General features: G+C 38.5%; 204 protein-coding genes, 1 rRNA gene, 1 pseudogene, 1 riboswitch and 1 other annotated feature. Of the genes and pseudogenes, 167 read left to right on the forward strand and 39 right to left on the reverse strand.

Annotated features, from left to right (window positions below; all coding sequences use genetic code 11):
* The 14 genes from dnaA to IGJ46_RS00070 all read left to right on the forward strand — a co-directional run bounded on the left by dnaA (window position 1) and on the right by IGJ46_RS00070 (window position 17274).
* Entirely contained in the window at window positions 1-1344 is a 1344-nt protein-coding gene (gene dnaA, locus IGJ46_RS00005; protein ID WP_002356013.1) for a chromosomal replication initiator protein DnaA, read from the forward strand.
* A 201-nt stretch (window positions 1345-1545) separates the two neighbouring features.
* Window positions 1546-2676 (forward strand): DNA polymerase III subunit beta, encoded by a 1131-nt coding sequence (gene dnaN / locus IGJ46_RS00010; RefSeq protein WP_218391338.1) that lies wholly within the window; start codon window positions 1546-1548, stop codon window positions 2674-2676.
* A 579-nt stretch (window positions 2677-3255) separates the two neighbouring features.
* Window positions 3256-3501 (forward strand): S4 domain-containing protein YaaA, encoded by a 246-nt coding sequence (gene yaaA, locus IGJ46_RS00015; RefSeq protein WP_002356015.1) that lies wholly within the window; start codon window positions 3256-3258, stop codon window positions 3499-3501.
* The gene (gene recF / locus IGJ46_RS00020) at window positions 3488-4615 is read left to right on the forward strand and encodes a DNA replication/repair protein RecF (RefSeq protein ID WP_002356016.1); all 1128 of its coding nucleotides are present in this window, start codon (window positions 3488-3490) and stop codon (window positions 4613-4615) included. Before yaaA ends, recF begins: the two co-directional genes overlap by 14 nt.
* Window positions 4612-6561, forward strand: coding sequence for a DNA topoisomerase (ATP-hydrolyzing) subunit B (gene gyrB / locus IGJ46_RS00025; RefSeq protein WP_002359210.1), 1950 nt, complete (start codon window positions 4612-4614; stop codon window positions 6559-6561). The genes recF and gyrB overlap by 4 nt, the downstream gene beginning before the upstream one ends.
* Before the next feature lie 55 nt (window positions 6562-6616).
* The gene (gene gyrA, locus IGJ46_RS00030) at window positions 6617-9118 is read left to right on the forward strand and encodes a DNA gyrase subunit A (RefSeq protein ID WP_002361457.1); all 2502 of its coding nucleotides are present in this window, start codon (window positions 6617-6619) and stop codon (window positions 9116-9118) included.
* 174 nt (window positions 9119-9292) lie between these two features.
* Window positions 9293-9595: a 30S ribosomal protein S6 gene (rpsF, locus tag IGJ46_RS00035; RefSeq protein WP_002356019.1), complete on the forward strand. Its 303-nt coding sequence runs from the start codon at window positions 9293-9295 to the stop codon at window positions 9593-9595.
* A gap of 44 nt (window positions 9596-9639) precedes the next feature.
* Window positions 9640-10206, forward strand: a complete 567-nt coding sequence (gene ssb, locus IGJ46_RS00040; RefSeq protein WP_002364599.1) for a single-stranded DNA-binding protein — start codon at window positions 9640-9642, stop codon at window positions 10204-10206.
* Window positions 10207-10231: 25 nt separating this feature from the next.
* Entirely contained in the window at window positions 10232-10471 is a 240-nt protein-coding gene (gene rpsR / locus IGJ46_RS00045; RefSeq protein WP_002356021.1) for a 30S ribosomal protein S18, read from the forward strand.
* 205 nt (window positions 10472-10676) lie between these two features.
* Complete coding sequence (locus IGJ46_RS00050) at window positions 10677-12653, forward strand: DHH family phosphoesterase (RefSeq protein ID WP_002356022.1); 1977 nt, start codon at window positions 10677-10679, stop codon at window positions 12651-12653.
* 5 nt (window positions 12654-12658) lie between these two features.
* Complete coding sequence (gene rplI / locus IGJ46_RS00055) at window positions 12659-13111, forward strand: 50S ribosomal protein L9 (RefSeq protein WP_002356023.1); 453 nt, start codon at window positions 12659-12661, stop codon at window positions 13109-13111.
* A gap of 272 nt (window positions 13112-13383) precedes the next feature.
* Window positions 13384-14751, forward strand: coding sequence for a replicative DNA helicase (gene dnaB, locus IGJ46_RS00060; protein ID WP_002381331.1), 1368 nt, complete (start codon window positions 13384-13386; stop codon window positions 14749-14751).
* A 236-nt stretch (window positions 14752-14987) separates the two neighbouring features.
* Window positions 14988-16280, forward strand: coding sequence for an adenylosuccinate synthase (locus IGJ46_RS00065; protein ID WP_002359213.1), 1293 nt, complete (start codon window positions 14988-14990; stop codon window positions 16278-16280).
* 124 nt (window positions 16281-16404) lie between these two features.
* The gene (locus tag IGJ46_RS00070) at window positions 16405-17274 is read left to right on the forward strand and encodes a DegV family protein (protein WP_002359214.1); all 870 of its coding nucleotides are present in this window, start codon (window positions 16405-16407) and stop codon (window positions 17272-17274) included.
* Window positions 17275-17669: 395 nt separating this feature from the next.
* Here IGJ46_RS00070 and IGJ46_RS00075 read toward each other — a convergent pair whose 3' ends face one another.
* Window positions 17670-19301, reverse strand: coding sequence for an ABC-F family ATP-binding cassette domain-containing protein (locus IGJ46_RS00075; protein WP_002356027.1), 1632 nt, complete (start codon window positions 19299-19301; stop codon window positions 17670-17672).
* 252 nt (window positions 19302-19553) lie between these two features.
* Here IGJ46_RS00075 and IGJ46_RS00080 point away from each other — a divergent pair, with 252 nt between their 5' ends.
* The 7 genes from IGJ46_RS00080 to IGJ46_RS00110 all read left to right on the forward strand — a co-directional run bounded on the left by IGJ46_RS00080 (window position 19554) and on the right by IGJ46_RS00110 (window position 27467).
* Window positions 19554-22439 carry a sigma 54-interacting transcriptional regulator gene (locus IGJ46_RS00080; protein ID WP_002370598.1) on the forward strand — a complete coding sequence of 962 codons (2886 nt, stop codon included), beginning with the start codon at window positions 19554-19556 and terminating at the stop codon, window positions 22437-22439.
* Window positions 22440-22641: 202 nt separating this feature from the next.
* A complete protein-coding gene (locus tag IGJ46_RS00085) occupies window positions 22642-23154 on the forward strand; it encodes a mannose/fructose/sorbose PTS transporter subunit IIB (protein ID WP_002385473.1) in 513 nt (170 codons plus the stop codon).
* A 234-nt stretch (window positions 23155-23388) separates the two neighbouring features.
* Entirely contained in the window at window positions 23389-24381 is a 993-nt protein-coding gene (locus tag IGJ46_RS00090) for a mannose/fructose/sorbose PTS transporter subunit IIA (RefSeq protein WP_002356030.1), read from the forward strand.
* Window positions 24382-24415: 34 nt separating this feature from the next.
* Window positions 24416-25219, forward strand: a complete 804-nt coding sequence (locus IGJ46_RS00095; RefSeq protein ID WP_002356031.1) for a PTS mannose/fructose/sorbose transporter subunit IIC — start codon at window positions 24416-24418, stop codon at window positions 25217-25219.
* A gap of 22 nt (window positions 25220-25241) precedes the next feature.
* Window positions 25242-26153: a PTS system mannose/fructose/sorbose family transporter subunit IID gene (locus tag IGJ46_RS00100; protein ID WP_002356032.1), complete on the forward strand. Its 912-nt coding sequence runs from the start codon at window positions 25242-25244 to the stop codon at window positions 26151-26153.
* Window positions 26154-26314: 161 nt separating this feature from the next.
* Entirely contained in the window at window positions 26315-26692 is a 378-nt protein-coding gene (locus IGJ46_RS00105) for a DUF956 family protein (RefSeq protein WP_002356033.1), read from the forward strand.
* A 247-nt stretch (window positions 26693-26939) separates the two neighbouring features.
* On the forward strand, window positions 26940-27467 hold the full coding sequence (locus IGJ46_RS00110) for an HdeD family acid-resistance protein (RefSeq protein WP_002356034.1): 528 nt from the start codon (window positions 26940-26942) through the stop codon (window positions 27465-27467).
* Window positions 27468-27513: 46 nt separating this feature from the next.
* Here the strand turns inward: IGJ46_RS00110 and IGJ46_RS00115 are convergent, their stop codons facing one another.
* Window positions 27514-27717, reverse strand: coding sequence for a hypothetical protein (locus tag IGJ46_RS00115; RefSeq protein WP_002381332.1), 204 nt, complete (start codon window positions 27715-27717; stop codon window positions 27514-27516).
* A gap of 197 nt (window positions 27718-27914) precedes the next feature.
* Here IGJ46_RS00115 and IGJ46_RS00120 point away from each other — a divergent pair, with 197 nt between their 5' ends.
* The 12 genes from IGJ46_RS00120 (at window position 27915) to IGJ46_RS00175 (ending at window position 42306) form a co-directional block, all read left to right on the forward strand.
* Entirely contained in the window at window positions 27915-28685 is a 771-nt protein-coding gene (locus IGJ46_RS00120; protein WP_002387434.1) for a MurR/RpiR family transcriptional regulator, read from the forward strand.
* Between the two features lie 148 nt (window positions 28686-28833).
* Window positions 28834-30402 (forward strand): maltose/glucose-specific PTS transporter subunit IIBC, encoded by a 1569-nt coding sequence (gene malX / locus IGJ46_RS00125; RefSeq protein WP_002361463.1) that lies wholly within the window; start codon window positions 28834-28836, stop codon window positions 30400-30402.
* A 14-nt stretch (window positions 30403-30416) separates the two neighbouring features.
* Entirely contained in the window at window positions 30417-31631 is a 1215-nt protein-coding gene (locus IGJ46_RS00130) for a MalY/PatB family protein (RefSeq protein ID WP_033785712.1), read from the forward strand.
* Window positions 31632-31730: 99 nt separating this feature from the next.
* A complete protein-coding gene (locus IGJ46_RS00135; protein WP_218391339.1) occupies window positions 31731-32111 on the forward strand; it encodes a RidA family protein in 381 nt (126 codons plus the stop codon).
* 191 nt (window positions 32112-32302) lie between these two features.
* Window positions 32303-34894 carry a bifunctional lysylphosphatidylglycerol flippase/synthetase MprF gene (mprF, locus tag IGJ46_RS00140; RefSeq protein ID WP_218391341.1) on the forward strand — a complete coding sequence of 864 codons (2592 nt, stop codon included), beginning with the start codon at window positions 32303-32305 and terminating at the stop codon, window positions 34892-34894.
* Between the two features lie 715 nt (window positions 34895-35609).
* Window positions 35610-35897 (forward strand): uberolysin/carnocyclin family circular bacteriocin, encoded by a 288-nt coding sequence (locus IGJ46_RS00145; RefSeq protein ID WP_002368637.1) that lies wholly within the window; start codon window positions 35610-35612, stop codon window positions 35895-35897.
* A gap of 1258 nt (window positions 35898-37155) precedes the next feature.
* Window positions 37156-37665 (forward strand): stage II sporulation protein M, encoded by a 510-nt coding sequence (locus IGJ46_RS00150; protein WP_002368636.1) that lies wholly within the window; start codon window positions 37156-37158, stop codon window positions 37663-37665.
* Window positions 37662-38288 (forward strand): ABC transporter ATP-binding protein, encoded by a 627-nt coding sequence (locus IGJ46_RS00155; RefSeq protein WP_430613869.1) that lies wholly within the window; start codon window positions 37662-37664, stop codon window positions 38286-38288. Before IGJ46_RS00150 ends, IGJ46_RS00155 begins: the two co-directional genes overlap by 4 nt.
* On the forward strand, window positions 38269-38775 hold the full coding sequence (locus tag IGJ46_RS00160; RefSeq protein WP_218391344.1) for a hypothetical protein: 507 nt from the start codon (window positions 38269-38271) through the stop codon (window positions 38773-38775). The genes IGJ46_RS00155 and IGJ46_RS00160 overlap by 20 nt, the downstream gene beginning before the upstream one ends.
* Before the next feature lie 449 nt (window positions 38776-39224).
* Window positions 39225-40430 (forward strand): efflux RND transporter periplasmic adaptor subunit, encoded by a 1206-nt coding sequence (locus IGJ46_RS00165; protein WP_218391345.1) that lies wholly within the window; start codon window positions 39225-39227, stop codon window positions 40428-40430.
* Entirely contained in the window at window positions 40427-41110 is a 684-nt protein-coding gene (locus tag IGJ46_RS00170) for an ABC transporter ATP-binding protein (RefSeq protein WP_002368629.1), read from the forward strand. The genes IGJ46_RS00165 and IGJ46_RS00170 overlap by 4 nt, the downstream gene beginning before the upstream one ends.
* Window positions 41107-42306 carry an ABC transporter permease gene (locus IGJ46_RS00175; protein ID WP_002368628.1) on the forward strand — a complete coding sequence of 400 codons (1200 nt, stop codon included), beginning with the start codon at window positions 41107-41109 and terminating at the stop codon, window positions 42304-42306. The genes IGJ46_RS00170 and IGJ46_RS00175 overlap by 4 nt, the downstream gene beginning before the upstream one ends.
* A 285-nt stretch (window positions 42307-42591) precedes the next feature.
* On the opposite strand, the gene IGJ46_RS00180 is transcribed toward IGJ46_RS00175, so the two are convergent.
* The 3 genes from IGJ46_RS00180 to IGJ46_RS00190 all read right to left on the reverse strand — a co-directional run bounded on the left by IGJ46_RS00180 (window position 42592) and on the right by IGJ46_RS00190 (window position 46735).
* Window positions 42592-45207, reverse strand: a complete 2616-nt coding sequence (locus IGJ46_RS00180; protein ID WP_002361467.1) for a YfhO family protein — start codon at window positions 45205-45207, stop codon at window positions 42592-42594.
* Window positions 45208-45750: 543 nt separating this feature from the next.
* Window positions 45751-46260, reverse strand: a complete 510-nt coding sequence (locus tag IGJ46_RS00185) for a ClbS/DfsB family four-helix bundle protein (protein ID WP_002378680.1) — start codon at window positions 46258-46260, stop codon at window positions 45751-45753.
* A 7-nt stretch (window positions 46261-46267) separates the two neighbouring features.
* Window positions 46268-46735 carry a VOC family protein gene (locus tag IGJ46_RS00190; protein WP_173951244.1) on the reverse strand — a complete coding sequence of 156 codons (468 nt, stop codon included), beginning with the start codon at window positions 46733-46735 and terminating at the stop codon, window positions 46268-46270.
* 64 nt (window positions 46736-46799) lie between these two features.
* Between IGJ46_RS00190 and IGJ46_RS00195 the strand changes: the two genes are divergently transcribed.
* Window positions 46800-47747: a helix-turn-helix transcriptional regulator gene (locus IGJ46_RS00195; RefSeq protein WP_002385468.1), complete on the forward strand. Its 948-nt coding sequence runs from the start codon at window positions 46800-46802 to the stop codon at window positions 47745-47747.
* 91 nt (window positions 47748-47838) lie between these two features.
* Here IGJ46_RS00195 and IGJ46_RS00200 read toward each other — a convergent pair whose 3' ends face one another.
* Together IGJ46_RS00200 and proB are read right to left on the reverse strand one after the other, a co-directional pair.
* The gene (locus IGJ46_RS00200) at window positions 47839-49092 is read right to left on the reverse strand and encodes a glutamate-5-semialdehyde dehydrogenase (protein ID WP_002407587.1); all 1254 of its coding nucleotides are present in this window, start codon (window positions 49090-49092) and stop codon (window positions 47839-47841) included.
* Window positions 49079-49894, reverse strand: coding sequence for a glutamate 5-kinase (proB, locus tag IGJ46_RS00205; protein ID WP_002389550.1), 816 nt, complete (start codon window positions 49892-49894; stop codon window positions 49079-49081). Before proB ends, IGJ46_RS00200 begins: the two co-directional genes overlap by 14 nt.
* A gap of 319 nt (window positions 49895-50213) precedes the next feature.
* Between proB and IGJ46_RS00210 the strand changes: the two genes are divergently transcribed.
* The 13 genes from IGJ46_RS00210 to ispE all read left to right on the forward strand — a co-directional run bounded on the left by IGJ46_RS00210 (window position 50214) and on the right by ispE (window position 61441).
* Window positions 50214-50699 carry a dUTP diphosphatase gene (locus tag IGJ46_RS00210; RefSeq protein ID WP_218391346.1) on the forward strand — a complete coding sequence of 162 codons (486 nt, stop codon included), beginning with the start codon at window positions 50214-50216 and terminating at the stop codon, window positions 50697-50699.
* Between the two features lie 78 nt (window positions 50700-50777).
* Complete coding sequence (gene radA / locus IGJ46_RS00215) at window positions 50778-52148, forward strand: DNA repair protein RadA (RefSeq protein WP_218391348.1); 1371 nt, start codon at window positions 50778-50780, stop codon at window positions 52146-52148.
* 100 nt (window positions 52149-52248) lie between these two features.
* Window positions 52249-53394, forward strand: a complete 1146-nt coding sequence (locus IGJ46_RS00220; protein ID WP_002368622.1) for a PIN/TRAM domain-containing protein — start codon at window positions 52249-52251, stop codon at window positions 53392-53394.
* A gap of 18 nt (window positions 53395-53412) precedes the next feature.
* Complete coding sequence (gene ispF / locus IGJ46_RS00225) at window positions 53413-53886, forward strand: 2-C-methyl-D-erythritol 2,4-cyclodiphosphate synthase (protein ID WP_002356052.1); 474 nt, start codon at window positions 53413-53415, stop codon at window positions 53884-53886.
* A 52-nt stretch (window positions 53887-53938) separates the two neighbouring features.
* Complete coding sequence (gene gltX / locus IGJ46_RS00230; RefSeq protein WP_002381335.1) at window positions 53939-55396, forward strand: glutamate--tRNA ligase; 1458 nt, start codon at window positions 53939-53941, stop codon at window positions 55394-55396.
* Window positions 55395-55601, forward strand: a binding site (T-box leader). (Overlaps the previous gene by 2 nt.)
* Before the next feature lie 64 nt (window positions 55602-55665).
* Window positions 55666-56205: a serine O-acetyltransferase EpsC gene (epsC, locus tag IGJ46_RS00235; protein WP_002356054.1), complete on the forward strand. Its 540-nt coding sequence runs from the start codon at window positions 55666-55668 to the stop codon at window positions 56203-56205.
* Complete coding sequence (gene cysS, locus IGJ46_RS00240) at window positions 56198-57610, forward strand: cysteine--tRNA ligase (RefSeq protein WP_002359235.1); 1413 nt, start codon at window positions 56198-56200, stop codon at window positions 57608-57610. The genes epsC and cysS overlap by 8 nt, the downstream gene beginning before the upstream one ends.
* Window positions 57607-58005, forward strand: a complete 399-nt coding sequence (locus IGJ46_RS00245; RefSeq protein WP_002356056.1) for a Mini-ribonuclease 3 — start codon at window positions 57607-57609, stop codon at window positions 58003-58005. The genes cysS and IGJ46_RS00245 overlap by 4 nt, the downstream gene beginning before the upstream one ends.
* Window positions 57995-58852 (forward strand): 23S rRNA (guanosine(2251)-2'-O)-methyltransferase RlmB, encoded by an 858-nt coding sequence (gene rlmB / locus IGJ46_RS00250; RefSeq protein WP_002356057.1) that lies wholly within the window; start codon window positions 57995-57997, stop codon window positions 58850-58852. The genes IGJ46_RS00245 and rlmB overlap by 11 nt, the downstream gene beginning before the upstream one ends.
* A gap of 14 nt (window positions 58853-58866) precedes the next feature.
* A complete protein-coding gene (locus tag IGJ46_RS00255; RefSeq protein ID WP_002356058.1) occupies window positions 58867-59397 on the forward strand; it encodes an NYN domain-containing protein in 531 nt (176 codons plus the stop codon).
* A gap of 85 nt (window positions 59398-59482) precedes the next feature.
* Entirely contained in the window at window positions 59483-60049 is a 567-nt protein-coding gene (locus tag IGJ46_RS00260) for a sigma-70 family RNA polymerase sigma factor (RefSeq protein ID WP_002356059.1), read from the forward strand.
* Window positions 60050-60106: 57 nt separating this feature from the next.
* On the forward strand, window positions 60107-60409 hold the full coding sequence (locus tag IGJ46_RS00265) for a Veg family protein (protein WP_002383497.1): 303 nt from the start codon (window positions 60107-60109) through the stop codon (window positions 60407-60409).
* A 180-nt stretch (window positions 60410-60589) separates the two neighbouring features.
* On the forward strand, window positions 60590-61441 hold the full coding sequence (ispE, locus tag IGJ46_RS00270) for a 4-(cytidine 5'-diphospho)-2-C-methyl-D-erythritol kinase (RefSeq protein WP_002356061.1): 852 nt from the start codon (window positions 60590-60592) through the stop codon (window positions 61439-61441).
* Window positions 61442-61501: 60 nt separating this feature from the next.
* Here the strand turns inward: ispE and IGJ46_RS00275 are convergent, their stop codons facing one another.
* Genes IGJ46_RS00275 through IGJ46_RS00285 form a run of 3 tightly spaced genes read right to left on the reverse strand, consistent with a single transcriptional unit; the run spans window position 61502 to window position 63407 of the window.
* Entirely contained in the window at window positions 61502-62128 is a 627-nt protein-coding gene (locus IGJ46_RS00275; RefSeq protein WP_002361477.1) for a hypothetical protein, read from the reverse strand.
* On the reverse strand, window positions 62128-62997 hold the full coding sequence (locus IGJ46_RS00280) for an exonuclease domain-containing protein (RefSeq protein ID WP_002361478.1): 870 nt from the start codon (window positions 62995-62997) through the stop codon (window positions 62128-62130). Before IGJ46_RS00280 ends, IGJ46_RS00275 begins: the two co-directional genes overlap by 1 nt.
* Window positions 62997-63407 (reverse strand): hypothetical protein, encoded by a 411-nt coding sequence (locus tag IGJ46_RS00285; RefSeq protein ID WP_002387446.1) that lies wholly within the window; start codon window positions 63405-63407, stop codon window positions 62997-62999. The genes IGJ46_RS00280 and IGJ46_RS00285 overlap by 1 nt, the downstream gene beginning before the upstream one ends.
* A 318-nt stretch (window positions 63408-63725) precedes the next feature.
* Here IGJ46_RS00285 and IGJ46_RS00290 point away from each other — a divergent pair, with 318 nt between their 5' ends.
* The 7 genes from IGJ46_RS00290 to IGJ46_RS00320 all read left to right on the forward strand — a co-directional run bounded on the left by IGJ46_RS00290 (window position 63726) and on the right by IGJ46_RS00320 (window position 75183).
* Window positions 63726-64679: a metal ABC transporter substrate-binding protein gene (locus IGJ46_RS00290; RefSeq protein WP_002383496.1), complete on the forward strand. Its 954-nt coding sequence runs from the start codon at window positions 63726-63728 to the stop codon at window positions 64677-64679.
* A gap of 25 nt (window positions 64680-64704) precedes the next feature.
* On the forward strand, window positions 64705-65397 hold the full coding sequence (locus tag IGJ46_RS00295) for a metal ABC transporter ATP-binding protein (RefSeq protein WP_002356064.1): 693 nt from the start codon (window positions 64705-64707) through the stop codon (window positions 65395-65397).
* A 161-nt stretch (window positions 65398-65558) separates the two neighbouring features.
* Window positions 65559-66398 (forward strand): metal ABC transporter permease, encoded by an 840-nt coding sequence (locus tag IGJ46_RS00300; protein WP_002383493.1) that lies wholly within the window; start codon window positions 65559-65561, stop codon window positions 66396-66398.
* Between the two features lie 143 nt (window positions 66399-66541).
* The gene (purR, locus tag IGJ46_RS00305) at window positions 66542-67363 is read left to right on the forward strand and encodes a pur operon repressor (protein WP_002381336.1); all 822 of its coding nucleotides are present in this window, start codon (window positions 66542-66544) and stop codon (window positions 67361-67363) included.
* A 201-nt stretch (window positions 67364-67564) separates the two neighbouring features.
* Window positions 67565-68950 (forward strand): bifunctional UDP-N-acetylglucosamine diphosphorylase/glucosamine-1-phosphate N-acetyltransferase GlmU, encoded by a 1386-nt coding sequence (gene glmU / locus IGJ46_RS00310; protein WP_002356067.1) that lies wholly within the window; start codon window positions 67565-67567, stop codon window positions 68948-68950.
* A 440-nt stretch (window positions 68951-69390) separates the two neighbouring features.
* Window positions 69391-73368 (forward strand): 5'-nucleotidase C-terminal domain-containing protein, encoded by a 3978-nt coding sequence (locus IGJ46_RS00315; protein ID WP_218391353.1) that lies wholly within the window; start codon window positions 69391-69393, stop codon window positions 73366-73368.
* A gap of 135 nt (window positions 73369-73503) precedes the next feature.
* Window positions 73504-75183 (forward strand): peptide ABC transporter substrate-binding protein, encoded by a 1680-nt coding sequence (locus IGJ46_RS00320; protein WP_002356069.1) that lies wholly within the window; start codon window positions 73504-73506, stop codon window positions 75181-75183.
* A gap of 46 nt (window positions 75184-75229) precedes the next feature.
* Here the strand turns inward: IGJ46_RS00320 and IGJ46_RS00325 are convergent, their stop codons facing one another.
* Window positions 75230-75454, reverse strand: coding sequence for a DUF896 domain-containing protein (locus IGJ46_RS00325; RefSeq protein ID WP_002356070.1), 225 nt, complete (start codon window positions 75452-75454; stop codon window positions 75230-75232).
* Window positions 75455-75468: 14 nt separating this feature from the next.
* Complete coding sequence (locus tag IGJ46_RS00330; protein WP_002356071.1) at window positions 75469-76455, reverse strand: LLM class flavin-dependent oxidoreductase; 987 nt, start codon at window positions 76453-76455, stop codon at window positions 75469-75471.
* A gap of 218 nt (window positions 76456-76673) precedes the next feature.
* Between IGJ46_RS00330 and ruvA the strand changes: the two genes are divergently transcribed.
* The 5 genes from ruvA (at window position 76674) to IGJ46_RS00355 (ending at window position 83155) form a co-directional block, all read left to right on the forward strand.
* The gene (gene ruvA, locus IGJ46_RS00335; RefSeq protein ID WP_002361491.1) at window positions 76674-77288 is read left to right on the forward strand and encodes a Holliday junction branch migration protein RuvA; all 615 of its coding nucleotides are present in this window, start codon (window positions 76674-76676) and stop codon (window positions 77286-77288) included.
* 12 nt (window positions 77289-77300) lie between these two features.
* Window positions 77301-78317 carry a Holliday junction branch migration DNA helicase RuvB gene (gene ruvB, locus IGJ46_RS00340; protein WP_002381340.1) on the forward strand — a complete coding sequence of 339 codons (1017 nt, stop codon included), beginning with the start codon at window positions 77301-77303 and terminating at the stop codon, window positions 78315-78317.
* Window positions 78318-78458: 141 nt separating this feature from the next.
* Entirely contained in the window at window positions 78459-79157 is a 699-nt protein-coding gene (locus tag IGJ46_RS00345) for an N-acetylmannosamine-6-phosphate 2-epimerase (RefSeq protein WP_002370615.1), read from the forward strand.
* A 177-nt stretch (window positions 79158-79334) separates the two neighbouring features.
* Window positions 79335-81674, forward strand: a complete 2340-nt coding sequence (gene ygjK / locus IGJ46_RS00350; RefSeq protein WP_002407574.1) for an alpha-glucosidase — start codon at window positions 79335-79337, stop codon at window positions 81672-81674.
* A gap of 563 nt (window positions 81675-82237) precedes the next feature.
* On the forward strand, window positions 82238-83155 hold the full coding sequence (locus IGJ46_RS00355) for a helix-turn-helix domain-containing protein (protein ID WP_218391354.1): 918 nt from the start codon (window positions 82238-82240) through the stop codon (window positions 83153-83155).
* A gap of 43 nt (window positions 83156-83198) precedes the next feature.
* Here the strand turns inward: IGJ46_RS00355 and IGJ46_RS00360 are convergent, their stop codons facing one another.
* Complete coding sequence (locus IGJ46_RS00360) at window positions 83199-83852, reverse strand: Crp/Fnr family transcriptional regulator (protein ID WP_002356081.1); 654 nt, start codon at window positions 83850-83852, stop codon at window positions 83199-83201.
* 273 nt (window positions 83853-84125) lie between these two features.
* Between IGJ46_RS00360 and IGJ46_RS00365 the strand changes: the two genes are divergently transcribed.
* The 8 genes from IGJ46_RS00365 (at window position 84126) to IGJ46_RS00400 (ending at window position 89020) form a co-directional block, all read left to right on the forward strand.
* Complete coding sequence (locus tag IGJ46_RS00365) at window positions 84126-85019, forward strand: SDR family oxidoreductase (protein WP_218391355.1); 894 nt, start codon at window positions 84126-84128, stop codon at window positions 85017-85019.
* A 12-nt stretch (window positions 85020-85031) separates the two neighbouring features.
* Window positions 85032-85604 carry an alkaline shock response membrane anchor protein AmaP gene (gene amaP, locus IGJ46_RS00370; RefSeq protein WP_002381343.1) on the forward strand — a complete coding sequence of 191 codons (573 nt, stop codon included), beginning with the start codon at window positions 85032-85034 and terminating at the stop codon, window positions 85602-85604.
* Between the two features lie 12 nt (window positions 85605-85616).
* Window positions 85617-85808, forward strand: a complete 192-nt coding sequence (locus tag IGJ46_RS00375) for a DUF2273 domain-containing protein (RefSeq protein ID WP_002356087.1) — start codon at window positions 85617-85619, stop codon at window positions 85806-85808.
* Window positions 85809-85820: 12 nt separating this feature from the next.
* Window positions 85821-86333, forward strand: coding sequence for an Asp23/Gls24 family envelope stress response protein (locus IGJ46_RS00380; RefSeq protein ID WP_002383483.1), 513 nt, complete (start codon window positions 85821-85823; stop codon window positions 86331-86333).
* A gap of 58 nt (window positions 86334-86391) precedes the next feature.
* Window positions 86392-86952, forward strand: a complete 561-nt coding sequence (locus IGJ46_RS00385; protein WP_002356090.1) for an Asp23/Gls24 family envelope stress response protein — start codon at window positions 86392-86394, stop codon at window positions 86950-86952.
* 23 nt (window positions 86953-86975) lie between these two features.
* Complete coding sequence (locus IGJ46_RS00390) at window positions 86976-87218, forward strand: GlsB/YeaQ/YmgE family stress response membrane protein (protein WP_002356092.1); 243 nt, start codon at window positions 86976-86978, stop codon at window positions 87216-87218.
* 366 nt (window positions 87219-87584) lie between these two features.
* A complete protein-coding gene (locus IGJ46_RS00395; RefSeq protein ID WP_002356101.1) occupies window positions 87585-88820 on the forward strand; it encodes an MFS transporter in 1236 nt (411 codons plus the stop codon).
* A 20-nt stretch (window positions 88821-88840) separates the two neighbouring features.
* Window positions 88841-89020 carry a hypothetical protein gene (locus IGJ46_RS00400; RefSeq protein ID WP_002381345.1) on the forward strand — a complete coding sequence of 60 codons (180 nt, stop codon included), beginning with the start codon at window positions 88841-88843 and terminating at the stop codon, window positions 89018-89020.
* A 155-nt stretch (window positions 89021-89175) separates the two neighbouring features.
* Here the strand turns inward: IGJ46_RS00400 and IGJ46_RS00405 are convergent, their stop codons facing one another.
* Both IGJ46_RS00405 and IGJ46_RS00410 read right to left on the reverse strand, forming a co-directional pair.
* Window positions 89176-90660, reverse strand: coding sequence for a helix-turn-helix domain-containing protein (locus IGJ46_RS00405; protein ID WP_002359246.1), 1485 nt, complete (start codon window positions 90658-90660; stop codon window positions 89176-89178).
* The gene (locus tag IGJ46_RS00410) at window positions 90654-92141 is read right to left on the reverse strand and encodes a helix-turn-helix domain-containing protein (RefSeq protein WP_002381348.1); all 1488 of its coding nucleotides are present in this window, start codon (window positions 92139-92141) and stop codon (window positions 90654-90656) included. Before IGJ46_RS00410 ends, IGJ46_RS00405 begins: the two co-directional genes overlap by 7 nt.
* Window positions 92142-92851: 710 nt before the next feature.
* On the opposite strand from IGJ46_RS00410, the gene fss1 reads away from it, so the two are divergent.
* The 7 genes from fss1 to IGJ46_RS00445 all read left to right on the forward strand — a co-directional run bounded on the left by fss1 (window position 92852) and on the right by IGJ46_RS00445 (window position 107452).
* Window positions 92852-98950, forward strand: a complete 6099-nt coding sequence (fss1, locus tag IGJ46_RS00415) for a fibrinogen-binding MSCRAMM adhesin Fss1 (protein ID WP_218391360.1) — start codon at window positions 92852-92854, stop codon at window positions 98948-98950.
* Window positions 98951-99368: 418 nt separating this feature from the next.
* Complete coding sequence (locus IGJ46_RS00420; RefSeq protein WP_002403367.1) at window positions 99369-100283, forward strand: diacylglycerol/lipid kinase family protein; 915 nt, start codon at window positions 99369-99371, stop codon at window positions 100281-100283.
* Window positions 100284-100364: 81 nt separating this feature from the next.
* Window positions 100365-101870 carry a helix-turn-helix domain-containing protein gene (locus IGJ46_RS00425; RefSeq protein WP_002356114.1) on the forward strand — a complete coding sequence of 502 codons (1506 nt, stop codon included), beginning with the start codon at window positions 100365-100367 and terminating at the stop codon, window positions 101868-101870.
* 344 nt (window positions 101871-102214) lie between these two features.
* Window positions 102215-102454, forward strand: coding sequence for a hypothetical protein (locus IGJ46_RS00430; RefSeq protein ID WP_002356115.1), 240 nt, complete (start codon window positions 102215-102217; stop codon window positions 102452-102454).
* On the forward strand, window positions 102451-105573 hold the full coding sequence (locus IGJ46_RS00435; protein WP_218391362.1) for a glycosyl hydrolase family 28-related protein: 3123 nt from the start codon (window positions 102451-102453) through the stop codon (window positions 105571-105573). Before IGJ46_RS00430 ends, IGJ46_RS00435 begins: the two co-directional genes overlap by 4 nt.
* Window positions 105574-105749: 176 nt before the next feature.
* Entirely contained in the window at window positions 105750-106511 is a 762-nt protein-coding gene (locus IGJ46_RS00440; RefSeq protein WP_002389593.1) for a formate/nitrite transporter family protein, read from the forward strand.
* 155 nt (window positions 106512-106666) lie between these two features.
* The gene (locus IGJ46_RS00445; RefSeq protein WP_002356118.1) at window positions 106667-107452 is read left to right on the forward strand and encodes a lipoprotein; all 786 of its coding nucleotides are present in this window, start codon (window positions 106667-106669) and stop codon (window positions 107450-107452) included.
* Window positions 107453-107510: 58 nt separating this feature from the next.
* On the opposite strand, the gene IGJ46_RS00450 is transcribed toward IGJ46_RS00445, so the two are convergent.
* Complete coding sequence (locus IGJ46_RS00450; protein ID WP_002383467.1) at window positions 107511-108131, reverse strand: helix-turn-helix transcriptional regulator; 621 nt, start codon at window positions 108129-108131, stop codon at window positions 107511-107513.
* A gap of 316 nt (window positions 108132-108447) precedes the next feature.
* On the opposite strand from IGJ46_RS00450, the gene IGJ46_RS00455 reads away from it, so the two are divergent.
* The 4 genes from IGJ46_RS00455 to serS are packed head-to-tail and all read left to right on the forward strand — an operon-like array spanning window position 108448 to window position 112442.
* Window positions 108448-109554, forward strand: a complete 1107-nt coding sequence (locus IGJ46_RS00455) for a PTS sugar transporter subunit IIC (protein WP_002383466.1) — start codon at window positions 108448-108450, stop codon at window positions 109552-109554.
* Window positions 109541-110236, forward strand: coding sequence for an L-serine ammonia-lyase, iron-sulfur-dependent subunit beta (gene sdaAB, locus IGJ46_RS00460; RefSeq protein ID WP_002392236.1), 696 nt, complete (start codon window positions 109541-109543; stop codon window positions 110234-110236). The genes IGJ46_RS00455 and sdaAB overlap by 14 nt, the downstream gene beginning before the upstream one ends.
* Before the next feature lie 14 nt (window positions 110237-110250).
* Window positions 110251-111144: an L-serine ammonia-lyase, iron-sulfur-dependent, subunit alpha gene (gene sdaAA, locus IGJ46_RS00465; protein WP_002356122.1), complete on the forward strand. Its 894-nt coding sequence runs from the start codon at window positions 110251-110253 to the stop codon at window positions 111142-111144.
* A 26-nt stretch (window positions 111145-111170) separates the two neighbouring features.
* A complete protein-coding gene (gene serS / locus IGJ46_RS00470; protein ID WP_002356123.1) occupies window positions 111171-112442 on the forward strand; it encodes a serine--tRNA ligase in 1272 nt (423 codons plus the stop codon).
* Window positions 112443-112478: 36 nt separating this feature from the next.
* On the opposite strand, the gene IGJ46_RS00475 is transcribed toward serS, so the two are convergent.
* Complete coding sequence (locus tag IGJ46_RS00475) at window positions 112479-113429, reverse strand: alpha/beta hydrolase (protein WP_002387471.1); 951 nt, start codon at window positions 113427-113429, stop codon at window positions 112479-112481.
* A 130-nt stretch (window positions 113430-113559) separates the two neighbouring features.
* Entirely contained in the window at window positions 113560-114039 is a 480-nt protein-coding gene (locus tag IGJ46_RS00480) for an arginine repressor (RefSeq protein WP_002356125.1), read from the reverse strand.
* A gap of 218 nt (window positions 114040-114257) precedes the next feature.
* On the opposite strand from IGJ46_RS00480, the gene IGJ46_RS00485 reads away from it, so the two are divergent.
* From IGJ46_RS00485 to IGJ46_RS00510, 6 genes are all read left to right on the forward strand, one after another.
* Window positions 114258-114770 (forward strand): arginine repressor, encoded by a 513-nt coding sequence (locus tag IGJ46_RS00485; RefSeq protein WP_002387472.1) that lies wholly within the window; start codon window positions 114258-114260, stop codon window positions 114768-114770.
* Between the two features lie 296 nt (window positions 114771-115066).
* Window positions 115067-116293: an arginine deiminase gene (gene arcA, locus IGJ46_RS00490; RefSeq protein ID WP_002356129.1), complete on the forward strand. Its 1227-nt coding sequence runs from the start codon at window positions 115067-115069 to the stop codon at window positions 116291-116293.
* Window positions 116294-116318: 25 nt separating this feature from the next.
* A complete protein-coding gene (gene argF / locus IGJ46_RS00495) occupies window positions 116319-117341 on the forward strand; it encodes an ornithine carbamoyltransferase (RefSeq protein ID WP_160747730.1) in 1023 nt (340 codons plus the stop codon).
* A 105-nt stretch (window positions 117342-117446) separates the two neighbouring features.
* On the forward strand, window positions 117447-118379 hold the full coding sequence (gene arcC, locus IGJ46_RS00500; RefSeq protein WP_002356132.1) for a carbamate kinase: 933 nt from the start codon (window positions 117447-117449) through the stop codon (window positions 118377-118379).
* Between the two features lie 24 nt (window positions 118380-118403).
* Complete coding sequence (locus tag IGJ46_RS00505) at window positions 118404-119096, forward strand: Crp/Fnr family transcriptional regulator (RefSeq protein WP_002356133.1); 693 nt, start codon at window positions 118404-118406, stop codon at window positions 119094-119096.
* Window positions 119097-119143: 47 nt separating this feature from the next.
* Window positions 119144-120595: a YfcC family protein gene (locus IGJ46_RS00510; protein ID WP_002356134.1), complete on the forward strand. Its 1452-nt coding sequence runs from the start codon at window positions 119144-119146 to the stop codon at window positions 120593-120595.
* Between the two features lie 90 nt (window positions 120596-120685).
* Here the strand turns inward: IGJ46_RS00510 and IGJ46_RS00515 are convergent, their stop codons facing one another.
* Together IGJ46_RS00515 and IGJ46_RS00520 are read right to left on the reverse strand one after the other, a co-directional pair.
* On the reverse strand, window positions 120686-121366 hold the full coding sequence (locus tag IGJ46_RS00515; protein ID WP_218391364.1) for a type 1 glutamine amidotransferase domain-containing protein: 681 nt from the start codon (window positions 121364-121366) through the stop codon (window positions 120686-120688).
* Window positions 121363-121698, reverse strand: coding sequence for an ArsR/SmtB family transcription factor (locus IGJ46_RS00520; protein ID WP_002359261.1), 336 nt, complete (start codon window positions 121696-121698; stop codon window positions 121363-121365). Before IGJ46_RS00520 ends, IGJ46_RS00515 begins: the two co-directional genes overlap by 4 nt.
* A gap of 179 nt (window positions 121699-121877) precedes the next feature.
* Between IGJ46_RS00520 and IGJ46_RS00525 the strand changes: the two genes are divergently transcribed.
* From IGJ46_RS00525 to IGJ46_RS00535, 3 genes are all read left to right on the forward strand, one after another.
* Window positions 121878-122894: an NADP-dependent oxidoreductase gene (locus tag IGJ46_RS00525; RefSeq protein ID WP_430613881.1), complete on the forward strand. Its 1017-nt coding sequence runs from the start codon at window positions 121878-121880 to the stop codon at window positions 122892-122894.
* A 210-nt stretch (window positions 122895-123104) separates the two neighbouring features.
* A complete protein-coding gene (locus IGJ46_RS00530; protein ID WP_010819687.1) occupies window positions 123105-125612 on the forward strand; it encodes an EndoS/ChiA family endoglycosidase in 2508 nt (835 codons plus the stop codon).
* 428 nt (window positions 125613-126040) lie between these two features.
* Window positions 126041-127309: a RidA family protein gene (locus tag IGJ46_RS00535; protein ID WP_002394604.1), complete on the forward strand. Its 1269-nt coding sequence runs from the start codon at window positions 126041-126043 to the stop codon at window positions 127307-127309.
* Between the two features lie 49 nt (window positions 127310-127358).
* Here the strand turns inward: IGJ46_RS00535 and IGJ46_RS00540 are convergent, their stop codons facing one another.
* The 7 genes and pseudogenes from IGJ46_RS00540 to coaA form a co-directional block, all read right to left on the reverse strand.
* Window positions 127359-127802 carry a MepB family protein gene (locus IGJ46_RS00540; RefSeq protein WP_002379245.1) on the reverse strand — a complete coding sequence of 148 codons (444 nt, stop codon included), beginning with the start codon at window positions 127800-127802 and terminating at the stop codon, window positions 127359-127361.
* Window positions 127803-127816: 14 nt separating this feature from the next.
* Complete coding sequence (locus IGJ46_RS00545; protein WP_002385445.1) at window positions 127817-128362, reverse strand: ATP:cob(I)alamin adenosyltransferase; 546 nt, start codon at window positions 128360-128362, stop codon at window positions 127817-127819.
* A 167-nt stretch (window positions 128363-128529) separates the two neighbouring features.
* Entirely contained in the window at window positions 128530-128907 is a 378-nt protein-coding gene (locus IGJ46_RS00550) for a hypothetical protein (RefSeq protein ID WP_002379241.1), read from the reverse strand.
* A 9-nt stretch (window positions 128908-128916) separates the two neighbouring features.
* On the reverse strand, window positions 128917-131268 hold the full coding sequence (locus IGJ46_RS00555) for a C39 family peptidase (RefSeq protein ID WP_218391366.1): 2352 nt from the start codon (window positions 131266-131268) through the stop codon (window positions 128917-128919).
* 102 nt (window positions 131269-131370) lie between these two features.
* Window positions 131371-131700: pseudogene (locus tag IGJ46_RS00560) on the reverse strand (hypothetical protein).
* Between the two features lie 137 nt (window positions 131701-131837).
* A complete protein-coding gene (gene guaA / locus IGJ46_RS00565) occupies window positions 131838-133400 on the reverse strand; it encodes a glutamine-hydrolyzing GMP synthase (RefSeq protein WP_002356158.1) in 1563 nt (520 codons plus the stop codon).
* 311 nt (window positions 133401-133711) lie between these two features.
* Window positions 133712-134635, reverse strand: a complete 924-nt coding sequence (coaA, locus tag IGJ46_RS00570; protein WP_002356160.1) for a type I pantothenate kinase — start codon at window positions 134633-134635, stop codon at window positions 133712-133714.
* Window positions 134636-134789: 154 nt separating this feature from the next.
* Between coaA and IGJ46_RS00575 the strand changes: the two genes are divergently transcribed.
* Both IGJ46_RS00575 and IGJ46_RS00580 read left to right on the forward strand, forming a co-directional pair.
* A complete protein-coding gene (locus IGJ46_RS00575; protein WP_002356161.1) occupies window positions 134790-135377 on the forward strand; it encodes an SGNH/GDSL hydrolase family protein in 588 nt (195 codons plus the stop codon).
* A 14-nt stretch (window positions 135378-135391) separates the two neighbouring features.
* Window positions 135392-136000: a class I SAM-dependent methyltransferase gene (locus IGJ46_RS00580; protein ID WP_002356162.1), complete on the forward strand. Its 609-nt coding sequence runs from the start codon at window positions 135392-135394 to the stop codon at window positions 135998-136000.
* A gap of 32 nt (window positions 136001-136032) precedes the next feature.
* Here IGJ46_RS00580 and add read toward each other — a convergent pair whose 3' ends face one another.
* Window positions 136033-137064: an adenosine deaminase gene (gene add, locus IGJ46_RS00585; protein WP_002356163.1), complete on the reverse strand. Its 1032-nt coding sequence runs from the start codon at window positions 137062-137064 to the stop codon at window positions 136033-136035.
* Between the two features lie 141 nt (window positions 137065-137205).
* Here add and IGJ46_RS00590 point away from each other — a divergent pair, with 141 nt between their 5' ends.
* From IGJ46_RS00590 to deoD, 13 genes are all read left to right on the forward strand, one after another.
* Window positions 137206-138213 (forward strand): substrate-binding domain-containing protein, encoded by a 1008-nt coding sequence (locus IGJ46_RS00590; protein WP_218391367.1) that lies wholly within the window; start codon window positions 137206-137208, stop codon window positions 138211-138213.
* 140 nt (window positions 138214-138353) lie between these two features.
* Window positions 138354-139655, forward strand: a complete 1302-nt coding sequence (locus IGJ46_RS00595; protein WP_010818121.1) for a pyrimidine-nucleoside phosphorylase — start codon at window positions 138354-138356, stop codon at window positions 139653-139655.
* Window positions 139656-139682: 27 nt separating this feature from the next.
* Entirely contained in the window at window positions 139683-140345 is a 663-nt protein-coding gene (deoC, locus tag IGJ46_RS00600) for a deoxyribose-phosphate aldolase (protein ID WP_033626835.1), read from the forward strand.
* The gene (locus IGJ46_RS00605; protein WP_002387503.1) at window positions 140314-140778 is read left to right on the forward strand and encodes a cytidine deaminase; all 465 of its coding nucleotides are present in this window, start codon (window positions 140314-140316) and stop codon (window positions 140776-140778) included. The genes deoC and IGJ46_RS00605 overlap by 32 nt, the downstream gene beginning before the upstream one ends.
* 95 nt (window positions 140779-140873) lie before the next feature.
* A complete protein-coding gene (locus IGJ46_RS00610; protein ID WP_002356168.1) occupies window positions 140874-141947 on the forward strand; it encodes a BMP family lipoprotein in 1074 nt (357 codons plus the stop codon).
* 53 nt (window positions 141948-142000) lie between these two features.
* Window positions 142001-143086 carry a BMP family lipoprotein gene (locus IGJ46_RS00615; RefSeq protein ID WP_002356169.1) on the forward strand — a complete coding sequence of 362 codons (1086 nt, stop codon included), beginning with the start codon at window positions 142001-142003 and terminating at the stop codon, window positions 143084-143086.
* A gap of 205 nt (window positions 143087-143291) precedes the next feature.
* Window positions 143292-144860 (forward strand): ABC transporter ATP-binding protein, encoded by a 1569-nt coding sequence (locus IGJ46_RS00620; protein ID WP_002381361.1) that lies wholly within the window; start codon window positions 143292-143294, stop codon window positions 144858-144860.
* Window positions 144853-145986 (forward strand): ABC transporter permease, encoded by a 1134-nt coding sequence (locus IGJ46_RS00625; RefSeq protein WP_002356171.1) that lies wholly within the window; start codon window positions 144853-144855, stop codon window positions 145984-145986. Before IGJ46_RS00620 ends, IGJ46_RS00625 begins: the two co-directional genes overlap by 8 nt.
* Entirely contained in the window at window positions 145986-146939 is a 954-nt protein-coding gene (locus tag IGJ46_RS00630) for an ABC transporter permease (RefSeq protein ID WP_002356172.1), read from the forward strand. Before IGJ46_RS00625 ends, IGJ46_RS00630 begins: the two co-directional genes overlap by 1 nt.
* Before the next feature lie 274 nt (window positions 146940-147213).
* Window positions 147214-147807, forward strand: a complete 594-nt coding sequence (locus tag IGJ46_RS00635; protein WP_002361531.1) for a TMEM175 family protein — start codon at window positions 147214-147216, stop codon at window positions 147805-147807.
* Window positions 147808-148108: 301 nt separating this feature from the next.
* The gene (deoB, locus tag IGJ46_RS00640; protein ID WP_002378712.1) at window positions 148109-149275 is read left to right on the forward strand and encodes a phosphopentomutase; all 1167 of its coding nucleotides are present in this window, start codon (window positions 148109-148111) and stop codon (window positions 149273-149275) included.
* Window positions 149276-149291: 16 nt separating this feature from the next.
* Window positions 149292-150110 (forward strand): purine-nucleoside phosphorylase, encoded by an 819-nt coding sequence (locus tag IGJ46_RS00645; RefSeq protein ID WP_002356180.1) that lies wholly within the window; start codon window positions 149292-149294, stop codon window positions 150108-150110.
* 17 nt (window positions 150111-150127) lie between these two features.
* The gene (gene deoD, locus IGJ46_RS00650) at window positions 150128-150835 is read left to right on the forward strand and encodes a purine-nucleoside phosphorylase (protein WP_002359338.1); all 708 of its coding nucleotides are present in this window, start codon (window positions 150128-150130) and stop codon (window positions 150833-150835) included.
* Between the two features lie 38 nt (window positions 150836-150873).
* On the opposite strand, the gene IGJ46_RS00655 is transcribed toward deoD, so the two are convergent.
* Window positions 150874-151812 (reverse strand): iron-hydroxamate ABC transporter substrate-binding protein, encoded by a 939-nt coding sequence (locus IGJ46_RS00655; protein WP_002361532.1) that lies wholly within the window; start codon window positions 151810-151812, stop codon window positions 150874-150876.
* 230 nt (window positions 151813-152042) lie between these two features.
* Here IGJ46_RS00655 and IGJ46_RS00660 point away from each other — a divergent pair, with 230 nt between their 5' ends.
* From IGJ46_RS00660 to IGJ46_RS00675, 4 genes are all read left to right on the forward strand, one after another.
* Entirely contained in the window at window positions 152043-152849 is an 807-nt protein-coding gene (locus tag IGJ46_RS00660) for an ABC transporter ATP-binding protein (protein WP_002356183.1), read from the forward strand.
* Entirely contained in the window at window positions 152846-153856 is a 1011-nt protein-coding gene (locus tag IGJ46_RS00665) for a FecCD family ABC transporter permease (protein ID WP_002367634.1), read from the forward strand. The genes IGJ46_RS00660 and IGJ46_RS00665 overlap by 4 nt, the downstream gene beginning before the upstream one ends.
* Window positions 153853-154857: a FecCD family ABC transporter permease gene (locus tag IGJ46_RS00670; RefSeq protein WP_033592552.1), complete on the forward strand. Its 1005-nt coding sequence runs from the start codon at window positions 153853-153855 to the stop codon at window positions 154855-154857. The genes IGJ46_RS00665 and IGJ46_RS00670 overlap by 4 nt, the downstream gene beginning before the upstream one ends.
* Window positions 154858-154970: 113 nt before the next feature.
* Window positions 154971-156173 (forward strand): iron-containing alcohol dehydrogenase, encoded by a 1203-nt coding sequence (locus IGJ46_RS00675; protein WP_002408242.1) that lies wholly within the window; start codon window positions 154971-154973, stop codon window positions 156171-156173.
* A gap of 56 nt (window positions 156174-156229) precedes the next feature.
* Here the strand turns inward: IGJ46_RS00675 and gpmA are convergent, their stop codons facing one another.
* The 3 genes from gpmA to rpiA all read right to left on the reverse strand — a co-directional run bounded on the left by gpmA (window position 156230) and on the right by rpiA (window position 158388).
* Entirely contained in the window at window positions 156230-156916 is a 687-nt protein-coding gene (gpmA, locus tag IGJ46_RS00680; protein ID WP_002359343.1) for a 2,3-diphosphoglycerate-dependent phosphoglycerate mutase, read from the reverse strand.
* A 174-nt stretch (window positions 156917-157090) separates the two neighbouring features.
* Window positions 157091-157666: a recombinase family protein gene (locus IGJ46_RS00685; RefSeq protein ID WP_002356188.1), complete on the reverse strand. Its 576-nt coding sequence runs from the start codon at window positions 157664-157666 to the stop codon at window positions 157091-157093.
* 41 nt (window positions 157667-157707) lie between these two features.
* Window positions 157708-158388 carry a ribose-5-phosphate isomerase RpiA gene (gene rpiA, locus IGJ46_RS00690; RefSeq protein ID WP_002364531.1) on the reverse strand — a complete coding sequence of 227 codons (681 nt, stop codon included), beginning with the start codon at window positions 158386-158388 and terminating at the stop codon, window positions 157708-157710.
* A gap of 344 nt (window positions 158389-158732) precedes the next feature.
* Between rpiA and rpsL the strand changes: the two genes are divergently transcribed.
* From rpsL to truA, 42 genes are all read left to right on the forward strand, one after another.
* Entirely contained in the window at window positions 158733-159146 is a 414-nt protein-coding gene (rpsL, locus tag IGJ46_RS00695; RefSeq protein ID WP_002356190.1) for a 30S ribosomal protein S12, read from the forward strand.
* A gap of 55 nt (window positions 159147-159201) precedes the next feature.
* Window positions 159202-159672 carry a 30S ribosomal protein S7 gene (rpsG, locus tag IGJ46_RS00700; RefSeq protein ID WP_002356191.1) on the forward strand — a complete coding sequence of 157 codons (471 nt, stop codon included), beginning with the start codon at window positions 159202-159204 and terminating at the stop codon, window positions 159670-159672.
* 83 nt (window positions 159673-159755) lie between these two features.
* The gene (gene fusA, locus IGJ46_RS00705) at window positions 159756-161837 is read left to right on the forward strand and encodes an elongation factor G (protein WP_002356192.1); all 2082 of its coding nucleotides are present in this window, start codon (window positions 159756-159758) and stop codon (window positions 161835-161837) included.
* 150 nt (window positions 161838-161987) lie between these two features.
* Window positions 161988-163175, forward strand: coding sequence for an elongation factor Tu (gene tuf / locus IGJ46_RS00710; protein WP_002356194.1), 1188 nt, complete (start codon window positions 161988-161990; stop codon window positions 163173-163175).
* A 181-nt stretch (window positions 163176-163356) separates the two neighbouring features.
* Window positions 163357-164181, forward strand: coding sequence for a bifunctional hydroxymethylpyrimidine kinase/phosphomethylpyrimidine kinase (gene thiD / locus IGJ46_RS00715; protein WP_033918136.1), 825 nt, complete (start codon window positions 163357-163359; stop codon window positions 164179-164181).
* A gap of 271 nt (window positions 164182-164452) precedes the next feature.
* The gene (locus IGJ46_RS00720) at window positions 164453-165619 is read left to right on the forward strand and encodes an SAM-dependent methyltransferase (protein WP_002389616.1); all 1167 of its coding nucleotides are present in this window, start codon (window positions 164453-164455) and stop codon (window positions 165617-165619) included.
* A gap of 348 nt (window positions 165620-165967) precedes the next feature.
* Window positions 165968-166276 (forward strand): 30S ribosomal protein S10, encoded by a 309-nt coding sequence (rpsJ, locus tag IGJ46_RS00725; protein ID WP_002389727.1) that lies wholly within the window; start codon window positions 165968-165970, stop codon window positions 166274-166276.
* Between the two features lie 21 nt (window positions 166277-166297).
* On the forward strand, window positions 166298-166927 hold the full coding sequence (rplC, locus tag IGJ46_RS00730; protein WP_002356199.1) for a 50S ribosomal protein L3: 630 nt from the start codon (window positions 166298-166300) through the stop codon (window positions 166925-166927).
* Between the two features lie 25 nt (window positions 166928-166952).
* Complete coding sequence (gene rplD, locus IGJ46_RS00735) at window positions 166953-167576, forward strand: 50S ribosomal protein L4 (RefSeq protein ID WP_002356200.1); 624 nt, start codon at window positions 166953-166955, stop codon at window positions 167574-167576.
* Entirely contained in the window at window positions 167576-167866 is a 291-nt protein-coding gene (locus IGJ46_RS00740) for a 50S ribosomal protein L23 (RefSeq protein WP_002356203.1), read from the forward strand. Before rplD ends, IGJ46_RS00740 begins: the two co-directional genes overlap by 1 nt.
* Before the next feature lie 39 nt (window positions 167867-167905).
* Entirely contained in the window at window positions 167906-168736 is an 831-nt protein-coding gene (gene rplB / locus IGJ46_RS00745; protein WP_002356204.1) for a 50S ribosomal protein L2, read from the forward strand.
* A gap of 42 nt (window positions 168737-168778) precedes the next feature.
* On the forward strand, window positions 168779-169057 hold the full coding sequence (gene rpsS / locus IGJ46_RS00750) for a 30S ribosomal protein S19 (RefSeq protein ID WP_002356205.1): 279 nt from the start codon (window positions 168779-168781) through the stop codon (window positions 169055-169057).
* A gap of 21 nt (window positions 169058-169078) precedes the next feature.
* Window positions 169079-169426: a 50S ribosomal protein L22 gene (gene rplV, locus IGJ46_RS00755; RefSeq protein ID WP_002356206.1), complete on the forward strand. Its 348-nt coding sequence runs from the start codon at window positions 169079-169081 to the stop codon at window positions 169424-169426.
* A 66-nt stretch (window positions 169427-169492) separates the two neighbouring features.
* The gene (gene rpsC / locus IGJ46_RS00760; RefSeq protein WP_002356207.1) at window positions 169493-170149 is read left to right on the forward strand and encodes a 30S ribosomal protein S3; all 657 of its coding nucleotides are present in this window, start codon (window positions 169493-169495) and stop codon (window positions 170147-170149) included.
* A gap of 2 nt (window positions 170150-170151) precedes the next feature.
* Window positions 170152-170586 (forward strand): 50S ribosomal protein L16, encoded by a 435-nt coding sequence (rplP, locus tag IGJ46_RS00765; RefSeq protein ID WP_002356208.1) that lies wholly within the window; start codon window positions 170152-170154, stop codon window positions 170584-170586.
* Window positions 170576-170764, forward strand: coding sequence for a 50S ribosomal protein L29 (gene rpmC, locus IGJ46_RS00770; RefSeq protein WP_002383858.1), 189 nt, complete (start codon window positions 170576-170578; stop codon window positions 170762-170764). The genes rplP and rpmC overlap by 11 nt, the downstream gene beginning before the upstream one ends.
* A gap of 23 nt (window positions 170765-170787) precedes the next feature.
* On the forward strand, window positions 170788-171054 hold the full coding sequence (gene rpsQ, locus IGJ46_RS00775; protein WP_002359348.1) for a 30S ribosomal protein S17: 267 nt from the start codon (window positions 170788-170790) through the stop codon (window positions 171052-171054).
* Between the two features lie 57 nt (window positions 171055-171111).
* A complete protein-coding gene (gene rplN / locus IGJ46_RS00780; RefSeq protein ID WP_002356211.1) occupies window positions 171112-171480 on the forward strand; it encodes a 50S ribosomal protein L14 in 369 nt (122 codons plus the stop codon).
* A gap of 35 nt (window positions 171481-171515) precedes the next feature.
* Entirely contained in the window at window positions 171516-171827 is a 312-nt protein-coding gene (gene rplX, locus IGJ46_RS00785; protein ID WP_002356212.1) for a 50S ribosomal protein L24, read from the forward strand.
* 25 nt (window positions 171828-171852) lie between these two features.
* Window positions 171853-172392 (forward strand): 50S ribosomal protein L5, encoded by a 540-nt coding sequence (gene rplE, locus IGJ46_RS00790; RefSeq protein ID WP_002356213.1) that lies wholly within the window; start codon window positions 171853-171855, stop codon window positions 172390-172392.
* A gap of 18 nt (window positions 172393-172410) precedes the next feature.
* Window positions 172411-172596 carry a type Z 30S ribosomal protein S14 gene (locus tag IGJ46_RS00795; RefSeq protein WP_002356214.1) on the forward strand — a complete coding sequence of 62 codons (186 nt, stop codon included), beginning with the start codon at window positions 172411-172413 and terminating at the stop codon, window positions 172594-172596.
* A 35-nt stretch (window positions 172597-172631) separates the two neighbouring features.
* A complete protein-coding gene (gene rpsH, locus IGJ46_RS00800; protein WP_002356215.1) occupies window positions 172632-173030 on the forward strand; it encodes a 30S ribosomal protein S8 in 399 nt (132 codons plus the stop codon).
* Window positions 173031-173061: 31 nt separating this feature from the next.
* A complete protein-coding gene (rplF, locus tag IGJ46_RS00805) occupies window positions 173062-173598 on the forward strand; it encodes a 50S ribosomal protein L6 (RefSeq protein ID WP_002356217.1) in 537 nt (178 codons plus the stop codon).
* A gap of 160 nt (window positions 173599-173758) precedes the next feature.
* Complete coding sequence (gene rplR / locus IGJ46_RS00810) at window positions 173759-174115, forward strand: 50S ribosomal protein L18 (RefSeq protein ID WP_002356218.1); 357 nt, start codon at window positions 173759-173761, stop codon at window positions 174113-174115.
* A gap of 20 nt (window positions 174116-174135) precedes the next feature.
* Entirely contained in the window at window positions 174136-174636 is a 501-nt protein-coding gene (gene rpsE, locus IGJ46_RS00815; protein WP_002356219.1) for a 30S ribosomal protein S5, read from the forward strand.
* A 14-nt stretch (window positions 174637-174650) separates the two neighbouring features.
* Complete coding sequence (gene rpmD / locus IGJ46_RS00820) at window positions 174651-174830, forward strand: 50S ribosomal protein L30 (protein WP_002356220.1); 180 nt, start codon at window positions 174651-174653, stop codon at window positions 174828-174830.
* 47 nt (window positions 174831-174877) lie between these two features.
* On the forward strand, window positions 174878-175318 hold the full coding sequence (gene rplO / locus IGJ46_RS00825; RefSeq protein ID WP_002356221.1) for a 50S ribosomal protein L15: 441 nt from the start codon (window positions 174878-174880) through the stop codon (window positions 175316-175318).
* Window positions 175319-176617, forward strand: coding sequence for a preprotein translocase subunit SecY (secY, locus tag IGJ46_RS00830; RefSeq protein ID WP_002359350.1), 1299 nt, complete (start codon window positions 175319-175321; stop codon window positions 176615-176617).
* Between the two features lie 86 nt (window positions 176618-176703).
* Window positions 176704-177354 carry an adenylate kinase gene (locus tag IGJ46_RS00835; protein WP_002356223.1) on the forward strand — a complete coding sequence of 217 codons (651 nt, stop codon included), beginning with the start codon at window positions 176704-176706 and terminating at the stop codon, window positions 177352-177354.
* A 210-nt stretch (window positions 177355-177564) separates the two neighbouring features.
* Window positions 177565-177783 (forward strand): translation initiation factor IF-1, encoded by a 219-nt coding sequence (infA, locus tag IGJ46_RS00840; RefSeq protein ID WP_002356224.1) that lies wholly within the window; start codon window positions 177565-177567, stop codon window positions 177781-177783.
* 32 nt (window positions 177784-177815) lie between these two features.
* A complete protein-coding gene (gene rpmJ, locus IGJ46_RS00845; protein WP_002288710.1) occupies window positions 177816-177932 on the forward strand; it encodes a 50S ribosomal protein L36 in 117 nt (38 codons plus the stop codon).
* Between the two features lie 19 nt (window positions 177933-177951).
* The gene (gene rpsM, locus IGJ46_RS00850) at window positions 177952-178317 is read left to right on the forward strand and encodes a 30S ribosomal protein S13 (RefSeq protein ID WP_002356225.1); all 366 of its coding nucleotides are present in this window, start codon (window positions 177952-177954) and stop codon (window positions 178315-178317) included.
* Between the two features lie 27 nt (window positions 178318-178344).
* Window positions 178345-178734 carry a 30S ribosomal protein S11 gene (rpsK, locus tag IGJ46_RS00855; protein ID WP_002356226.1) on the forward strand — a complete coding sequence of 130 codons (390 nt, stop codon included), beginning with the start codon at window positions 178345-178347 and terminating at the stop codon, window positions 178732-178734.
* A gap of 80 nt (window positions 178735-178814) precedes the next feature.
* Window positions 178815-179753, forward strand: a complete 939-nt coding sequence (locus tag IGJ46_RS00860) for a DNA-directed RNA polymerase subunit alpha (RefSeq protein WP_002356227.1) — start codon at window positions 178815-178817, stop codon at window positions 179751-179753.
* Between the two features lie 73 nt (window positions 179754-179826).
* On the forward strand, window positions 179827-180210 hold the full coding sequence (rplQ, locus tag IGJ46_RS00865) for a 50S ribosomal protein L17 (RefSeq protein WP_002356228.1): 384 nt from the start codon (window positions 179827-179829) through the stop codon (window positions 180208-180210).
* 45 nt (window positions 180211-180255) lie between these two features.
* Window positions 180256-180468, forward strand: coding sequence for a hypothetical protein (locus tag IGJ46_RS00870; protein WP_002387511.1), 213 nt, complete (start codon window positions 180256-180258; stop codon window positions 180466-180468).
* 16 nt (window positions 180469-180484) lie between these two features.
* Window positions 180485-181684 carry a DUF819 family protein gene (locus IGJ46_RS00875; protein ID WP_002356229.1) on the forward strand — a complete coding sequence of 400 codons (1200 nt, stop codon included), beginning with the start codon at window positions 180485-180487 and terminating at the stop codon, window positions 181682-181684.
* 15 nt (window positions 181685-181699) lie between these two features.
* Window positions 181700-182875, forward strand: a complete 1176-nt coding sequence (locus IGJ46_RS00880; protein ID WP_002356230.1) for a M20 family metallopeptidase — start codon at window positions 181700-181702, stop codon at window positions 182873-182875.
* Window positions 182876-183076: 201 nt separating this feature from the next.
* Window positions 183077-183916 (forward strand): energy-coupling factor ABC transporter ATP-binding protein, encoded by an 840-nt coding sequence (locus tag IGJ46_RS00885; RefSeq protein ID WP_002359354.1) that lies wholly within the window; start codon window positions 183077-183079, stop codon window positions 183914-183916.
* On the forward strand, window positions 183892-184761 hold the full coding sequence (locus tag IGJ46_RS00890) for an energy-coupling factor ABC transporter ATP-binding protein (protein WP_002381364.1): 870 nt from the start codon (window positions 183892-183894) through the stop codon (window positions 184759-184761). The genes IGJ46_RS00885 and IGJ46_RS00890 overlap by 25 nt, the downstream gene beginning before the upstream one ends.
* Entirely contained in the window at window positions 184758-185555 is a 798-nt protein-coding gene (locus IGJ46_RS00895) for an energy-coupling factor transporter transmembrane component T family protein (RefSeq protein ID WP_002373841.1), read from the forward strand. Before IGJ46_RS00890 ends, IGJ46_RS00895 begins: the two co-directional genes overlap by 4 nt.
* 18 nt (window positions 185556-185573) lie before the next feature.
* A complete protein-coding gene (gene truA / locus IGJ46_RS00900) occupies window positions 185574-186323 on the forward strand; it encodes a tRNA pseudouridine(38-40) synthase TruA (RefSeq protein ID WP_002364524.1) in 750 nt (249 codons plus the stop codon).
* Between the two features lie 50 nt (window positions 186324-186373).
* Here truA and IGJ46_RS00905 read toward each other — a convergent pair whose 3' ends face one another.
* The 3 genes from IGJ46_RS00905 to IGJ46_RS00915 form a co-directional block, all read right to left on the reverse strand.
* Entirely contained in the window at window positions 186374-186685 is a 312-nt protein-coding gene (locus IGJ46_RS00905) for a heavy metal-binding domain-containing protein (RefSeq protein WP_002381365.1), read from the reverse strand.
* A 132-nt stretch (window positions 186686-186817) separates the two neighbouring features.
* Window positions 186818-188173 carry a branched-chain amino acid transport system II carrier protein gene (gene brnQ, locus IGJ46_RS00910; protein ID WP_002361550.1) on the reverse strand — a complete coding sequence of 452 codons (1356 nt, stop codon included), beginning with the start codon at window positions 188171-188173 and terminating at the stop codon, window positions 186818-186820.
* Between the two features lie 90 nt (window positions 188174-188263).
* Entirely contained in the window at window positions 188264-188755 is a 492-nt protein-coding gene (locus IGJ46_RS00915) for a GNAT family N-acetyltransferase (protein WP_002367642.1), read from the reverse strand.
* A 173-nt stretch (window positions 188756-188928) separates the two neighbouring features.
* Between IGJ46_RS00915 and IGJ46_RS00920 the strand changes: the two genes are divergently transcribed.
* A complete protein-coding gene (locus IGJ46_RS00920) occupies window positions 188929-189513 on the forward strand; it encodes a TIGR00730 family Rossman fold protein (protein ID WP_002411019.1) in 585 nt (194 codons plus the stop codon).
* Between the two features lie 46 nt (window positions 189514-189559).
* On the opposite strand, the gene IGJ46_RS00925 is transcribed toward IGJ46_RS00920, so the two are convergent.
* The 3 genes from IGJ46_RS00925 to IGJ46_RS00935 form a co-directional block, all read right to left on the reverse strand.
* On the reverse strand, window positions 189560-190300 hold the full coding sequence (locus IGJ46_RS00925; RefSeq protein WP_002356242.1) for an amino acid ABC transporter ATP-binding protein: 741 nt from the start codon (window positions 190298-190300) through the stop codon (window positions 189560-189562).
* Window positions 190301-190311: 11 nt separating this feature from the next.
* Entirely contained in the window at window positions 190312-191895 is a 1584-nt protein-coding gene (locus tag IGJ46_RS00930) for an ABC transporter substrate-binding protein/permease (RefSeq protein ID WP_002381368.1), read from the reverse strand.
* Window positions 191896-192089: 194 nt separating this feature from the next.
* Window positions 192090-192264: riboswitch (Lysine riboswitch) on the reverse strand.
* 189 nt (window positions 192265-192453) lie between these two features.
* Window positions 192454-192750, reverse strand: a complete 297-nt coding sequence (locus tag IGJ46_RS00935; protein ID WP_002356244.1) for a hypothetical protein — start codon at window positions 192748-192750, stop codon at window positions 192454-192456.
* A gap of 172 nt (window positions 192751-192922) precedes the next feature.
* Here IGJ46_RS00935 and IGJ46_RS00940 point away from each other — a divergent pair, with 172 nt between their 5' ends.
* The 5 genes from IGJ46_RS00940 (at window position 192923) to IGJ46_RS00960 (ending at window position 198516) form a co-directional block, all read left to right on the forward strand.
* Window positions 192923-193636, forward strand: a complete 714-nt coding sequence (locus IGJ46_RS00940) for an NAD-dependent protein deacylase (protein WP_002381369.1) — start codon at window positions 192923-192925, stop codon at window positions 193634-193636.
* 4 nt (window positions 193637-193640) lie between these two features.
* Complete coding sequence (locus IGJ46_RS00945) at window positions 193641-194486, forward strand: chorismate mutase (protein ID WP_002363448.1); 846 nt, start codon at window positions 193641-193643, stop codon at window positions 194484-194486.
* A gap of 10 nt (window positions 194487-194496) precedes the next feature.
* The gene (locus IGJ46_RS00950) at window positions 194497-195009 is read left to right on the forward strand and encodes a transcription repressor NadR (RefSeq protein WP_002356248.1); all 513 of its coding nucleotides are present in this window, start codon (window positions 194497-194499) and stop codon (window positions 195007-195009) included.
* Window positions 195010-195237: 228 nt separating this feature from the next.
* A complete protein-coding gene (locus IGJ46_RS00955; protein WP_002364519.1) occupies window positions 195238-196749 on the forward strand; it encodes a glucosaminidase domain-containing protein in 1512 nt (503 codons plus the stop codon).
* A gap of 276 nt (window positions 196750-197025) precedes the next feature.
* On the forward strand, window positions 197026-198516 hold the full coding sequence (locus tag IGJ46_RS00960) for an aldehyde dehydrogenase family protein (protein WP_002361555.1): 1491 nt from the start codon (window positions 197026-197028) through the stop codon (window positions 198514-198516).
* A 225-nt stretch (window positions 198517-198741) separates the two neighbouring features.
* On the opposite strand, the gene IGJ46_RS00965 is transcribed toward IGJ46_RS00960, so the two are convergent.
* The gene (locus IGJ46_RS00965; RefSeq protein ID WP_002356251.1) at window positions 198742-199725 is read right to left on the reverse strand and encodes an L-lactate dehydrogenase; all 984 of its coding nucleotides are present in this window, start codon (window positions 199723-199725) and stop codon (window positions 198742-198744) included.
* A 335-nt stretch (window positions 199726-200060) separates the two neighbouring features.
* Here IGJ46_RS00965 and pth point away from each other — a divergent pair, with 335 nt between their 5' ends.
* From pth to IGJ46_RS01030, 13 genes are all read left to right on the forward strand, one after another.
* Complete coding sequence (gene pth, locus IGJ46_RS00970) at window positions 200061-200627, forward strand: aminoacyl-tRNA hydrolase (RefSeq protein ID WP_002361556.1); 567 nt, start codon at window positions 200061-200063, stop codon at window positions 200625-200627.
* Window positions 200628-200646: 19 nt separating this feature from the next.
* The gene (mfd, locus tag IGJ46_RS00975) at window positions 200647-204186 is read left to right on the forward strand and encodes a transcription-repair coupling factor (protein WP_010710984.1); all 3540 of its coding nucleotides are present in this window, start codon (window positions 200647-200649) and stop codon (window positions 204184-204186) included.
* Between the two features lie 15 nt (window positions 204187-204201).
* Entirely contained in the window at window positions 204202-205791 is a 1590-nt protein-coding gene (locus IGJ46_RS00980) for a putative polysaccharide biosynthesis protein (RefSeq protein WP_002378721.1), read from the forward strand.
* A 14-nt stretch (window positions 205792-205805) separates the two neighbouring features.
* Window positions 205806-206069, forward strand: coding sequence for an RNA-binding S4 domain-containing protein (locus IGJ46_RS00985; protein WP_002356255.1), 264 nt, complete (start codon window positions 205806-205808; stop codon window positions 206067-206069).
* A 254-nt stretch (window positions 206070-206323) separates the two neighbouring features.
* Window positions 206324-206803: an FtsB family cell division protein gene (locus IGJ46_RS00990; RefSeq protein WP_002356257.1), complete on the forward strand. Its 480-nt coding sequence runs from the start codon at window positions 206324-206326 to the stop codon at window positions 206801-206803.
* A gap of 44 nt (window positions 206804-206847) precedes the next feature.
* The gene (locus IGJ46_RS00995) at window positions 206848-207321 is read left to right on the forward strand and encodes a S1 domain-containing RNA-binding protein (protein WP_002376406.1); all 474 of its coding nucleotides are present in this window, start codon (window positions 206848-206850) and stop codon (window positions 207319-207321) included.
* Between the two features lie 85 nt (window positions 207322-207406).
* The gene (tilS, locus tag IGJ46_RS01000; RefSeq protein ID WP_077932675.1) at window positions 207407-208795 is read left to right on the forward strand and encodes a tRNA lysidine(34) synthetase TilS; all 1389 of its coding nucleotides are present in this window, start codon (window positions 207407-207409) and stop codon (window positions 208793-208795) included.
* Between the two features lie 18 nt (window positions 208796-208813).
* The gene (gene hpt / locus IGJ46_RS01005) at window positions 208814-209359 is read left to right on the forward strand and encodes a hypoxanthine phosphoribosyltransferase (RefSeq protein WP_002356260.1); all 546 of its coding nucleotides are present in this window, start codon (window positions 208814-208816) and stop codon (window positions 209357-209359) included.
* A gap of 93 nt (window positions 209360-209452) precedes the next feature.
* Entirely contained in the window at window positions 209453-211609 is a 2157-nt protein-coding gene (gene ftsH / locus IGJ46_RS01010; protein WP_002363441.1) for an ATP-dependent zinc metalloprotease FtsH, read from the forward strand.
* A gap of 161 nt (window positions 211610-211770) precedes the next feature.
* Window positions 211771-212667: an Hsp33 family molecular chaperone HslO gene (gene hslO, locus IGJ46_RS01015; protein WP_002359370.1), complete on the forward strand. Its 897-nt coding sequence runs from the start codon at window positions 211771-211773 to the stop codon at window positions 212665-212667.
* 11 nt (window positions 212668-212678) lie between these two features.
* Window positions 212679-213677 (forward strand): tRNA dihydrouridine synthase DusB, encoded by a 999-nt coding sequence (gene dusB, locus IGJ46_RS01020; RefSeq protein ID WP_002356263.1) that lies wholly within the window; start codon window positions 212679-212681, stop codon window positions 213675-213677.
* A gap of 93 nt (window positions 213678-213770) precedes the next feature.
* A complete protein-coding gene (gene lysS, locus IGJ46_RS01025) occupies window positions 213771-215267 on the forward strand; it encodes a lysine--tRNA ligase (protein ID WP_002359372.1) in 1497 nt (498 codons plus the stop codon).
* A gap of 653 nt (window positions 215268-215920) precedes the next feature.
* Window positions 215921-217481, forward strand: a 16S ribosomal RNA gene (locus tag IGJ46_RS01030).
* The last annotated feature ends 19 nt before the right edge of the window (window positions 217482-217500 follow it).

The raw sequence follows: 217500 nt of genomic DNA on the forward strand, positions 1-217500 counted from the left end.
ATGCCCGACGTGGAAAGTTTTTGGCATAGCCTTGAAGAAGCCTATCAAGCGATTTTGTCGGCGCCAAGTTTTGATGCTTGGATTAAAACCACACGCCCTTTGAAATTAGACAACAATCAATTGTGGCTAGAAGTCCCTTCTGCAGTTCATCGTGATTACTGGGAAAAAAATCTTTCGGCAAAAATTGTCGAAACTGGATTTAAATTGACCGGTGCAGAAGTGATGCCCCATTTTGTTGTTGCCGATGAAAAAGACGCAGCACTGGCACAAGAACTCGAAGAACCTGCCGAAGAAGAAGTTGTTTTTAGTGAACAAAGTAAAAAAGCGATGCTTAATCCTAAGTACACTTTCGACACCTTCGTTATTGGTAAAGGAAACCAAATGGCTCATGCTGCAGCGCTTGTTGTTGCCGAGGATCCAGGTTCGATTTACAATCCCCTTTTCTTCTATGGTGGTGTAGGGTTAGGGAAAACCCATTTGATGCATGCTATTGGTCATCAAATGTTAGTGAATCAACCAGATGCCAAAGTCAAATATGTTAGTAGCGAAACGTTTACGAATGAATTTATCAACTCAATTCAAACAAAGACATCCGAACAATTTCGGAAAGAATATCGCAATGTTGACTTATTATTAGTCGATGATATTCAATTTTTGGCGGAAAAAGAAGCAACATTGGAAGAATTTTTCCATACCTTCAACGATCTTTACAATGAAAATAAACAAATTGTTTTAACAAGTGATCGCCCGCCGAATGATATTCCAAAATTACCTGAACGATTAGTTTCTCGCTTTGCTTGGGGTTTGTCTGTCGATATCACCCCGCCTGATTTAGAAACACGGATTGCAATTTTGCGCAAAAAAGCAGATGCCGAGCGTTTAGAAATTCCGGATGATACACTAAGTTATATCGCTGGTCAAATTGATTCCAACATCCGTGAATTAGAGGGTGCTTTGGTCCGTGTTCAAGCCTTTGCAACTATTAATGGAGAAGATATTACCACTAGTTTAGCGGCGGACGCCTTGAAATCTCTAAAATCAGTTGGTAGTAAAAATCAATTGTCCATTTTACAAATTCAAGAAGAAGTATCCAAATATTATCATGTGCCTCTTAAAGATTTAAAAGGGAAAAAACGGGTGAAAACAATTGTGGTTCCTCGTCAAATCTCAATGTATCTTGCTAGAGAAATGACCGACAATTCCTTGCCAAAAATTGGTGCCGAATTTGGCGGCAAAGATCATACAACGGTGATTCATGCGCACGAAAAGATTCAGCAATTATTGGAAAAAGACCCAGCGATTCAAAAAGAAGTCAGTGAAATTAAAAATTTATTGAACTCTTAGGATGTGGAAAACTAAACAAAAAAGAACAAAGTTATCCACAACTTATACACAAGTGGATAACTTAGTAAAATCAATGCTCTTTTGACTTTTCCACAGAATCAACATGCCCTATTACTTTTATTATTTATTTATATATAATATACAAAACAGTGGCGTACAAAATTAGAACGTATTGAAAATACTTAAAAAGGAGTTTACATTATGAAATTAACGGTCAAACGAAGTGTCTTTTTACAAGAATTACAAACTGTTCAACGAGCAATTTCTTCTAAAACAACGATTCCAATCTTAACAGGTGTTAAAATTGTGTTATCAGAAGATGGCTTATCACTTACTGGGAGTAACGCGGATATTTCAATTGAAAGTTTTTTAAGTAAAGACGATGAAAAAGCTCAAATGACCATTGAACGCACAGGTAGCATCGTTTTACAATCTCGTTTCTTTGGCGAAATTATTCGTAAATTACCAGAAGATATGTTCACAATGGAAGTTCTAGATAACAATCAAGTTGCAATTACTTCAGGAAAAGCTGATTTTACGGTTAATGGATTAGATGCGGATAATTATCCGCACTTACCAGTAATTGATACTCAAAACCAAATGAAATTACCTGTTCATTTATTGACAAAAATTATTAGTGAAACAGGTTTTGCTGTCTCGATGCACGAAAGTCGTCCAATTTTAACTGGGGTTCACTTTATTTTAGAAAATCAAAAATTACTTGCCGTTGCGACAGATTCACATCGTTTAAGTCAACGTGTGATCCCGACAGAACAAGGAGTAGAAGACTTTAACATTGTAATTCCAGGAAAAAGTTTAACTGAACTTTCTCGTTCATTAACCAATGAAGAAGAAATGGTTGAAATCAGCATTATGGAAAACCAAGTGCTATTTAAAACAGAAACAATGTACTTCTATTCTCGTTTGTTAGAAGGAAATTATCCTGATACCAACCGTTTAATTCCAACTAGCCATAACACGCAAATTGAATTTTATGTACCAGAATTGCTTTCAGCAATCGAACGTGCCTCTTTACTTTCTCATGAAGGACGTAACAATATTGTTCGCCTTTCAATTTCACCAGATTCTGTTGTTTTATATGGAAATTCACCTGAAATTGGAAAAGTCGAAGAAGCGTTAAACTATGAAAATGTTTCTGGTGAAGCGTTGGATATTTCTTTCAACCCAGATTATATGAAAGATGCGTTGCGAGCGTTTGGCGATATGAATATTACCGTGAAATTCCTTTCTCCAATTCGTCCGTTTACATTGGAGCCAACCGAAACAGAACTAGATTTCATTCAACTAATTACACCGGTTCGTACAAATTAATCATGTTTAAAAAAGACCTTCGGAAAATCACTATGATCGCCGAAGGTTCTTTTTTGTCGTCTATTTAAAGCCGATAAACGCTGCTAGATAAGCTTTTTAAAACTAGAATAGCTTTTACGCTAATATGATTGTGAATGTTTGAACTATCGTTTGACGAATAAATTCTGCCTTTTTTTTCGTGGATAAAGAAAAAAGCCCTTTAATTTTTCGTTTAAGGGCTGTTCATTTTTTTATGAATATTTCCTAGTGAAAGAAGTTTACGTTGCTTAAAACGACGCTCAGACCTCTACAAGCTACTTTTCTTCATTGCGCGCCCTCTTCGTTTGTCTTTGAGTTACCCCTAATTGTTTTTTAGTTAAACGCTACTCGTCATTTCTGCCAAATCAGGCCCCTTTTTTCTCAAGAAAATATCAATTTCCGTTTTAAAATGCTTTTTAAGAGTTTTTTTATCCTAATAATATTTTCGGTCATTTAGAATTAAAATTGCTTAGAATGAAAATTAGACAGATAAATTTGTTTTCTCTTATGAAAAAGGGTATAATATATATGAGAACGTATTAGAAAAAAGAGGGATGCACATTGAAAAAAACGTTTGTTTTAGCAACTGAGTATATAACGCTTGGTCAGTTTCTTAAAGAAATCAACGTCATTGGTAGTGGCGGCCAAGCCAAATGGTATTTGGCAGATAATAGCGTGTTTGTTGATGGCGAGTTGGAAAATCGTCGCGGACGGAAACTTTATGCGGGCATGATGATTGAGATACCTGAAGAAGGTACTTTTTTTATGGTGAAAAACGGAAACGAGTCCGACGATGCGGCTGAATGAGCTGACACTTCAGCATTATCGTAATTATGAAACAGTCAGCTTAGATTTTCCAAAAACGTTAAATCTTTTTTTAGGCGAAAACGCCCAAGGAAAAACCAACTTGTTAGAAAGCATTTATGTTCTAGCAATGACACGAAGTCATCGAACCAGCAATGAAAAAGAATTAATTGGCTGGGAACAAGCAGCAGCTAAAATTAGCGGTGTGGTTGAAAAAAAGACAGGCACCGTGCCGTTGGAAATTTTAATTTCCAACAAAGGACGTAAAACCAAGGTTAATCACATTGAGCAAAAAAGGCTCAGTGCGTACATTGGGCAACTGAATGTTATTTTATTTGCCCCAGAAGATTTATCTTTGGTGAAAGGCTCACCTCAAGTCCGCCGGAAATTTATTGACATGGAACTCGGACAAGTGAGTCCTATTTATCTTTATGATCTTGTCCAATATCAGTCTGTTTTAAAGCAACGGAACCAATACCTAAAACAACTAGCTGAAAAGAAACAAACAGATACTGTTTATCTGGATATTTTGACAGAGCAGCTAGCTGAATTTGGCGGGAAAGTTCTATACGCTCGGTTAGGTTTTCTTAAAAAATTAGAACACTGGGCAAACTTACTCCATCAAAAAATTAGTCATGGACGCGAAACGCTCACCATTGACTACGCATCAAGCATCCCAATTGACAACACGGATCTTTCCTTAGAAGCACTTCAAAATCAATTGCTCCAACAATTAATGAACAATCGTAAGCGTGAATTGTTTAAAGCGAATACTTTTTTAGGCCCTCATCGTGACGATTTGCTATTTATTGTCAATGGTCAAAATGTTCAAACGTATGGCTCACAAGGCCAACAGCGAACGACAGCTTTAAGTATTAAATTGGCAGAGATTGATTTGATGCATTCAGAAACAGGAGAATATCCTGTGTTATTACTAGATGATGTCATGAGTGAATTAGATAATGAACGTCAAATTCACTTGTTAGAAACGATTGAAGGCAAAGTTCAAACGTTCTTAACGACAACTAGTTTAGATCACATAAAAGACAAGCTAACAGTTGAACCAGATATTTTTTATGTTCAACAAGGCAAGATAGAAAGGAATTCAGCGACATGACAGAAGAAGAAAAAAACATGAGAGAACGTGCGCAAGAATATGACGCTAGTCAGATTCAAGTTTTGGAGGGCTTAGAAGCTGTCCGGAAACGTCCTGGTATGTACATAGGCTCTACTAGTGGCGAAGGGTTACACCACTTAGTATGGGAAATCGTTGACAACTCTATCGACGAAGCCTTAGCAGGATTTGCTAAATCAATTCAAGTAATTATCGAACCAGACGATAGTATTACTGTTATCGATGATGGTCGTGGAATTCCAGTCGGGATTCAAGCCAAAACAGGTCGCCCAGCTGTGGAAACAGTGTTTACAGTGCTACATGCCGGCGGGAAATTTGGCGGTGGCGGCTATAAAGTATCAGGTGGCTTGCACGGTGTTGGTTCCTCTGTTGTTAATGCTTTATCGACCAGTTTAGATGTTCGTGTTTATAAAGATGGCAAAGTGTATTACCAAGAATATCGTCGTGGTGCGGTTGTTGATGACCTAAAAGTTATCGAAGAAACGGATCGTCACGGAACCACTGTTCACTTTATTCCAGATCCTGAAATTTTTACAGAAACAACCGTTTATGATTTTGATAAATTAGCAACACGGGTTCGTGAATTAGCCTTTTTAAATCGAGGCTTACACATTTCAATTGAAGACCGTCGTGAAGGACAAGAAGATAAAAAAGAGTATCACTATGAAGGCGGGATTAAGAGTTATGTTGAGCATTTAAATGCCAATAAAGACGTTATTTTCCCAGAGCCAATCTTCATTGAAGGAGAGCAACAAGATATTACAGTGGAAGTGTCAATGCAGTATACAGATGGCTACCACTCAAATATTTTAAGTTTTGCCAACAATATTCATACTTATGAAGGCGGAACGCATGAATCTGGTTTTAAAACTTCTTTAACACGTGTGATTAATGACTATGCACGTAAACAAAAATTGATGAAAGAAAACGATGAAAAATTAACTGGGGAAGATGTTCGTGAAGGCTTAACCGCAGTGGTTTCCATCAAACATCCAGATCCTCAATTTGAAGGACAAACCAAAACGAAATTAGGAAACTCAGAAGTACGGACCGTCACGGATCGTTTATTCTCAGAATACTTTACAAAATTCTTAATGGAAAATCCAACAGTCGGCAAACAAATTGTCGAAAAAGGTATGTTGGCCTCAAAAGCTCGTTTAGCCGCTAAAAGAGCCCGTGAAGTCACCCGTCGTAAAGGCGCGTTAGAAATTAGCAACTTGCCAGGGAAGCTGGCTGATTGCTCAAGTAAAGATCCGGAAAAATGCGAATTATTTATCGTCGAAGGAGACTCGGCCGGCGGTTCAGCAAAACAAGGCCGTAGCCGTGAATTCCAAGCCATTTTACCAATTCGTGGGAAAATCTTGAATGTTGAGAAAGCCAGCATGGATAAAATTTTAGCCAATGAAGAAATTCGGTCATTATTTACAGCTATGGGAACAGGCTTCGGCGAAGATTTCGATGTTTCTAAAGCACGTTATCACAAACTAGTGATTATGACCGATGCCGATGTCGATGGTGCGCATATTCGAACGTTGTTATTAACCTTGTTCTATCGCTTCATGCGGCCAATTGTTGAAGCTGGTTATGTGTATATTGCCCAACCACCACTATATGGTGTGAAACAAGGGAAAAACATCACCTACGTTCAACCAGGCAAACATGCTGAAGAGGAACTAGCAAAAGTGTTAGAAGAATTACCTGCTTCACCAAAACCAAGTGTTCAACGTTACAAAGGGTTGGGTGAAATGGATGATCACCAACTTTGGGAAACAACAATGGACCCAGAAAAACGATTAATGGCGCGAGTGAGTGTCGATGATGCCATTGAAGCTGACCAAATTTTTGAAATGCTAATGGGCGATCGTGTGGAACCACGTCGTGCGTTTATCGAAGAAAATGCCCATTACGTGAAAAACTTGGATATTTAATGTGTCGCAACGTTGTAAGAGACGCTAGAACATATATTTAGAGGGGAAAAAATTCATGAGTGAAGAAATTAAAGAAAACATTCAAGACGTCAATCTGACCAGCGAAATGAAAGAATCTTTCATTGACTACGCAATGAGTGTTATCGTAGCCCGCGCGTTACCTGATGTTCGTGACGGTTTAAAACCTGTTCATCGCCGAATCTTATATGGAATGAACGAATTAGGGGTAACCCCTGATAAACCACACAAAAAATCAGCCCGGATTGTTGGGGATGTTATGGGTAAATATCACCCCCATGGGGACAGTGCGATTTACGAATCAATGGTGCGGATGGCACAACCTTTTAGTTATCGGGCTATGTTAGTTGACGGCCACGGAAACTTCGGTTCTGTCGATGGTGACGGCGCTGCCGCTATGCGTTATACCGAAGCACGTATGAGTAAAATTGCTTTAGAAATGCTACGAGATATTAACAAAAATACAGTCGATTTCCAAGGAAACTATGATGATTCAGAACAAGAACCAGTAGTTTTACCTGCTCGTTTTCCAAACTTACTAGTTAACGGAACAACGGGGATTGCGGTGGGGATGGCAACAAATATTCCACCACACAATTTAAGTGAAGTGATTGATGCAACAAGTTTATTGATGGACAATCCTGATGTAACGACGAATGAATTGATGGAAGTGTTACCTGGACCAGATTTTCCAACAGGCGGTTTAGTGATGGGGAAATCAGGGATTCGCCGAGCATATGAAACAGGGAAAGGTTCGATTACTGTTCGTGCAAAAGTTGAATTGACTGAAATGCCGAATGGAAAAGAACGTATTTTAGTAACTGAATTGCCTTATATGGTGAATAAAGCCAAATTAATCGAACGAATTTCTGAATTACACAGAGATAAACGAATTGAAGGAATTACTGATTTGCGGGATGAATCTTCTCGTGAAGGCATGCGGATCGTCATCGATGTTCGTCGAGATGTGAGTGCCTCTGTTGTGTTAAACAACTTGTACAAAATGACTGCCTTACAAACATCTTTTGGTTTTAACATGTTAGCCATCGAAAAAGGCGTACCGAAAATTTTAAGCTTGAAACGTATTTTAGAAAACTACGTCGAACACCAAAAAGAAGTCATTACTCGCCGGACGATTTTTGACAAAAACAAAGCAGAAGCACGGGCGCATATTTTAGAAGGTCTACGAATTGCCTTAGATCATATCGATGAAATCATTGCCATTATCCGTGGGTCACAATCAGATGACGAAGCAAAAGCAACGTTAATTGAACGCTTTGAATTTTCAGATCGTCAAGCGCAAGCGATTTTAGATATGCGTTTACGCCGTTTAACAGGCTTAGAACGCGACAAAATTGAAAATGAATATCAAGAGCTATTGAAATTCATTGCGGACTTAGAGGACATTTTAGCCCGCCCAGAACGTGTCATTGAAATCATTAAAACAGAGTTAAATGACGTTCGCACAAAATTTGGTGATGCACGACGCACAGAATTATTAGTAGGTGAAGTCCTAAGTCTTGAAGATGAAGATTTAATCGAAGAAGAAGAAGTCGTGATTACGTTAACCAATAACGGCTACATTAAGCGGATGGCAAACTCCGAATTCCGGGCGCAACGCCGTGGCGGACGTGGTGTCCAAGGGATGGGCGTTCACGATGATGATTTCGTGAAAAACCTAGTTTCTTGTTCAACACACGACACGTTATTATTCTTTACGAACACTGGGAAAGTTTACCGAGCAAAAGGTTACGAAATCCCTGAATACGGTAGAACAGCAAAAGGAATTCCAGTGATTAACTTACTGGGAATTGATTCTGCAGAAAAAATTCAAGCGATTATTTCTGTTGAGGGCAAAGCGGAAGCAGGTAAATACTTGTTCTTCACAACCTTAAAAGGAACCGTCAAACGGACAGCCGTAACAGCCTTTTCTAATATCCGTAGTAATGGATTAATCGCCATTAGCTTAAAAGAAGATGATGAGTTAGTTAACGTGGTAACGACTAATGGCAATCAGAAGATGATTATCGGAACACATGCAGGATACTCTGTCACATTTGATGAAAATACTGTACGTGATATGGGCCGGACAGCATCAGGCGTTCGGGGAATCCGTCTCCGCGAAAATGATTATGTGGTCGGCGCAGCGATTCTGGATGAAAACAAAGAAGTCCTAGTCATTACTGAAAATGGTTATGGTAAGCGTACAAAAGCTTCTGAATATCCAGTTAAAGGACGTGGCGGTAAAGGGATTAAGACAGCAAATATCACTGAGAAAAATGGTCCATTAGCTGGTTTAACCACGGTCAATGGGGATGAAGATATCTTATTGATTACGAACAAAGGCGTCATTATCCGCTTTAACGTAGATTCTGTTTCTCAAACAGGACGCGCAACATTAGGAGTTCGTTTAATGAGAATGGAAGATGGTGCCAAAGTGGTAACAATGGCTGTTGTAGAACCAGAAGAAGTGGAAGAAGAAATCGTTGAAGTTGTAGAAACAACAGAAAACGAAACAACATCAGAAACAGAAGAATAACATAAAAAAGTTTCGCCAGTTGGCGAAACTTTTTTATTGGGGCTTTTCAAAACTATTTCTTGCTTTTGTCTATCAATTAGCATATAATTAGAGATTGTGAACTACCTTTTTAGGTATGTTCTCCTTGCTCTTAGCCAACTAAGAGCCTTGAAGTCCATAGGGAGGTGAAAATCAATGAGTCAAGATACGAAGTACGAAATCATGTACATTATTCGTCCGAACATTGATGAAGAAGCAAAAACTGCTTTAGTAGAACGTTTCGACACAATCTTAAAAGATAACGGAGCAGAAGTTATCGAATCTAAAGATTGGGAAAAACGCCGCTTAGCATATGAAATGAACGGATTCCGTGAAGGCATCTATCATATCGTTAACGTTACTTCTCCATCAACAGCTGGCGCAATCAACGAGTTTGATCGTTTAGCAAAAATCAATGACGATATTATCCGTCATATGATCGTGAAGGTAGAAGCATAATTTGTTTCACATGAAACATTTATTGACGAAAGGAGATGTTTTGAATGATTAATAACGTTGTATTAGTCGGAAGATTGACAAAAGATCCTGACTTACGTTACACCGCTAGTGGTTCAGCTGTTGCGACCTTTACACTTGCTGTAAACCGTAACTTTACGAATCAAAATGGTGACCGTGAAGCAGACTTTATCAACTGTGTGATTTGGCGTAAACCCGCAGAAACAATGGCTAATTATGCCCGTAAAGGTACATTATTAGGTGTTGTCGGAAGAATTCAAACTCGTAACTACGAGAACCAACAAGGTCAACGTGTCTACGTAACTGAAGTGGTTTGTGAAAACTTCCAATTGTTAGAATCTCGTTCTGCTTCAGAACAAAGAGGAACTGGCGGCGGTAGCTTTAATAACAACGAAAATGGTTATCAATCACAAAATCGTAGCTTTGGTAATAACAATGCCGGTTCTGGATTTAATAACAACAACAATAGTTTCAATCCATCATCTTCTCAGTCGCAAAACAATAACGGTATGCCTGATTTCGATAAAGATTCTGATCCATTTGGTGGCTCAGGTTCATCTATCGACATTTCAGATGATGATTTACCATTCTAAACGAATTTGATAGGAGGGAACAAGAATGGCACAACAAAGAAGAGGCGGACGTAAACGTCGGAAAGTCGACTACATCGCAGCAAACCACATCGAATACATCGATTATAAAGATACTGAATTGTTAAAACGATTCATTTCAGAACGTGGCAAAATTTTACCACGTCGTGTTACAGGTACTGGCGCTAAAAACCAACGTAAATTAACGATTGCTATTAAACGCGCACGTATCATGGGATTATTACCATTCGTTAGTGACGAACAATAATTTTATGACAATTTTCAGAACCAAAGAGCTTGCTCTTTGGTTCTTTTTTATCTTGACTAGTGTTTCACGTGAAACATAACAAGGTTCGCAGAATGAAGTGTTTTGTGATAAAATAAAGGATGAAATAACTAGTGAATCACCAGAGCAATATGCTCGTTGGAACAAGTCGCCTCAAAGGTCTGCAGAAAGATTGGAGGCAAAAAAAATGCAAAAGAAGAGAATTCAAAAAAACGGTTTCTTAATTGTTGTGGGTCTTCTCTTAGTAGAATTTCTCCTCTATTTCTTACTAACAAATAAATGGCTGCTATTGGCGGTAATTATCGCATTAGATATCTTTCTCTTAGTGGTTATTCGGCTGTTGATTAGAGATGTAGAAATTACGAACGTAGAAAAGATTCAAGAAGCAAGTTCCATTGCTGAACAATCGTTGGATTATGTTGTGAATGAAGTACCTGTGGGGATTATTACGTATAACGGGGAAACACGCGCGGTAGAATGGCTTAATCCTTATGCTGCTTCTATTTTTAATAAAGACAATCAGCTAACGTTAACCGCTAGCCAAGTTACGTCTTATTTAGAATTAGCAGAACGAAACCAAGATATTTTTACGATTGACGAAAATACCTATCGCTTTAGCGTCAATAAAGAACAACATACAATTACTTTTGAAGATATCACTAAAGAAAGTAATTTGTATCAAGAAAAAGTCGAAATGCAAACGGCTATTGGCATTGTGTCTGTCGATAATTATGATGATGTCACCGATACAATGGACGAGAAAGAAATTTCTTATTTGAATAGTTTCATTACGACGATGGTTTCTGATTGGATGGACCAATACAAAGTTTTTTATAAGCGAATCAACGCAGAACGTTATTTTTTCATTGCCCAATGGGAAGATATTCAAAAAATGATGGACGAAAAATTTTCTATTTTGGATACGATCCGTAAGGAATCAGCTAACCATGAAGTAGCTATTACGTTAAGCATGGGGATTGCTTATGGGGGGCCAACCTTAGATCAAACCGGGACCACGGCTCAAACAAACCTAGATACAGCTTTAGTACGTGGCGGCGATCAAGTGGTTGTAAAAGAAGCCAAAGATGAAGCGAAGCCGTTATTTTTTGGTGGAAAAACGGCAGTAACGACGAAACGTTCCCAAGTACGTTCTCGCGCAATGAGCATGGCAATTAAGGGAATTATTGCGGAATCAGCTGACATCTATATTATGGGCCATCGTTATCCAGATATGGATGCGTTAGGTTCAGCATTTGGTGTTGCTCGTTTAGCCTCGTTTAATAATCGAAAAGCGTGGATTGTTTTAGATGAAAATGAAATCATTCCCGATGTCAAAAGAGTGTTAGAGGCGATTAAAGAGTACCCAGAATTAGAAGAGCGCATTATTAGTCCTAAAGAGGCCATGAAGCGCAAGAAAGAAAGTAGCTTATTAGTTATGGTAGATTACCATAAACCGTCTCTATCGATCTCACAAGAGCTCTATGAGCGTTTTGATAAAGTAGTAATCATTGATCACCATCGACGAGGAGACGAATTTCCAGCAAAACCCTTGCTTTCTTATATTGAATCTTCTGCCTCTTCTGCTTCAGAATTAGTCACAGAATTGATCGAATACCAAAGTAATAGCGCAAATAAACTGCAGGCCTTTGAAGCAACCATGATGTTGGCGGGAATTGTGGTTGATACGAAAAGTTTCAATACACGAACGACGGCGCGAACATTTGATGTGGCTAGTTATTTACGAACTTGTGGAGCAGACTCATCTTTAGTACAATATCTATTAAGTTCTGATCTTACAAGCTATCTGGAAATGAACAACTTAATCTCTAAAAGCGAATATGTCACAAAAGATACCGTCGTTGTTGCCGGGAGTGAAGACAAAGAATATGATAGTGTCACAGCTGCCAAAACAGCGGACACGTTACTTTCTATGGCAGGGATTAATGCAGCATTTGTCATTACCAAGCGGACGGATCAACAGATTGGCATTAGTGCTCGGAGTAATGGTTCAATTAATGTCCAAATTATTATGGAAAATTTAGGTGGTGGCGGTCACTTTACTAATGCGGCAGTACAATTATCAAACGTAACAGTAGCAGAAGTAAAAGAGCAACTACTTGATGTAATTCGTCAAAATATTAATGAAATGTATGAACAGGAGTGAAGGAAATGAAAGTCATTTTTTTACAAGACGTTAAAGGAAAAGGAAAAAAAGGGGACGTAAAAGAAGTGCCAACTGGTTACGCCCAAAACTTTTTAATTAAAAACGGCTATGCGAAAGAAGCCAATAAAGGGAGCATGAGTGCGTTAGCGGGTCAAAAGAAAGCCCAAGAAAAACATGAAGCAGAAGTTTTAGCACAAGCAAAAGAAATGCAAGCCTTTTTAGAAGATGAAAAGACTGTTGTAGAGATCAAGGCAAAAGCTGGAGAAGACAGCCGTTTATTTGGCTCAATTCCTTCAAAACAAATTGCAGAAGCCTTAAACAAACAATACAATGTAAAATTGGATAAACGCAAAATCGAATTAGCCAACCCAATTCGTTCTCTAGGTTACACTAACGTACCAGTCAAACTACATCATGAAGTTACAGCGAAAATTAAGGTTCATGTCGTAGCGGAATAATACAATCGATAAAAAAGAAGCCGATTTCTCCGGCTTCTTTTTTATGCCAAATAAATTACTCAAATTATTTTTATAATATTTAAAAATAAAATACACAACACTTTAAATTAATGAAAGTATTATATTTTTATTAATTGTATATTTTTAAAAATTGGAAAGTGAACTAAAAATAGAGAAATCAGCAGAGAAAAAATGTACTTTTTTTAATGAAATTGTGTTAAAATGGATAGACTAAATGAACCAGAAAGTAAGACATCGTGGGAGAGAACAAAATGAATGAATTATTGCAAGATAGGGTACCGCCACAAAATATTGAAGCGGAACAAGCCGTTTTAGGTTCTATTTTCTTAGATGCAGATGTGCTAATAGAAGCGATGGAATATGTGGAACCTAAAGATTTCTATCGTCGTAGTCATCAGTTGATTTTCCAAACGATGATGACCTTAAGCGACCGAAATGAAGCGATTGATGTGGTAACAATCAAAGATCGCCTAGAACAAGAGAATTTGTTAGAAGATGTTGGTGGACTAAGTTATCTGTCAGATTTAGCTTTAGCTGTGCCGACAGCTGCCAATGTCATTTATTATGCAAAAATTGTTGAACAAAAATCGTTGCTGCGCAACTTAATCCAAACCGCTACAGAGATTGTAACTAAAGGCTTTGAGCAAGGTGAAGATGTTGAATCTATTTTGGATGATGCAGAACGAAGCATTTTAGAAGTCTCTGAAAAGCGGAATCGCAGTGGCTTTTTATCAATTTCAGATGTTCTAAATACAACTATTGCGAATATTGACCAATTATACCAAAATGATGAAGAGATTACTGGTTTACCTACAGGCTATCAAGCATTGGATAAAATGACTGCTGGCTTGCAAGCGGAAGAGCTAATTATTTTAGCGGCCCGTCCAGCGGTAGGGAAAACCGCTTTTGCATTAAATATTGCCCAAAATGTCGGCACCAAAACAGATAAAGCTGTCGCTATTTTTAGTTTAGAAATGGGGGCAGAATCATTAGTGAACCGGATGCTTTGTGCAGAAGGATCCATTGAGGCCAGCCATTTAAGAACAGGGCAATTATCTGAAGAAGAATGGCAAAACTTAATTATTGCGATGGGTAGTTTGTCCCGTGCGAATATCTATATTGATGACACACCAGGGATTAAAATTACCGAAATTCGTGCGAAATGTCGTAAATTAGCACAAGAAAAAGGCAACCTAGGTCTAATTTTGATCGACTACCTACAATTGATTGAAGGAACTGGAAAAGAGAACCGCCAACAGGAGGTTTCTGATATTTCACGTCAATTAAAAAAATTAGCGAAAGAATTAAAAGTCCCGGTTATTGCTTTGTCACAGCTTTCTCGTGGCGTGGAACAACGTCAAGATAAACGTCCTGTGTTAAGTGATATTCGTGAGTCAGGTTCCATTGAGCAAGATGCCGATATCGTTGCCTTTCTTTATCGTGATGATTACTATGATCGTGGTGAAGGAGAAGACGGCGATCATGAGCCACCAGAAGTTGACAATGTTGTAGAAGTCATCATTGAGAAAAACCGTAGTGGTGCGCGTGGAACGGTCGAATTACTTTTCATTAAAGAATATAATAAATTTTCTTCGCTTTCGCCGAGGACAGAATTTTAAAAAACGAACTCATTTTTTGAGTTCGTTTTTTTGCTTATTAAGGGATTAAAATCAGAGAGTAAAACACGAACAATATTCGTATATTTTATTATTTTACAAAAACATAGCTAAAAATGTTCGTATTTTTGACAGAAACGCTTTTTATTGTGAAAGAATATTCGATTTTTACCCTTGAAAGGGACTGGTTTTACTGGTACAATGATTCAGGACAAAAAAATTATGAACGAGGTGTTCGAATGTCATCAGTAGTAGTTGTTGGAACGCAATGGGGCGACGAAGGTAAAGGAAAAATTACAGACTTTCTAAGTGAAAACGCAGAAGTGATCGCTCGTTACCAAGGCGGAGATAACGCCGGACATACCATTAAATTCGACGGCGTAACGTATAAATTACATTTAATTCCTTCAGGGATTTTCTATAAAGAAAAAATTAGTGTAATTGGTAACGGCGTAGTTGTGAATCCAAAATCTTTAGTAAAAGAATTAGCTTATTTAAAAGAAAATAATGTTGCCACTGATAATTTACGTATTTCAGATCGTGCTCATGTCATTTTGCCGTATCATATTAAATTGGATCAATTGCAAGAAGATGCAAAAGGTGAAAACAAGATTGGGACAACGATTAAAGGAATTGGCCCAGCCTACATGGATAAAGCAGCACGGGTGGGAATCCGTATCGCTGATTTATTGGATAAAGAAATTTTTGCGGAACGTTTGCAAATTAACTTAGAAGAAAAAAATCGTCAATTCGTTAAAATGTTTGATAGCGAAGCCATTGAATTTGATGATATTTTTGAAGAATACTATGAATACGGACAACAAATTAAACAATATGTTACAGATACTTCGGTTATTTTAAACGATGCATTAGATGCTGGAAAACGGGTTTTATTTGAAGGGGCACAAGGTGTCATGTTGGATATCGATCAAGGAACCTATCCATTTGTTACTTCCTCTAATCCAGTAGCTGGTGGCGTAACTATCGGTAGTGGCGTTGGTCCATCAAAAATTAATAAAGTGGTTGGTGTCTGCAAAGCGTACACTTCACGTGTCGGTGACGGCCCATTCCCAACAGAATTATTTGATGAAACAGGAGAAACCATTCGTCGTGTCGGTAAAGAATACGGAACAACAACAGGACGTCCGCGTCGTGTCGGTTGGTTTGATTCAGTAGTTATGCGTCATTCAAAACGTGTATCAGGGATTACAAACTTGTCATTAAACTCGATTGACGTGTTAAGTGGCTTAGAAACGGTGAAAATTTGTACAGCTTATGAACTTGATGGTGAATTAATTTATCATTATCCAGCAAGCTTGAAAGAATTAAGCCGCTGTAAACCAGTTTATGAAGAATTACCAGGTTGGTCTGAAGATATCACTGGTTGCAAAACTTTAGCTGATTTACCAGCTAATGCTCGTAACTATGTGCATCGGATTTCAGAATTAGTTGGTGTGCGCATTTCAACATTCTCTGTAGGTCCAGACCGTAACCAAACGAACGTTTTAGAAAGCGTTTGGGCACAAATTTAAGCAGATTTTTAAGGGAACGTAAAGGATGGCTTATGCCAGTTCAGCCTTTACGTTCTTTTTTAATTTTATATAAAAATGAAAAACTATGGTAAAATAAAAGAAAACATGAAGGGGGCAATTGTCCGTGAATTATCAATTAGTGACAGATTCTTGTTGTGACTTGCCGTATACATACTTAAAAGAAAACCAAGTACCTTTTATTAGCATGAATATTCAAATTGACGGGAAAGAATATCGCGATGATTTAGGTGAAACGTTTGATTATCAGAACTTCTTAACGGCTATTAAAAATGGAAGTATGCCCACTACCTCTCAAGTTAATGTAGGACGCTACAATGAATTTTTCCGTCCTTTTGTGGAGCAAGGGTTACCGGTGATTTATTTAGCTTTTTCATCTGGGTTAAGTGGCTCTTATCAAAGTGCGTTGCAATCAGTAGAGATGTTAAAAGAAGAGTATGATAATGTAGAAATTCATATTATTGACACAAAAGCAGCTAGCTTAGGTCAAGGGATGTTAGTCCGAGAAGCCATTCGATTACAAACAGATGGTCATTCATTAGGAGAAGTTGTTGCCTATCTTGAAGAGCAAAAAATGAAACTTCACTCGTGGGTAACGGTAGATGATTTAAAACATTTAGAACGTGGCGGACGGATTTCTAAAACAGCGGCAGCACTTGGTGGCTTAATGAACATTAAACCAATTATTCGCGTGGATGCGGCAGGCAAACTAGCATCCGTTGGTAAAACTCGTGGACGAAACAAGTCCTTGCAAAAGATTGCGCAAGAAACGATTCAAGGCATTGTAGAGCCAATGAAACAAACACTGTTGATTGCATATGCGGGAACGAAAGATGACGCGGAAAAAGTCAAAGAATTAATTGAAAAAGAAATAGAGGTTAATGAGATACTGATTTATCCTCTAGGCCCCACCATTACTAGTCATACTGGAATAGGTTGTATTGCTGTGTTTTCTTTTGGTGAAAAAAGAAAATAAAAAATGAGCCTGGGACAAAAATCACTTTGGATTTTTGTCCCAGGCTTAAAAATTGATAAACGGCGGGAACAGAAGCAACACTACGCGTTGCTCCGATCTCAACAACTTCTAAGAGCTAAAGCTCTAAGAGTTGAAGGTCCTTCGGAAATAAGCCGAAATTGTTGAGAATCACGAAGAACGTAGTGATTCGATGATGAACAATACCTACTTGGTCTCCAAAAATTATAGAACACCGGGTAGGTATCATGCAACATCAACTCGTTCCTCGTTGTGTTTTATGACAATTTTCGGAAATTCCTTCTTATTGCTGAGAAACACTATTTGCAAAGTAAATAGATGTTGAACAGTACCTACTTGGTTCTCGGAGTTAAACGCTTCTGTCCCGACCTCATTTTTTAATAATCTGAACTGAATAAAATGTCCATTTGTTTTTGAATTTCTGGGTTTTCCAAGAATTCATCATAGGTTGTTTCTGCCCGATCAATGACCCCTTTATCAGAAACAGCAATAATTCGGTTCGCTAATGTTTGGATAAATTGGTGGTCATGTGAAGCAAAAAGAATTGAACCAGTGAAAGCCATCAACCCATCATTTAATGCAGTGATTGATTCTAAGTCTAAGTGGTTCGTTGGATCATCTAAAACTAAGACATTGGCTTTGGAAAGCATTAATTTTGAAAGCATGACACGCACTTTTTCGCCTCCGGAAAGAACATTGACTGGTTTTAGTACCTCTTCACCAGAGAATAACATCCGACCTAAGAAACTACGTAAGAACGTATTGTCATCTTCTTCTTTACCAGCAAATTGACGTAACCAATCTAAAATGGTTAATGGCTCTTCAAAGTCTTTGCTGTTGTCTTTTGGTAAATAAGCTTGGCTAGTTGTAACGCCCCAACGAACAGAACCTGTATCGGGAGTAATTTCGCCCATAATCACTTTGAATAACGTAGTCGTTGTAATATCTGAGTCAGCGATGAATGCCACTTTATCATCTTTTGTTAAGTTGAACGAGATATTGTCTAAGATTTTTTTGCCATCAATCGTTACAGAGACATTTTCAACTTGTAATAAGTCATTGCCGATTTCACGTTCTGGTGTAAAACCAACGAATGGATAACGACGAGAGGAAGGTTGAATGTCATCTAAGGTAATTTTATCTAACATTTTTTTACGAGACGTTGCTTGTTTTGATTTTGAGGCATTGGCGCTAAAACGAGCGATAAAGTCTTGTAATTCTTTGATTTGTTCTTCTTTTTTGGCATTAGATTGTGCTTGCAATTTTGTCGCTAGTTGGCTTGATTCCAACCAGAAATCATAGTTACCAACGTAAAGTTTGATTTTACTAAAGTCTAAATCTGCCATGTGAGTGCAGACTTTGTTTAGGAAATGACGGTCATGGGAAACCACGATAACGGTATTTTCAAAGTTGATTAAAAATTCTTCTAACCAATTGATTGAGCGGGTATCTAAACCATTTGTCGGCTCGTCTAATAGTAAGACATCTGGTTTACCAAAAAGAGATTGAGCTAATAATACTTTGACTTTTTGACCAGCTGTTAATTCGCTCATTTTTTGATCATGTAATTCTTCTGGAATGTTTAGCCCTTGGAGTAAAACAGCTGCTTCAGGTTCTGCTTCCCAACCGTCAAGTTCAGCAAATTCGCCTTCTAGTTCTGCGGCACGAATCCCATCTTCATCTGAAAAATCTTCTTTCATATAGATAGCATCTTTTTCTTTCATTACTTCGTAAAGACGTTTATGTCCCATAATTACAGTTTCTAAAACAGTGTAGTCTTCGTAGTCAAAGTGATTTTGTTTCAGCGTTGCTAGTCGCTCATTAGGACCCATTGAAACCACGCCAGTTGTCGGTTGAATCTCACCTGATAAAATTTTAAGAAACGTTGATTTTCCTGCACCGTTTGCGCCGATTAAGCCGTAACAGTTGCCAGGAGTAAATTTAATATTCACTTCTTCAAAAAGTTTACGATCTGGAAATTGTAAACTTACATCATTAACAGTAATCAATTGTTTTCCTCGCTTTTAATATATTCTTGAACCTCTCTGCATTATATCGGCTACAGAACCTTTTTTCAAGGAGTTTCAATCTTTTTACAGAAACGAATAAAAAGGTGGGTTTTTTATAGAAAAAAGGCGCTTTTTTAAAATGTTTCATGTGAAACAGAAATTTTTTTCATGAAAGGGTTTTTAGTGTATTTTTTTAATGATACACTGTATCATGTAAATTAATTAGTGTATCGATTAAAGGAGCCATCAAAAATGAAGCGGATTGAAAAAATCTATCAATATGTTAAAGAGCAAACGAAGAATTTAACGCCAATGACCTTAACAAGTGATGCGGGAGTCACGACACAAGAAATTTCAGAACGTTTAAACATTCAGCGGACCAATGCTAGTAAAGATTTGAATCAACTCGTTCGTGAAGGGCGCTTGAAAAAATTATCTGGTCGACCAGTAAAATATGTCGCGCAGGTGGCGTTTCAGCATCGACCATTAACCAAGCCAGTTAAAAGTTATCGGGAAAAATCAATGGATCACTCCACAAAAACTTTTATCGAACCATTGGTTGAACCAGTAGTCACGACAAGTAAAACCCCAGAAGTTGAAGATATTTTCAAAAAAATTATCGGTTCAGCTGGAAGCATGAAAACGCCGGTTGAACAAGCCAAAGCAGCGATTTTATATCCGCCAAAAGGCTTGAATTGTTTAATTACTGGACCAACAGGTTCTGGGAAAACTTATTTTGCTCATGCCATGTTTCAATTTGCGAAGCTGAACCAAATTGTGGCCAAAGAAAAAGAGTTTGTGGTGTTTAACTGTGCAGACTATGCGCATAATCCAGAACTTTTGATGTCGCATTTATTTGGGTATGTAGAAGGGGCCTTCACAGGCGCTACGAAAGCGAAAGAAGGGATTATTGATGAAGCAGATGGCAGCATTCTGTTTTTAGATGAAGTACATCGGTTACCACCCGAAGGACAAGAAATGATTTTTTATTTTATGGATCACGGCGTGTACGCGCGTTTAGGTGAAACAGTGAAATCACATCATGCGGATGTTCGGATTATTTGTGCTACGACGGAGAATCCTACTTCTTCTTTATTGAATACTTTTGTGCGACGCATTCCGATTATCATTCAATTACCGAACTTTAGTGACCGTCCTGCGAAAGAAAAAATTGACCTCCTAAAAGTGATGGTTTCAATGGAAGCAGCGCGGATTCAACGGCGAATCTCTTTGTCAGAAGATGTGGTCAAAGCGTTAATTGGAAGTGTTTCTTATGGAAATGTCGGTCAGCTAAAATCGAATGTGCAACTTGTGACTGCGCGAGGGTTCCTTAATCAGATGGAACAAGAGGAATTAATGATTACGATGGACGAATTAACGGACAATATTAAAGAAGGCATTATGCAACTTGCCAGTAATCGAGAAGTATTGTCGGAGTTATCGAAATATCTGGAACCGCAATTAGTGGTATCACCAAATGAATCTTTAGTAGCTATTCAGTCAGATGCCTATGAATTGCCTTACAATCTATATGAGATTATTGGAGATAAAGCGGCTCTCTTAAAAGCAGACGGCTTGGACCAAGAACTAATTAATAATTTTATTACAACGGATATCAATGTTCATTTAAAATCTTTCTACAAAGATTATGGATTCACCTTTGATACAGAAAATAAATTGGCTGAAATTGTTGACCAACGAATTATTGATGTCACTAAGAAAATTTATAATTTTGCAGCGAAGCGGTTATCGTATTCGTTTCAACCCAACTTTATTTATGCAATGAGTTTACACATTAGTTCTTTCTTGAAACGCATCCAATTAGGTAAAGATCCTAAGCATCCTTTAAATGAAAGTATTCGAAATATGGTTTTAGATTATCCAACAGAGTTTGAAACAGCAAAAGAAATTAAAAATATTATTGAAAGTAGTTATCAGATGGAGATTCCCGAATCTGAAAGTTACTATTTAGCTGTTTTGCTCATTTCTTTAAGAGAAAATCCTGAGGCTGGCCGGATTGGCATTGTCGTGGCTGCGCACGGAAATAGTACCGCTAGCAGTATGGTACAAGTGGTTTCTCAATTGTTAAATGTTGATAATTTGAAGGCTGTGGATATGCCGTTAGATATGCCACCGAAAGAAGCTTTGCGTAAAATCGTTGAAGCAGTTGGTGAAGTGAATGAAGAGAATGGCGTACTATTATTGGTGGATATGGGTTCATTAAGTACTTTTTCAGAAGAAATTGTACGCCAGACAGGCATTGATGTGCGGACAGTAGACATGGTGACCACGCCAATTGTTCTTGAAGCGGCCCGCAAAACCGCATTAATTGATACGCAATTGGAAACACTTCACGAGTCTTTAAAAAACTTTCATGGCTATGCCGATATTCGCCAAAGTGAAACGAAACAAATCATTGAAAATTGGAAAACAAGAGCAATTATTGCTATCTGCGCTTCTGGAGAAGGAACTGCGCGCCGAATGAAAGAGCTTATTGAGGAAGCTGTCTTGCCACAAATAGACTGGCATTTAGAAGTGATTCCTTTGTCCATTGTAAATATGAAAGAAGTCTTGCCTAAAATTCAAGAAGACTATGAAATTATTGCGACAACTGGGATTACCAATCCCAAAATTGGAGTTCCTTATATTTCCATGGAAAATTTCTTTTCCGGTGAAGCAGAAAAAATTATTCAGCAATTACTAGCAGAGCGGAAAGAAGAAGTAATGAATAAGCCGTTGGACGAAGCGGCAGCAAAAGAAATTTGTCTAAAATATATGGAGCAAAGTTTCACTTTCATTAATGGAAAAAAAATCATTGATCTGTTGTGGTCATTCGCTAAAAATATCCAAACCCAATTAGCGATGCCAGAAGAGTACACATTTTACATCAATTTGATTATGCACACATCGGGCATGTTGGAGCGTATTTTACGGAATGATACACTGACGGTTTCAGAAAAGGAACTTGGTCGATTGGTTCAAGAGCCAATTTATCCAGTGATTGTGGCCTCAATTGAGACTATGGAAGAAGCTCTTAATATGGATATTCCAGCAGAAGAAGTTTATTTTATCGCACAGTTAGTCAAAAATGCCCAGTGTATCGAAGATAAAATCACCGAAATTGATACACTAGATTAATACAGAAAAATCGATACACTATTTATTAGTGTATCGATTTTTTAATTTTCTTAAAAAAACCTATAATTTTCTAGGTTTCAAACCGATACACTAAAGTTGGCACGAAACTTGCTTATAATAAGGTGTCCCTTTTTACCTAAAATTTTTAAGTAAAAAGACAAAGGTCCTAACCTTTAAAAATGAATTTAAAGGAGCATTCCCGATGGTAATGGATATTCGTTTAGCTCGAATTGATGATCGATTAATTCATGGCCAAGTAGCAACTGTTTGGGCAAAATTGACGAACATTAATCGCATTTTAGTGGTTAGTGATTCCGTTGCTCATGACAATTTGAGAAAAGCCTTGTTAGTTCAAGCTGCTCCACCTGGTGTCAAAGTAAATGTCATCACTGTTCAAAAAATGATTGATGTTTACCCTGATCCTCGTTTTGATTCGTTTCGAGCCATGTTGTTATTCACTAATCCTTTGGACGTGAAACGAGTGGTCGAAGGCGGTGTACAACTAACTTCTGTGAATATTGGCGGAATGAGTTTCAGCACAGGCAAGCGAATGATTACGAATGCAGTCGCAGTGGATGCCAACGATTTAAAAGCATTTCTGTTTTTAAATGAACAAGGTATTGAATTGGAAATTCGAAAAGTCGCAGCAGACAGCCAAGTGAATTTGATGGATTTACTGAAAAAAGAGCGTAGCAAAGAAAATAACGCCAGCTGACGTTAATTTTTACAGACGAAAGACATTGAAAGGATGTGGTGGCCTAGGACCAACATCATTGCTTCATGAACTGTATTGATAAAGGCAAGTGCTGATGTTGAAAAAAATCAAGAACTATTGAAATTTTTTCATTTATTTTTGTCAGAATCTGATTTATCTGATTTTTTTCAAAAAGTGAAAGCGTTTAGCAGTACAACCATGAAAAAAAACATCAATTATACAGGAGGTATAAAAATGGTAGGAATTATCCTAGCAAGTCACGGTGAATTTGCTGAAGGGATCTTGCAATCTGGTGCAATGATCTTTGGCGAACAAGAAAATGTAAAAGCAGTTACGTTAATGCCTAGCGAAGGTCCCGATGATGTAAAAGCAAAAATGCAAGAAGCCATTGCATCGTTTGACAATCAAGACGAAGTACTATTTTTAGTTGACCTATGGGGAGGAACACCATTTAACCAAGCGAACTCATTGTTAGAAGATCATAAAGACAAATGGGCAATCGTTGCAGGTATGAACTTACCAATGGTTATTGAAGCATATGCTTCTCGTTTCTCTATGGAATCAGCACAAGAAATTGCGACACACATTCTTGAAACAGCAAAAGATGGTGTCAAAGTTAAACCAGAAGAGTTACAACCAGCAGAAGCACCAAAAGCTGCTGCGACAGAAGATGCACAGCCAAAAGGTTCGTTACCACCAGGTACAGTTGTTGGCGATGGCAAAATTAAATTTGTGCTAGCACGTATTGATTCACGTTTATTACATGGTCAAGTAGCAACAGCTTGGACAAAAGCAACACAACCAAACAGAATTATTGTTGTTTCTGATGCCGTTGCAAAAGATGACTTACGTAAGAAATTAATCGAACAAGCAGCTCCTCCAGGAGTAAAAGCCAATGTTATTCCAATCAGTAAAATGATTGAAGTAGCGAAAGATCCACGTTTTGGCAATACAAAAGCATTATTATTATTTGAAAATCCTGAAGACGTCTTAAAAGTGGTTGAAGGCGGCGTAGAAATCCCAGAAGTAAACGTTGGTTCAATGGCTCACTCTGTTGGAAAAGTCGTTGTAAGCAAAGTATTATCAATGGGTCAAGAAGACGTTGATACGTTTGATGAATTAAAAGCCAAAGGCATCAAATTTGATGTGCGTAAAGTGCCAAATGATTCAAAAGCGAATATGGACGAAATTTTGAAAAAAGCAAAAAATGAGTTAGCAAACGCGTAACTCGCCAAATACAAATCAAAATAGGAGGCTTATCATGTCTGTTATATCAATTATTTTAGTTTTACTCGTTGCCTTTCTAGCTGGTATGGAAGGGATTTTGGATGAGTTCCAATTCCACCAACCGTTAGTAGCATGTACATTAATCGGATTAGTTACTGGTAATTTAGAAGCCGGAATTGTTTTAGGTGGTACTTTACAAATGATCGCGTTAGGTTGGGCGAACATCGGGGCTGCCGTTGCACCGGATGCCGCTTTAGCATCTGTTGCCTCAGCAATTATTTTAGTTTTAGGTGGCCAAGGTGTTAAAGGTGTTCCTTCAGCGATTGCCATCGCAGTTCCTTTAGCGGTTGCAGGTTTGTTCTTAACAATGATCGTTCGGACAGTTGCGGTTCCAATCGTTCACATGATGGATGCGGCTGCTGAAAAAGGCAACATTAAACAAGTTGAAATGTTACACATTTTCGCTGTATGTTTACAAGGTATTCGTATTGCGATTCCAGCAGGTGCGTTACTATTCATTCCTGCTGACACTGTTCGTAATTTCTTAGAATCAATGCCAGCTTGGTTAACTGATGGTATGGCTATCGGTGGTGGTATGGTCGTTGCCGTAGGTTATGCATTAGTAATCAACATGATGGCAACAAAAGAAGTATGGCCATTCTTCATTATCGGTTTCGTAGTCGCAGCGATTTCTCAATTAACATTAATCGCATTAGGTGCTTTAGGTGTCGCTTTAGCTCTTATTTACTTGAACTTATCTAAAATGGGTGGTTCTTCTAACTCAAATGGCGGAGGCAACTCTGGCGACCCATTAGGCGATATTTTAAACGACTACTAATTCTGAAGGAGGAGCAAAGAAAATGGCAGAAAAAATTCAATTAACTAAAAAAGATCGTTTAGCTGTAGCTTGGCGTTCAACATTTATCCAAGGTTCTTGGAACTATGAACGTATGCAAAACGGCGGTTGGGCATTCTCAATGATTCCAGCAATCAAAAAATTATATAAAACGAAAGAAGAACGTTCAGCGGCGTTAAAACGTCACTTAGAGTTCTTTAATACACACCCATACATTGCCTCACCAATCCTTGGTGTAACATTAGCTTTGGAAGAAGAACGTGCCAATGGCGCACCAGTTGATGACGTAGCGATTCAAGGGGTTAAAGTTGGGATGATGGGTCCTTTAGCCGGTGTTGGTGACCCAGTTTTCTGGTTTACTGTTCGTCCAATGTTAGGCGCTTTAGGTGCTTCCTTAGCAATGGGTGGTAACATCTTAGGCCCAATCTTATTCTTCGTTGCTTGGAACTTAATTCGTTGGTCATTCATGTGGTATACACAAGAGTTTGGTTACAAAGCAGGTTCTAAAATTACTGATGACCTTTCAGGTGGTTTACTACAAGATATTACAAAAGGTGCTTCTATTTTAGGGATGTTCGTACTGGCCGCATTAGTTCAACGTTGGGTATCGATTAAGTTCTTACCAATTGTCTCACAAGTTAAGTTAGACAAAGGTGCTTATATCGAGTGGGATAAACTTCCTGCTGGCGGTGAAGGAATGCATAAAGCCTTTGAACAAGTGAACCAAGGCTTGGCGCTTTCACCAACGAAAGTTACTACTTTACAAGATAACTTAGATCAATTGATTCCAGGTCTAGCACCATTACTACTTACATTCTTATGTATGTGGTTATTGAAGAAAAAAGTTAGCCCAATCGTTATCATTCTTGGTTTATTCGTAGTCGGCGTTGTCGGCCACTTAATCGGCTTATTATAAGAATGACGAGGTAAGTTTATTACTTCTAATCAAAAAAAGCGGAAGAGAAGTCGAGAAACTTTTCTTCCGCTTTTTTAAACAAAGATGTAATTTTGTTTGTTTCGATCAGGAAAGAAACGTATAATAAAGAGGAATTAGTCGAATGAAATGGAGCAGATAACATGGTACAATCATTAAACACAAAAGTTGATTTAGTTATAGATGCGACGGCATTTACAGGATTAACAGATTATGGACAAATTATGATAGGTGACCGCGGGTTTGAATTTTACCATGCCAAAGATCCACGTAAGTTTATCCAAATTCCGTGGGAAGAAGTCGATTACGTGTTGGCTTCAGTAATGTTCAAAGGAAAATGGATTCCTCGTTATGCGATTCAAACCAAGAAAAATGGGACGTATACGTTTGCTTCAAAAGAGCCGAAGCGAGTGTTACGAGCTATTCGTGAATATGTTGACCCAGATCATATGGTCCAATCTTTGAGTTTCTTTGATGTCATAAAAAGAGGGATTCTCTCGATTGGGAAAAAGAAAAAATAATTTATAACTGTTACTTTTTTATAAACTAGATGAAAAAGTAGCGGTTTTTTTGTGGGAAAACGAGGGACTTATTTATACAAAAAAGGCACAATTTTGCACCAAAAAAGAGACAATCAAGTGATACGTTGTTTTTAATGGAGTTATCATTGAAATGGTTTTCAGAAAGCACGATGAAAATATTTGACACCTTGTAAAATAGTAGTAACATAATAAGTGTAATAAATTATTTTATAGAGGAGTGAGTGTCATGGAACAACGACAACATCATGGAATGGACTGGGGTTCATTAGTATTAGGAATTCTATTTGTTCTGACTGCATTAATTTCTTTCCAAAATCCTGCCGGTAATTTAATTGCCATTGTGATGGTTTTTGCGATTTTTGCTATTATTAAAGGGATTTTTGAAATTTTTGTACGTAATCGTATGAAAGAATTGCTAGGCTACAAAGCTTATGCACCAATCATCTTAGGGATTATTGATATCCTAATTGGTGTTTACTTATTGTTTAACTTAAATATTGGTGTCGCTGTGTTACCATTTGTTTTTGCAATTTGGTTTTTATTCGACTCAATTTTCGGCTTATTTACTTTAGATTTTGCTAAACGAGTAAGCACAGGTTACTTCTGGTTCACATTAATTGTTGACGTTTTAGGGATTATCTTAGGTGTAATGTTATTATTTAATCCATTGTCTTCAGCATTAACTCTAAGCTTCTTAGTTGGCTTCTACTTTATGATGTTTGGTATTAGCAATATTGTATATGCTTTTAGATAAAAGAAGTAAAAAAAACAGGTTTTCCGAAAAGGAAAACCTGTTTTTTTTAATAACGACGGCGGCAGTTGCCATTATTTCCCGAAATTGTTCGAACAAGCCACACGATAATCGCTACGGGAACTAAAATTTTTACTGCTAGCCACAATAAGCTTCCCACGATACCGACAACGGCACTAAAGAGTGAACCGACAACTAAAAATAAAAGGACCACTAAAAGAATATTTATAAACATTGGTCGTTGATTATTCATACGTACTACCTCCAAATTTTTCCTGTTTTCTATATACAGAGTATAGCAAGAAAGCGCAACAAGCACCTCCATCGGAAGGCTGATTTTTTTCTCTGGCGAATGATGGAGCCGCTGTTGGTTATTTTGGACTTTCTTATTGAAATAATCAGAATATTCTGGTGTATAATTATAAAAAAGGATTTAAAGTGAGGGATTGGATGTCGACTGAGGGATTAATCGCTTTGTTAGAAAAGAAACGAAATCATTTAAGTAAAATTGAAAATCAAGTACTGGATTATATTTTGACGCATATGACGGAAATTAGTTCACAAACCATTTATGAGGTGGCGCAGGCGTTGTTTGTCTCAACAGCCACTATTTCTCGGACAGCAAAACACTTAGGTTATCGAGGCTTCCAAGAATTAAAATACGCAATCGTCCAATCGGTGCAGAGCGAGAGCACAGAAAGCGATAGTCGTAGTTTTCAAGCTATTACGCAACAGTTGATTGCCAATGTGCAAGATAGTTTTCAACAAATGGATGAAGCCAAAGTCGCGGAAATGCTTAAAATGATTGAGCGTGCGAATACGATTGAAGTGTTCGGTGTTGGTGGCAGTTTTCCTATTTGTACTGATTTTGCACGAAAGCTAACATTTTTAGGAAAAAAAGCCTATGCACGATCTGATTGGGATGAACAAGCGGCAGCAGTTAAGAATCTGGACGGACAGGATTTAGCCATTTTTGTCAGTTATACAGGAGAAACTAAAGGGATTTTAGCGTATGCACGTGTAGCGCAGGAACAGCAAGTGCCGATGATTAGTTTGATTTCGACTAAAGGAAGCACCTTGGAAAAATTGTCGACGACGACGTTATTTGCCAAAGGGACGACACGTTATCATCAGCGCGTAGATTTAAGTTCAAGAATTGCTGTCATTTGTTTGTTCGATACGGTTTTATTAATGTATGCAGAGGCAAAGCAGCCGCGGTAATTTTATGCAACACCATACTAAATGATGTAAGGGGATACAGAAAGAGTGTAGCCTCTTTTTTCTTTGTTTTGGGCTAGTTATAATGAGGGCAATGAATGTAAACGCAATCATTTTTAGTTTTGTAAAGAATGAATGGAGGAGTTAAGAAATGGCAGTAAAGAAAAAGAAAGCGACTTTCTGGGAGTTTTTCCAAGGATTAGGTAAAACGTTTATGTTGCCAGTGGCTTTATTAGCTTTTATGGGGATTTTGTTGGGATTAGGAAGTTCTTTTTCCAGTGAATCAATGATTGAAACGGTCCCGTTTTTAGGAAAGCCCGCAGTGAAAATTATTTTCCAATTTATGTCGACAATTGGTGGTTTTGCGTTTGCCTATTTACCTGTCATGTTTGCAATGGCCATTCCGTTGGGGTTAGTTCGGAAAGAAAAAGGAATTGCTGCGTTTTCAGGTTTCGTAGGCTATACGGTGATGAATTTAGCGATTAATTTCTATTTAGTGCAGACGAATCGCCTCGTGGATCCTGAGCAGTTGCGGGAAGCCGGCCAAGGAATGGTTTTTGGGATTCAAACGATTGAAATGGGCGTTCTTGGTGGAATTATCGCTGGGCTTATTGTATATAAGTTGCATAATCGATTTTATACGGTGCAACTACCAGATAGTTTTGCCTTTTTTTCTGGCGCACGGTTTGTACCAATTATTACTTCATTAGTGATGGCCTTCGTGGGCTTAGTAATTCCGTTAGTTTGGCCACTTTTCGCGCTAATGATTATGGCGATTGGCCAACTTATCCAACGTTCTGGTATTTTTGGGCCTTTTCTGTTTGGTTCAGGGGAACGTCTACTGTTACCGTTTGGGTTGCATCATATTTTGGTTTCCATGATTCGTTTTACTGAAGCAGGGGGTTCAGCGGTGGTGGCTGGCAAAGAAGTGTTTGGTGCGTTAAATATTTTCTATGCAGAATTGCAAAATAATTTACCGATTTCACCAAGCGCAACAGCTTTCTTGTCACAAGGGAAAATGCCGACCTTTATTTTTGGCTTACCAGCGGCGGCACTTGCGATGTATCATACTGCAGCTCCGGCGAATCGACATAAGATTAAAGGTTTACTCCTTTCAGGTGTGATTGCTACGGCTATCACTGGCATTACAGAACCAATTGAATTTTTATTCTTATTTATTAGTCCATTATTATGGCTGTTTCATGTCATTATGACTGGTCTAGGTTTCATGGTAATGGCTTTATTAGGTGTTGTGATTGGGAACACTGATGGCGGGCTACTGGACTTTGTTATTTTTGGCTTGTTACAAGGAACTTATACAAAATGGTGGTGGGTTCTCATTGTCGGCGCTATCTGGTTTGTTGTTTATTATTTCGTCTTTAAAACAGTCATTGTAACCTTTGATTTAAAAACACCTGGACGAGACAAGGTCTTAGATGAGACTGAATATACCGATCAAGAAGTTCAATATAAGAAAACGGGTGGCTATGATGCGCCTGGGATTTTAGCGGCTTTGGGTGGGCAAGAGAATATTCAAGCTATTGATAATTGCATTACGCGTTTACGTTTAGTGTTAGCAGATGCTAATAAAGTAGATGATGACAAATTAAAGCAATTAGGGGCTTTAGGCGTTGTACATTTAGATGCGCAGAATGTACAAGTGATTATCGGAACCAAAGTGACAACGGTCCGTAATCAATTAGAGATGATTTTAGGTTAGAAAAAAGACAGAAGGTGAAGAGTGTGTCGTTTGATAAAGCAATTGATCGACGAGGAACGTATTGTACACAGTGGGATTTTGTAGAAGACCGATTTGGGGAAGCGGACTTGCTTCCCTTCACTATTTCCGATACGGATTTTGCTGTGCCAGAGGCAGTTCTGGCAACATTACAGGAGCGTTTGAACCATCCAGTATTTGGCTATACGAGGTGGAACCATCCGCAATTAAAAGAAGCAATTCAAACGTGGTACCAGACAAGATTCCAGACGAAGATTGAAGAACACTGGATTATGTATACCCCGACCGTTATCTATGGTATTTCTGCTTTGATTCAATTATTGACTAACGAAGGGGAGGGCATTATTTTACAAACACCTGCCTATGATGCATTTTTTAAAGTTATTCAGGAAAATAAGCGGCAAGTAGTGGCGAATGAACTGCTTTATCAAGAGAAGCGCTACAGCATTGATTTTATTGATTTAGAAAAAAAACTAGCGCAACCAGAAAATCGCTGTTTGCTTTTATGTTCCCCGCATAATCCAACAGGACGTGTTTGGGAGCAATGGGAATTAGAGCGAATAGTTTCATTGTGCCAACAGTATGATGTGTTTTTACTTTCTGATGAAATTCATATGGATATCGTTAATAAAGGCTATGTTCATCGACCAATTACGCAATTTGATTATAAAAAATCTGCCATTATTACCAGTGGCACGAAAACCTTTAATTTTCCAGGGCTGATTTTTGCTTACGCCCTAATTCCAGATAACGAATTGCGTGACGCTTTTCAGCTCAAATTAAAAAACGCCGATGGTCTATCATCAACAAGTATTTTGGGAATGCTAGCAACCATGACGGCCTATCAAAAATGTGGTACTTGGGTTGACGAGTTGAATGATTATTTAGCGGAGAACCAACGTTACGTGAATGATTTTTTACAGACATATTTGCCAAAAATTAAAGTGACGGAGCTGGAAGCAACTTACTTAATGTGGTTGGATGTATCAGCGGCAGTTCCAGATGTGGCCCGCTTACAAGAGGCTTTAGTTTCTGTGGGGAAAGTCGCCATTATGGACGGCTCGATTTATGGCGGTAATGGGCAACGATTTTTACGGTTAAATATTGGCTGTTCGCAAGCAAAACTACACGAGGGACTTGAAAGGATGCGCCAAGGTTTTGAAGCTGTTTTACAAAAGGATGGCACAGCATCAGCGCTTGGGAATAATTGAGAAAAGATAGCATTCCGAAAATGGTTGCAGTACAATGGAAAAATAGAAACAAATAAAATAACAAAAAGTAACAACTTGTCATTTACTGGGGGAAAAGAAATGAAAACAATTAAAACAAAGCAAGCACCACAAGCAATTGGGCCATATTCACAAGCAAAAATTGTGAATGGTTTATTGATTACTTCTGGTCAGATTCCACTGGATCCTGAAACAGGCAAGGTGGTTGGTACAACGATTAAAGAACAAACCAATCAGGTACTGAAAAATATTCAAGGGATTTTAACAGAAGCTGGTAGTGATTTTGCTCATGTAATCAAAACGACATGCTATTTACAAAATATGGCGGATTTCACGGCATTCAATGAAGTCTATGCTGAGTATTTTAGTGCGGAATATCCTGCACGCACAACGATTGAAATCTCTAAATTACCGATGGATGTGTTGGTGGAGATTGAGATTATCGCAGAAGTAGTGGCGTAAAAAATACAGTTAAAAGAGTGAGAAAAAAATCGTCTTAGATTTTTTTCTCACTCTTTTTTTCAATAAAACAATACGATTCAGCCAAAATGTCTAGCCGTGCTGGAAAATTTTCAGCAAATAGGCTACCATGGAAGAAAATCGATAAAACGAAAGTTAAATGAATAGAAAAGAGATATGAAAGAGGCTATAAGATGAAAAAAAATATTAGCCAACTAACGCAGTGGTTGAAAGAACACAGTTTATTATTGAAACTAATTTTTCTTGGTTCTGTATTAGTTTTCGTGGCTAACCAAGTGACACATATCGCTCAAGGCATGACCTGGGCGGATATTTTTTCCACGATGGAACAACAAAGTACGGGGCGTTTAATTGGTATGGTCTTGGCAGGACTATTAGGGGTTATTCCGATGCTCCTTTATGACTATGTAGTCGTTAAATTATTGGAAAAAGAAGGTAAGCCACCAATGAAACGAATGGATTGGTTAACTTCGGCTTGGGTCACTAATACCATTAATAACTTAGCGGGTTTTGGCGGCGTGGTTGGGGCAACGCTACGGATTAATTTTTACGGAAAAGATGTACCGCGGGGCAAGGTTGTAGCAACGGTCTCAAAAGTTGCTCTGTTCTTGATTTCAGGGTTATCTATTTTATCTTTTGTGGCGTTTGTTGATTTATTTTTTATTCGAACCCAAAATGTTTTTCGTGAATATTGGGTTTGGTTATTATTGGGCAGTCTGATTGCGCCAGCGCTCTGGTTTTTCACGTATTTAAAACGGCGAACATTGTTTAAAACATTTTTTCCAAAAGCAGTGCTCCTATTATTCGGCGCTTCATTAGGTCAATGGCTAGGTGGGATGTTTGCTTTCTTAATGATAGGTCGCTTGATGCAGGTGCCAGTTTCGATGGTTTCTGTTTACCCAATGTTTGTTATCGCTACGTTAATCGGGATGTTAACTATGGTTCCTGGTGGTATGGGAACGTTTGATGTCTTAATGATATTGGGTTTATCACAATTAGGGATTGATCGATCACAAGCGGTCGTCTGGTTGTTGTATTATCGTTTGTTCTATTATGTGACGCCTTTTATGACAGGAGTTATTTTGTTCTTGCAACAAGCAGGCATGAAAGTTAATCAATTTTTTGATAATTTACCTCGGTTATTTTCACAAAAAGTGGCGCATTTTATTTTGGTGGCGGCGTTATATTTTGCAGGAATTATGATGGTTCTATTGTCGACTGTGACGAATTTGTCGAATGTCAGTCGTTTATTCCAAGTGTTACTTCCCTTTTCTTTTAATTTTTTAGATCAAACATTGAATTTATTTGTAGGATTCTTGTTATTAGGTTTAGCTCGAGGCATTTCTATGAAAGTGAAAAAAGCTTATTGGCCTACAATTATTTTACTAGGATTTTGTATTGTAAATACGGTGGCACGAACGACTTCGTGGCAGTTGATTGCTGTTTATGCTGTTATTTTATTGGCGGTTATTTTGGCTCGTAAAGAATTTTATCGTGAAAAGTTTGTTTATTCATGGGGCGCTTTAACGGTAGATAGTATTTTGTTTGGCTGCTTGTTTATCGGTTATGCGGTTGCTGGCTATTACGCCGCACGACCAGCTGGTGGCAATCAAGTTATCAATCACTTTTTGTTGTTTCCGTCAGATGATGTTTGGTTTAACGGATTGATTGGATTAAGTATTTCCTTGATTGGTTTATTCTTTTTGTATCAATATTTAGCCGAAACAACTGTTACTTTAGGTGAGGGGTTTGAGGAAGCGCGGTTGACACGCTTTTTGGAAAAATTTGGTGGCAACGAAGGCAGTCAATTTTTGTATTTAAAGGATTATGGTCATTTTTATTACCAAGAAGAAGGTGAAGATCAAGTACTTTTTGGGTTTCAAATGAAGTTTAATAAATGCTTTGTCTTGGCGGATCCAATTGGGCAACGAGAGAAATGGACAGCGGCGACACTGGCGTTTATGGATCAAGCTGATTTGTTAGGCTATCAATTAGTTTTTTATCGTATTTCGGAAGAATATGTTATGAATCTTCACGATTGCGGCTTTGAATTTATGAAAGTTGGGGAAGAAGGCTTGATTCAATTTGATGAGCCGTCAACAGTGAATCAAACAGCCTGGACGGAAACAGTGACTGAAAAAATAGCAGCAGAAGCAGCGGATTTTCAGTTTGAATTTTATCCCGAAACGATTAGTGATGCCTTATATCAAGAGTTAGAACGAGTTTCTGCAGACTGGTCCCAGAATCAAAAAGAGCGCTACTTTATTGGTGGACGGTTGGATCCCGAGTACTTGAAATGCAGTAGCGTGGGCTTGGTGAGACAGAAACAAACGGTCATCGGTTTCATTACGGGAAAAGAAATGGAAAAAGGCAAAAGTATTTCGTATGATTTGTTACGTATTCGTTCAGAAGCACCTGCTTTTACTAGAGAATATTTGTTCACTCATTTTATTGAAACCTATCAACAGCAGGGCTATCAATTAATTGATATTGGGATGGCGCCGTTGGCTAACGTAGGGGAGAGCAAGTACTCTTTCTTAAAAGAACGCTTTGTTAATATTTTTTACAAGTATAGTTATCAAATTTATGCGTTTCAAGATACACGCAAGCGCAAAGAACAATATGTCACTAGTTGGCAACCACGTTATTTTGCTTATCCTAAGCGGACCAGTGTACTCTTTGCTTTTGTGCAACTTTCCTTGTTGATTACGAAAGGGAGACATCAAAGTGTTTCGCTTGTGGAAGAAGCAATGACTGAAATTTAACTCTAATATAAATAAAAAAGTTAGACTTTGGTCTAACTTTTTTATTTATCACAAATTATTAATCAAAGAATATAACTTACATTTCAAAATTATAAAAACATTATGGTTATAAAAAAAATATAACTCTTTGTTAAAAAAAGGTTGACATTTGATTTGCTTTTAATTAGAATTTAATTAAAGTTATGATTGAAATATATTTACCATAAAATTTTGTAGATTAGTAATGTTAATAAACAGAAAGAACATGATTTTATAAGACTGTAAGCTAAGTATTCACGGGAATACTTTGGCTAAGTACATAATTAAAGGTTGTTTATAAAACAATAAGAATAGATAGTATATAATATAAAAATATTACCCGTATGTAGTAATAAATTTTTAAGAAACACCAATTGTAAAAAGTGAGTAATAAATCATGAAGTAAAAATAGTTGTATTTTCAAAAATTTATCAACGGTAGTTACGAATTAGTTCCTTATAATTTTATCATTTTGGAATAGATCGTTTCTATAAATTGGAGTAACAAAGGATTTATCCAAAGTCCTAAAATGCGTATGGTAATTGGATATTAAATGTATTGTACAGGACTATTAATAAAAGGTGGAGGTGATTATATATGTTTTCTACTGTTCATAAATATTTAGGTAGTATTTTTGGTGGAGGTGGTAGAAGCTTCTAATTTCATAAACACAGCATGAAAGAAAGGGGGTGAAAAAATGAAATTGGATAGTTCGTTATTTAGTAAAAAAATGTACATGGGTGTAGTTTTTGTAATGGTAGTTTGTGTAATCAATTTGACGCAACCACACTTAACCTCAACATTAGGTATTTCGACCTATGCAGCTAAAAAAGTAATTGATATTATTTCAGCCGCTGGTTCTGTTTGGTCTGTAGTAGGGATAGTTGCAGCTGTTGTTGGCGGTGGAGGTATTGGCGCAGCAATTTTAGTTACAGCAAAATCTTTTGTGAAAAGATATGGAAAAGCATTCGCTACTGCATGGTAAAAATTATATTATTAACGGACAGCTTTTAAAGCTGTCCGTTAATAATATAGGAGGGGTAATTAATGGGAAATATTTATTTAAAAATTTTTAAAAGAAAAGTACAAATTGTTGAAAATTTCTATATTTTTAAAATAATCTTTCTAACGATATATATATGTATAAGTGTATTACTGCTCTTTATAATCAATCTTACTCATTCGTTACTTCCTATTATCTTAATAAATTTTTTGCTATTAAATTATAATTTGCCAAAAACGGAGTTAGATTTAAATCAAATGACAAGTTATAACTATTTTTACTCAAATAAGGTATTTATGACATACATACTTTTTTTGAGTAAGAAAAATAATCCCTTATTTTCGATGTTTTTCTTAATAAATTTTTTTAATATAATATTGAATATAAAGAACGGATTTTTTATGATTAACATATTGTCAGCATTCTGTATACAATTGATATATTTTTTTATGCAATTATTAGTGCAACGTACGTATAAGATTTTAATCTCCATTTGTCTTATTATTATGTTGCTGGGTTTACTCTTTGGCAAAACTCTTTCAATTTCAGTTCTTTTACTCTTATTAGTACTTTTACTGTTAGTATCTATGTATTTTAATATTTTTACTAGGAAAAAATTCAAAAGTTTTAATCTTAAATACGTTCGGAATACTGCGGAAATCAAGATGAAAAAAATATTTACTCATAGAAATATGTATAAACAGTTATTTATAACTTATTTAAATAGAGTTTCTATTAAAGAATACTTTGAATACTTATTTATTTGTTGTTCATTGATTGTATATTCGTATTTTGTTGATCTTATCTTTGATAACATAGGTTTGTTGATTTTTTTTAGTTTGGTAGATATGGAGTTACTTTCAGATAAGTATTTTAAAAATTTAAATAGAACAAGTTCAGAATTTTATTTTTTTAAGAATTCATCGGTACAGAAAAATAAAGTATATTTTTTATCGAGTTATTTCCATAAATGTTTGATTTTTATAATGATAGGTATAATTTCTTTGATTTTTAGTGGAAATCGAAAGTTGGCAGTTCTTTTGGTTGATTTTACATATTTAACAATAGTAATCTTCTGTATTAGTTTTTTATATTATCAATTAAAAAATAAAGGAATCTTAACTAGAAAAAAAGAAAATAATTTTATTGTTCAATATATTTTGTTTATTTTTATTCTGTTATCTTTAATAGGGAAATCGTATATTATTAAATATTTAATAGAGAGTAGTTGAAGATTGAAATGAAGCAAGACAATAAATTTAAGGTAAAGGAATATTTACTATTTTTTTTAGCAGCTATCCTTTATCTTATGTTTGTGTATTTTACATTTGAACAATTTGATATTCCATCGGAAGTTAATGAAGCTAGTATTAAAAGTGTAAAATATGGTGTTAGTTATTCCTTGGAGATCATTGCTAATAATACTAGAAACTTTGTACAATATATACTGTTATTTCCAATTGTACCTGTTTTAATTTTATACGAGTTGTTCATGATATCTTTTCAAGTTTGGATATCTGTTAACAACGTAGGGAGCTTTGAAACATTTAAATTATTGTTTAAACATGGAGTTGTAGAATTACCGAACATGTTTCTGTATATGTTTTTATCTTTAAACTGTTGTATTATATTTTTTAAAAGATTTAATGTAATCGATGTTTTTAAGGCTATTAAACAAAATAAAAAAATATATATATTCAGTTACATATTGGTTTGCATTTCAGGAATAATAGAAGGGATGATAGGATGAAAACAGTTATTGAATTAGAAAATGTTGGAAAAGTGTATCAAGAAAAGACTATTTTTAGTGCTATTAATATAAGTTTTTTAAATAGTATGTATTTTTTAAGAGGGAGTAATGGAAGTGGGAAAAGTGTTTTTTTGAGATGTTTGGGAAACATAGAATATTTTTCAATAGGGACTTTTAAACATAACAATAAAAAAAATTTGTTTCTGACAGATCAGTCTTTATGTCATTACTACCTCACTATAATAGAAAATATAGAGCTGTTTTATTCTATTCACGGACTAGAGCTAACCACAACGAAAATAGAGTTAATAAAGAAGCTTTACAATGATGATAAACAATTAACCACTTTGGCAGAAAATGCCTCGCTAGGAATGCTATTGAAAGCAGCATGTACATTACTTTTTGAGAAAAATCATTGGGATTTAGTTATTTTAGATGAAACATTTTCAAGTATTGATAAGCAGGGTAGAGATATCTTATTTGAACAGTGTCATAAATTAATTTTAGAAGGAACTTGTGTTATTTTAGTTTCACATAACAAATTAGAATCAGAATACAAGTATAACTATTTTGTTATAAACTTAGATGAAGAAGGTGAGCTAATTGAATACAAAGAAGAGTAACTGGTCGATAATTGCATTTTTTATACCATATATTGTTTCAAATATTTTTGTGTTTTTTACTCTAATAGAAAAAGATAATAAGTTATTAGAAGTGATTGAAGAGTCATCAAAACTATTAAATATTTCAAATGGAAAATTTAATTTCTTTATGATAGTTGTAGTTATAATCGCTAACTTGTTTATTTTTTTTGTTACGTTCATACTCTTAAAAATTATTTTAATTATTTTTGGATTAAAAAAAAATTATGATCAAGATATATTTATCTGTTTATTATTATCAGTAAGCTTAGTTAATCTACTAGTTATTGTTATTTCTCAAATAGTAACAATTGATAGATTACCGCTATCAATTAGTACTTCTATTATTGAAGTGATAGTTTTTTTATTGTTGTTTTACAGTAATAATAAGGATGTAAGAGCAACTAAATTGTTGTTTTTTGGAAAATTACTATTGCTTTTAATTAATATAGGATCGTTAATTATATAAAATATAAATTGTAGGAATGTTATGAAGTAAATTGCGTTATATTGTAAAATTAATATTTAGAGTGGCTGAATTTTTTTGAAAATTATAAAATTGATTACTTCTTTTATTTTAAATAAAGAACTTTATGCTAATTTAACTAATTTAAAATTAGTTAATATATATAATCAAATAAATAGTATACCAGTGAAAGTGCTCGTTATTTTGAACAAATTTTTTGCTCGCTTTTGTTATATTTTATATAGAAAGATAAGCAAGGTTCAAATCCCACTAAAAATCTCTGCATTATTTAAATTTGGGAGGGACAGTCAGTCCTATTATGTTTTCTTTGTTGACAGCAGCTAATTTTATAAATGATTTAGAAATACAATCTATGGGATTAGTAATAGGAATTACAACTATTATTTTTAGGTTATTGCTAAAATTACCAATAATTATAGGAGAGAACGTTATTGAAAAAGTTAACTAAAACAATTTTTTTATTAAGTATCATAGGTGGAATACTATTATTTAGTGGGATTATTATTTATAAATCAAATCTCACTGCTTCAAAAAAAGAAGATTTATATAATACGGTTACAGTAAAGAAGAGTGACTCTTTAATTTTTAAAGGGATTGTTCAACCTAAAACAACTAGTTATTTAAATTTTGATCAATCCCTTGGGAAAATCAATACTATCTCCGTGAAGAATGGTCAAGAAATCAATGAAAATGATGTAGTTGCTATCTATCAAAATACAACTGTTGAAGATCAAGCAGAAGAACAGACCCAATCTCTAGAAAAGTTGAATCTGGCAGTTACAAATGCTCAAATAAATCTAGATAATGCAACACAAAAACAACAAGAATTAGAAAATCGCTTAACTATTACTAAAAATGAACAAACCACCATTGTAAATAAAAAAATGGATGATGAAATTAAAAAAACCGAAAAAGCTGAATCTGATAATAAAATTGAAACTATACAACAAGCATTAGATACACAAAAAGAGGCAGTTTTACAAGCACAACAAGCGTTAGATGCGGCGAATGTTGATTTATCCAGTGCCAATAATACTATTGAACAGACAAAAAAGAAAATTACCACTACCGTAACAGCACCATTCAAAGGAATTGTCTATACTAACGATAAAGGTAAAGTAGACGCAACAGTACCATATGCGACTATTGTTAGTCCGGAGACAGTTATAAAAGGTTCTGTCACAGAATATGATTATAATAAAGTAAAAGTGGGTCAACATGTAACGATTAGTCAAATCAATGAAGAAAAAGCAACAGATGGAATAATTACTGAAATTAACGCATTACCTGAAGATATGGCTGTCAGTGCACAAAATACATCATCAACTAAAAACAGTACAATTTCAACATTCTCATTTTTAATTAGCCCTAAAGAACCTATTCATTATGGCTATAATGTCCAAATCAGTGTTCCAATGAATAATTTAGAGTTGGCTAAAAAGAATACAGTTAAAGAAAATAATAATGAAGTATTCGTTTTTATTTATAGAGAAGGAGAAGTTGTTAAAAAGAAAATAGAAGTAAAAGAAGATAATGAGAAATATATAGTAAAGACTGGACTTAAGGAAAATGATTTAATTATTGAAAACCCAGATACTAGTCTGAAAGATGGCCAAAAAGTGACGGTGAAACAATGATTGAACTCAATAAGATAAATAAATACTATACAAATGAAGAGGAGTCACTTCATGTATTAAAAGATATTCAGTTATCCATCAAAAAAGGTGAAATGATAGCGATCATGGGCCCTTCAGGATCTGGCAAATCGACATTAATTAATCTTTTGGGCTTTATCGATCGTAAATTTGAGGGAGAATACTTGTTTGAAGGCAGATCTTTGGTTAATACAGAAGATGACATTCTTTCTAAAATCAGAAATCAAACAGTAGGCTTTATTTTCCAAAACTTTAGTTTGATTGAGAGCAACACAGTTTATGAAAATGTAGAACTACCTCTTCTTTATAATGGGGTATCTCCTTTTAAAACGAAAGAAAAAGTTTTTTCCGTATTGGATAGAGTTGGTTTAAAAGGAAAAGAATATAAATACCCAAAGCAGTTGTCTGGTGGCCAACAGCAGCGGGTGGCCATTGCCCGAGCATTGATTAATCACCCTAAGTTTATTATAGCAGATGAACCGACAGGTGCTTTAGATACACACACCTCAGAGGAGATTATACAACTTTTTACTACTTTAAATAAAGAAGATGACGTAACGCTTATTATGGTTACTCACAACCCTGAAGTCGTTCCTTATTGTCACCGGTTGCTTACTATTAGAGACGGTGCAATTATTGAAGATAAGGAGTTGGTGCAATGAATCTTTATGTAAACATGCGTTCTGCTTGGAAAGCAATTAAAAATAATCGAAAACGTAGTGTATTAACCATGGTAGGAATTATTATAGGAATATCGTCTGTTATTACAATTTTAGCTATTGGAAGAGGGTTCGAGAAAGACACCATAAAAAATCTTACTAAGAGTGATTCTAAGGATGTGGAAATTCAATTAAATTTTACACCGAGTGATACGTCTTTATATGATACAAATACAAAATTCTTTCAAGATATAGACTTATCTACAATAAGAAATGTAGAAGGGGTAAAAAAAGCTGACTATTCTAAAATTGATGAAGAGCAAATCTACAAAGATTTGTTTATTAGGGGAAATAAAAAAAATAAACAGATTAAACTTATAGATTCTGAAGGAAAAAAAGTTTCTATTGGCAGAAATTTAACAGGCCAAGATAGTGGATTATTAAATAAAGTAGCAACAATTGATTCATTTACAGCCAAAGAGTTATTTAATACACTAGAACGAGCATTGGGTAAAGGAATTGAAATTGAGCAAGAATTATTTAAAGTGGTAGGGGTTTTCCCTGGAGAAGAGCAAGATAATTTGTTTTCCTTGTCAAATACAAATATTGAAATTCCAGAAGATACGTATCACTATTATTTTAAATCAGATAAAAATACTTCCTCTCTAACATTAGTCTTAAAAGAAGGAGTTAAACCCGATAAGGTGACTTCAAAAGTAATAAAACAATTAAAAGATAAGGGTAGTTTGAGACATCTGGGAGAATATGAAGTAATAGATACAGCAATGTTGACGAAAGGAATTAGTCAGATTCTCAGTACAATTACTTATTTTATAACAGCTGTAGCAGGAATATCATTGTTTATTGCGGGGGTAGGGGTCATGAATATGATGTACATCTCTGTATCTGAGCGAACAAAAGAAATTGGTATAAGAAGAGCATTAGGAGCTACTCGAAAATCTATTATGTTACAATTCCTTTTAGAAGGTTTAATTTTAACTATTTCTGGAGGAATAATTGGCTATTTATTAGGAATGATTTTTGCTTATGGTATTGGCTCTTTGATAGAGGTTCACGTATCAGTTGATTTATTTACTATTATACTAGCGGTTGGTGTTGCTTCAGTTATTGGACTAGTGTTTTCTGTAATGCCTGCCTCAGAAGCAGCTGAAAAAGATATAATTGATATATTAAGATGATCTAGTCAAAAAGAGAGTAGTTTGACATATGTTGTTCTTGAATTAAATCTTATTTTTTAATGTAAAATAAGAGCTTGTAATAGTAGGACTCTAAAAAGTTGAAAAAGCATAGATATTTCATAGAATAAACGAATATCTATTTTAACTGCCTAAATCATTTATAACAAAAAAATCTGAGACAGAATGAATCCCATTCTGTCTCAGATTTTGTTTTTCACAACTCATCAGACCTTATTGATAAAGAGTCATTTTAATAATAACCCTTAGTTTTTTGTGAAAGATTTTTTATTTGTCTTCTTTTTTACGGTTTCGTCTAGCAGGAATCAAGGTTACGTAGGCAACGAAACCACCAGTACATAGAACGAATAACACGATGCCAGGAATCAATCCTTCTGGTAAATAAGAGAACTGAATAGTATGGGTTCCAGCGCTGACAGGAACGCTTAGAAAGGCATCTTTAAAGGCTTTTGGGGTAACTTTTTTGCCATCAATTTTGACACGCCAACCTTTGTCATAAGGAATTGTAGTGACGAGTACTTGATCTTTGTCAGCGGTAAAGGTACCTGAAGCAGAGCGTTTGCCAGTGGTTAAATCAACGCCTTTTTCTTGCACGGCGGAAATGGCTTTTTCAAATGCATTGGTATTTAAGCCAACTACTTGCGGCTGAACAAAACTTACTGCTTTGGTTCCATAAAAACTTACTTTGAAGTTAACAGTTGTATCTTTTGGATAGTAGCCTAAATTATAATATTGGCCAGTAATGCCAATTTGTGATTGCTGACTTGAGCCGTTCACGGTGACCGTCGCAGTGGAACTTTCCAATTGAGCAAAATCCGTTGGGAATAAACTCAAATAAGCTTGCGTATTGGCGGGCACATTGACTGTATAAGAAATCTCTTTGGCTACGTTATGTTGTTTCTCCGTAAAAGTTACGCCAGCTGTATTTTGCGTAATTGTCACGTTATTTTGAAGCGTCATCGTTGGTTGATAAAAGGTAAAATACCGTTCATTGGTATTGGCTAAAGCATTTAGTAAATTTGTTTGACTACCTAAATTATCATTGAGAGGTTGCCGGACATTGTAAATCTCTTTGTCTGCTAAAAATCCTAACGGCAAAGCATTTTCGTTACGATAAAGCTGATATTTACCAGCAGCTGCTTGTCGCTCAAAGCCGAATTTCATTGGATTGTTTTCAGCAATATTGTATTTAATGCCCATCAAAGCATCCATTAACAAGGTATTATTTTGGTAACGAATATTTAAATTCGTGCCTCGCGAGCGGAAACCTAAGGCGTTTAGGTATGTTGAAGAATGTCGGTTCCGTACGGAAGAAAACATGCTAATGCCACTGTAGCCATAGTTAATGCCGTCATTGGCCGAAACACCATTTAAATTTTCCAAGCGGTAAAAGGTATCATTTTCTTTTTTTGTTTGATCGACTAGATTTTTTAAGTCAGGATAAGGCTCAGAATACAAGCTGCGTGATGCGTAGTTCCAATCATCTAAAATACCAGTGACCATCGCCCGTGTATTAATGATTGCTTCACCTGAAACGAGCAGCAATAACAAAATCACTAAGTATTGCATAGGCGCTTTTTTCAATTGATAAAAAGCAATCCCGAAAAAGTATAATAGTAAAAAAGTTGCCGTTAATACGAAAGAGGTTAAAGTCACATACGTATAACTAGTAGCACCTTTTGTGCCCATTGCAAGAGCAAAAATTGCTAAAAGAATCAAAATCAAGCCGCTTAAGACGCCGAGATCATCCTTTTCAAATTTTTCCCAACCATAACCAGCAAGCAAAATAACTAGGAATGAAAAGAGGAAACTATAGCGGAAAAGAAACATGTTCGGCGCATGCATACCGTGCCAGAATAAATTTAAGGGCGTGATGTAAAAGCTAGCAATCAATAGGACAAACAAACTGCCAAAAAGTAGTTTGTTTTTCAATGGAACTTCTTTCGTAACGAAATAGAAGAGACAAAAAATCAAAGGCAACAACCCAATGTAAATAAAAGGAATGGACCCATATTTGGTTGTATCGTAAACGCCAATCATATTTTTCATAATAATATCTAAAAAGGCAGTCGCTTCTGTTTTAAAGGTTGTAATTTCAGAAAGAGTTTCACCATTGGTTCGTAAATCTAAGACAGCAGGTAAGACCATAATCATGGATGCTCCACCAGCTAAAAGAGAAGTAGTAAAATACGCAACGATTCGAGATTTATATCGTTGCCAGTCTGTAAACGTTCGTGCAAAATAGTACAGGAAGGAAAACAACCCAATCATAAAGCCAAAATAATAATTTGTAATGAAAAGCAAGAAATAACTGACAAACAATAATGTCGGTTTTCGTTGGTCCATTAAACGATGAATTCCTAAAATTACGAGTGGCAGATAAATAAAGGCATCCAGCCACATAATTAATTCTGAATGGGCCACAATGAAGGACATTAGCGCATAAGACACACTTAAAGTCACATGGGACCATTTAGGAATCTTAAAGGTTTGTTTTGCCAAGAACCAAAAACTCAAGCCAGCACTCCCAATTTTCAACAACGTTAGGAAATAGAGCGCATCAGGCATGTTTTGATTGTTAAAGAAAAAGACGAGCGGCGTAAATAAGCCACCAAGATAATAGGAAATTAAGGACAAGTAGTTTAGTCCCAAAGAAGCATTCCACGTATAGAAAAGACTTTGTTTTCCATGAAGAACATTGTTAAAGCTTGCGTGAAAATTTGAAAATTGAGAAAAGGCATCGCTGGCTAAAACACTGCGACTACTTCCTGGATAAATCCCAATACTCAAATAGATAATTGCCATAATTAAAAATGGAATGAAGAAACTGGCTAACATATAAGGCCAGTTGTTTTTTAAAAACTGCCTACTTTTATTTTTCATAAATAACCTCACCTGATTTTTCGAAAGTACCTATAGTTTATCATACTCTTTATTTGATGTACCAATAGAAGAAAAACTTTAAAATTTTATTAGGATCCTAAGGGTGGAGTGAAGAAGAATTAGGAGTAAAGGATTGACATTCAAATGCTAAATCACCAGATTAAACAACGAATATTCTCCGAAAAATTGCTGAAAACGCCCTGTGGATAACTTTGTGCATAACTCTGTTGAAAACCACAAAAAAGCTTTTTATCTCGGTTTATCCACAAGGATAAGTTTTCGAGTTGCTAAAAAAAATAGACGCAAGTTCAGAAGGCCTGCTTGCTAAAAATAAAGGAATCCCTAAAGTTGAAAGAAGATGAAAACGTTATTAAAACAACGTTTTCATCTTCTTTTTTCTAGAATTTACAAAGATTTAATGTCGAACAAATAAGCATTGTGGAAAAGTTTTTTGGAAAAAATAAGAAATTTCATCCACAAAGTTTTCTGTGGAGAATTTAAAAATGCTTGTCAAGCTTTTTTTGAAAAAATGTGGATAACTTTTTAAAGACACGCTTTTTTCCATTTGCGAATTTGCGTTCGGAAACTAGTAAAAGGGGCAACGCTATTAATGTGAATCCATTTCCAAAGAGGCCATTGTGCTTTGGTAGTCGCCCAAGCCCGTTGTTGAGGTAAAAATAATTCGTCTTCGGAAAGCGAGTCAATCCAATGAAGTAATTTTTCTAAGATGTCTTGCAACGCAATCAGCTGACTTTCTAAACTCATTTGTCCATAGGTTTGATAAAATGATTGATAGAGAGCGCCCAGTTGATTCCATTTATAACCTTCAGCTGGCGTTTGAACGGTCAGACCACGTTGTTCTTGTTCTTCCCAAGAAAGCAGCAAGTTGAGCCAGCCTAATTGATAGGCTAAGTTCTCTGAAGGTGTTTTAGCTACTGTTTCAATTCGGTGATCTTTAAGTGTTTCAGGAATTTCTGCAAATTCAGCTAAATATTTTTGTGAAGCTATTTGAATGGCCTCAATCAAGGCTTCTTTTGATTCATAGGTTCGCATTCTTCGGCTAACGTCCTTTCTTGGTAGGATCTGCTTGTTTTTCTTGAGTAATTTGAGTGACTAAACCAAAAGGATCTTTCACAATCGCATAAAATGTTGCAAATTCATTTTCAATTGGTTCTTGGATAATACAGGATTCGGGATGGCACGTGAGTTTTTCAAAAATTGTTTTGGCAGAGTGACGGCTATTGACGGTTAAGCTGAGGGTCAATTGTTCTGTGGGCGTGGTATTCATTCCTGCAAACAAAGGATTATCAGCTAGTTGTAATTGAAAAGTGTCCATTTGTAAAATCGAGTGAGAAAGCCAGTGTTCTTCGCCAGCGGGAATGGTCAAAGAAGGATTTAAGCGCTCTTTAAATTCTTGATTAGTAATTTTAAAAAGAATATCACCAGCAAAGGCTTCTTGGTAAAACGTCAAGGCTTCCGTTGCTCGTCCGTTTAAGACCATAAAAAGGGCAAATTGTGTGTTTTTCATTGTTTGAACCTCCTAAGATTGATAAGATAAGCATAACAATAAAAGGTGTCAAAAAGTGACACCGATGGAGGGAAAAATGAAAAAATCAGAACGTTTAAATCAGGAACTTTTTTTCTTGAGAACCCATCCTCAGTTTAATTTAAATCAGTTAATGAAAACTTTTGGGATTTCTAAAAGCACAGCTTTGCGGGATATTGAAGCTTTGGAAAATTTAGGCGTGCCGCTATATGTGGAGAATGGTCGTTATGGTGGCTATCGAGTTTTAAACAAACCGTTGTTGCCGCCGATTTATTTTAACGAAAATGAAGTGTTAGCAATCTTTTTTTCGTTACAATTACTGAAATTAGTCGCAGAGTCACCGTTTGGTCATTCCTATCAGCAAATTCAGCAAAAATTATTGCATTCTTTAGATGAACCAACCCAATTTAAAATCAGTCAAATGAGTAAGGTCGTCTATTACGAAGGAATTGAACAAGTAGAAGCACCAGGCAATTTAGAGCAGCTGTTTCATTGTATTTTGGCGCAACAAGTAATTCAGTTTAACTATACCAGATATGAAGCAACAACGAAAAAAATCTTACCAACCCGGTTAACTATTTTAGAAGGGTATTGGTATTGTTCAGGCTATGATGTGACTAAAAAGGCTTGGCGTACTTACCGCTGTGATTTTATGGAGGCTATTCAGCAATTAAACCAAACACTGGATTTTACGACTGAAGAATTGAAAGAATCGTATCGCCATCAACAAACGACGGCACGTACGATTCCATTTAAAGCAATCATTACAGAAAAAGGCAAAGAATTTTTTTATAAACATCGCTTTGACAATATTCAGTTGGAAGAAACGCCCACGCAGTGTTTTTTAGTTGGACAGATTCATCCAACAGAAACACAATTTTTAGCCAACTATTTTATGGGCTTTGGTGAAGAAGTGACAATTTTAGAGCCAGTCCAAGTGAAACAAGCATATGTAGAAAGTATAATGAGGATTCAAAAAAAATATCAAGAATAGATTGTGGAACTGTGAACAATCTCATGTGTAAAAATGCACATTGGAGAGGAGAAAGAAAAACCCTTGATTTTTAAATCAAGGGTTTTTCTTTCTAAGAACGTGCTTGCCCATTTCCATAAATAACATATTTTGTCGAAGTAAGCTCTGCTAAGCCCATAGGTCCACGGGCATGTAATTTTTGCGTACTAATGCCGATTTCGGCGCCAAATCCAAATTCAAAACCGTCCGTGAAACGAGTTGAAGCATTCGCATAAACAGCGGCTGCATCCACTTGTTGTAAAAATTGTTGTGTGGCAAAGTAATTATCACTAATAATACTTTCAGAATGTTTTGTATTGTAGCGATTAATATGCTGGATGGCTTCGTCTAAAGAATCAACGACTTTCACTGCTAAGATAAAGTCGAGAAATTCCGTTTCCCAATCTTGTTCAGTCGCTGGAATGGCTTCTTCAAAAATTGCTAACGCACGTTCATCTGCCCGAAGTTCCACGTGAAACTCCTTCAAGGCTTTTTCAATTGTTGGTAAAAAGGCTTCAGCCACCTCTTGATGAATTAATAACGTTTCGGCGGCGTTACAGACAGAAGGACGTTGACATTTAGCATTGACAATAATTTCAGTTGCCATTGTTAACTGGGCATCTTTGTCCACGTAAATATGACAATTGCCTGTGCCCGTTTCAATAACAGGAACAGTGGCCGTCGTCAAAACAGTTTTGATTAAGTTGGCGCCGCCACGCGGAATGAGGACATCCAAGTAGTCATTTAAGCGCATAAGTTGTTGGGCTGTTTCTCTAGAAGTATCATCAACAAATTGAATGAGATGGGGAGAAACGGCTTCTTGTATTAGCGCTTCTTGTAAAATTGTCACCAATATCTGATTGGAGTGAAACGCTTCTTTTCCGCCTCGAAGAATAACAGCATTTCCCGATTTGAAACAAAGGCTAGCGGCATCTGTTGTCACGTTTGGCCGCGATTCATAAATGATTCCAATAACACCTAAAGGCACGCGTTGTTGCCCAATTAACAGCCCCGCTTCATTGCGCCACATTTTATCTACTTCCCCAATTGGATCGGGTAAAGTAGCGACTTGGCGTATGCCCTCGGCCATCGCTGTGATCCGTTCTTCTGTTAAACGTAAGCGGTCTTGCATTGTTTCAGAAATTCCGTGGGTAGCGGCTTGCTCTAAATCTAATGCGTTTGCTTGTAAAATGCGGGGTGCATTGGCTTCAATGGCTGCGGCCATTTTGTTTAACAAAGTATTTTTTTGACGAGTATCCATCAAGCCTAGCGTATAAGAGGCGTCTTTAGCTTGTTGCCCTAGTTGCTTTAAATCAGTCACTTTCATGCCCTCCTTTAATAAATAACGTACCGATATCTTTTCCTTCTAAAATTTCAAAAATGATTTTTGGCTGCTTTCCGTTTGCTAAAATCATCGCCTGTTGATTAGCTAACACTCGTTCAGCAGCTTTTAATTTACTAGACATCCCACCAGTGCCAAAGCGGCTCCCCTTACCACCGGCTAATTGGAACAAGTCTTCATTAATTTCATTGATTTCAGAAAATAACGTGGCTTCTTTGTTGACAGTAGGGTTGTCTGAAAAGAAACCATCAATATCTGATAACATAACTAACAAGTCAGCTTGAACAATTTGGCAGACAATGGCAGACAATTGATCGTTATCCCCGAACTTGGTTAAGTGATCCAATTCTTCAATTGCGACAGTATCATTTTCATTGACGATAGGAATAATATTCATTTTTAACAGTTGTTCAAAAGTATTGGTAACATTATTGCGACTTTCAGGATATTCAATAACATCACGAGTTAATAAAACTTGTGCCATTTGTTGGCTATAGGTTGAAAACCGCTGATTATAAATGTTCATTAATTCTGCTTGGCCGACTGCAGCGACTGCCTGTTGTTCGGGAATTGTCGTTGGGCGCACAGATAGATTTAATTTATTCAGTCCGACACCAATTGCGCCAGAAGAAACTAAAATAATTTCTTTGCCTTGGTTGCTTAAATCACTCAAAGTAAAGGCTAATTGATCAATTGCTTTTAAGTTAATATTGCCATTGGGATAAATCAGAGAACTGGTTCCGACTTTGATCACAATTCGTTTGGCCTGTTGGAGTTTGTTTCTCATAAGTGCCTCGTTTCTTTTTACAGTAAAATTTGACACTCATTATAACAAAATCAGCGGCTACTAGAAAGTGCTAAATAATGAATAGTAAAGAAAGTTTAATGAAAGTGTGAACTTTTTGAGGGAATCTTGGGACTTTTTGGGATTTGGTCTGTTTATTTTAAGAGAAGATGATAGACTAAAAGAAGGAAAATAAACAAAAATTCTCCTCTTTTTTGCGTAGTCTAGATTAACTGGGCTTTTAGAAATGAGAAACTTACTAAAAACAACCAGAGTATCAGAGATTATGGTAAAATAGGAGTAGTTTAGACAGTAGGGGAGAATGAATATGAAACAACGTGGTTTTGAGATTATTTCTAAGTATCAAGAAGAGGGCTTGAGTGTCCCACAACGAGCAACAAAAGGTGCCGCGGGGTATGATTTTCAAGCAGCCGAAACGGTCGTTGTACCAAGTCTTTGGAAGTTACAACAAGCTGGAGAAAATCCCAAACCAATTTTAGTTAAAACAGGAATTAAGGCGTATATGCCTGATTCTGAATATTTAGAATTGGTGAGTCGTTCTTCGAACCCGCTAAAACGGTTCCTACTTTTAGCGAATGGTGTCGGAGTCATTGACAGTGATTATTATAATAACGTGAATAACGAAGGACATATCATGTTCCAATTTTTAAACTTTGGATATGAAGATGTTGTCATTGAAAAAGGTGAACGAATTGGCCAAGGGATTTTTAAGCCGTTTTTATTAGCGGATGATGACCAAGTCGAGGCAGAAAGAACGGGCGGTTTTGGTTCGTCTGGACAAAAATAAAGCCCATTTTTTCAGTAGGCAACGTTATTCAAACCATTTAATAAATGTTAAAATAAACAACAGATAAGGAGATTCTACATGGCAAAAAAAGCAAAAGTTCAATTTGAATGTCAAAGCTGTGGGTATGTGTCTCCAAAATATCTCGGCCGCTGTCCTAATTGTGGACAATGGAATTCGATGGTGGAAGAGGTTATTCAAGATACTTCTGATCGTCGTGCTAGAGTAAGTTTGACTGGTAAAAAGACACAACCACAACGGCTATCTGAAGTCGTACCTAAAAAAGAGCTGCGTGTAAAAACTGAATTAGTGGAGCTGAATCGGGTTTTAGGTGGTGGCGTTGTTCCAGGTTCGTTAGTTTTAATCGGTGGCGATCCCGGAATAGGTAAGTCAACATTGCTCTTACAAGTATCGCAACAATTAGCAGCCACAGGTGGCACGGTTTTATATGTTTCTGGTGAAGAAAGTGCTGAGCAAATTAAATTACGAGCGGAGCGTCTAGGCACCGTCAACGAGACATTTTACTTATACGCAGAAACAGATATGCACGAAATATCACGAGCCATTGAAAAATTAGAACCAGACTATGTCATTATTGACTCGATTCAAACAATGACGCAGCCAGATGTTACCAGCGTTGCTGGTAGTGTCAGTCAAGTCCGAGAAACAACTGCCGAATTATTGAAACTGGCAAAAACGAATGGGATTGCCATTTTTATTGTCGGACACGTAACGAAGGAAGGGTCTATCGCAGGGCCACGGATGTTGGAACATATGGTAGACACGGTTCTTTATTTTGAAGGAGATAAGCATCACACCTTTAGAATCTTACGGGCTGTCAAAAATCGGTTTGGCTCAACGAATGAGATTGGTATTTTTGAAATGCAGACACATGGATTGGTTGAAGTTATGAATCCTTCTCAGGTCTTTTTAGAAGAACGTTTAGAAGGAGCCACCGGATCTTCAATTGTGGTAGCAATGGAAGGTTCACGCCCCATTTTGGTGGAAATCCAAGCGTTAGTTACCCCAACGATGTTTGGCAATGCCAAGCGAACGACCACCGGGTTGGACTTTAATCGCGTTTCTTTAATCATGGCGGTTTTAGAAAAACGGGCAGGCCTTTTATTACAAAACCAGGATGCGTATCTAAAAGCGGCTGGTGGAGTCAAAATTAATGAACCAGCTATTGATTTAGCGTTAGCAATCAGTATTGCTTCTAGCTATAAAGAAAAAGGAACCTCATCTTCGGAATGTTTCATTGGTGAGATTGGTTTAACTGGTGAAATTCGCCGCGTGAATAGTATTGAACAACGAGTGCGTGAAGCGCAAAAACTAGGCTTTACAAAAGTCTATGTCCCTAAAAATAACCTTGGTGGCTGGGAAGCGCCTGAAGGGATTGAAATTATTGGCGTTTCAACAATTGGTGAAACGTTAAGAAAAGTTTTTAAATGATGAAAGTAGAAATAATCCGTTTAGGTTGTTGGTGGCGTATGATTTTTGTACGCCCCACAACGCTAGACGTCTTTATTAAATAAACGAGGAGGATGGCTATATGCAAAAACGAATCATCACGTTGCTGATGATCATTGCTGGTGCAAGTTTAGGAATTTCTCTTTTCCCAATGGCTTGGGAAATGGCTAAGCAAGGCAATAACAGTTGGTTAAACAATAACTTTACGAACGGATTAATCGGTGCAATTATTTTCTTTATTTTATCTTTAGGGTTAGCAAAGTATATTGTTTCCGCTGTCAAAAAAATCGAAGCAGCTTTAAATGAAATGAGTTTAACCTATTTATTATTTGGAAGTATTGGTGCCATCATTGGTTTAACAATTGGCGTCATTATCTCCATTCCAATGTACAACTTACAAATTCCTGTCGTGAATAGTTTACTGCCAATTCTAGTTATGATTATTCTGGGTTACTTAGGTTTCCGAATGGGAACAACACGGATTGAGGAGTGGAAAAAAGTTTTTACACCTCGCCAAAAGAAAGCAAATACGGAAGACACCGAAGGACAAATGTTGGAACGTAAAGTGGAAGACAACTTCCATAAATACAAAATTTTAGACACCAGTGTCATCATTGATGGCAGAATCTACGATATCGCGAAAACAGGCTTTTTAGAAGGTGTTTTGCTCATCCCTAACTTTGTTTTATATGAATTACAATACATTGCTGATTCTGGAGACAGTTTAAAACGGGTGAGAGGTCGTCGTGGCTTAGATATTTTAAATGCTTTACAAAAAGAAGAAGGTATCTCCGTTGAGATGTATGACGGAGATTTCGAGGATATCTCTGAAGTAGACAGTAAATTAATCAAATTAGCAAAATTATTAGATGGCGTGGTTGTGACCAATGACTACAACTTAAATAAAGTCTCTGAATTTCAAAATGTGCCTGTTTTAAACATTAATGCTTTAGCTAATGCTGTGAAACCAGTGGTGATTCCAGGTGAAACGATGAATGTGATGGTTGTAAAAGCCGGAACAGAGCGTCAACAAGGGGTCGCTTACTTAGATGATGGCACAATGGTTGTGGTAGAAGATGGCCAGCATTACATGAATGAGCAAATCGAAGTGGTCGTCACAAGTGCTTTACAAACCGCAGCTGGGCGTATGATTTTTGCCAAACCGGCGCACGCGGGTCGCGGGATTAATGATCGCAAGGATAACCATCCTAAAAACGATAAAAATTAAGCAAAGTGAGGACTTAGTATGATTCGAATCGGTCAAGGTTTTGATGTTCATCAATTAGTTCCGCAACGACCTTTAATTATTGGTGGGGTTACTCTTCCTTATGAAAAAGGTCTGTTAGGTCACTCAGATGCCGATGTTTTAACACATGCAATTATTGATGCAATCCTTGGTGCCGCTGGTCTGGGTGATATTGGGCAACTGTTTCCCGAAACCGATCCACAGTTCAAAAATGCGAATTCTGTAAACTTATTAAAAAAAGTAAATGAAAAAGTTGGGCGGTCGGGCTTTACTATTGGCAATATTGATTGTACAATTTTAGCGGAAGAGCCAAAGATGAGCCCATACTTGGCAGAGATGAAAAAGAATCTAGCCGCGAGTTGCCACTTAGCGGTCACACAAGTGAACATTAAGGCAACGACCATGGAAGCGATGGGCTTTGTTGGTAAAAAAGAAGGAATCGGCGCAATTGCCGTTGCTTTATTGGAAAAATAACTGAAAACGACGTTAAACCGTCTGTTTTTAAAAAATGGAAAGAGGAATGAACATGACGAAAGTTCGTGTGCGTTACGCACCAAGTCCAACTGGACACTTGCACATTGGGAATGCAAGAACAGCATTATTTAACTACTTATTTGCCCGCCACAATGACGGAGAATTTATCATTCGTATCGAGGATACCGACCAAAAACGGAACATCGAAGACGGCGAGAAAAGTCAGTTGGAAAACTTAGCATGGTTAGGGATGGAATGGGATGAATCACCTGCTCATCCGGGAGAATATGGTCCATATCGTCAATCAGAACGTAAAGAAATTTACCAACCATTGATTGATCAATTATTAAGTAGCAATCGTGCGTATAAGTGTTATTGTACGCCAGAAGAATTAGAAGCAGAACGTGAAGCACAACAAGCTCGTGGGGAAATGCCTCACTACGCAGGCACTTGTGCGAATTTAACACCTTCTGAACAAGCAGCCAAAGAAGCGGCTGGTCTAGAACCAGTGATTCGTTTCCGTGTGCCACGTAATACAGAATACAAATTTGATGACATCGTGAAAGGTGAAATTACTTTTGAGTCAGATAACATTGGTGGCGATTTTGTCATCCAAAAACGCGATGGGATGCCAACGTATAACTTTGCCGTTGCAGTAGATGATCACTTAATGAAAATTTCTCACGTTTTACGTGGCGATGATCACATTGCGAACACACCAAAACAATTAATGATTTACGAAGCGTTTGAATGGACACCACCTGTCTTTGGCCATATGACCTTAATCATTAATTCAGAAACTGGCAAAAAATTGAGCAAACGTGATGAAACAATTTTACAATTTATTGAACAATACCGTGAATTAGGTTACTTACCAGAAGCCATGTTCAACTTTATTGCTTTACTAGGATGGTCTCCTGTTGGCGAAGAAGAAATCTTCTCACAAGAAGACTTGATTAAATTGTTTGATGAACAACGCTTAAGCAAGTCACCAGCGGCCTTTGATGCGAAAAAATTAGAATGGATTAACAATCAATACATGAAACAAATGGACTTAGGTGAACTAACAGATATGTGTATTCCTTATTTAGTCGCTGACGGTCGTGTTGAAGAAAATCCATCTCCTGAAAAAATCGAATGGTTAAAACAATTAGTTAGCTTGTATCAACCACAAATGAGTTATGCAGCTGAAATTGTGGAACTATCAAACTTGTTCTTTAATGAACATCCAGTTTTAGATGATGCTGCGAAAGAATTCTTGCAAGGAGAAACAGTGCCAACTGTGTTACATGCGTTTAAAGAACAATTAGAAGCCTTGGACGTTTTCGATGTCCCAAGTATTAAAGCAGCGATTAAAGCCGTCCAAAAAGAAACCGGCGTTAAAGGCAAAAACTTGTTTATGCCAATTCGAATTGCTGTTTCTGGACAAATGCATGGTCCTGAATTAGGCGAAACCATCGAATTATTAGGCAAAGAAAAAGCATTAGATCATTTAAATAAAGTGTTATAAAAACACAAAGAATAGAAGAAGTAGACAAGCAGATGGATTTCAGAGACGCTGTGGGTGGTGAGAACAGCGAGCATCTTTTGTCGAAATGCATCTATGAGTGGCTTTGGTGAAAAAAGTAACCGAAGACGTCGGCAGGCGTTAACTGTATCGAGGCAAGAGCTAGTTCTTGTGAAGAAAAGTGGAACCACGCATGGGCGTCTTTTAAGCAACGTTTTTTTGTTGCTTAAAAGACGTTTTTTATTTTTGTATAGTAGAAAGGAGTTCACCATATGAGTTGGTTGAAACGTAGCGTCGCAGCTGTTAAAAGAAACGATCCTGCAGCGCGGACCACACTAGAAGTTCTTTTAACGTATCCTGGCTTGCACGCCCTGTTTTGGCATCGCTTGTCTCATTTCTTATATAGGCATCAGTTGTTTTTGTTGGCGAAGATTCATGCACAATTTTGGCGTTTCATAACGGGCGTAGAAATTCATCCCGGGGCCACAATTGGTGCGGGGGTTTTTATCGATCACGGCATGGGCATTGTGATTGGGGAAACCGCGGAAATAGAAGAAGATGTTGTTTTGTTTCACGGAGTGACGTTAGGTGGGACCGGTCGTGATACGGGTAAACGCCATCCAACAGTGAAAAAAGGAGCGATGATTTCGGCACGAGCTCAAATTTTAGGGCCAGTGGTGATTGGTGAACGTTCAAAAATTGGGGCGGGTGCTGTTGTTATTTCAGACATCCCAGCAGATGCCACAGCTGTGGGTGTTCCTGCGAAAGTCGTTCGTCTAAATGGAAGAAAGGTGGAAAAAGGGCATGATTAAAATTTATAATACATTGACCAGAGAAAAAGAAGTATTTACGCCAATTGAGGCGCATAAAGTTCGGATGTATGTCTGCGGACCAACCGTGTATAACTATATCCATATCGGTAATGCGCGCAGTGCGATCGCCTTTGATACGATTCGTCGTTATTTTGAATATCGTGGGTATGAAGTGAATTATGTCTCGAACTTTACAGATGTCGATGATAAAATTATCAAGGCAGCTAAAGAATTGAAAATTACTGCGCCGGAAGTGGCGGAGCGTTTTATCAAAGCCTTTGAAGAAGACACGCAAGCATTGAATGTCCAACCAGCAACGTTACATCCTCGGGTGATGGACCACATGCCTGATATCTTAGCTTTCATCGAAGTTTTAATTGAAAAAGGTTTTGCTTATGAGGTCGCAGGTGATGTGTATTATCGCACCCGTAAATTTCCTAATTATGGTAAATTAAGCCATCAATCGATTGATGAATTAGAAGTGGGGGCAAGTCAACGAACTGGCGTTGAACAACAATTAAAAGAAGACCCATTGGATTTTGCTCTTTGGAAAAGTGCCAAAGAAGATGAAATTTCTTGGGATTCTCCTTGGGGGAAAGGACGTCCCGGCTGGCATATTGAATGCTCTGTCATGGCGACAAAACACTTGGGAGAGACGATTGATATTCACGGTGGTGGACAAGATTTAGAATTTCCACATCATGAGAATGAAATTGCACAGAGCGAAGCCAAAACAGGCCATACCTTTGCCAATTACTGGATGCATAACGGCTATGTCACAATTGGTGAAGACGATGAAAAAATGAGCAAATCCCTAGGTAACTTCATTACTGTTCATGAAATGATTCAAAAAGTGGATCCGCAAATTTTACGTTTCTTTATGTCCACCACCCAGTACCGTCGCCCGATTCGTTATAGCGAAAGCACTCTAAAAGAGGCAGCAGCCAATTATCAAAAATTGAAAAATGCGTTTGAAAATTTACGTTTTAGACAAGCAGATGCGGTCGCAAGTTTGCCAGAGGATGAACACTATTTGGCTCAATTAAACGAATTAGAACAACGTTTTATTACGGAAATGGACGATGATTTCAATGCAGCTAACGGGATTACGGTCGTTTATGAATTAGCGAAGATGATGAATCAGTACAGTGAACAAGCGACAGTTTCGGAACCAGTTCTAGTGGCGATGGATAAGCTTTTCAGTGGCTGGTTAGCTATTTTTGGTTTATTCTTTAAAAACGAAGAATTAGTGGACGCACAAGTCGATGCGTTAATTGAAGAACGGAACCAAGCACGGAAAGACCGTGATTTTGCCCGAAGTGATGAAATCCGCGATTTATTAAAAGAACAAGGCATTGTTTTAGAAGATACTCCGCAAGGAACGAGATGGAGAAGAAGTGAATGAGAGATTACAAACAATTAAACGGTTTAGCTTTGGCCTATGTTGGCGATGCGATTTATGAAATTTACATTCGTGATTATTTAGTTTCCTTGGGACAAACGAAACCGAATGTTTTGCATCGCATGGCGACACATTACGTGTCAGCAAAAGCCCAAGCAAGCTTAATGCAAGCGATGTTAGCGGGAGAAATGCTAACGGAGGAAGAAGAAGTGATGTACAAACGCGGTCGGAATGCTAAAAGTCACACCTTTGCCAAAAATGCTGATGTGACGACCTATCGGGTAGCGACCGGTTTCGAATCCTTGATGGGTTATTTACATTTAACACAACAAAAAGAACGTTTAGAAGAATTAATTAACTGGTGTATCAAGAAAGTAGGTGAAACCAATGAAAAATGAAAAATCTCGTCCTTTTAAAAAAGGTAAGAAACGTCCAGAACGTTCAGATAAGCGTTCAAAAGAACGGAACCCACGACCAGCGACAGCAGGTGCTGATGGAACCTCAGAAGAGCTAGCAGATAACTTTGTCTTTGGTTTCCATGCCACTGTTGAGGCGTTGCAGCAAGGACGCGGGAATAAATTGTTTTTACAAGAAGATGCTCGTGGCGAGAAAATTGAGCAATTAAAACAAGCAGCGAAAGAGCAGGCTGTTCCAGTCAAATGGGTGCCTAAAGCAAAATTAGATACGATGAGTGATCACGGCGTGCATCAAGGCATGGTTTTAGCAATCACGGCGTATCAATATTTAACTTTAGAAGAATTATTGGAACAAACAAAAGAAAAGACAGAAACACCATTTTTCCTAATTTTAGACAGTCTAGAGGACCCACATAACTTTGGCTCAATTTTGCGAACTGCTGATGCGACAGGCGTGGACGGTATTATCATTCCAAAACATCGTGCAGTGGGAATTACACCAACCGTAACCAAAGCATCAACAGGGGCCGTGGAACATATTCCAGTGGCTCGTGTAACGAATCTAGCGCAAAGTATTGCAACGCTAAAAGAGAATCAATTTTGGATTTTTGGTACAGATATGTCTGGGACGGATTATCGTCGCTGGAATACACAAGGCGCAATTGCCTTAATCATCGGAAATGAAGGTCGTGGCATGAGTCAAGGTCTTCATAAAGAAGTGGATGAATTATTAACGATTCCAATGACTGGACACGTTCAAAGCTTAAACGCTGGTGTGGCTGCAGGCTTGCTAATGTATGAAGTCTATCGTGGCCGCAACCCATTATAGAAGAAGGCGATTGTATGAAAAAACAATTGTTAATCGTTGATGGCTATAATATGATTGGTGCTTGGCCAGAATTGGTCCAGTTGAAAAAGCAAGAGCGTTTAGAGGATGCGCGTGAACTGCTTCTTAGTCGTCTGTCCAATTATGCCAAATATGAAGGATTGGAAATCATTGTGGTCTTTGATGCCCAATTAGTCCCAGGTATTCAGCAAACGTACAAAAAGTACCTTTTGACCGTGGTTTTCACCAAAGAAGATGAAACAGCAGATAGTTATATTGAACGTCTAGCTGGTGAAAAAAATGATCGTTTAACGCAAGTAACAGTCGCAACGAGTGATTTGGCTGAACAATGGGTGGTCTTTTCACAAGGTGCATTGCGGACTTCGGCCAATGAACTTTACAAAGCTGTCCAGAAAACAGAAAAGACGATTGCCATTCATGCAACGGATATCCATTTCCAGCAATTTCGTCGAAATTCTCCATGGAACGTGGAGCAGTTATCAAAACTTTCTGAGAAGCTAGAAGAATTGTCTCAAAAAAAAGATTAAACAAATGTTCGCTTAAGTCATAAATTTCTAACATGCTATGCTCTCCTAAATCATTCGATACGTTTATCGAAAAGGAGGGCTTTTTATGTTAGAACAGATTCAACAAGCATTAGCAGGAGACCAAGAACAATTTCAAGCCTTATATGGGCAATATCAGCCAGTGATTTATAAGTGCATGAAAAAATACTATTTAAAAGATTATGATACTGAAGACTGGCTTCAAGAAGGGCGAATTGTCTTCTTTCGGACGTTAGAACGATTTGATTCAGAAAAACAAGCATCATTAGGAAAGTTTTTTAAACGAAATTTTGAAAATCACGTACATAGCTTAATTCGCCATCAATGCGCCTATAAGCGGCGAACAGATACCTTGTCTATTTCTCTGGAACAACGATTAGAAAGCGCTGGTGAAGAGTTAGTGGACTATTTAGGGACAGCGGCTACCGACCCATTAGGTCAATTAATGATTCAAGAAAAATTGGCAGCTTTTCCGACACGTCTTTCCTCGTTGGAACAACAAATTTTAAACGCATACTTAAAAGGCTACACGTTAGAAGAAATCGCTAAAGTGCGTGGGGGAACTTTTTCAGCTGTCCGAAGTGCCTATGATCGTGCCAAAGCAAAAATGAAATATACATTAGAAAATGAATAAAAATTCGACAAAACAGCCGGTTTGTCGAGCAAAAGTAGTTGCAAACAGACTTCTAGTATGATAAACTTGAAATTTTTTAAAAAAAGTGATATAATGTTTCTCGAGGTGAATGCAATGCCAACAACGTTATCGTCAATTAAGAAAGATTTGGAAGGCCGTATCGGCAGTGAAATTATGTTAGTTGCTCAGACTGGAAGAAAGCGCCAAACAGAACGTAAAGGAATCTTAACGGAGACTTATCCATCTGTTTTTGTTGTTGACTTGGATCCAGACGAGAACTCATTTGAACGTGTATCTTATAGCTATTCAGATGTTTTAACACGCACCGTTGAAATCGAATTCATCGGTCAAGCCGTATAATTTAGAAAGTCCGCTTAGGAGTGAAGGAAGAGCCCTTCGTTCCTAAGCTCTTTTTAATTTCAGCCATCTGTCGTCAGAGAAAGAGCAATCTTCGGTGTACTTCTTCATGGACATATGATAGAATCTAAAAGATTAAAATGTTGGTAGACAAAAGATTAAGGAAGGTGAATCAGGGAACCGATGGAAATAATCGAACGAGCTCCTGCGAAAATTAATCTTGGGTTAGATGTTCTGCATAAACGTGTGGATGGCTATCATGAAGTTGAATCTATTTTTGCAAGTGTAGATTTAGCCGATCATTTAACTTTTGAAAATCTAGAAGAAGACATCATTCGTATTGAAACGGACAGCTCTTTTTTACCCGTGGATCGACGGAATCATGTCTATCAAGCAGTTGACTTATTAAAGCGTACCTATAATATTCATAAAGGAATTAAAATATATATTGAAAAACGTATCCCCGTGGCAGCTGGTTTAGCAGGGGGGAGCAGTGACTGTGCCGCAGCATTACGAGGCTTGAACAAACTGTGGAATCTGGGGTTGACGATGGACGAACTCTGTGAAATTGGCAGCCAAATTGGTATGGATGTTCCTTATTGTTTAAGGGGCGGAACAGCCTTTGCAAACGGACGTGGGGAGAAAATTGAAGCATTACCGACCATGCCTCAATGTTGGATTGTGTTAGTTAAACCAAGAATTAGTGTATCCACTAGTACCGTTTTTAATGATTTAGCGGTAGATGAATTGCACCATCCAGATATTGCTGGACTAAGAATAGCTATTGAAAATGGTGATTATACTGGGATGACCCAAACGGTCGGCAATGCGTTGGAAAGTGTCACGATTGCCAGACATCCGATCGTGCAACAAATCAAGGATCGCATGCTGAAGTACGGCGCTGATGCAGCGTTGATGAGCGGCAGTGGACCGACAGTCTTTGCTTTATGTGAAAAGAAAACACGAGCACAACGGATTTATAATGGACTTAAAGGCTTTTGTGAAGAAGTTTATTTGGTTCGGACATTGAAATAAATAAGTTCTACGTCTAAATTCGAATTTTAGGCGTAGAACTTTTTTGCTTTATTTAAGTAACTATTTCTTTTTTTTTGCTTTCATAGAACTAATTTCAGATGGGGTGCGTAAAACACCTTCGAAATTTTTCATATTGAAAGAACGACCATACTCGGCTTTTGAAGTACCTAAAATAAACGATATTTTGTATTCGGGAGCATGTATATCGAAATCGTTGACTACATATTGGAATTTTAAATTATTATCTAACGGAATTTCATTTTCTGGTTTATCGACATATACGTAAGGCTGAGAAATTGGAAAGTTAACATTTCTGTCTTTAATTTCCCCCGTAATAGTTAGTATACTATCTTTTATAATATACTTAAATTTAAGTTGTGGAGCATAATTAATATACTCAGAGATACCATAACTATCCGAGATTTTCTTTTTATAAGCAACTGGTGAATTTTGTTTTACATATTCAAAAAATTCATTTTCTTTTGAAGAAACGGATTCGGTTTTAACGATATCTTTATAATGAATAAGTTGAATATCTTCTGTAAAATAGAATGGATCCGGTTCAAAAATTGAAATCAGTACTGATTGTCCAGAGGCTATGCCTAACTCATTTCGTTGTTTATGTTGTATATCTTTAAAGAGGTAAACATGTCCATTTTTTGAAGTTATTTTCTTTAGTTCTGTCATTAATTTTTCCTCAATTTTCTATAGTTTGTAATTAGTTCATAAAACTGATTACCATTAAATTTATAAATATCAACCCCTTTTTCACGTAACTCTATATATTTTAGTTCTTTACTGCTGTGCTTTCCGTCTTTAAGTTGGGAAGAAATTTGAATACCTTGGATAAAGTAATCAGTCTTGGCAGATAAACTTGACGATACCCTACCGCCATGTTGTTTTATCAGTGTTTCAATTTGTTTACGGTTATATTTAGAATCATCAAATGCCCCCGTTACTACAAAAGACATTCCTTCAAAAAAAGGTGTAGTATCATCATCTAATTCAAAAGAGTCCAAGCTACTTTTCTTAAGAGTAGAGCTTTTTTCTTGAGGTTCTATCTTTAATAATTCCATAAATACAATTGCAGATATCCTAACATCATTCAATGCATTATGTGAAATCGCATCGATACCAAAAAGTAATTTCAATGTAGTTAATTGATTGTTTACAGCCCCATGCTTTCGTGTGGCTGCAAAATAGCGAGTATCATAAATTTCATGTCCTTCTGCAATATTATATCCTTTTGCTTTTAAAAAAGGAAAGTCAAAACTTTTTATATTATGTCCAACTAGAATCGTATCTCCTAAATAATCAAAAAGATAAGGCATAACTTCATCTAAAGTTGGCGCATTTAGTACTTGGTCATTAGTGATTCCTGTTAATTTGGTAATTTCATCTGGAATGTAGTCACTATTTACCAATGTATCAAAATAATCAACTTCAATACCATCAACGTATCTTGCAGCTGATATCTGAATAACAGCATCCTGATGGAAGTCTAAACCTGTTGTTTCAATATCAAAAGCAATAAACTCTTTAACTTCCGTTTGCATTATATTTCACCGCCTAGCGAATATAGAATTTTATCAGCTAACTTTCTTCGTTCAGTATTGAAAGAATCATTGGAAGAATTATTATGCTCTTCAATAATATAAAAGTATTTATGTACTAACATTTCTCCTAGTTCAGTCAGTACATAAGTATTATTTTCTTCGGAGATAACGTTAGCTTTGATGAATAGTTTACGTTGTTTAATCATATCTACTCGATAGATACGCTTGAAATATTTTGGTATATATTTATCAGTTGATTTGCCACGGGAAGAGGTTGTCCACCATAGAGCAATAATCTCACCTGCTGTAGGTCTCTCAATTAAAAAAATATTAGGATCTTTTGGAGGAATTCGACGAATTGACTTTTTATATTGTTCTTGGTCGGTTATTTGGACATACGGATTTTTCATTATCAATACCACCTATAATTTTTTGTTTAGAAAATCGCATTATTCAATATAAGGAAGCGCTATCAATAAGGTGAAAATCGAAAGCGCTTTCTATAAAGGCTGCCATATGACTCTTAATGTTTCATATTATACAGACTTCTTTTTTTGTAGTCAATCGTGTATGTTTTCCTTAATAAGGATGTTCCTTTGCTTTTTATAACTTTGTTTAAATAAAATTTGTTTTTATTCCTTGACGTCCCGTGATCCATTTGGTACATTATTCCTGGCAAATCGTAAATATTACGGTTTATAATAGGTAAATCGAAAAGAGGACAGAACATGACGAAAATCTACCGCCGTTTGATAATCGGCGTTACTTTAGCAATCAGTGCTTTTCTTTTAGCTAGCTGTGGGCAAACCACACAATCGCCAAAAGAGAAGAAAGAGCTCACGGTAATGACTACTTTTTATCCGATGTACGACTTCGCAAAACAAGTCGTTGGTGATGAGGGAGAGGTTGAGCTGTTGATTCCAGCTGGAACGGAACCACACGATTATGAACCAAGCGCAAAAGACTTAGCGAAAATTACTGATGCGGATGTCTTTGTTTATAATAGTAAAGAGCTAGAAACTTGGGTTCCGAATGTTATTGAAAACTTGGACACGAAAAAAGTTTCAATCGTGGAAGCCAGTCAATCCATTCAATTGATGCAAGGAACAGAAGAGGAAGAATCTGGCGAAGAAGGTCATGAAGGCCATAACCATTCTCACGAACTGGATCCGCATGTCTGGTTAGATCCCGTGTTAGCGCAAAAAGAAGTGATAGCGATTCGGGATGCGCTTATCAAAAAATATCCTGAGAAAAAAGCCGTATTTGAAAAAAATACCGCTGCTTATTTGGAAAAATTGACTGCGCTAGATAAGGAATACCAAGCTGCATTTGCAGGCGCTAAAAATCGGACCTTTGTGACGCAACATGCTGCATTTGGCTATTTGGCAAAACAATATGACTTGACCCAAGAACCGATTGCTGGGATTTCTCCAGACCAAGAACCTTCGCCAAGTCGTTTAGCCGAATTAAAAAAATATATTAAAACAAACAATGTTTCTGTGATCTATTTTGAAGCATCGGCTTCTACAAAAGTAGCCAAAACATTGGCAGATGAAACAGGCGTCGAATTAGCCGTATTGAATCCTTTAGAGAGTTTAACTCAAAAAGAACAAGAAGCAGGCGAGAACTATGTGTCTGTCATGAAAGAAAACCTCGCCGCTTTACAAAAAAGCATTCATTAATCTGGCAACAGAAAGGAGCCAACTTATGCATTATATTGAAGTCGAAAATTTAACCTTCTATTATGATGATGAACCTGTTTTAGAAGATGTTTCTTATTATGTTGATCCAGGGGAATTCGTTATTTTAACAGGAGAAAATGGCGCTGCCAAGTCAACGCTGATCAAAAGTACCTTAGGGTTATTAAAACCAACAAGTGGCAAAATTACGGTCGCTAAAAAAAATAGTGCTGGTGAAAAAATCAGCATTGGCTACATTCCACAACAAGTCGCTTCTTTCAATGCGGGCTTTCCTAGCACCGTCATTGAATTAGTACGTTCAGGTCGCTTTCCCAGAAATCGTTGGTTCAAACCGTTGACGAAAAAAGATCATCTTCATGTGGAAAAAGCTTTGAAATCAGTGGACATGTGGGAAATGCGCCACAAACGAATTGGCGAGCTTTCTGGAGGGCAAAAGCAACGAATTAGTTTAGCACGAGTGTTTGCGACCGATCCAGATTTATTTATTTTAGATGAGCCAACAACAGGTATGGATGAACAATCGCGAAACGAATTTTATCAATTGTTGCAACACAGTGCGCATGAACATGGAAAAGCTATTTTGATGATTACGCATGATCATGAAGATATCAAAACCTATGTGGATCGTCAAATTCGTCTTGTCCGCAAAGAAGATTCGAAATGGCGTTGTTTCCATATGAGTGAAGAATCGTATACGTAAATTTTCCAATAAAACGTTATCTGGCTCGATAATAACGAAAGCCTAGGAACGGCTTAAAGAAATGTGGGAAAAATTTAAAAAATAAGCAGGAATTAAAAAAATAATTCGCTTAAACGTCGCTACAATGGTAGTGTTCATTTTAGCGGTAAGGAGTGAATCGTATGGCAGAAATGCTTTCTTATGCATTTATGCAAAAGGCCTTTTTAGCAGCACTGTTTATCTCAGTGATTGCCCCAATGCTCGGCGTCTTTCTAGTTATTCGCCGACAATCTTTAATGGCAGATACCCTTTCACATGTGTCATTAGCCGGTGTGGCACTAGGCTTCTTTTTTAATTGGAATCCTAATTTAATGACCTTAATTGTCGTGATTGTGGCTGCAATCATTCTAGAATATTTACGAATGATTTATAGCACCTATTCAGAAATTTCGATTGCTATTTTAATGTCAGGCGGTTTGGCTTTGGCGTTAGTTTTAATGAATTTAACAGGAGGCAATTCAGCTGCTAGTATTCAATCGTATTTATTTGGTTCCATCGTCACGATTACGTGGGATCAAGTGGTTATGTTGGCAATTTTATTCGTAGTTTTAGTTCTATTGTTTATGTTATTTAAACGTCCAATGTATGTTTTAACATTTGATGAAGATACTGCTCATGTTGATGGGCTACCTATTCATTGGATGTCGATGCTTTTTAATGTAATTACTGGTGTGGCGATTGCTGTGATGATTCCGATCGCGGGAGCCTTGTTAATTTCAGCAATTATGGTCTTACCAGCTGCGATAGGTATGCGAATTGGTAAAGGCTTCAACACGGTGATCATCATCAGTGTGTTTATGGGCTTGATTGGCATGCTAACAGGGTTGACTAGCTCGTATTATTTGGAAACACCACCGAGTGCAAGCATTACCCTAATTTTTATTGGTTTATTCTTATTAGTCAATATTTATCGCCGAGTGGTTGTTATGGTCCAACGAAAACAAAAAATGCAAAGAAACTAAGGAGAAAAACGAAAGTTTTTCTCCTTTATTTCTTTTTTTTAAAAGAAATGGCGAACTATTTTCAGTTATTTGAAAAAAATCCTCGAATTTTTCGGTTAAACCCCTTATAATAAGGAACGATAGAATGAAAAGGAGTGACGAATTTGAAAATTCGGAGAAGTGAACGATTAATCGATATGACCCAATATCTTTTAGATCATCCCCATACATTGGTTTCTTTGACATATTTTGCTGACCGATACCAATCTGCCAAGTCTTCCATTAGTGAAGATTTAGCAATTGTTAAAAAAACATTTAAAGAACGTGGAACAGGTATTTTAGAAACGATTCCAGGCGCTGCAGGCGGTGTCCGCTTTATCCCTGAAATTCCTTATGAGGAAGCGGAGCAGTTGATTATGGATTTATGTGATCGTTTGTCAGAACAAGATCGCTTATTACCTGGGGGTTATGTTTATCTTTCAGATTTACTTGGGGAACCGAATTTATTAAGACAAGTGGGCCGGATTATTGCTTCTAAATATTTAGGCAAACAAATTGATGCGGTAATGACCGTTGCGACTAAAGGAGTGCCAATTGCGCAAGCTGTGTCTTATTACTTAAATGTTCCGTTTGTGATTGTTCGTCGCGATTCTAAGATTACTGAAGGTTCAACGGTGAGCGTGAACTATGTATCAGGGTCTTCAGAACGTATCGAAAAAATGGAACTTTCAAAACGCAGTTTAAAACGCGGCTCAAAAGTTTTAGTCGTGGATGACTTCATGAAAGGCGGCGGCACCGTCAATGGTATGAAGAGTATGATTGAAGAATTTGAAGCAGAACTTGTGGGCATTACCGTTTTTGCTGAGTCAAAATTCAATGGCCGTCGTGCAATCGATGACTACACTTCGCTATTATATGTGGAAGATGTGGATACACAAACAAAAACGATTAGCGTAGTCCCAGGAAACTATTTCACAGAGAAATAATTTGAAAAAGAAACTGAAAATGGTCCATTCCATTTTCAGTTTCTTTTTTTCTGTTTTATTCCTTTAAAAAAAGATGAGAAAATAAATTGGTCTACCTTTTAAATGCCTTATTTTGTTGAAAAAGACAAAAGAGTAAGATAAACTAGAAAAGGTATAATGAGGACGATTTAGAAGAAAATCAAACAATTTAGTTAATTTGAGGTGGCAAACGTGGAAAATAGATACGCAATTATTTTAGCAGCTGGTAAAGGAACACGCATGAAATCTAAACTTTATAAAGTATTGCATCCAGTTGCTGGTAAACCAATGGTCGAACATATTTTAGATCAAGTAGAACAAACAGAACCAACAGAAATCGTGACGATCGTTGGACACGGGGCGGAAATGATTAAAAGCCATTTAGGCGAACGTAGTCAATATGCCTTACAAGCTGAACAATTGGGAACTGGGCATGCAGTCATGCAAGCACAAGAGTTATTAGGTGGCAAACAAGGAACAACATTAGTTATTACAGGGGATACGCCGTTATTAACTGCAGAAACCTTGAAAAACTTATTCGATTACCATCAAGGTAAAAATGCAAGTGCGACTATTTTAACAGCGCATGCGGAAGACCCAACAGGCTATGGTCGAATTATTCGTGATCATGTGGGCATTGTTGAACGAATCGTGGAACAAAAAGATGCCAGTGAAGAAGAAGCACGTGTTCAAGAAATTAATACAGGAACCTTCTGTTTTGATAATGAATCATTGTTTGAAGCGTTAGCGAAAACAGATACAAACAATACACAAGGGGAATACTATTTAACAGATATCATTGAAATTTTGAAAAAAGAAGGCAAAGCTGTCGCTGCTTACCAAATGGCAGACTTTGACGAAGCAATGGGTGTAAATGATCGTGTTGCTTTATCCACTGCTAATAAAATTATGCATCGTCGTTTAAATGAAATGCATATGCGAAATGGTGTTACATTTATTGATCCAGACACAACGTATATTGATGAAGGCGTGGTAATTGGTTCAGACACAGTCATTGAAGCGGGAGTCACTATCAAAGGAAAAACAGTGATTGGCGAAGATTGCTTGATTGGCGCACATTCAGAAATCGTTGATAGTCATATCGGCAATCAAGTGGTTGTTAAACAGTCTGTGATTGAAGAAAGTGTGGTTCGCGAGGGGGCCGATGTGGGTCCGTATGCACATTTACGTCCTAAAGCAGATGTGGGGGCAAACGTACACATTGGTAACTTCGTGGAAGTAAAAAATGCAACAATCGATGAAGGAACAAAAGTGGGCCATTTAACATACGTTGGTGATGCAACATTAGGCAAAGATATTAATGTCGGTTGCGGCGTTGTTTTTGTTAATTATGATGGCAAAAATAAACACCAAACAGTCGTGGGTGATCACGCGTTTATTGGCTCTGCAACGAACATTGTTGCGCCAGTCACGATTGGTGATCATGCGGTGACTGCTGCTGGTTCAACCATCACAGAAGATGTCCCTTCAGAAGATTTGGCGATTGCCCGGGCACGTCAAGTGAATAAAGAAGGCTATGCTAAAAAGTTACCTTACATGAAGGATTAACCTCAAATAAAAAAGAACGCTCTTTTGCTTAAGCAAAAGAGCGTTCTTTTTCCTCCTTAAAGACTAGACCAATTTCTGCTAATATTTGTTTAGAGGCATTCAAGGACTAGACCAATGCTGTTTATTCGGTATTTTTAGTTATTTTTTTCAAAAAAATAGTTTTTGTTCTGCTTTTCCAATATAAAAAGACTTTCTTTTTTATAAAGTTCGTGTTTTGGTCAAAATTACTATTTTTTTCACAAACAAATCCGCTGTATTGTCCAAAAATAAAAACAATTTACAGGAAAAACATCTTATTTTAACGGAATTTACTGTTTTTTATTTAACGGATATATTATGATAGGAAAAGAAGAGCAACGTGATGGGGGAAGGCTCTTTTTGTTGTTTGTTACTTTGACAATTGTTTGTTGCAAATGGGTTGAAACACAAGGAGGAAATTTGTGAAAAAGTTGAGCTTTAAAAAAGTGAAGTGGGGCATGCATTTTTTAATGGCTGTTGCGTTGATAGCGCCAAGCGTTACTAGTACGGCATATGCAGTAGAAACAACGAGTCAACAAAGTTCAGAAGCAGTAACAAGTACCACCGATTCAAGTAGAAAACAAGAACCAGTCATTACACAGGAAACAACAGACATCAAACAAGAAGCACCAAATCAGGCTACGAGTGACAGTGTCAAGCAGTCACAAGAAACCACAGCACCAACAGAGACGACGAATTTAGAAACGTCAACCGCTGAAAAAGAAGAAACGAGCACGCCGCAAAAAATAACAATTTTAGGTACGTCAGATGTTCATGGTCAATTATGGAATTGGTCTTATGAAGATGATAAAGAACTACCAGTTGGTTTGTCCCAAGTAAGTACAGTCGTCAACCAAGTCCGGGCGCAAAACCCAGCAGGCACCGTTTTAATTGATAATGGCGACAATATTCAAGGCACTATTTTAACAGATGACTTGTATAATAAAGCGCCTTTAGTGAATGAAAAGACCCATCCAATGATTACCGCCATGAATGTGATGAAGTATGATGCAATGGTTTTGGGAAATCATGAGTTTAATTTTGGTTTACCGTTAATCCAAAAAATTCAACAAGAAGCCACTTTTCCAATCTTGTCTGCGAATACCTACAATAAGGAAGATGGTCGTCGTTTTGTTAAAGGGACTACCACGAAGGAACTTGATTTTAATCAAGATGGGCAGCCAGATTTAAAAGTTGGGATTATCGGCTTAACAATTCCGCACATTCCTTTGTGGGATGGCCCTCGTGTTACTTCGCTTAATTTTTTACCTTTGAAAGAAGAAGCAGAAAAAGCAGTTACTGAGTTGAAAACTAACGATCAGGCTGACATTATTGTTGCTTCGATTCATGCGGGACAACAAAATAGTGATCCGGCTGCCAGTGCCGACCAAGTAATTGAAAATGTCGCGGGGATTGATGCGTATATTCTGGGTCATGACCACCTTTCTTTTACCAAGCAAGGAGCAGCGCCGAATGGAAAAACTGTACCGGTAGGGGGACCTAAAGATACAGGGACAGAAGTTGTTAAGATTGATCTTTCAGTTGCTAAAAATGCCGATAAGTGGGAAGTGCAAGAAGGTACAGCAACGATTGTACCAACAACGAATGTTCCAGCAGATGAAGCAGTTAAGGCAGCGACAAAAGAATACCATGAAAAAACGCGAGCGTTTATTCAGGAGGAGATCGGCACAGCAACAGCTGATTTTTTACCAAAACAAGAAATTAAAGGAATTCCCGAAGCGCAATTACAACCAACAGCGATGATTTCTTTAATTAATAACGTTCAAAAAGAAGTGACAGGTGCACAATTAAGTGCGGCAGCGCTGTTTAAATACGACAGTAAATTACCTGCGGGGAAGATTTCCTATGCCACGATTTTTGATATCTACAAATACCCGAATACCTTAGTGAGTGTTCCCATTAACGGTGAAAACTTACTGAAGTATTTAGAAAAACAAGGGGCGTACTATAACCAAACACAGCCAGATGATTTGACCATTAGTTTTAATCCAAACATTCGTGTATATAACTATGACATGATTTCTGGAGTGGACTACAAGATTGACATTTCAAAACCAGTGGGTGAACGAATTGTAGATGCGAAAATTGACGGCCAACCGTTGGATCCTGCCAAAGAATATACGCTTGCTATGAATAATTATCGTTACGGCGGTTTAGCTAGCCAAGGGATTCAAGTAGGGGAACCTATTAAAAATTCTGATCCAGAAACCTTACGAGGAATGATTGTTGATTATATTAAGAAAAAAGGAACGCTTGATCCAGAACAAGAAATCGAACGAAATTGGTCAATTATTGGGACAAATTTTGATGAAAAATGGCGTGCCAAAGCAATCGAATTAGTGAATGACGGCACTCTTCAAATTCCGACTTCTCCTGATGGACGTACACCAAACGCCGCCGCTATTACGAAACAAGATGTCCGTAATGCGGGCTTTGATTTAGATAATGCATATACCATTATGCACACAAATGACGTTCATGGCCGACTAGAAGCAGGGAAAGGCGAATTAGGTATGGCGCGTCTAAAAACCTTTAAAGACCAAGAAAACCCAACCTTGATGGTGGATGCAGGGGATGTTTTCCAAGGATTACCAATCTCCAATTTCTCCAAAGGCGCGGATATGGCCAAAGCAATGAATGAAGTTGGTTATGATGCCATGGCGGTGGGAAATCACGAGTTTGATTTTGGTTTAGAGATTGCACTAGGTTATAAAGACCAACTGAATTTTCCGATTTTATCTAGTAATACGTATTACAAAGATGGCAGTGGACGGGTTTTTGATCCGTATACAATCGTAGAAAAAGCCGGGAAAAAGTTTGCCATTGTAGGTGTGACGACCCCAGAAACAGCAACGAAAACACACCCGAAAAACGTGGAGAAGGTGACATTTAAAGACCCGATTCCAGAAGTAGAAGCAGTGATTAATGAAATTAAAGAGAAGTACGCGGATATTCAAGCTTTCGTGGTTACTGGGCATTTAGGCGTAGATGAAACGACGCCGCATATCTGGCGTGGTGATACGCTAGCAGAAACCCTTAGTCAAACATATCCTGAGTTAGATATTAATGTGATTGATGGACATTCGCATACAGCCGTCGAAAGTGGCAAACGTTATGGCAAAGTGATCTATGCTCAAACAGGTAATTATTTAAATAATGTTGGAATTGTCACAGCACCAGAGAATGAACCAACTAAGAAAACAGCAAAATTGATTCCAGCAGAAGAGTTGCTAGGATTGCCAGAAAACCCGGCAGTTAAAGCCATCGTTGATGAAGCACGAACGAATTTTAACGCTGAAAATGAAAAAGTAATTGTCGATTATATTCCATTCACATTGGATGGACAACGGGAAAATGTGCGCACACGAGAGACCAACTTAGGGAATTTGATTGGTGATGCGATTATGTCATATGGCCAAGACGCGTTTAGTCAACCTGCTGATTTTGCAGTAACTAATGGTGGCGGCATTCGCGCTGATATTAAGCAAGGACCGATTAAAGTTGGGGATGTCATTGCTGTGTTACCTTTTGGCAATAGCATTGCGCAAATTCAAGTAACCGGTGCTCAAGTTAAAGAAATGTTTGAAATGTCTGTTCGTTCGATTCCACAAAAAGATGAGAATGGCACAATTTTACTAGATGATGCTGGCCAACCAAAACTTGGCGCAAATGGTGGTTTCCTACATGTTTCAAGCTCCATTCGTATCCACTATGATTCCACAAAACCAGGTACTCGCTTGGCTAGTGACGAAGGCAATGAAACAGGACAAACGATTGTCGGTAGTCGCGTATTAGGAATAGAAATTAAAAATCGGCAAACACAAAAGTTTGAACCATTGGATGAGAAGAAACAATACCGGATGGCTACCAATGATTTCTTAGCTGCTGGTGGTGATGGTTACGATATGCTAGGTGGTGAACGAGAAGAAGGGATTTCACTAGATGCTGTCTTGATTGAATACTTGAAAAGTGCAACCAGCTTGCGGTTGTATCGTGCAGCAACGACGATTGATTTAGCACAATATAAAGAACCATTCCCAGGCGAACGAATTGTTTCTATTTCGGAAGAAGCTTACAAAGAGTTAATCGGTGGAGGAGAGACGCCAAAACCAGATCCAAAACCAGATCCAAAACCAGATCCAAAACCAGACCCGAAACCAGACCCGAAACCAACACCAGAAACACCAGTAGCAACCAATAAACAAAACCAAGCGGGAGCAAGACAGAGCAATCCATCCGTAACAGAGAAGAAAAAGTATGGCGGCTTTTTACCTAAAACAGGTACAGAAACAGAAACGCTTGCGTTATATGGTTTACTGTTCGTTGGACTTTCTTCTTCTGGCTGGTATATTTATAAACGACGTAACAAAGCTAGTTAGTCATTTTTTAAGAACCGTCCTTCGGGATTGGTTCTTTTTTTATTTTAATGCTTGCCATTTGTTTTTAATTTTAGCATTATAAGAATATTCTAAAAATTAAAAAATGAAGAGTTTTTTCTGTGAAGGGAGAAAGGCATGAAAAGTAAACGTATAAAAGGACTTATCGGGTTAAGTTTAACAACGCTGTTAGTTTTAGCTGCTTGTGGTGGTGATGGGGGAGCTGGCGCCGAAAAAGCAAAGGGCGGATCAGAGAAAACTGCCGCTAAACAAGAATTTAAAGTAGTAGTTCAACAAGAAATGCCTTCTGCAGATTTATCTTTAGGAACAGATACAATTAGTTTTACGGCACTGAATAATGCGTATGAAGGAATTTATCGTTTAGATGATAAAAGCAAGCCGCAACCAGCAGGGGCTAAAGAAAAAGTGCAAGTCAGTGATGATGGTCTGACGTACACAGTGAAACTAAGAGAAGAAGCAAAATGGTCCAATGGTGATCCTGTCACAGCTGCCGATTATGTTTTTAGTTGGCAACGTACAGCAGATCCTCAGACTGGCGCTGAGTATGCTTATTTTCTAGAAATGATTGAAAACGGCGCAGATATTGTAGCTGGTAAGAAACCAGTTTCTGAATTAGGCATTAAAGCAAACGGGGATTATGAGCTAGAAATTAAACTGGCAAAACCAACACCATATTTTGATTATTTACTGGCCTTTCCACTATTTTTCCCGCAACATCAAGCAACCGTAGAGAAATATGGCAAAGATTACGCTGCTTCCAGTGAAAAAGCAGTCTATAATGGTCCGTTTGTCTTAGCTAACTTTGAAGGGGCTGGCTCAGATACCAATTGGACTTTGGAAAAAAATGAAAACTATTGGGATAAAGACAATGTCAAATTAGATAAAATCAATTTTGATGTCGTCAAGGAGGCACCAACTGCCTTGAACTTATTCCAAGATGGTCAAGCAGACGATGTTATTTTAAGTGGCGAATTGGCCCAGCAAATGGCGAAGGATCCAGAATTGGTTATCGAAAAAGAAGCACGAACCAGCTATTTGGAATTTAATCAGCGAGATAAAAATTCACCCTATAATAATGTGAATTTACGCAAAGCAATTTCAGCAGCGATTGATCGCAACGCATTAGTAGATAAAATTTTAGGCGACGGCTCAGTAGTCGCTACCGGCTTAATTCCAGAAGGGATGTCGTATTCGCCGACAGATGACACAGATTTTGCTGATGAAAATAAAAAAATTGTTGAATATAGCCCAGAAAAAGCAAAAGAATATTGGGCAAAAGCGAAGAAAGAATTGGGCATAACAACACTCAAAATGGATATTGTTGCCGATGATGTCGATTCTACGAAAAAGTTAGCGGAATATATTCAAGGTACGTTAAAGGATACTTTAGAGGGCATTGATGTAACAGTGAGCCCAGTGCCGTTTTCAGTTCGAATTGATCGAGGTAGTCGCGGCGATTTTGAGACAATCTTAGGTGGTTGGGCTGCGGATTACGCAGATCCAAGTAGTTTCTTAGACCTTTTTGTTACTGGTAATAACTATAATCGCGGGCGTTTTTCAAGTAAAGCCTACGATGAGTTGATCGAGGCTTCAGCTACAAGAGATGCTTCAGATCCTGAAAAACGTTGGGAAGACATGGTTAAGGCTGAGAAGTTATTGATTGGTGAAGAGACCGCTTTAGCACCACTTTATCAAAAGGCGACTGCCCATCTACGCAGTAAAGAAGTGAAAGGCGTCGTTGCCCATGGTGCGGGCGCACAATATGATTATAAGTGGACATATGTGACAGAAGAGTAGTTAAAAAGAGACACAGAATAGTCAAATCGACTGTTCTGTGTCTCTTTTAATCAAAATATTTCTGCTGTTCTTCTTTTAATTTTTCTGGGGTCACATCTTCACCAGTAGGATCATAAATAGTGACGCCCATTAATGTTTTATTGAATTGTTCACGAATGGTCCGCAAATATTCTTGTCGCAAATCGACACGAAGAGCTTGTTCTTCAGATGTTAAACCTTGTTCACGCTCTTTTTGTGCAAGCGTATTAATTCTTTTTAAAACCTCTAACATTTCTCATTTCCTTTCTATAATAATTCTTTTGCTAGGCGTTCAAATGATTGAAAGCGCGTTTGTTTGTCATAACCTGGGGTGATTAGCATTGCTTCTGTCAACCCTAGTTCTTCTTGTTGGTGGAAAAACTCCGCAACTTCTTGGCTACTGCCAATGACAAAGCGTTGTTTATTTTGTTCTAAAACCAGTTTGTCCATTTCACTGTAAGGGAAAGCTAGGGCTTCTTCTGGCGATAAAAATTTATTTGGAAGCCCATGTTCGGTGGCAAAGATATAATGCTCGAAACTAGCCGCATGGTATTCTGCTTCTTCTTTCGTGTCGGCGGCAAAAGTGAAATACGCAGCGCTCACTTGCGGCTCTTGTTGTTCAGTTACTGGTCGGAAATGCTTGTAATATGCGGACAATACTTCTTTGGGCAAATGTCCATGAATAAACTGCGCAAAGGAAAAATTAATGCCATATTCACCAGCTGAACGTGCGCTTTCTTTGCTAGCACCTAGTAACCAGGGTTGTGGTAATAGAACTTCCCGCGGAACAGCTGAAATTTTAGAATATAAATGATCTTCAGGAAATTCCTCTCTTAAAAAGAGTAAAATTTCAGGTAATTTATCAAATTGGTCTAGCTGTGGTGGCTGACCATTATTTAACGCTAACGTAGTCAAAGGGCTGCCGCCAGGCGAGCGGCCCATGCCTAAATCGATTCGATCAGGATATAAAGCTGCTAATGTTTTAAACGTTTCTGCGACTTTAAATGGCGCATAATGCATGGTCATGATGCCACCCGCGCCAACACGAATTTTTTCGGTGGCACTAGCAATATGTGCAACTAAAATTTCTGGCGTTGCACTGGCAAAGGCGTCTGAACCGTGATGTTCGGCATACCAAATTCTTGTGTAACCAAGTTTTTCCGCTAATTGAGCGAGCTCTTTGGCTTCTTGTAATGTGTCGCTTGCTGATTGATTTTTAGGAACCGTTAATTGATCTAAGATACTTAATTTCATGTATGTAGTCTCCTTTTTGGTTATTTTTTTGAAGCTACCGCTATTATTACGCAAGCATGTCAAAAAAAACAGTACGCACTTTTTAATTCCCTAGTGAGCGAAAAGTAACAAATAGATGTAGCCAAGGTCGATGATAAAAAATTCTCCGCTATGGCTTTTTGATGCTTTGTGTTAAAATGGAACATATGTACGCAATCAGCAATTGGAAAGGTGACAACATGTACGAATATATTATTGGAAAAGTAACGTTTGTTAGCCCATACTATATTGTCGTTGAAACAAATGGCATTGGCTATCAGATTTCAGTCGATAACCCGTATCGCTATTCAGGAAAAATGGATACGGATATTAAACTATATCTTCACCAAGTCGTGCGGGAAGATGCACAACTTTTATTTGGATTTGGCAGTTTAGAAGAAAAACAATTGTTCTTAAAATTAATCAGTGTCTCTGGAATTGGCCCTAAAAGTGGTTTAGCTATCATGGCTTCTGTGGCTGATCATGGTGGTTTAATCAATGCAATTGAAGGGGAAGATGTTACATATTTAACGAAGTTCCCAGGTGTTGGCAAGAAAACAGCCCAACAAATGATTTTAGATTTAAAAGGAAAACTAGGCGAATTAGAGTCTTCCGAAGCAGCGGTTGCGGCCATGACCGCAACCGAAGTGGTGACAACAAGCAATCAAGCATTGGCAGAAGCGTTAGAAGCATTAAGTGCCCTAGGCTACAGTGACCGAGAGATTAAGCGTATCACTAAGCAATTGGAAGCGTTAGGTGAGACAACGACAGATGTTTATTTGAGCAATGCGTTAAAATTCATGATGAAACGCTAAGGAGGAATAACGATGACAGAAGAAGAACGGTTGCTTTCAGCTGCAAGTCAAGAAGCAGAAGCTTCAATTGAAAAATCGTTACGTCCACAATTTTTAGCACAATATATTGGTCAAGACAAAGTAAAACAAGAACTAACGATTTATATTGAAGCGGCGAAAAATCGGAATGAAGCGTTGGATCATACCCTTCTTTATGGTCCGCCAGGTTTAGGGAAAACGACAATGGCGATGGTCATCGCCAATGAAATGAATGTGAACATTCGTACCACAAGTGGACCAGCCATCGAACGGGCGGGAGATTTAGTCGCTATTTTGAACGAATTAGAGCCTGGTGATGTGTTATTTATCGATGAAATTCATCGTTTGCCGCGAGTGGTGGAAGAAATGCTGTATTCCGCAATGGAAGATTTTTACATTGATATCATGGTTGGTCAAGGAACCACGGCACATCCCGTTCATTTTCCATTACCGCCTTTTACTTTAGTGGGCGCTACCACACGGGCAGGGATGCTTTCAGCGCCATTACGAGATCGTTTTGGGATTATTTCTCACATGGAGTATTATCAAGAGCAGGATTTAAAAGAAATCGTTCTCCGTTCCGCAGATATTTTTCAAACGGAGATTTTTGAGGAAGGTGCCTTTGAAATTGCGCGCCGCTCAAGAGGAACCCCCCGAATTGCTAACCGTTTGTTAAAACGTGTCCGTGATTTTGCCCAAGTCCAATCAGATGGCAAAATCGACCGAGCGATTGCAGACAAAGCGTTAACCTTACTGCAAGTGGACCATCAAGGCTTGGATTATGTCGATCAAAAATTGTTGAAAACAATGATTGATTTATACGGCGGCGGTCCGGTTGGTTTAAGTACCTTGTCTGTAAATATCGGTGAAGAAACCGAAACGGTGGAAGATATGTATGAACCCTATCTTATTCAAAAAGGTTTCATTAAACGAACACCACGAGGACGAATTGCAACGCCATTTGCGTATGCACATTTTGGGTATGATTATTTAGAGGGTCGTAAAAATTAAAAATAAGTCAAAAGAAAGCAAGCCTTAACCGCTTGCTTTCTTTTGTTTCACGTGAAACGTTTGTTCTTATTTAGAAGAGTGGCATATTTCAGCTGTTGTAGTTATACTGTGTTTGTAATCGCTTTTAAATTGGAGGGATCAATGTTGAATAAAGAAATCAAAGGGGCATTAATTGTTTCTTGCCAAGCGTTGGCAGACGAACCGTTGCATAGTTCTTTTATCATGTCCAAGATGGCTTTGGCCGCTAAACAAGGAGGGGCTAAAGGTATTCGAGCAAATTCTGTGGTAGACATTCGAGCAATCCGGAAAGAGGTTGATTTACCAATCATTGGGATTATTAAACGAGATTATCCTGACGCAGAAGTATATATTACCGCAACTATGCGTGAGGTAGATGAATTAATGGCTGTTCAGCCAGAAATTATCGCTCTCGATGCAACCCATTCGAAACGACCAAATGGCGAAACGTTAGCCACATTTTTCAAAAGAATAAAAGAAAAGTATCCTAACCAAGAATGGATGGCGGATTGTTCCACACTGGAAGAGATGATTGAAGCGGCGGAGTTAGGTTTTGATTATATTGGCACAACGTTAGTCGGCTATACGCCGCAAAGTGAAAATCAGCGGATTGAACAAAATGATTTTGAACTGTTAAGAGAAGCAAAGAAGCATTTTACTACACCAATCATTGCAGAAGGAATGATTGATACGCCAGCAAAAGTCCAACGTGTCCTGGAGCTAGGTGCTTATAGCGTGGTGGTGGGATCTGTTATTACACGACCGCAAAAAATTACTGAAAAATTTGTGGAAGCTACGAAAATAAAACAGAATCAAGCATAAACTAAATACACTATCGATACACTCGTTATTTTTTGATCAATACACTTCGATACGGTCGCTTTTTTTCTAGAGAAAGTTGAATCTTTCAATAATGAAAAGGGATACACTCCGCTTGGCATAGTCCTTGCTGATAATAGATCAGTGTATAAAGCGCTATCATTTTATAGGAGGGGTTTTATGAAGGGTTTATCAAAAAAGAAACGGGTGTCTACTTGGTTAGCGTTAGGAATCACCGTAGTCAGCTGTTTTGCGTTAAGCGGGGAAGTGCAAGCAAGTGTTGAAAGAACAAAAGTTGATGAATTTGCAAATGTTTTAGATGTGAGTGCATCACCAACCGAACGGACGAATGGCGTATACGATACCAATTATTTTAATAATTTTTCTGATTTAGGTGCATGGCATGGCTACTATTTACCTGAAAAAAGCAATAAAGAGCTACTGGGTGGTTTTGCGGGGCCATTGATTATTGCGGAAGAATATCCAGTAAACTTGGCGGCAAGTTTAAACAAATTAACGGTCAAAAATAAAAAAACGGGAGAAACCTATGATTTAAGCCAAAGCAATCGCATGGACCTGTCTTATTATCCTGGGCGCCTAGAGCAAACCTATGAATTAGACGATCTAACGATTCATTTAGCTTTAATTTTTGTCAGCAATCGAACGGCGCTTATCCAAACGACACTTGAAAACACTGGTGAAGAGCCCTTGTCACTTGAAGCAAGCTGGACAGGTGCGGTCTTTGACAAAATTCAAGAGGGAACGGAAACCTTAGATATTGGAACTCGTTTAACTGCTAAAGACAATGACATTCAAGTGAATTTTGGTGAAGTCAGAGAAACGTGGAATTATTTTGCTACGAAAGACACAAAATATACGATTCATCATGCGGATAAAGTTTCAACAAAAATTGATAATCGGAATTATACAGCAACCGCTGAACCAATTGAATTGAAGCCTAAACAAACGTACAACACCTATACGACAGAAAGCTATACTTTTACAAAAGAAGAAGAGGCAAAGGAACAACAACAAGCACCCGAATACACCAAAAATGCGGCGCGCTATTTCAAAGAGAATAAGCAAAGATGGCAAGGATATCTAGATAAAACGTTTGATCAAAAGAAAACAGCAGAATTTCCTGAATATCAAAATGCGCTAGTCAAATCGATTGAAACGATTAATACCAATTGGCGAAGTGCGGCAGGTGCCTTTAAGCATGACGGGATTGTTCCGTCCATGTCTTATAAATGGTTTATTGGTATGTGGGCTTGGGATTCGTGGAAAGCGGATGTAGCAACGGCTGATTTTAATCCTGAGTTAGCTAAAAATAATATGCGGGCCTTGTTTGATTATCAAATTCAAAAAGATGATACCGTACGTCCACAAGATGCAGGAGCGATCATTGATGCTGTCTTTTACAATCAAGACAGTGCGCGTGGTGGTGAAGGTGGCAACTGGAATGAACGAAATTCTAAACCACCATTGGCTGCATGGGCAGTTTGGCATATTTATCAAGAAACCAAAGATAAGGAATTTTTAAAAGAAATGTATCCCAAACTTGTGGCTTATCATAATTGGTGGTATACCAACAGAGACCACAATAAAAATGGGATAGCAGAATATGGAAGCATGGTCAGTGATGCTCACTGGCAAAAAGACGACAAGGATCAAATCATTAAAGATAAAAATGGCCAACCTAAAGTGGATGATGATGCTGTTATTGAAGCAGCCGCGTGGGAAAGTGGCATGGATAACGCTACACGGTTTGACAAAGAAGGTGTGGGCAAAGGCGACGTCGGAGTTAAAGTTTTTGAAAATAAAAATAAAGGAAAAGTAGTGGGGTATTCAATTAACCAAGAATCAGTGGATTTGAATGCGTATCTCTACGCTGAAAAGGGCTATTTAGCTTCGATAGCAGAAGAACTAGGCAAAAAAGAGGACTATAAGAACTATCAAAAAGAAGCGAAGAAACTAAAAAAATATATTCAAGAAAATATGTTTGATGAAAAAACGGGCTTCTTCTATGACTTACAAATAAATGAAGACGGCTCGAAAACAAAATTGTTAGTCAATCGTGGCAAAGGAACAGAAGGCTGGTTGCCGCTCTGGGCAAAAGTAGCGACCAAAGAACAGGCGGCGGAAGTTAAGAAAAACATGATGAATCAAGAAATGTTCAATACCTTTATGCCATTCCCAACAGCATCCAAAGACAATGAAAAATTTGCTGCAACGAAATATTGGCGGGGACCAGTTTGGCTTGATCAAGCTTTGTTTGGTGTAGAAGCTCTTCAAAACTATGACTATACAAAAGAAGCGAAAGAAATGACACAAAAACTCTTCTTACATGCCGAAGGATTGATGGGAGAAGGCCCTATTCATGAAAATTATGATCCCCTGACAGGGAAGGGCCTAAGTACGAAAAACTTTAGTTGGTCAGCGGCAGCGTACTATTTACTGTATAAAAACACCTTATTAAGTAATAACCCCACAACGCAAACCGCTTTTGAAATAAAATAGAAAAACAGCTCTTGAGAAAATATCTCTCAAGAGCTATTTTTTTCTTCACTTGCTACAATCTGTTTCCCTCTGATTTAATTAAATGTAATTTATTTGTTTAAATAAATATATTCCATATAATTAAATAAAACATCTAAAAATAAACGATATGTACTTTAAATAAACGATATGTACTTTTATTAAAAATGTTATTTAATAAAAATGAAATAGATATTCAATGGAATTGATTGTACAATGGTTAATGAAGAGTGGGTTTAACGGAACCGAGTAATAAGAAATAAACTAATATTGAAACCAAACATTGCGACACCTCCTGCTCTAAGTTATGTTGAATTTCATTATAAGACAGATATCTTAGTTTCTTCAAGAACGAATTAGAAAAGTTTTTTTTAATTTGTTGACGTCTAACAATTATAATGTGCGAAAAAATAATTCAAACAAATATATTATTCGATTATTTGATAATATTAAAGTTCATAGAAATGATTTTTTGGGAAATAGTATATTTTAGTTAATAAAAAAATAATACTTAATATTAACTTATTAATAGAAAGGAGCATATTATGGATGTGTTAGAGGCATTAAAGTATTTTAGAAAAAAGAAAAAAATTGCTCAGAAAGATGTTTTACCAAAAAAAGGGAAACAAACCTATCGAAGAATCGAAATTGGTGAAGCCAAGCTAAGTTACGAGGATTTAATGACAGCATTACAGTCACTTGGGATTACCTTTAATGAATTTTTTCATATGGTCTCTGAAACAAGAAGTACGGCTTCATCTAAAATTATGCATCAAATTGAATGTTGTCAAATGGGGTTGAACAATACAAATGAAAAAAAGAACCTGATTCATTACTTTTATCAATTAGAGCGCAATCCCCAAAAAAACGCAGTAGAGATGTCTATTTATACAGATATTAAGCTAACTTTCAGTAATGATTGGGAGGAAATTCCAGAATTTGATGAAACTGATCGAATAGCAATTCTCGCACTTATCTCTAGCAAAAGCTACTATACATATTACGATTATCAAATGGTGACTAATACAGGGGCGTTATTTTCTGAAAACGAAGTCCTTCAAATTCTTGAGCAGATGTTTCCCGTCAAAGATGCTGAATTACGCGACATCCAAACATTAAATGTCGCCTATGGTTTTTACCTAAATATCATTACAGCGCAACTTTATAAGAAAAATTATGCGAAAGCCCGGGAATATTTAGCGCTAATGAGTGTTACCACGATTCCTGCCGAAATCTACTATATTCATTTTAACTTACGTTATTTAAAAAATCTTACGTATTATCTGTACACTGGCAAAATGAGATATTATAAAGAAGTAATCACCGTTATTGATATGATTGAAAGCTTTGGCGATGTACGTTTGGCGGAAGGCATGAAAAAAGAAATGCTTCAGCTGACGGCTGGTCGGACATTTAATTTAGATTATGGACAATTTCCTGTGAATATTGTCACTGAAAAATAAAAAGCACCCCCCGCAAGGTCAAACTTGCGGGGGGGTGCTGATGTTAAACAATAATGTTATCTCTAATCATATCTAAATCTTTAATCAAAATTTTGCGGTTACGTAGTTCAATTGCCCCTAACTCTTTTAGTTGCTGCATCATCCGGTTAACGCTACTAGCAGAAGTTATCCCACAAAAATGCGCAATTTCTTCATTGGTCACCACGAAATCAATTAAAATACCTTCCTCTGTTTCTACGCCAAATGAATCGTACATTTCATAGATTTGTGTACAAACGGCCCCAAATTTGCCATTCATCAACATTTGCTGCATCTTTTTCATGGAATGCATTAAACGGTCCCGATAGTATTCTTTGACATACATTTGCAAGTCTTTACTATTATTGATATCCCGCCAAAATTGAACACGGTCGATTTGGTAAAGTTCTGCTTGTGGAGATTCGATGCGAATATTAAAAGGTGCATCAATAAATTCTGAATATTCATCACGTAGCAATGAAACAATTTCCAAATTGTTGATATAACGTAAATTAAATTCACGACCGTCTTTGGAAATAACGCTAGTTTTGATGATGCCACTTTTTAAAATATAGGCATAACGATCTTGCAGTCCTTCATAAGTTAAATAATTTTTCTTCTTTTTTACAACGACTCGAAAGGAATGTTCATCTAAGTAGTCTTGTAAAACATTTCTCATTGGCGGTAACTCCTCAATTATCTCTAAATATTTTTGTTTTTGCCTGTTGGGCTTCTTTCTTATTTAAGCGAATTGGACATCATATGTCAATAACAAATGTTGATAAAAAAGGTCAATTAAACGCTATTTTGAAAAATAAAATCAGCTTTTAGATAATTTTGCCAAAAATTTCGCTTAATGAGTATTAAAAATATTTTTTTTATTTTATGTGCTCAAATATTTTTCAAAAAGAAAAAATTGTATTAAGGTAATAGTAGAAAGGGAGGAGATTTAATGACAGAACCAAACTTAAAAGACCCAAGAAAGTTATTTTATAGTGATGGATTTCCGCAACAAGATCAAGAAACTCCCGCATTACAGGACAAAATGGTCCCTAAACCAGATTGTGGGGAAGACAGCTATGTCGGAAATCACAAATTAGAAAATCGTCGGGTATTAATTACAGGCGGTGATTCTGGGATTGGACGAGCGGCGGCGATTGCTTTTGCTCGCGAAGGCGCAGATATCGCATTACATTTTTTCCCAGGTGAAGAAAAAGACGCCGAAGAAGTGGCGCACTATATACGAGAAGCTGGCCGAAAAGTCGTTCTTTTGCCAGCAGATTTAAGAGATAAACAGGCACCTGAAAAATTGGTTGCACAAGCTCATGAAGCATTAGGCGGCTTGGATACCCTTGTTTTAAATGCAGCCCAACAAATTTCCTGTGCTGCTATTGAAGAATTGCCAATGGAACAAGTGATAGACACTTTCCATGTCAATATTATTGCGATGTTTGGCATTGTCAAAGCAGCAGTGCCTCACTTGCCTGCCGGAAGTAGCATTGTGACAACGACTTCCGTCCAAGCCTTTAATCCAAGTGAGCATTTGTTGGATTATGCAGCAACGAAGGCATCAATTGCCAACTTTACCGTTGGTTTAGCAAAACAACTGGCACCAAAAGGTATTCGGGTAAATGGCGTGGCTCCAGGACCAATCTGGACACCGTTACAGTTAGATCATGGACAACCAATTGAAGAGTTGCCAGAATTTGGGCAACATTCTTTACTGGAACGTGCGGGTCAGCCTGCTGAATTAGCCTCTGTTTATGTTTTCTTGGCGTCCAATGATGCAAGTTATGTTACGGCTCAAGTTTATGGCGTAACTGGTGGAGAAGCAATTAATCTTTAGGAGGGATGTTCCGTGAATAAAGTTGTTAAAATACTTTTGCTTCTAGGTTCACTGATTTTAATGGCATTATTTGGCGCGGTGGCCATCACCACTTGGTCAGCCGATACAGCTTGGCAACCACCAGATAATGTCCAATGGTTCTTGCAAGACAACGAGTACGCACGTCAAGCAATCTTTTGGGTAGCGCTGGTTTTACTAGGAATTATGCTCTTTCTATTTTTATTCATTCTTTTATTCCCAAGAAGAAAAGGCACGTTTGAATTAAAAGAAGAGCAAGGAAAGTTAGTGTTACACCGTAAAGCCATCGAAGGATTTGTACGCTCTAGCTTGCAAGACAGTGACTTTCTGGAAGCACCAACCATTCGTGTAAAGGCGACAAAACGACGCATTAAGGTCAATGTTAAAGGCACACTGAAACGAACGGCAGATTTAATTGGACAAACAGAAGCTTGGTCAAAAACAATGGAAGAACGGCTTGCTCGTTTGGTGGGAACTGGTCACAAGATTACGATTGATGTTCATTTTGAAGATATTCAATCAATGAAACGACCACAACAACAGCAAACACAAGCACGTGTGGAGTAGGAGGGATGTACAATGGTTGAATGGATAAAACAATATGCCGTTCCGTTAATTGGTGGCCTAGTCGGCTTGGTTTTTGCAATCTTGTTTCTGTCAATCGGCTTCTTTAAAACATTGTTAGTAGTACTCCTGACAGGACTAGGTATTTGGCTAGGTTTGTATTTGGAACAGACAGGCATTGTCAAAAATTATTTTCATCATAAATAGGAGGTTTTGGCTATGGAAAATGCAAATGTATCGATTGTTAAAGGTGAGTTGACGTTTGAGGATAAAGTAATCCAAAAAATTATTGGCATTGCTTTGGAAGAAGTCGACGGTTTGTTAACTGTGGACGGTGGTTTTTTCTCGAATTTACGAGATAAAATGATTAATAGTGAAGATGTTACAACAGGCATTCACACCGAGGTCGGCAAAAAACAAGTCGCAGTGGATATGGACATTGTAGCCGAATACGGGAAAGATATCGAGACCATTTATGATCAAATGAAAGAGGTTATTACTCGCGAAGTCCAACAAATGACTCACTTGGAAGTAATCGAAGTCAATGTCAATGTAGTAGATATCAAAACACAAGCAGAGTACCAAGAAGAAAGTGAAACGGTCCAAGATAAACTTGGCAACGCCGCTGAAGCGACAGGTAGTTTTATGTCAAAACAAACCAACAAAGCCAAACATGCGGTAACTAAAGGCAAGACAAAAGTCAAAGAAAACACGGCACCTCGTGTTCAATAATGGGTTATTATTTTATTAAAAATAAAGCAATAATAGAAGAAACTAGGAGGAATGAACCATGAGTAACGAAAAATTCAATAATGTACCAAAACCAGCAGGAAACGGACCACACACACCAGAAGATCATGCAATCAAAGGTGAATTAACATTTGAAGATAAAGTCGTTCAAAAAATTATCGGTTTAGCCTTAGAAAATGTCGATGGTCTATTAACAGTCGATGGCGGCTTTTTCTCAAATATTGCTGAAAAATTAGTAAACACAGATAACGTCACAGCGGGTATTGATACCGAAGTTGGTAAAAAACAAGTCGCTGTTGATATGGATATCGTAGTAGAATACGGCAAAGATATTCAAGACATTTACGAAAAAATGAAAGAATTAATCAGCCGTGAAGTGAAAAAAATGACCCACTTAGATGTGATTGAAGTGAATGTTAACGTAGTTGATATCAAATCAAAAGAAGAATACGAAGAAGATAGCGAAACGGTTCAAGATAAAGTCACAGGCGCTGCCAAAAGTACCGGTGAATTTGCTTCTGAACAAACAGAAAAAGCAAAAAAAGCTGTGAATAAAGGAACAGAACAAGTCAAAGAAAATATGGAACCACGTGTAGAATAAACAGTTAAAAGGAGGAAACAATCATGGGCTTTATTTGGGCATTAATTGTCGGCGGGGTCATTGGGGCAATCGCTGGAGCAATTACTAAAAAAGGATCATCGATGGGCATTATTGCCAATATCATTGCAGGGTTAGTTGGTTCAACAATTGGTCAAGCCATTTTAGGCACATGGGGACCAAGCTTAGCTGGGATGGCTATTGTGCCATCGATTATCGGGGCAGTGATTTTAGTTGCCATCGTTTCATGGATTTTAGGACGAAAATAGAGAAAGTTTAAAAAAATAGGGCATAAGTCGTTTCGGCTTATGTCCTATTTTTCTTTTTCTATGTATGAGGAAGTTTCGTATGAAAAGTAAATTTTGAGCAATTAGCCAAGAGCTTATTTTAATTAAAATCATTAGTCATTTTGGCTTTTCAACAAAAATCAACAACATTTGTTGAAGTTATTTGTAGATAACGTTTATCATTCACAAATTTACATTTTTTTGTAACGGATATCTCGTATAGTAATAACTGCAAATGAATTTCAGAAAATTTTTTGATAAGTCATCAAAGTGAGGGGATAGCGGTCTTTTATTGAAAAATAGCAACACAAAATAAACAGAACAAAAGAGAGAGGAATTCAAAGAATTATGACAGAACAAACACCAACAAAGCTTTTGAATAAAGGCTTTATCAGTATTACAGTGATTAATTTCATTGTCTATCTTGTTTATTATTTATTAATGGTTATTATTGCGGTGATTGCGCAAGATAGCTTACACGCTACTTTAGGTCAAGCTGGTTTGGCCTCAGGAATTTACATCATCGGGACATTGCTTGCACGACTTTTCATGGGGAAACTCCTTGAACTGATTGGGCGTAAACAAGTCTTACGTTATGGGGCTTTGTTTTATCTTTTAACGACTGTTGCGTATATGTATATGCCAAGTATGGGCATTCTTTATCTGGTCCGTTTTTTAAATGGGTTTGGTTACGGAACCGTTTCGACAGCGACCAACGCAATTGTTACCGCCTATATCCCTAAAAACAAAAAAGGGGAAGGGATCAATTATTATGGGTTGAGTACTAGTTTAGCAGCCGGCATTGGACCATTTATTGGGATGTTATTGTTAAATGTTTCCAACTTCCATGTCATTATTAACTTTTCAATTATTTTAATTTTGTTAACAACCATTGCTTGCTTCATTTTCCCAGTGAAAAATATTGAGTTAACACCTGAACATCGTGAAGCCTTATCTAAATGGAATTTTGATAGTTTTGTTGAAAAGAAAGTTTTATTTATTACATTTATCGCCTTTTTAATGGGTCTTGCTTATTCAAGTGTCTTATCTTTCTTATCTTCTTATGTCAAAGTAATCGATTTAGTTGACGTCAGCACCTTCTTCTTTATCGTCTATGCGGTCGTGATTACCTTAACACGTCCATCGACAGGTCGGATTTTCGATGTCAAGGGTGAACGCTACGTCATGTATCCGAGCTACATTTTCTTAACACTAGGCTTATTCTTATTAAGTATGACTACGTCTGGTTGGATGTTATTAGTTTCAGGTGGGTTAATTGGCTTAGGTTATGGTACTTTCATGTCAAATGGCCAAGCGGTTTGTCTTCAAGAAAGCCCAAGTCCTCACCGTATCGGGATTGCTTTATCGACTTATTTCATCGGTTTAGACCTTGGATTAGGGGTTGGTCCGTACGTTTTAGGTGAATTACGTAACTTTATGTCATTCCAACAAATGTACTTCTTAGCAGGCTGTATCCCAATCGTTTGTACTATTTTATATATGGTCTTCCACAAAGCTAAAAATGATGCCAAAGATTTGTCTCTTGAAACGATTGAAGAGATTGAACACGGCTCAGAACTATAAATGGACAAGGAGTGATTTCAATGCCTAACGATGAACGGATTTTAAACGTTTTACAACAAACACTAACGGAAATTCAACGCATGAACACGCGTTTAGCTAAAATTGAAACAGAGTTAGCCGATGTCGATCAACATCACGCGACTTTGGATCATTACTTGCAAGAGCTAGAATTGGTGACAGAAAATAACAACGTCATGTAAAATGAGTAGTTAGTAAATGAATGTTTTACGTTTTGGTATCACTAGAGTGGAACATTGAAAATTTTCGTAAAAAACGCCAAAAGGTAGCAGTTTTTCTGCTACCTTTTGGCGTTTTTTGTAATTTTTATCACTTAAAATGTTTCACGTGAAAACTTTTAAAAGTGGCGTGGACTTTGTTTGGTGACAATTTGTGTATTTAAATTTTCTAAGCTTTGCGCTAGTTCACCAATGCTAGCAGAAAAATCAACATAATAAGTGGGAACCGTTGATTTGACACTAACTTCTGAAAAGATATCTGTAATAATTACATCGAAAGGCTTTTCTGGTGAAGCGACAAAAATTAATTTTTTATCCACGGCTTTACTTAGCTTTTCATAAAGGGTATCTAAAATTAAATTACTTTGATTGGTCCTTACTAAGACACGAATCGGTGGTAAAGATTTCGTTTTCAATGTACAAAAAAGAATAAACAAGCAGTCAACTAACAATTTTTCATTGCCAATCAATGTCGGAAGCATTTCAATTGTAAGGCGCTTCACATCTTTGTAGAGACTTGGATTTTTTTGAAGTGCTTCTTTTAAAAAGCTTTCTTGCACAAATGGATTGGCAATCGTGACAAAGGTCTTAAAAAAGACACTTAAATTTTGGATAGAAGTATATAGATAAAGATACTCGTGAAATGTCAATTTAATTTGATAAAAAGACGTTAGTTGATAAATGATCTCTTTAATGGGTGAGCCTAATAGCTGGACCATATGCATCCGTGCTGCAGGAATTTCCAAGACATCTTGTGTGGCGTAGCTGACACTAATCGTCAATAAGAAAAAGGCAAAAAGGCCTTCTTTTTGTATAAATTTTGTTGGAACTTGGTGTAAGGCTTCTTCTTTAAAAAACAATTCAAATTCACTCAGATTAACAAAGGGATTAACAATCGCTTCTTCCTCCACGAAAGTTTCTTTGATAAAAAAGCCCTCTTTCCAACGCGCTAAAATCACCGCAGAAAAAATCAAGTCTTTTGTAAAATCTTGTGTTGTATTGAAAGAAACAGAGTGTTTTAAACGTCGAAAGAGACTGTGGACTTCTTTTTTAGTAATCGTGTGTAACGGCCAATCCCCTTCAGAGTAATTGTTCCAAAAAAGCATCATAAAGAAAATCCGAATATCTTTTTCTTTGCCCACCAACACATTGGTACGTTTTAAATTGATTTCAATCTGATATTTTTGGAGCCATTGGTTTAATTGTCCAATTTTTCGTGTAAAGGTTGATGAAGAAATCTCTAGGACTTTTTCAAAATGTTTGCTATCAATTGCATTATGGTTAAAGGCATAGGTCAGTACTTGATACGCGAAACTTTTTTTGACAAAGTAGGGCATCAAAAACGACAGTTGGAAATAGGGTGCAAACCAAAATGTGATTTCTTTGGCATTTGCTGATAAAGAAAATAAGTTCTCCCAGCCGTTTTTTTCAATTTCTGTTTGGAGCAAAGCTACAGATTGTAGAATGGTATTTTGTTGCATTTTTAATTGAGTCGCTAAAGTAGAAATCGCCAATGTTTGTTCTTCTGCTTCACGACGTTCGAGTAACTCTTCTAAAAGAGCAAAACTTTTACGATAAGGTACATCAAGTAACCCTGTTAACATCCGATTCCCTCCAAACTGTTTTCCCCACGCAATTTGGCAAAATAAATTTTGCGAACTACTTGTTTTAGGTTATAGTATTCATCTAAATAAGGAACGGGATGCCAATAAAAAGTTTTACTGGCGTGAAAAAGCGGATTATTTTTGTCAGTAATGACTAAGTCAGGCACTTCTTGAATATGATTAACAAATTTCAAAGGAACATCGCAATAATTATTGATTTCCTTCGCTAACCAATTTTCTTGTATCTGATTAATAGATGAATGAAGTAAAATTTTAACAGGAATTTGTTTATTTAATAAAACACTCCGAATAATTAAAAAAATGGTTTCTTTAAATAACGCATCTAGTGGATGTTGTTTGTCAAAAGGCAAACGCTTTAAGAAATAGTTGGTTGTTCGTGAAACATTTGGGTATTGTTTTTCATACAAAGAGACATTAGCAACCTCATAGCTCAATTCCTCTTCCACAGGGAAATGAATCAGTCGTTCACTGGCATTGGATAAATTAACCAACAAAAAGACCACTTCTATTGCGCTTAAATCCAACTGTAATTGCGTACATTTTTCAAAAATCCAAGTAGCGTGTGGACTGTTATCCATTCCCATGATCGCTAAGTTGGCAAAGTTGATGGTTTCCATTTGGACCAGAGAGTACATCGTTAATGTGCTGAAGAAATCATAATAAAAATGAATCTCAGCTTGCCAAGTGTCAGGCTCTTTTTGTTCATCAATAAAACAATCATTCACTAATAGTTGGAATTCTGAATAAGGAAAGGCCAAATTAATAGCAGCAACTTCTGGATAATTGGTGATTGTAAAACCGGATTGATAACGGAGTAAACCTATGGACATAATTAATTTTAATTTGCGTAAATCAGTATATGTAAAGTAAGGGTAACGGTTTTTGATGATTTCAATGAAGTTCTGCAATTGTGCTTGATTAGTCTTAGATAGAAATGGTACTAGAGAAGTTCCTGAAATGAAGAATAAGGAATAAAAGAAACTGCGAAAATCTTTCTCGTTACCACAAATTTTTTCTCGTCTTTTTAAGTTTAAATAACAATTAAATCTAGCTAGATGATTATTTAAACGGTCACTGACTTGTTTAAAAATAGAAAAGTTAATAAAGTGCTCTTCACAAAAATCTTTGGCTGAAGTGTAGCGTTTTAAAAGTAAATCCAGGGCTAACATATAGGTTAGTGACCCGCGGACAACAGCTTCTTTCATTAACTCAATCGGGATATTTTCATCGGCAACTAATTCTATGGACTGTTGATTATTAATGATGCGAATATGTACATTTTCATGTGTATTGACTCGAGAAATTAACAAAGTTAATTGATTCAATAAATTGTTGATATTGTAATGGGAAAATTCATATTTTCGTCGGAGTACTTGCATGGGGACTTTTTCTTTACTGTCATACAAGTATTCAATTAGGGAAAGTAACTGAATTTCCTGTTTGGTTAATAAGTTATACATAATAACCACCTTTCTAATTGGTTATGATTGTTTGATTTTTCAGATAATACAGATAGGGCATTCTTTTTTAAACGACATTTGACGATTGCCAGTGAAAGAACTAGTTGTTCTTATGCTACTGTATCTATTCTTAAAAATCAAGAAGAACTGAATGTGTCAAATGGAAGAAAACACGGACAAAAAACGATAGAGCAAAAAATTATTAAAAAAAACAACCAGTTTATATAAAACATTTAAATAACAAAAATGATAATTTGAGTCTGTTGATTTTTTAGCTTAAATAGCTCATACAAATAGGCTTTTTTGTCTGGTTAGTTCTTATGAAAAAAATTAAAAAAAACGGTATAGTGGAAGGAGGAATAGTAAAAATAAGAAAGGATAAGGGCGTGTTTTCATAAAGATGAAAAGGGTTTCTGGGATTTCATCAACTTTTTCTATTTGGAGGAGAAGTTGTTGATAATTTTTGCTGAAAAATCTCGTTATACTCTTCTTATTCTTATAGAAGAGTCTATAGGAAAAAGCAGAAAATGAATCCGCATTCGAAGTAAGAGTGCGTTTTGAGGAGATAAAAAGAAAAGGTGTGTTGGCTGTCTGTTTTAGCAAGGAAGAAAGACAACAGAAGAGCACTCACTTATTTGGTTTAAAATAAAAAATTGGTACGAAGTGAACGTTCTCTTCTATGTGTCGTTAGTAGAGGAAGGATGAAAGAAATGAGAAAGAATGGACCAATGGTAAACCGTTGGCTCTACGGGTTGATGTGTTTGTTACTTGTTCTAAATTATGGCACACCACTCATGGCTTTGGCGGAAGATGTTAACAGCGATGGCCAGTTAACGTTAGGAGAAGTGAAGCAAACCAGCCAACAAGAAATGACCTTAGCGCTTCAAGGAAAAGCACAACCAGTAACACAAGAGGTTGTAGTGCATTATAGTGCCAATGTGTCAATCAAAGCTGCACATTGGGCAGCGCCCAATAATACGCGCAAGATTCAAGTGGATGACCAGAAGAAACAGATTCAAATTGAATTGAATCAGCAAGCGTTAGCAGATACGTTAGTCTTAACGTTGAACCCTACAGTTACAGAAGATGTGACGTTTTCTTATGGACAACAGCAACGAGCGTTGACGTTAAATACTGGTACTGATCCGACAGAATCAACGGCAATCACGAGTTCGCCAGCCGCATCAGCGAATGAAGGTCCAACAGAAGAAGCATCTACAAACTCCTCTGTTCCTCGTTCGTCCGAAGAAACTGTCGCCAGCACGACAAAAGCGATAGAAAGTAAAACAACCGAGTCTACGACTGTCAAACCGCGCGTAGCAGGACCAACAGATATCAGTGACTATTTTACAGGTGATGAAACAACGATTATCGATAATTTTGAAGATCCGATTTATTTAAATCCTGATGGCACACCAGCAACACCGCCGTATAAAGAAGATGTGACCATTCATTGGAACTTTAACTGGTCGATTCCAGAAGATGTGCGGGAACAAATGAAAGCAGGCGATTACTTCGAGTTTCAATTACCTGGCAATTTGAAACCTAATAAACCAGGTTCAGGTGATTTAGTTGATGCAGAAGGCAATGTCTATGGAACCTACACAATTAGTGAAGATGGTACGGTTCGTTTTACCTTTAATGAGCGAATCACGTCTGAAAGTGACATTCACGGGGACTTTTCTTTAGATACTCATTTGAATGATTCAGATGGGCGGGGCCCAGGAGATTGGGTGATTGATATTCCTACACAAGAAGATTTGCCGCCTGTAGTGATTCCGATTGTCCCAGATACCGAACAACAAATTGATAAACAAGGCCATTTTGATCGAACGCCCAATCCTAGTGCGATTACTTGGACGGTAGATATCAATCAAGCGATGAAAGATCAAACAAATCCAACTGTGACGGAAACATGGCCAACAGGGAATACCTTTAAGTCCGTGAAAGTCTATGAGTTAGTGATGAATCTTGATGGAACAATTAAAGAAGTGGGTCGCGAACTTAGTCCAGATGAATATACCGTTGATAAAAATGGCAATGTGACGATTAAAGGTGACACCAACAAAGCGTATCGTCTTGAGTACCAAACGACGATTGACGAGGCGGTTATTCCAGATGGCGGCGGCGATGTGCCTTTTAAAAATCACGCGACGTTAACAAGTGATAATAATCCAAATGGGTTAGATGCTGAAGCAACTGTTACCGCCACATATGGCAAAATGTTAGACAAGCGCAACATAGATTACGATGAAACCAATCAAGAATTCACTTGGGAAATTAACTACAACTATGGTGAACAAATCATTCCAAAAGACCAAGCAGTCATTACAGACACAATGGGCGATAATTTAACGTTTGAACCAGATTCTTTACATTTATATTCAGTGACGTTTGATGACAAAGGAAATGAAGTCGTTGGAGCAGAACTTGTGGAAGGAAAAGATTACAAAGTGGTAATCAACGGAGACGGTTCCTTTGCAATTGACTTTTTACATGATGTGAATGGCGCAGTCAAGATTGATTATAAAACCAAAGTTGATGGAATTGTCGAAGGCGATGTTGCCGTGAATAATCGTGTGGATGTCGGCACTGGTCAGCATTCAGAAGGTGATGGCACAGCCAGTCAACAAAATATTATTAAAAATACTGGTGCAGTTGATTATCAAAATTCAACGATTGGTTGGACGTTAGCTGTGAATCAAAATAATTATTTGATGGAAAATGCCGTGATTACGGATACGTACGAACCAGTTCCTGGCTTAACTATGGTACCCAATTCGTTGGTTGTCAAAGATACAACCACTGGTGCTCAGTTGACGTTAGGTAAGGATTTCATGGTAGAAATAACTCGTAATGCAGATGGTGAAACAGGCTTTAAGTTAAGTTTCATGGGGGCATATGCCAAAACAAGTGATGCTTTCCACATAACCTATACTACCTTTTTCGATGTTACCGAGTTAGACGCTAATGATCCCGCGTTGGACCATTACCGAAATACTGCTGCCATTGATTGGACGGATGAAGCAGGAAATAATCATCATTCAGAAGATAGTAAACCGTTTAAACCTTTACCTGCTTTTGATTTAAATGCGCAAAAAAGCGGTGTTTACAATGCCGTCACCAAAGAAATCACTTGGACGATTGCGGTTAATTTAAGTAATAATCGTTTAGTCGACGCCTTTTTGACGGATCCAATTTTAACCAATCAAACCTATTTGGCTGGGAGCTTGAAAGTCTATGAAGGCAATACAAAGCCAGATGGTTCGGTTGAAAAAGTGAAACCAACGCAACCGTTGACGGATATCACAATGGAAGAACCAAGCGAGAAAAACCAAAATACTTGGCGTGTTGATTTTCCTAATGATAGTCGTACGTATGTGATTGAATTTAAGACGTCTGTTGATGAAAAAGTTATCGAAGGTTCGGCTAGTTATGACAATACCGCATCTTATACAAACCAAGGTTCTTCACGTGATGTGACAGGAAAAGTTTCCATTCAACATGGTGGCGAATCAGTGAAAAAAGGTGGCGAATACCACAAAGATGATCCAGATCATGTGTACTGGCATGTAATGATCAATGGCGCCCAATCGGTTTTAGACGATGTGGTTATTACTGATACACCCTCACCAAACCAAGTGTTAGATCCCGAGTCATTGGTGATTTACGGTACCAACGTAACAGAAGACGGAACGATTACGCCAGATAAATCTGTTATTTTAGAAGAAGGAAAAGATTACACACTGGAAGTTACCACCGATAATGAAACAGGACAACAAAAAATTGTCGTTAAAATGGCCCATATTGAAGCACCTTATTATATGGAATATCGTAGTTTAGTGACTTCTTCAGCGGCAGGGAGTACAGACACGGTATCCAACCAAGTGTCAATTACTGGAAATGGTTCAGAAGTCGTTCATGGGGATGACAATGGCGATGTAGTCGTTGACATTGATCACAGTGGCGGGCATGCCACAGGGACCAAAGGCAAAATTCAGCTGAAGAAAACAGCCATGGATGGGACGACTATTTTAGCAGGCGCCCATTTCCAAATTTGGGACCAAGCCAAAACACAAGTCCTACGTGAAGGTACAGTAGATGCCACCGGGGTTATCACATTTGGTGGGTTGCCACAAGGGCAATACATTTTGGTGGAGACAAAAGCACCAGAAGGCTATACAGTTTCGGACGAATTAGCTAAAGGCCGAGTCATTACTATTGATGAAGAAACTTCAGCCGAAGGAGCACAACCAACCATTATTAAAAACGATGTAAATAAAGTAATTTTAGAAAAAACAGATGAGAAGGGCAAAAAGTTAGTCAATGCACGCTTTAAATTAGAGCATGCCGTAACCACGCCGTTTACTCATTGGGAAGAAGTTCCCCTTGCGCCGGATCGAACCAACGCAAATGGCCAGTTAGAGGTGGATAGTTTAAAACCAGGGCTTTATCAGTTCACAGAAATCGAAGCACCGACAGGCTATCTTTTAGACACGACACCCAAACGGTTCATTGTGACACAAAACACGAGCGGACAAATTCGTGATGTTCATGTTAAAATGCTTAATTACCAAGGTTCTGCTGAACTAATTAAAAAAGACCAAGCAGGCAATCCATTAGCAGGTGCTGAATTTTCAGTCCTTGATGCCACAGGACAAGCGGTTCGAGAACACTTAGTTTCGGATGCAAACGGAAAAGTCACAGTGACGGATTTAGCCCCAGGCAAATATCAATTTGTGGAAACCAAAGCGCCAGCAGGGTACCTTTTAAACACTGAACCAAGTGCTTTCACGATTGCAGCAAGCGATCGGGGCAAACCAGCAACAGTTATAGCAACGGCTAACTTTATTAACTATCAAGGCGCAGCTAAATTAATCAAAAAAGATGTGAATGGACACTTATTAAGTGGTGCGACATTTAAAGTGCTCGATGCGAAGGGACAAACGATTCAAACAGGCTTGACGACAAATAATCAAGGGGAAATTATTGCAGAGCACTTAGCACCAGGTAAATATCGCTTTGTAGAAACCAAAGAGCCAACAGGCTATTTATTAAATACCACGCCAGTCCCATTTGAAATTGCTGAGAAAAATGCTGGTAAACCAGCGGTCGTTGTTGCTAGTGACAACTTTGTGAATTACAAAGGGGCTTTCCAAATCGTGAAAACGAATAGCGCAGACCAACCATTAGCAGGTGCTGTTTTTGAATTATATGATCACAATAAACAATCATTAGGGATTACAGCAACGAGTGGCAAAGATGGCAAAATTATCTTTAGAGACTTGGCGCCAGGTACCTATTATTACAAAGAAATCAAAGCACCAAAATTACCAGATGGCGCAGATTATATTATTTATCCTGAATTAGTAAAAGTAGAAATTCGTGGTGATTTCAAAGGTGATCCGGAGATCTTCCAATTAGGGGCCTTCGCCAATTTCAAAGGACGTGCCGTCTTTAAGAAAATTGATGCCAATGCGAACCCACTTCCAGGAACGATTTTTAAATTGTATCGAATCGAAAACGGGGAAAAAATCTTTGAAAGAGAAGTAACTGCTGAAAAAGATGGTTCATTGGCTATGGAGGATTTAGGCGCTGGTAGTTATGAATTAGATGAAATGGATGCAACGGATGGCTATATCGTCAATAAACAACCCATTTATTTTGTAGTGAAGAAGAATTCAAATGATAAACAACCACTAGATGAGTTAGAGTTTGTAAATTATCAAGCGGAAGTAACGGGACGTAAAGTCAATGAGCAAGGTCAAACCTTAGCGGGTGCAGTTTTTGCAATTTACAACGCCGATAATCAGAATCAGCCACAAGGTTCACCAATAACATTCTTGAATCGTGCAGGAGAGAAAGTTTCTGAAATAACAACGGACAAGACTGGCAAAATTTACGCTAAAGGGCTAAATGAAGGGCATTACGTTTTAGTGGAAACGAAAGCACCAACAGGCTATCTGTTAGACACAACGCCACATCCATTTGATGTAACCGCCCAATTAGGAAAAGAGCAGCCAATTGCTTTAGGCGATCTTATCAATTATCAAGGAACTGCTCAATTAACCAAAGAAAACGAAACAGGTGAAGCATTGGCAGGTGCGGTGTTTAAGGTCATTGATGAAACAGGGCAAACCGTAGCTGGACAAACCAATCTGATGTCTGACAAGCAAGGCAAAGTCATTGCGAAAAACTTAGCACCGGGAACGTATCGTTTTGTGGAGACACAAGCGCCAACTGGCTATCTTCTTAATGAAACGCCAAGCGCAAGCTTTACGATTGCCAAAGACAACCAAGGCAAACCAGCCACTGTGGTACTTAAAGCACCTTTTATTAATTACCAAGGTGCTGCCAAGCTGGTGAAAATTGATCAGCAAAAGAATGCCTTAGCAGGTGCTGAATTTAAAGTGACAGATGCAGAGACAGGGCAAACTGTCGCTCGTTCATTACGTTCTGACAACCAAGGGTTAGTTCAAGTGAACCACTTACAACCAGGAAAATATACCTTTGTGGAAACAAAAGCACCGGATGGTTACCAACTGTCTAAGCAAGCTGTCGCATTCACTATTGCAGCAACAGCGAAAGACAAACCTGAACTCGTGGATGCGGGCACGTTTGTTAACGAGAAACAACCTTTATCCAAAAAAACAAAACCAAATCAGCCAACAACGAAACAAGCAGCTAGAGAGACAGGTTGGCTTGGTTTACCGAAAACCAACACACAAGTCAATTACTTCTTTGTCTTTATCGGCCTCCTGTTGGTCGGTTTGGCAAGTTGGCTCTTCTATAAAAAGAGCAAGAAATAAGCAAAAGCTATAAAAAAACAGAAAGAGCCTGGAACAAAAATCACTTTGGATTTTTGTTCCAGGCTCAAAACCTTATAAACGGCGGTAACAGAACCAACTCCTTCGGAAATAAGCCGAAATTCTCCAAAAATTAAAGAGCAATTTTCGGAAATTTCTTCTTATTTCTCGGAGCTAAACGGTTCTGTACCGACCTCTTTTTTCATCTTAAGCTAATCAACTGAACAAAAGTAGCTCCTTCTTATTGATATTCTTAGGTAACCCTTCATCTCAGTTTAGCCTTTGAACAGAACTTACTGGGTTCTTGGAGATAATCGCTTGTGCCTAAGCCTTTGTTTTTCGATGCTATCTTTAGGTATTTTGGCTAAAATATTGTACACTTTACATGTGCAAGAAATTTAGTTAGAGATATGAGGATAGAATGATGAAAAAGATGATGGTTTTATACAACGAAACTTCAGGAAGTAGTGAAAGTAAAGAGATTGCAGAACGCTTTAAAAAAGCTGCAGAAGCGAGAGGGGAAGCGGTTATTTTGCAACCTTCCAATCCAGACATCGATCCTGAAGAAATGCGGAAAAATGCCAAAGAAAATCAAGTGGGTGTCTTGGTCGTCATTGGTGGTGACGGGACCATTCATCATGCCGTTCAAAATTTTAAAGACACCATTCGTGACTATCAAATAGGGATTATTCCAGGTGGAACAGTCAATAATTTTGCGCGTGTGTTAAGTATTCCTTTGAAAGAAGAAGACGCCTTTGAGACCATTTTGGCAGGACAGACCACGCCAGTTGATTTTGGGATGGTAAATCAAGATGTGATGATTTCGACCTTAACGATTGGACTATTAGCAGATACAGCAGCAAATGTGACCCAACAGGAGAAACAAAAATATGGTCCTTTAGCCTTTACAAAGCAATTTTTCCGCTTATTAATGAAAAAGAAAAAATACAAACTAAAAATTGATGGCGATGAAAGACGTTGGCATGGCAAAGCCCAATTATTAACGATGACCATGACGAATTCTGCTGGCGGCTTTACCAATTTCGATGCCAATGCCACGCCAGATGACGGCGAAGTCCACATTATCATTTTACCTAAGTTAGTTTTTTACAAGTTTGTCTATTATTTACCTAAAATTATCAGAGGACAATTAAATGAAATTCCTGGTGTCGTGTATTTCTCTGGGAGTCAATTTAAAATTAGTGGCGAAAAAGACAAGAAAGTCCAAACACGAACAGATGGCGACCCTACTGATAATTTACCGATTAAAGTAACGGTGGAAGCTGGGGGACTCAACGTGTTTGTTCCTGAAACGTCCACATCTACGAAAGAATAAAAGAAACAACTGTTATTTTTTCGTGGAATAGATTTCTCATTTTGTGTACAATAGAACAGAAGAGAGGCAGTTGAGTGAACAGTGAAATGGGATGAATATGTTGATATATTCGATACAGATGTCGTTTCTAAAATTATTATTTTAAGAAACTTGCCAATTAATGAAGGCTGGATTGACATCAATGAGTTAGCAGAAGAATTACAATTAAACAAAAAATCAGTCAAAAAATACGTAGAACTTCTAAAAGATGACATTACGTATTATGCTGTGGATAATGATGCTTCTTTGGCTTTTGAAAAGGGGCATGGTTATCGCTTGAACTTGGCGTCTAGCCAAGCGTTCCAGAAACTTTATACAGCAATTTTTCGGGATAGTTTAACTTATCAAGTAATGGAAGATTTATTCTGGGGTCGATTTAATGGAATTGTGCCAGCGACAGCAAAATATCATACCAGTGATGCCACGATTCGGCGCTTGCTCAAAGGGTTTACAGAAATTTTAGCGCCATTGGGGTTAGTGATTAATAAAAGCACCTGGAAAATTGAAGGCAATGAAGCGTATTTGCGCCATTTTGCTTACACTATTTTTATGGACTTAATCCGTGATACTTGGCCTTTTGACTATATACAAGAAACGGAAGTCGCACAAACCGTCCAAAAAATGATGGCTTTTTTCAACGTAGAAGTTGCGGAAACGGTGACACGCCGAGTTAAATATATGGTCGCTATCTCAAAAGTCCGGAGTGCGCAAGGCGCCGAATATCGACCTTCAGCCGAGCAAGAAACTTATTTAGAAGGTAATAAACATTACCAAGCCTTTATAGAAGAGATGACAGCTACAACCCTTTTCCTTAACAAAAACGATTTAACTTTTGTGTACTTTTTCTTGTTAGCCAATGACCAATTTTATCAAGATGAAGCCACTGCACAAGCAATTTTAGCGCATTTTGATGAGACTGAAGCGCCTGTTTACATGTTGACTCATTTAGTCCAACATTTCTTATTAGAAGAAATACACATGACGCCGCAATTGGAGAAAATTCGTCCGCAAATTTTTTATTATTTGTTTGCTACACATTTATTTGCCGAACTTTACTATGTCCAAAATGTGAAAATGTACAATGTCTTTTGGAATAAAGTTAAAGAAAAATATCCAGTTCTTTTAGAAGAATTAAGCCAAGGCTTAAATCAACTTTACGAACAAACAGGCAATGAATTATTTACAAATAAAGAATTTTTGGCTTTGCGTTATTCTAGTGTTTTGGCGCTTTCTAATGATTTAATTCATCGTGAACAAAAAATTGTTTTAGGGTTAAAATCAGGCTTGCCAGTACTGGAAGAAGAACGGGTGAAACTTTCGATTGAAAATAATTTTCGTCGGTTTTATGCATTGGAAGTCTTACGATACAGTGAAGCAAGCAAAGAAGAATGGCAAAATATTGATTTACTATTAGTGACTTCTTTGGCAGATGTAGAAACGGGCCATCCAGAGATCTTTTTACTTTCAAGTGAGTTAACGTTTGAGCAATATAATCGTTTGAACCAAAAAATAGTAAAAATTAACGAGAAAAGAACCACGTCACTTTAATAAAAAATCAAAAAAATGGGCTTTTTTGAGGTATATGTCCGATAAATTGTAAAAAATTTTTTCTAAAAAGTAAAAAAAGACAAGAAGAAAACGTCAATAAGTAGGTAATCAACACCTACTTATTGACGTTTTCTCGTTGTTTTTTAATAAATACTGCGTCAATTCTTCTGAAAATTATGTCAAAAAGGTACTTTTTTTGCTTTTTTTATCGTAAATAATAGATGATTAGCTATTGATAGTAAAGGAACTACTACTTTTTTTAACAGTCAGTTAAAAAATATTGAGGGTTCTCACAAGAATTTTTCTATATAATAGAAAGAGCAAGGGAAGGAAGGCGGGATAGAATGAAAAAACGGATGGAACAAATTGAAGAAATCTTAAGTTGTGAAGAAAATAGTGCCGGTGTTCGATTAAAGGAATTGGTTGAGGCCTTAGAATTAGAAGTCACAAATCAAAACTTGTTAAAGGTAACAAGTATCTTACATATGAATCCAAAATTTAAAAAAATTTATGCATACGAAGACAGTCGTGTTATTACGCTGTATCAACTTTTACAAAATAAGCCGTTGGAAGTAACGGAATGAAAAGAGGAAAACACATGAAGAAAACAATACTTATTCTTCTATTTGGTTTATTGACGGTGGTTGGTCTACCAATGGTGACTGAAGCGGCTGAACCAGTTGATGCAACAGATGCAACAATTTTTGGTGCGCAAGCGATGGTACCTAATAGCACAGAGGATCAAACAGAGAAGTTACAGACATTACTGAGTCAGACAGCAAAGGAAGGACGGGCATTATTTTTACCACAGGGAAGTTATGCTCTGTCAAAAGATATTGCGATTTCTTCAAATTATCAATTAATTGGCGATACAACAGGAGCCACTATTTTACATAATGCTACAGGTACACCGATTCAACTAACAGACACAACGTACGGGACGAAAACCAATGTACGACTTCAAAATATTGCTTTTGACGGCATCAATGTGACCTTAAAATTGACGAATCAATTAACGCTAGCAAACAATATCTTTTATAATCCATTAAAAGGATTCGTGGTCAATTTAAATGCAGATATTGGCGTTAAAATTTCAGGTAATATTTTCATGCGAGACACAGCACATATGCAGCCAGGGATTGATTTTAACCGAGCGATTTACATTGGTGGTTATTCAACACCAAGTCGCTTCCAGTATATGTCAGATGTAGACATCGTGGACAATTTATTTGGGTTAAAAGTGACGGAATTAGATGCGATTAAAAGCACCAGTCGTTCAGACTTAGCAGCAACTATTACACGTTTACAAACAGCCATTGAAGCAGGTGCTATTTCAGTACCTAATGAACAAAATTATCTATCCACCGGGGTTAATTCTTTTAATATGTTGAAGGATGTAACTGTCCAACATAATTTTTTCTATTCACCCTATGACAATGAAAACTTAAACGGCTTAGGTGGCGATCATGCGATTTATTTCCGTGGTGCCCAAAATATCACGGTGGTGGGGAATCACTTACGTGGACTACAAAATGGTCCAGCTGGCGGATTTAAGTTTAAATCAGGCCGTAATATTACGATTATGAATAATTATTTGCGAAATACAGGCCTCATTATGTATGGAACACCAGAGATTGGTTTGGCAGAAACACAAGCGGAGGGGGCTATTTCAGAATTATCCAACTGGTTAGTGGCTAATAACATTTTTGACTGGAAATACTGGGATAATCAATATGCAATTGGGATGGAATACAATCGACATACAGGAAATAACAATGTGTTCAATGGCGTATTTATCAACAATCAGTTTGTTAACTACCACAATATTCCGCAAAACCGACGTCGGGAATTGTTAATCGCTAGTGGCGGTGGTTTCCGACCAGAAACGAGTTTTGTGAAAGACAATACTCGAGATGATGGCCTTAAAAACGGCCAATTATTGGTAGAAAATTGGACAGAGGCGGACTATCGCTTAATGCCAGCAACATGGGAATCATTAATTTCACCAACGCTTTATGAGCAATATAAAAATACGCCAATTCCGGTTAGAAATACTTTAGCAACCCCTGTGACTACAACGATTGTGCAAGGACAATCAATCGATCCGCAGCAACTGGTTGCTAATACAAATGACGCGGATGAAGCAGTCCCAGCCGCTAAAATCGTCAATCCAGAGGTCTTAAATGAAATCGGCCAACAAAAAGTGACTGTTCAATTAACTTATGAAACAGGGTCATTGGTAACAGTGAACGTACCGGTGACGGTAGAGGCCCCTGCAAAAAAGCTTGATTTGTCCCAGTTACAAACCGTTTATGCTTCGATTGGTGAAGCAAACCAATATACAGTTTACTCTTGGCAGCTATTCACTGCCATTGGGCCTAAAACGATTGTTCCTTCCTATTATCAGCAGGCGACACAATTGTTAGCAGAAGGTCAGGTGAGTGGGGACAAAACTCAAGAACAAGTGGATCAGTTAACAAGTAATTTGCAATCTGCAATGAAAGTATTAGTCAAAAAAGCCGATATCACGCTAGAGCGTACAGAAGCAGAAAATGAACTTGCAAGCGTTCATAAATTAGACGAATCTGTATATACCAAAGACTCTTGGCAAGCCATGCAAGAAGCCTTAATAGATACAACAACTGGCGAAGGAAGCTCTAAGCAGTTACAACAACTGCTTGCTTGGTCAGATGAAGAATTATTAGAGCCAACACTTGGTGGCTTTAAAACGCCTGCAGATGCACAAAAGCGTATTAACCAATTAACACAAACCATAAAAACGGCGTTACTTCTGTTAGTTGAAAAATCAACAGAGACAACTAGTAACACAAGCGAAAGCAGCACCTCAAGCACAACCAGTGAAACCAGTAATACCAGCGAAAGCAGCACGCCAAGCACGACAAATGAAAGCAGTAGTACAAGCGAAAGCAGCACCTCAAGCACGACAAGTGAAAGCAGTAGTACCAGCGAAAGCAGCACGCCAAGCATGACAAGTGAGAGCAGTAGTACAAGCGAAAGCAGCACCTCAAGCACGACAAGTGAAAGCAGTAGTACCAGCGAAAGCAGCACGCCAAGCACGACAAGTGAGAGTAGTAATACCAGCGAAAGTAGTACCTCAAGCACGACAAGTGAAAGCAGTAGTACCAGCGAAAGCAGCACGCCAAGCACGACAAGTGAGAGCAGTAGTACGAGTGAAAGCAACACGCCAAGCACAACCAGCGAAAGTAGTACCTCAAGTACGACAAGTGAAACAAGCAATACAAATGAAAGCAACACACCAAGTACAACCAGTAAAACCAGTAGTACCAGCGAAAGCAGTACTTCAAGTACGACCAGCGCAACCAACAATACAAGTGAGAGTAGCACCCCAAGCACTGTAAACGAAAGCAGCCAAAACAAAGGCCAGAATTCTGTCATTTACGCGGTAGAGTCTAATCAAGATCCTAATGACGCTCAAAGTAATTCAAAGCCCTCTGCCAAGGCTAGTCAAACAAAGGAATCAGTAGCAGAAAACCAAGCAACTAAACAGATACAGACAAATAAAGAATCGTCAGGAACAGTCAAAAAAGCGGATAATACGACCAAAATTGCCAAGAAAAAATTCCCCAAAACAGGGGAACAATCTTCAGCAGTTGGGAGCTTCCTAGGCCTGAGCTTTTTATCGTTAGCCATAGCAACCTATTGTTTTAAAGTGAAAAGATAACTCTTTAAAAACGGATAAGTAAACATCCTGAAACAAGAAATAGGACTTGTTTCAGGATGTTTTCATATAAAATTAAAAGAACTACAGTTTTTAGTGAAAAAATACACAAAAGTACTTGAATTTCTGTGATATAAGGGTAAAGTAAAGGAGGACAAAAAACAAAGGAAGTGAAATGTTTGTATACACCAGATGAAATTTTAAGTATTAGTATTGAAAATGGTCAGAAAAAAATTCAAAAGCCTTTGGTAGCAAAACTCATTTTAGGATTTATCGGCGGGGCTATGATTTCCCTCGGCTATTTGGCTTATGTGCGTGTTTCCGCCTCTATTCCAGCAGATTTAGCCAGTGTTCAAGCTTTAGTGGGAGCTGCGGTTTTCCCAATTGGTCTAATTGTTATTTTAATGGCTGGTGGTGAGTTAATCACAGGAAATATGATGGCAGTGAGTACGGCTTGGTTTGCTAAAAAGGTCTCTTTCAGAGAATTACTCGTGAACTGGGTCACAATTACATTGGCAAATATGGTTGGCGCCCTATTTGTTGCCTATTTTTTTGGTCATTATTTAGGTTTAACCAGTAGCGGCGCCTATTTAAATCAGGTTCTTTCTCTTGCAGAACATAAAGTTGCAGCAACTTGGCTTCAAGCAATTATTTCAGGTATTGGCTGTAACTGGTTCGTAGGTCTGGCCTTATGGCTTTGTTATGGTGCGAAAGATGCAGCGGGGAAACTATTAGGCATCTGGTTTCCAGTAATGATTTTTGTTGCAATTGGCTTTCAGCATAGTGTGGCGAATGCATTCATCATTCCAGCCGCAATTTTTGAAGGCGGCGTTCAGTGGGGAGACTTTTTCCGTAATTTTATTTTTGTTTATTTAGGTAATATCATTGGTGGTGCCATTTTTGTTTCTGGCTTTTACTATTTAAGCTATCGCAAACATTAAATCCATTTAGCAGATAAAAACCTACACAAAGGCTAAATGCCTTTGTGCAGGTTTTTTCTTTTTAAACAAAAAGGAAAACGGTTGAAAAATTATTGCTAGATTTTTAAAACAATGTTACATTAATGTTACAAAAAGATTTCTGGAGGTAACGAAAAATGAAAAAAATTGCTTTGTTCAGTATGTTAACGTTCAGTGTATTGTCTTTAAGTCTAGCAGGATGTGGAAACAAAAAAACAGCAAGCACAAATGATTCTAAGCCAAAGCAAGAAACAAAGAAAGCCACGCAGAAATCCTCTAGCCAACAAGAAATGAAAAGTAGTCATTCGTCTGTCACGGGTCAAAATTCTAATGTGACAGGGGAAAATCCGTCAGAAAATGCCACGCAGCCTTCTGCAGGAACTGATGAAACGAATGAAGTCCCTCAAAACCAAGCACCTGATACAAACATTACAATTACCAATGTTGTTTTCAATCCTGAAAGAAATGAAATTAATGGTACTACATTACCTAATGCAACCATTACAGCAACGGTAGTCGGTGATGCTTCTGCACAAGCAGGTGTTTTTTATGCGGATGCCAATGGCAATTTTACAGTAATTAGTCCCAGAGCGGGAGCGACTACTCAATTAATCGCAACCGTTGATCAACGGAATAGTGCACCTGTCCAAATTGATATTCCAAGTTCAGGACAAGAAGCAGCGCTTTCTTTTAGCAATATTACGATTGATCCGAAACAAGGGACAATTTCTGGTAAAACAGCACCGAATGCAACTATTTTAGTGTCACGTGCAGATGATGCGCGGGTGATTTTAGCAAGTTTTACTGCGGATGCCCAAGGAAATTTCACAGCCAGTAATTTAGTTCCCGGCACAAAAAATCGCTTAGACGTTACGTTAAATGGAGAAATAGGGACACCTTACTTGTTTGATTTACCAAATTAAAATAGAAGAGAAGTGATCAAAGCCACCAACGCTAGTTAGCGTTGGTGGCTTTGATGTTTTAAGCTTCTTCTTTTTTATGATTGCGGATATGTAAATAGATGGTATTTTTTGAAATACCTAATCGATCGGCAATCTTTATGACAGAATCTTTGAGATTAAAAATTCCTTGATCATATAAACGAATAACAATTTCTTTATTTTGATTCAAATGTGATACATTTGGATCGCTTTCTACTGCTTGTTTTACTTTTGTCAGTGAAGTAGTGATTAATTCGTCAATATTGTCAGAAAAATGTTCAGAATTTTTAAGCTCTTGGGACATATCATTTTGTTGTCCTGAAGGTAATAAGTCTTGCAAGTAATCAATTAATGGCATTTCTAAATGCATATTGATACAGATCAATCCAATAATACGATCATTTTCACCGATAACTGGAATGGTGGAAGATTTTAAAATAACCCCTTTTTGATTTTTATTGTAGTAGGGTTTCACAGCGTAATCATGTTCCGACTCTACTTGACTTAACATTTTTAACGCCATATCAGTAATGGGGGCACCTTCCTTGCGGTTACTGAAATGGCCATTGATGACTTTGATAGCTGAACTTTCCAAATTTTCTAAACTATGAAGAATGACTTCATGGGTACTACCAAAGAAGTTCCCTAATCCATCAAGCATTAAGGCATGTGAATGTAAGATTTGTTTATCTACTTCACTTAAACGTAAATATGACTCCAAGTGATATCCTCCCCTACACTGAAATTAATTTTAGTGTAATACTTTTTTAATGGAAAAGCAATAAGATTCTTTACGTTAAAAAAATACATTGACTAAACTTTTGTTTAGTCGTATACTCTGAATGTGGAATGAAATTTTTATTACTCATTGTACTTTAGTTCATCGGAATGCTCGCTCATTCTTTCACTTGTTGAGCAATAAAAATTTTATTCAGGAGTACCATCCGTTATAAAAAAATATAGTTGGAGGCAAAGAAATGAAAACGTTATCAGGAATCTTGATGTTAGTCTTAGTTTTATGTGGCATGTCCCTATTCTCTTTTAAAGCACCGCGAGGGAAAAAATCTTTAAGTGCTTTGTCTGGTGCAGCTTGTGCCACCTTTCTACCAGAGGCATTTTTGCGGTATGCAGTAGGCGGCGTTTTTCATTTAGATTATGTGTCGCAAATTGGTGAAACAATGGGTAGTCTAGGTGGTTTAGCAGCTGGAGCTCTTGTGCCGCTCGCTTTCGGGATTAGTCCAGTTTTTTCAATTATTTTAGGTCTGTCATTGATTAAAGTCAGCTTGTTACCAGCCTTTATTACCGCATATCTTTTATCTTTTGTTGTTGAGCAGATGCAAAAACGTATTCCAGAAGGGATTGACTTATTAGTCGTTATTTTAGTCATTCCAGTCGCTGCTTCGTTAGTTGCTGGTTTTATTCAACCCGTTGTATTAGGTGTCCTAGAAGTTATTGGGGGCACGATTTTAAGTGCAGTAGATGGCAATCCATATGTGATGGGCGCAATTTTAGGTGCTATTATCCCGATTGTTGGTATGACACCGTTAAGTTCAATGGTTTTAACTGCCTTGATTGGTTTGACTGGTGTACCAATGGCTGTCGGTGCGTTGACTTGTTACGGCAGTTCCATTGTCAATGCGGCGCTATTTAAAAAGTTAAAACTAGGCACAGCTTCAACTCCGTTAGCTGTGGCAATTGAGCCATTAACACAAGTCGATATCATCAGCTCCAATCCAATACCTATTTACGCAACGAATTTATTTTCAGGAATGGTTAGTGGTATTGTAGTGACTTTCTTTGGCTTAAAAGTACCTGTGACAGGAATGGCAACACCGTGGGCTGGTTTACTTGTGACATTAGGTAACAATGCCATTCAAACGACTTTACTAGCAGTAGCGATTATCACAGTGGTCAGTCTGATGTTTGGATTTTTAGGTGCGCTGGTCTTTAAACGTTACAGAATTGAAGCGGTGGATAATACACCAGAATTTGAAGGAACGACGGAAGTAACCAGTGAAAAAGAAAAAGAAGCAGTAAAAACCAAAGGAGGAGTTACGTATGAACACAGCTATGGCCATCAATAAACCTAAAAAAGTGAACAAAGTAATGAACTACAAAAGTTGTTTTGACATTATCGGTCCTATTATGATTGGTCCTTCTAGTTCGCATACAGCTGGGGCCTTAGCAATTGGCTTAGCGGCAAGAAAGTTATTCGGCGGAACGCCAGAAAAAATTGTGATTAAATACTATGAATCTTTTGCAGACACGCATAAAGGACATGGAACTGATTTTGCAATTATTGGCGGAATTCTTGGACTAGCAGCAGATGATGCCAACGTAACACAATCCATTGAACTTGCGGAAGAACAAGGAATCGAGATTCAATTTTTAGAAATGAGTGAAGAAAGTCCAGTGAAGCATGCTAATACAGCATGTGTGACACTCAGTGATGCAACGCACGAAATTCATTTAACAGGAATTTCTGTAGGTGGCGGCACTATCGAGGTGAAATACATTGAATTAGACGGTTTCAATGTCCAACTACATGGTCCTTTACCTATTTTGTTAGTCATTAATCAAGAAGAGCAGGCGATGCAAGCTTTTAAAGATACGTTACAAAAAAATAATATTCAAGTGAATGCGGTGTCTCGTTATGTGGAAGGGGATCAAATTTTATTCATCTTTGACTTAGATTCGGCACCAATTTCCTCGGTGAAAGAACAACTGTTTTCACTAGATGACACATCGAAAATAATCTTATTATGATAGGAGTTTGACATATGTACCTTTCGATTGAAGAATTTATCGATAAAGCTGAAAAAACAGGAAAAAAAATCTCTGATTTGATGATTGAGCAAGAAATGGAGCGTAGCCAAAAAAGCTATGAAGAAATTTGGACACAGATGGGTCAAAATTTGGATGTTATGGATGCTGCTGTCAAACGCTCGCAAGAAGGAGCAGGCGTTTTTTCTCCTACTGGGTTAACGGGCGGTGATGCGGCTCGTTTAAAAAAATACCGCGCAGCTGGCAAAACGTTATCAGGTGATTTAATGATGTCTGCAGTTCAAGCCGCACTAGGTACTAATGAAGTCAATGCAGCAATGGGCGTTGTTTGCGCAACGCCAACTGCTGGTGCAAGTGGCACCTTACCAGGGGTTTTAACAGCGATTAAAAATACCTTGAATTTAACGCGTGATCAACAAATTCGTTTCTTGTTTACCAGTTCTTTATTTGGGATGGTCACAGCCAACAATGCGATGATTGCTGGTGCTGTTGGTGGATGTCAAGCCGAAGTAGGCAGTGCTTCAGCGATGGCCGCCGCTGCAGCTGTTGAAGCGGCTGGCGGAACACCACGCCAATCTTCTGAAGCTTTTGCTATGGCTTTAGGGAATTTATTAGGTTTAGTTTGTGACCCAGTGGCTGGGTTAGTCGAAATTCCTTGTGTCAAACGAAATACAGTAGGTGCAGGCAATGCGTTAATCGCTGCAGATATGGCTTTAGCTGGAATTGTAAATAAAATACCAGCAGATGAAGTGGTGGAAGCCATGAATAAAGTTGGCCGTCAATTACCACGAGAATTGAGAGAAACGGGTTTAGGTGGCTTAGCTGGCACAGCGACTGGCCAACGAATGAAGAATGAAATTTTTGAAAAAGTAAAATTCACCATTGTTTAAAATTTAATCATGAAGAGGGAAATAAGATGCTGGATATGAAAAAAATTCGCCAAAATGTAGAAGTAGTGCAGAAAAAGTTAAAAACACGTGGTGTGGACGAGGAAGTTTTATTACGCTTTTTGGCTTTAGATGAAGAACGAAGAGCGTTACTTGTTAAAGTTGAAGAACTGAAAAAACACCGTAATCAGGTATCAGGAGAAATTGCACAATTAAAGCGTGCACAAAAAGATGCTTCACAACAGTTGCTAAATATGCAAGAAGTTAGCGAGCAAATTAAAGTTTTAGACCAAGAAGTTGTTCATTTGCAAGAACAATGCACAGCAATTGCAGAACGTCTGCCTAACTTACCTCATGAGAGCGTGCCTGTTGGCGCAGACGAAGCCGCCAACGTAGAAGTTCGGCGGTGGAGTACGCCGAAAACTTTTTCATTTGAACCGAAACCACATTGGGAAATCGGTGAAGCCTTAGGAATTTTAGATTTTGAAAGAGGCGCGAAAGTATCTGGTAGCCGTTTTCTTTATTACAAAGGCTTAGGGGCTCGTTTAGAACGAGCGGTCTATAATTTTATGTTAGATCAACATGTTAATGAACATGGTTATACCGAGGTGATTCCTCCTTATTTGGTCAATAGCAAAGCAATGTTTGGCACTGGTCAGTTTCCTAAGTTCAAAGAAGATGTCTTCCAAGTTGCAGAAAGTGATTTGACGCTGATCCCCACAGCGGAAGTCCCGTTAACTAACTACTATAATAATGAAATTTTAGATGCGCAAGAGTTACCGATTTATTTTACTGCTTTAAGTCCTTCTTTTCGCTCGGAAGCGGGTAGTGCAGGTCGTGATACCCGAGGATTAATTCGTTTACACCAGTTTCATAAAGTAGAAATGGTTAAATTTAGTGATGCAGAACACTCCTATGAAGAATTAGAAAAAATGACCAACAATGCTGGAGACATTTTAGAAAAATTGGGCCTCCCTTATCGAGTGATTACTCTTTCGACAGGTGACATGGGCTTCTCGGCAGCGAAAACCTATGATTTAGAAGTTTGGATTCCGGCACAGAAAACGTATCGAGAAATTAGTTCTTGTTCAAACTGTGAAGACTTCCAAGCACGTCGGGCGTTGATTCGTTATCGTGATAAAACGGGTCATGTTCAATATGCCCATACTCTTAATGGGTCAGGACTTGCTGTTGGTCGAACAGTGGCTGCCATTTTGGAAAATTATCAAAATGAAGATGGCACCGTAACGATTCCAGAAGTTCTACGTCCTTATATGGGCGGTTTAACGAAAATAGATTAAAAAAGAAGGTTGATGTCACAACATCAACCTTCTTTTTTAATTCGTTAAATCCGTTAACCAATGCCCAATTTCTTGAAAAACTGTAGCTTTTTCCGTTTCTAATAAAATTTCATGACGCAATGTGGGAAATAGTCGTAACGTCACGTGCTGAAAACCTGCATGCTTTAATTGCTTTTGAATTTTCGCTGGCCCCTTGCTGAAATCACCAACTGGGTCTTCAGCGCCACTAATGATTAAAATAGGTAATTCTTTTGGGATCGCTTGGTACCAATTCCTTTGATTGGCTCGTTTAACAAGCGAAAAAAGGGTAGCAAAACCATTGTTGGTAAATACGAAGCCCATTAATGGGTCATTTTCATAGTCAGCCACATTGGCTTGATTTTTAGAAAGCCAATTAAAGGAACTTGCTTCAGGAAATTTTTTGCTAAAAGAACCAAATGCCAGCTTATCAATGAACGGAGCTGGTTTTTTCGGCTGTTTCTCGGCCATTTTTTTAATAAAAGGCAATGCTGCGGTTAAAGGTAACGGACTTGTTCCAGTGCCCATGAAAATGACTCCTTGCACAGTCACAGGATAGTCTTGCAGATAGTTGCGCAAGGCGAAAGACCCCATGCTGTGACCCATCATAAAATAGGGCAATTGTGGATATCGATTCACAGCCCATTGTTTCACTTGATGAATATCTGTAACGACATTTTCAGGCCCTTGTTCTCCAAAAAAACCATAGATCGGTGCGTTTGGTTGTACAGATTCGCCATGACCTAGATGATCATGACCAATTACGGTAAATCCTAATTGATTTAAAAAACGAGCAAATTCATCATAACGTTGGATATGCTCTGCCATGCCGTGAATCAATTGAACTACGGCTTTGGGTGAAGGACAGGGCCAATGACGTACATTGAGCTGAGTTTGTTGATCGTTTGAAGTGAGTATGAATTGTTCAGTCATAAGAAACCCTTTCTTTGCTTTTTGATTATTATACAAAAAAAAGACGGTGTTCAAAAGAAAAACTCATGAGAAAACGCCTCAGCTTTCACTGAGACGCCTTTTTTTATTTATCTTTAATAAAAATAGCAATGATGTCAAAAAATAGTCGATTTTACTAAGTGATGAATTATGGGTGGTACAAATACTGCTGGAAATAGTTGTTAACTTCAAGGGCATCTTCTTTATTTTTTGAAAGAATTAAGATGGTATCATCCCCAGCGATGCAGCCCAAGATATGAGGGTTGTGGATACGTATGCGATCAATTAAAACCCCAATGGCTTGCCCGTTGCCAGGTAAGACGGTTAAAAGATTTGTGAACTCTATTTGTGTTAAAGAAACACCAGTTTCAATAATAATGTCAACAAGACGTTCTTCATCTGTTTTATATTTTGGACGAAGGGCAGAATTATTCAAGATACGATAATAGGCTTCTCCTTGACCATTGTCTACTTTGTTTAAATTCAGCTCACGAATGTCACGAGAAATAGTTGCTTGTGTGGTGTGAATATTTTCTTTTTCCAATAATGCTAGTAATTCACTTTGTGTATGGATTTCATTTTCTGTGACCAATCGCTTAATCATCGTTTGGCGTTTTAATCGGTTCATTACTTTCCTCCAGTTCAGTTAATCATGCAAAAAAACATCATTGCTGTTATTTAAAACGGTGCCAGTAATTCCCTAAAATCACTGTACAACGTTTTACTAAATTGTGCAAGTCTCACTTTTTTAAATGCGAAATATCCGACAAAATCAATGAGAACCTTTTAGCTAAACGACCCTTTTTCTATTCTAATTAGAGAGATTCTGCTAGTATTGCTTTGTAAATGTCTGGAGGAAGGGTGTTATTTGTGAATAAGCAAACACGCCAAAGTTTGATTAAAGAAATCATTCAAACAACCGTAATTCATAGTCAAAATGAGTTGTTAAGAGAATTAAAAAAGCGCGAGATAAATGTCGCACAAGCAACGATTTCACGGGATTTATGGGAATTAAAAGTCGTCAAAGCATTAGATGAGTCTGGCGAGATGCGGTTAACGATTTTTGAACAATTCACTTCTTTAGAAGAACGAAAAAAAGAACAGTTGATACAAGCAATTCGTGAGGTAGTGACCAAAGTTGAACGTGTCGCCTTTTTACTAGTGGTTCATACATTACCAGACAACGCAACATTGTTTTCAGCTGTACTTGATGAAGTGTCTTTGTGTGAAAAGAAATGTTCTGTCGCTGGCTTCGACACTGTTATTATTGTTTCATCATCCGAAGAAAAAGCACAAGAACTAGAGCAGTATTTTCAACAATTTATTCAGCCAACACCTTTGTCAAAAAGTAACGCATAAAAGGAAGTGAGCCAGAAGTCGTTTTGACTTCTGGCTCACTTCCTTTTACCTCTATAAGATTATAACTTTATGAAGTGTGTGGAGAAATAATTTTTTTTGAATAAATGCATTTTTTTTTATTTAATTATGCATTATTTTTTTAGAATATCTATGAAAGCGCATTCTTTTAGGCTAGAAATATGCATAAGAAAGAATACCGTTGTATATTTGGTATTTTGTTTGGCAAATGGCTCACGTCCTAGGTTAATCAGGTCTGTTATTCTGTGTTTGTAATTAAGTTGAGGAGGTTATTTCACATGAGTCATCCAATTAATGTATTTTCTGAAATCGGGAAATTGAAAACAGTGATGTTACATCGTCCAGGTAAGGAATTAGAAAATTTAATGCCAGATTATCTGGAGAGATTGTTGTTTGATGATATTCCGTTTTTAGAAAAAGCACAAGCAGAACATGATGCATTTGCAGAGTTGTTACGATCAAAAGATATCGAAGTGGTCTATTTAGAGGACTTAGCTGCTGAAGCGTTGATTAATGAAGAGGTCCGCCGACAATTTATTGACCAATTCTTAGAAGAAGCCAATATTCGCAGCGAATCAGCAAAAGAAAAAGTTAGAGAGTTAATGTTAGAAATTGACGACAACGAAGAACTGATTCAAAAAGCGATTGCAGGCATTCAAAAACAAGAATTACCTAAATATGAGCAAGAATTTTTAACAGATATGGTTGAAGCGGATTATCCATTCATTATTGATCCAATGCCTAACTTATACTTCACGCGTGATAACTTTGCGACAATGGGGCACGGGATTTCTTTAAATCATATGTATTCAGTAACTCGACAACGGGAAACCATTTTTGGGCAATACATTTTTGATTATCATCCTCGTTTTGCTGGAAAAGAGGTTCCTAGAGTCTATGATCGTTCAGAATCAACCAGAATTGAAGGTGGCGATGAATTAATTCTTTCAAAAGAAGTAGTGGCCATTGGGATTTCTCAAAGAACGGATGCCGCGTCAATTGAAAAAATTGCGAGAAATATTTTTGAACAAAAATTAGGATTCAAAAATATCTTGGCTTTTGATATCGGTGAACATCGTAAATTCATGCATTTAGATACCGTTTTTACCATGATTGACTATGATAAATTTACGATTCATCCAGAAATCGAAGGTGGTTTGGTTGTTTACTCGATCACTGAAAAAGCAGATGGAGACATCCAAATTACAAAAGAAAAAGATACATTAGATAACATTTTATGCAAATACTTGCATTTAGACAATGTTCAATTAATCCGTTGCGGTGCTGGAAATTTAACCGCAGCAGCCCGTGAACAATGGAACGACGGTTCAAATACATTAGCAATTGCCCCTGGGGAAGTTGTTGTTTACGATCGGAATACGATTACGAATAAAGCGCTAGAAGAAGCAGGTGTGAAATTGAATTACATTCCAGGAAGTGAACTAGTACGTGGCCGTGGTGGCCCTCGTTGTATGAGTATGCCACTTTACCGTGAAGATCTTTAAAAAACACCCAAAAATAGGAGGAATCATCATGAATTCAGTATTTCAAGGACGTAGTTTATTAGCAGAAAAAGATTTTACAAGAGCAGAATTAGAGTATTTGGTAGACTTCAGTATTCACTTAAAAGAATTGAAGAAAAAAGGGATTCCACATCACTATTTAGAAGGAAAAAATATCGCTCTTTTATTTGAAAAAACTTCGACACGGACACGCTCTGCATTTACTACAGCAGCGATTGATTTAGGGGCACATCCTGAGTATTTAGGCGCCAACGATATTCAATTAGGTAAAAAAGAATCTGTTGAAGATACAGCGATTGTTTTAGGTAGTATGTTTGACGGGATTGAGTTCCGTGGGTTTAGTCAAGAAGTAGTGGAAGATTTAGCGAAATATTCTGGTGTTCCTGTTTGGAATGGTTTAACGGATCAATGGCATCCAACACAAATGATTGCGGACTTTATGACAGTGAAAGAAAACTTTGGTCGTTTAGAAGGAATCACTTTAGTATATGTCGGCGATGGCCGTAACAACATGGCAAACAGCTTGTTAGTGACAGGTGCTATTTTAGGCGTAAATGTTCGCATTTGTGCACCAAAAGAATTGTTCCCTTCTGATGAAGTCGTTAATTATGCAAAAGAATTTGCGAAAGAATCTGGTGCAGAATTAATGATTACAGACGACGTTGCTAAAGGTGTTAAAGGAGCCAACGTGTTATATACAGACGTTTGGGTGTCCATGGGTGAAGAAGATAAATTTGAAGAACGTGTCAATCTGTTGAAACCTTATCAAATTAATATGGCTATGTTAGAAAAAACCGAAAACATGGATGGCGATTTAATCGTATTACACTGTTTGCCAGCCTTTCATGATACGAAAACACAATACGGTGAAATGGTTGCTGAAAAATTTGGCATTACTGAAATGGAAATTACGGATGAAGTCTTCCGCAGTAAATATGGTCGTCAATTTGAAGAAGCAGAAAACAGAATGCATTCTATTAAAGCGATCATGGCAGCTACTTTAGGCAACTTATTCATTCCTCGTGTGTAGGAAGCAACTGAAAAAACATTGAAAAAAGAATAGTTGTTTCGCCCTTTAAGAGTTTCTTTTGAAGGGCGGCCTATTCTTTATTATGATAGGAAAGAAGGATTTGTAATGGGGAAAAAAATGGTCGTTGCACTAGGCGGAAATGCCATCCTTTCAAATGATGCTAGCGCACACGCACAACAGCAAGCATTAGTTCAAACATCTGCCTATTTAGTTCATTTAATTAAACAAGGGCATCGGTTGATTGTTTCACATGGCAATGGTCCACAAGTTGGTAATCTATTATTGCAACAACAAGCAGCTGATTCTGAAAAAAATCCAGCAATGCCTCTAGATACGTGTGTTGCTATGACACAAGGAAGTATCGGCTACTGGTTGTCCAATGCGCTTAATCAAGAATTAAACAAAGCAGGAATCAAGAAACAAGTGGCTACTGTTTTAACACAGGTGGTCGTAGATCCAGCAGATGAGGCATTCAAAAATCCAACAAAACCGATCGGTCCATTTTTAACAGAAGCTGAAGCCAAAGAAGCAATGCAAGCAGGTGCTATTTTTAAAGAAGATGCAGGACGTGGCTGGCGCAAAGTCGTTCCAAGTCCTAAGCCAATTGACATCCACGAGGCTGAGACTATTAATACCTTAATAAAAAATGATATAATTACCATTTCATGTGGTGGTGGTGGCATCCCTGTCGTAGGACAAGAATTAAAAGGTGTCGAAGCAGTAATCGATAAAGATTTTGCTTCTGAAAAACTGGCAGAATTAGTGGATGCGGATGCACTAGTTATTTTAACTGGCGTGGATTATGTGTGCATTAATTATGGCAAACCAGATGAAAAACAATTAACCAATGTCACTGTAGCAGAGTTGGAAGAATACAAACAAGCGGGTCATTTTGCACCAGGTAGTATGTTACCGAAAATTGAAGCCGCCATTCAGTTTGTAGAAAGCCAACCCAATAAACAAGCAATTATCACTTCTTTGGAAAACTTAGGAAGTATGAGCGGCGATGAAATCGTAGGAACGGTTGTGACAAAATAAAGTATAGTATTTAGGAGAATTAAGATGATGATAGAGAAAATAATCACTAAAAATAATCAAGATTTTCAATACTTTTCTGAATCAGAACTAACAGAATTGCGCAACGAGAGTTTCGTTCGCTCCTATAAAAAAGGCCAAGTCCTTTTTTATCCAGGTGATCCGAGAAATCATTTAATTTTATTGGTTTCAGGTGTCATTAAAATTGAAAAAAATGATCGCAGTGGTAATTTTTCCTATCTGCATTTTATGAAAAAGCAGGCTCTTTTTCCGAGAATCGGACTGTTTCAAGATGAGGTTCATTACGACTCCGCGATTGCCTATACGGATATTGAGGTTGTGTTTGTGCCAGTTAAACTGTTTGAGCGTTTTCTCCAAAATAATCCCCAGCAATTGATTCATTGGATTCAAGAACAATCGGTCCTTTTAAAAGAAAGTATGATCAAAATCCAAAAAGGAACAACCAATGATGCATGTGAACGGATTGTGACATCACTGGCGATGTTATTAAATGATTTAGGAGAACGAATTGACAACAGGGAACGCGTTGCAATTACTTGTCCAATTACCATTAATGACATTGCACGAATGAGTGGAACTACGCGGGAAACAGCAAGCAGTGTTATGAAAAAATTAGTCCAAATGAACCGTATTAGCTACAGTCATAAATTCTTAACTTTTCTAGATACGCCATTCTTTATTGATCGATTGAGTAATTAATCATAGAGAAGGGAGATACAGGAAAGTAGGTTCCTGTATAAAAGGATATGGCAGAAAAAAAGAAGAAAAACAAAAAACAGCTTTCGTCTTTTAGTATTTTATTTATTATTTTAATTGTTTTAGGTATCGTAACGGTCTTGCTAAATGGCCAGCCATTTACCCCAAGAGAAATTGATGGCAAAATGGTTGACCACGTGGTAGGGGCCAAATTATCGGATATTATCATGGCTCCATTCAATGGGTTTAAAGATGCCATTGAAATTAATATTTTTATTTTAGTACTCGGTGGCTTTTTAAATATTGTGACACAAACTGGGGCTCTTGAAGCAGGGATTCAATCAGTCGTTAAAAAGTTAAAAGGGAACGAATTGAAAATCATTCCGATTTTAATGATTTTATTTTCTATTGGTGGTTCGACTTATGGAATGGCAGAAGAAACAATTCCTTTTTATGGTTTATTGAGTGCCACCATGGTCGCCGCTGGTTTTGATACGTTTGTCGCAGTGGGTACTGTGCTATTGGGTGCAGGATCAGGTGTTATCGGTTCGACGGTTAACCCTTTCTCCACAGGGGTAGCGATGGATGCGTTGCGAGGTATTGGCATTCAGCCGAATACAGGAATTATTTTAATTGTCGGTGCTATTTTGTGGGCGGCCTCTACTAGCTATTCTATTTTCATTGTGATGCGTTATGCGAAAAAAGTGAAGGCTGACAAAGGTTCAACAATTTTATCTTTACAAGAACAAGAGGATATGGAAAAAACGTATGGACAAGCAGCGTCGAAAGAAATGCCATTTACGAATCGTCATAAAAAAATCTTAATGGTATTCGCTTTCTGTTTTGTCATTATGATTGTTTCCTTAATTCCATGGAACGACTTTGGAGTGACGATTTTCAAAGGCTGGACGTCTGTTTTAACAGGCAACAGTTTCGGTGACTGGTACTTTGGCGACTTAGCAATGTGGTTCTTCCTTTTAGGGATCATTGCTGCCTTGATTGGTCGCTTTACTGAAAAAGAAACCATTGAAGCATTTATCGACGGTGCCAAAGATATGTTATCCGTTGTTTTAATTATCGTAGTTGCTCGCGGGGCATCTGTTTTGATGTCTAAAACGTATTTAGATTCATTTATCCTTGATAAAGCGGCAGGCTTATTACAAGGACTCTCCCCAGTCTTATTTGTCATCGGTGCCTTTGTTTTATACTTAGGTTTATCTTTCCTAATTCCTTCAACTTCTGGTTTAGCGTACGTTTCTATTCCTGTAATGGGTGCGTTAGCTAAAAACATTGGTTTAAGTCCAGAAGTGATGGTTATGATTTTTGCTTCAGGTTGTGGCTTGATTAATTTGATCACGCCAACATCTGGTGTCGTAATGGGTGGTTTGGAAATTTCCAAAGTTCAATATGCCACTTGGACAAAATTCATGGCCAAACCAATGATTGTCTTAGGCTTAATTAACCTAATTATCTTAATTGGCGCGATGTTACTCTTTAGCTAATCAAAAATTTTTTATGTTAGGGCTTCGGCTTTCGGAAAAAAGAAGAAGCAATGAAACAACAGCGACTACCTAAAAGTAGTCGCTGTTGTTTCATTTTGATAGTTGTTGAATTAACAATCTTGCGACAGCGCGGACAGAAAAAGGATTTTGCCCAGTGATTATACGGCCATCTTGATACGCAAATTCTTTATAAGGACGCTTTTTCGCAAAAGTAGCACCATGTTCTTTGGCAATTGTTTCGTTTAAGAAAGGAACAACTGCTTTTTTCATGGCTAAAATTTCTTCTGCAGTAGTGAAGCCAGTAATGGTTTTATCTGCAATCAAATAATTTCCTGACGCATCTTTGACATTTAAAAGACCAGCAATTCCGTGACAAACAGAAGTTAGGTATTTGCCCTGTTCGTAAAGGCTACGAGTGATTGCTTGCAACTGAGGATTATCAGGAAAGTCCCACATAACGCCATGGCCTCCTGTAAAGTAAATTGCTGCGTATTCATCTGGCTCAATTTCTTCAAGAGAGAGGGAATGCGCTAGCGCTCGTTCTTGAAAATCAGCACTTTCATAAACTGCCATAATGGATGAATCTACATATTTCATACTCCGGGGATCCAAAGGGACATAGCCTCCTTGGGGACTAACATAGTCAACTGAAAATCCTGCTTTAGTTACTTCTTCCACGAACTCCGTAGCTTCACCTAGCCAGAGGCCCGTTGGTTCTTTGGTGCCGTGATAACGGGAAACGTTTGTGAGGACCACGAGAATTTTTTTCATGCTTGCTTCCTCCCTGGCATAATCGACGTAATGTGGGTCAATAGTTGTTGGAGTTGCTCAATTTTGGTGGTATCGTGAGAAAGTGAGTAATAATTTTTAGTTCCTTCACTGCGACAATCAATTAATTTGGCTTGTTTCAAAATTTTTAAGTGGTGAGAAACAGCGGGACGTGAGAGTTGTGTCGCCTCTGTTAACTCAGTGACACGACGGCCAACACAGGCCTGGTCTTCTAACAGTGCAATAATAATTGCTTGGCGTTTTTCATCACCCAATGCGATTAAAAAATCACTAAGCGCAGTAAATTCTGTTTGAATTCCTTCTAATTCTTTCATATTCTTTCGCCTCTTTGGTTCGTATTTTTAAACGATTAAACCATTTTTCGTGTTTTTTGTCAATAAAATACGCTGAGGGCTGAAACTTGACGTGGATCCCATTTTTCGTTAAGATACTAATTGATTAAAGGTTTAAACTTTTAAACCAATAAAAGGGATAGAAAGAGAGGAAAGATTCAATGATGAAAGCCGCTTTAATTCATAAATACGGACAAAAAGAATTATCAATCGAGGAGGTGCCCTTACCCACCATTCATGACAATGATGTTTTGGTCAAAATTATCGCTGCCAGTATCAACCCGATTGATTTAAAAACAAAAGATGGCAAAGTAAAGATGCTTTTAAATTATCAAATGCCACTGATTTTAGGCAGTGATTTTGCTGGGATTGTTGTTTCTGTTGGAAAAAATGTTCAAAATTTTAGGCTGGGCGATGCAGTTTACGGGCGAGTACCCAAAAATCGCGTGGGAACTTTTGCTGAATATATTGCAGTGGATCAAGCGGCTGTAGCTATGAAGCCGAAAAATTTAACGTTTGAAGAAGCTGCGGCCATTCCGTTAGTCGGTTTGACAAGTTATCAAGCGCTACATGATATTATGAATGTACAGCCAGGCCAGAAAGTCCTGATTCAAGCAGGTTCAGGAGGGATTGGAACCATTGCGATTCAATTAGCAAAACTAGCGGGCGCTTACGTTGCCACCACAACGAGTAGTAAAAATAAAGAATGGGTTCAAGCGTTGGGAGCAGATGAAGTGATTGACTATCGGACACAAAATTTTGAAGAAGTTTTATCCGACTACGATTATGTGTTTGATACAATGGGGGGGACAATCTTAGAAAAAGCTTTCTCAGTGGTTAAACCTCAGGGAAAAGTCGTTACATTGTCAGGCATTCCCAACGAACGTTTTGCTAAAGAGTATGGCTTGCCGCTTTGGAAACAATGGGCCTTTAAAATAGCTACTCGCAAGATTCATCGATTGGAGCAAGCCACAGATGTTAGTTATCATTTTTTGTTTATGCGTCCAGATGGCGAGCAATTAGCTTTACTCACTGAGCTCATTGAACAGGGAAAATTACAGCCGATAATTGACCGAGTCGTACCTTTTAGCCAAATTCAAGAAGCAGTGGACTATTCACTGACAGGGAGAGCACAAGGGAAAATTGTTGTGAAAATCGCCTATGTTGATCACGACTAAGTAAAGGAGACTTGCAAGAAAAATAGGCCTGTTTTTCTTGCAAGTCTCAAAGTTTACCATTTAAACGCCGTCTAACAAAAGTGATTTTAGGCGGGAAAAGATTTTTATAGAAAATCCTCATTTTTCCAGTTTCTATTTTGCAAATTCGTTATTTTTTGTTATTCTATTGATGGTTGTGTATGCGCTTTCTTTTTAGGTGGATACACAAAAATGAACGGAGTGCAGAAAGGAATGGTGTTCAAAGTGGGGAACAATTTATCGACAAGAAAAGGAGAAAACAGAGAAACAATTGTCAGTTGGCTGGGTCTTTCGTTATTGGTTGGCTTGGCGTTTATCTTATTTAGTCTGTTTCATCAACCAATGATCAGCCAAGCCAATGAGCCGACCCAAGAGAAACATTTTATGGTTTATTATCGGGCTTGGCGTGACAAAACGATGCAAGGAGTTAATACAACATTGCCAGATGAAAATTGGCTAACGATGCACGATATTCCTTATGGTATTGACATTGTGAATGTCTTTAGTTATGTGCCAAAAGGACAAGAAGCACTTGCACAGCCATTTTATGATACGTTAAAAAATGAGTATGCGCCAGCACTGCATGCACGAGGTGTTCGTTTAGTTCGTGGGATTGATTATAGCGAGCTATTAAAAGTTCCTTACGCAGGAACAACGCCTACAGAAGCAGAATTTGATGCTTATGCGAAAGAGTTGTTAACCAAATTTGTCGATGATTTAGGAATTGATGGGTTAGATATTGACATGGAAACTCGTCCAAGTGAAAAAGATATTGTTTTATCTAATGGGGTCATTCGTGCATTATCAAAATACATTGGACCGAAGTCGGGAACGGATCGTCCATTTTTGTATGATACCAATGCAGAATATTTACCACCTTTACAAGATGTCAGTGACTGTTTCGATTTTCTCGCGTATCAACAGTATGGCAGCGATGACCAACGCACGCAACGAGCATTAAATAATTTAAGTCCGGTTCTCAATGGGGAACGATTTGTTCCAGGATTAACTTTCCCAGAAGAGCAAGATCGCAACCGCTGGTATGACACAAAAGAGCCGTATATGGAAAGTAACATGTATAAAGTAGCTCGTTATTCTTATGAAAATAATTTAGGGGGCATGTTCCTCTATGCCTTAGATCGCGATGGTCGCACCTATAATGAAGACGATTTAAATCAGATAAAACCTTCTAATTTACTTTGGACAAAAACGGCCATTGCAGAGAGTAAAGGCGTTTCTCTTGCAGAGATGAAAGCGGCTGCGCAACACTATTTAAAACGAATTAGCTACGCCAACACAGACCTTGAAGCACAAAATAAAGCCGCAGAAGCAGTGACACAAGCAACAACGCTTTATGATGTGAATAAAGCTATTTTAGGTGGCGATTATGGCCAAGGGATTTCAAACACCTATGATGCTGAATTAGAAAAAGGCCTGTTAGCCATTGACTTAACCACTTTATATCGTGCGTTGGATCAAGCAGTTACAGCCATTGAAAAGGCAGAAAGCTATACACCAGAAACGATTCAAGCACTACAAACAACAAAAGAGACAGTCGCAACAGAACTTGCGGGAAAAACGTATACAGCCGCGCAAGTGACTACTTGGCAAACGGAGGTCCAAACAGCTTTGGATAATTTAAAAGAGAAACAAACACAACCTTTAAAAAGTGTCTTTTCCATTGATGCGGGAAGAAAATATTTTTCCGTGGAACAACTGGAAGAATTAGTGGCCAAAGCCAGTCAAAATGGGTACACAGATGTCCAATTAATTTTAGGAAATGATGGCTTACGGTTTATCTTGGATGATATGTCGGTCAATGTGAATGGTAAAAAATACAACCACAACCGGGTTTCAAAAGCAATCCAACGAGGCAACAACGCGTATTACAATGACCCTAATGGCAACGCGTTAACACAAAAAGAAATGGATCGGTTGTTGGCTTTTGCGAAAGCGCGCAACATCAACATCATTCCCGTGATTAACAGTCCAGGACATATGGATGCCTTGTTAGTGGCCATGGAAAAACTAGCGATTAAAAATCCCGCTTTTGATGGCTCAAAACGAACAGTAGATTTAGGGAACCAAAAGGCAGTGAATTTCACAAAGGCGATTATCAGTAAGTACGTGGCTTATTTTTCCGCGCATAGTGAAATTTTCAATTTTGGTGGCGATGAGTATGCAAATGATGTCGACACGGGCGGTTGGGCGAAACTGCAATCTTCTGGGCGCTACAAGGATTTTGTCGCTTATGCGAATGATTTAGCTAAAATAATTAAAGATGCGGGCATGCAGCCAATGAGCTTCAATGATGGCATTTATTACAACAGCGACGATTCTTTCGGTACATTTGACCCAGAGATTATTATTTCTTATTGGACAGCCGGTTGGAGTGGGTATGACGTAGCCAAACCTGAGTACTTTGTTCAAAAAGGACACAAAATTTTTAATACCAATGATGCGTGGTATTGGGTCGCTGGCAATGTTGATTCTGGCATTTATCAATATGATGATGCTTTAGCAAATATGTCGAAAAAAGCATTTACAGATGTGCCAGCAGGTAGCCCAAATCTTCCAATTATTGGAAGTATTCAATGTGTTTGGTATGATGACCCTAGTCGTGACTATGATTTTGAACGAATTTATACGCTAATGGATACGTTCTCGGAAAATTATCGTGAGTATATGGTGGTTAAATAAAACTAGTTAAAGCTAATGAGTTATCTATAAAGACTGATCCTGGGACAAAAATCACTTTGGATTTTTGTCCCAGGATCAAAACCTGATAAACGGCGGGAACAGAACCAACTCCTTCGGAAATAAGCCGAAATTCTCCAAAAATTAAAGAGCAATTTTCGGAAATTTCTTCTTATTTCTCGGAGCTAAACGGTTCTTTCCCGACCTCAGCCTTCTTTAACTGAAGAAGATTTGTTTGCGGGCCAACAATCAATTTAGGAATGCCTTATTGAAATGTTCCTGTTCTTATTGTAGACTGAAAGAAGTGGTGGTGGAAAGCTATCACCATTAATAGAAAAGCAGGAAAATAAAAAGGATCTTGTTGGAAGTTTAATGCTTAAAAATGTAAGCGGAATCATTTTTGTTGGAATGCTAAAAAAGGGAGTAGAGTTATGAGTAATGAAAATATCGTCTTAGCAAGAAATACAGAGCGTGCACCAAAGCATCCTCTCGCAGCCCAAACAGTCGCATTTTCCCACTATAATCATTTGTCGGCACAGTTACCTATTGAGCCAACCTCTGGACAATTGGTAGAAGGTGGCATTCGGGCCCAAGCGACACAATGTTTGAAAAATATCCAAGCGGTTGTTGAAAGTATCAACCATGTGATGAGTGACATTGTCAGAATGACCATTTTTGTCAAAGATATGCGGGATGTTACCGCAGTTGAGGAGGTCTATGCGGCCTTTTTTACCCATTATTATCCAGCTAAAACAGTGGTTACCGTCGCAGATTTGCCGTTAGGCGCTTCTGTTCAAATGGAGGCACTTGTTTCAAATGGGGAAGGAACTATCCCTAATGCACCTCAAGCTGGGGATTTAATTAAATTAACAAATCAGACTGTTCAGGCACCAATTGATGCTCTAGCCAGTCAAACGGTCGCGTTTTCTCACTATAACAATCTGTCTGCACAATTGCCTATAGATCCTCAAACGGGCAGAGTTGTGGCTGGCTGTGTTAAAACGCAAACAAAGCAATGTTTGAAAAACATAAAAGCCATTTTAACCAGTATTGATGTGCCTTTTGATGATATTGTGAAGATCAACATTTATTTAAAAGATTTATCTAAGCTGGAAGCTGTCAATCAAGTACATGCCGCTTTTTTCCCAGATTCAGGAATTGCGCGCACGGTCAATTATATGCCAGCACGAACAGTGATTGCTGTTGCTGATTTACCAATGGGCGCGGCGGTGCAAGTAGAAGCGGTGGTTTCTCATGGGGATGGTACGCCACCACAAGCGATTGAAGATCGACATGGATTAATTATTGAAGCAAATAATACAGAGCACGCACCGAAGTGTCCATTTTCGACACAAACTGTTGCTTTTTCTCATTACAACCATCTATCAGCTCAGCTACCATTGGACCCTAAAACAAATGCGTTAGTCGCTGGCGGAATCAAGGAACAAACGACGCAATGTTTAGAAAATATTAAAGCGATTATTGAAAGTGTGGATCACAGCTTAGCTGATCTGGTGAAAGTGAACATTTTTGTGAAAGAGATTGAAGAGCTGGCGGCAGTAGATGACGTCTACCAAACGTACTTCCCTGAAGGCACGCCTGCAAGAAGAGTGATTGGTGTGACGGATTTACCAAAAGGTGCTCAGATTCAAATCGAAGCGATTGCTGGGAACGCAGAAGGTACGCCACCAATTGGTTAAACAGTAGAAGAAACAAACGTCAGCTGGCTTCTGAAGCCAGCTGACGTTTTTAGTATTTAGATAAATCAGTAAAGTAAGTTAGTTGCCATTTTTGTGTTTTTTTGGCGGTTTGATTAAGGTTTTGGCACCAAGAAGGATAAAAACGGGCCGCCATTTTGCCTTTTTGTTGATGCGTTTTGAGAATTTTTTGTTGGATTAAACATTCTTTTGGCAGAAGAAAGAGACCTTGCTTTTCTTGATCAGCAATGACAATTGCTAACATTTCAGGGGCTTCCGTTGCATCAAAGGCTTCGTTCTGATTTTGTTGATTTTTTTCCCAGAAGGCTACAAAATAGCCTTCTTTTTTCGGCGTTTTTTTGGCTAAGCGACTGCGGATAAGTTGTTGCGATTCATTAACTTGACATAAAAAGCCTTCATATTCGGCATTTTGTTTTTCTTCGGAAAGCAGGGTAATCGTGCCCACTGCTTTTTCAAGTATTGGCAATGAATTCATCATCTTCCTCCAAATTAAATAGAATAGTTGCGAGAAACAAAGGGGACTTCTTCACCATTTTCGAGCTGATTTAGATACAAAGCTAACATGAAAAAGTAACCTGAGAGTAAGTTGACTACATCATACAGCTGCGGATCAATTTTTTTACCACCATAGTCCATGCGATAAAGTAAACGAACAATATCTTTGGCTTTGGCTCTTAAAATGTGTGCATAAGAGGAACAGATTGTGCCCATCGGTAAAACAAAAGGACGATTTTCTTCGTATGTCAGTTCATTCATAGCATTGACACGTTCCAAAAGCCATGCTATTTCTTCCTCTGTGACTGTTAATTTTGTTCGGGTCGTTGGATTGACATGGTAGATTAACTCGCAAATTTTGGCTAGTTCTTCTGTTAGTGCAGGCTGTTCAGGGACGTCTAATTGTTGCACGTATCCTCGTAGAAGACCTGTCATCGAGGCCAATTCATCAGTCATTAATTCAAAATCACATCGTAAATCTTCTGGTTTAGAAGATAAATACGGGTACGCTTCATACGGACTGCGGTACATTTTTTCCATTCAATTTCCCTACTTTCTAAAAATAAAAAGCCCTCAAAAAGAATGCACGAAAGCCAATCTTTTTGAGCGCCGTTGCTCGACTGTTCACAGTACACCATTGTACTTGCTAAGGTAATCATAGCCAAGAGTGAAGGGAGAGTCAAGGGGGGAATGAATATGAGATAACTTTATTGATTTATTTTTTGCTTAATATAATCAATCACATCTTTCTTTTGTTCTTTAGCCTCTGATATATATTCCTTTAGTTCTTTATCCGTAATTGTTGAACTGTTAATTCCTTGTTCATACAATTGTCGTCTAGTTTTTGAAACATCATCTGTTGGATTCAATTCTCTATTCTTTAAATTCTCGGTTGTTTCAATTGTTATAGATGATGTAGAAGTTGGTGTTGTGTCCGGATTACTACTATCTTTTTTAGAAGACTGGGTAGTTTGCTGCTTAGTTGATACTTCAGTAGATGAAGCGTCGCTATTTTTTCCCCCAGTATTATTACTACATGCCGTTAAAAATAAGGCTAACAATAGTACAATAAGTTTTTTTTTCATTATATCCTCCTATAAAATAACGAAACATGGTCGGCCTTCTGTCCAATCAATTGGATCATTTGACGGGGTATTCCAAAGTGCTTGTGTTGACACCCAACCTGAGTAAAACTGGCGACCATACGGATCATAGGTTAAAGTGTAACCATTTTTGTACTCATGAACGACAATAGCATGTCCAATCCCAACATTTTGATATAAAATAACGGGATATCCTTCAGAAAGATAGGCGTTTAATGTAGCTACATCATTAATAACTTTGATCGAACGGCCATATGATTGAGCTGTTATCACTAAATCAGTTGCAGAAGCGCCAAAGTATCTTTGATTTAACCCGCCATAAGATGCCATTCTTGTTGCAACACTGACAGGATTTACATTATAACCGTAAGAGCCTCTTAAAATCATAGATAAACTTGTTGGAACACATCCTGCTGCGCCAATGGTATAGTTTCCGATATAAGTATTAATCCATTGTGGGTCACGTTGAGAATAATAATAAGGTTTTTTCTTTAATCTTTCTGCACGTAATCTGTTTGCTATCTCTGCTGGTGTGCGAGCTTCATCGCCAACTAAAAAGGCTTTTCCAGATCCTTTAGGAGCAGTTTCACCTTTTCTAACTATTTTGATTTGAATAGCTTCCAAATGTTTAGAGGCAGCTTGACTTCCAGCTGAGGCACCATTAGCTGCCCAATTCAACCAACCTTTATCTTGGATATGGACACGGTAATAGACATCATAATATCTTGAAACATCACCGGCCAGTTTAATTTTAATGGCTTCTAATTGTAAATTTTTTCCAGTTGTGCCAGACAATGCCCCATTAGCTTTATAAGCTTGCCATCCGATATTTTGGATGTGCGTAGAGTATTCTATATTTCCAGCTAGAGCAGCATCACTCAGGTTGATTTTGATTGCTTCCAGTTGTAAATTTTTCCCACTTGTACCAGCTATTTCACCATTCTTGACAACCCCTTGCCAACCAATATTTTGCACGTGTGTTTGATAATTGACATTTGGTTTGATTTCATCTGGACGTTTTGCTTCATTTCCAACTAAAAAGGCTTTTCCATTTCCTTTAGGAGCAGTTTCGCCCTTTCTAACTACTTTGATTTGGATAGCTTCTAAATGTTTAGATGCAGCTTGACTTCCAGCTGGTGCGCCATTAGCTGCCCAATTTAACCAACCTTTATCTTGGATATGCACTCGATAATAGACATCATAATATCTTGAAACATCACCGGCCAGTTTAATTTTAATGGCTTCTAATTGTAAATTTTTTCCAGTTGTGCCAGATAATGCCCCATTGGCTTTATAATCTTGCCATCCGATATTTTGGATGTGCGTAGAGTATTCTATATTTCCAGCTAGAGCAGCATCACTCAGGTTGATTTTGATTGCTTCCAGTTGTAAATTTTTCCCACTTGTACCAGCTATTTCGCCATTCTTGACAACCCCTTGCCAACCAATATTTTGCACGTGTGTTTGATAATTGACATTTGGTTTGATTTCATCTGGACGTTTTGCTTCATTTCCAATTAAAAAGGCTTTTCCATTTCCTTCAGGTGCTGCTTCGCCCTTCTTCACTAATTTAATTTGAATGGCTTCTAATCTTTTAGCGGCGCTTTGACTACCTGCGGACTCACTGTTTTTTGCCCAATTCAACCAACCTTTATCTTCTATATGCACACGATAATAAACATCATATGCGTTAGCTATTTCTCCAGTTAAGCGAATTTGAATCGCTTCGAGCCGCAAAGACTTTCCGCTTGTACCAGACAATTGATTATCTTTCACATATCCTTGCCACCCAATTTCTTGGACATGTGTTCTATATTCTACAGATCCAGCCAAATCTGAATTTGAAATATTCATTTTAATTCCTTCAAGACGTAAAGAGCGTCTGCTAGTCCCAGAAATTTCCCCGTTTTTGACAACCCCTTGCCATCCGATGTCTTGGATATGTGTCTGATAATTAATATCAGGAACTTTTTCTTCTGCTTTTGCCGGTGCTACAGGTGTGTCCTCATTACTTTGTGATGTTTCCAAAGTAGTTTCAGTATCGTCGCTACTATTTTCTGTATCATTAACAGTTGTTACTTCTGATGTAGAAACTTCAGTGGTGGAATCGGAGGTTGAGGAAGTGGAAGTTGTTTCTGTTTCCTCTTGAGAATTTATGATGCTTGGATTCATTTCTTCAGTGACACCGCTACTCATTTGTTGCTCCGTTAGAGATGTTTCTGAAGCCACCGTTTCTTCAGTAGTTCCCTTAGAGCGTTCCAAAGCGTAAGCAGAAATAGGGGTAACGAGAAATCCCGACAACAAAACCGCTAACATAGAACTAGTTATAACACTTTTTTTCATTAATTTACTCCTTCATAGCTTATTTATTATTTATAGTATACGACAACGTCAAAGGCCAAACAAGAACGTCTTGTTTTTATAAGAACAATAGTGAAAAAGTGTCTATAAAATGACTGAAAAAATTACCAGAAGTAAACCAATCAATAAACTGACAAGACCAGAAAGTTGACCTAATCATTGTTGGGTAGAAGAAGGCTGGTCGGTAACAGTGAGCAAACTTGAGAAAAAGTTCATTTTTTTCACGAGTATTAAATACGCAACAACAAGCAAAAGAATACCCGAAAAAAGGTACGAAAGGGGCTCAGAAATAAATTTTTGGGCACGAAGTAAAAAAATTCCTATGAAGAGGACAACAAAACCATACTTAAGAAAAGTTGCTTTTGACATGTTGAAATCGCTTCCTTTTAATTGATGAATTTTATTAATAGTCACTATTCTTATGATTAAATTATAGGACTTTGAGGGCGGTGGAGCAAAGGAAAAATGGAGAATGGTGGGAGGAAAGTGTGATAACACAAAAGAAAACCCGCTAGAAAACCTAATTTATAGGTTTTCTAGCGGGTTGATTGTTATTCCCACTCCACAGTTGCAGGTGGTTTTGAAGTAATATCGTACACGATACGGTTTACATGTGCAACTTCGTTCACGATGCGCACAGAGATTTTTTGTAAAACATCCCAAGGGATACGGGCAAAGTCAGCGGTCATGCCGTCGATAGAAGTCACAGCACGGATACCGACTGTGTAATCGTAGGTACGGCCATCGCCCATAACGCCTACTGAGCGGATGCCAGGTAAGACAGTAAAGTACTGCCAAATGTCACGATCTAAGCCAGCTGCTGCGATTTCTTCACGTAGGATAGCATCTGAATCACGAACGATTTGTAATTTATCTTCTGTAATTTCACCAAGCACACGAATACCTAATCCTGGTCCTGGGAATGGTTGGCGCCAAACGATTGCATCAGGCATGCCAAGTTCAGTTCCTAAGGCACGAACTTCGTCTTTGAATAATGTATTTAAAGGTTCAATTAATTCAAATTGCATGTCTTCAGGAAGACCACCAACGTTGTGATGTGATTTAATTGTTTGCGCAGTTTCTGTACCAGATTCGATGACGTCTGTGTAAAGAGTTCCTTGTGCTAGGAATGAAACGCCTTCTTCCCCAGCAAGTTTAGTTGCTTCGTCATCAAAAACATACACAAATTCGTTACCGATGATTTTACGTTTTTGTTCAGGGTCAGAAACGCCTGCTAATTTACTTAAGAAGCGTTCTTTCGCATCTACTTTAATAATGTTTAAGCCAAATTTACCGCCTAAACTTTCCATTACTTGCTCTGCTTCACCTTTACGTAATAATCCATGGTCAACGAAGATACAAGTTAATTGGTCGCCAATGGCTTTTTGTAAAAGCACGCCGACAACACTTGAGTCAACGCCACCTGATAAACCAAGTAAGACTTTTTTATCGCCTACTTGTTCACGGATTTTAGCGACTTCCATATCGATGAAGTTTTCCATGCTCCAGTCACCAGTACAGCCACACACATCAAAAGCAAAGTGACGTAATAAGTCGTTACCATATTCTGAATGACGAACTTCTGGGTGAAATTGTACGCCGTAGAATTTGCGGTTGGCATCTTCGATAGAAGCGATTGGACAATCATTGCTTGTCCCAACTTTTTCGAATCCAGGAGCGATTTCTGTTACTAAATCACCGTGGCTCATCCAAACGGTTTGTTTCGCAGGTGTTCCTTGGAATAATGTCGCATCACCAAGGATTTCTAATTCTGCTTTTCCGTATTCACGGTTTGCGGCAGGTTCTACTTTTCCGCCTAAGTTATGAGTCATTAATTGCATACCGTAGCAGATGCCAAGAATGGGAATTCCTAACTCATAAATTTCTGGATCAATGCTAAAAGCATCTTTGTCATACACGCTGTTTGGTCCACCTGAGAAGATGATTCCTTTAGGCGCGATTTTGCGAATTTCTTCTGCCGTAGTTCGGTGGCTTAATAACTCAGAGAATACGCCAAATTCACGAATACGACGAGTAATCAATTGGTTAAACTGACTACCAAAGTCTAAAACAATAATTTTTTCGACAGATGTCAAATCGGCAACGTTAGTCACGTCTATTACCCCTTATCCATTTAAATTTATCTAAAGAAAAGGCGGTTAAAAAGTGGTCAGCACCAAGAATTAAGAAAGGATTTTCAAAAATTGTTTTACGATTTTTAGAAAATTTTGGCTTAATTCCGCAGGGGCTACTTTTAAACAGCCGAGAATCAGGCGGTTAAAAAGTGGTTCACTTTTGTTCCGTACTCTTCTTTGTCTAGCTATACTTATTAAAACATTTTACTCCTTGAAAGTCATGCATTCTGCTGAAAATTTTCAAGGATATTTCTACAAAAGATACAGGATATTTCTTAGCTCGTCAACCCTTAATATTTACGTAGATAGATTTGGTCAATCAAATGATTTTCCGTTTTATGCAAAATAATGTCCGCACGTCCGCGCGTTGGCAAGATATATTCCTCCAAGTTCGGTAAGTTCACGGTTTTCCAAACATTCCGTGCCATGGCGAAAGCATCTTCTCGTTTGCCAATTGCATATTGGTAATAATAATTATTAGGATCTAAGAAAGCCGTATCTAATAAGGCCCCAAAACGTTCTAGGTACCATTTTTCAATTAAGGCTGGATCGGCATCCACAAAAATAGAAAAATCAAAAAAATCACTCACATAAATTTGTTGATTGGCGGGTAACTGTAATGTGTTAATGCCTTCAACAATCAGAATATCTGGTTGTTGAATCAACTCATATTCGCCTTCGATAACATCGTAGACACTGTGAGAATAGACGGGTGCTTTAATTTCGTCTTTGCCGCTTTTGACTTCGTTTAAGAAATTAATTAGCTTCTCCATGTCATAACTTTCAGGAAACCCTTTTCGGTCCATAATTCCCTGTTCTTCTAACACTTTATTGGGATACAAAAATCCATCCGTTGTAATGAGTTGAACGTTTCTTCGTTTAAACGTTCGGGCCAGAATTCTTTGCAAAAGACGAGCGGTGGTGCTTTTACCAACGGCGACACTGCCGGCAATTCCAATGATGAATGGTGGTACAGAGACATATTCATGTAGGAATAATCCTTTGCTAAGTGTTAGCGATTCAAATTCTTTCATGTACAAATGAATAAGATGCGTTAAGGGTACATAAATTTCTTGTACATCTTTTAGTGAAATTTGGTCGTTCACACTTTTAATGTTATCCAATTCTGCTTCGGTTAACGGTGCTTTGCCGTCATGATAAAACCCATGCCATTCTTCTCTGGAAATTGGGTAGTAATTCATTTTATCGTCCATTGTTCCTCCACCAAACCCTGTTCAATCTTTGTACATTTTACCATAATTTCACAAGGGAAACACAGGATTTTACAAAAGAATTCCCTTCTTCGCCAATTTATGATGAAAATGGTATCATGAAAAGAGAAAACTGTTAGAAAAGAGGGGAAAAGCCATGAGAAAAATTGTATTATTTGGTGATAGCATTACTGCTGGTTATTTAGACGAAGCCGTCTCACCTGTTCTTGTTGACTTAGTGAAACGGGATATTGCTGCGATGGGTCTAGAAGAAGTGGCTGTTATTAATGCTGGAATGCCTGGCGATACAACAGAGGATGGTTTAAAACGATTAAATAAAGAAGTACTAATTGAGAAACCTGATGAAGTGGTGATTTTCTTTGGCGCCAATGATGCGTCACTGGATCGAAATATAACAGTAGCCACGTTTAGAGAAAACCTTGAAACAATGATTCACGAAATTGGTTCAGAAAAGGTGATTTTAATTACGCCACCATATGCGGATAGTGGCAGACGTCCAGAACGTCCACAGACGCGTATCAAGGAATTGGTCAAGGTTGCACAAGAAGTCGGGGCGGCACATAACTTGCCAGTTATTGATTTGTATAAAGCGATGACTGTTTATCCTGGAACGGATGAATTTTTACAAGCGGATGGTTTGCATTTTTCACAAGTGGGCTATGAATTATTAGGTGCCTTGATTGTTCGAGAAATAAAAGGTAGACTAAAACCAAAACAAGCATAGATAGGAAGAACAAAATGGCGAATCATTATTATACAGAAAATCCAGAATTAGCACATGATTTAGAAAGCTGGTCTTTTCCATTACGTGGTCGGACCTTTCAGTTTACGACCGATAGCGGGGTCTTCTCAAGAGGAACAGTGGATTATGGTTCTCGTGTGTTGATTGATGCCTTTGAATGGGAAAATTTACCAGCAGGCCGTTTGTTAGATGTTGGTTGTGGCTATGGACCAATTGGGTTGTCCTTAGCAGCGGCGACTGGTCGACTGGTGGAAATGGTGGATGTCAACCAACGGGCGGTTGGGCTAGCTCAAATGAACGCCCAACGTAACCAAATTACTACTGTGGATATCCATTCTTCCAATGTGTATGAAACCTTAAACGAAACGACCTACGCGGCGATTGTTAGCAATCCGCCCATTCGTGCAGGCAAAAAAGTTGTCCATGGCATTTTAACAGGGGCTTTTCCGTTGTTGAAAGTTGGTGGCACACTAACGGTAGTTATTCAAAAGAAACAAGGTGCACCTAGTGCAGAGAAGAAAATGGCTGAAGTATTTGGCAATGTTGAAATTGTGACAAAAGACAAAGGCTATTATATTTTACGAAGTGTTAAAGAAGCAGAGTAAAAAAGAACCTCCACTTTAGTGGAGGTTCTTTTTTAGAATAGATATGCTTGATCAATTTTTTGGTTCAACAGTTTTTTTTCGTCTGGCGATAAAAAAGCACCTGCAAGCGCATTTTTAGTGAGTTGCTTCATTTCGTCATAACTTAATTGATACCAAGTGGCCAATTTCATGAATTCTTTCGTTAACGTAGTATCTGAAACAGTGCGATTATCGGTATTGATGCAGACGGCTAAGCCAGCCTCTATAAATTGTTGAAAAGGGTATTCAGCCAATGTTTTGACGGTGCCTGTTTGGAAGTTGCTAGTTGGACACATTTCTAAAAGAACCTTTTTTTCTTTTAAGAGCGCCAAGTATTCGGGTGTATCTTTCAAAGCAATACCGTGACCAATCCGAGTAGCACCTAAAGTGACAGCATCAGCGACATTTTTGCCACAGCCGCATTCCCCAGCGTGGAGTGTTAATGGAATTGACAATTGGTTGGCTAAAGCTAATACGTCTTCAAATGTGTATGGAGGAAAATCGACTTCATTGCCAGCTAAATCAAATCCGACAACGCCTGTTTCTCTGAAATCATGCGCTAAGTGAACGATTTTTTCTATGGCTTGTTGTTGGTCATGTCGCATGCCGCATAACAGTGCATTGCTTTTTACACCAAAATCTTCTTCGCCTTGTTTTAAGCCAGTTAAAACAGCAGTCACGATTTCAGGTAACCGTAAGCCTTTTTCTGTATGTTGCGAAGGCGCAAAACGCACCTCTATGTAAGCCACGCCATCTTCGGCAGCTTGGCTAATCACGTCATACGCCGCTGCTTGCAAAGCTTCGGCCGTTTGTAGACAGGTTAGCACAAAGTCAAACCGAGTTAAATAATCATTCAAATCGGTGCATTTTTCAGGGGCAACCACTAACTCTTTCAAGGCTTGTTCGTCTTGGGGTAATGGAATGTTTTGTTTTTCAGCAATGGTGCGTAAAGTGGTTGGTCGAATCGACCCATCTAAGTGACAGTGCAGCTCGATTTTTGGTAATTGACGGACACGGGATTCTTCCATGAAAAAAATAGCCTCCATTTTCTTTTGTTTTTTAATCTTTTTAGTCTATTTCTTTTGTCTTTTTTTTGTTAAAATGTAAAAGATTCGATAAGTATTTTGAAGACTGTAACACGTCTACAAATGTCTGTCAATGCAAAAGGAGACGTTGGGAGGGGCGCGATGAAACTAACGATTAAAGAAATTGCTGATATGGCTGGTGTTTCTGTCACAACCGTCTCACAAATTCTGAATAATAAAGGGAGTCGTTTCAGTGAAAAAACCCGCAACAAGGTGTTGGCGGTAGTCGCTGAAAATCATTACAAACCAGATTACTTTGCTTCGAATGTAATCAACCGTCATTCCAAAACCATTGGTATGATTGTGCCAGATGTGACGGATTTCTTTTTCTCAAAAGTGATTGAAGGTGTAGAAACATATTTAAATTCGTTAGGCTACATGATTTTGTTATGCAATTCAAAGCATGATTCCGAGCAAGCGATGCAATATGTTAGCGAGTTGATTCATCGGTCGGTGGATGGCATTATTTTTGCCACGCCGAATGTTTTGCCAGAAAATCATATTTTAAAAGACCGACGAGAACATCCGATTCCTGTCATTCTTGTCGATCGTGGGATTAATCCACGAGATAGTGGACGATTAATCGTTAAAGAGTACGAAGGTGCTTATCAAGCGGTCCATCATTTGATTCAACAAGGGCATCAGCATATTGGCATGTTGCGTGAAAGTGCCGGCTATTATCGTTTGACGGAACGAGTGACGGCGTATCAGCATGCGTTACAGGACAATAATTTACCTTTTCGTCCGCATTATGTTTGTGCTGGGGAATTGAACTTGCATGGCGGCTATGCTGCGGCGAAAGAAGTTTTGAAAAATGAAGAAATCACAGCAATTTTTTGTGGCAATGATGAAATGGCGATGGGAGCTTATCAAGCCATTGAAGAAGCGGGCAAGAAAATTCCTGCCGATATTTCGGTGGTTGGTTTTGATGGCTTGGAAATTTCCGAATATTTGGTGCCGAGTTTAACAACCGTCTATCAGCCGAGTTTTGATATTGGCTATTATGCAGCAAAATTTTTGGTGGAAGCTATTGCAGATCCAACAGGGAAAGTTCCGAATAAAGTTTTTGATGCGACGTTTATTGCTAGAAAAAGCACAAAACCGATTTAAAAAACAGCTTAGAAATAGAACGTTCGTGTTGTTTGCGTTTTCACAAGAAAAAAATAATAGTAAACTGGTTTACTAAATGGTTTAAAGCTGAACGATTTTGTTGTATAATACATTATCGGGAAATCGGAGGGAACGAATTCATGAGAATGGTAGACATTATTGAAAAGAAACGTGACGGGCATCAACTAACAAGCGAAGAAATTCAATTTATTATCAACGGATACACAGATGGTTCAATTCCAGATTATCAGGTAAGTGCCTTTTTAATGGCTGTTTTTTACCAAGATATGACAGACGAAGAAATTACACAAATGACGTTAGCAATGGTCCATTCAGGCGAAATTGTGGATCTTTCTTCTATAGAAGGAATCAAAGTCGACAAGCATTCTACAGGTGGCGTAGGCGACACTACGACGCTTATTTTAGCGCCATTAGTTGCTAGTGTCGGGGTCAATGTAGCAAAAATGTCTGGTCGTGGCTTAGGCTACACGGGCGGTACGTTGGATAAATTAGAAGCGATTCCTGGTTTTAAAGTTGAATTGACAGAAGAACGTTTTATTCAATTGGTGAACGATACAAAAGTGGCAGTGATTGGTCAGTCAGGTGATCTAGCACCAGCAGACAAAAAACTTTATGCGTTACGTGATGTGACCGCCACTGTTGACTCAATTCCATTAATTGCAAGTTCCATTATGAGTAAAAAAATTGCCGCAGGGGCAGATGCGATTGTCTTAGACGTGACTACTGGTGAAGGGGCCTTTATGAAAGACCTAGCAAGTGCTCGTCGATTAGCGGAAACAATGGTTCGCATTGGGAAACTGGCAAATCGCCAAACGATGGCAGTAATTTCAGACATGTCACAACCTTTAGGGGAGGCCATCGGAAATAGTTTAGAAATCGTTGAAGCAATCGAGACCTTGCAAGGAAATGGGCCAGAAGATTTAGTGGAGATGTGCTATGTCTTAGGAAGTCAGATGGTTGTTTTAGCTAAAAAAGCCGAGACGTTAGACGAAGCACGGGCTTTATTAGAAGAAGCATTAACAAGCGGTCGAGCGCTCGCAAAATTTAAAGAAATGATTGAAAATCAAGGCGGCGACAGTTCCGTTGTTGACCAGCCAGAAAAATTATTAACCGCAACTTATCAATTTGATTTACCTGCCAAAGAAACAGGCGTGGTACAAAAAATCGTTGCCAATGAAATTGGCGTTGCCGCAATGTTGCTGGGCGCTGGTCGGGCTACGAAAGAAGATACGATTGATTTTGCAGTTGGCTTGAAACTTCACAAAAAAGTAGGGAGCCCAGTTGAAAAAGGCGAATCATTACTAACTATTTATGCCAATCGTGAAGACGTGACAGAAGTCGAACAATTGCTTTATAAAAACATTGAAATTGGATCAACCGGCGAAGAGCCTATTTTGATTCACGATATTATTACGGAATAAAACAATAAGAAAAGAGGAATTCTCATCATGGAATTAAACCGCATGATTGACCACACTATTTTGAAACCAGAAGCGACAGAAGCCGCTGTCCAAAAAATTATTGACGAAGCTAAGGAGTACAACTTTTTCTCTGTATGTATCAATCCTTGTTGGGTCGCTTTCGCTAGCGAGCAATTAGCAAATACCGACGTCGCTGTCTGTACCGTTATTGGCTTTCCTTTGGGGGCAAATACACCAGAAGTTAAAGCATACGAAGCAGCTGATGCGATTAAAAATGGTGCGAATGAAGTGGATATGGTGATTAATATTGGTGCATTAAAATCACAACAATACGATCACGTACGTCAAGACATTCAAGGCGTAGTAGATGCAGCCAAAGGAAAAGCGTTAGTCAAAGTGATTATTGAAACAGCATTATTAACAGACGAAGAAAAAGTTAAAGCTTGTGAATTAGCCAAAGAAGCAGGTGCCGATTTCGTTAAAACATCTACTGGCTTCTCAACAGGCGGCGCTAAAGTAGCAGACATTCGTTTAATGCGTGAGACAGTTGGTCCTGACATGGGCGTTAAGGCTTCTGGTGGCGTGCATAATGCAGAAGAAGCGTTAGCAATGATTGAAGCTGGGGCAACACGCATCGGTGCAAGTACGGGTGTAGCAATTGTTTCTGGCGCAACTGGCGAAGGGTATTAATTCGTATTTCAAATTAAACGAAGGTGTGGCGAAAAAGATGACAGTAAAACAAGAATGGCTTGATTGTGCCGTAGAAGCATTGGCACACGCCTATGTACCGTATTCTAATTTTCCTGTGGGCGCTTGCTTAGTGACTGCAGACGGGAAAATGTATCAAGGAGTCAACATTGAAAATGCCTCCTTTGGTTTAACAAATTGTGCAGAAAGAACGGCGATTTTTAAAGCCATTTCAGAAGATGAACGGACCTTCCAACATTTAGTTGTAGCAGGTAATACAGAGGCACCCATTTCTCCATGTGGCGCTTGTCGTCAAGTAATGGCTGAATTCTTTGATCCACAAATGCCGGTCACGCTAGTTGGTAAAGATGGCGCGACTAAAACAATGACAGTTGAGGCATTATTGCCCTATTCATTTACAGATAAAGATTTTTAAAAAAAGGACATAAGGTTTCGTTGGGCTCAAAGTAGATTTCAATAGCATAAATGCGAATGAAATAATAGATAAAATAGTAGGGGGCTTTTCGGAAAGTGAAACAAGCAAAATTTTTAGGTCTAGGATTGGCAGCAGTTGCCTTAACCATTGGGTTAGCTGCATGTGGCGGCAATAGCAAAAAGAACGCCAACACAAAAGGTGATCCACAACATAGTGTCGTAATGGTCACAGATACAGCCGGCATTGATGACAAATCTTTTAACCAATCTGCGTGGGAAGGAATGCAAGAGTGGGGCAAAGAGCACAAACTTCCAGAAGGACCTCAAGGGTATGCGTATATTCAATCAAATGAAGCATCTGATTATACATCAAACATTGACCAAGCCATTTCAAGTCAATTTAAAACGATTTTTGGCATTGGCTATTTACTAAAAAATGCAGTAGTAGATGCAGCAGACGCCAACCCAGAAACGAATTTCGTTCTAATCGACGATACAGTTAATGGGAAAAACAACGTCGCTTCTGCAACATTTAGAGATAATGAATCTGCGTATTTAGCAGGTGTGGCAGCAGCTAACACTACGAAAACCAACAAAGTAGGATTTATTGGCGGGGTTGAAGGACCTGTTATTGGCCGTTTCCAAGCTGGTTTTGAAAAAGGTGTAGCAGACGCTGGCAAAAAATTAGGCAAAGATATTCAAATTACGTCTACTTATGCAGGGACATTTGCAGACGCTTCAAAAGGACGGGCCTTAGCTTCTTCTATGTATCAAGCAGGTGCCGACATTATTTATCACGCAGCGGCGACTACAGGACAAGGAATCTTCCAAGAAGCCAAAGCGCTAAATGAAACAGGTTCAAAAGATAAAGTTTGGGTGATTGGTGTTGACCGTGACCAAAACGAAGACGGTAAATATACAACCAAAGATGGCAAGGATGATAACTTAACGTTAGCTTCAACCATTAAAGGTGTAAATATTGCTGTGAAAAAAATCTCTGATCTTGCATTAGAAGATAAATTCCCTGGCGGTGAACATTTAACTTATGGATTGAAAGATGGCGGTGTTGATTTAACAACAGAAGCCTTAAGCGATCAAGCCAAAACGGCAGTTAAAGAAGCCAAAGAACAAATCATCTCTGGTGACGTAAAAGTCCCAGACCAACCTTAGAAACAACTTAGTTGTTTAAATACATTAAACTATTTTTAGGAGGCTTTACAGAAATGAAAAAAGCAAAATTATTCGGTTTTAGTTTGATTGCATTAGGTTTATCAGTTTCACTTGCAGCATGTGGTGGTGGCAAAGGAAAAACCGCTGAAAGCGGCGGTGGCAAAGGGGATGCAGCGCATAGTGCTGTAATCATTACAGATACAGGCGGCGTGGATGACAAGTCGTTCAACCAATCTTCTTGGGAAGGATTGCAAGCTTGGGGTAAAGAACATGATTTACCAGAAGGTTCAAAAGGGTATGCATATATTCAATCGAATGATGCAGCTGACTATACAACAAATATTGACCAAGCGGTATCAAGTAAATTCAACACAATCTTTGGTATTGGCTACTTGCTAAAAGATGCAATTTCTTCTGCAGCAGATGCCAACCCTGATACAAACTTTGTTTTAATCGATGATCAAATCGATGGCAAAAAGAATGTCGTTTCTGCAACATTTAGAGATAATGAAGCAGCTTACTTAGCCGGTGTTGCTGCTGCAAACGAAACAAAAACGAACAAAGTCGGTTTTGTTGGTGGTGAAGAAGGGGTCGTAATTGACCGTTTCCAAGCTGGTTTTGAAAAAGGTGTGGCTGATGCTGCGAAAGAATTAGGTAAAGAAATTACTGTTGATACAAAATATGCGGCTTCATTTGCTGATCCTGCCAAAGGGAAAGCTTTAGCTGCTGCAATGTACCAAAACGGCGTTGATATCATCTTCCATGCTTCTGGTGCGACTGGACAAGGAGTCTTCCAAGAAGCAAAAGACTTGAATGAATCAGGTTCTGGCGACAAAGTTTGGGTAATCGGCGTTGACCGCGATCAAGATGCTGATGGCAAGTACAAAACAAAAGACGGCAAAGAAGACAACTTCACGTTAACTTCAACGCTTAAAGGTGTCGGCACAGCGGTTCAAGATATTGCCAACCGTGCGTTAGAAGACAAATTCCCTGGTGGCGAACATTTAGTTTATGGATTAAAAGATGGTGGCGTTGACTTAACAGACGGCTATTTAAACGACAAAACAAAAGAAGCTGTTAAAACAGCAAAAGATAAAGTAATCTCAGGTGACGTAAAAGTCCCAGAAAAACCAGAATAATTTAAGCTCCTAAATGAAAAAAGAAGGGCTCATTATTGTTCCTTCTAAAAATAAAGTGGTCCTTGGCAGCGACGGCTGCCAAGGGAACCCTTTATGATGTTTGGATTTTTAACTAAATAGTTGAGGTTCTTCAACTACTTAGTTAAGGGTCAAAATTACCCTCTAAAGTATTGCCAATATAATTTTGTTAGGAAGTGAATAGACCTTGTCTCAAGAAGAAAACGTAATTGAGATGCGTAAAATCACCAAAGAATTTGGGACGTTCAAAGCCAACGACCAAATTGATTTACAAGTAAAACCTGGTGAAATCCACGCACTGCTAGGTGAAAATGGTGCAGGCAAGTCGACCTTGATGAATATCTTATCAGGGCTATTGGAACCGACCTCAGGTGAGATTTATATGAATGGCGAAAAAGTCAACATTACAAGTCCTACTGCAGCCAATCGTTTAGGAATCGGAATGGTCCATCAGCATTTTATGTTAGTTGAAGCCTTTACTGTGACTGAAAATATTATCTTAGGTAGTGAACCTACCCATGGCGGTATTTTAGACCGGAAAAAAGCGAAAAAAGAGATTGAAGAAGTGTCTAAGCAATACGGGTTGGATGTAAATCCCAATGCCTATATTCGCGATATTTCTGTAGGTATGCAACAACGGGTTGAAATTTTAAAGACCTTATATCGTGGTGCGAACGTTTTAATTTTTGACGAACCAACCGCAGTATTAACGCCACAAGAAATTGATGAATTAATGATTATTTTGAAAGAACTAACCGATGAAGGCAAATCGATCATTTTAATTACACATAAGTTAGATGAAATTAAAAAAGTAGCAGACCGTTGTACGGTTATTCGCCGGGGGCAAAGTATTGGCACCGTCAATGTGAAAGACGTTTCTTCGCAACAGTTAGCCGATATGATGGTGGGTCGTTCTGTTTCCTTCAAAACAGAGAAAAAACCAGCGCAACCGAAAGAAACAATTTTATCAATTAAAGATTTAGTAGTGAAAGAAAGCCGCGGCTTAGATGCAGTGAAAAATCTTAGCTTAGATGTCCGAGCAGGGGAAGTTGTTGGGATTGCGGGGATTGATGGCAATGGACAAACAGAATTAATCCAAGCCTTAGCAGGATTAACCAAAGTCGAAAACGGGTCCATTCATTTGAATGAAAAAGAGATTACTAATCGCAAACCTCGGGAAATTACGGAAATGGGTGTCGCCCACGTTCCTGAAGACCGACATAAATATGGCTTGGTATTAGAGATGACATTGGCTGAAAATATTGGCCTACAAACGTATTACCAAAAACCATACAGTTCAACAGGTATTTTAAACTATCGAATGATTAACAAACACGCCCGTGAATTAATTGAAGAATATGATGTACGGACTCCTAATGAACTAGTACCAGCTCGGGCGCTTTCAGGTGGGAATCAGCAAAAAGCAATTATTGCCCGAGAAGTTGACCGCGATCCAGATTTGTTGATTGTTTCTCAACCAACACGCGGTTTAGATGTCGGAGCTATTGAATACATTCATCGTCGACTAATTGAACAAAGAGATAAAAATAAAGCTGTTTTATTAGTAAGTTTTGAATTAGACGAAATTTTAAATGTTTCTGATCGTATCGCTGTTATTCATGCGGGGGAAATTGTCGGAATTGTTGATCCGAAAGAAACGACAGAAAATGAATTGGGCTTGTTAATGGCTGGCTACTCATTGGAAGAAGCCCGTGCTGAGTTATCAAAAGTAGAGGCAGGTGAAACTGTTGAATAATCGTTCTGAAAAAATAAGAAATATTTTAGTCCCTGTGTTATCTGTTATTATGGGTTTCCTCTTAGGGGCAATTATTATGGTTATCTTTGGCTATGACCCAGTGGCTGGGTATCAAGCGATGTTTGAAACAGCTTTCCAAGGAAAGAAAAGTATTGGTGAGATTTTTGTCACCGCAGCTCCGTTGATTTTTACCGCTTTAGGATTCTCGGTGGCAAATTCGGCTGGATTCTTTAATATCGGGCTTTCAGGACAAGCCTTATGTGGTTGGGTGGCTAGTATTTGGGTCGCTTTATCCATGCCTGATGCACCCCGGATGATTGCGTTGCCGGTGGCGATTATTGTTGGCGCAGTTGCAGGAGCTTTAGCAGCAGCCATTCCAGGTTTCTTGCGTGCCTATTTTGGGACGAGTGAAGTTATTGTTACGATTATGTTGAATTATATTTTATTGTACACAGGAAATCATATTGCTAATAATGTCATGAAACCAAGTATTATGGCGAACAAAGGGATCACCAAAATGATTGGTGCGAATGCATCATTACGCTCACCGTTTTTAACAAGTATCAGTGATGGCTCTCGTTTGAACATCGGCATTTTCTTGGCCTTCATTTTCCTTATTCTTGTGTGGTTCTTGATGAAAAAAACAACGCTTGGTTTTGAAATTCGGTCGGTGGGGTTAAACCCATTTGCTTCTGAATATGCTGGAATGAGCAGCAAGCGAACGATTATTTTATCCATGATGATTTCAGGAACGCTGGCTGGTTTAGGCGGTGCGGTCCAAGGATTGGGGACTTTCCAAAACTTCTTTATTCAAAACACATCGTTGAGCATTGGGTTCGATGGTATGGCCGTGTCTCTATTAGGAGCAGGTAGCTCAATTGGGATTTTACTTTCCGCATTACTGTTTGGAATGTTAAAACTTGGTGGACAAGGAATGCCGTTGATAGCTGGTGTACCAACCGAATTAGTTGATGTTGTTATTGCAGCAATTATTTTCTTTGTGGGAATTAGTTATTTAATTCGTTTCTTGTTAGCAAAAGCGTCTGGTAGTAAAAAAGAAGTAGCGATTGTAGAAACAATTGAAGCGGCGCCAGACAAAAACAATCAAGAGGGGGGAGACATCTAATGGATTTAGCAACAATTTCCTCAATCATCACGCAAACATTAGTGTATGCAACTCCGCTCATCTTGACAGCATTAGGCGGAACGTTCTCAGAACGAAGTGGTGTGGTTAACGTTGGTTTGGAAGGTATTATGGTAATGGGCGCTTTCAGTTCGGTCGTTTTTAACTTGACGTTTGCTGATACATTTGGCGCGGCGACACCATGGATTGCTTGTTTAGTAGGAGGCGTTGTCGGGATTGTCTTTTCTCTCTTACATGCCGTTGCAACTATTAACTTACGAGCAGATCATATTATCAGTGGTACTGTCATTAACTTGATGGCACCGGCGCTAGGGGTTTTCCTAGTAAAAGTTATTTATCAAAAAGGACAAACAGATATGATTACACAATCATTTGGCTATTTTTCTTTCCCAGGATTGTCAAAAATTCCAGTGATTGGTGAACTATTCTTTGCAAAAACCTCTTTACCAGCTTTCGTAGCAATTTTGATTGCGATTTTAGCTTGGTTTGTCATTTATAAAACACGTTTTGGCTTACGGTTACGTTCTGTGGGGGAACATCCACAAGCGGCAGATACATTGGGAATTAATGTCTACTTAATGCGTTATTCTGGCGTCTTGTTATCCGGCTTCTTAGGCGGTATGGGCGGAGCTGTCTTTGCTCAAAGTATTGCGGGTCGTTTCGGGATTACCACAATTGCAGGACAAGGGTTTATTTCAATGGCCGCAATGATCTTTGGTAAATGGAATCCACTTGGGGCAATGGGCGCAGCCTTATTCTTTGGTTTTGCACAAAACTTAAGTATTGCTGGGGAAAACTTACCAATTATTTCAGAAATTCCAAAAGTTTATCTACAAGCAGCACCATACGTATTGACCATTTTAGTCCTAGTTGTGTTCTTCGGAAAATCATCGGGACCAAAAGCGAACGGGAAAAATTACGTCAAAACGAAATAAGAAAAGAAATGGGCCCTCCGTCAAAGCGACGGGGGGCCATTTCTTTTCTTAGGATAATCAGTTGAACACAAGCGGCCTTAGGCACTGCTTCACTGCAAAAAAGCTAGTTGATAAAGGAGACTTAACTTTTTTCCTTTGGCTGTTTTTTACAATTCGAAGGAAGTGTCGAAATTTTGAAAAAAACCAACAGGTCTAGCAGCTTTTTTTCAAAAATCGTTGGTTTTTCTGCTATACTTTTGTTTGTAATAAGCATAGGAAAAGTGGAGGACGTTCAATGAATAAAACACGCGTAGAAGCATTTAGTGATGCAGTCATTGCCATCATCATGACCATCATGATTTTAGAAATTAAAACCCCTCAAGTGGGTGTTTTGGCAGGTTTGATAGAAAATATCCCATATTTTTTATCGTTTATTGTCAGTTTTATTTTTATCTGTATCGCATGGTACAATCATCATTACATAATGTCCGTAACTCATTGGTTTTCTAAAAAAGCGTTTTGGGCAAATAATTTTTGGTTATTCTCCATGGCCTTCATTCCGGTAGCAACTGCTTGGGTGAGTGAATTTTGGTGGATGCGGGCACCCGTTTATTTTTATCTTGTTGTGTATACGGTTTGGGATTTTGCCTACTTCTTGCTAACAAGGATCATTTATGAAGACAATGTAGTGAAAGATCCACAAGGTGCAGCTAAGTTAAGAAAATCGAAATCTTATAGTAAGACAACAAAAATCATTCATCTTTGTCTTTTCGCAATCGGATATATCGGCATTTATTTTTATCCGCCCATTGGCATTGGTGTGATTTTATCAGAAGCGGTTATCTGGTATTTAAATGTGCCAAAAGAGGGAGATCGCTTGGAGTGTTAAAAGTTTCGATTGTATAAAGAGTAGTGTTCTTTTTAAGGAGCAGGCTATTCGAAAAAAACAATAAAAAAGTTTCCTAATTACGGTGGGAGACTTTTTTTCTTTCAGTTGTTAAGCCCTGCTAAAATCGAAGGAATCAGTGAAAATTTTAATGCTCTTTCAGGCAATAATAGCGGATTCATGGTATAATTGAAGAGCTGAGAATAAATAGATTATTCTGTTTGATTCTCGAGACTATTTAAAAGGCTAGCGTAAAATAATTGTCATTCTTGACGTATTTACGACCTTAGAGGAGGAAGCAAGTGTGTTTAAACGTGTTCATTTAATCGTACTAGATTCAGTCGGTATTGGTGAAGCACCAGATGCTGAAAAATTTGGAGATGTCGGCAGTGATACACTAGGTCATATTGCCAAAGAAGCGGGACTAACCATTCCTCATTTAGAAAAACTTGGATTGGGAACTATTGCTCCTTTAACAGGTGTCAAAGCAGAGGCAGACCACGATGGCTATGCCACCAAATTAGAAGAAATTTCTGTTGGAAAAGATACTATGACCGGTCACTGGGAAATTATGGGCTTGAACATCAAAAAACCTTTTCGGGTATTCCCAAACGGCTTTCCTGAAGAATTACTGAAACAAATTGAAGATTTTTCTGGGCGAAAAGTTGTTTGTAACAAACCATATAGCGGGACAGCAGTCATTGATGATTACGGCGAACATCAAATGAAAACAGGGGATTTAATCGTTTATACTTCAGCGGACCCTGTTTTACAAATTGCGGCGCATGAAGACATTATTCCATTAGAAGAATTGTATAAAATTTGTCAATATGTTCGTGACATTACGAAAGACGAACCTTATATGATTGGTCGGATTATCGCTCGCCCGTATGTTGGTGAACCAGGTAATTTCACTCGAACCAGTAACCGTCATGACTATGCTCTAGATCCTTTTGGCCATACTGTTTTAGATTCGTTGAAAGAAAACGGCAATGATGTGATCGCTGTTGGGAAAATTAACGACATCTTTAATGGACAAGGAATTACTGAAGCTATCCGCACGAAGAGCAATATGGATGGGGTGGATCAATTATTAACGGTCATGAACAAAGATTTCACAGGTTTAAGTTTTACTAACTTAGTGGATTTCGATGCGCTGTATGGCCACCGTCGTGATGTGAAGGGCTATGCAAAAGCCATCGAAGATTTTGATGGTCGTTTGCCAGAGATTATGGCAGCTATGGCCGAAGATGATTTGCTTTTAATTACAGCAGATCACGGGAATGACCCAACTTTCCCAGGAACAGACCACACACGTGAATATGTGCCTTTATTGGCTTATAGTAAAAAAATGACAAAACAAGGCAGCTTGCCACAAGGATTTTATTCAGATATTTCAGCAACGATTGCTGAAAACTTTGAAGTTCCTGCAACGGAAAACGGTCAAAGCTTTTTAAATCAATTACAATAATTCGAGGAGGCAACACATGACAACGTTAACGAACCATTTAAACGAAACAACTGAGTTTTTGAAAGAAAAAGGGGTGCAACAAGCAGACTTCGGTCTAATCTTAGGTTCTGGGTTAGGTGAATTAGCTAATGAAATAACCGATGCGATTGCTATTCCTTTCTCTGAAATTCCCCATTTTTCTGTTTCAACAGTCGTTGGACATGCTGGACAATTAGTTTACGGAACGCTTTCTGGAAAAAAAGTTTTGGCGATGCAAGGACGTTTTCATTATTATGAAGGACATTCGATGCAAACGGTCACTTATCCCGTTCGTGTGATGGCTGCTTTAGGCATTCATTCAATGATTGTAACCAACGCAGCTGGTGGCGTAAATGAAACATATACACCGGGAAATTTGATGTTAATCAATGACCACATTAATTTTACAGGCGATAATCCGTTAATTGGTGAAAATGATGAAGAAATCGGGCCGCGTTTTCCAGATATGAGTCATGCTTACACGCAAGAATATCGGGAAGTGGCAAAAAAAGTGGCTGCGGAACAAAATATTGATTTAAAAGAAGGCGTGTATATGGGCTTTTCTGGCCCGACATATGAAACGCCTGCAGAAATTCGGATGTCACGGACGATGGGTGCGGATGCAGTTGGCATGTCAACTGTTTCGGAGGTCATTGTAGCTGTGCATAGTGGCATGAAAGTACTAGGCATCTCTTGTATTACGAATTTAGCAGCTGGTATGCAAAGTAGCTTAAATCATGCAGAAGTAGTTGAAACAACTGAACGCGTTAAAGGACAATTCAAAGAGTTAGTGAAAGCAACACTAGCAGCTTTATAAAAAAGGAGTAAACCAGAATGAGTGTGCATATCGAAGCAAAACCAGGTGAAATTGCCGATAAAATTTTACTACCAGGGGATCCCCTCCGAGCAAAATATATTGCGGAAACTTTTTTAGAGAATCCTGTCTGCTATAATCAAGTTCGTGGGATGTTAGGTTACACAGGAACGTATAAGGGACAGCGTGTTTCGGTTCAAGGAACAGGGATGGGGATGCCTTCAGCAGGTATTTATGCCCATGAGTTAATTAACTCTTACGATGTGAAGAAGTTAATTCGTGTTGGTACGTGTGGTTCTATTTCAGAAAAAGTCAACGTTCGTGAATTAGTTATCGCACAAGCAGCAGCGACGCCTTCTTCCGCGATTCGCAATGATTTTCCTAAATATGATTTTCCACAAATTGCGAGCTTTGATCTTTTACTCAAATCTTACGAAATTGCTAAAGCAAAAGGCTTTACTACCCATGTTGGTAACGTATTGTCAGATGATGTTTTTTACAAAGATAGCTTAGATGATGTCTTTCGTTTAGGTCGATACGGGGTATTAGCGATTGAAATGGAAGCGGCAATGTTATATTATTTAGCAGCAAAATTTGATGTAGAAGCATTGGCGATTATGACGGTGAGTGATAGCTTGGTGACAGGCGAAGAAACAACGGCAGAAGAACGCCAAACGACGTTTAATGAAATGATTGAAGTTGGTTTAGAAACGGCAATTGCTAATTAAAAAAATGCTTGGATGAAAACAATCATCCAAGCATTTTTTTAATTTAAGAGCGCTTTTTTTACATCTTCAACAATTTGAGTATTCGCAATAGGTCCGTTGTATAACCAACTACTTTTTTTATCATAGGTATGAACTTGGTTATTTTTCACAGCAGGTAAGTTCTTCCAAATTGCTTCTTGGAAAAGAGGTGCTGATTCATCGCTGTTTACAAGGAAAATGTGGTCTGCGTCAAGCTCAGCTAATTTTTCTAAAGAAACTTGATTCCAATCCGCAGTAGCGTTTTTAGAAATTTCTTCCACTAATTTTGGAACTTGGAGGCCTAAGTCCTGATAGAGCACGGTTCCGCTTGAGCGATTATCGCTAACCATAAAGACTTGGTTGTTGGTTACCCATAAGACTGCCGCAGATTTGCCAGCATCTTTTTTGCCAAGGTCTTCTTGGACGCCTTTGGTTAAGGTATCATAATCTTCTAACACTTTTTTCGCTTGTTCTTTTTTATCTAAAACAGTGGCAATATCTTCCAATTGATCACGCCAGGTGACATTTTCGCCGTTTTTGACTACATAAGTTGGCGCAATTTTACTGTATTCTTTGTATTTACCGCCTTCAACTAGAGCAGATGAACTGATTAATAATAAGTCAGGTTCAAATTTTAGAACCGCTTCATATGGCAAGTCATAGGAAATAGTGGGGACATCTTTCAATTCTTTCGCTAAATAATCTTGAATACTGCCTTGTCCAACTGTCCATTGTGCCACTGGTTTTTCTCCTAATGCAACTAGATAATCTTCTAAATAACTCGCAATAATCCGTTTGGGTTTCGCGGGGACGGTTACTTTATTGCCTAAGGTATCTGTTACTTCATGTGTTTTGTCAGCGTTGTTGGCTTCTTTATTCGTATTACCACAAGCTGCGAGTAAGAATGAACCAAGAAGAAGGGTTGTACCAATTAGGACCGTCTTTTTTAAAAGTTTCATTGTGTAACTCCTTTATTTTTAGTTGATAACGATTCTCATTATCAGTTAAAAACGACCGTTTGTCAATCATCGCTTGCTTTTTTGAGCAAATAAGTTGCATTTTTTAGATAATTCGTTTTTTTGATTGGAAGAAACATTGCTTTTTAAGGAAGGGTCTTTTATAATCAAGGAACAATGAGTGAGAACGATTCTCAATAAATGTAAAATAACGACAGAAAAATTAAAGAGGAATGGTTATGAATTATTTAGAGGCAGAGGACTTAACTACAGGATATGGTCGTCAAGTGATTAGTGAAGCGCTGAACTGTTCATTTGAAGCGGGAACTATTACAAGTATTATTGGACCAAATGGTTGTGGCAAATCGACCTTGTTAAAAACACTTGCGCGTATTTTGCCAGCTGAGAAAGGCAAGGTGTTCATTAAGAACCAAGAACTTCAACATTTTTCTTCAAAAGAAGTGGCGCAAGAACTAGCGATTTTATCACAAACGCCAGAAAATACAATCGATTTATCTGTTTTTGACCTCGTCTCTTTCGGGCGATATCCTTATCAATCGGGCTGGAAAAGTGTCACCACAGAAGATCAAGAGTACATACAATGGGCATTAGAATTAACAGGCTTAACTGAGTTAGCTAGAGAGTCTGTGGCAATTTTATCAGGTGGACAACGTCAACGGGTTTGGATTGCTATGGCGCTAGTGCAGGATACAGATATTTTAATTTTAGATGAACCGACCACCTATTTGGATCCAGCGCATCAGCTAGAAATTTTAAATGTGTTAAAACGAATTAATCAAGAACATCAGAAAACCATCGTGATGACGATTCATGATATTAATTTAGCTTCTCGTTTTTCTGATCGCGTGATTGCGATGAAAGAGGGAAAGATTATCAATGAGGGAACACCGCAAGAAGTGATTACTGTTACTGGCTTAGCAGATGTTTTCGCTATTCAAGCAGAAATTAGTTATCATAGTCAGACACAGCGGCCACTAGTGCTTTCTTATGAGTTGATGGAAATGGAGCTGGATGGATGAAAGGCATAAGCGGATTTTATAGACACCAATGGCAAGTGTTGCTTGTCTGTCTTTTTTTGCTACTGGGGACAATGCTTCTGTCATTGATGTTTGGTGCGACGTCGGTTTCGATTCAAACGATTATTGAATCATTTACGCACTTCGATGCGACCAATCAAGCGCATCAAGTCATCCAAACGGTTCGGTTGCCGCGGATTTTAGGGGCCGCTTTTGTGGGGGCAAGTTTAGCGGTGAGTGGGGCGTTAGCGCAAGGGATTACGCAAAACCCATTGGCAGATTCTGGCTTGCTGGGTATCAATGCTGGGGCTGGCTTGGGCTTAGCGCTTGTTTTTGCTTTCCTCCCTCAGGCAAGTTATTGGTGGCTTTTAGTTGTTTCTTTTCTTGGTGCCGGCGTGAGTGTGGCACTGATTTATTATCTTTCTAATCATTCAATTCGAGGAGCAAGCCCCATGCGTCTGACCTTAGTGGGAGCTGGTATTAGTGCCCTTTTTTTATCATTTAGTCAATTCTTAGCCATTCAGTTCAATTTGAGTCAAGAGTTAACGTTTTGGTTTCTTGGCGGTGTCAGCGTTATTTCTTGGGCACAATTAAAAATAGTCGTCCCGATCTTTCTGGGCGCATTTGCATTAGCAATTCTGATTAGTCCGTCGGTGACTATTTTACGGTTTGGCGATGATGCAACAATTGGTTTGGGGCGAAATCCGCAGCGTATTCGGTTGTTTGCCAGTATAACGATTTTGCTTTTATCAGGATTGTCTGTGGCGCTGGTTGGCTCGGTCAGTTTTGTTGGTTTGGTGGTGCCTCATGTGATGCGAACAGTTTCTGGAGAAAATTACCGTCGCTTGATTCCGTTCTCGGCGTTAGGCGGTGCGCTCCTCGTTTTGGTGGCAGATTTAATCGCTCGAATGGTGAATCCGCCTTTTGAAACACCATTTGGGATTATCACGGCCTTAATTGGCATCCCATTCTTTCTTTATTTATTTCGTAAAGGAGGGCAACTAGGATGACACAGAAAAAAGTGTCCCGTTGGGTGGCTATCTTAATAATTGGGATTATCCTAACTGCTTGTATCAGTTTAACGCAAGGGGAATTATCTGTTTCCTTCATGGATTTAAAAGCCCTTCTTTTGGGACAGGGAAGTCAGGCCAAACAACTGTTAGTTTGGGATTTTCGGTTACCACGGATTGTGCTTGCGGTCCTGGCGGGCGCAGCTTTAGGCTTAAGCGGCGCTATTCTTCAAGGGATTACTCGGAATCCGTTGGCAGATACTGGGATTTTAGGCATTAATGCGGGTGCGGGTTTGGCAGTGATTTTGTTTATTAGTTTTGTTGAGACGACAAGTATCACAACGTTTGCACTTCCACTCGTGGCCTTAGTTGGCGGCTTGCTAGCGGCTGTTGGGATTTTAGTAATCGCGTATCATCATCGTTTAGGATTGACGCCAGTTCGAATGGTCTTAGCGGGTGTCATTTTGAGTACGGGTATTTCAGCACTCACCTTATTAATTACATCAAAAATTGACACTGAAAAGTACCGTTTTGTTACAATGTGGCAAGCAGGCAGTATCTGGGGCAGTAATTGGTTCTTTGTGGGCGCTTTGTTGCCTTGGCTAGTCATCGGGTTCTTTTTTGCGATGAAGCGTCATCGTCTGTTGGATATTTTACAATTGGGGGACGAAACAGCTATTTCTGTAGGTATTGCTGTGAAAAAAGAACGAATCGTTTCGTTGCTGTTAGCGGTGATGTTGGCGGCATCAGCGATTTCCGTTACAGGGGGAATTAATTTTTTAGGTTTACTTGCGCCACATATTGCTCGCAAATGTGGTTTTACGCAACAAAAACAGGTATTGCCATTGGCGGCGTTGTTTGGGAGTTTACTTTTATTGGTTAGTGATACGATTGGTCGGCTATTGCCTGGCAATGGAGAAATGCCTGCAGGGATTATTGTTGCGATCATCGGTGCGCCTTATTTTCTTTATTTGTTAATCAAAACAAGCGATTCGTTATAAAAAAGAATCAAAAGCTGGGTCAATCGGTCGTTGTGAAAGCAACTGTCATTTGCTCGGCTTTTTTATTGGCGGATTTTTGAAAAAATAGTATGATAAATGCGTAAGAGCATTGAATGGAGGATGAAAGAATGGAAAACTTTAATTTTTATGTACCAACAGACATCCGTTTTGGGAAAGATCGTTTAGACGAATTACCTGCTGTGTTAGATCAATTTGGCAAAAATGTCTTACTTGTTTATGGTGGCGGTAGTATCAAACGTAATGGCTTGTACCAACAAATTACTGATTTGGCCCAAAAAAACGGGCATACACTGATTGAGTTGAGCGGTGTCGAACCAAACCCGCGCATTGAAACCGTTAGAAAAGGAATTGAGTTGTGTAAAGAAAACCAAGTCGATGTTATTTTAGCAGTTGGCGGTGGTTCAACCATTGACTGTTCCAAAGCAATAGCTGCGGGCTTTTATTCGGAAGAAGATATCTGGACAGTTATTGCAGCCAGAAAAGGGTATACTGGTCCTGCTTTACCAATCGTGACCATCTTGACTTTAGCAGCAACAGGTAGTGAAATGAACGCAGGTGCTGTCATTTCTAACTTAGAAACCAATCAAAAATTAGGCTTTGGTGGTCCGAATATGATTCCAAAAGTTTCGTTCTTGGATCCAACGAATACTTTTACGGTTCCTCAAAATCAAACAGCAGCTGGCTCAGCGGATATTTTCAGTCATTTGATTGAAAACTATTTTAGTATTTCGACAGGCACGGACGTCCAAGATTTTGTGTCAGAAGGCTTAATGCGAACGGTTATCAAAAATTGTCCTATTGCTTTAGAAAATCCAGAAGATTATGATGCACGTGCTAATTTAATGTGGGCAAGTAGTTTAGCCTTAAATGGGTTAACAGGGCGCGGCAAACAAGGTGTTTGGTCTTGTCACCCAATGGAACATGAATTAAGTGCGTTTTATGACATTACGCATGGGATTGGCTTAGCAATTTTAACGCCTCGTTGGATGAATTACGTTTTGTCTGAACAAACCGTTGGCAAGTTTGCACAGTTTGCTCGAAATGTTTGGGGAATAGTCGAACAAGAAGAGGAAGTAGCAGCGAAAAAAGGTATTCAAGCATTGTATGATTACTTTGTGGCTTGTGGCATTCCAATGACATTACCAGAAGTTGGCATCGAAGCAGATAAATTTGAAGAAATGGCACAACAAGCTGTGGCCCATAGTGCAATTGCCGAAAAGGCTTATGTACCATTGGATGCAGCGGATATAGTAGCGATTTATAAAGATTGTTTAACCGAAAGTCAATTTATTTAATTCATAAAAAAGCGGTTTGCCTTGGCAAACCGCTTTTGTTAATAAGAAACAAGTTCTTATAAGTAGTATTTTTCTTTCACAGTTAAATCATCGTTTAATTCATAAACTAATGGTTTACCTGTTGGGATTTCAAGATCCATAATATCTTCATCAGAAATGCCTTCGATGTGTTTAGCTAAAGCACGTAATGAATTACCATGAGCCGCTACTAAGACAGTTTTGTTGTCTTTTAAAGCTGGCGCAATTTCATCTTGCCAGAATGGTAATGCACGTTCCAAAGTAACTTTCAAGTTTTCGCCACCAGGAATATCGCGTTGGTCTAACATTGCATAACGACGGTCGTTTGCTGCAGAACCTTCATCTGTTGCTTCCATTAATGGAGGAAGAGTATCGTAAGAACGACGCCAGATGTGGACTTGTTCGTCTCCGTATTTTTCAGCAGTTTCTTTTTTGTTTAGTCCTTGTAATTTACCATAGTGACGTTCGTTTAAGCGCCAAGATTTGATTTGAGGTACCCATAATTGATCTGAGTATTCTAGTAAATAGTTACAAGTTTTGATGGCACGAGTTAAAACAGAAGTATAAGCAACGTCGAATTCGATGCCTGCTTCTTTAATTTTACGGCCGCCTTCTTTTGCTTCTTCAACACCTTCAGGTGCTAAATCTACGTCAGCCCATCCAGTAAATTGGTTTAAGGCATTCCATTCGCTAAGTCCATGACGAGAAAAAACTAATTTTGGCATGTATAAGCTCTCCTTTGAGTTTAGTTTTCTGAAAATAAGATTTCCACGTTTATTGTACACCGTTTTGCGCAAGATTTCCAATGGAAAATAGTAAAAAAACGTGAAAGTTGCTGAAAAATTAGAGTGAAATCGAATCAAAAAAGAAGCCCCATCTGAAGGACTTCTTTTTTATTCTTAGGAATACAGCCGTTCGACATCTGTCTCAGGTAAATTGATGTACTTATAACAAGTGCCCACCGAAACGCCGCATTTATTAGAAATAAATTGGATGGTTTCTTTGTTTTCATAATATAATGCACGGATTTTACGGACGGTACGTCCATCAATTTTTGGACGTCCACCTACTTTTCCGTTTTCACGAGCTTTGTGGAGCCCAACGAGTGTTCGTTCTTTAATTAGTGCACATTCCATCGCAGATAAGCTCTCCATTAATTGGAAATAGGCTTCACCTGTTGGAAGGTGAGTATCAATTCCTTCTGAAATGCTGACAAAATCAACTTGTTTTTCCTTTAACATTTTCATAAAGTCTGTTAATTGGCGGGTTGTTTTACCTAAATGGTGCAATTTACAAACAATAAGTGTATCCCCAGCAGAAAGAAGTTTTTCGACTTCGTCTAAGACACTGATCTCCGCTTGAGGATCAAATGTCTCTTGGAAAATATCATCACAACCAAACGATTGGAGAGTGGTTAGTTGATTTTTTAAATCGTCTTCAATAATAGTTGTGCGTGCATAACCAATTCGTTTCATATATTATCCTTCCTATATAAATAATCTTTTTTCACACATTCTTAACGTGCGGGAACATGTAAGGTTTTCGGTCCATCTTCATAACCGACGATTACCATAGAAACCATATTTAAAAATAAGCCGTGTTCAACGACGCCAACCAAGTTGTCTAAATAAGAACCTAAAGCTTCTGGATCTGTAATTTTTTCTAAATGCAAATCGATGATATGGTGGCCTCCATCTGTTATTAATGTTTCGCCAGCAGCGTTTAGACGAAGTGCTGGGTGATAGCCTTTTTCTTTAAATAAATGCACTAGTTGGCAGCTGCCATAAGGGACAACCTCAACAGGAAGTGGGAAAGCCCCTAAATCGTCCACCATTTTTGATTTATCCACAATCCAAATACATTTCTTTGAATAAGTGGCCACAATTTTTTCAAAAAGTAAGGCAGCGCCACCGCCTTTGATTCCTTGAAAATCAGCGCTGATTTCATCGGCGCCATCAATCGTAAGATCCACATACGGAACCTCATCAATACTTTTTAAAGGAATGCCCAAGGCCAAGGCTTGTTTCTCTGTTTCTTTTGAAGTAGTAACCCCTACGATTGACAATCCTTCTTCTTTTACGCGACGACCAATTTCGTCTACCATAAATTTTGCTGTTGAGCCAGTACCCAAACCGACAATCATGCCGTCTTCTACATATTTTGCAGCTTCGATTCCTACCATTTGTTTCAGATTCATCGCTGTTTTCCGCCCCCTTCAATAGTCAAAGATATTGTACCGTTATTTAACTAAAAAAGATAGAAAGTTTTTGAAAAAGTCATAAAAATTTTTAAAGGAAAAGTACGTTTAAATAGAAGGAAAAGCTTTTTTTCGAAAGGCGAAAGAAGAGGGTTGACAGCTGATGCTTATCGTGGTATCCTAACAAAGGTGCTTTATCTACAGGTTCCTTATAGGGACGTGCTGACTGTCTATCAAAGCATATTTGATAAAGAGTGCAGAGATTGCATTATTTTTTATCGCGAAAAAAGAACCACCTGGATGTGTGGAACTAGAAGCGAAGTAAGGAAGGAGGAGAACAAGGAATGCCTACAATTAACCAATTAGTACGTAAACCTCGTAAATCTAAAGTAGAAAAATCTGATTCACCAGCCTTAAACAAAGGATATAACAGTTTTAAGAAAACTCAAACAAACGTTAACTCTCCGCAAAAACGTGGAGTTTGTACACGTGTGGGTACGATGACACCTAAAAAACCGAACTCAGCTTTACGTAAATATGCCCGTGTTCGTTTGTCAAACTTAATCGAAGTTACAGCTTATATCCCAGGTATCGGTCACAACTTACAAGAACACAGCGTGGTATTATTACGTGGTGGACGTGTAAAAGACTTACCAGGGGTACGTTACCATATCGTTCGTGGTGCGCTTGATACTGCCGGTGTTAACGACCGTAAACAAAGCCGCTCTAAATACGGTACAAAACGTCCTAAAGCTTAATTATAATAAGACAATAACAACTTGAAAAATCATATTTCGGAAGGAGGAGTTACGGATGCCTCGTAAAGGTCCTGTTGCAAAACGTGATGTTTTACCAGATCCAATTTATAACTCAAAATTAGTAACTCGCTTAATCAACCGTGTAATGGTTGACGGTAAACGCGGGATTGCTGCTAACATTATCTATAATTCATTTGATATCATCAAAGAATCTACAGGTAACGATCCATTGGAAGTTTTTGAACAAGCAATGAAAAACGTTATGCCTGTTCTTGAAGTTAAAGCACGTCGTGTTGGGGGTTCTAACTACCAAGTACCAGTTGAAGTTCGTCCAGAACGTCGTACAACTTTAGGTTTACGTTGGGTAGTTAACTACGCACGTCTACGTGGTGAACACACAATGGAAGAACGTCTAGCGAAAGAAATCATGGATGCTGCTAACAACACTGGCGCTTCTGTTAAAAAACGCGAAGACACACACAAAATGGCAGACGCAAACCGCGCATTTGCTCATTATCGTTGGTAAGATCCTCTCTGTCTGTCGCGTAAAGTGGCAGCAGAAAGTCAATTTACAATCGATTTAAATAAAGAGAGGAGTAAACATACAAAATGGCAAGAGAATTTTCACTTGAAAAAACTCGTAACATTGGTATCATGGCCCACGTTGATGCTGGTAAAACAACAACAACTGAGCGTATCTTGTACTACACTGGTAAAATCCATAAAATCGGTGAAACCCATGAAGGTGCTTCACAAATGGACTGGATGGAACAAGAACAAGAACGTGGTATCACGATTACATCCGCTGCGACAACTGCACAGTGGAAAGGCTACCGTGTAAATATCATCGATACTCCAGGACACGTGGACTTCACAATTGAAGTACAACGTTCTCTACGCGTATTAGATGGTGCGGTAACAGTTCTTGACTCTCAATCAGGTGTAGAACCTCAAACAGAAACTGTTTGGCGTCAAGCGACTGAATATAAAGTTCCTCGTATTGTATTCTGTAACAAAATGGATAAAATCGGTGCGGACTTCTTCTATTCAGTAGAATCATTACATGATCGTTTACAAGCAAACGCTCATCCAATTCAAATTCCAATCGGAGCTGAAGAAGACTTCACTGGAATCATTGACTTGATTAAAATGAAAGCTGAAATCTACACAAATGATTTGGGAACAGATATTCAAGAAACTGATATTCCTGAAGATTATTTAGAAAAAGCGCAAGAATGGCGCGAAAAATTAGTTGAAGCTGTTGCTGAAACTGACGAAGACTTAATGATGAAATATCTTGAAGGTGAAGAAATCACTGAAGAAGAATTAGTCGCTGGTATCCGTCAAGCAACAATCAACGTTGAGTTCTTCCCTGTATTAGCTGGTTCAGCATTCAAGAATAAAGGGGTTCAATTAATGTTGGACGCTGTTCTTGATTACTTACCATCTCCATTAGATATCGATGCTATCAAAGGGATCGATACTAAAACAGACGAAGAAACAACTCGTCCAGCTGATGACGAAGCACCTTTCGCTTCATTAGCATTTAAAGTTATGACTGACCCATTCGTAGGTCGTTTAACTTTCTTCCGTGTTTATTCTGGTGTCCTTGAAAGTGGTTCATACGTATTGAACGCTTCAAAAGGCAAAAAAGAACGTATCGGTCGTATCCTACAAATGCACGCCAACACTCGTCAAGAAATTGACAAAGTGTACTCTGGTGATATCGCTGCTGCTGTTGGTCTAAAAGACACAACAACTGGTGATACATTATGTGCATTAGATGCACCAGTTATTCTTGAATCTATTGAATTCCCTGATCCAGTTATCCAAGTCGCTGTTGAACCTAAATCAAAAGCTGACCAAGATAAAATGGGCGTGGCTCTACAAAAACTTGCTGAAGAAGATCCATCATTCCGCGTTGAAACAAACGTTGAAACTGGTGAAACAGTTATCTCTGGTATGGGTGAATTGCACTTAGACGTTTTAGTAGACCGTATGAAACGTGAATTCAAAGTTGAAGCTAACGTAGGTGCTCCTCAAGTATCTTACCGCGAAACATTCCGTGCTGCGACTAAAGCAGAAGGTAAATTCGTTCGTCAGTCTGGTGGTAAAGGACAATACGGTCACGTATGGGTTGAATTTACACCAAATGAAGAAGGTAAAGGCTTTGAGTTTGAAAACGCAATTGTCGGTGGTGTGGTTCCTCGTGAATACATCCCAGCAGTTGAAAAAGGGTTAGAAGACTCTATGAACAACGGTGTTCTTGCTGGTTATCCATTAGTTGATATCAAAGCAAAACTTTACGATGGTTCATACCACGATGTCGATTCAAATGAAACGGCCTTCCGTGTAGCTGCTTCTATGGCATTGAAAGCTGCGGCTAAAAATGCAAACCCAGTTATTTTAGAACCAATGATGAAAGTTACAATTACTGTTCCTGAAGATTACTTAGGTGATATCATGGGACACGTAACAAGTCGTCGTGGACGTGTTGAAGGTATGGAAGCACACGGTAACTCTCAAATCGTTAATGCGATGGTACCTTTAGCTGAAATGTTTGGTTATGCTACAACATTACGTTCAGCAACACAAGGACGCGGTACATTTATGATGGTATTTGACCACTATGAAGACGTACCTAAGTCTGTTCAAGAAGAAATCATCAAGAAAAACGGCGGCAACGCATAATTTTCCTTGAGAATAAAAGGTTTGTTTTTAGAACTATCCTTTTTTCAAGATTTCGTGTAAAATAGCTTATGATGATCAGACGATTTTTAGTAACGTCTATCACATATAAAACAAACAATAAAATTTATATTTTTAGGAGGAACATTCAAAATGGCAAAAGAAAAATTTGACCGTTCTAAATCCCATGTTAACATTGGTACTATCGGACACGTTGACCATGGTAAAACTACATTAACAGCTGCAATTGCTACTGTATTATCAAAACACGGTGGCGGGGAAGCACAAAGCTACGATTCTATCGATAACGCTCCAGAAGAAAAAGAACGTGGAATCACAATCAACACTTCTCATATCGAATATGAAACTGAAACTCGTCACTATGCACACGTTGACTGCCCAGGACACGCGGACTACGTTAAAAACATGATCACTGGTGCTGCTCAAATGGACGGAGCTATCTTAGTAGTTTCTGCTGCTGATGGTCCTATGCCTCAAACACGTGAACATATCTTATTATCACGTAACGTTGGTGTACCATACATCGTTGTATTCTTAAACAAAATGGATATGGTTGATGACGAAGAATTATTAGAATTAGTAGAAATGGAAGTTCGTGACTTATTATCAGAATACGATTTCCCAGGCGATGATGTTCCAGTTATCGCAGGTTCTGCTTTGAAAGCTTTAGAAGGCGACGAGTCTTATGAAGAAAAAATCTTAGAATTAATGGCTGCAGTTGACGAATATATCCCAACTCCAGAACGTGATACTGACAAACCATTCATGATGCCAGTCGAAGACGTATTCTCAATCACTGGACGTGGTACTGTTGCTACAGGCCGTGTTGAACGTGGTGAAGTTCGCGTTGGTGACGAAGTTGAAATCGTTGGTATTAAAGACGAAACATCTAAAACAACTGTTACAGGTGTTGAAATGTTCCGTAAATTATTAGACTACGCTGAAGCAGGCGACAACATCGGTGCTTTATTACGTGGTGTTGCACGTGAAGATATCGAACGTGGACAAGTATTAGCTAAACCAGCTACAATCACTCCACACACAAAATTCAAAGCTGAAGTATACGTATTATCAAAAGAAGAAGGCGGACGTCATACTCCATTCTTCACTAACTACCGTCCTCAATTCTACTTCCGTACAACAGACGTTACTGGTGTTGTAGAATTGCCAGAAGGTACTGAAATGGTAATGCCTGGTGATAACGTTGCTATGGACGTTGAATTAATTCACCCAATCGCTATCGAAGACGGAACTCGTTTCTCTATTCGTGAAGGCGGACGTACTGTAGGTTCAGGCGTTGTTACTGAAATCGTTAAATAATTAACTTTTTAACTATAGCTTTAACCAGCGTAAAAAACTGGGGTATTCGGACGTAAGGCCAGAGAATTTATTCTCTGGTCTTTTTTTTGTTTAGAAATTGGCTGGCTAAAAAATAAGCCAATTGGCTGTTTTAGCAGACTTGTTTCTTCCGTATACTTGGAGAAAAAGGTTAGGTGATTTAATGGAAAAAGTATTGACGATTGCAGGCTCCGATTCAACTGGAGGGGCAGGGATTCAAGCAGATTTAAAAACATTTGAAGAGTATGGAGTTTTTGGATTTTCAAGTTTAACCTCGATTGTGACGATGGATCCTACAACAGGTTGGTCACATGAAGTAACTGAATTGCCAGAAACGCTCTTAGAAAAACAATTGATTTCGGTTTTTGCAGGCGGCCCAGTAGCGGCCTTGAAAACAGGGATGATGGGCAATGAACAAAATATTAAAATGGCTAGTAAGTACATTAAACAAGAGAAAATTCAAAAAGTCGTGATTGACCCAGTCATTGCTTGTAAGGGCACGGCACAAATTCTGCAACCCAAAAGTGTGGAAGGCCTAAAAAACGATTTACTGCCATTAGCATTAGTGGCCACGCCTAATTTAATTGAAGCGGGCATCTTATCTGGTTTAGGCGAAATTTCTTCCGTGGCGGAGATGGAAGAAGCGGCAAAACGAATTGTACAAATGGGAGCCGAGCATGTCGTGGTTAAAGGGGGACATCGCTTAGCTGGTGAAAAAGCACTGGACTTGTTTTACGATGGTCACACCGCGCATCTTTTGGAAAATGAATTATATCCAACTGATTATAATCATGGTGCAGGTTGTACTTTTTCAGCGGCAATCACAGCTGGCTTGGCGAAAGGTTATTCGGTGTTAGAAGCAGTAACTTTAGCGAAAAAATTTGTAGCAGCGGCGATTAAACACGGTATTCAAGTTAATCCTTATGTGGGGCACGTGTGGCATGGCGCTTACACTCATGCGGAACAACGGATGCGTAAGAAAGCATAATGTTTAGAACTAGAGGAGTCTGTCAAGGACTGGCTCTAGTTTTTTTGTGATAAAGAATAACAATAGTAGGTATTACGTTAAAAGAATGTTCAAATTTTTAAAAGAGGAGTAGAATAGAACTGTAATTGCAAAAAAAGAAGCGGAACATAGAAGGGGTGATAACTTTTCTGTGCTTCAGTTTAGAACGGACTGTGGTGTTTGTTTTGACGAACTACCGGAAAGCGACTTCTTTTTGTTTTGGCTTCAAATGGTATTTAATGGAGGGAATGCAATGTTAGAAAAAGAAACGTACAGTCAACTGTTTAAATGGTCTTTTTCAAAAAAGACACAAGTCACATACTGGGATGGTACCGTCAAAGAGTATGGGCAAGGGTCGGGGGATCCGGTTTTTAAAATTGTATTCAATGAAAAAATTCCTGTGAAGGATTTACTGAATAACGCTTCATTAACTTTAGGGGAAGCCTACATGGATCGCAAAATTGAAATCGAAGGCGATATCCAAGCGCTGATTTATGATGTGTATAACCAAAAGGATAGCTTTTTACACAATGCTAAATTTATTAAATGGCTTCCTAAAGAAAGTCATTCAAAAAAACGTTCGCAAGAGGATATTCACAGCCATTACGATCTAGGAAATGATTTTTACAAAAAATGGCTTGACCAAACAATGACGTATTCATGTGCTTATTTTAAAACGCCTGAAGATACATTAGAACAAGCGCAAGTGAATAAAGTTCATCATATTTTAGATAAATTGTTTATCAAAGAGGGGGACACTTTACTGGATATTGGCTGCGGCTGGGGCACATTAATTTTAACTGCGGTGAAAGAATATGGAGCCAAAGCAACTGGGATTACATTAAGTGAAGAGCAATTTCATCATATTCGCCATATTATAGAAAAAGAAGGTCTACAAGATCGAATGACTGTCAAGTTGATGGATTATCGTGATTTAAAAGGAGAATCTTTTGATCATATTACGAGTGTTGGGATGTTTGAACATGTCGGTGCGGAAAATCTACATGAATATTTTGATGTCGTTCAGCGGAATTTAGCGCCTAAAGGTACGGCGTTGATTCATGGGATCAGTCGCCAACAAGGTGGGGCTAAAAATGCTTGGATTAATCGTTATATTTTCCCAGGTGGCTATATTCCTGGTGTCACTGAGCTAGTCGGCCATATGACAGAAAACGACTTGCAAGTGATTGACTTGGAAAGTTTGCGCAGAGATTATCAATTGACGTTGGAACATTGGACAAAAAACTTCCATAATATAGAAACAGAAATTGTTGACGAAAAAGGCGAGCGCTTCTATCGAATGTGGGACTTATATTTGCAAGCATGTGCAGCCTCATTCCAAGCAAGCAATATTGATGTTATTCAATATTTATTGGTTCATCCAGATAACAATGATATTCCAATGCGCCGGATTGGTTAATAGAATAAAAAAGAAAGAATTTGAGATTCTGGTAAAAAAGGAATCCCAAATTCTTTTTTTATAAAAATAGAATGAAAAGAATTGAAAAACAAAACAAATGCTTTTCAAAACAAGAAAAAATTCTTTCGAAAAAACGCAGAAAATCCTTGCTAACACTATCCTTTCATAGTATAATCAAAAAGGTGCTGTTTACAGGAGTGTAAAAAGCATTGGTAGATCAACGATTTGATTTGCCGGCTGTGAAGCGAGAGGTTGCGACACGCTCGGACGCTTTGCCATGAACGAGCATGCCGGATAAATTTTCGTGGAGCTATGTCTACTTTTAAAATAGGCGAAGGAGGGAACAAGATGGCAAAACAAAAAATTCGTATCCGTTTAAAAGCGTATGAACACCGTATTTTAGATCAATCAGCGGATAAAATTGTGGAAACAGCAAAAAGAACTGGAGCTGACGTATCAGGTCCGATTCCATTACCAACAGAACGCTCACTTTACACAGTTATTCGTGCGACTCATAAATACAAAGATTCTCGCGAACAATTCGAAATGCGTACTCACAAACGTCTAATTGACATTGTGAACCCAACACCAAAAACAGTTGACGCTCTAATGAAGCTTGACTTACCGTCTGGTGTTAATATTGAAATCAAACTATAAAATTAAGATGGAGGTGTACTCATGACCAAAGGAATCTTAGGGAAAAAAGTGGGAATGACACAAATCTTTACTGAGTCTGGTGAATTAATTCCAGTAACAGTAGTTGAAGCTACGCCAAACGTAGTTTTACAAGTAAAAACTGTTGAAACTGACGGATACGAAGCTATCCAAGTTGGTTACCAAGACAAACGTGAAGTTTTATCAAACAAACCTGCGAAAGGTCATGTTGCAAAAGCAAACACGGCTCCTAAGCGCTTCATTAAAGAATTCAAGAATGTTGAGCTAGGAGAATATGAAGTAGGTAAAGAAATCAAAGTAGATGTTTTCCAAGCAGGAGACGTTGTTGATGTTACAGGTACTACGAAAGGTAAAGGATTCCAAGGGGCAATCAAACGTCACGGCCAAAGCCGCGGACCTATGTCTCATGGTTCTCGTTATCACCGTCGTCCTGGGTCAATGGGTCCAGTAGCGCCTAACCGTGTATTTAAAAATAAACGACTAGCCGGCCGTATGGGTGGCGACCGCGTAACAATTCAAAACCTTGAAGTTGTTAAAGTGGACGTAGAAAGAAATGTTATCTTAATCAAAGGAAACATTCCTGGAGCGAAAAAATCTTTAATCACAATCAAATCAGCTGTGAAAGCTAAATAAGTGTAGGGAAAGGAGGAACTAAGGAATGCCGAATGTAGCATTATTCAAACAAGATGGAACTCAAAACGGTGAAATCACTTTAAATGAAGAAATCTTCGGAATCGAACCTAATGAAAGTGTTGTCTATGATGCAATCATCATGCAACGTGCTTCATTAAGACAAGGAACACACGCAGTTAAAAACCGTAGCGCTGTTCGTGGCGGTGGCCGCAAACCATGGCGTCAAAAAGGAACTGGTCGTGCTCGTCAAGGTTCAATCCGTTCACCACAATGGCGTGGAGGTGGCGTAGTCTTTGGACCAACACCGCGTTCATACAGCTACAAACTTCCTAAAAAAGTTCGTCGCTTAGCAATGAAATCTGTATTATCAGACAAAGTTGCTGAAAATAACTTGGTAGCAGTAGAAGGTTTAAGCTTCGATGCACCAAAAACAAAAGAATTCAAACAAGTTCTTGCTAACTTGTCTATCGATACTAAAGTATTAGTTGTTTTAGAAAATGGTAACGACTTTGCAGCTTTATCAGCTCGTAACTTACCAAACGTTTCTGTAGTAACTTCTGATAACGTTAGTGTGTTAGATGTTGTGTCAGCTAACAAAGTCTTGGCAACACAAACAGCTCTTACTCAAATTGAGGAGGTGCTTGCATAATGGAATTACTAGACGTAATCAAACGCCCAGTGATCACTGAAAAATCCATGTTAGCTATGGACGAAAAGAAATATACTTTCGAAGTGGACACTCGCGCAAACAAAACTTTAGTAAAACAAGCTGTTGAATCAGCATTCGATGTTAAAGTAGCAAACGTAAACATCTTAAACGTGCGTCCAAAATTCAAACGCATGGGTAAATATGCAGGTTATACAAAAAAACGTCGCAAAGCGATCGTTACATTAACTGAAGATTCAAAAGAAATTCAATTATTCGAAGCTGCTGAATAAGCAGTCCTGAACAATATCAACGTAGGAGGGAAATAAGACGTGGCGATTAAAAAGTACAAACCTACCACAAATGGCCGTCGTAACATGACAAGTTCTGATTTCGCTGAAATCACAACTTCAACACCAGAAAAATCATTGTTACAGCCATTAAAAAACAATGCCGGTCGTAACAACAACGGTCGCATTACGGTTCGTCACCAAGGTGGCGGTCACAAACGTCAATACCGTGTGATTGACTTCAAACGTAATAAAGATAACGTCGCAGCGGTTGTTAAAACGATCGAGTACGATCCAAACCGTTCTGCTAACATCGCGTTAGTTCATTACGAAGACGGGGTTAAGGCATACATCTTAGCACCAAAAGGATTAGAAGTAGGCATGCGCCTAGTATCTGGTCCAGAAGCAGATATTAAAGTAGGTAACGCATTACCATTGGAAAACATTCCAGTTGGTACAGTTATCCACAACATTGAAATGAAACCTGGTAAAGGTGGACAATTAATCCGTTCAGCTGGAACAAGCGCGCAAGTACTTGGTAAAGAAGGCAAATACGTATTAATCCGCTTAAACTCTGGCGAAGTTCGTATGATCTTAGCAACTTGCCGTGCAACAATCGGTTCAGTTGGTAACGAACAACACGAATTAATCAACATTGGTAAAGCTGGCCGCTCTCGTTGGATGCGTAAACGCCCAACTGTTCGTGGTAGCGTAATGAACCCTAACGATCACCCACACGGTGGTGGTGAAGGTAAAACACCAATTGGACGTAAAGCGCCAGTATCTCCATGGGGTCAACCAGCAATTGGATACAAAACACGTAATAAAAAAGCTAAATCAGACAAACTTATCGTTCGTCGTCGTACTAAATAATTTTTTTGACCATGTGTCGTACATTTTGAGAGGAGGTTCACCATGGGTCGTAGTTTAAAAAAAGGACCTTTCGTCGATGATCATTTGATGAAAAAGGTCGAAGCACAACAAGGTGCCGAAAAGAAAAAAGTAATTAAAACTTGGTCTCGCCGCTCTACAATTTTTCCATCATTCGTAGGTTTCACAATCGCTGTATATGATGGACGGAAACATGTCCCTGTTTACATTCAAGAAGACATGGTAGGACATAAATTAGGTGAATTTGCACCAACTAGAACTTATCGTGGCCACGTTGCTGACGATAAAAAAACTAAACGCTAATTTTGAGGGGAGGATATGCAAATGTCAGAACAAATTACATCAGCTAAAGCAACTGCAAAAACAGTTCGCACTTCACCTCGTAAAGCACGTTTAGTAATCGATCTTATCAGAGGGAAAAGCGTTGCGGATGCAATTTCAATTTTGAAATTCACACCGAACAAGTCTGCTGGAATCATTGAAAAAGTTTTAATGTCAGCAGTTGCTAACGCAGAAAACAACTTTGACTTAGACGTTGAAAGCTTAGTCGTATCTGAAGCATTTGTTAACGAAGGACCAACAATGAAACGTTTCCGTCCTCGTGCAAAAGGTTCAGCTTCACCAATCAACAAACGTACTAGTCACATCACAGTAGTTGTAACAGAGAAATAAGTCTCATGAAATAGGCTGTTTTCTTTATGAAAACAGAGCTTAAACATTTAAGAGGAGGGACAATCAGTGGGTCAAAAAGTACATCCAATTGGAATGCGTGTAGGCATCATCCGCGACTGGGATGCGAAATGGTATGCTGAAAAAGAGTATGCTGAATTCTTACACGAAGATTTAAGAATCCGTAAATTTATCGCAACAAAACTTGCTGATGCTGCTGTATCTACAATTGAAATCGAACGCGCTGCAAACCGTGTTAACATTTCAATTCACACAGCTAAACCAGGTATGGTTATCGGTAAAGGCGGATCTGAAGTCGAAAACCTAAGAAAAGAATTAAACAAATTAACTGGCAAACGAGTTCACATCAACATCGTTGAAATCAAAAAACCAGATTTAGATGCAAAATTAGTAGGCGAAGGAATTGCACGTCAATTAGAAAACCGTGTTGCTTTCCGTCGTGCTCAAAAACAAGCCATCCAACGCGCAATGCGTGCTGGCGCTAAAGGAATCAAAACTCAAGTATCAGGTCGTCTAAACGGTGCGGATATCGCTCGTTCAGAAGGATACTCTGAAGGAACTGTACCACTTCATACATTACGTGCGGACATTGATTACGCATGGGAAGAAGCGGACACTACTTACGGAAAACTAGGAGTTAAAGTGTGGATCTATCGTGGAGAAATTCTTCCAACGAAAAAAAACACTGAGAAAGGAGGGAAATAATCATGTTAGTACCTAAACGTGTAAAACACCGTCGTGAATTCCGCGGAAAAATGCGCGGTGAAGCTAAAGGCGGAAAAGAAGTAGCATTTGGTGAATGGGGTTTACAAGCAACTGAATCTCACTGGATTACTAACCGTCAAATCGAAGCAGCCCGTATTGCAATGACTCGTTACATGAAACGTGGCGGGAAAGTATGGATTAAAATTTTCCCTCACAAGTCTTACACAAGTAAAGCTATCGGCGTACGTATGGGTAAAGGTAAAGGGGCACCAGAAGGCTGGGTATCACCAGTTAAACGTGGTAAAATCATGTTTGAAATCGCAGGCGTTCCTGAAGAAGTAGCTCGTGAAGCTCTTCGTCTTGCATCTCACAAATTGCCGGTAAAAACTAAGATCGTAAAACGTGAGGAAATGGGTGGTGAATCGAATGAAGGTTAAAGAAATCAGAGAATTAACCACTGCCGAAATGCTAGATAAAGAAAAACAATTAAAAGAAGAATTGTTCAACTTAAGATTCCAATTAGCAACAGGTCAATTAGAAAACACTGCACGTATTAAAGAAGTACGTCAATCGATTGCACGCATCAAAACAGTATTGCGTGAACAAGCTAACTAATAGTGGAAGGAGGCCAAACGCGTATGACTGAAGAAAGAAATCAACGTAAAGTTTACCAAGGTCGCGTGGTATCAGACAAAATGGATAAAACAATCACAGTTGTCGTTGAAACAAAGAAAAACCACCCTATCTATGGCAAACGTATGAAATATTCAAAAAAATATAAAGCGCATGATGAAAACAACACAGCGAAAGTTGGAGACATCGTAAAAATCATGGAAACTCGTCCATTATCAGCTACAAAACGTTTCCGTTTACTAGAGGTAGTCGAAGAAGCAGTTATTATCTAATAAAACGAGAATTTCCTAATAGATTGAAGCACAAAATCTGAAAGGGGGATACACATCGTGATCCAACAAGAAAGTCGTTTAAGAGTCGCTGACAATTCTGGCGCACGTGAAATTTTAACGATCAAAGTCCTAGGCGGATCTGGTCGTAAAACTGCTAACATCGGTGACGTTATTGTTGCTACTGTCAAACAAGCAACGCCAGGTGGGGTTGTTAAAAAAGGTGAAGTAGTTAAAGCCGTTATCGTTCGTACAAAATCTGGCGCTCGTCGTGCTGACGGTTCTTACATCAAATTTGATGAAAATGCTGCGGTAATTATCCGTGACGATAAAAGCCCACGCGGAACACGTATCTTCGGACCAGTTGCACGTGAATTACGTGAAAACAACTTCATGAAGATCGTTTCTCTAGCACCAGAAGTATTATAATCTCGAGCCCACGTTAAAGGAGGTGCGAAACAGTAATGTTTGTTAAAAAAGGCGATAAAGTAAAAGTTATCACTGGTAAAGATAAAAACAAAGAAGGCGTTGTCTTAGCAGCGTTTCCTAAACAAGATAAAGTTATCGTTGAAGGTGTCAACGTCGTTAAAAAACACCAAAAACCAAACCAAGCAGCCCCACAAGGTGGAATCCTTGAAGTGGAAGCGCCAATTCATGTTTCTAATGTAATGGTGATTGATCCTTCAAACGGAGAAGCTACTAAAGTTGCGTTTAAAGAAGTCGACGGCAAAAAAGTCCGCGTTTCTAAAAAAACAGGTGAAGTTTTAGATAAATAAAAATTGCGGAAGGAGGGCTTACTGAATGAACCGCCTGAAAGAAAAATATATTAAAGAAGTAACACCATCATTGGTGGAAAAATTTAATTACAGCTCAGTTATGCAAACACCTAAAGTTGATAAAATCGTTATCAACATGGGTGTGGGTGATGCAGTATCAAATGCTAAAAACTTAGACAAAGCTGTTGAAGAATTAGCATTAATCACTGGTCAAAAACCACTTATCACAAAAGCTAAAAAATCTATCGCTGGATTCCGTTTACGTGAAGGAATGCCAATCGGTGCGAAAGTAACGCTACGCGGCGAAAGAATGTACGAATTTTTAGATAAATTAGTAACAGTTTCTTTACCTCGTGTACGTGACTTCCACGGTGTCAGCAAAAAAGCTTTCGATGGTCGTGGTAACTATACTTTAGGTATTAAAGAACAATTAATCTTCCCAGAAGTTGATTATGATTTAGTAGATAAAGTACGCGGTATGGACATCGTAATTGTTACAACAGCGAACACTGACGAAGAGTCTCGCGAATTGTTGGCACAATTAGGTATGCCATTCCAAAAATAATATAAGGAGGCGAACTACGTGGCTAAAAAATCAATGATTGCTAAAAACAAACGTCCTGCTAAACATTCAACACAAGCTTATACTCGTTGTGAACGTTGTGGACGTCCACATTCAGTTTATCGTAAATTTCATCTTTGCCGTATTTGCTTCCGCGAACTTGCCTATAAAGGTCAAATTCCCGGCGTGAAGAAAGCTAGCTGGTAAACAAGTAAACTCGCATAAAGGAGGTAAATAGTTCAATGGTCATGACAGATCCAATTGCAGATTTTCTAACTCGCATTCGTAATGCGAACATGGTTAAACATGAAACTTTAGAAGTACCTGCTTCAAAAATCAAACGTGATATCGCAGAAATCCTGAAACGTGAAGGATTTATCCGCGACGTAGAATACATCGAAGATGACAAACAAGGCGTAATCCGTGTTTTCCTAAAATATGGTAAAAACGAAGAACGTGTTATCACAAACTTAAAACGTATTTCTAAACCAGGTTTACGTGCATACGTAAAAGCTGACGAAGTACCAAAAGTATTAAACGGTCTAGGAATTGCAATCATCTCTACATCAGAGGGTGTAATTACTGACAAAGAAGCTAGAGCGAAAAATATCGGCGGCGAAGTAATCGCCTACGTATGGTAATTCTAAAAAATACACAAGGAGGTGTCTCTAAGTGAGCCGTATTGGTAATAAAGTTGTTGTTCTTCCTGCTGGTGTTGAAATCAAGCAAGACGGAAACAACATTACAGTTAAAGGACCTAAAGGTGAATTAACACGCGAATTTTCTTCTGATATCAAAATGAACATCGAAGGAAACGAAGTGACATTCACTCGTCCAAACGATTCAAAAGAAATGAAAACAATCCACGGAACAACTCGTGCAAACTTCAACAACATGGTTGTTGGTGTTTCTGAAGGTTTCCAAAAAGCACTTGAACTTATCGGGGTCGGATACCGTGCCCAAGTACAAGGCAACAAATTAACTTTAAACGTTGGTTATTCTCATCCTGTCGAAATGACAGCACCAGAAGGCGTAACATTTGAAGTACCTGCGAACACACAAGTTATCGTTAAAGGCATCAACAAAGAAGTTGTTGGTGAATTAGCTGCTAACATCCGTGGCGTTCGTCCTCCAGAACCTTATAAAGGCAAAGGGATTCGCTATGTTGGTGAATTTGTACGCCGTAAAGAAGGTAAAACTGGTAAATAATAACAGCTGTGTAGAAAACAGAAGTCAACAACAAGCAACTGTCATTTTATGGGATTTTTCCAATAAAATGCTTTTGTCTTGTCTGCCAGCTTCTCTTTTCCGTAATCTGCTGACTGCTTGAAATATTAGTAGTAAACATTAAATCAAAGAGGTGAAAATTGTGATTACAAAACCAGATAAAAACAAAACACGTCAAAAGAGACATCGTCGTGTACGTAACAAAATCTCTGGTACTGCTGAGTGCCCACGCTTGAACATTTTCCGTTCTAACAAAAACATCTACGCGCAAGTCATTGATGACGTAGCGGGTGTGACGCTAGCAAGTGCCTCTGCCTTGGATAAAGAAATTTCAGGTGGAACAAAAACAGAAACAGCTGCAGCTGTTGGTAAACTAGTTGCTGAACGTGCCGCTGAAAAAGGCATCAAAAAAGTAGTCTTCGACCGTGGTGGATACCTTTACCATGGCCGCGTGCAAGCTTTAGCTGAAGCTGCTCGTGAAAATGGACTAGAATTTTAGGAGAAGGAGGAACACCATTCATGGTTTATATTGATCCAAAACATTTGGAATTAGAAGACCGCGTTGTAGCGATCAACCGTGTAACAAAAGTTGTTAAAGGTGGACGTCGTTTACGTTTCGCAGCTTTAGTTGTTGTCGGTGACAAAAACGGACACGTTGGTTTCGGTACTGGTAAAGCACAAGAAGTACCTGAAGCTATCCGTAAAGCAATCGAAGACGCGAAGAAAAACTTAGTTGAAGTGCCTATGGTTGGTTCTACTATCCCGCACGAAGTAATTGGCGTATTCGGTGGCGGCCGTATCCTTATGAAACCTGCAGTAGAAGGTTCTGGGGTAGCTGCTGGTGGACCAGTTCGTGCCGTATTGGAATTAGCTGGTGTAGCAGATATTACATCTAAATCACTAGGTTCAAACACACCTATTAACGTTGTTCGCGCAACTGTTGAAGGTCTAAAACAATTAAAACGTGCCGAAGAAGTGGCAGCACTTCGCGGTAAATCTGTAGAAGAAATTATCGGTTAAGGAGGACAAAAATAATGGCTGAATTAAAAATTACTTTAAAACGCAGTGTTATCGGACGTCCTCAAAACCAACGTGCTACAGTTAAAGCGTTAGGTTTAGGTAAAGTGAATAGTACTGTTACAAAACCTGCCAATGAAGCAATCAAAGGTATGGTTAACACTATTTCACATTTAGTGGACGTAGAAGAAGTTTAAGATTTATAGATTTGTAATAGAAGATTGCTTAAGGAGGTGCCAAACCTATGAAACTTCATGAATTAAAACCTGCTGAGGGCTCACGCCAAGTACGTAACCGTGTTGGACGTGGTACTTCATCTGGTAATGGTAAAACAGCTGGCCGTGGACAAAAAGGGCAAAAAGCCCGTTCAGGCGGTGGTGTTCGTTTAGGATTTGAAGGGGGTCAAACTCCATTATTCCGTCGTTTACCAAAACGTGGGTTTACAAACATTAATCGTAAAGATTACGCTGTTGTGAACTTAGATACTTTAAACCGTTTTGAAGATGGAACAGAAGTAACTCCTGTTGTCCTAAAAGAAGCAGGAATCGTTAAAAACGAAAAAGCGGGAATCAAAGTTCTTGCAGATGGTGAGTTAACGAAAAAATTAACTGTGAAAGCAGCTAAATTCTCGAAATCAGCACAAGAAGCTATCGAAGCTGCTGGTGGTTCAATCGAGGTGATCTAATTGTTCAAGCTATTAAAGAACGCCTTTAAAGTCAAAGACATTAGATCAAAAATCTTATTTACAGTTTTAATCTTGTTTGTATTTCGCCTAGGTGCGCACATTACTGTGCCCGGGGTGAATGCAAAGGGATTGTCTGATTTAAGTAGCTTACCCTTTTTGAATATGTTGAATATGGTGAGTGGTAGTGCCATGCAAAACTTCTCTATCTTCTCGATGGGGGTTTCGCCATACATTACAGCCTCTATTATTATTCAACTATTGCAAATGGATATTGTACCTAGATTTGTAGAATGGTCAAAACAAGGGGAAGTTGGGCGTAAGAAATTAAATCAAGCTACAAGATATCTAACGATTGTCTTGGGTGTGGCTCAGTCAATGGGGATCACTGCTGGTTTTAATAGCTTAAGTCAAACTGGGATTGTCAACAATCCAACCTTAGGTACCTTTGTGATGATTGCAGTTATTTTAACTGCTGGGACGATGTTTGTGACTTGGATGGGTGAACAAATTACAGAAAAAGGAATCGGAAATGGTGTTTCAATGATTATCTTTGCCGGGATTATTTCTCGTTTGCCAGGAGCAGTCAAAGAAATCTATGAAGATTACTTCGTCAATATCGAGTCTTCTCGTATTTGGCAATCTGTTATTTTCATTGCAATCTTAGTTATTGCTATTTTGGTGATTGTTACAGTCGTAACGTTCTTCCAACAAGCAGAGCGTAAGATTCCAATCCAATATACAAAACGTGTTTCTGGTGCACCAACAAGTAGTTATTTACCGTTAAAAGTAAATGCTGCTGGGGTTATTCCAGTTATCTTTGCCAGCTCGTTAATTGCAACACCAAATGCCATTTTACAAGCTTTCTCATCAAAATTCGCTGGTGAAAATTGGTATGACATTATGACAAAAATCTTCAGTTATAACACAGTTCCAGGGGCAATCATCTATACTGTCCTAATCGTTGCGTTTACGTTCTTCTATGCATTTGTTCAAGTAAACCCTGAGAAATTAGCGGAAAACTTACAAAAACAAGGAAGCTACATTCCAAGCGTGCGACCAGGTAAAGGTACAGAAGAATATGTATCTGGCGTGTTAATGAGATTAAGTGTTGTCGGCTCAATTTTCCTAGGACTTGTTGCTTTACTTCCAATCATTGCGCAAATGGTTTGGAACTTACCTCAATCAATCGGTTTAGGTGGAACAAGTTTACTAATCGTTATCGGGGTTGCATTAGAAACAACGAAACAATTAGAAGGATTAATGATGAAACGTCAATATGTCGGCTTTATCAATAAGTAAGAATCGAGTGTTGAGGTTTTACCTCAGCACCATTCTCACATATGGCTAGCTTCATAAGCCGGTCTTTAAAATTAGGAGGAGAATATATGAACCTCATTTTAATGGGATTACCTGGAGCAGGTAAAGGCACCCAAGCAGAAAAAATCATTGATACGTATGGCATTCCACATATTTCTACTGGAGATATGTTCCGTGCAGCAATGAAAAATGAAACTGCCTTGGGCCTAGAAGCGAAATCTTATATCGATAAAGGTGAACTGGTTCCTGACGAAGTAACAAACGGAATTGTTAAAGAACGCCTTGCTGAACCAGACACAGACAAAGGATTCCTATTAGATGGTTTCCCACGTACACTGGATCAAGCAAAAGCATTAGATACAATGCTTAAAGAATTAAACAAAAAAATTGATGCTGTCATTGACATCCATGTAGAAGAAGATGTATTAATCGAGCGTTTAGCTGGACGATTCATCTGTCGCACATGTGGCGCAACGTATCATAAATTATTCAACCCGCCAAAAGTTGAAGGCACTTGTGATCGCTGTGGCGGACATGAATTCTACCAAAGAGAAGATGATAAGCCCGAAACGGTTAAAAATCGTTTGGCAGTCAACATTGAAAGTAGCGCACCAATCTTAGCTTTCTATAAAGAACAAGGCTTGATGCATACAATCGATGGCAATCGCGAAATCGATACTGTTTTTTCTGATGTGAAAAAAATCATTGACGAAAACTAATTTCCAATTGCCCGCAGTTTAACCCTGTTGTTGTATTCAGTTTCTCTTGCCAAAACATAACTAAATATGGTAGAATATATCAGTCCGACTTCTACAGTTTTGTGACATCAAAATGAATAACGAAGTTAGTTGAGAATTTCTAGGTGGGAGCTGGAGTTTCCGCCGTTTTATCGTGTGAAAACGCGAAACAAGTACAAGGAGGTACTGTGCGTGGCAAAAGAAGATATGATTGAAGTCGAAGGTACAGTCGTCGAAACTTTGCCGAATGCAATGTTTAAAGTCGAACTAGAAAATGGACACCAAGTTCTTGCTACTGTTTCAGGTAAAATCCGTATGCACTACATCCGTATCTTACCTGGTGACAAAGTAACAGTTGAATTATCACCGTATGATTTAACGCGTGGCCGTATTACTTATCGCTTTAAATAATTGTACTCCGTAAAACCACAGGAGGTATTATCATGAAAGTAAGACCATCAGTAAAACCAATGTGTGAACATTGTAAAGTAATTCGCCGTAAAGGACGTGTTATGGTTATTTGCCCAGCAAATCCAAAACATAAACAACGTCAAGGATAATTAGGAGGTGTAACGAATAATGGCTCGTATTGCAGGAGTAGACATCCCTCGTGACAAACGTGTAGTAGTTTCTCTTACTTACATTTATGGTATTGGTAACACTACAGCTAAAAAAGTTTTAGCAAACGTTGGCGTATCTGAAGATGTTCGTGTACGTGATTTAACAAACGAACAAACAGATGCGATTCGTGCGGAAATTGATAAGTTAAAAGTTGAAGGGGATCTTCGTCGTGAAGTGAACTTAAACATCAAACGCTTGATGGAAATCGGTTCATACCGTGGAATCCGTCACCGTCGTGGATTACCAACTCGTGGACAAAACACGAAAAATAATGCACGTACTCGTAAAGGCCCTACTAAAACAGTAGCAGGCAAGAAAAAATAATTCCTAAGTGAAGGAGGTTAGAACTTCATGGCAGCAAAAAAAGTTAGTCGTAAACGCCGTGTCAAAAAGAATATAGAATCAGGTGTAGCACATATCCATTCTACATTCAACAATACAATCGTAATGATTACTGATACACATGGTAATGCATTAGCATGGTCATCAGCAGGATCATTAGGCTTTAAAGGAAGCAAAAAATCAACTCCTTTTGCCGCTCAAATGGCTGCAGAAGCCGCAACTAAAGTGGCAATGGAACATGGACTTAAAACTGTAGACGTAACAGTTAAAGGACCTGGTTCTGGACGTGAAGCAGCAATTCGTTCATTACAAGCAACAGGTTTAGAAGTGACTGCAATTCGTGACGTGACTCCAGTTCCTCATAATGGATGCCGCCCTCCAAAACGCCGTCGTGTTTAATGAGCGCCACTCATTCTGAGTTTGAATTAGGAACGTCATTGAACAAGACACTTTTCGTTTTGAAAGGGGTATAGATAAGAATGATTGAATTTGAAAAACCAAGAATCGAAAAAATTGATGAAAATAGAGATTATGGTAAGTTCGTCGTTGAACCATTAGAACGCGGTTACGGAACTACTTTAGGTAACTCTCTACGTCGTATTTTATTGTCTTCTTTACCAGGAGCTGCAATTACGAATATTCAAATCGATGGTGTTTTACACGAATTCTCAACCATTCCAGGTGTACGAGAAGACGTAACACAAATTATTTTGAATATTAAAGGCTTAGCATTGAAATTATATGCTGAAGAAGAGAAAACCCTTGAGATCGATATTACAGGACCCGCTACCGTGACTGCCGGCGATATTATCGTGGACAGTGATGTTGAGATCCTAAATAAAGATTTAGTTATCTGTAGTGTTGCTGAAGGAGCTACTTTCCATGCTCGCTTAACAGTGAAACCTGGTCGTGGCTATGTTCAAGCAGACGAAAACAAAAAAGAAGATATGCCAATCGGTGTACTTCCAGTTGATTCCATCTACACACCCGTTCGTCGTGTTAACTACCAAGTAGAAAATACACGTGTTGGTCGTCGTGATGATTTCGACAAATTAACAATGGAAATATGGACAGATGGTTCAATCATTCCTCAAGAAGCACTAAGTTTAGCTGCGAAAATCATGACTGAGCATTTAGATATCTTTGTAAACCTTACTGACGAAGCGAAAAACGCTGAAATCATGGTGGAAAAAGAAGAAACTCAAAAAGAGAAAATGCTAGAAATGACGATTGAAGAACTTGATTTATCAGTTCGTTCATATAACTGTTTAAAACGTGCAGGTATTAATACTGTACAAGAACTTACAAACAAATCTGAACCAGAAATGATCAAAGTACGTAATTTAGGTCGTAAATCTCTTGAAGAAGTAAAACTTAAATTGCATGATCTAGGATTAGGATTACGTAAGGACGATTAAGACTTTTACGAAGTTTCCAGTCCTGCTTAACAGCAGTGGCTCGTGAGAACAGAAACGAAGGAGGGAACCCAACGTGAGTTACCGTAAATTAGGACGCACATCAAGCCAACGTAAAGCTATGCTACGTGATATTACAACTGATTTAATCATCAACGAACGCATCGTAACTACTGAAGCTCGTGCGAAAGAAGTACGTTCAACTGTAGAAAAAATGATTACTTTAGGTAAACGTGGAGATCTTCATGCACGTCGTCAAGCAGCTACTTTCGTTCGTAATGAAGTTGCTAGTGTTCGTGAAGAAGATGAGTCTATCGTTGTTGAATCAGCTTTACAAAAGCTATTTAACGATTTAGGACCTCGTTTCGCGGAACGCCAAGGTGGTTACACTCGTATCTTGAAGACAGAACCAAGACGCGGCGATGCAGCACCAATGGTAGTTATCGAATTTGTTAAATAATTAATAAACCGATCACTTTATAGATGTTTCTTTTAGAGTGTTATGATGTTGGAGGCGACTCCGAGTCTAGCTCTGCTTTCCCTGCTAAAGATGGCTTTAGCAGGGGAGCACTCATCATATAAAGGTGATTTTTTTTTGCTTTGGGAAAACGCTGTTTTCTCAAAGCTTTTTTGTTTCTTAAAAGCATTGCAGAAGCTTTTCCGGTTTGTTATACTGATTATTAATTGGAATTTTCAGATAATTAAACATCTGAGTTAGTAGAAGGGGGAATTATATGTCGCAAATGTTTGCTTTTTCGTTGCTGATGGTTATTTTATACATTGGTGATGTAGTTTCTATCAAAACAAAAGCTTGGATTCCATCCGTTTTTGTTTGTGGTGTTTTATTTATTCTTGGTTATTGGACTATTTTTCCACAAAATATTGTGGAAGTGGCAGGGATTCCTACAGTGGTTGCCACTTTATTAATGTATCTGTTGATTACTAATATGGGCACTCTGCTCTCTGTTAAAGAATTGGTTAATCAATGGAAAACGATTGTGATTGCTTTGTCAGGTATTCTGGGCATTATTGCCTTGTTGTTAGCTGTGGGGACTTTTGTTTTTGACTTAAAAACAGTTTTAGTTGCAATCCCGCCGTTAGTAGGAGGTTTAGTTTCTTCATTAGTAATGTCAGAAGCGGCTCAATCAGCTGGTTTAGCCTCACTTTCAGTTTTGGCAATTTTAATTTATGTCATTCAAGGGTTTGCTGGTTATCCCTTAACTTCAATTGTTCTAAAAAAAGAAGGAAAGCGGAAGCTTCAAGAATATCGAGCAGGGACATGGCAGCCGGTTCATGAACAAGAGGGGCAAGAAACAGGAGCAGAACCAGATGTGCCTAAACTATTTGAAAAAGTACCCAAACGATATCATACAGATTATTCACGAATTTTACGTTTAGCCTTAGTTGCCACACTTGCTTATTATGTTTCTGTGTGGACGGCACCGTTTGTGACGATTAGTCCTTTTGTGCTGTGTTTATGTTTTGGCGTGATTGCAACGTCTTTAGGCTTTTTAGAAAAGCAACCATTGCAGAAAGCAAATAGCTTTGGTTTTGCGATTTTAGGGTTAATGCTTTTTGTCTTTGATGGCTTAAAACAAGCCACACCTGAAATGTTGATGGATTTATTTTTACCAATGATTGGGATTATTGTGATTGGTGTTATCGGGATGTACATCTTTTCAGCAATTGTTGGTCGTGTATTAGGTGTGAGTAAAGAGATGGCATTCGCAGTTTCATTGACAGCTTTATATGGCTTTCCAGCCGATTATATTATTACTAATGAAGTGATTCAATCATTGACAGAAGATGAACAAGAACAGGCGGCTTTAACGAGCCATTTAATGCCACCGATGTTAGTGGCAGGTTTCGTAACAGTCACCATTGTTTCGGTTATTTTAGCGGGTATTTTTTCAAGTATTTTATTAAGTTTGTAGAAACGGGGCGTAAGTATGAAAAAAATCAAAGCACTAGTCAAGCAGCATTCACAAGAAATGATTGCTTTTCGACGGGATTTACACCAACATCCAGAATTACAATTTGAAGAATTTCGAACGACAGAAAAAGTCGCGGCAGTTCTTGATCAATTAGGAATTACTTATCGCAAAACAGAACCGACGGGTTTAATTGCTGAAATTGTGGGCGGCAAACCAGGCCGAGTGGTTGCGCTGCGGGCTGATATGGATGCCTTACCTGTACAGGAATTAAATGAAGATTTAGCTTATAAATCTTTAGAAGCTGGCAAGATGCATGCATGTGGGCATGATTCCCATACCGCGATGTTAGTAACAGCGGCTAAAGTATTAAAAGAAATCCAGGAAGAACTTCAGGGAACTGTAAGATTAATTTTTCAACCATCTGAAGAAAATGCGCAAGGTGCTAAAGCAATGGTTGCGCAAGGCGCAATGACCGGTGTTGATGATGTATTTGGCTTACATATCTGGTCACAAATGCCTGTAGGAACCGCTTCGTGTCGAGTGGGCTCAAGTTTCGCATCCGCAGATATTTTTTCTGTTGATTTTAAAGGACGTGGTGGCCATGGTGCCATGCCAAACGCTTGTATTGATGCGGCAGTCATAGCTTCTTCTTTTGTGATGAATCTGCAAACGATTGTTTCTCGGGAGACAGATCCTTTAGATCCAGTAGTTGTCACGATTGGACGGATGGATGTGGGGACCCGTTTTAATGTGATTGCTGAGAATGCACGTTTAGAAGGAACGGTTCGTTGCTTTAGTGTAGCAACGCGTAATCGAGTAGAACAGGCGCTGCAACGCTATGCGGAACAAACAGCCGCTATTTACGGTGGGACGGCTTCGTTAGATTATCAATATGGAACGTTGCCAGTGATTAATGATGAGCAGGATGCCTTGTTTGCCCAAACACTAATTAAGGAAAATTTTGGTGAAGCGGCCTTAAGACAAGAAGAGCCGACAACCGGTGGTGAAGACTTCAGTTATTATACTGAACATGCTTCTGGTTGTTTTGCCTTAGTGGGAAGTGGTAATCCAGAGAAAGATACGGAATGGGCACATCACCATGGTCGTTTTAATATTGATGAAGATGCGATGGCAATGGGTGCTGAGTTATATGCCCAATATGCGTTTGAATATTTGAAGACACATTTTTAAAAGAAAATCAGTAACTTCTTGTTTTATGAGAACAAGAAGTTATTTTTATGAAAAATAGACCTGTCAAGACAGATAAGAGCTCCCATAATGACCGTTCTTTTGGTATAATAAAAAATAGTGTGAAGAATCAGAACAGATGATTGAAAAAACGCTACTTTTTTGGTAGTGTTAGAAAGAATAAATAGATTGAGGGAGTACGCGATGCAACCAATCATTGAACTAAATAATATCCAATTTAATTATCAACCAGAAGATGCTTCTCCCGCTTTAAAAGATGTGTCTTTTTCCATTCAACAAGGCGAATGGGTCGCTATTATTGGCCATAATGGTTCTGGTAAATCAACGTTAGCCAAAACGATCAATGGGCTGTTACTGCCAGCTGCTGGGACTATCAAAGTTGGCGGCAAAGAATTAAATGAAGCAAACGTCTGGGATATCCGGCGTATGGTAGGAATGGTTTTTCAGAATCCAGATAACCAATTTGTCGGTTCAACAGTCGAAGACGATGTGGCTTTTGGTTTAGAAAATCAAGGTATTCCGCGTGATGAAATGGTCGAACGTGTCCACGATGCCTTAGAACGGGTTCGTATGTTAGATTTTGCCAAGCGAGAACCTGCTCGGCTATCTGGCGGCCAAAAACAACGAGTAGCTATCGCTGGTGTGGTTGCTTTGCGACCAGATATTATTATTTTAGACGAAGCGACAAGTATGTTAGATCCAGAAGGTCGTGCAGAAGTAATTGCTACCATTCAAAAGATTAAAGAAGAAAGCAATTTAACAGTTATTTCTATTACCCACGATATTGATGAAGCGGCTAATGCGAATCGTATTTTAGTGATGCGCCAAGGACAATTGACAAACGAGGGAACACCAGAAAAGATTTTTTCTGCAGGAGAAGCGCTTGTTGAAATGGGCTTGGATTTACCGTTTCCTGAAAAATTAAAAGTAGCTTTGAAAGAGCGTGGCGTTGTTGTGCCAACGAATTATTTAACAGAAGAAGGGATGGTGGATTGGTTATGGACATCCGTTTTAAACAAGTAGATTTTACTTACCAACCCAATACTCCTTTTGAGCAACGGGCATTATTCGATATTAATTTAACGATTCAAGACGGCTCTTATACAGCGATTGTCGGACATACTGGCAGTGGCAAATCAACGTTATTACAACATTTGAATGCTTTGGTGAAACCAACTAAAGGCCAAGTGACAATTGGAGAGCGTGTAATTACGCCAGAAACTGATAATAAGAATTTAAAACCAATTCGTAAAAAAGTTGGGATCGTTTTTCAATTTCCAGAAGCACAATTGTTTGAAGAAACAGTGGAGCGAGACATCGCTTTCGGACCGAAAAACTTTGGTGTTTCAGACGAAGAAGCGAAAAAATTAGCTAAGAAAATGCTTGATTTAGTCGGCTTAGATGAAAAATACTTACAACATTCTCCGTTTGAGTTATCAGGTGGTCAAATGCGCCGTGTCGCAATTGCTGGTGTGCTAGCGATGGAACCAGAAGTTTTAGTATTAGACGAACCGACGGCTGGTTTGGATCCTAAGGGTCGTAAAGAAATGATGGAGATGTTTAGTCGTCTGCATAAGGAACATAATATGACCATCGTTTTAGTGACACATTTGATGGATGATGTGGCTAATTACGCAGATCATGTGATTGTTTTAGAAAAAGGACAAATCGTCCGAGCGGGAGCACCACAAGAAGTGTTTCAAGAGACACAATGGCTGAAAGAAAAACAATTAGGCGTGCCAACTGCAGCCGAATTTGCTGAAAAATTAGTGGCAAAAGGCTTTTCTTTTGAGCAATTACCATTAACGGCCGATCAATTAGCCGATCAGCTTCTGAAAAAAATGCAGGAAGCAGGTGAGGCAAAATGATGAATAAATTGATTTTTGGGCGCTATATTCCAGGTGATTCTTTTATCCATCGTTTAGATCCGCGCGCAAAATTATTAGCTAGTTTTTATTTTATTGGAATTATCTTTTTAGCAAATAATTGGCAGAGTTATGTTTTAATAGCAGCCTTTACTGCTTTTGCTATTTCATTATCAAAAATCAGCGCCCGCTTCTTTATCCGCGGTGTTCGGCCATTATTATGGCTAATTCTGTTTACTGTGGCTCTTCAAACCTTGTTTACACAAGGGGGCGAAGTGTACTTTCAGTGGGGAATTATTTCCATTACCCAGTTTGGTGTGACGAATGGGCTGTTTATTTTCTGTCGTTTTGTTTTAATTATTTTCATGTCAACGTTATTAACTTTAACGACGGCACCATTAGAGTTATCAGATGCGATTGAATATTTGCTACGTCCACTTCGTGTGGTGAAATTTCCAGTTCATGAAGTTTCATTGATGTTATCAATTGCCTTACGTTTTGTCCCAACATTAATGGATGAAACGGAAAAGATTATGAATGCCCAACGTGCCCGTGGTGTTGATTTTGGTGAAGGAAACTTACTTCAAAAAATGAAAGCTATTGTTCCACTTTTGATTCCGCTTTTCGTAAGTAGTTTTAATCGTGCGGAAGACTTAGCGACTGCCATGGAAGCAAGAGGTTATCAAGGTGGCGAAGGACGGACAAAATACCGCATTCTTCATTGGCACCTACGAGATACAATAGTAATGTTTGGCTTTGTCTTGTTAACCATTGGCTTATTTGTATTAAGAACTTAGAAAAGGTGAATAAAAATTATGCCCCGCTATAAAGCAATCATTGCCTATGATGGCACTCATTTTCATGGCTTTCAAAAGCAGCCTAATGAGCGTACCGTTCAAGAAGAAATAGAAAAAACGTTAGCACGCATGAATAACGGACACTCCGTGACGGTTTTTGGTTCAGGACGAACAGATGCAGGTGTTCATGCAATGGGCCAAGTGATTCACTTTGATTATCCGCAGGAACGTCCGTTGGAAAAAATGCGCTTTGCGTTAGATACACAAACACCAGAAGACATTGCTGTGCGAAGCGTGGAACGTGTTTCAGAAGACTTTCATGCACGTTATCACGTGATCGAAAAAACCTATCAATTTAAAGTGGATATTGGCAAACCGCGAAGTCCATTTCGACGTTTTTATGCCAGTTATTTTCCGTATCCCATTGATCTCGAAAAAATCCAACAAGCTTTACCTGATTTATTAGGCACCCATGATTTTACCTCTTTCTGTGCCTCAGGAAGTTCGGTAGAAGATAAAATCCGAACTATTCATGAAGCCAGTGTTCATGTCAATGAAACGGGGGATGAATTAACATTCACTTTTCGGGGCGATGGTTTCTTGTACAAAATGATTCGGATTTTAGTTGGTACGCTATTGAAAATCGGCAATGGGCGGCTGGAACCAACCGCGATTCCAGCAATTATCGCAGCCAAAGATCGAAATTTAGCGGGTCCGACTGCTCATCCAGAAGGATTGTATTTAGCAGAAGTGAAATATGAAAACTAAAAAGACGTAGACCTTACAAGAAAAGGTCTGCGTCTTTTTAGTTGCAAAATTTAGATGTATTTAACAGCTGTTCCGTAAGCCACGACAGATTGCATGTCTGTGCCAATTGTGCCAGAATCAAAACGCATCATCACAACGGCATCTGCACCTAATTTAGAGGCTTCTGCTTTTAAACGTTCGATTGCTTGGTCGCGTGCTTCTCGTTGCATATCAGTGTAACCTTTGATTTCACCGCCAACTACGCTTTTTAGTCCAGCACCTAAATCTTTAAACATATTTTTAGAACGTGTGGTTAACCCGAAAACTTCTCCAATAATTTCATATTCTTGACCGCTAATTCTCTCGGTTGTTGTAACTAACATGGGCAATTTCCTCCAGTACTTGTTGGTAACTTCAATTTACCATAGTCAAGAGTTTGGTACAACGAATATACATAAAAACGACACTAGAAAAGATGCGCTTCCGCATTTTTTCTAGTGTCGTTTTGGTAAGAATTAATCAAGAATAGGATCTTTTTTAGAAATCATGACCCAAACCCAACTAATTAGAAAAGCAACCGTTGCTGGAACGACCCAGCCCATGCCAATAGTGAACAATGGTAAGTATTGGCCGGCTTTTTCTAAAAGCGTTGTTACAAACGCCGTATCTTTGATAAAGGCAGGCGCGCTATTTAATGCATCTAAAACAGCAGCAATCAATGTGATATAGGTCGTTGCTTGATAGACTTCCCGTCGATGTTTGAAAATAGGACTGATGATTACCAAAAGCATTAAAGTAATCGCCAATGGATAAAGGAACATCAAGACTGGAACGGCAAATTGAATGATGTTGGTTAAGCCGACATTTGCAAAAATAGCTGGTAAAATAACAACAATTGCCAAGAATTTTTGATAGGAAACTTTCGGAAACATTTCTTCAAAAGTCTCAGAAAAGGCTGTGCTTAAGCCGATACCGGTTTTTAAACAAGCAAGAACTACGATAAAAGCCAGTAAAATACTCCCTGGTAGGCCTAAATAGTAATTGGCAATTTGGGCTAAGGCAATCCCGCCGTTTTCACTGATTGGAAAAGCCCCGATACTCATTGTTCCCATATAAGCAAGTAAGGTATAGATAATCCCCATCAATACAACACTGAAAGCACCTGATTTAATCATTCCTTTAGCGATATCTCCTGGTTTTTCGACGCCCATATTTCGTAAAGTGGAAACGACAACAATCCCAAAAGCTAATGAAGCTAAAGCATCCAACGTATTATAACCTTCTGTAAATCCTTTAAAGAAAGGACTTGAAATATAATTTTCACCAACAGCGGCACTGGCCACATGACCTAATGGTTTTACAAAGGCTAAAACAATCAAAATTCCTAGCAATGCTAAAAATAACGGATTTAAAAATTTACCCACATAATCTAAGATTTTACTTGGCTTTCTAGAGAAGAGCCAAACGGCTAAGAAAAATAATGCGGAAAAACCAGCAAGAACCAGCCATTGCAAGTCTTTAGGAACAAATGGTGCAAGACCAATCTCAAAAGAAGTAGTTGCTAACCTTGGTAAAGCAAAGAAAGGACCAATCGTTAAATATAATAGTAAGGTAAAAATAAGAGCATAACGACGATTAATCCGAGAAGCTAAGTCAAAAACACCTGAACTTTTAGAAACACCCATAGCAATGACACCAAGAAAAGGTAAGCCAATTCCAGTGGCTAAGAAGCCCAAGTTTGCTAAAAAGACGGAAGCCCCCGCTTCTTGTCCCATATGTACAGGGAAAATTAAATTTCCAGCACCGAAAAACAAACCGAATAACATTGAACCAACGTATAGATAATCACGCCAAACTAACTTTTTTTGCATAGATTCACACTCCTTAATATTGTCTTATTATTTAAAATAACAGAAGAAGAAACAGAGAGCAACCAGTTTTTATAGAAAACATTGGTTTTCTTATTTTTCTATGAAATAAGCATACTGATAATCATCACAATAGTGTCCATTTATATAAAATTCTTCTTTAAAATGTGCTTCCTGCACAAAACCATGTTTTTCATAGAATCGAATGGCTTCTTGATTGGTAGCCATTACTCGCAAACTCAGCTTATGAATCCCGCTTATCTGGGCCATATCTTTGACATACGACAACAAAGAACCACCAATCCCTTGACCTTGGAAATCTGGCGAAACGCCAATACTTAGTAACCATTGCTTTTGATGAGCTGCTAACGAAGTGGGCGGATGGACTTCAATAAATCCAGCGAGTTGTTGTCCGCTGATGGCAACAAAAATCGTTTCATCTTTCATTTTTTCCTGATATGCCGCAAGCGAGAGTGGTTGTATCTCGGCAGGGGTATTCTTTTTTGTCCAAATGATTTGATCCAAGGCATGTAATGCGGGCCAATCTGCTTCGGCAACTAAGCGAATAGTGAGTGAGGTAGACAAGATAATAGGGCTCCTTTTTCTGAAATTTTAAAATATAAAAAGACTATAGCATTTATTGTCTGAAAATTCAAATACTTTTAAAACGAAAAGAAAAATGGCTGCACCTTTTCGATAAAATCAAAATATGCTACCATAGCTACCAGAGGATAGATGGTAAAAAAGAATCTATCTAAATGGAGGGTATGTTTGTGAAAAAAATGGCAGTATATTGTGGCGCCAGTCTGGGGAATGAGCCAATCTATCAGCAAGCTGCAGTAGCGTTAGCCGCCTGGATGAAAGAAAATCACTATGATCTAGTTTATGGCGGTGGCAATGTTGGTCTAATGGGTACGGTGGCTGACACGCTTTTAGCAGAAGGTGGAGAGGTAATTGGTGTCATGCCCACTTTTTTAATGGAGCGGGAGATTGCACATAATGGCATTACAAAGATGCATACAGTCAGTGATATGCATGCGCGTAAGAAAAAAATGATTGAATTGGCAGATGTGTATTTAGCTTTACCCGGTGGTCCCGGCACACTAGAAGAAATTAGCGAGGTGATCTCTTGGGGCCGAGTCGGTGAACATATGAATCCTTGTATTTTATACAACGTGAATGGTTACTATGATTTATTAGCTGCTTTTTTTGATAAAATGGTAGAAACTAGTTTCTTAACAGAAGCGGATCGAGCTAAAATTTTCATTTCAGATTCCTTAGAAGAAATTGGTGCATTTATTGATTCCTATGAACCGCCAATGATTCGTCAATACAAAAACTAGTAAAAAAGAGGCAGTCACTCTAACCAGAATGACTGCCTCTTTTTTACTAGTTTTTCGTTAAAATCCGATGTAAGAACTCTTTTGTCCGAGCTTCTTTTGGATGGACAAAGATATCTTCAGCGGTCCCTTCTTCGGCAATGACACCTTTATCCATGAAAATAACACGATCGGATACGTCCCGCGCAAATTCCATTTCATGTGTTACAATCACCATTGTTAGCCCTGTATGGGCAAGATTTTTCATTGTTTTTAGCACTTCGCCAACCATTTCAGGATCCAATGCAGAAGTTGGTTCATCGAAAAGTAAAACATCTGGATCCATTGATAATGCTCGAGCAATGGCTACCCGTTGCTTTTGTCCACCAGACAATTGAGCAGGTTTGGCATCAATAAAACGAGCCATGCCAACTTTTTCTAAATTTTCTAAGGCAATTTTTTTGGCTTCTTCTTTGTTTCTTTTTAGGACAGTCATCTGACCAGAAGTACAGTTTTCTAAGACATTCATGTTATTAAATAAATTGAATGATTGGAAAACCATGCCTAAATGGGTCCGATATTTGGGCAAACTATAACCACGTTCTAAAACATTTTTACCATTATAGATGATTTTGCCATCTGTTGGTTTTTCTAACAAATTAATACAACGTAGTAACGTTGATTTACCAGAACCAGAAGAACCGATAATGGTGACAACTTCTCCTTTATTGACGTTCATATTGATATCTTTTAATACTTCGTTTTCGCCAAAGCTTTTTCGTAAATGTTCAATTTCAATAATTGCACTCATCTGTTTGCCTCCTAGCTTTCTTTTCCTTCTTCAGTTAATTCTTCTACTTTAACGTAAGCAGAAGGGCCATCCATTTTACGTTCCACAACACGTAAGATTCGTGTGATCACAAAAGTCATTACCAAGTACATGATGCCGACAATTGTAAAGGTTTGGAAGAACTGGAAGTTTGCGCCAGAAGCAGCATTCCCTTGGAAGAATAAATCTGCAACACCGATAACACTTAACACGGCCGTATCTTTGATATTAATGACAAATTCATTCCCTGTTGCAGGTAAAATATTACGTAATACTTGGGGAATAACGACTTTACGCATTGTTTGTCCATGGGTCATCCCAATCGCTTGTGCTGCCTCGAATTGTCCTTTATCTACTGCGAAAATACCTCCGCGAACAATTTCAGACATATAGGCACCAGTATTCACAGAAACGATAAATAATGCGGCCACTGTTCGGTCTAAAGAGATGCCAAAAGCTAGAGCTAAACCATAGAAAATAACCATTGCTTGAACCATCATTGGTGTACCACGGAAAACTTCAATATAAATAGAAAGAATTAAATTTCCTAATTTTTGGAAGAAACGAGCGACTGGGTTTTCAGAATCTGGAATTGTACGGAAGACACCAATTAGTAAACCAAGGGTTGTTCCGACGACCGTCCCGATTAACGCGATAAATAGCGTTAAACCAGCACCACGTAAAAACATGTCGCCATATTGATTCCAAATATTTTTGAAATCGTTAATAAGTCCTGTTTTTTGTTCATCACTATCTGTTGCTGCAGGTTGATCCTTGATTGCTTGGTCCATAATTTTTGTCCGTTCATCTTGAGAAATACCTGCTAAAATTTTGTTTACTTTTTCAATGTCAGGATCGCCTTTACGCATGCCGACTGCTACTTGTGAGTCTTCAGCGCTAGCATCAAAGCCATTTTCTTTTGGAAATTCTAACATTTTTAATTCTTTATTGACACTAGTTGCTGTTATGCCTTCAGGGCGTTCACTAACATACCCGTCAATCATGCCAGAAGCAAGTGCTGTTCGCATAGCTGAAAAGTTATCCATTGCTTGCTGTTTATTGACATTTGGAATTTGATCAATTAATCCGTAGTGGAATGTATTTAGTTGAGCCGTAATTTTAGCATCAGCTAAATCTTTCAAGCTTTTTGCATTAGCGTATTTGCCATCTTTTTTTACAATTACGACAAATTGTGATTCATAATAAGGGTTTGTAAAAGCAATTTCTTTTTTTCGTTCAGCGGTTGGGCTCATTCCGGCGATAATGGCATCAATTTTTCCAGATTGTAAGGCGGGCGCCAAGCCATCCCATTTGGTTTGGACGATTACTAATTTACGACCTAAACCATCGGCAATTTTTTTAGAAATTTGAACATCATAGCCGCCTGCATAAGAGTTGCCTTGAATAGGCACTGCGCCATGTGCGTCATTTTTCTGTGACCAGTTAAAAGGGGCGTAGCCAGCTTCCATGCCGACACGAAATTCACCATTTTCCTCCGCCGAAGCGTTGGTTGTCATGCCAAGTAACGAAAATAGCGTGACAAGTAGTAGACTGAATGAAAAAACTTTTTTGTTCATCTTTTTCTCTCCTTTAAATTTCTTGTCTGATTGATCGTTTTGTCTTTTTTCAATCAACAAGCTTTGATAATCAGCTGAGCAAAAGCGATTCTGTCTTTTTAAAGGAGAATACTTCTGTCACAACCTATTTTTGAATACAAAAAAACAACCAAACAGATGTAAGGTTGCTAGGTAATGTCGAAAAAAATTCCTCAACGAAACATAGCACAACTTAGCATCACTACTAAGACAGTCCGCAAGCTCTTAACTTACGTCCCAACACACAACAGAAGAGGCTCCGTTATGCATTTCGGCGATTGATCCTAAACTTGCTTCCCAGTGTCCTCTCACTCCACAAGCGTAATAAAAACCGCGACCTCTACCTCTTTTTTGAGGCACTATTCAGTTATTAAATTCAGTTATTAATTTTAGGATAAATCCAGAAGAAAGTCAATATGTTCCAGCAAAGGAATTTATCAAGAGGACACAAACACCATGAAATTAGCGTAACATTTTCCCTACGAAATAGAAACTAATACGAAAAAAGCAACCATTCCTAAAGGAACAGTTGCTTTTTACTTAAGCTTTGACAGCTTTTGGTTCACGACCTAAAATAGCTTGAAGAACAGTCAATACACCTAAAGAAGCTAAAATTGTATAAATTAGACTTGAGTAAGTTAAGATACCGAAATCCCAAGTTTTGTAAACTAATAAAACAATTGCTAAGGCGATAATAGCGATAACGTTGAAGAACGCAAAAGCCCAAAGATTTCCGTTTTCTTTACGAGAAAGATAAAAAACAGAGAACCAAATGCTTAAAACGCCCCAAGCGATGCAGGCAATAATTGCAGCCCAATAAATAATAAATGCGACCATTGTTGTTTCACCTCACTTTTACTCATGCATATTTTACCACGAGTTGAGAAATTTGTCACAAACTCTTTCAAGATAAATCAATATATAGGTAAGAAGTTTTCAAAAAGTGGAAAAACTTTTGGTGCTAATGTTAAAATACGTTATAATATAGAAGATTAGGAGCTGAATCGATATGCAAGATATCACGCAAGCCGAGGCAATTCATTGGTTGGCAACCCAACAAAAAATCACATTTTTAACAGGTGCGGGTATCTCGACAGCCTCAGGTGTGCCAGATTATCGTTCCTTAAAAGGTGTCTATCAAGGAATCCAGCAACCGGAATACTTATTGAGCCGGACTTGCTTAAAAACAGAGCCAGAAAAGTTTTATCAATTCGTTAAAACGCTCTATCATCCAGATGCACAACCTAATATCATTCACCAGAAAATGGCCCAATTAGAGCAAATGAAACGGGGAAAAATTGTTTCACAAAATATTGATGGGCTTCATCGAAAAGCAGGTAGCCAAGAAGTGGTGGACTTTCATGGTAATTTATATGAATGTTATTGCCAAACTTGTGGTGCAACGGTTCCTTGGCAAGACTATTTGCTTAGTGATCGGCACGCTGATTGTCATGGACAAATCCGTCCAGCTATTACTTTGTATGAAGAAGGACTATCCGAAGAGGCAATTGAAAAAGCCATTCAGGCCGTTGCTTCTGCCGACTTAATCGTGATTGTCGGCACGAGTTTTCAAGTGCATCCATTTTGCGATTTGATTCATTATAAACAACCAACGGCAACTATTTTAGCCATTAATCAAACGCCGCTATTTTTACAACAACCTTATTATTTTTTAGAAGCGAAAGCCGAAACGATATTTGCAGAATTAACGATAAAGGAGTAACGGAATGGAAGAATTTAAATCAGAAAAAGAAAAAATGATCGCAGGTGCACTATATTTTGCCTCAGATCCTGAATTAGTGGCTGATCGCAAAAAAGCCCGTGAACAAATGGCGTTAATTAACCAACAACCAGACACTTATATTCGTCGTCAATTAATAGAAGAAACGTTTGGAAAAGTGGGTGTCGGGACGTACATCGAACCGATGATTCAATTTGATTATGGCTACAACATTTCTGTGGGAAAAAATTTCTATGCCAATTTTAATAACGTTTTTTTAGATGTTTGTCCAATCGAAATTGGCGATAACTGTATGTTTGGACCCAATGTGCAACTTTATACAGCCGAGCATCCATTACAAGCGGCCAAGCGTAATAGCGGAATGGAATCAGGGAAACGAATTATCATTGGCAACAATGTTTGGATTGGCGGTGGAGCGATTGTCCTTCCTGGCGTAACATTAGGTGATAATGTAGTGGTGGCAGCAGGTGCTGTTGTGACCAAATCGTTCCCAGAAAACTGTGTGATCGCAGGTAATCCAGCACGGATAATTAAAGAATTGACTGAAGATGACGCCCCAACAACTTCTTTAGAACAACAACGAGCAAAGATTAACCAAATCGATAAGGAACTGGTCCGTTTATTAGAACAGCGGATGGACGTCGTCGCAGAGATTGCTGCAGTGAAAAAGAAAGCAGGTCATGCGGTTTTTGATTCTGAAAGAGAACAACAAGTATTAGAAACTATTCTGAATCATGTTGAAAATGCCGAGTATGAAGAAACATTATCTGAGACTTTCCAGGGGATTATGGACGCCTCTAAACGTTTCCAAGAAAAACATTTAGGAGAGTGAGGCGAAGGTCGTGGATGGAGAAATCAGAAGAAGAGAGATTGTTAAAAGATTAAGAGAGACCGAAAAGCCAATTAGTGCCACTCGTTTTGCAAAAGCTTTTGATGTCAGCAGACAAATTATTGTAGGAGATGTCGCTCTATTACGGGCGACAGGGGTCGAAATTGTCGCAACAGCTCGAGGGTATATGTTGGAACAACCTTTAGAAGGAATTGAGCGGAAAATTGCTTGTCAACATACGCCTGAACAAACGAGAGAAGAATTGTCAGTCATTGTTGCCAAAGGTGGAGAAGTGGTAGATGTGAGTATTGCACATCCGCTTTATGGGGAATTAATCGGCAGTTTGCGCATTCAATCAGAGAAAGATATTGATAAATTTATGGACAAGTATCAAAAAGAGCATGCTACATTACTATCAGTTTTAACAGGAGGCGTCCATCTGCATACTATTCGCTGTGCAGACGAAGAAACTTTCCAAGAAATCAAAGAGGCACTTCGAAAAAAAAGTATTTTGTTTGAAGGATAACGAGAAAAAGAGAGGACGTTGATGTTTGTTCAAGCCCTTTCTTTTTTTTCTTAGAAAATTACCAAAAAAAGATAGAAGAATTTGTGAATTTTCTTCTATTTTTTTAACTTTTTGCTAGAAATTTTTTATGAAACAGTATACTATTAAAAAAGGAGCCATTTAAACAATAACTATGTCAATTATATATGTTGGTACATAAAAATAAATGGAGAAAAATAAAAAAGGAGAATGAGTATGAAAAAACAATTTGCCCTGTTCTCTACCTTATTACTTTTAGGTTCATCAATGCCAGTAGGTGCATTTGCAGAAGGTAATAACTTGGTAGCTGAAAATAGTTCTGTTGCAGAAACAACCGCAGAAGCAACAACTGCTGAAGCCACGGAAACGACAGCGACTAGTGAAACAACAGAAGCGACAGAAGAATCAACAACTGAAACAGAAAGTTCAACCGAACCGAGTGAATCTACAACCACGGAGTCCACGGAAACGTCAGGAACCGAAACGACAGATTCCACAACGGATTCAACATCCACAAGTACGACAGAATCGACTACTGACTCCACCTCAACGAGTACAACAGAGTCAACCACAGATTCTACGTCAACAAGTACAACTGAATCAAGTACCACGCCGACGACTACACCAAGTTCTTCTAAAGAACAGCCAAAACCTGGTACGAGTACTTCTGAATCAAAACAGCCGGCGAAACCAGTGACACCAACAGCGCCAGCTGAAAAGCCAGTAGAACAACCAGCAGCGTCAACACCGCAGCCCGAAATAGTCCCACCAGTTACAAATGCAACGGTTGGGTTAGTGGAAGACGATGAGACGTTTACGGTCAGCAAAACGAAGAAGACAGAAGAGTTTATTCAAGAAATCGGTGAATCTGCTCGGAAAGTGGCCAAGGACAAAAACTTATATGCTAGTGTGATGATTGCTCAAGCAATTTTAGAAAGTGGCAGCGGCAATAGTAAATTAAGCCAGAAACCAAACTACAATTTGTTTGGTATTAAAGGCGATTACAAAGGTCAATCTGTTTCTTTTATTACCTATGAAGACAATGGTTTCGGTAACCTATACACAGTAGAAGCAAAATTCCGTCAATATCCAACGTATAAAGAATCAATGGAAGATTATGCGAAATTATTGAAAAATGGTTTAGATTCCAATAAAGATTTCTATCATGGTGTCTGGAAAACGGAAGCCAAATCATACAAAGAAGCGACACGTTTCCTAACAGGAAAATACGCAACGGACAAAGATTACCATAAGAAATTAAATGCGTTAATTAAAACATACGATTTAACTTATTATGATAAAGAAAAAGCAACCGTTGAACCAATGGAATCAAATTTCCCAGCCTATAATGGCAAAAACTATGACACCTTTAATAGTTATGCTTGGGGCAACTGTACACAATATGTCTACAACCGTATTACGCAATTAGGTAAACGTGTGGACTTAACAATGGGGAATGGTCAAGATTGGGGCGAAACAGGTCGTGCACGCGGGTACAAAGTAAGTCGTACACCAAAAGCAGGCGCAGCGGTTTCCTTCCCAGCTGGCGTTTTAGGCGCAGACAATACTTATGGTCATGTCGCATTTGTGGAAAAAGTCTTTAAAGATGGTAGCATCTTAATTTCTGAAATGAACGTGAAGGGATTAAACGTTGTTTCGACACGTACAATCTCAGCCGATGAAACACATTTAATGAACTATATCGTTCCAAAAGATAAATAAAAAAATCAGCTCTTTGTCAATAAGAACGAATGAGTTGGAAAAATCAAAGCTAGCACTGAAGAAGCAATTTTAATTCTTCAGTGCTAGCTTTTTTTTGTGGCAAAAGTTCTCTCCAATAAAGTTTAATACATTCAGATATTGCCAGGAGATTTCAGGTCGGGATGAGTTAGCAACAGTCGCTGAGAGCTATATTTTTTTTAGGTAGAATCATTTACTTTTAGGTGGAAGATGTCTTATAATTGTAAGCGGATACAAAAATAAAAAAGAGGTGGGTAAATGAGTAAAAAAGAAATAAATCAAGTAGTTGCCAGTAGCTATCAATTGTATATTAATGGAGAGTGGACAACAGGTAGTGGTAACAAAATGATTGCTAGTTACAATCCTAGTAATGGCGAAAAATTAGCAGAATTTGTTGATGCCACAAATGCAGATGTAGATCGAGCTGTAGAAGCAGCTCAAGAAGCGTTTCAGACATGGAAAGATGTTGACGTTGTAACAAGAAGCAATCTTTTATTGAAAATTGCTGATTTGATTGAAGAAAATCAAGAACATTTGGCTATGGTGGAGACTTTAGATAATGGAAAACCGCTTCGGGAAACGCAATCGATTGATGTCCCTGCCAGTGCAGACCATTTTCGGTATTTTGCTAGTGTGATTCGTGGAGAAGAAGGGTCTGTCAAAGAATTTGATAAGGATACGTTATCCATTGTTGTGAAAGAACCCATTGGTGTTGTGGGTCAAATTATTCCGTGGAATTTCCCCTTATTAATGGGTGCTTGGAAATTAGCGCCAGCGTTGGCAGCAGGTAATACGGTTGTGATTCATCCGTCCTCGAGCACATCATTAAGTCTGTTGGAATTGTTTAAGATTTTTGATCAAGTCTTGCCGAAAGGAGTAGTGAATTTAATCACCGGTCGTGGTTCTGATTCAGGAAATTATATGTTGGCACATCCAGGGTTTGATAAGCTAGCTTTTACAGGCTCAACAGAGGTAGGGTACACTGTCGCTAAAGCCGCAGCCGACCGCCTAATTCCAGCCACTTTAGAACTTGGCGGAAAATCAGCCAACATTATTTTTGAAGATGCCAATTGGGAACGTGCATTAGAAGGCGTGCAGTTAGGGATTTTATTCAATCAAGGGCAAGTTTGTTGTGCTGGGTCTCGTGTGTTCGTTCAGTCAGGTATTTATGATCAATTTGTAGAAGCTTTAAAGGAAAAGTTTGAACAAGTGAACGTTGGTTTCCCGTGGGAAAAAGATGTTGAAATGGGCGCTCAGATCAATGAGCATCAATTGGAAGAAATTTTAAAATATGTCGAAATTGGTGTGAAGGAAGGAGCTACGCTGATTACTGGTGGGCAACGTTTAACAGAAAATGGGCTAGACAAGGGGGCGTTTTTAGCGCCTACGTTATTAGCGAATGGTACGAATACAATGTGTGTGGCCCAAGAAGAAATCTTTGGTCCTGTTGCAACAGTGATTAAATTTGAAACGGAAGAAGAAGTCATTCGTTTAGCTAATGATTCTGAATATGGTCTAGGTGGTGCCGTCTTTTCTCAAGATATCAATGTGGCATTACGGGTTGCTCGTGGTGTACGGACAGGTCGGATGTGGGTCAACACATACAATCAATTGCCTGCGGGCGCGCCATTTGGCGGTTATAAAAAATCAGGAATTGGTCGAGAAACGCATAAATCAATGCTAGATGCTTATACGCAAATGAAAAATATTTACATTGTGACAAAAGAAGAAGCAGATGGACTGTATTAAGTAGTGTAGTGAATTTTAGATAACAAACTTATTTGTGGCTATTGTTATTTTCGAGCTAAACAAAACAATAATTTTTTGAAAAAGTTGAGTGATGAGTAAAGTAAAACAGATTAAAAGTAAAGCCTGGTGCAAAAATCACTTTGGATTTTTGTACCAGGCTTTAAAGCGGAGTAACAATAGTGGCCACTCTTGGTTGTTTTAAATTTTCGACTATTATAGAAGGAGTTATTTTGCTTCTTCTGCTTCAAATTTAGCAAAAGCTGTTTCAATAACTTCTTTTAATGCAGAAGCAGAAGCTTCCATTTTTTCTTGTTCAGCATCTGTTAATGGAATTTCAATGACTTGTTTAACTCCTTGGCGGTTGATGATCGCTGGTGCACCGATATAAATATCGTTTTGACCATATTCACCTTCTAAATAAACAGATAATGGTAACACAGAGTTTTCATCGTTTAGGATAGCTTTAGTGATACGCGCTAGTGCAACCGCGATTCCATAGAAAGTAGCTCCTTTTTTCTCGATGATTGTGTAAGCAGCGTCGCGTACGTTGAAGAATAAATTAACCATTGCTTCTTCATCGACGTCAGGATTATTTTTCACCCATTCGTAAATTTGTAAGCCAGCGACATTCGCATGTGACCAAACTGGGAATTCTGTATCTCCGTGTTCCCCTAAGATGTAGGCATGGACATTTCGTGCATCAACATCAACTAATTCGGCAATTGCTTGACGGAAACGAGCAGAATCTAGTGAAGTTCCTGAACCGATTACTCGTTCTTTCGGGAAGCCAGAGAATTTCCAAGTTGAATAAGTCAAAATATCAACTGGGTTTGCGGCAACTAAGAAGATACCGTTGAAACCAGAATCAACAATTGTTGTAACGATTTCTTTATTAATTTTCAAGTTTTTATGAACTAAGTCTAAACGAGTTTCGCCTGGTTTTTGAGGCGCACCAGCTGTTAAGACAACTAAGTCTGCATCATGGCAATCGTCATAAGTAGCAGCATAGATTTTTTTAGGAGAAGTAAATGCTAATGCGTGAGATAAGTCCAACGCGTCTCCTTCAGTTTTTGGTACATTAATATCAATAATCCCAACTTCTTGAGCAATATTCTGAGTTACTAAAGCAAAGGCATAGCTAGAACCTACGGCACCGTCCCCGACTAAAATTACTTTTTGGTGATCTTTATTCCCTGCGGCTGCAGTCATGTGTACCATTCCTTCCTCTACATTCTTTTTCATGAGCAACGAGTTTTTATTTCCTGTTGCTAAAGTGATAGTAACATGGTTTGTAAAAAATGTCACGAACTTTGATTGTAAAAATGATACAGTTTTCAGACCTGTTTCAAAATGGTAGCTCTTACATGTGCGCAATTTCACTATCTTACGCATATTTAAATTTCTAAAAAATTTTTTTACATCTTTCTTAATCTTCAAAGACTGCGAGTTTTTTTATTTCTATGGTATAATGAATAAAACTGGGTAGCGCATACGCTTCCCAGCCATTTTGTGTTGGCAAGCTTATAATCCAAGGAGAATGAAAGATGAAAGTAATCGTAGGACTGGGAAATCCCGGTAGTAAATACAAAGAAACAAAACACAACATTGGCTTTATTACGCTAGATGAAATTGCGTATCGGCAAAATGTTTCGTTTAATAATAGTAATTTTGAAGCAGATATTGCAGAGTTTTTTATAGGGACTGAGAAAGTATTGTTAGTGAAACCATTAACATTTATGAATGAATCAGGTCGCTCTGTTGGTCCGTTGTTGACCTACTTTGGGGTAGATGAGGAAGACTTGATTGTTATTTATGATGACTTAGACTTAGAGGTCGGTAAAATTCGTTTACGGCAAAAAGGTAGTGCTGGCGGCCACAATGGGATAAAAAGTCTGATTGCCCATTTAGGAACAAATGTCTTTCCTAGAATTAAAATTGGCATTGGTCGGCCCTCAAAAAATGATACAGTTATCCACCATGTACTAAGTACTTTTCCCAAAGAAACACACGAAGAGATGTTACTTGCTGTAAAAAAAGCAGCCGATGCCGCTTTATATGCATGTGAAGGACATACGTTTGTTGAAACAATGAATCAATTTAATGGAAAATAGCAGAAAGGAGGGCCCTTGTTTGAATATTATCGAACGAATTAGCCAAACAGAAATTGCTAAATCATGGCGCAGTCAACTAATGACAACAGGAACGCGCCAACTAATTACTGGGTTATCAGGCTCTGCTAAAACATTACTGATGGCAGGCGCTTTACAAAAGACGCATCAAAAAATTGTTATTGCGGTCCCAAACCTATACTATGCCAATCAATTAGTAGATGATTTTTTAAATATTTTACCTTCAGAACAAGTTCATCTATTTCCAGTAGATGAAGTGTTATCCGCCGAAATGGCCTTTTCTTCACCAGAAGCGCGCGCAGATCGAGTGAGTGCGTTAAATTTCCTGATGACAGCGAATGCAGGAATCGTGGTCGTACCAGTAGCTGGACTACGAAAATATTTGCCAACGAAAGAAACGTGGCAAAATGCGCAACTTCATTGGGAAATCGGGACAGAAGTAGAACCTGAAATCCTCGCGCAACGCCTAGTGTTAATGGGCTATGAACGCCAATCGATGGTCGGGAAGCCTGGCGAATTTAGTATTCGCGGAAGCATTATTGATGTCTATCCGCTAAATGCCGAATACCCTGTTCGGGTGGAACTGTTTGATGTTGAAATTGACTCCATCCGTTATTTCGAAGCAGATACCCAACGTTCATTAGAAAATCTTGAAGAAGTAACGATTTCACCAATGACTGATTTAGTATTCTCAAAGGCAGATATGAATCATGGCATGATGAGGTTACAAGATGCTCTAGAAAAACGTTTAGCGACAGCTAAAGATCAAACAGAGACCGATTTTTTAGAAGAATATTTTGGTCAGTTGCTGTCTTCTTGGGAACAAGGGATTCCTACAGAAAATGCTCACTATTATACAGATTTTCTGTACCAACAAAAAACTACGCTGTTAGATTATTTACCAGAAAATAGTTTGCTTTTTGTGGATGATTATTCTCGTATGATGGAAACGGAGCGAGAAATCGCTAGAGAGGAAGCGGAATGGCAAACCCTGAAAATTGAAGAAATGCGCGTGTTTTCTGAACAAACTTTTGGCGTAGACTTTCATGATCAATTGCGAAAAACTGCACGAAATACGACCTTCTTTTCACTTTTTCAAAAAGGAATGGGGAATCTTCGTTTCCAAGAAGTCCATAATTTCCAATATCGTTCAATGCAACAATTCTTCGGTCAAATGCCGTTGCTAAAAGCGGAAGTGGACCGTTGGCAAAAGCAAAACCAAACGGTCGTTGTTTTTGTTCCTACGAAAGAACGGATTCAAAAAGTCGAAGAGCTATTTCAGGACTTTGACATACCTAGCGTAGTAAGCAATTGGGATCAGTTGTTAGATGGGCATGTCCAAATTGTCCAAGGGGCATTACAAACAGGGTTTGAATTACCTAAAAACAAGCTCGTGGCGATTACGGAAAAAGAAATTTTTCATACAACGACCAAAAAACGGGCACGTCGTCAAACAATCTCTAATGCGGAACGTTTGAAAAGTTATAGCGACTTAAAAACGGGCGATTATGTCGTTCATGCGAATCACGGGATTGGTAAATATATTGGTATGGAAACCTTAGAAGTTGATGGGGTCCATCAAGATTACATGACTATCTTGTACCAAAATGATGACAAGTTATTTATTCCAGTAACACAATTGAACTTGATTCAAAAGTTCGTTGCTTCCGAGTCTAAAACGCCGAAAATTAACAAGCTAGGCGGCAGTGAATGGACAAAAACCAAACGAAAAGTTGCTTCGAAAATTGAAGATATCGCGGATGATTTAATCTTACTTTATGCGACAAGAGAATCGGAAAAAGGCTATGCTTTTCCGCCAGATGATGCGTATCAAAAAGAATTTGAAGAGGCTTTTCCGTATTCTGAAACAGATGATCAATTACGTAGTGCTGCCGAAATTAAACACGACATGGAAAAATCTCGACCAATGGATCGTTTGTTAGTTGGCGATGTAGGGTTTGGTAAAACAGAAGTGGCTTTACGAGCGGCTTTCAAAGCTGTTAGCAACAATAAACAGGTTGCCTTTTTAGTGCCAACAACTATTTTAGCGCAACAACATTACGAAACGATTCAAGAGCGGTTTGAGGGCTTTCCTGTAGAAATTGGTTTATTAAGTCGTTTCCGCACGAAAAAACAGCAAAATGAAACAATTGAAAAAATTAAACATGGCCAAGTAGATATTGTGATTGGTACCCATCGTTTATTGTCGCAAGATATTAATTTTAGTGATTTAGGCTTGTTGATTATTGATGAGGAACAACGGTTTGGAGTGAAACATAAAGAACGACTAAAACAATTGCGTTCACAAGTGGATGTCTTGACGTTAACAGCAACGCCAATCCCAAGGACCCTTCATATGTCGATGTTAGGTGTCCGTGATTTATCTGTCATCGAAACCCCACCAGAGAATCGTTATCCGATCCAAACGTATGTCATGGAAAATAATCCTGGGGCGATTCGGGAAGCGATTGAGCGAGAAATGGCCCGAGATGGCCAAGTCTTTTATTTATACAATCGAGTAGATACGATTGAACGAAAAGTTGAAGAGTTACAAGCACTAGTTCCAGATGCACGAATTGCGTATGCACATGGTCAAATGACAGAAGTACAACTGGAGAATACTTTGTTTGATTTTATTGAAGGACAATATGATATATTAGTCACTACAACAATTATTGAAACAGGAGTAGATATTCCTAATGCTAATACCTTGTTTGTAGAAAATGCGGACTACATGGGCTTATCTACGTTGTATCAATTACGTGGTCGTGTGGGGCGTAGCAATCGAGTGGCCTATGCTTATTTTATGTACGAACAGCAAAAAATCCTAAACGAAGTTAGCGAGAAACGTTTAGAAGCAATTAAAGACTTTACGGAATTAGGTTCTGGGTTCAAAATTGCGATGCGTGACCTTTCCATTCGAGGGGCCGGAAACCTTCTTGGTGCCCAACAACATGGCTTCATTGATTCGGTTGGGTTTGATATGTACTCACAGATGTTATCTGAGGCAGTTGCTCGTAAACAAGGAAAAAATATCCAAGACCAAAAAACGTCTGTTGAAATTGATTTGGGCATTGATGCTTATATTCCAGGAACGTACATCACAGATGAACGACAAAAAATTGAAATTTATAAACGGATTCGTCAATTAGAAAATATGGATATGTACGAAGAATTAGAAGCGGACTTGTTAGACCGCTTTGGAGAGTATCCTGACGAAGTGGCGCATTTATTAACCACTGGCCGTATCAAAATGGATGGCGACCGTGCCTTGTTAGAAAGTATTCGTAAACGCGACCAAAAAGTCAAGTTTGTGTTAAGTAAAATTGGCACAAAAACATACTCTGTGGAGCAGTTGTTTGAAGCGTTATCGGCAACCAGCTTAAAAGCGGATCTAGCAGTTGAGAAAGAACAAATGACTATTTCCTTGAAGTTGCCGAAAGATTGTAAAGAAGCTGTTTGGATTCAAGAAATTGCTACTTTTACAACCGCATTGCGACAAGAAAAATACAAACATTCGCAAGAAACGGATTCCCTTTAAAAGGAGGCCTAGAAGATGGCACAAAAAGAAATGCAACGAATGATGCAAGGTGCCGTTGTGTTAACCGTTGCTTCCTTCATTGCAAAAGTGTTGAGTGCGTTTTATCGCGTTCCTTTTCAGAACTTTGTAGGGGATGAAGGATTTTACGTGTATCAGCAAGTTTATCCAATCTATGGGATTGCGATGACATTAGCATTGTCAGGCTTACCGCAATTTATTTCCAAAATTGTTGCTGAACAACCAGATATTCGGAGTCAAAAACAAGTGTTGCGCCAACTATATCCCTATGTGTTATGGTTAGCGATTGCTTGTTGGGCCTTCTTTTTCTTTGGTAGTCAAGAAATTGCTATTAGTATGGGGGATGCTGCACTCCAACCATTAATGGAAGTTGTTTCCTTTACCTTTTTACTCGTTCCAATTCTTTCTTTCTATCGTGGGAATTTTCAAGGTCATTTGTTGATGGTGCCTAGTGGTATTTCACAGGTGATGGAACAGTTTGTGCGTGTCGGGGTTATTCTAGTAGCTGCGTTGTCCTATCATTACTTTGGTGGCTCCATTTACCAAACGGGGACGGTGGCCATGAGTGGTGCGTTGGCTGGCGGTATCTTAGCGGTACTTGTCTTATGGTACTACAATCGAAAAATTCTTAGTGGAAGTACGGAATACTTGCATCAATGGAAGATTATGCCTCAAACCACAGGACTATTTAAACGTTTAATGATTGAGGGTGGTTTGGTCTCTTTATATAGTGCTTTTCTGATTCTATTTCAATTAATTGATTCCTTTAAAGTAAAAAATGCCCTCATGCTTTTCGGGCTCTCTGATTTAGCTGCGAAAGTGGACAAAGGGGTCTATGATAGAGGCCAACCACTAGTTCAATTAGGATTGGTAATTGCTTTAGCTTTAAGCTCGACCTTTTTACCAGGTTTGACAAAATATTTTATGAAAAAAGACCGTCAACAATTTTTACAAGTTGCAAAAATCTTTTTGCGTCTTACCACAACCTTGGCATCGGCGGCTTCGATTGGTCTGATGATGTTATTGCCGTACATGAACTTTACGCTTTTTAAAGATTATAAAGGCAACGATGTTTTAGGGGTGTATGTTTTATCCATCGCTTTTATGGCCATTATTCAGGCCTACCAAAGTATTGAACAAAGTCGCAATCGTTTTAAAGGTCCTTTAGTGGCAGCTGGTGTGGGCTTATTAGTGAAATTACTGACAACGGGCTTTTTCACCATTCGTTGGGGAACATTAGGTGCTAGTTGGTCTACTATTCTTGGGTTACTAGCGACGCTATTCGTTTTAGTCCGACAATCGGATGCAGCGATTAATTGTTTTGTTCGAGAACGAAACTTTTTGAAAAAATTGTTGCTTAGTTTAGCAATCATGATGCTGTCATTACTGGTCTATCAAGGAATTATCTCCATCTTGTTCCAAGGTGTGCATCACCGAAGTCAAGCGTTTTTCGTTACAGTTTTAGGTGTTGCAGTGGGTGGTACAGTTTTTATTAGCACCATCATTAAGTTAGAATTATTTACGATACGTGAATGGTTAAGTTTACCGTATGGCGCAAAAATTTTACGAATGAGACAAAAAAAATAAAAGAGGTGAATGTGATGCGGTTAGATAAATTTTTAAAAGTTTCTCGCATTATTAAAAGAAGAACAGTTGCCAAAGAAGTCGCTGATAAAGGTCGGATTCAAATCAACGGAGTCTTAGCCAAATCTTCTAGTACTGTGAAGATTGGTGACCTTGTCAAAATTCAATTTGGGAACAGAATTTTAGAAGTAGAAGTCCTGCAACTAAATGACTCTACGAAAAAAGAAGATGCCACAAAAATGTATGAAATAAAATCAGAAACACGTGTCTCTGAAGAATAAGCAGGTGAGGATGGAGCGCTTGGCAAGTTCATTGAAAAGATGAATATTCCAAGCGCTTCATCCTTTCAGCGTTTTAATGAAACAGACGCGCCGCTTTTGAAAAAAATTAATAAATCAACCGCTGTTATTTCAAAAGCAAAGAATATTTTAGAAAAAAGCTTGATTTTCTTTAACTTCTCTGAAATTAACATTAGACAAGGTTCTTAGATGTTGGTATAATAAAACGGACAATCCAAAGCGAGTGGAGCGAGACGATGGGAAAGAATGAAAAAAACTCGAAGAAAGTTGCGGCATTGGAAAATGACTACACGAAAGAACAGTATGTCGAATTCCAAAAACAACAGAAACAATTGATTTTTAGACGCAGACGCTTGGCAGCGATTTTTCTCGTGGCCTTCATTATTTTTGCCTTTTCTGGCATCCAATTGATGAAAGATTATCATCGCTTAGGTGCTTTCAAACAAGAACGAGCAGATGCAATTGCTGAATCCGTAGCAGTTGATAAGAAGGTCAAGGATCTAAAAAAAGACGTTGCTTTGTTAAAAGATGATGATTATGTGGCAAAATTAGCACGTAGCCGTTTCCTTCTCTCAAAAGAAGGCGAACAGATTTATCCCACACCAGAACAAATGAAAAAAACACAGACTTCTGGAGCGGAAGAAAGCAAGAGCAGTTCAGAAAAAAATAGTCAATCACAGTCTTCAACTGAAACAACTAAGTCTTCAGCTGAATAAACTGCAATTATAATTAGGGAAAAAATAGGAGGAACAATTTTTTTATGTCAATCGAAGTAGGAGCTAAATTGCCAGGAAAAGTGTCAGGGATTACTAACTTTGGTGCATTTATTGATTTAGGAGAAGGAAAAACTGGGTTAGTACACATCAGTGAAGTGTCTAATGGATTCGTTAAAGATATTCATGATGTATTAACAGTAGGTGACGAAGTAACAGTGAAAGTAACCTCAGTTGGTGACGACGGCAAAATTGGCTTATCGATCCGTAAAGCACAAGAGCCAGCAGAAGGGCAACAACCAAAACGTGAATTTCAACGTCGTGAAAACAATTATGAGAATCGTGACCGTAATCCACGCGCAGGGGGCAAAAAGCCTTTCAATAAACCACAAGCAAATAACAATAAACAAGATTTTGACTCATTGATGAGCTCTTTCTTGAAAGATAGTGATGACCGTTTATCTTCATTAAAACGTAATACTGAAGGCAAACGTGGCGGACGTGGCGGACGTCGCGGCTAAGCACAAACAAATAGGGGGACTGGGGATAACGAATGGGTTATTTCTCGGTTCCTCTTTTATTCTAAGGAAGAAAGAAGGGCGAACAATGTTTTGGCAGTTTTATAAACGAGGAAAAGAACAAGGATTTTGGCAACCGCATCAAACAATCGTGGTCGCCGTTTCTGGTGGTGTAGACTCCATGGCCCTTTTGACGTTAATGGAACAGGTGGCAGAAAAAGAACAATTACAATTGGTTGTTGCACACGTCAATCATCAATTGCGAGAAGCGTCGGCACAGGAAGCGCAATATCTCGCTACCTATTGTCAGCAGCGAGAGCTAACGTATTATGAAACACGTTGGGAAGACCCTGAAAAGCAACGAAATTTAGAAGCAAAAGCGCGCACATTTCGTTATGAATTTTTTAAAGAAGTCATGGAAATTGAAGGTGCGGCGGTCTTAATGACGGCACATCATCTAGACGATCAAGCGGAAACGATTTTAATGAAGCTGATTCGAGGAACTAATTTTTCCCATTCCGCGGGCATTAAAGAGAGACGTCCTTTTGCGACAGGGGAATTGATTCGTCCGTTACTCATTTATCCAAAAGAAGAATTGTATCAATTTGCACAGCGCCAAGCATTCGTTTATTTTGAGGATGAAACGAACCAAACCAATGAATATTTGAGAAATCGGCTCCGTAATCAGGTTTTGCCGCTATTAAAGCAGGAAAATCCGCAATTCTTAGATCAGATTGCTTCTTTTAGTAATGAACAACGTTTTGCCCAAGAATTTATTCAAGAACAAATTGAGCCTCAATTATCTGAAGCCGTAGAACCGACCCAACAAGGCTGGCGCATTCCTTTGAAGAGATTATTAAAAGAAACGCCTGCGTACCAGCACTTCTTTTTAACCGCGTTTTTCCAAAAAACATTAGTGCCATTAGGGGTTTCGTTAAACCAACGCCAGATGACACAAATTTTAAAAGTTTTGAATGATGAACGGCAACCGCAAGGCTCGGTTATGTTAGAACAGCAATGGCAGCTAGCTAAAAGTTATGATTGGCTGTGCTTAGAACAAAAACAGGTTGCACTGCGAGAAGAAGTTACACATTTATTAGTACCTGGCGCGGGGATTTATTTATCGGAAACCGAGTGGCTAGGATTAATTGCGACAGACAAACCGTTTCCTCTTCCTGAAGAGATTAATCAGTGGACGGGTCAGTTGTTAGCGATCCCGTTGACCACAGCCACACCTTTGACCGTTCGTCATCGCCAAAGTGGTGATCGGATTACATTAAAACCAGGGTTTACGAAAAAATTAAGCAGAGTTTTTATTGATCAAAAAGTGCCAAATGAAGCGAGAGAGAGTGCTTGGGTCATTACGGATGAGCAAGAGGAAATCATTTGGGTACCAAAATTTGCAAATTCCTATTTGAGTATTCCTTTAGAAACTGATAAAATACACTACAGACTCCTTTTTAAGACAAAGGAGTAATGCTGAAAGGAGCGCACTATGATAGAAAAAGATATTGAGAAAGTCCTAATCTCCAAAGAAGAAATTCTTGCGAAGTCTGCAGAGCTTGGCAAGCAACTGACAGAAGAATATCAAGGGAAAAATCCTTTAGTGGTCGGTATTTTAAAAGGTGCAGTACCATTTATGGCTGATTTGACTCGTGAAATCAATACTTATTTAGAATTGGACTTTATGGATGTATCTAGCTACGGCAACGCGACAGTTTCTTCAGGCGAAGTAAAAATTGTCAAAGACTTAGACACAAATGTCGAAGGTAGACATATTTTAATCGTAGAAGATATCATCGATAGTGGTCGTACATTAGCGTATTTAGTAGATTTGTTTAGATACCGTAAAGCTGCATCTGTGAAAATTGTTACCTTATTAGATAAACCAGAAGGCCGTGTAGTAGACATTAAAGCTGACTACGTAGGGTTTGATGTGCCAAATGAGTTTGTGGTCGGTTACGGATTAGACTATGCAGAAACGTACCGCAACTTGCCTTATATTGGCGTTTTAAAACCTGAAGTTTACGAATCAAATTAATATCTATCAAGGAATTAATTGTGTTACAATGTAAAGGTCAGGATTGATAAAAGAATAACATGAATTGTAATGATGAGCATAAGGAGGACAGGCATGAACAAAAAGAATAATGGCATGAAAAATGGTTTATACTACGTCTTAGTAGTACTTGCCATGGTCATGGTTGTCTATTTCATTTTTGGAAATAACAACCAACAATCGCCAGACATCGATTACTCAACCTTCCAACAACAATTGGAAGACGGAAAAGTCAAAGACATGACCATTCAACCAACCAATGGGGTTTACCGGATTGAAGGTCAGTATAAAGAAAAACAAGAAGTGAAAGACACAGGTGGTCTGTCATTGTGGGGCTCAACGCAAGCGTCGTCAAAAGGCTTCACAACAACCGTTTTACCTAGTGATACAACCTTAGCTGGCATTCAAGATGCGGCACAAAATAACAAGGTGAAGCTAGTTGTCAAAGAACAATCAACAAGTGGTGCTTGGTTGTCACTGTTGTTTAGTTTCTTACCATTAGTGATTATTTTCTTCTTCTTCTACATGATGATGAGCCAACAAGGCGGTGGCGGTGGCGGCGGTGGCCGTGTGATGAACTTCGGTAAATCAAAAGCCAAAGAAGCCGATAAAAAAGCTAACCGTGTCCGCTTCTCAGATGTAGCTGGTGCGGAAGAAGAAAAACAAGAATTAGTTGAAGTAGTGGAATTCTTAAAAGATCCACGTCGTTTCGCTGAATTAGGCGCACGGATTCCTGCGGGCGTACTATTAGAGGGACCTCCAGGGACTGGTAAAACGTTACTTGCTAAAGCCGTAGCAGGTGAAGCAGGTGTGCCATTTTACTCAATCTCAGGTTCAGATTTCGTTGAAATGTTTGTCGGGGTCGGTGCTAGCCGTGTCCGGGATTTATTTGAAACAGCGAAGAAAAACGCACCTGCGATTATCTTTATCGATGAAATCGATGCAGTTGGTCGTCAACGTGGTGCTGGTATGGGTGGCGGACACGACGAACGTGAACAAACCCTTAACCAATTATTAGTTGAGATGGATGGTTTTGATGGCAATGAAGGAGTTATCGTAATTGCTGCAACGAACCGTTCAGACGTGTTAGACCCAGCGTTGTTACGTCCAGGTCGTTTTGACCGCCAAATCTTGGTAGGACGTCCAGATGTCAAAGGTCGTGAAGCGATTTTACGTGTTCATGCGAAAAACAAACCGTTAGCTGATGACGTTGATTTGAAAGTTGTTGCACAACAAACACCAGGTTTTGCTGGTGCTGATTTAGAAAATGTCTTAAACGAAGCAGCCTTAGTTGCCGCTCGTCGTAACAAGAAAAAAATTGATGCTTCTGATGTGGATGAAGCCGAAGACCGCGTAATTGCTGGTCCAGCTAAAAAAGATCGCGTGATTAATAAAAAAGAACGCGAAATGGTGGCTTACCATGAAGCGGGACACACAATCGTTGGTTTAGTCTTAAGCCGTGCCCGTGTTGTCCATAAAGTAACAATTATCCCTCGTGGTCGTGCAGGCGGTTATATGATTGCTTTACCAAAAGAAGATCAATTCTTAATGACTAAAGAAGATATGTTTGAACAAATCGTTGGCTTACTTGGTGGACGTACAGCAGAAGAAATTATCTTTGGCGTTCAATCAACAGGGGCTTCAAATGACTTTGAACAAGCAACAGGGATTGCCCGTAGCATGGTAACGGAATATGGAATGAGTGACAAATTAGGACCTGTTCAATATGAAGGAAACCATCAAGTCTTTGTCGGTCGTGATTATGGTCAAACAAAAGCTTACTCAGAACAAGTGGCGTTTGAAATCGATCAGGAAGTTCGCCGTATCTTAATGGATGCTCATACAAAAGCGCATGAAATTATCGAAGCGCACCGTGAACAACATAAACTAATCGCTGAAAAACTATTAGAATATGAAACATTAGATGCAAAAGCAATCAAATCATTATTTGAAACAGGTAAAATGCCTGAAGGTGCTGACAGCGACTATCCTAGTGAAAAAGAAGCGCAAACATTCGAAGAAGCAAAACGTGCTTTAGAAGAAAAAGAAGCGCAAAAACAAGTTGAAGAAAAGCAAGACTTTGAAGAAGCGAAAAAAGAATTACATGATGAAGCAGAAGAAGTCAAAGTAGAAAGCGAACAAACAGAAAAAGAAGTCCAATCTGAAGAGAAAAAAGATTCAGATTCCAATTCTGAATATGATCGCAATAACTACGAAGATCGTTATAAATAACCAATTAGTAGAAGGTGCAGTATTTGTCGAGTTGACGAATACTGCACCTTCTATAATATTAAGATATTCTATAGAAGGAAGATTATTTGGTTGAAAAAACACCTGATTCCTAGTATTATCTGACTAATGGACAAAAAAGCACCAAGAGAAGAGGAAAAAGAATGGAAGATTATTTAGTAAAAGCCCTTTGTTATAAAGGTTCAATACGAGCATATGCCATCAGTGCCACTGAAACTGTTAGTGAAGCGCAAAGAAGACATGATACATGGAGTTCTTCTACCGCAGCGTTAGGACGCACATTGATTGGAGCCCTTTTACTAGGAGCGACTTTAAAAGGTGACGATAAATTAACTGTAAAAGTACAAGGAAATGGCCCAGCTGGTGCTATTATTGTCGATAGTAATGGCCGTGGAGAAACAAAAGGCTATATTAAAAATCCACATGTCAGCTTAAAGTTGAATGCAACAGGTAAAATTGATGTACGTGGTGCTGTCGGTAACGAAGGAATTTTCACAGTCATTAAAGATTTAGGATTAAAAGAAACCTTTTCTGGACAAACACCTATTGTTTCTGGTGAAATCGGTGAAGACTTTACATATTTTATGGCGGTCTCTGAACAAGTTCCTTCAGCTATCGGTTTAGGTGTATTGGTGGACACGGATGAATCTGTGAAAGCAGCCGGTGGTTTTATGATTCAAGTAATGCCAGGTGCCGATGAAAGTACCATTGATTTTATTGAACAGCGCCTAGCGGAAGTACCACCAATTTCACAATTACTAGAAAATGGAGAAACACCTGAACAAGTCTTGTATCGCTTATTGGGAGAAGACGAAGTAGAAATTTTAGAAAAAATGCCTGTACAATTTAAATGTGACTGTTCCAAAGAAAAATTTGCGACCGCTTTGATTGCTGTTGGGATCGATGAATTAAATGCGATGATTGATGAAGATCATGGAGCAGAAGCAGTTTGTCAATTCTGTAACAATAAATATCACTATAGTGAAGAAGAATTAATTGAACTTCGCGATGAAGCGATTCGCAATACGAAACAAAAGTAGGAGGAAAGACTATGTGGAAAATTGGAGACGTTGAAATCCCCAACCGTGTTGTCGTAGCTCCGATGGCGGGTATTAGTAACGCCGCTTTTCGTGTGACTGTAAAAGAATTTGGCGCAGGATTAGTCGTTTGTGAAATGATTAGTGACAAAGGAATTAAATTAAGAAACAAAAAAACCTTAGAAATGCTATATATTGATGAGCGGGAATATCCTTTAAGTGTACAAATTTTTGGTGGAGATAAAGAAACATTAGTGGAAGCTGCTAAGTTTGTGGAAGAAAATACGCAAGCGGCGATTATTGATATTAACATGGGTTGCCCTGTCAATAAAATAATTAAAGCTGAAGCTGGTGCGAAATGGTTGCTGGATCCGAATAAAGTGCATGAGATGGTTCACGCAGTCTCTTCGGCAGTTTCTTTGCCTGTCACTGTAAAAATGCGAACAGGCTGGGATGAAGATCATCTATATGCTGTAGACAACGCTTTGGCTGCCGAACAAGCAGGGGCTTCGGCCATTGCTATGCATGGTCGGACACGTGTCCAAATGTATGAAGGGACAGCCAACTGGGACGTTTTAAAGGAAGTGAAAAAGCATTTAACCATTCCTTTTATGGGAAATGGCGATGTCAAAACGCCTGAAGATGCTAAACGCATGTTAGAATATGTTGGGGCGGATGGTGTGATGATTGGTCGAGCTGCTTTGGGCAATCCTTGGATGATTCAACGGACGAAAGAATACTTGGAAACGGGCGAATTGATGCCTGAGCCTTCACCAGCTGAAAAAATCAATATTGCAAAAGTTCATTTACAACGATTAGTGGATTTAAAAGGCGAAAAAATTGCGGTCCGTGAGTTTCGCCAACATGCTTCTTACTATCTAAAAGGAATCTCGCGAGCAGCTAAAGTGAAAGTTGCGATTAACCAAGTCGAAACACAACAAGCAGTTGTCGATTTACTTGATGCCTTTGTAGAGAAGATTTCCAAAGTTGCTGTAACTACTATAGAAGAATAAAAAATTCAAGCCGAAAGTAAAATTCGGCTTGCTTTTTTTCGAATTACTGTGGCATTATTAGGATAGGTTAAAATCAAGAATGGAGGAACAACAGTGGCAGAAGAACAACAAGCGCATTTAGAGGATTTAAATGATCAAATGCTCGTGCGCCGCGAAAAAATGGAAGCTTTACGTGAAGAAGGGATTGATCCTTTCGGTAAACGTTTCGATCGCACTCATAATTCAGCAGAACTTCATGAACAATATGATAATCATACAAAAGAAGAACTTAGTGAAATGAATACAGAAGTCAGCGTTGCTGGACGTATGATGACAAAACGTGGTAAAGGAAAAGCTGGTTTCGCCCATTTGCAAGACCGTGAAGGCCAAATTCAAATTTATGTTCGGAAGGACCAAGTTGGAGACGAAGCCTATGAACTATTTAAACATGCTGACTTAGGCGACTTCTTTGGTGTGACAGGTCAAGTAATGAAAACCAATACGGGGGAAGTTACTGTTAAAGCTCAAACAATTACGTTATTAACTAAAGCTTTGCGTCCATTGCCAGATAAATACCATGGATTAACGAATGTGGAACAACGCTATCGTCAACGCTATTTGGATTTAATCAGTAACAAAGAAAGCTTTGATCGTTTCATGAAACGCAGTCAAATTATTAGCGAAATCCGTCGTTATCTAGATGGCAATGGCTATGTCGAAGTAGAAACGCCTGTCTTGCATAACGAAGCAGGAGGAGCTGCTGCTCGTCCATTTATCACACACCATAATGCGTTAGATATGGACTTATACTTACGCATTGCCCTAGAGTTACATTTAAAACGTTTAATTGTCGGTGGCATGGAAAAAGTCTATGAAATTGGTCGTGTCTTCCGTAATGAAGGCATCGATACCACTCATAACCCAGAATTTACAATGCTAGAAGCTTATACTGCTTATACTGATTATCAAGATGTGATGGATTTAACAGAGGGAATTATTCGTAATGCTGCGGAAAAAGTCTTAGGAACTACTGATATCACGTACGATGGTCAAGCTGTTGACTTAGGCAGTCCTTTCAAACGTCTACACATGGTAGATGCGGTCAAAGAACAAACGGGCGTAGATTTTTGGCAAGAGATGACGATAGAAGAAGCCCGTGCGTTAGCTAAAGAACATAATGTTGAAATTACAGATGCCATGACAGTCGGTCATATCATTAATGAATTTTTCGAAACATTTGTAGAAGATACGTTGCAACAACCAACATTTATTTATGGTCACCCAGTAGCTGTTTCACCATTAGCGAAGAAAAATCCAGAAGATGGTCGTTTCACTGACCGCTTTGAACTATTTATTATCGGAAAAGAGTTTGCTAATGCATTTACAGAATTAAATGATCCAATTGACCAACGTGAACGTTTTGAAGAACAAGAAAAAGAACGGGAACAAGGAAATGATGAAGCACACGGAGTAGATGAAGATTTCATCGAAGCCTTAGAATATGGCTTGCCACCAACCGGAGGATTAGGTATTGGGATTGATCGACTAGTTATGTTATTAACCGATGCACAATCAATTCGTGATGTCTTGCTATTCCCAACAATGAGATAAAAAAAGATGCCTTAAGGGCATCTTTTTTTTGTATTCGCAAAAAAATTAAATTAAAAAAGAATAGAAAAACAATTGAAACCAATTCTTTTTTTCTAAAAAAATCGAAGATGGGTAATAAAAAGAATGGGTAATCTGATAAAAAAACGAACTTTATCTAATCGGATAAGAAAGAATAATCGGTATTGAAAAAAAGTTTAAAAAAAGTGAAAATAATGATTGACCAATGCTTGAAATCTTGGTATATTATTACATGTCGCAAGGCGAGTCACACAGCTGAGCGATTCAGAAATCAATAATTAAATAACAATTCTTGATTTCAAATCTCTCGAAAAAAGTTTGAAAAAACAACAAAAAAGTTGTTGACAAATAACAAACGAGATGATAAGATATAGAAGTTGTCACAACAGACAACAACAACCGAGCAAAACAACTTAAAAAACTTTTTAAAAAAAGTTCTTGACATTCAAACGAAAGTTTGTTATGATATAAAAGTTGCTGCGAGGTAACGTAGACCTTTGAAAACTGAACAAAGAATAGACGAACCAAATGTGTAGGGCGTCTTGATTCAATTCAAGACAACAAACATTTTTAACAAGCAAGCAATATGCTAGCAAACAAATTGAGCTTAACAATCGCAAGATTGTTCTAACTTTTATTATGAGAGTTTGATCCTGGCTCAGGACGAACGCTGGCGGCGTGCCTAATACATGCAAGTCGAACGCTTCTTTCCTCCCGAGTGCTTGCACTCAATTGGAAAGAGGAGTGGCGGACGGGTGAGTAACACGTGGGTAACCTACCCATCAGAGGGGGATAACACTTGGAAACAGGTGCTAATACCGCATAACAGTTTATGCCGCATGGCATAAGAGTGAAAGGCGCTTTCGGGTGTCGCTGATGGATGGACCCGCGGTGCATTAGCTAGTTGGTGAGGTAACGGCTCACCAAGGCCACGATGCATAGCCGACCTGAGAGGGTGATCGGCCACACTGGGACTGAGACACGGCCCAGACTCCTACGGGAGGCAGCAGTAGGGAATCTTCGGCAATGGACGAAAGTCTGACCGAGCAACGCCGCGTGAGTGAAGAAGGTTTTCGGATCGTAAAACTCTGTTGTTAGAGAAGAACAAGGACGTTAGTAACTGAACGTCCCCTGACGGTATCTAACCAGAAAGCCACGGCTAACTACGTGCCAGCAGCCGCGGTAATACGTAGGTGGCAAGCGTTGTCCGGATTTATTGGGCGTAAAGCGAGCGCAGGCGGTTTCTTAAGTCTGATGTGAAAGCCCCCGGCTCAACCGGGGAGGGTCATTGGAAACTGGGAGACTTGAGTGCAGAAGAGGAGAGTGGAATTCCATGTGTAGCGGTGAAATGCGTAGATATATGGAGGAACACCAGTGGCGAAGGCGGCTCTCTGGTCTGTAACTGACGCTGAGGCTCGAAAGCGTGGGGAGCAAACAGGATTAGATACCCTGGTAGTCCACGCCGTAAACGATGAGTGCTAAGTGTTGGAGGGTTTCCGCCCTTCAGTGCTGCAGCAAACGCATTAAGCACTCCGCCTGGGGAGTACGACCGCAAGGTTGAAACTCAAAGGAATTGACGGGGGCCCGCACAAGCGGTGGAGCATGTGGTTTAATTCGAAGCAACGCGAAGAACCTTACCAGGTCTTGACATCCTTTGACCACTCTAGAGATAGAGCTTTCCCTTCGGGGACAAAGTGACAGGTGGTGCATGGTTGTCGTCAGCTCGTGTCGTGAGATGTTGGGTTAAGTCCCGCAACGAGCGCAACCCTTATTGTTAGTTGCCATCATTTAGTTGGGCACTCTAGCGAGACTGCCGGTGACAAACCGGAGGAAGGTGGGGATGACGTCAAATCATCATGCCCCTTATGACCTGGGCTACACACGTGCTACAATGGGAAGTACAACGAGTCGCTAGACCGCGAGGTCATGCAAATCTCTTAAAGCTTCTCTCAGTTCGGATTGCAGGCTGCAACTCGCCTGCATGAAGCCGGAATCGCTAGTAATCGCGGATCAGCACGCCGCGGTGAATACGTTCCCGGGCCTTGTACACACCGCCCGTCACACCACGAGAGTTTGTAACACCCGAAGTCGGTGAGGTAACCTTTTTGGAGCCAGCCGCCTAAGGTGGGATAGATGATTGGGGTGAAGTCGTAACAAGGTAGCCGTATCGGAAGGTGCGGCTGGATCACCTCCTTTCTAAGGAATATTACGGAAA

The organism is Enterococcus sp. AZ120, assembly GCF_050546165.1.
In the GTDB taxonomy this organism is placed as follows: Bacteria; Bacillota; Bacilli; order Lactobacillales; family Enterococcaceae; genus Enterococcus; species Enterococcus faecalis.

What these genes read in the sequence shown, in the direction of transcription:
- dnaA (WP_002356013.1), top strand. Translation starts at nt 1, where the DNA reads ATGCCCGACGTGGAAAGTTTTTGGCATAGCCTTGAAGAAGCCTATCAA.
- dnaN (WP_218391338.1), top strand. Translation starts at nt 1,546, where the DNA reads ATGAAATTAACGGTCAAACGAAGTGTCTTTTTACAAGAATTACAAACT.
- recF (WP_002356016.1), top strand. Translation starts at nt 3,488, where the DNA reads ATGCGGCTGAATGAGCTGACACTTCAGCATTATCGTAATTATGAAACA.
- gyrB (WP_002359210.1), top strand. Translation starts at nt 4,612, where the DNA reads ATGACAGAAGAAGAAAAAAACATGAGAGAACGTGCGCAAGAATATGAC.
- gyrA (WP_002361457.1), top strand. Translation starts at nt 6,617, where the DNA reads ATGAGTGAAGAAATTAAAGAAAACATTCAAGACGTCAATCTGACCAGC.
- rpsF (WP_002356019.1), top strand. Translation starts at nt 9,293, where the DNA reads ATGAGTCAAGATACGAAGTACGAAATCATGTACATTATTCGTCCGAAC.
- ssb (WP_002364599.1), top strand. Translation starts at nt 9,640, where the DNA reads ATGATTAATAACGTTGTATTAGTCGGAAGATTGACAAAAGATCCTGAC.
- rpsR (WP_002356021.1), top strand. Translation starts at nt 10,232, where the DNA reads ATGGCACAACAAAGAAGAGGCGGACGTAAACGTCGGAAAGTCGACTAC.
- IGJ46_RS00050 (WP_002356022.1), top strand. Translation starts at nt 10,677, where the DNA reads ATGCAAAAGAAGAGAATTCAAAAAAACGGTTTCTTAATTGTTGTGGGT.
- rplI (WP_002356023.1), top strand. Translation starts at nt 12,659, where the DNA reads ATGAAAGTCATTTTTTTACAAGACGTTAAAGGAAAAGGAAAAAAAGGG.
- dnaB (WP_002381331.1), top strand. Translation starts at nt 13,384, where the DNA reads ATGAATGAATTATTGCAAGATAGGGTACCGCCACAAAATATTGAAGCG.
- IGJ46_RS00065 (WP_002359213.1), top strand. Translation starts at nt 14,988, where the DNA reads ATGTCATCAGTAGTAGTTGTTGGAACGCAATGGGGCGACGAAGGTAAA.
- IGJ46_RS00080 (WP_002370598.1), top strand. Translation starts at nt 19,554, where the DNA reads ATGAAGCGGATTGAAAAAATCTATCAATATGTTAAAGAGCAAACGAAG.
- IGJ46_RS00085 (WP_002385473.1), top strand. Translation starts at nt 22,642, where the DNA reads ATGGTAATGGATATTCGTTTAGCTCGAATTGATGATCGATTAATTCAT.
- IGJ46_RS00090 (WP_002356030.1), top strand. Translation starts at nt 23,389, where the DNA reads ATGGTAGGAATTATCCTAGCAAGTCACGGTGAATTTGCTGAAGGGATC.
- IGJ46_RS00095 (WP_002356031.1), top strand. Translation starts at nt 24,416, where the DNA reads ATGTCTGTTATATCAATTATTTTAGTTTTACTCGTTGCCTTTCTAGCT.
- IGJ46_RS00100 (WP_002356032.1), top strand. Translation starts at nt 25,242, where the DNA reads ATGGCAGAAAAAATTCAATTAACTAAAAAAGATCGTTTAGCTGTAGCT.
- IGJ46_RS00105 (WP_002356033.1), top strand. Translation starts at nt 26,315, where the DNA reads ATGGTACAATCATTAAACACAAAAGTTGATTTAGTTATAGATGCGACG.
- IGJ46_RS00110 (WP_002356034.1), top strand. Translation starts at nt 26,940, where the DNA reads ATGGAACAACGACAACATCATGGAATGGACTGGGGTTCATTAGTATTA.
- IGJ46_RS00115 (WP_002381332.1), bottom strand. Translation starts at nt 27,717, where the DNA reads ATGAATAATCAACGACCAATGTTTATAAATATTCTTTTAGTGGTCCTT.
- IGJ46_RS00120 (WP_002387434.1), top strand. Translation starts at nt 27,915, where the DNA reads ATGTCGACTGAGGGATTAATCGCTTTGTTAGAAAAGAAACGAAATCAT.
- malX (WP_002361463.1), top strand. Translation starts at nt 28,834, where the DNA reads ATGGCAGTAAAGAAAAAGAAAGCGACTTTCTGGGAGTTTTTCCAAGGA.
- IGJ46_RS00135 (WP_218391339.1), top strand. Translation starts at nt 31,731, where the DNA reads ATGAAAACAATTAAAACAAAGCAAGCACCACAAGCAATTGGGCCATAT.
- mprF (WP_218391341.1), top strand. Translation starts at nt 32,303, where the DNA reads ATGAAAAAAAATATTAGCCAACTAACGCAGTGGTTGAAAGAACACAGT.
- IGJ46_RS00145 (WP_002368637.1), top strand. Translation starts at nt 35,610, where the DNA reads ATGAAATTGGATAGTTCGTTATTTAGTAAAAAAATGTACATGGGTGTA.
- IGJ46_RS00150 (WP_002368636.1), top strand. Translation starts at nt 37,156, where the DNA reads ATGAAGCAAGACAATAAATTTAAGGTAAAGGAATATTTACTATTTTTT.
- IGJ46_RS00155 (WP_430613869.1), top strand. Translation starts at nt 37,662, where the DNA reads ATGAAAACAGTTATTGAATTAGAAAATGTTGGAAAAGTGTATCAAGAA.
- IGJ46_RS00170 (WP_002368629.1), top strand. Translation starts at nt 40,427, where the DNA reads ATGATTGAACTCAATAAGATAAATAAATACTATACAAATGAAGAGGAG.
- IGJ46_RS00175 (WP_002368628.1), top strand. Translation starts at nt 41,107, where the DNA reads ATGAATCTTTATGTAAACATGCGTTCTGCTTGGAAAGCAATTAAAAAT.
- IGJ46_RS00180 (WP_002361467.1), bottom strand. Translation starts at nt 45,207, where the DNA reads ATGAAAAATAAAAGTAGGCAGTTTTTAAAAAACAACTGGCCTTATATG.
- IGJ46_RS00185 (WP_002378680.1), bottom strand. Translation starts at nt 46,260, where the DNA reads ATGCGAACCTATGAATCAAAAGAAGCCTTGATTGAGGCCATTCAAATA.
- IGJ46_RS00190 (WP_173951244.1), bottom strand. Translation starts at nt 46,735, where the DNA reads ATGAAAAACACACAATTTGCCCTTTTTATGGTCTTAAACGGACGAGCA.
- IGJ46_RS00195 (WP_002385468.1), top strand. Translation starts at nt 46,800, where the DNA reads ATGGAGGGAAAAATGAAAAAATCAGAACGTTTAAATCAGGAACTTTTT.
- IGJ46_RS00200 (WP_002407587.1), bottom strand. Translation starts at nt 49,092, where the DNA reads ATGAAAGTGACTGATTTAAAGCAACTAGGGCAACAAGCTAAAGACGCC.
- proB (WP_002389550.1), bottom strand. Translation starts at nt 49,894, where the DNA reads ATGAGAAACAAACTCCAACAGGCCAAACGAATTGTGATCAAAGTCGGA.
- IGJ46_RS00210 (WP_218391346.1), top strand. Translation starts at nt 50,214, where the DNA reads ATGAATATGAAACAACGTGGTTTTGAGATTATTTCTAAGTATCAAGAA.
- radA (WP_218391348.1), top strand. Translation starts at nt 50,778, where the DNA reads ATGGCAAAAAAAGCAAAAGTTCAATTTGAATGTCAAAGCTGTGGGTAT.
- IGJ46_RS00220 (WP_002368622.1), top strand. Translation starts at nt 52,249, where the DNA reads ATGCAAAAACGAATCATCACGTTGCTGATGATCATTGCTGGTGCAAGT.
- ispF (WP_002356052.1), top strand. Translation starts at nt 53,413, where the DNA reads ATGATTCGAATCGGTCAAGGTTTTGATGTTCATCAATTAGTTCCGCAA.
- gltX (WP_002381335.1), top strand. Translation starts at nt 53,939, where the DNA reads ATGACGAAAGTTCGTGTGCGTTACGCACCAAGTCCAACTGGACACTTG.
- epsC (WP_002356054.1), top strand. Translation starts at nt 55,666, where the DNA reads ATGAGTTGGTTGAAACGTAGCGTCGCAGCTGTTAAAAGAAACGATCCT.
- cysS (WP_002359235.1), top strand. Translation starts at nt 56,198, where the DNA reads ATGATTAAAATTTATAATACATTGACCAGAGAAAAAGAAGTATTTACG.
- IGJ46_RS00245 (WP_002356056.1), top strand. Translation starts at nt 57,607, where the DNA reads ATGAGAGATTACAAACAATTAAACGGTTTAGCTTTGGCCTATGTTGGC.
- rlmB (WP_002356057.1), top strand. Translation starts at nt 57,995, where the DNA reads ATGAAAAATGAAAAATCTCGTCCTTTTAAAAAAGGTAAGAAACGTCCA.
- IGJ46_RS00255 (WP_002356058.1), top strand. Translation starts at nt 58,867, where the DNA reads ATGAAAAAACAATTGTTAATCGTTGATGGCTATAATATGATTGGTGCT.
- IGJ46_RS00260 (WP_002356059.1), top strand. Translation starts at nt 59,483, where the DNA reads ATGTTAGAACAGATTCAACAAGCATTAGCAGGAGACCAAGAACAATTT.
- IGJ46_RS00265 (WP_002383497.1), top strand. Translation starts at nt 60,107, where the DNA reads ATGATAAACTTGAAATTTTTTAAAAAAAGTGATATAATGTTTCTCGAG.
- ispE (WP_002356061.1), top strand. Translation starts at nt 60,590, where the DNA reads ATGGAAATAATCGAACGAGCTCCTGCGAAAATTAATCTTGGGTTAGAT.
- IGJ46_RS00275 (WP_002361477.1), bottom strand. Translation starts at nt 62,128, where the DNA reads ATGACAGAACTAAAGAAAATAACTTCAAAAAATGGACATGTTTACCTC.
- IGJ46_RS00280 (WP_002361478.1), bottom strand. Translation starts at nt 62,997, where the DNA reads ATGCAAACGGAAGTTAAAGAGTTTATTGCTTTTGATATTGAAACAACA.
- IGJ46_RS00285 (WP_002387446.1), bottom strand. Translation starts at nt 63,407, where the DNA reads ATGAAAAATCCGTATGTCCAAATAACCGACCAAGAACAATATAAAAAG.
- IGJ46_RS00290 (WP_002383496.1), top strand. Translation starts at nt 63,726, where the DNA reads ATGACGAAAATCTACCGCCGTTTGATAATCGGCGTTACTTTAGCAATC.
- IGJ46_RS00295 (WP_002356064.1), top strand. Translation starts at nt 64,705, where the DNA reads ATGCATTATATTGAAGTCGAAAATTTAACCTTCTATTATGATGATGAA.
- IGJ46_RS00300 (WP_002383493.1), top strand. Translation starts at nt 65,559, where the DNA reads ATGGCAGAAATGCTTTCTTATGCATTTATGCAAAAGGCCTTTTTAGCA.
- IGJ46_RS00320 (WP_002356069.1), top strand. Translation starts at nt 73,504, where the DNA reads ATGAAAAGTAAACGTATAAAAGGACTTATCGGGTTAAGTTTAACAACG.
- IGJ46_RS00325 (WP_002356070.1), bottom strand. Translation starts at nt 75,454, where the DNA reads ATGTTAGAGGTTTTAAAAAGAATTAATACGCTTGCACAAAAAGAGCGT.
- IGJ46_RS00330 (WP_002356071.1), bottom strand. Translation starts at nt 76,455, where the DNA reads ATGAAATTAAGTATCTTAGATCAATTAACGGTTCCTAAAAATCAATCA.
- ruvA (WP_002361491.1), top strand. Translation starts at nt 76,674, where the DNA reads ATGTACGAATATATTATTGGAAAAGTAACGTTTGTTAGCCCATACTAT.
- ruvB (WP_002381340.1), top strand. Translation starts at nt 77,301, where the DNA reads ATGACAGAAGAAGAACGGTTGCTTTCAGCTGCAAGTCAAGAAGCAGAA.
- IGJ46_RS00345 (WP_002370615.1), top strand. Translation starts at nt 78,459, where the DNA reads ATGTTGAATAAAGAAATCAAAGGGGCATTAATTGTTTCTTGCCAAGCG.
- ygjK (WP_002407574.1), top strand. Translation starts at nt 79,335, where the DNA reads ATGAAGGGTTTATCAAAAAAGAAACGGGTGTCTACTTGGTTAGCGTTA.
- IGJ46_RS00355 (WP_218391354.1), top strand. Translation starts at nt 82,238, where the DNA reads ATGGATGTGTTAGAGGCATTAAAGTATTTTAGAAAAAAGAAAAAAATT.
- IGJ46_RS00360 (WP_002356081.1), bottom strand. Translation starts at nt 83,852, where the DNA reads ATGAGAAATGTTTTACAAGACTACTTAGATGAACATTCCTTTCGAGTC.
- IGJ46_RS00365 (WP_218391355.1), top strand. Translation starts at nt 84,126, where the DNA reads ATGACAGAACCAAACTTAAAAGACCCAAGAAAGTTATTTTATAGTGAT.
- IGJ46_RS00375 (WP_002356087.1), top strand. Translation starts at nt 85,617, where the DNA reads ATGGTTGAATGGATAAAACAATATGCCGTTCCGTTAATTGGTGGCCTA.
- IGJ46_RS00380 (WP_002383483.1), top strand. Translation starts at nt 85,821, where the DNA reads ATGGAAAATGCAAATGTATCGATTGTTAAAGGTGAGTTGACGTTTGAG.
- IGJ46_RS00385 (WP_002356090.1), top strand. Translation starts at nt 86,392, where the DNA reads ATGAGTAACGAAAAATTCAATAATGTACCAAAACCAGCAGGAAACGGA.
- IGJ46_RS00390 (WP_002356092.1), top strand. Translation starts at nt 86,976, where the DNA reads ATGGGCTTTATTTGGGCATTAATTGTCGGCGGGGTCATTGGGGCAATC.
- IGJ46_RS00395 (WP_002356101.1), top strand. Translation starts at nt 87,585, where the DNA reads ATGACAGAACAAACACCAACAAAGCTTTTGAATAAAGGCTTTATCAGT.
- IGJ46_RS00400 (WP_002381345.1), top strand. Translation starts at nt 88,841, where the DNA reads ATGCCTAACGATGAACGGATTTTAAACGTTTTACAACAAACACTAACG.
- IGJ46_RS00405 (WP_002359246.1), bottom strand. Translation starts at nt 90,660, where the DNA reads ATGTTAACAGGGTTACTTGATGTACCTTATCGTAAAAGTTTTGCTCTT.
- IGJ46_RS00410 (WP_002381348.1), bottom strand. Translation starts at nt 92,141, where the DNA reads ATGTATAACTTATTAACCAAACAGGAAATTCAGTTACTTTCCCTAATT.
- fss1 (WP_218391360.1), top strand. Translation starts at nt 92,852, where the DNA reads ATGAGAAAGAATGGACCAATGGTAAACCGTTGGCTCTACGGGTTGATG.
- IGJ46_RS00420 (WP_002403367.1), top strand. Translation starts at nt 99,369, where the DNA reads ATGATGAAAAAGATGATGGTTTTATACAACGAAACTTCAGGAAGTAGT.
- IGJ46_RS00430 (WP_002356115.1), top strand. Translation starts at nt 102,215, where the DNA reads ATGAAAAAACGGATGGAACAAATTGAAGAAATCTTAAGTTGTGAAGAA.
- IGJ46_RS00435 (WP_218391362.1), top strand. Translation starts at nt 102,451, where the DNA reads ATGAAAAGAGGAAAACACATGAAGAAAACAATACTTATTCTTCTATTT.
- IGJ46_RS00445 (WP_002356118.1), top strand. Translation starts at nt 106,667, where the DNA reads ATGAAAAAAATTGCTTTGTTCAGTATGTTAACGTTCAGTGTATTGTCT.
- IGJ46_RS00450 (WP_002383467.1), bottom strand. Translation starts at nt 108,131, where the DNA reads ATGCTTGATGGATTAGGGAACTTCTTTGGTAGTACCCATGAAGTCATT.
- IGJ46_RS00455 (WP_002383466.1), top strand. Translation starts at nt 108,448, where the DNA reads ATGAAAACGTTATCAGGAATCTTGATGTTAGTCTTAGTTTTATGTGGC.
- sdaAB (WP_002392236.1), top strand. Translation starts at nt 109,541, where the DNA reads ATGGCCATCAATAAACCTAAAAAAGTGAACAAAGTAATGAACTACAAA.
- sdaAA (WP_002356122.1), top strand. Translation starts at nt 110,251, where the DNA reads ATGTACCTTTCGATTGAAGAATTTATCGATAAAGCTGAAAAAACAGGA.
- serS (WP_002356123.1), top strand. Translation starts at nt 111,171, where the DNA reads ATGCTGGATATGAAAAAAATTCGCCAAAATGTAGAAGTAGTGCAGAAA.
- IGJ46_RS00480 (WP_002356125.1), bottom strand. Translation starts at nt 114,039, where the DNA reads ATGAACCGATTAAAACGCCAAACGATGATTAAGCGATTGGTCACAGAA.
- IGJ46_RS00485 (WP_002387472.1), top strand. Translation starts at nt 114,258, where the DNA reads ATGTCTGGAGGAAGGGTGTTATTTGTGAATAAGCAAACACGCCAAAGT.
- arcA (WP_002356129.1), top strand. Translation starts at nt 115,067, where the DNA reads ATGAGTCATCCAATTAATGTATTTTCTGAAATCGGGAAATTGAAAACA.
- arcC (WP_002356132.1), top strand. Translation starts at nt 117,447, where the DNA reads ATGGGGAAAAAAATGGTCGTTGCACTAGGCGGAAATGCCATCCTTTCA.
- IGJ46_RS00505 (WP_002356133.1), top strand. Translation starts at nt 118,404, where the DNA reads ATGATGATAGAGAAAATAATCACTAAAAATAATCAAGATTTTCAATAC.
- IGJ46_RS00510 (WP_002356134.1), top strand. Translation starts at nt 119,144, where the DNA reads ATGGCAGAAAAAAAGAAGAAAAACAAAAAACAGCTTTCGTCTTTTAGT.
- IGJ46_RS00515 (WP_218391364.1), bottom strand. Translation starts at nt 121,366, where the DNA reads ATGAAAAAAATTCTCGTGGTCCTCACAAACGTTTCCCGTTATCACGGC.
- IGJ46_RS00520 (WP_002359261.1), bottom strand. Translation starts at nt 121,698, where the DNA reads ATGAAAGAATTAGAAGGAATTCAAACAGAATTTACTGCGCTTAGTGAT.
- IGJ46_RS00525 (WP_430613881.1), top strand. Translation starts at nt 121,878, where the DNA reads ATGATGAAAGCCGCTTTAATTCATAAATACGGACAAAAAGAATTATCA.
- IGJ46_RS00530 (WP_010819687.1), top strand. Translation starts at nt 123,105, where the DNA reads ATGAACGGAGTGCAGAAAGGAATGGTGTTCAAAGTGGGGAACAATTTA.
- IGJ46_RS00535 (WP_002394604.1), top strand. Translation starts at nt 126,041, where the DNA reads ATGAGTAATGAAAATATCGTCTTAGCAAGAAATACAGAGCGTGCACCA.
- IGJ46_RS00540 (WP_002379245.1), bottom strand. Translation starts at nt 127,802, where the DNA reads ATGAATTCATTGCCAATACTTGAAAAAGCAGTGGGCACGATTACCCTG.
- IGJ46_RS00545 (WP_002385445.1), bottom strand. Translation starts at nt 128,362, where the DNA reads ATGGAAAAAATGTACCGCAGTCCGTATGAAGCGTACCCGTATTTATCT.
- IGJ46_RS00550 (WP_002379241.1), bottom strand. Translation starts at nt 128,907, where the DNA reads ATGAAAAAAAAACTTATTGTACTATTGTTAGCCTTATTTTTAACGGCA.
- IGJ46_RS00555 (WP_218391366.1), bottom strand. Translation starts at nt 131,268, where the DNA reads ATGAAAAAAAGTGTTATAACTAGTTCTATGTTAGCGGTTTTGTTGTCG.
- coaA (WP_002356160.1), bottom strand. Translation starts at nt 134,635, where the DNA reads ATGGACGATAAAATGAATTACTACCCAATTTCCAGAGAAGAATGGCAT.
- IGJ46_RS00575 (WP_002356161.1), top strand. Translation starts at nt 134,790, where the DNA reads ATGAGAAAAATTGTATTATTTGGTGATAGCATTACTGCTGGTTATTTA.
- IGJ46_RS00580 (WP_002356162.1), top strand. Translation starts at nt 135,392, where the DNA reads ATGGCGAATCATTATTATACAGAAAATCCAGAATTAGCACATGATTTA.
- add (WP_002356163.1), bottom strand. Translation starts at nt 137,064, where the DNA reads ATGGAGGCTATTTTTTTCATGGAAGAATCCCGTGTCCGTCAATTACCA.
- IGJ46_RS00590 (WP_218391367.1), top strand. Translation starts at nt 137,206, where the DNA reads ATGAAACTAACGATTAAAGAAATTGCTGATATGGCTGGTGTTTCTGTC.
- IGJ46_RS00595 (WP_010818121.1), top strand. Translation starts at nt 138,354, where the DNA reads ATGAGAATGGTAGACATTATTGAAAAGAAACGTGACGGGCATCAACTA.
- deoC (WP_033626835.1), top strand. Translation starts at nt 139,683, where the DNA reads ATGGAATTAAACCGCATGATTGACCACACTATTTTGAAACCAGAAGCG.
- IGJ46_RS00615 (WP_002356169.1), top strand. Translation starts at nt 142,001, where the DNA reads ATGAAAAAAGCAAAATTATTCGGTTTTAGTTTGATTGCATTAGGTTTA.
- IGJ46_RS00630 (WP_002356172.1), top strand. Translation starts at nt 145,986, where the DNA reads ATGGATTTAGCAACAATTTCCTCAATCATCACGCAAACATTAGTGTAT.
- IGJ46_RS00635 (WP_002361531.1), top strand. Translation starts at nt 147,214, where the DNA reads ATGAATAAAACACGCGTAGAAGCATTTAGTGATGCAGTCATTGCCATC.
- IGJ46_RS00645 (WP_002356180.1), top strand. Translation starts at nt 149,292, where the DNA reads ATGACAACGTTAACGAACCATTTAAACGAAACAACTGAGTTTTTGAAA.
- deoD (WP_002359338.1), top strand. Translation starts at nt 150,128, where the DNA reads ATGAGTGTGCATATCGAAGCAAAACCAGGTGAAATTGCCGATAAAATT.
- IGJ46_RS00655 (WP_002361532.1), bottom strand. Translation starts at nt 151,812, where the DNA reads ATGAAACTTTTAAAAAAGACGGTCCTAATTGGTACAACCCTTCTTCTT.
- IGJ46_RS00660 (WP_002356183.1), top strand. Translation starts at nt 152,043, where the DNA reads ATGGTTATGAATTATTTAGAGGCAGAGGACTTAACTACAGGATATGGT.
- IGJ46_RS00665 (WP_002367634.1), top strand. Translation starts at nt 152,846, where the DNA reads ATGAAAGGCATAAGCGGATTTTATAGACACCAATGGCAAGTGTTGCTT.
- IGJ46_RS00670 (WP_033592552.1), top strand. Translation starts at nt 153,853, where the DNA reads ATGACACAGAAAAAAGTGTCCCGTTGGGTGGCTATCTTAATAATTGGG.
- IGJ46_RS00675 (WP_002408242.1), top strand. Translation starts at nt 154,971, where the DNA reads ATGGAGGATGAAAGAATGGAAAACTTTAATTTTTATGTACCAACAGAC.
- gpmA (WP_002359343.1), bottom strand. Translation starts at nt 156,916, where the DNA reads ATGCCAAAATTAGTTTTTTCTCGTCATGGACTTAGCGAATGGAATGCC.
- IGJ46_RS00685 (WP_002356188.1), bottom strand. Translation starts at nt 157,666, where the DNA reads ATGAAACGAATTGGTTATGCACGCACAACTATTATTGAAGACGATTTA.
- rpiA (WP_002364531.1), bottom strand. Translation starts at nt 158,388, where the DNA reads ATGAATCTGAAACAAATGGTAGGAATCGAAGCTGCAAAATATGTAGAA.
- rpsL (WP_002356190.1), top strand. Translation starts at nt 158,733, where the DNA reads ATGCCTACAATTAACCAATTAGTACGTAAACCTCGTAAATCTAAAGTA.
- rpsG (WP_002356191.1), top strand. Translation starts at nt 159,202, where the DNA reads ATGCCTCGTAAAGGTCCTGTTGCAAAACGTGATGTTTTACCAGATCCA.
- fusA (WP_002356192.1), top strand. Translation starts at nt 159,756, where the DNA reads ATGGCAAGAGAATTTTCACTTGAAAAAACTCGTAACATTGGTATCATG.
- tuf (WP_002356194.1), top strand. Translation starts at nt 161,988, where the DNA reads ATGGCAAAAGAAAAATTTGACCGTTCTAAATCCCATGTTAACATTGGT.
- thiD (WP_033918136.1), top strand. Translation starts at nt 163,357, where the DNA reads ATGGAAAAAGTATTGACGATTGCAGGCTCCGATTCAACTGGAGGGGCA.
- IGJ46_RS00720 (WP_002389616.1), top strand. Translation starts at nt 164,453, where the DNA reads ATGTTAGAAAAAGAAACGTACAGTCAACTGTTTAAATGGTCTTTTTCA.
- rpsJ (WP_002389727.1), top strand. Translation starts at nt 165,968, where the DNA reads ATGGCAAAACAAAAAATTCGTATCCGTTTAAAAGCGTATGAACACCGT.
- rplC (WP_002356199.1), top strand. Translation starts at nt 166,298, where the DNA reads ATGACCAAAGGAATCTTAGGGAAAAAAGTGGGAATGACACAAATCTTT.
- rplD (WP_002356200.1), top strand. Translation starts at nt 166,953, where the DNA reads ATGCCGAATGTAGCATTATTCAAACAAGATGGAACTCAAAACGGTGAA.
- IGJ46_RS00740 (WP_002356203.1), top strand. Translation starts at nt 167,576, where the DNA reads ATGGAATTACTAGACGTAATCAAACGCCCAGTGATCACTGAAAAATCC.
- rpsS (WP_002356205.1), top strand. Translation starts at nt 168,779, where the DNA reads ATGGGTCGTAGTTTAAAAAAAGGACCTTTCGTCGATGATCATTTGATG.
- rplV (WP_002356206.1), top strand. Translation starts at nt 169,079, where the DNA reads ATGTCAGAACAAATTACATCAGCTAAAGCAACTGCAAAAACAGTTCGC.
- rplP (WP_002356208.1), top strand. Translation starts at nt 170,152, where the DNA reads ATGTTAGTACCTAAACGTGTAAAACACCGTCGTGAATTCCGCGGAAAA.
- rpmC (WP_002383858.1), top strand. Translation starts at nt 170,576, where the DNA reads ATGAAGGTTAAAGAAATCAGAGAATTAACCACTGCCGAAATGCTAGAT.
- rpsQ (WP_002359348.1), top strand. Translation starts at nt 170,788, where the DNA reads ATGACTGAAGAAAGAAATCAACGTAAAGTTTACCAAGGTCGCGTGGTA.
- rplX (WP_002356212.1), top strand. Translation starts at nt 171,516, where the DNA reads ATGTTTGTTAAAAAAGGCGATAAAGTAAAAGTTATCACTGGTAAAGAT.
- rplE (WP_002356213.1), top strand. Translation starts at nt 171,853, where the DNA reads ATGAACCGCCTGAAAGAAAAATATATTAAAGAAGTAACACCATCATTG.
- rpsH (WP_002356215.1), top strand. Translation starts at nt 172,632, where the DNA reads ATGGTCATGACAGATCCAATTGCAGATTTTCTAACTCGCATTCGTAAT.
- rpsE (WP_002356219.1), top strand. Translation starts at nt 174,136, where the DNA reads ATGGTTTATATTGATCCAAAACATTTGGAATTAGAAGACCGCGTTGTA.
- rpmD (WP_002356220.1), top strand. Translation starts at nt 174,651, where the DNA reads ATGGCTGAATTAAAAATTACTTTAAAACGCAGTGTTATCGGACGTCCT.
- rplO (WP_002356221.1), top strand. Translation starts at nt 174,878, where the DNA reads ATGAAACTTCATGAATTAAAACCTGCTGAGGGCTCACGCCAAGTACGT.
- IGJ46_RS00835 (WP_002356223.1), top strand. Translation starts at nt 176,704, where the DNA reads ATGAACCTCATTTTAATGGGATTACCTGGAGCAGGTAAAGGCACCCAA.
- rpmJ (WP_002288710.1), top strand. Translation starts at nt 177,816, where the DNA reads ATGAAAGTAAGACCATCAGTAAAACCAATGTGTGAACATTGTAAAGTA.
- rpsM (WP_002356225.1), top strand. Translation starts at nt 177,952, where the DNA reads ATGGCTCGTATTGCAGGAGTAGACATCCCTCGTGACAAACGTGTAGTA.
- rpsK (WP_002356226.1), top strand. Translation starts at nt 178,345, where the DNA reads ATGGCAGCAAAAAAAGTTAGTCGTAAACGCCGTGTCAAAAAGAATATA.
- IGJ46_RS00860 (WP_002356227.1), top strand. Translation starts at nt 178,815, where the DNA reads ATGATTGAATTTGAAAAACCAAGAATCGAAAAAATTGATGAAAATAGA.
- IGJ46_RS00870 (WP_002387511.1), top strand. Translation starts at nt 180,256, where the DNA reads ATGTTGGAGGCGACTCCGAGTCTAGCTCTGCTTTCCCTGCTAAAGATG.
- IGJ46_RS00875 (WP_002356229.1), top strand. Translation starts at nt 180,485, where the DNA reads ATGTCGCAAATGTTTGCTTTTTCGTTGCTGATGGTTATTTTATACATT.
- IGJ46_RS00880 (WP_002356230.1), top strand. Translation starts at nt 181,700, where the DNA reads ATGAAAAAAATCAAAGCACTAGTCAAGCAGCATTCACAAGAAATGATT.
- IGJ46_RS00885 (WP_002359354.1), top strand. Translation starts at nt 183,077, where the DNA reads ATGCAACCAATCATTGAACTAAATAATATCCAATTTAATTATCAACCA.
- IGJ46_RS00890 (WP_002381364.1), top strand. Translation starts at nt 183,892, where the DNA reads ATGGACATCCGTTTTAAACAAGTAGATTTTACTTACCAACCCAATACT.
- IGJ46_RS00895 (WP_002373841.1), top strand. Translation starts at nt 184,758, where the DNA reads ATGATGAATAAATTGATTTTTGGGCGCTATATTCCAGGTGATTCTTTT.
- truA (WP_002364524.1), top strand. Translation starts at nt 185,574, where the DNA reads ATGCCCCGCTATAAAGCAATCATTGCCTATGATGGCACTCATTTTCAT.
- IGJ46_RS00905 (WP_002381365.1), bottom strand. Translation starts at nt 186,685, where the DNA reads ATGTTAGTTACAACAACCGAGAGAATTAGCGGTCAAGAATATGAAATT.
- brnQ (WP_002361550.1), bottom strand. Translation starts at nt 188,173, where the DNA reads ATGCAAAAAAAGTTAGTTTGGCGTGATTATCTATACGTTGGTTCAATG.
- IGJ46_RS00920 (WP_002411019.1), top strand. Translation starts at nt 188,929, where the DNA reads ATGGAGGGTATGTTTGTGAAAAAAATGGCAGTATATTGTGGCGCCAGT.
- IGJ46_RS00925 (WP_002356242.1), bottom strand. Translation starts at nt 190,300, where the DNA reads ATGAGTGCAATTATTGAAATTGAACATTTACGAAAAAGCTTTGGCGAA.
- IGJ46_RS00930 (WP_002381368.1), bottom strand. Translation starts at nt 191,895, where the DNA reads ATGAACAAAAAAGTTTTTTCATTCAGTCTACTACTTGTCACGCTATTT.
- IGJ46_RS00935 (WP_002356244.1), bottom strand. Translation starts at nt 192,750, where the DNA reads ATGGTCGCATTTATTATTTATTGGGCTGCAATTATTGCCTGCATCGCT.
- IGJ46_RS00940 (WP_002381369.1), top strand. Translation starts at nt 192,923, where the DNA reads ATGCAAGATATCACGCAAGCCGAGGCAATTCATTGGTTGGCAACCCAA.
- IGJ46_RS00945 (WP_002363448.1), top strand. Translation starts at nt 193,641, where the DNA reads ATGGAAGAATTTAAATCAGAAAAAGAAAAAATGATCGCAGGTGCACTA.
- IGJ46_RS00955 (WP_002364519.1), top strand. Translation starts at nt 195,238, where the DNA reads ATGAGTATGAAAAAACAATTTGCCCTGTTCTCTACCTTATTACTTTTA.
- IGJ46_RS00960 (WP_002361555.1), top strand. Translation starts at nt 197,026, where the DNA reads ATGAGTAAAAAAGAAATAAATCAAGTAGTTGCCAGTAGCTATCAATTG.
- IGJ46_RS00965 (WP_002356251.1), bottom strand. Translation starts at nt 199,725, where the DNA reads ATGACTGCAGCCGCAGGGAATAAAGATCACCAAAAAGTAATTTTAGTC.
- pth (WP_002361556.1), top strand. Translation starts at nt 200,061, where the DNA reads ATGAAAGTAATCGTAGGACTGGGAAATCCCGGTAGTAAATACAAAGAA.
- IGJ46_RS00980 (WP_002378721.1), top strand. Translation starts at nt 204,202, where the DNA reads ATGGCACAAAAAGAAATGCAACGAATGATGCAAGGTGCCGTTGTGTTA.
- IGJ46_RS00985 (WP_002356255.1), top strand. Translation starts at nt 205,806, where the DNA reads ATGCGGTTAGATAAATTTTTAAAAGTTTCTCGCATTATTAAAAGAAGA.
- IGJ46_RS00990 (WP_002356257.1), top strand. Translation starts at nt 206,324, where the DNA reads ATGGGAAAGAATGAAAAAAACTCGAAGAAAGTTGCGGCATTGGAAAAT.
- IGJ46_RS00995 (WP_002376406.1), top strand. Translation starts at nt 206,848, where the DNA reads ATGTCAATCGAAGTAGGAGCTAAATTGCCAGGAAAAGTGTCAGGGATT.
- tilS (WP_077932675.1), top strand. Translation starts at nt 207,407, where the DNA reads ATGTTTTGGCAGTTTTATAAACGAGGAAAAGAACAAGGATTTTGGCAA.
- hpt (WP_002356260.1), top strand. Translation starts at nt 208,814, where the DNA reads ATGATAGAAAAAGATATTGAGAAAGTCCTAATCTCCAAAGAAGAAATT.
- ftsH (WP_002363441.1), top strand. Translation starts at nt 209,453, where the DNA reads ATGAACAAAAAGAATAATGGCATGAAAAATGGTTTATACTACGTCTTA.
- hslO (WP_002359370.1), top strand. Translation starts at nt 211,771, where the DNA reads ATGGAAGATTATTTAGTAAAAGCCCTTTGTTATAAAGGTTCAATACGA.
- dusB (WP_002356263.1), top strand. Translation starts at nt 212,679, where the DNA reads ATGTGGAAAATTGGAGACGTTGAAATCCCCAACCGTGTTGTCGTAGCT.